This window comes from Paenibacillus sp. FSL P2-0121, assembly GCF_037975345.1.
Lineage (GTDB): Bacteria > Bacillota > Bacilli > Paenibacillales > Paenibacillaceae > Paenibacillus_AQ > Paenibacillus_AQ odorifer.
Window position 1 is genome coordinate 1,845,490 of record NZ_CP150245.1, and the last position, 230,686, is coordinate 2,076,175.

The following is a 230,686-nucleotide window of genomic DNA, read 5'->3' on the forward strand; positions in this document are numbered from 1 at the left end:
AAGTTTATTGAAGCGAATTTAAGGTATCCGAATGGGAGTCCTGTAGAGTGCATCATCGCCGATTCTACGATCGGTGGAGTTAAAGAAGCTGCTGCTGCGGCTCAGAAATTCTCCGGGGCTAACGTAGGGGTGTCGATCACCGTGACGCCTTGCTGGTGTTATGGCTCAGAGACAATGGATATGGATACATCCATTCCGCATGCCGTGTGGGGATTTAACGGAACGGAACGGCCGGGTGCTGTGTATCTAGCTGCTGTTCTCTCGGCGTATGCTCAAAAGGGAATTCCTGCGTTTGGTATCTATGGTGAAGATGTTCAAGAGTCTAGCAGTGAAGAGATTCCAGCGGATGTGCAGTCTAAATTGCTGCAGTTTGCTAGAGCAGGCTTAGCAGTTGCTCAAATGAAGGGGAAATCATATTTATCTATGGGTTCTGTTTCGATGGGGATTGCGGGTTCCATTGTGAATGAACAGTTTTTCCAAGAGTATCTGGGCATGCGCAATGAATATATAGATATGTCTGAATATGTCCGGCGCTTTGAAGAAGAGATTTATGATAAAGAGGAATTTAAGCGTGCGCTAGCGTGGACTAAAGAAAACTGCCAAGTTGGCGCCGATAATAATCCGCCGCATCTGCAAATCAGTGCAGAAGAGAAAGAGAAGCAGTGGGAGACCTGTGTGAAAATGACATTGATCGCCCGCGACCTGATGATCGGCAATCCGGTTCTCGCTGAGCTTGGTTTTGAGGAGGAAGCTAACGGCCACAATGCAATTGTTGGCGGTTTCCAAGGCCAGAGACAATGGACGGACCATTTCCCTAACGGCGATTTCATGGAGACGATGTTGAATTCTTCTTTTGACTGGAACGGCAAACGTGCACCTTATCTCGTAGCGACAGAGAATGACAGCTTGAATGGGGTAACGATGCTGTTCAATTATTTGCTTACGAATACAGCACAAATCTTTGCGGATGTGCGAACCTTCTGGAGTCCCGATGCTGTGAAGCGAGTGACGGGTCATCAATTGGAGGGAGAAGCAGCTCACGGAATACTGCATCTGATCAACTCTGGTTCGGCAGCGCTTGATGGTACAGGTGAGCAAAGGATAGAGGGTAAGCCTGCAATCAAACCTTTTTGGGAGATTACAGACGAAGAGGCTGAGGCTTGTCTAAGCAATACACAATTCCGGCCAGCTTCTCAAGAATATTTCCGGGGAGGCGGCTTCTCTACCGATTATTTAACCCAAGGCGGAATGCCGGTTACTATGGCTCGTTTGAACCTGGTGAAGGGGCTTGGACCTGTTCTTCAGCTTGTTGAAGGTTACACTGTAGAGCTGCCTGAAGAGGTTCATCATACTTTGGATCAAAGAACAGATCCGACATGGCCGACGACCTGGTTCGCTCCTAAGCTAACTAACAGTGGTTCATTCCAATCGGTATATGATGTCATGAATAATTGGGGCGCGAATCATGGGGCGATCAGTTATGGCCATATCGGGGCGGATCTGATTACGCTGGCGTCGATTTTACGCATTCCAGTAAGTATGCATAACGTTGAGGAATCACGTATTTTCAGACCACGGGTGTGGTCGTTATTTGGGACGGAGAATCTGGAAGGAGCAGATTACAGAGCCTGTCAGAATTTCGGACCGCTATATTAAAATCTTCTTGTGGAGCAGGTGTGCTTGAAATGGGTGATACGATTAAGCTTCTGGCTATGGATCTTGGCGCCAGTTCCGGAAGAGTGATGTTGGGATTGTATGACGGTAACACCCTTCGCATAGAAGAAATTCATCGGTTTGCTAATACGCCGGTGTATGTTGGCGGGCATTTGTATTGGGATGTTTTGAAGCTCTTCCACGAAATGAAAAAAGGAATCCAGAGAGCTTATAGGGCGCATGGAAAATTGAGGTCTCTAAGCGTGGATACGTGGGGAGTCGATTACGGTTTTATTGATAAAAGAGGGATGTTGCTCTATTCCCCCCATCATTATAGGGATAGGAGAATGGGAAGTCATCGTCTAGGGTTGGAGGCGCTGCTTCCACCAAGGGAGCAATTTAGCATTACAGGTATTCAACCGAGCTTAATTAATACAGTTTATCAGCTGTTTGCTGATTTTCAGGATAATGATTCTCTGCTAGAGATCGCAGATACTATTTTAATGATGCCAGACCTGTTCCACTATTTATTCTCTGGTATCGCGGCAGCAGAAAGCACGATTTGGAGTACAAGTGGCTTAATGGACGCTGTATCTGGTAAAGTCTCCACTGAAGTATTCAGCAGGCTTAATATCCCGGTTGGTCTAGTGCCACAACGGGTTCAAGCGGGAACGGTTATTGGTTCTATCCTTCCGGTAATTCAAGAGGAGCTTAGCGTAGGTTCAATGGAGGTAATTGCGGGTGCTTCTCATGATACGGCTTCAGCAGTAGCTTCTATTCCTTATTCTCTAAAGGAAGATGCAGCATTTATTAGCTGTGGTACATGGTCGTTAGTGGGCATGGAGACGCCTAAAGCTGTCATTACAGAGAAAAGCTATGAATACGGATTCACAAATGAGCAGTGTTACGGCCAATCTAATCGTTTGCTCAAAAATATAACGGGACTATGGATTTTGCAGGAGCTGCAAAGGAATTGGGCCGAAGCGGGAAAATACGTCAGCCAAGGCCAAATGGTTGAGCTAGCCGAAACCATAAATCATGCTCCAGCAATTATTGATCCGAATGACGAGCTGTTCAGTACACCCGGTGTGATGACCCAACGGATTAGAGAATATTGCGAACGAACAGGCCAGCAAGCCCCTTATACGAAAGCTGAGATTATACGCGTCATACTTGAGAGCTTAGCAGAGTCCTATCGCCATACGATTGACGAAATGGAAGAGATCACCGGCAAAAAAATCAATATCATTCATATGGTCGGTGGTGGGATTCAGAATGAACTGCTCTGTCAGCTTACCGCTAATATTACGGGGAGAAAAGTTGTAGCGGGGCCTGTGGAAGCCAGTGCAATTGGCAATGTAATTATTCAACTGGCTGCCCTAGGGGAACTGGAAATCTCCGGGGGCAAGCAGGTAGTGGAAAGATCTTTTGCCTTTAAGACATATCTGCCTTCTTTGGTGAAGGTTTGTGAAAAATAGGATACGAGGAGAGAAACCCTATGGATACCTTAGAACAAAAATTACGTTTGCAGATTTGTGATATCGGGAGAAACCTGTTTAATAAAGATTTTATTGCGGCTAATGATGGGAATATTTCTGCTCGCTTATCAGAGAATGTAATTCTGACTACCCCCAGAGCGGTGAGTAAGGGATATTTAGAGCCTCATATGCTTGTAAAAGTGAATCTGCAAGGTGAAGTCCTTGAAGCAGCTGAAGGCTACAGACCCTCAACGGAAGCAAAAATGCATCTAAGAATTTATAATGAGCTGCCAGAGATGAAGGGTGTGGTCCATGCACATCCCCCGTATGCTACTGCATTTGCCATAAAAGGTGAGGCGCTCGACAAGATGATGATGCCAGAGTCGGTGATTATGATCGGAGATATTCCGTTGGCGGAATATGGAACACCATCGACGGAAGAAATTCCAGATTCACTGATGCCTTTCCTGGGCAAAAAAACTGCGGTCCTGCTCGAGAATCACGGAGCCCTTACTTGGGGAGAAGATGTTATGGAAGCATATCTGAATATGGAGCGGCTTGAGTATACCGCCAAGCTCACCTTCATTACCCGGATGATTGGCGGGGAGAGAGAATTGCCGCAGCATCGGATTGATGAGCTGGTAGCGTTGCGATCATTTTATGGGAAGTAAAGAGGTGCCTTATGTTAAAAGGAATTCCTAAGCTGCTGTCTCCGGAGCTGGTACGCATTCTGATGGAGATGGGTCATGGGGATGAGCTTGTATTGGCTGATGCGAATTATCCCGGACATTCGTTGAATCCGAGGGTACTGAGATATGATGGCATCGGTATTCCCGAACTGCTGGATGCCATCTTAGAGTTGTTACCTCTGGATCATTACGCAGAGCAACAGGTGGCTTTTATGGCAGTAGTTGCAGGAGATCCAACTGTGCCGGTTATCTGGTCCACATACGAGACAATCATCGCCAAACATGATGCTGAAGCCACGATTAAACATGAGGAACGTTTTGATTTCTATAACCGTTCTAAGCAAAGTTATGCAGTTATAGTTACTGGTGAAGAAGCGTTGTATGGGAACGTTATTCTTAAAAAAGGCGTTATTAAAAGTTAAAATAACGGAAACGAAGCCGCTAACCGCTTGGGTGACCAAGGAGTTAGCGGCTTTTTATGCTGCAAGGATAAGTATTTATAACCGGATTACTCGGTACTCATATGCACCAAGGGAGAGGGGGCCGCAGGCCACGGATTTGCCTGAGAGAACATCATGTCCGTCCCGCGGGAGTGTGAGACTTCCCCCGTGTCCATCCATATTTACAAGGGTCCAGACTTCGGCAGCTTGGTCATCGCTTCTAGGGCAGACAAGGGTTCCCTTAGTGACATCACTGCGTAGGGTAACACCAGCACGTTCTGCATAATGATCAATGAGTTTACATAACATTAGGTTGCCTTTTTCACCGGCAGGCATTGAACCCAGCATAACAATAGTGCCTTGTCCGTAAGGCTGCTCCGTCAGGAAGGACAACCCCGGCGTCACCCCCTCCGTAATCATTCCGATACTGGAAACGGACTCTGAAACGGGTTCAAAAACAGAACTCCACAAGGACAAGGGAGCAGATACCCCAAAAGCGTGTCCAATCGTGCCTGTTGATTCCAGCGGATAGGTAAACTTAGTTTTGACGCCTGCTAACCGCTCCAATTCCCCAAGTCCGGCATTCGTGTGAAGGGTATGCTCCTTCGTTCGTCCTCCGGTAAGAGGACCGACAATCCAAATCCCGCCAGCTGCTGTGAAGGCCAGGGCACTTTGCACATACTCGGGGGACAAATAATGTACGAACGGAGTGAATAACAGCTTGTATCCGGTTAAGTCTCCGCCTTCGGGCAGCAGATCCCTGTGAATGCCCATATGAAGAATTCTTTTGTAGAAATCGCCCAGCAGACTACGATAATTTAGCTTCCGATGAGGTTCAGTTGCGAGATAAGCTTTGGTTCTGTCCGAATAGGTAATCGCAACATCTGCCCGAAGGGGCCGGGTGGAGAGCATAATTTGTTCAATTTCCCGCCGTGCTTGATTGGCCTCCAGCACATTAACGTACCCTAGAGCTGGTTCTCCCCAGGCACTAAGGATCGAGCTATGCGTTTGTTCACTTCCGGAAGTATGCTGGCGCCAGAGCCAATAGCAAAATGCACCTGCACCCAGCGCATAGGCGGCAACTGCTTCTGCTTTCAGATATCCATTCGGATGGGGCACACCAAAACTGACTAGAGATGCGGCAAACGAGGGTCCGGTCTCCATTATCCAGAAATCTTTTCCCGGCTTGAAATTTCGCCACAGATCACAGTTAAGCAGATAAGCATGCATATTTTCCTGTGAGGCATAGGTGTCGTAGGCAGCAAAGTCGAGATTTTGAAATAGCCGCTCATTATCTAGATGAAAAGCGACACTGCTGTTGTGGGTAATTGGCGCAGTGCAGTGGCGGCGGATAATATCAGCCTGCTCATCGGCGAATTCAGCGATCTTTTCCATTGAAAATAAGCGATACATCGTCCGCAGGGATGAATTGTGGAGGAAAGGTGCGGGTCCTGGCTGTGGCACCTGATCAAAACGTTGATAAGTTTGGCTCCAGACGGCTGTTCCCCATGCCTCATTCAACCTTTCAATGGAGCTGTAGCGCTGCTGCAACCAGATATGCCATAAGCCTTTACAGGTCTCACACATACACTCCGCCACATGCGCTTTGAATTCGTTATCGAGCTGCCAGGCGGTTAACCCCGGCAGTGCTCCGGTCTCCTTGGCAATATGCTCCGTAATAATGGCTGCACGCTCACGAAAATAAGGATTGTTCGTACAGATATGCTGCCGTGCTCCATGTCCCATTACCGTTCCGCTTTCATCCACATAACAGCGCTCAGGATGTCCATGAGTAAGCCAGATGGGGGGGGTAGGTGTCGGCGTACACATTACTGTGTCAATTCCGTTTCTATGTAACCTTTCGATATATTTCACGACGGGCCCGATATCAATCTTATCTTCTTCTGGCTCCAAAGCAGACCAAATGAATTCTCCGATTCGTACGATATTAATCCCCGTTTCTTTCATTAGAAGGATGTCCTGCTCAAGCACCTCTTCACTCCATAGCTCGGGATACCAAGCAGCACCGTAGTATAGCTTGTTCTTCAATTCAGTTCCTCCTTTAAGGCAAACATTTGCTGGAACTCATCACTTGGAATCATAGGTGCTTAATGTCTTACGGACAATAGTAAACTTTTGCGCGGTTTGGACTTTTTAGATAAAATGGGATTTTTAGCTTATATAAAGCGTTCAAAAAAGTCCGATTGCTGGAAAAAATCACTAGCAGCATAATAGGAGTCGCAGTAAGGGTGATTGCAGTAATCCATGGCTACAGTAATCGCGAGCTGTACATGACAAATGGAGGTGAACAGGATGAAGCACGTAACAGTTCCGGGAACTTCAGAACAACAGCCAAAGCCGCAGACCTATCGAAATATCCGGGTAAGAAGATGGAAACGTTTTAAACGTGATAAATGGTTATATATTCTGCTGCTCCCTGGAGTCCTTTATTTTCTTGTTTTCAAATATGTTCCGATGTGGGGCGTGCTGCTGGCTTTTAAGAATTACCAGCCGTTTCTTGGTTTTCAGAAAAGTGAATGGGTAGGTTTTGAGCATTTTCGTGTTTTTTTCCAGAATCCTGATTTCTTTATGCTGCTGCGCAATACGTTATTGTTATCGTTTTATAATTTGATTTTCTTTTTTCCGGCGCCGATTATTCTGGCACTGCTTCTAAACGAAATACGGCTTTCCTTCTATAAAAAGACGATACAAACGATGATTTATGTTCCGCACTTTATATCCATGGTCATTGTGGCCAGTATGAGCTATGTATTTCTAACTACGGAAGGCGGGACTGTAAATGAGTTTTTGTATACGTTTACAGGCAGGAAAATAGACTTTCTAGCTAATCCTGACTGGTTCCGTCCATTGATTATTCTCCAGACGATCTGGAAGGAGTGCGGTTGGGGGACGATTATATTCCTGGCAGCACTGGCCGGTGTAGATGTGGAGCAATACGAGGCTGCGGTAGTAGACGGTGCGAACCGGTGGCGGCAGATTTGGCATATTACGTTGCCTGCTATTCGCAGTACAATCGTTATTTTACTTATTCTTCGGATGGGAACGATTTTGGATAACGGTTTTGAACAAATTTATTTAATGATGAATGCTCTTAATCGTGAAGTAGGTGAGGTGTTCGATACCTATGTATACGCACTGGGGATTACCCAGGGAGCTTTTAGTTACAGCACGGCTGTTGGATTATTTAAATCAATAATCGGTGTGACGCTTGTGCTCGGGACGAATTGGATCGCCAAAAAATTTGGTGAATCTGGACTTTATTGAGAAGGGAGAAGCTTGCTGTGGCCAAACAATACAAGAGTACGGGTGGAACTGCATTTGATATATTCAATTATATATTTTTAGGGATTATTGGAATCGTAGCGATTCTCCCTTTCCTCTTTGTGGTTTCGGGCTCCTTCGCTACAGATGCGGAAATTACTAAACGTGCCGTATTCCTGATCCCGACCACGATTTCATTTGACGCCTACCGATTTATCTTTTCAACAGATACGATTATGCGCAGTATAGGGGTTTCTATTTATGTTACGGTAATCGGAACTGTCGTTAATTTATTCTTCACGGTAACTATGGCTTATCCGATGGCAAAACGATATCTGATGGGCCGTAATTTGGTACTCAACCTTGTTATTTTTACGATGCTGTTCGGTGGAGGAATGATTCCAACCTATCTCGTCATTCGGGAGCTGCATTTGCTGGATACGCTCAATTCTCTTATTTTACCGGGAGCAATTAGCGCCTTTAACCTGATTATTGTCAAAAACTTTTTTCAGGAGCTGCCTATAGAAATGGAAGAAGCGGCGCGTATTGATGGTTGTTCTGAGCTGGGCTTGTTGTGGAAGATAGTCCTTCCTTTATCCAAACCGGTTCTCGCTACATTTACGTTGTTCTATGCTGTGGGACATTGGAACAATTTCTTCTCGGCACTGCTCTATATTACGGATCCGACAAAATGGCCTTTGCAGGTGATGCTGCGACAGATCGTAATGTTATCCCAATCTGCGGCTGGCGATATGAGTTCTATGGATCCAAGCTTTGTGCAGCCACCGGAGCAGTCGATTAAAATGGCGGTTATTGTAGTAGGTACTCTACCAATTTTATGTGTGTACCCATTTCTGCAAAAACATTTCGCTAAAGGGGTGATGCTGGGTTCTGTTAAAGGATAACAAACTTAACTTATTCCAATTTGGAGGTATAATAATGGAAGCTAATCGTTCGGTAAAAAAGAAGCGCTGGTTGTTACTTTTACTTGTGGCTATGATGGTTACAACTGTTGTTGCAGGTTGCTCAGGTAATGAATCTGCAGGTTCTAACAGCAAAAGTGAGGGAAGTAGTAATACTGGAGAAGAGAAAAGCGAGTCCCCGCTGGATCTGACCCTCATGCTGCCGATATTCAAAACAAATTATCCGAAGGATGGCAGTCCGGTTGCTGCTGAACTGGAGAAACAGACCAATACAAAAATCCACTTTGAGTGGGTCCCGAATGCATCTTATGCAGATAAATTTAATATTACGCTAGCTTCTGGGAAGCTGCCGACCATTATCTACGTGGGGGATGTTAAGGCTTCTAGTTTTGTGAACGCTGCCAAATCGGGTGCATTCTGGGAAGTAGGGCCTTACCTTAAGGATTATCCGAATTTAAGCCAAGCGAACCCGGTTATTCTGAAAAACTCGGCCATTGATGGGAAGAATTACGGGATCTATCGGGGGCGTGTACTCGGCCGTAACGGTATGGTTTTCCGCAAGGATTGGCTGGAGAAGGTGGGGTTGCAAACACCGCAGACGGTGGATGATTTCTACAATATGCTGAAAGCGTTCAAGGAAAAAGATCCAGACGGCAATGGTAAAGAGGATACGTATGGCATGGTGCTTGTCAAATGGAGCGGCCAGTGGGCCAGCGGTTTTGATACCATTAAGTTATGGTTTGGAACACCGAATAAATGGGGCGTGCAAGATGGCAAGCTGGTGCCTGAGCATGAATATCCAGAATATTTGGAAGCGCTTAAGTTCATGAAGAAGCTGTATGATGAGAAATTGATCAACTCCGACTTTGCTGTAATGGACAGTGCCAAATGGACAGATCCGATCGTGAACAATAAGGCAGGAGTAATCGTCGATGTGGTCGATACAGGCGCCCGGGTGGATGATAAAATTCACGCTGCGCTAGAAAAAGAAGGCAAAGACGAACCGGATAAACATTATGTAGATGTAAGCGGGGGCGTAACAGGTACGGATGGCAAGCTACACACATTGCCGACCTCTGGTTTCTCGGGCATGCTGGCTATTCCAAAATCATCTGTGAAGAGCGAAGAAGAACTGAAACGGGTACTGGCTTTTCTAGATCAAATCAATAATCCGGAATTACAAACGATGTTAGGTTTTGGTTTGGAAGGTACTCACTACACTATGGTGGATGGTTTTATTGAACGCTCCAAAGACACTGTACTTGTGGAGTCAGAAGTGGAAGGTCTAAACCAAATATTGGCCTATATTCCTGAGGATAAGTCCAAGACTGTAGCACAAACGCCGCTGCGTCTTAAACAAACTGAAGTTCAAAAGGCAAATGAAGCTTCGATCGTGGTTAATCCGGCAGAGGCCTTTATTTCCACAGTATATTCGCAAAAGGGTGCTCAACTCGACAATGTAATTAATGATGCACGCATAAAGTATATTGTAGGACAAATTGATGAAGCTGAATTGAAATCCGCATTTGACGTATGGAGAAAAACAGGTGGAGATGATTTAGTAAAGGAAATGAACGAATTATACGCTAAGGCTGACCAATAGATCCTTCCTAGTGCTTTTATCCGGCTGGAAAGGATCTGAGGAGCAAAACGAATGTGGTTCGATTGCACTTCAAATTTATCTGATTCGGCTGGTGAGAGCATAGTGATGAGAAATGTGGCGAAATGGAAGCGTTATACAAAAGGCTGGTCAGGCTGTAAAGGCCGGTATTATCGGAAAAACCTGATCATTATGCTGGTGGTGTCATCCATTCCGGGGTTTATTATTGGTGCGCTTGTCTACTGGATGGCAGGGGGACGTCTGGAGAGCGAGCTGCTGCAGATGCATAACAGGCAGATTGAACAGCGGGTGGCTAATATTGATGATCAGCTGTCCAATCTGGAGCTGATGCTGGCACATTGGGCTTTTGATCCCAAGTTTGATTACAGCTTGAATGGCCTTGATTTTATTCAGGATCATGAGCGGGCTTGGGATATTACGAAGACACTCGTAGTGATGCAGGGCTCGAACACGATGACGAGTAACGTTGAACTCTATCTATCAGGAGATCATCCATTACTATTTAATCCCGAATATGGCACGATTGACTCCAGCATGGTTTCTGGTCAATATGACAAATTGATTGATACTGAACAAAGCACCTATTGGACGCAGTGGGCATTCGATCCCAATAAACCAAATGTCAAAGAATTAACGCTAGTCCATCATATTCCGGGCGGAAGCTTGAAGCCCTTCGGGGCTCTTTTGCTCCGCATGGATACGGAGAAAGTAGCTGCGATGCTACGAACTATGACACCTTATAATAGCGGCGAGACATTTTTGCTGCAGACGACGGGGGATTTGTACGTATCTGCTGGAGACAGTGCCGAGGATTCTCCCTTACTTACCGCATTGCATAATGAGATTGTGGAACGGGGCGCGAACCATGAGTCAAATCTTGAGTCCTCTTTTCTCTTCGACTGGGGTAAGGCTACATATGCAGTGACTTATGGTGAGTTTTCCCGACTCTCCGCAGACTGGCTCTATGTGTCCGCTTCACCGATAACCAGCATAACTTCACCTGTCGTCTTCATTTCAAGACTGATATTTTTAGTTAGCTTTAGTGCTTTGCTGCTGGCGGCGATTCTGTCTTGGTTTGCTTCCCGTAAAATCTATTCACCGATAGGACGTTTGCTGCAGACTTTGTTGCCTGACCAAGCGGCGGCTGCGAGTAGGGAGGATGAGTTCATTCTGATTGAACGGCATTGGCAGAACTTGCACGGGGAGAGCCATGCCCTGAAGTACACTCTTTCCGAGCAGCTTCCACATGTGAAAGAAAGCTTTCTGCATCAGCTGTTTCAGGGGTATTTATATTCTTATTCTGAGCAGGATCTGCAAAGCCGGATGCGGCGCTTTAAGTGGGAAGTAGAGGATTGTCATTATATTATTCTTTATATTCAGCTTACAGGCATCTCCAGCCAGGAGGGGAAGTTCCGCAACGGTGATGAAAGTCTTGTATCATTCGCCGCCGTCAATATTATCGGAGAATTGTCTGCCGAGCACTTTAAGCAGGCTGATATTATCAATTTCCATGATCTCACGGCAGGATTACTTCTTATCGAACCCGTTGCGAATCCATCGCTGGAAGCGGTGCAAGCCTTTAGCGAAGAACTGACAGGAACGATTAATCGCATGTTAAAAATGAGGGTAACAGTGGCGTTTAGTGCACCGGTTGGAAGGATATCCGGTATTCCGCTAGCGTTCGAGGCTGCGAAGCAAGCCGCTAGTTATCGCCAGTTTGGTGGTGAGAACCAGATTATTAATATGGAGCTACTGGATCGTGAGGGGCAAAGTACGCCAGAACCGCAATATTCGTTCACTTTGGAGCGCGGAATGATTCAGGCCCTGCGCACAGGAGAAGCGGAAGAGGCTTACCGGCTGTTGGAGGAATTTCTGGAGGCACTGTGTGCCAATGGGGCAAAAGTGATTGATGTGCAGCAGGGCATGCTTCATTTGTTAGGCAGTATTCAGCACGCCATTATGGTCTCAGGCATTCATCCAAACCAACTGTTCAAAGGGGCTAATCTGTACGCGGCACTGTCCCAAATTCATGAGCCGAAGCTTATCCTTGCCTGGTTTCAGGAAAAGGTAGTCGCACCGTATCTGACGGAGCTGAGTGAACGTTCTGATGCCGGAATCAAACGGACGATTGAGCATGCCATGATGTATATCAATGAGCATTATATGGATAATATTTCGCTGGATGGATGTGCGGATTATACAGGAATCAGCCCATTTTTACTGAGTAAATCATTCAAACGGGTCACCGGGAAAAATTTCATCGATTATCTGACCGAATTACGGCTTGATAAAGCCAAGGAGCTGCTGCGTGATACTTCGCTGCGAATTAACGATGTAGCTGAACAGGTGGGTTATCAGCATAGCTATTTTAACCGGATTTTTAAGAAACAAGAGGGAATAACTCCAAGCCGCTATAGAGAGCTAAGCCATAATAATGAAGCTCTTTAAAAGTAAAGAGGACGTGCGGCGAAGAACGTATGAAGGAGATGGTTGTTGTGCCTACGGCTCTGCCGATTGGCCTGCATTGGCTAAAAAAGCCCGCTATTGATGTGGGTGTTACCTGGGGGGTTCCTTGGAAAAAAGGAGCGCTCGGCAGGGAATCGTTAAAGAATCTCTGCTTAAGTATGCCGAAGAACGAAAAGCATGTGCCGCTGCAAAGCTGGCCAGCAGCTTTTTGGCCAGACGGGAGCATCAAATGGTCCACGCACTCGGTAGTAAACAAAAATTCGGATATTCAGCAGGATTCCTTAGCGACAATGACAATAAATCAAGCGACTCCAGCTACGGAAGTGACTGAGCGACTAACTGTGCAGGAAACAGAGGAAGCTTTCATTATAGATACAGGTGTTATTATTTGCACGGTTAAAAAGCAGGGGAAGGGTCTTATCCGCAGTATTGTGCGCAGAAATCCGGCGGACACGGAAGGAACCGAAGTATGCAGTAATGGCGAGCTTGTATGTATACGTGAACAGAGAGATGAGGGTGCTGGCACCCTGAGCATACGTGAGGAGCGATTCGCAGGACGAACGTTAAGTGCCATCCTTGAACAGGACGGACCTGTTCGCGCAGTGGTGAAGCTAGAAGGACTTCATCAAGCTTCGCACAGTGCTCATGAGTGGCTCCCCTATACGTTACGTTTATATTTTTATGCTGGGCTGGAGTCTATTCGATTAGTTCATACGTTTCATTATGACGGTAATCCACAGCAGGATTTTATTAAAGGATTAGGAATAGAATTCACAGTGCCGCTGCGTGGACCTCTTTACAACCGCCATGTTCGTTTTGCCGGAGATAGCGGCTTGTTTAGCGAGTCTCCTAAGACGTTGCATACACGGCGAACCAAAGGTAAGTACCGTGATTTATTCCTCGATCAGGTAGCAGGATGTGCTGTGACATTTAATCCAGAAGAGGATGCCTATTTCCTTAGTTTATTGGATGACTCCGCCACTTGGGGCAGCTTTCGGCTGGTTCAAGATTCTTCCAAGCATTATGGGATCTGGAAGCGGACAGAGGATGGCTGCGCTTGGATCAAGGCAGCAGAAGGCCGCCGGGCAGGTGGGCTTGGTTATGTTGGGGCAGAGGGCGGAGGGCTAGCCGTCGGGATGAAGAATTTCTGGCGTAAGCATCCGGCAGGAATGGAGATTGGTTCCATTGCCACTGACGCGGCAGCGCTTACTGTCTGGTTCTGGTCTCCTGATGCAGCGGCTATGGACTTGCGGCATTATGATACGAAAACACATGTGGAATCCTCGTATGAAGGTGCAGAAGAATTACGGGCCACTCCATTTGGTATCGCTAATACTAGCGAGCTAACATTCTGGTGTATGGCGCAGACTCCCGGGCCTGAATTGTTGCAGCGGATGCAGGCAGAAGCTGAAGAACCTTCATTGCTGGTTTGCGAACCAACTTATTATCATGAAGCGGGTGCTTTTGGTTTCTGGAGTTTGCCTGATCGGAGCACGCCAGCCAAGGAATATCTGGAAGATCGGCTGGACGGGATCATCTCCTTTTACCAGGAAGAGATCGAGCAGCGCAAATGGTACGGTTTTTGGGACTACGGAGATTTCATGCACAGCTATGATCCGGTCAGACATGTATGGAACTATGATCTCGGTGGCTGCGCCTGGCAGAATTCCGAGCTGGTGCCAAATATGTGGTTGTGGGTAACGTTTCTCCGGTCCGGGAGAGCGGATGTGTTCCGAATGGCCGAAGCTATGACCAGGCATACGAGTGAGGTAGATGTATATCATTTTGGCGAATACGCCGGACTAGGCTCGCGGCATAATGTCATCCACTGGGGCTGCGGCTGCAAAGAGGCTCGTATCGCCATGGCGGGTCTGCATCGCTACTATTATTATCTGACCGGAGACGAGCGGGTCGGCGATATTATGGACAGTGTAAAGGATGCTGATTATTCAACAGTTACTCTGGACCCGATGCGGGCGTATTTTCCGAAGGATGAATTCCCCACTCATGTTAGGGTCGGTCCGGACTGGGCGGCCTTTAGCTCTAATTGGATGACCCGCTGGGAGCGGTTCGAGGATACCGCTTATCGTGACAAGATTATATCAGGCATGGATTGTATCAAAAGGGCAAATTTACGGCTATTATCTGGTCCCACATATGGTTATGATCCGGCAACTGGCCTATTGTCGGGAATAGGCGACGATAACTGGGGGCGTCATCTAGCGATTAGCATGGGAGGTCCGCAGGTGTGGTTCGAGCTGGCGGCAATGCTGGAGGACCCGGACTGGGAAGATATGCTGGCTGAGTTCGGCGTATTTTATAATTTGCCACAAGAAGAGAAGGACGCATTTACAGGAGGGTTGATTTCAGGAAAACTCCGTTTTGAGCATCCTGTACTCAGTGTAGCCATTGCTGCATATGGAGCATATTACCGCAAGGATCCAGCGACGGCAGAGCGGTGCTGGTCGATTTTGCTGGAGAATCCGTTTGGTTGTGTGAATCTACAGGAGGAAGCTGATCAGGTCACTTATATGACTGAGTTAAATGAGATCGATTGGATGAATACAAATGAAGCCTCGCAGTGGTCTTTAAATACGATCATTGCCTTGGAATTAATCGGTAGTGCTTTACCGGAACGCGCGAATTAAAGGCTTCATTGTGGGGAGGAATGATTTATGACTAGGCCGATGCAGGACACGGGTATAGGTGGTTTGATCCCTGAAGCATGGAAACCAATCTACCATAATCCCCTCGCTTCAACTAGTGATATCGCTGGATTCCAGATGGAGGGAGCGGGAGCGGTTTCCTTCCCTTTGCAGCGAATGAGACTGGAGAGTACTATCCATGCCGAGGCCGGACAACAAGCAAATGTCGTTCTCTGGTGTCCAGAAGAGTTCCCGGCAGACCTCGCCGTATCTTGGAATTTCCGCCCATTGCGTGAGCCGGGGTTGGCGATTTTGTTTATCGCGGCCAAAGGAGAGGGTGGGAAGGATTTATTTGATTCCACGCTTGCTCGCCGTACGGGTGAATATGATCAATACCATCACGGGCAGATAGATACGTATCATATCTCGTATTTTCGCAGGCGTTGGGTGGAAGAACGTGAATTTCATACCTGTAATTTGCGTAAAAGCTATGGTTTTCATCTGGTTGCGCAGGCAGCTGATCCGCTTCCGGACGTCAGCGACATGACTGAGCCTTACCGGATGTTAGTGGTAAAGCGTGGTCCTATGCTGTCTTTTGCAATCAATGAACTGCCGATTTTTACATGGATAGATGATGGTGAAACCTATGGGCCGCTACTGACAGGCGGGAAAATTGGGTTCCGACAGATGGCACCCCTGATGGCTGAATACTCAAATCTGACGGTTTTTGGACAGTAATGCGAAGGAGGCTTCAGATGGATGTCTATTATTTATTATTGTTACCCTGAAGGCAGACATAAGGCGCTTACAATGAGCTATGATGACGGCAGACGGGCTGACGAAAGATTGGTAAGACTATTTAACCGCCATGGGATTAGAGGAACATTTCATCTCAATTCTGGCCTGCTGGGTGAAGGTGATCGTATTGCGGCAGATGAAATAACTGAGCTGTACCAGGGACATGAGGTATCTGTTCATACGCAACACCATCCGACGATGGCCCGTTGTCCGCAGGAGCAAATCATCCATGAGATTATGGAGGATCGAAAGTGTTTTGAGACGCTGCTCCAGGTGCCGATACGGGGAATGTCTTATCCTAACGGTTCCTTTAACAAGGAGATAAAGAAGCTTTTGCCTCATTTAGGCATGGAATATGCCCGTGTGGTACAGACCACTGGCGGCGGCTTTGGGCTGCCGGAGGATTGGCTGGAATGGCGGGGGACTTGCCATCATAATGATCATTTGCTGGAGCATGCGGAGCAGTTCGTGAAGCTGCATAAACGGCAGTATTTATATCTGATGTATGTGTGGGGCCATAGTTATGAATTTGATAACGATAATAACTGGGAGCTGATGGAAAGCTTCTGTGAAGCAGTGGGAGGACTAGAGGAAATCTGGTACGCGACAAATATTGAACTCGTTCATTATATGAAGGCTTGTGAAGCCCTTATTTTCTCCGCTGCTCGGGATTTTGTATATAATCCGGGAGCACTATCTGTCTGGCTGGAAATCGACGGTTTGATTATAGAAGTAGCAGGCGGACAAACCATCCGTTTCCCAGAGATCTAATCGAAGAGAGAAGACAGGAGGATTCTAATGAAAACGAAGGACACACAATTAGTCTATCAGCTGGCAAAAGTAGATATTTCCGCTGCCGGTCCACGCTGCAAAATGCTTATTGGCGATCTGAATGGGGATGGACGTGCGGAAATACTGCTGGTTCAGCCGGATAATCGCCAGGATGTACGTTATATTCCCCATCAGGTGCAATGCCTGACTGCTTTTGATATGGATGGCAAGCTGCTGTGGCAGGTGGGCACACCCGATCCTGACGCTGGCAGCCAAGGCTCGGACTATCCAGCGCAAATTTATGATTTAGATGGTGATGGGGCGCTGGAAGTATTATGTGTAATGGATGGACGGTTTCATATTCTTGAAGGTTCAACAGGAACGGTTAAGTCGATATACGACTTACCTGCTGAACATGCACATGATTGTATTATCATCGCCAATCTAACAGGGCAAGAACACGCTTCCGACATCATTCTGAAGGACCGTTATCATCAACTGTGGGCCATGGATCAGGATTTCAATTTATTATGGACGCATAAAGGCAATGTAGGACATTATCCGTGGGTTCACGATCTTCATGGAAATGGACAGGATCAAGTGATGGCAGGTTATGATCTGCTTGATTCTAAAGGTGATTTATTATGGAGCTGCCATGATCTTGACGACCATGCGGACTGTATTTGGGTTGGCGATGTGAATGGAGATGGCTATCCTGAACTGGTTGTCGGCGGAAGCGTAACGGTGATGTATGACCGGGACGGACAAGAGCTTTGGCGTTATGACGGCTCTATCGAGTCACAGCATCTGGCGTTAGGCCGATTCCGGCCTGAACTGCCTGGCCTTCAGGTTGCCGGGCTGGACCGAATGATCCGCGAAGATGACGGCAAAGGGCTGAAGGGCAAGGATGCGTTATTTCTTCTAGACTGTAATGGCAAGGAACTTTGGAAAGAAGAACGTACAAGCGACGGTTGGCTGACTATAGTTGAAGCCGTGAGCAACTGGCAAGCGGGTTCTCCGGATTATATTCTCGCGTACCGCCGGGGAGGCGGAGTATATCCTGCTTTGTACGATGGACATATGCGGGTTGTAGCTGAATTCAAGGAGGAAGGTTATGCCGTTCACGGCGATCTTCTGGGATGTGGCAGGGAACAGGTTGTAATTTATAATGATGAGTCCGCAACGGTATATTCAAGCGAGTGGATAGATATTAGTACCTGTGCCTCTGAGAAATCGTTACCTCAGCCTAAAAGATTGTACAACTCGACGCTGTATCCCGGTGGAGAAATAACGGTATGAAGGAGGATACGCTTAGTGAGTACTTATATTACAGAATACTTTCCTGATCCTGATTGTATTGCCAAATATAATGGGGGCAAAATCGAAAATGTACTGGCCGCTGTGGCCAGCCGTTTTATCGGTGCCTATCCCCCGCAGCCTCCGGTGTACCGGGTACATTCGCAGAGTGGTTTCAACCGGCTCCGCGACTGCCGTTACGATATGAATCTGGAAGAACGACTGCCGGAGCTAGCGGCAGGACAATTCGTATATGTGTGGGGAAAGCTGTGGAGTGACAATGAGGTAGATGCCCCTTTCTCAGTTAGTTGCTACAGTCCAGTTAAGGTTTACATAAATGGACGGCTGGTGTTTAGCTCCAATCTAAATGATGATGTGTTTCCGGACCGGAGGACGTTTTTTCGGGCGAGCATGGATAAAGGCTGGAACCATCTGGTACTGGAGTATGTTGCAACAGGTACAGGTTGCGGAGGGGTTTTTGGAACGGGCAGTGTCAAAGGTGCACCAGTACACTTTCTTACTCCGACGGCGCAGTTAAGCGGTTGTGAAGGTTGGATTTATAGTGGACCCCAGCAGACATCTTGGGCAGCTTGGCTGGAAGCTGAATTCACTGAAGAGCAAATGACAGCTCGCTGCGTTTGGTTTCCGACACAGCAATGGTCGCCACAGGAACAGGCAACTGGCAACTGTTCACGCATATTTGGGGAAATGCTGGGAGCCAAGGCGTATGCTTGGTGTAAGCTGGAAGTTAACAGCCTACAGAAAGACGACATTCATCTGCAAGGTAGCTATCGTGGAATGGCTGAAATCTCTATCTATGTGAATGGGAAACTTGTAGCTGAGTATCAGAACGTGAAAGGTATGCTTGATATCCAACTGGAGCTTGGTTATGGACTACATGATCTGGTCGTGGAGTCCATCTGTGGAGAGGGGAATTGGGGATTTGAACTGGACGTACGGTCTGGTAGTGTTCAGAGTAGTCTCGTGCAACCATATCCCGTTGAAGGATTAACTGATCCATGGTTGTACCTTGGACTATTCACCTCGGGGACAGCGCCGAAAGTCTTAGAACTGACCTCTATGGATACTTTATTTGGGGAAGCGGATGAAGTAACCTTTTGGCGTGTAGACCAACCGAATAGCTGGGTTAGGCCTTATTTGGAGAGTGTTATGTTTGGGCGCTGGAATTACCCTCTAGGCGTAACCCTGTACGGATTGCTGAGAACAGGAGTAGAGCTTAAGGCCCCCCATTATGCCGAATATGCACAACACCATATTGAGCAATGTACAGGGCTGCATGAATATGCCTTATGGGACCTTGAACGTTATGGCGCTCCGGGCATCAATCATCAGCTGGCGCTGATGGATTCGCTGGACGACTGCGGATCCTTCGGGGCAACGATGCTGGAAGCACATAAGCTTCGTCCACTACAGGGCGCACCGGAAGCTGCTGCTGAAATTGCCAATTACATTACTAAAGTGCAGAGCAGGCTGCCTGACGGAGCTTTGTATCGGACCAGTGGCACAGTTGATTTCATGCAGCAGACGATGTGGTGTGATGATCTGTATATGAGCACGCCATTTCTAAGCAAATATTATGAAATGACCGGAAATGCGGCTTATCTTGATGATGCGGCGGTGCAGTTTTTACATTACAAGGAGCGGCTGTTCCAGCCGGAGCTTGGCATTATGCATCATGTGTATGATTATAAGTTTAATAAACCCAATGGCGTGCCTTGGGGCAGAGGTAATGGTTGGGTGATTTTCTCGCTGACTGAGCTGCTTGAAGTTATGCCTGAGCAACATCCGTTGCGAGCTGATTTGCTTGATTATTTCCGCGAGCTTAGTAAAGGCTATCTTAAGCTGCAAGATGAGCGGGGCTTATGGCATCAAGTGTTGACGGATCCTAAGTCCTACGCGGAGGCTTCTTGTACCTCTATGTTTATTTACGCTTTTGCTAGAGGCGTACGCTGCGGTTGGCTGCTGGAACCAGAGTCATACGTAACCTCTGCAATCAACGGCTGGAGTGGCTTAACCCGTTATTGTATTGACAAACAAGGCAATGTTTACGGTGTCTGCCGCGGTTCGGGTTATTCGTTTAACAAACTGTATTATAAAGATGAATTGACCTGGCAATTAAACGATACACATGGGATTGGCATCGTGCTGCTGGCCGGAATTGAGGTTCACAGGCTCGTACGAGATTTGGAAATGAAATCACATGACGAAGCAAAATGAATGGCATGATGAGGAATGAGACGACCGTATTAATCACAAAATTACAGCGGAGCAGCGATACTCCATTAGTGGGGATCGCTGCTCTTTGTTATGCGTTACAGTGCTGCTTAAACCCCCGAAACCCCGAACCCCCCCGAAACCCCCCGGCCCCCCCCGAAACCGCCGATTACTCCTGCTAGACAAAGTTATGCGGACTCAGATGACGTTATTTGCAGATTTATCGCCTTTTGGGGCCATTTTCGGACTCCAGTGACGTTATTGCTTCGAAAACGGCTAATATAGGTAGCTTTTTATGCCAATAGCGACTATGGGGTCCGATAAAATCCCAAAATAGCGATTATGCTGCGAATAAGGTCCACTGGGTCCGATAGCCTCATGAACTTTGTTCGCGCGAAAAGGTAATCTAGTGACGAGATATTGTTGTTGCTCAGATACTCCCGGTGCTCCCGATGCTCCTGATGCTCCTGATGCTCCTGATGCTCCTGATGCTCCTGATGCCCCTGATGCCCCCGATGCTCCCGATGCTCCCGTCCCAGATGCCCCCATGCCCATGGCAGTTCACATAAGGTACTTTTGATCGACGGAGCGGCTACAAAGAGAACTGGTTGTGATTTCTAGCTGTGGATCAGCGGTTTTGCTTGCGATATTGCAAAGGCGAACGTTTAACGATTTGTTTAAACACACGCCCGAAGTGGGCGATGCTGTCAAAGCCGGTATCCTCGGCGATGTTCGTAACTTTAGCGTTGGTGCTCTGCAAGAGACGTTGGGCTTCCTTGATCCGAATGTAGTTTAGATATTCTACGATGGTGAAGCCAGTTGTCTGCTTGAACACACGGCAGAGATAGGTGCTGCTGATGAAAAAAGTCTCAGATAGCCGCTCCAATGTAAGCTTTTCAGCATAATGTGTTTGTAAAAAATCGATAATTTCGTAGACTTTTAGCTGCTTCTCACTGCTCTCAGGGGCAATGGGCTCGCGGCTTATTTCCTGTATTCTGTTCATTTCAATAAATAGTTGGATGAGCAGCGTCTGCAGATAGGGGGATTGCTGTGTCCGTGGTTCTGTTTGTTCTTTTAGCATGCTGAAAAGAAGATATTCAATGACCCCCTGCTCATGTACTCCGGGCCGCAAAAGCAAGCTTTGTGTAGCCATAAATGGAAAATGCAGCTCGAAATGTGCCAATGTCTTTTGCAGAAAGCTTTCCTCAAAGTTAATTAAGATCCGTTCATGGCTTGCAGAGCCTTTAGAGGTGGTACGATGGAGCTCGTTCTTGTTAATAAAAATCAGATCACCTTTACGCAAGGTGTAGATCAGATTGTTAATGTAATAACTGCGTTCCCCGGCGAGTAAATAATAAATTTCATAAGTATCGTGATAATGGTCGGAATCCATGCTGAATGGACCGGCTCTTTTTATTTGCTCAATTATAAAAGGAGGCTGAGGCTCCTGTTCCATACTAAATCTGCTCCTTTCTGATAATGAGGATAATATTTGCAAAGTTTTTGTTATTTCTGCTAAGAATCGCTTAGATTAAGATATATTTTATACTATACACTATAAGAAGAAAACGCTTTTAAATCAATAAGTGATGGAGTGATCCTGATGTCCAACAAGAAATATGCTTTCGTAGGAACCGGCGGCCGAGCGGAGTTTTTTTATGGTGAGATCACCACGAATTATCGTGAAACCTCTGAGATTGTAGGCTTTTGTGATGTGAATGGAGCAAGAATGGATTATGCGAACCGTTTGCTGGAGGAAAAATATAAATATCAAGCGGTTCCTACCTATAAAGCTCATGAGTTTGACCGTATGATTGAGGAAACCAAACCTGACACGGTTATTGTCACGAGTATTGACCGCACGCATCATCGTTACATTATCCGGGCGATGGAGCTTGGCTGCGATGTTATTTCGGAGAAACCGATGACAGTGGATGAAGAGAAATGTCAGGAAATTCTTGAAGCGATTGAGCGGACTGGGAAAAAGCTGCGTGTGACCTTCAATTACCGCTATGCCCCACACAACACCAAAATCCGTGAACTCATTATGGACGGCGCGATTGGAGAAGTGCTTTCCGTCAACTTCGAGTGGCTGCTAAATACGCAGCATGGGGCGGATTACTTCCGCAGATGGCATCGTGATAAACGGAACAGCGGAGGTCTGTTGGTTCATAAATCCACACATCATTTCGATTTGATGAATTTCTGGCTGGGTTCGCGCCCAGATACGATTTATGCGATGGGTGATCTAAGATTTTATGGCAGAGAAAACGCGGAGAAGCGCGGGGTGACTGAGTTTTATCAGCGTGCTCATGGTAGCAGTGCGGCGGAAAATGATCCGTTTGCCCTGCATCTTAAAGATAATGAGCAGTTAAAGCAGATGTATCTGGATACGGAGCATGAGGATGGCTACCTGCGTGACCAAAGTGTGTTCGGTGATAATATCAGCATTGAGGATACGATGGCGGTTATGGTCAAATACAAAAATAAGACGATTATGAATTATTCACTTAATGCTTATCTGCCTTGGGAGGGTTTCATTGTGGTATTTAATGGGACCAAGGGGCGGATGGAAGTAAAGGTCGTCGAACAGTCTTATGTAAATGCCGGAGGAAATAAGGAAGATGAAGGGGCGTTAAAAGACAAGCGGATCACGGTCTTCCCTCATTTCGCAGCACCTTATGAAGTGGAGATTGAAGAAGGAGTTGGGGGGCACGGAGGCGGAGATCCTGTGATGCTGCGTGATATTTTTGAACGTCCGCTGGAGGATCGCTTTAATCGTGCAGCATCCCATGTGGACGGAGCGTTGTCTATTATGACCGGGATTGCGGCAAATCGTTCAATAGCTACTGGACTTCCAGTTAAGGTAGATCAGTTAATAAAATTGTAGTAGCCCGTTTATGAACAAGCGGCTTTGGGTTCGTAGGGAGCGTTTCTCCAGAATCCCGGAGGGCCCTCCGCTCTGTCCACATGTTAAGCCAACTTCTACTCTTAGATTGAGCTAAAAAAAGTGAAAATAAAAGGCTGTCTCCATAATCATCGTAGATGACTAAGAGACAGCCTTGTTTATTTTAGCTAAAACAATTATTGTTTGACGACGTTAAAGCCATCTTTTTGCAATTGGGTCACGATACCATCGTCACCGAGCATATGCAGCGCGCCAACGACGACAAGGTAAGTCGCTTTTTTATCACTATTCAAATATTCTTTTACATGCTTCACCATGTTGACGTTACGATCCGAAACCAGGCCTTTATAATACTCTGGCTCTTGCGCGACCGCTTTTGTCATCGCTACGAGCGACTGCTCATCACCTTGCATCCACATTTGGGATAGTGCATCCAGCGAAGCTGCTGCGGAAGTATTGTCCGTTTGATTGAGGCTGCCGAGTGTGTCGACAAGAAGCTTTTCTTGCAATCCATCTGAGAACTGGTCGAACATATTCAGCTGCAGTTGTGTGTTTTCCAGTTCAATAATAGGTTTGTTCAGCTTGCCTGCTTTTTGTAAAAAATATAAATCAATGCCGGTATCCGCCGTATAACTTGTAACTTGCATCTGTAGACTTGAGACACCTTGGGTAACGACCCACGGTTTGAAGGAATCGAATGCATTTTCCGCCAGACCATTTGCTTTTAGCAGCTGAGTTACTTTGTTATATGTATCTGCGGATACATGATCCTTGAGCTTGGTTCCATCTGTATAAGAGCCTTTTTCCAAAGTAAACTTTTGGATCTCAGCTTGATCAATCTTAGAGATATCTACTTCGACACCTAAATATTGCGAGGCTTCAAAAGCAGCTTCAATCTCCGGACGCAGCGGGTACATTTTGTCGTTAGCCACATGGATAGAACCAAGCAGATAGACGGTGTTGCCGTTGTTCTCCACTTTCCATAAGAATCCGGTGCTTCCGGCAGCTTGAGTATCGGCCACAAAAGTGATGGTGCGCAGCGCTGGACTCCACTCCACCTTATAGCCGATCGTTTCTCCTATAAAGCGGACAGGAACATAGGTGACATTGTTGATGGTTTTAGGAGCCACCTCTAGTTTTTTCTTCTCCCCGTTTACCGTTGCGGTTGTGCTACCGATGGTCAGTGAGAGGGCCAGTCCATTTTTGGTCCCTGTTACGGTTTGGGTTTTTTTATTCCAATTAATATTTACATTAAGCTTCTCTAGCAGGGGACGCATAGGAACTAGGGTCGTTCCTTTTTCTACAACAGGGTTAGAATTGCCTAACTTTATTTCGGTTCCATCAATCCATACACCGACAGGCTTTTCAGCAGCATGCGCAGTGGTAAAGACAGACATAACCATGAAAATGGATAAAAATAATGCACCTAGCTTTTTCATTAATAGGACACTCCGTTTCTAAAAAAGAATGAAAGATGTATGTCACTCTCTGATTTTAACGTATTTTCCCATAAACAGTTATACCTTTTGTTACTATATTGATTTGATGCCTATGATTGGAAAGTAAACTTACAGTACTTCACGTCATTCAAAAGTCAAAATAATGCACATCAAAGCAAAAATCGCCCCTATTAGATCCTGTTCACTCTCCTTATCATGAAACGTAAGAAACGAAGAGCCTGAAGGGAGCAAGGAACTTATGTGGAGTAGTGCGATTGAAGATGCGATAGAGAAGGTACGTAAGAACATAGACCGGTTCGGGGGCAGTTTCCCTCATGTCAGCAGGAATGGAACTTATCAGCTCAATAACAACGACGACTGGACTAACGGATTTTGGAGCGGCATGTTGTGGTTGTGTTATGAATATACGCGGGATGACAGCTTCCGTATTGCGGCATCCCATACCGTAGAAGATTTCCGCCGCCGTTTCGCGGCAAAGACCGTGCTTGATCATCACGACATCGGCTTCCTGTATTCGTTATCCTCTAAAGCCCAGTGGATTATAGATAAAGACGAATCAGCGCGTCAACTGACATTGCAGGCGGCAGACCTGCTGCTGAAGCGCTGGCGTACAGCTGGCGGTTATATTCAGGCTTGGGGACCGGAGGGGGATACTCAGGAAGGCGGGCGGATCATTATTGATTGTCTGTTAAACCTTCCCCTTTTGTATTGGGCAGAAGAACAGACCGGTGATTCCGAATACAGGGAGGTGGCGGTCATGCAGGCGGAGAAAACGAGACGGTATCTGGTACGGGGAGATGACAGCTCTTACCATACGTTTTTCTTCGACCCGAAGACCGGAGAGCCGATTGGCGGCGCCACTCATCAGGGCTTTACTAACGGATCGACCTGGACGCGCGGGCAGGCTTGGGGTGTTTACGGTTTTGCATTATCCTACCGCTATACCAAAAATCCGTTGTATTTGGAAACGTCCAAGCGGATGGCCCGCTATTTTCTGGAGCATTTGCCGCAGGATCATGTCGCTTACTGGGATTTTAATGCTCCGGTATCTCCGGATACTTACCGGGATAGCTCGGCCTCGGCAATAGTAGCAGCCGGACTACAGGAACTGCTGGAGCTAATGGATGGGGAGGATTCGGAGCGGGCTTATTTTCAGCAGGGATTAATGCAGTCGATGACTTCGCTTGTGCAGAACTATTCCACGCTCGGCGAAGAGGCGGAGGGGCTGCTGAAGCATGGTTCTTATCATGTGCGCGGCGATCTGTCTCCAGATGACTTCATGATCTGGGGAGATTATTTCTATCTTGAAGCATTGATGCGGCTGCAAAAAGGCAACAAGGGGTACTGGTATGAACGCTGATGGCCGACAAATCTCCCCCTATGCCGTCTTTGCGCTGCTCGACCTTGAGTTGCCCGCTTTAGCTCTAGTGAAGAATGCGCTCAGCCAAGCGCGGCAGGACGATGCGCTGACTGAATTACATCGGTATTTGACCCGACGGAGCACGCCGGGCTGGCGGAAAGAGGATAACCGGAAGCAGCAGCTTATTGACTATGTACGGCTTTATTGTGCAGACGAGCTGGAAGCTGTAATGAAGACAGCGGATGAAGTTGTGGAGCAGACGTTTCTCTTTCGTTTTCCCTGGGATATGGAGCGCAGCCGCATTCCGGTTACCTTTGAGGAAGAAATTGACTGGCGTCATGTTCCGGACAAGGATGTAGAATGGGCTTATATGCTGAATCGCCACCGCTACTGGGTGGCATTAGGACAAGTATATGCGATAACAGGTAAAGAGGTTTATGCAAGAGCATTTTGCTGCCAGCTTGAAGATTGGATAGACCGTAACCCCGTTCCAGACAAGCCTGCGAATGATTCGCTGACATGGCGCACAATTGAAGCGGGCCTTCGTTGTGCTAACTGGATTAAAGCACTGTCTTATATACAGGATAGTCCGCTGTTCACACCGACGCTGCTGGCCAAAGTGATGATATCTCTCCATGAACACGGCCAATATTTAGCTTTATCGTTTACGGGCTGGAAGAAGATCAGCAACTGGGGGGTGCTGGAGACTTGTGGTTTGTTCCAAACTGCGCTCTACTTCCCTGAGTTCACTAGCGCCAATAACTGGCGACAGCTCAGTGAGGAGAGATTGGGAGAGACGGCGCGAATTCAGATTATGGCGGACGGCATCCACTGGGAGCAATCGCCCACCTATCACCATGAGGTTTTGGTATGTTTTCTCGACTGCATCCACTTAGCCCGATTGAACGGACTGGAGCTTCAGGAAGAATTTCAGCAAAAGGTTCAGCAAATGGCTGTCGCTTCATTGTATTGGGCCAAGCCGAATCACCGGCAGCCGATGCTTGGCGATAGTGATGACAGCGATATCCGTTCGCTTTTGACTTATGCGGGCTGGTTATTTCAGGATGCTGTACTCCGCTTTGGCGGATACGATCAAATGGATTATGACAATGCCTGGTTGTTTGGGATAAATGGAGTTGAGGGCTACGAGCGGCTGAATGCGGAGCTACCGCCAAACTTGTCACGCTCTTATGCACATTCCGGTCATTATGTGATGCGAACGGGCTGGGACGAGCAGGATTTGTACCTATATTTTCACTGCGGACCGCTTGGGGGTGGACATGGGCACGCGGATCTGCTACATTTCGATCTGTATGCCTATGGGCGGGATCTGCTTACCGATCTTGGCAGATACAACTATAGTGATCATACACCACTTAGAAAAGCGCTAAAAGAAAGCGCTGCCCATAATACGACCACTGTCGACGGAATTGGATTTACCGAAGTCACGGATACATGGTCCTTCTCTCAGATTGCGAAGCCAACGGGCTGCCAATGGATCAGCCATCCGGACTTTGATTATGTAGAGGGCAGCCATGACGGCTACCGTCATTGGGATGATCCGGTCTACCCGTTAAGGAGGATCCTATTTATTAAGCCTTTTTACTGGCTTCTGGTGGACAGCTTCAGTTCCCGGCAGGAGCATACATTTTCCCAGCATTTTCATTTTGCACCCGGAACGGTTCAGATGGAAGATGGAACGCTAATATGCCGTACAAAAAATGAGCGGGAAGCCAATCTTTGTATCCTTCCTGTTCATGTTGATGGTCTTCAGGGCAGGATGGATGCTGGGGTAATCTCCCGCGAATATAATCTGCTGGAACCCAATCAGTATGCTGTGTACTCCCGAAAGGGGAAAGGAACGGTCTCGATCATGCAGGTGCTGTACCCGCAGCCTGCGGGTGAGTTGTTCTGTCCGCTGGTCGAACAGGTGCCGATTTACCGCCATACGGGTGAACCGGTGGCTGCTGCACAGGCGGAGGCCTGCCGCATCATCCTCCCCGAAAGGAATGAGGAGCATATTATCGTGATCAGCCACGAGATTCCATCCAGTCATTTAGATTCCTATGTAGTGGAAGGCGTACAAATTTTTGGAGAAGTAGTGCTTATGGTTTCTGCAGACGGTCAAAAGAAAGTCACGGTAATCAGATAATGTATGAATACTGGACAACGGGCTGATAGAATAAAAGAAAAGAGCATGAGAGAGGCGCGGAGAAAACATGTTCAAATTCACTTACTATAGACGTATCCAGGTTTCATTTCTTTTGCTGATTTTTATCCCGCTGATTGCAGTATCGATCATCTCCTTCGTGCTCATCCGGGATACGATGGTAGAGAAGCTGCAGCTCAGCAACGATAACTTCCTGAACGTTATGATTGACGAACTAAACAAAACTATTGATGATGTGACGTTCGCTTCCCATTTTATTGTAAACGATACCAATTTCCGCGCTAATCTGAAGTCATTTGCGGATACTGAGCGGCTAAATAGCTATCAGGATTACGTACATTTTACGCAAATTCAAGATGTGTTTTCGCTCATTAACTCTAAGCCGTTGAATAATAATATTCGCATGTATTTGGTCAACCGGAAACACTTTGTGATCTCCTCTGGGACGGAGAATTTATCTGTAATCAATGCTAACCTGGACAAGCTGATGAGCCGTGTCAATATCCACGAACCGGAGACCTTGCAATGGCTTGGGATGGCTGACAGCGGTTCCGGTAAAAGCAGCAGCTATTATATTGCCAGAGTAATCTATGACAGCCGGGAGAAACGGCAGGTGTCCGTGCTGCTGATCTCAATTCCTGAATCCTATTTCAATAAATTGCTCGGACCCGTCGAATTTGGCAAGGTTGCATTATTTGATTCTGGAGGAGGCTTGATCGCTGGGAACTCAGAATTGGCTCCAGAAGGCAAGGAAGCGAGAGGAAGCGTTCGTACAGCCAGAGCTATCGACAAATCCAATTGGCAGCTGATCTATGAAGCTTCGGAGAAAGAATGGTCGGGCCAGATCTCGCGGACGTTTTATAGTGGCATTGGCTTGGTACTCCTCTTATTTATTGTCTTTTCGGCTACCTCCATGCTGATTGCCAAAAGATTGCATAGTCCGATCATGAAGCTGCAGCGCGTTGTGCGCCAGTTCGGGATGGGGAATCTTGATGTCAGGCTGGAGGTCAAGGGCAAGGATGAAATCGCTGAGCTGGGGCAGACGTTGAATACTATGCTGGACCAGCTGCAAGGACTGATTCACGACATCGAGCTGGAGCAGGAACAGAAGCGGGTGATGGAGCTGGAGGCGCTGTTTATGCAGATTCGCCCCCATTTTTTGATCAACACGTTGAATTCGATTAAATGTAGCCTTATTTTGGCCAAAGATAAGCTGCATAGCGGGATCATCGATTCATTAATGAGTCTGCTCCGGGCTTATTTGAAGGTCAATGAACCGGCTACCTTGCAGGAAGAATGCAAACTGCTTGGCCATTATATCGATATTATGAAGATCCGTAACGAAATCCCTCTTGAACTGGAGGTCGATCTGGAAAAGGATACAGAGAAGCTCATCGTCCCTAAGCTAATTTTGCAGCCCCTTGTAGAAAATGCAATCGTCCACGGATTGGTTGACCACCCGGCACCGCGTATTGTCGTTCGCTCGCGAACGGTCCCTGATGGGATCATGATTGAAGTTGAAGATAATGGCTGCGGTGCAGGGGCTGAAGTTCTGGCGGGCCTGAACCGCAGGTTACTGTATAAGGACGATGAACAGGATGAAGCTTATCAAAGGGTCGGGTTAATGAACGTGGTTCAAAGGCTGAGGCTGACCTATGGTCAGGATACCCGCTTGTCGCTGCATAATCTGCCGCAGGGTGGGGTGTCCGTTTCTCTGTATTTGCCGCAAGGCAATCATCAGGTTAATCTGTCAGAGAGAGAGGGATATTGATGTATAAAGTGATGCTCATAGACGATGATGTTCCTATGCTCAAAGTGCTTCAGCAGATGATTGACTGGGAGGCACATAGCTTGCAGATTGTCGGCAGCACCTATTCCAGTGCCAAGGCGTTATTAATGTTTGAGGAAGTGCAGCCTGACATTGTGATCACGGATATTGGTTTGCCGCAAAAGAACGGGATTGAGCTAGCCGATTGCTTCACCCGCATGAAGCCGGAGGTCAGAATTATTTTCCTGACCTGTCATGAGGATTTCCATTATGCTCAGCAAGCGGTAAAGCTGAAAGTGGATGATTATTTAATCAAGGACCAGCTTACAGAAGAGCAACTGGAGAAAAGCCTTGCCAAGTCCGTACACTTGCTTAAGTCGAAGATCGGGTTGATCAGCCATGGGGAGACAGGCTACAACAGCCAGCTCTTCCGGCAGAACCTGCTGCAAAGGGTGATTGGCGGTGCTCCGCCTGAAACCACACTGGCCTATGCGGCGCAAATCGGCATATCCTGGACGTATCCGTGGTTTATGCTGGGCACGGTCAGTATTCATTTTTCCAGTTTTGACAAGCGATACAAGCAGAGTGAGTATCCACTTATTTTATATGCTATTTACAATATAGCCTTGGAATTGTCCGAAACGTGTGAAGGGGTTACGCCTTTCTTGGAGCAAAAGAATATTGTGATTTTATATAATTACCGTGTGAATCTGGCGCAGAATGCCAGTCTTCATTTTCACGATTATTTACAGCGGCTGTGTTCTGAATGCTCCCATCTTCTTAAGATTCAACCGGGCATTATTGCCGTCACAGAGAAAATGGAGCTACAGGCGATTGGCCAGATCCATCGGCAGATTGTTCAGGACAAATGCGAGTTCTATGCAAGTGCGGATTACACGGTTCTGGATACTTTGCAAATCGCTTCTCCACGTTTCCAGCCTGCACCCCAAGGATTTCTGGACAGCTATATCCCGCAGATGGAACGGGCCGTGATTAAAAAAGACCTTGAAGCCATCCGTGGCACTCTACAGGAAATCGCTAGGACTGCAAAAGTTATGTCTATTCATCCTGGCGATTTCGCCCGGGATTTATCCTTTATGCTCCGCGGCATCGAGTTAATGTTTACGAGCCTGATGTTCGATGAGGATCTGTTCGTCTATCTCGTGCAGACCCGCACACTTGAAGATACGATGGAACTGGTGGAGAGAAAGCTTGTACAGATTACAGGCAGCAAGCAGCAGGTGGCAGGAACTTCTCCGCAGGAGCCCAAGCTGCAGCTTATCCAGCAGTATATCGACCAGCATCTAGGCGATAATATCACTTCAATTGATATGGCACGTTATCTGTTTCTGGATCCAAGCTATTTTTCGCGTTATTTCAAGCGCATGACTGGCCTGACCTTTACGGACTATGTGCATCAGCACAAGATGAAGGTCGCTACCAAAATGCTGAAAATCTCCAGCCAGAACCTGGAATCGCTGGCCGTCGGCCTGGGATATTCGGACAGAACCTATTTTTCAAAAGTGTTCAAAAAATATGTAGGAACAACGCCAAGCGAATATAAATCCAAACATTCGGTACGCTGAGAAGCACAATTGTTAATGATATGAACAGACTCGCCGCCCCTCTAGGGCGGTTTTTTGTTGTCGGCGTACAAAGGTCAAAATCTTGCACATTCCGGGTCATAATCACTCCTTCTTGCGGAAGGCGGATGTATTACTATAATGACAAATCAAATTGTCGAGGTGATACAACGTGGAGGCTGCAAAACAACCTGTGCCAAAAATTCTGCAAGAGAAGCGGAAATTCTGGACTCCGCAACGGAAAGAGGCTTTAACCGGGTGGCTGTTTTTGGCACCGGAAATTGTCGGGATGCTTTTTCTTAATGTATTTGCGCTTGGATTCTCACTTTATTTGAGCTTCTCGAAATGGGATCTATTGTCGGGAGTCAAAGGAATCGAGTTCATCGGATTGGATAACTATATCAAAATGTTCCATGATCCGAGTATCATTCAAGCTTTGAAGAACAATGCTTTTTATATGATTATGACCGTGCCGATCCCGATTGCGATTGCGCTGGTGCTCGCGGCATTGATTCAAAACAGTGTGTTCCTCAAAAATTATTTTAAAGTGGCTTTCTTTATTCCTTATATTTCTTCGATTATTGCGATAGCTGCCGTATGGAGTGCATTGTTCCATCCGTCTCTTGGACCGATCAATCAGTTGCTGATGGAGTTTGGAATTTCCAGCCCTCCGAAATGGCTAGTTGATCCAAAGACCTCACTGTTATCCATTGCTATTATCAGTTCTTGGGCGAGTCTTGGGTACACCATAATTATCTATATGGCTGGCTTGACGAATATTTCCGATGAAATCTACGAAGCCGCCGAAATAGATGGCGCCAGCGCGTTGAAAAAATTCTTTGCCATCACAGTTCCGATGCTGCGTCCGACCACATTTTTCCTGCTTATTACCATGCTGATTGGCTCGTTTAAGGTGTTCGACATCATCGCCTTTTTGACCGAAGGTGGCCCGAATAATTCTTCTACCGTGCTTGTGTTCAGGATCTATGAGGAAGGGTTCAAATACTACAACATGGGCTACGCTTCTGCAATTTCCTGGCTGCTATTCGCTGTCATCGGCTTGATTACCGCAGCCACTTGGAAAATGAGAAATGAAGAATAAAGGGGGGAGATTAACATGCAACTGATTAGAAAAAATATGTCCAGAGTGATCACTACCTGCATCATGGGGGCTTTGTCCATTGTATTTCTTATTCCGCTGATCTGGATGATTTCCGCAGCCTTCAAATATGAAAAAGATGTAATGCGCTTCCCGATCCAATGGATTCCCGAGAAGATCAATGTAGCGTATAATTTCAAGATGGTTTGGATGGGACGGGTACCTTTCTCCCATTTCTATTTAAACTCCTTTAAAGTTGCGATTATTACAACCTGCATCACACTGATCATTTCATCTATGTCGGCGTATGCCTTGACCAAAATCAAGTTTAAAGGACGGAATATGGTCTTTCTGGCGCTGCTGTCATTCATGATTATTCCTGACCAGGCCACGCTGATTCCGCGTTTTCTGCTGATTCGTTGGTTCGGCCTCTATGATACTCATGCTGCTATCGTATTAATGAGTATGTTCTCCATTTACTTCACGTTCTTGCTGCGGCAATTTATGATTGGTATCAGCGACGAATATATTGAAGCGGCGCGAATTGATGGTGCAGGCCATTTGCGGATATTCTGGTCTATCATTGTTCCGCTCTGCAAGCCGGTGCTCGCTACCGTGGCGATCATTAAATTTATCTGGACCTGGAATGACTACCAGAATCCGCTGATCTTCTTGCTAAACAAGAATCTGTACACTATCCCACTCGGTATGACACTGTTCCGGGACGATTATTCGAACAACTATGCGATTATGATGACGGCAGCCGTTTCGGCGATCATCCCATTGGTCATCGTGTTCATTGCCCTGCAAAAGCAAGTCATTAACGGAATCTCCTTGGGAGGCGTAAAGGGCTGACTTGCGAGTCTGCAAAAGAGGGTAAAAGTCAAAAATGTGATCCTACTACAGCAAAATTGTGCACTTGGCCTGTACAGCGGGTGCCTATAATAAGAAATGAACAAGGCACTATACTTAAATTTCAGTGCGGGGGGAAGTAAAATGAAAACAAAGGGCAAAAAAAGATTATCCGTTGTACTAGGCTCCATGCTGGCGGTTTCCTTAACGTTAAGCGCCTGTGGAAATTCCGGAAATTCAGAGAAGAATGGCGGTGCTGAAGCCAGTACGAATACCGGGAACACCAAGGTGGACAAGCAAGTCGCCATCAAATATTACAACTGGGACAATGAAGCCCAATCAGCAGGCACGGATGCCATGCTGCAGGAATTTATGGATCAGAACCCAAATATCAAGGTAGAGCATGTGACACTCGTTCCCGGTGATTCTGTGGAGATGCTGAAGAAACTCGACTTCCTGATTTCATCCGGCGAAGCGATTGACGTTGTTCAGGTACCAAGCCTTGGAGGCGTACTTGAACGGGCGACCCGGGGAGCACTTGCCCCGCTGAATGAATTCTATGAGAAGGATAACCTCGTTCCTGAGGATGAATATTATGTGAATGCTAAGGTAGACAACAACTATTATGGGATGCAATATACCAAGAGCAGCAACTATGTAATGCTGAACAAAGATGCACTGGATGAAGCTGGGCTGCCTGTACCTACTTTTGGCTGGACATGGGATGACTACCGCGACTATGCTAAAAAACTGACCAAAGGTGAAGGTGTAGACAAACGTTACGGCACATACTTCCACACCTGGGAGTTGTATATGAACGCACCGGCCCAAACGATGATGAAAGATCCATTCGTGTATGATGACGGGACGACCATTTTCGCGGATCCAACCTATAAATACTTCTTCCAGCTGCGCAAAGATATGGAGTCTGCTGATAAATCTGCGAAAACTTATGCAGATGCTTTAGCGGCTAAGCTCAATTACCGCACGGAATTCTTTAATGAAGAAGCCGCTATGATTCTGGCTGGTAACTGGACGATTGCTGATCCGGGCAATACTGAGCAGTATCCGCATGATTTCAAGACAGCTTTTGCTCCGGTACCGGTGCCTCCGGCAGGATCGGAACCAAAAGAATACGAGGGCAAATACTTCACCAGCGGCAATATGCTGGCGATGGGCGCTACTTCGAAGAACAAAGAGGCGTCTTTCCAACTGATGAGATTTATGTCAACGGCTGTTAGTGATAACAGACTGGAATTCTCCGGTTATAAAAAAGCGGATAATGAAGCCTTGCTGACCAAGCTGGTAGCTGGCAAAGAGGATATGTATGATATGGATTCACTCAAATATACACTCTTTGACAGTGCAATCCAGTTCCTTGATGGTGCACAGGTGATGACGACGGCAACGTCCGAATTGACCAAAATAATCGATGACGGCTTCAGCAGATTTATGCTTGGAAATGAATCGATTGATAAGGTGCAGCAATGGATGGTTGATGAAGCAACAAAAATTATCAACGAAAAAGGTGTTATCAAATAAATAGGGAATAAGCAAGTATCACAAGTTGTGGACGGGGCTTTGGAAGGTCATCAACTGGCTTTCCAAAGCCTTATTTATATATTGGGCCTACACAAACATATGGGAGAGTGTAGAAATGATGGAAAGCAGATTTTCACAGAACAAGCCGGAAGAGCAACTGGCGCTGCCTTCTAGGGAACAGCTGGAGTGGCAGGACCTGGAGCTGGGGATGTTTTGCCATTTTGGCATCAATACGTTTTGCGATCAGGAGTGGGGAGAAGGCAATGATTCACCTGCGGTCTTCAATCCGCTTCATTTGGATGCCCACCAATGGGTTAGTACAGCCAAAGAAGCTGGATTCCGTTATTTTATACTGACAGCTAAACATCATGATGGCTTCTGCTTGTGGCCGACTGCGACAAGTACTTATTCTGTGGCTTCTAGCCCATGGAAAGAAGGGCGCGGCGATGTCGTCAAGGAATGCGCGGAGGCTTGCCGTGAACTTGGAGTTGGCTTCGGCATTTATTTGTCTCCGTGGGACAGACATGAGCCCTGTTATGCAGATCCGCAAGCGTACGATGATTTCTATGCCCTGCAATTGCAGGAATTGCTTACGGGCTATGGTCCGCTTACGGAAATTTGGTTCGACGGCGCAGGGTCGGAGGGCCGCAATTACGATTGGCAGCGGATTATGGATCTGATCAAGCGCCATCAGCCAGGCGCCATGGTGTTTAATATGGGGGCACCAACGATCCGCTGGGTTGGCAATGAGGATGGCGTTGCTCCTTATCCATGCTGGAACACTGCGAATTCTGCGCGGGGTAGCATGTTCAGTGAAGCTTCATTGAACTGGCTTCCCGGAACGCCGAGCTGGGTGCCTGCGGAATGCGATGTGCCCATCCGTAAAGACCGCTGGTTCTGGCATCCTGAGGAGGAGCATCTGCTGCTGTCTCTGGAGCAGCTAATGGATATTTATTATCGTTCGGTTGGACATGGGGCAACTTTGCTGCTCAATGTAGCCCCTGACAACCGCGGGCTGTTTCCGGAGGCTGATGTGCAGCGGCTGCTGGAATTCGGCAAGGAGATAAGACGCAGATTTGACAAGGCTCTGGCGGTAACAGCAGGTACTGGAGATATTGTTGAACTGGAATTGCCAGCAGCTACTGTAATTGATCATGTCGAGATTATGGAGGATATCGCTTACGGCGAAAGAGTAGAAGGATATATGCTGGAAGCGTACAGCAACGGAGCGTGGCTGGAGTTGAAGCGTGGCAGTTCGATTGGCCATAAGAAAATCGACGCCTTCCCTCCGGTTGTTGCAGAGAAAATCCGCTTACGGGTGTCAGAAGCTGCCGCAAGCCCCAAGATCAGACGGCTTGCCGTCTACCACTGCGGGGAATCGTTAGAATAAATATTAATAAAGGAGGTTGTCGATAATGAGCCTGCTCACCTGGAACGACGGACACTATTTGCTGGACGGACAGCCTTATCGTATCGTATCGGGAGCCATTCATTATTTTCGGGTTGTGCCTGAATATTGGAAAGACCGGCTGCTGAAATTGAAAGCCTGCGGATTCAATACCGTGGAGACCTACATCGCCTGGAATATACATGAACCTAAAGAAGGGGAGTTCGTATTTGATGGCATGGCCGATGTGGTATCTTTTATCGAGCTGGCTGGGGAGCTTGGGCTTCATGTTATTGTCAGACCGAGTCCATTCATCTGTGCGGAGTGGGAGTTCGGAGGCCTGCCGGGCTGGTTGCTAGCTTACGGGGAACTCCAGCTTCGCTGCTGTGACCCTCTTTATTTAAGCAAGGTAGACCGTTATTACGATGAGCTAATTCCTCTGCTGGTTCCGCTGCTCTCCACACATGGCGGACCAATTCTGGCCGTTCAGGTAGAAAATGAATATGGCAGCTATGGTAATGACAGTGGCTACCTGGGCTATATGCGTGATGGACTGGTCAACAGAGGGATCGATGTGCTGCTCTTTACTTCCGACGGGCCAACTGATGAGATGTTGCTCGGCGGAACACTGGAGGATGTGCATGCGACAGTCAATTTCGGCTCCAGTACAGAGGAATCCTTCCGCAAATATCGGGAATACCGCTCTGAAGAGCCGCTTATGGTGATGGAATACTGGAACGGCTGGTTTGATCACTGGATGGAGGATCATCATGTACGCGATGCCGGGGATGTAGCAGGTGTTCTGGATGAGATTCTGACCCAGGGCTCCTCATTTAATATGTACATGTTCCATGGTGGAACCAATTTTGGTTTCTATAATGGTGCGAATCATATCGTCACCTACGAGCCAACGACTACAAGCTATGACTATGATGCCCCGCTCACGGAATGGGGAGATACGACGGCGAAATTTGAAGCTGTCCGGTCGGTACTCAGCAACCATGGATTTGCCCCGACTTGTCCACTCCCTGAGCCGATTCCGAAGATTTCTTACGGGAAAGTCGCTTTGACGGAAAGAGCGGAACTATTCACGGCTTCCAATCTGGAGAAGTTATCAGAGACGGTGAACAGCGTGTGTGTACAGCCGATGGAGAAGCTCGGACAATCCTATGGTTTTATATTGTACAGCACTTTTGTGCAGGGACCGCGGTCCAGACAGAAGCTTTACATCGAGGGCGTGCGCGATCGGGCCCAGGTCTTCCTGGATGGACAGGTGCTTGGGGTGATTGAGCGCTGGAATCCGCTGCCACTGGAACTTTCCATCCCCGCTGGGGGAGCGCAGCTGGATATCCTCGTCGAGAACATGGGACGAATCAATTACGGGCCGCTCATTCGCGATCCGAAAGGGATTCTGGACGGGGTTCGGATTGATAACCAGCTGCAATATAACTGGACGATTCGTACTTTGCCGTTGGAACAGGAACAGCTGGCTTCACTAGCGTACAAGAAGCATCCGGTGGAGAAGCAGCAAGCTGCGCCCCTTTCGGGTCTGCCCGGATTCTACCGGGGGAGCTTCGAGGCGGAGGAGATTGGCGATACCTTTCTACGATTCGATGGATGGAATAAAGGGGTCGCCTGGATTAACGGATTTAATCTGGGCCGTTACTGGAACGTTGGACCGCAGCGGGCGCTATATATCCCTGGTCCACTCTTGCGCAAGGGGTGCAATGAGCTGGTTCTTTTGGAGCTGCATGGCCATGCGGAGACTTGCGAGATTGAGCTTGTGAACCTTCCTGATCTGGGAAGAACTTCGGCCGTCGATGACGCCGTGTTGAATTTTGTGCAGGATGATAACTTGTAGATGCCTTTAGCTTTAACCAATTCTAAGATTGGGGTGAACAAATGCGTAAACCAAGTCTATTTTTAGTATTAGTTCTCATTGTTGATCTTTTTTCTTCCTGTGGGGGAGTTCTTTATCCCTCGCATAGCAGGGCATCTGCGGCTGCATCAAATCTTATGCTTAACGGAAGCTTTGAGAATACAACGACAGCCCTTGACTCAACCTGGACAGGGGTTACAGACGCTGCTCCGGTGGGCTGGAGCTTATGGGTCCCTACAGGTAGCGGGAAAGGCACGAATAAAACAGCGAATATCAAGATAGACGCTGGCACTGCGCATGAAGGAACCCGGTCCATGCTGTTCGATGCCTTTGCCACAAGCAGGATTTCCATCAATCAGGGGGTAACTTCGGTTATCCCCGGTAAATCCTACAGACTTAAAGTCTGGCTAAAGACGGACAACGTCACTGGACAGGGAGCCTACTTTAGAACACAGTATTACAATACTGCCAAAGTGGGAGATGGACCTTCCTCTCCCAAAATAACAGGCACACAGGACTGGAGTATGCAGCAAGTACTTCTAACTATGCCGGCTAACGCGACGAAGCTAGTCATCGAGCCTTTTTTGGAGACTGGAAAAGGAAAGCTATGGATAGATGATATCGCATTGGAGGAATATGCGGGTCTTACAGGAATTGCGCTAGACCGTACGGCCTTTTCTATGGTCAAAGGGGACACGGTTGCACTTCTGCCGACTTTATCCCCTATAACGGCGGTGGATAAAACGGTAGTGTGGACTTCGAGCAATCCAGAAGCTGCGACTGTGGACGCACTTGGTAATGTAATGGGTACGGGGATCGGTTCTTCGACCATCAAGATCGCCACACCGGATGGTAGCCTTGCAGCTGAATGTCTGGTTACTGTCGAAGCTCCCGACACGATACAGGCCTACAATAAACTGAGGCTGAAATGGTACGACCGATTAAGTGGTGGTCAATACGATGGGAGTGATCCTGATATAGCTGCTAGTATTAGCGCTCAGGCTGCATCGGCTGCTGCACTTTGGGAGAGTATGGATAAATCCTCCGGCCGCACTTCCTTGTGGAGTGATACCGCGAGCACTACAGATTCGCAGTTTATTACAAGCGCTTACAATCGCTTGAAGACTATGGCATTGGCCTATTCTGTGGAGGGATCGGAGCTTTACGGCAACAGCGCTTTGGCGAACGATATTGTAAGCGCAATCAATTGGATGTATACAAACCGCTATAATCCGAGCAAAAGCGCTTATGGGAACTGGTGGGACTGGGAGATTGGCACGCCGCAGATTGTGAATGATCTTATGGTGCTCATGTATGACTATCTAACACCGCAGCAAATCAATCAGTATCTTGCGGCTATTGATGCCTTCTGTCCAGACCCCAAAGTAGGGTCGGTTCTTGGCGTTAAGGGCACGAAGATGACGGGAGCAAATCTACTAGATAAAGCGCTTGTGGTCACGGTAAGAGGCGTGATTGGCAACAACAGTGCAAAGATCATTCAGGGCCGTGATTCCATTGGCTCCGAGTATGTGTACACGACTCATGGTGACGGTGTGTATAAGGATGGTTCCCTCGTTCAGCATAATAATATTGCCTATACGGGAGGATATGGTTCGGTCTGGCTCAAAGGGACGGCGGACATGTCTTATCTGCTGACCGATTCTCCATGGCCAATAACGGACCCGAATGTTCTGAACATTTACGAATGGGTGGCTCAGACTTACGAGCCGGTGATCTACAACGGTCATTTTATGGATTCGGTAAATGGCAGAGGTATATCTAGAAAAGGAAGCGGCAGCGCAAGAGGGTTAATTGTCACCTTGCTGCGGATGGCTGAAACTGCTCCGGAGAATATTGCAGTATCTATTAAGCAAGCGGCGAAAGAATGGATTTCAGCGAATATGACATCCGGCAATTATTATGAAGGGTTGTCGCTTGCCGATATAACGATTGTGAAAAAGCTGATGAATGACGGGAAGATCAATCCAAGAGGAGCTCTCATTAAGAATCAGGTATTCGCCGGCATGGACCGGGTGGTTCATCTACGCGAAGGTTACGGCTTCAGCTTGAGTCTGTTCTCGAATCGCATCTCGGCGTTTGAGAAAGGGAACAACGAGAACCTGAAAGGATGGTATACGGGGATTGGGATGACCTATTTATACAATCAGGATCTGACCCAATACCGCAATGACTTCTGGCCTACCGTCAATTCCTACCGCTTGTCTGGCACGACAACGGATGGATCGGGGCAGGGAATGGTGCCTGTGGAATGGAAAAGTTACATGAATCCGAAAACCTGGGTGGGTGGATCGTCGCTGGAAGGCCTATACGGTGCAGCAGGTATGGATTTCTCACTCTCCCAAGTGACCGGTAGCGATTTGCAAGGCAAGAAATCCTGGTTTATGTTCGATGATGAGATTGTGGCGCTTGGTTCGGGAATTTCCAAATCAACTGCCGGCCCGCAGTCTGTTGAGACGATTATCGATAACCGGATGCTTAACGAAGTGGGAAACAACAAACTTCTAATCAACGGAGCTGTAGAACCGTCACAGTCCGGATGGTCAGCGACGTTAAAGAACGTTCAATGGGCCCATCTGGAGGGTAATGTGCCAGGTGCCGACGTGGGCTACTATTTCCCTGAAGCTCCAAGTATACTGGCGCAACGTGAAGCCAGAACCGGCAGTTGGAAAGAGATTAATGCCACTCAATCCGATGTTCCCATTACGCGCAACTATTTAAGCCTGGCAGTTGAGCATGGAGATACGCCTACGAATGGCTCATACTCCTATGTTCTGTTGCCTAATCGTGACATTTCAGGTACTGAGGATTACAGTGGCAACCCGGATATCGAAGTGCTGCGCAATACAGAGGATGTGCATGCGGTCAGAGAGAAGAAGCTGGGCATAACCGCCGCTAATTTCTGGAATCCAGGAACGGTAGATTCCATCAAGGCACTCAATCCAGCTTCCGTGATGATTCGGCAGATCGATCAGGAGCTTGTCGTTTCGGTGTCTGATCCTACTCAGTCGCAAAACCTATTGTCCCTGGAACTGGATATACCGGGGTTGACACTGCTCAGCAAAGATAGCAAGACGGATGTAGTGCAAGCTTCGGGAAATACAGTTATAACGGTGGATGTGAAGAATTCTATAGGGGCAACGCATGTATTGAAATTTAATATTACTGAAGGAGAGACTCCAAAAGACGAATATGACGAGCTTCGTGGAAGATGGGTGGAGTATTTGACCGGAGGGCAATCCTTCGACCCGAATAACCCGGACATTGCCAAGTCTATAAAGACTTTATCCGATAAGATCAGTAATCAGGAGCGAACTGGATTCTGGGATACGATGAACAAGCAAATGAACCGTACTTATTTATGGAGCGATAAGCCGGGCAGCACAGCGGATGCTTTTGATACGGCAGCCTCTTATAACCGGTTGAAGGATATGGCTATTGCTTTTTCAACATCCGGCTCACCATTGTACGAGAATATGCAGTTGAAATCAGATATTCTGGACGGTTTAGATTTCCTATACGCGAATTGGTATAACGAAACCAAACTGGAGAAAGGCAATTGGTTCGAATGGGAGATCGGCATTCCGCTTGCATTGGGAGATACGATGGCCTTAATGTTCGAGTATTTGTCAGCCGATCAGATTACCAAATATACCAAAGCCATTGATAAATTCTGCCCGGACCCAACCAAACGGACCAATCAACCCTCGTTGATGGAAACCGGCGCGAATCGGCTGGATAAAGCACTGGCAGTGGTCTTGAGGGGCATTCATAATCGTGACAGCGCGAAGATCAAACAAGGGCGGGATGCAGTTAGCCAAGTATTACCCTATGTGACCCGCGGAGACGGATTTTATGAGGACGGCTCCTTTATCCAGCATAATAATATTGCTTATACCGGCAGTTATGGGGCTGTATTGCTTGGCGATATGATGAAAATGATGACTTTGCTGACAGGGTCCTCTTGGCCGCTGACTGACACCAATATGAAGAATGTATACAACTGGGTAATGGATTCTTATGAACCTCTTGTCTACAGAAAATTAATGATGGATATGGTGTTCGGTAGATCGATAGCCCGGGGAAACCGGCAGCTCGTGCCTTGGTCGCATATTTTGCGGCTGGCTTCTTCCGCGCCACCGGAGCAAGCGGCCCGATTTAAATCGATGGTGAAGTATTGGTTCGAAGCCGATACGGTAGTAAGTTATTACGACGGTCTAAGAGTAGCCGATATTGTTCTGCTCCAGGAGCTTATGGACGATCCAGAGGTGCAGCCATCAGGAGACCTTACTGTGCATAAGCAGTTTTCGGCTATGGACCGGATTGTCCACCATCGGCCTGGATATGCCTTTGGGATCAGCATGTCTTCGGCCCGAATTGCCAACTATGAAGCGGGCACAGAGAATCTGAAGGGCTGGTATACAGGCGAAGGCATGACCTATCTGTATAATCAGGATCTGGATCAATATGCAGATGCATTCTGGCCGACCGTGAACGCTTATCGTCTGCCTGGGGTTACATCGGATGGGGCAAGTCGCGGTGCAGCCAAGACTACATCTAAAACATGGGTGGGAGGATCATCCATAGACGGCCTTTATGGAGCGGCCGGCATGGATCTGGATCCGGATAACAGCACATTGTCCGGTAAAAAGTCCTGGTTCATGTTCGATGATGAAATCGTAGCACTTGGGGCAGGCATTACAAGCACGGATAACCGCAAGGTGGAGACCATCGTAGATAACCGTAAGCTCAAGGCGAGCGGAGACAATGTACTTACGGTCAACGGAGAGGCCAAGCCATCCGCGCTGGGTTGGTCTGAGTCAATGAATCAGGTGCATTGGGCACATCTGGAAGGCAATGTTCCCGGCTCGGGAATCGGTTATTATTTCCCTGATGCCCCAACGATAGACGGTCTGCGTGAGTCTCGGACTGGCGCATGGAAGGATATTAATCAAGGGGGATCAACGGAGCCGATTACGAGAAATTATGCCAGCCTGTCGATTGCTCAAGGAACGAATCCGGTGAATCAATCGTATTCGTATGTGCTTCTGCCGAATCAGGATGAAACGGCGACAGCGCGCTACAGCAGTAGTCCTGACATCGAAATTATAGCCAACACGGATAGTGTGCAAGCCGTCAAGGAACAGAAGCTGGGACTTACGGCTATGAACTTCTGGGTACCGGGAATGATCGAATCCGTGCGCGCCAATCATCCAGCCTCCATTATTATCAAGGAGTCTGGAGATGAACTGACGATAGCCATTTCGGATCCGACACAGTCTCAATCTGTGGTGAATGTGGATGTCGGCAGAACCGCGCTGGAAGAGCTGATGAAAGATCCAACCGTAACGGTACTGCAGACCTCACCGAGGATTGAACTCGCAATTCATACCAGCGGGTCCAAAGGAAAAAGCCATGTTGTCAAGTTCAGAATTGATCCGAATGCCGAGCCTTCTGAGCCTTCCGATTCGGAACCAGACGAAGCGGCAATAACGAAGCTGTATGTTTCTGAAGATGCGTATGTCAATGGAGGATCGAAAGCTGCAGTCAATTATAGTTCGGTCAATTACTTGCAGATCAGAAATGGCAGCGGGGACACAGACAGAAGGGTTTATCTAAAATTCGATCTGAGTCCATTTCTCGGTGAAGTTGGTTCTGTGAAGCTGAATGTGTTCGGAAAGACAAATGACGGGGCAGGCACTTTGTCCGATATCGGTGTATTTGGAGTCCAAGATGATGATTGGACGGAGGCAACGCTAAATTACAATAATGCTCCAAAAATCGGTACTCAAGCTGCGCTGCAGACTTTTTCCGGACCGGAGCAGTGGCGGCAGTTAGATATTACCTCATGGGTTGGCACGGAGTTCCCTTCCGATCCGGTGATAAGTCTGGCTCTTAGGCAGGTAGGCTATAATCTCGCCACAGACATAAGAAGCCGTAAGAATGAGAATGGCAAATATGCCGCGTATCTGGAAATTTTGCCGAAAGATACAACACCTCCAGTCACGAAGGCTACCATACTTGGAGAAACAGGAGAAGGGGGCGCATATAAGGGCAAAGTCAATATCACTTTTGATGTCACCGACCAATCCAATGGGGGAGCTGTCGGCTGGGGAGTCAAGCGGACAGAATACCGGCTCAATGGTGGTGCATGGAATACGGTTACTCAGAGCGTATATATCGAGAACCCCGGAACCTTCGGGATCGATTATCGTTCGGTGGATAAGGCTGGAAATGTAGAGCCTTTCCGACAGCTTCAGGTGACAGTCATGGAGCCTACAGAAAGAGTCTCAACGGCAATTAGCGGCCCGGAAAGCCTGGCTGTCGGGGAGACCGGAACGGCGGTTACTTCGGTAGTGTACAGCGATGGCAGCCGTTATATAGTAACCGAAGGTATAGTCTATGAGAGCAGCGATCCTAACGTCGCAAGTATAGGCAAAGATGGCCATATTGAAGCTAAAGGACCGGGCGTTTCGGTTATTTCATCCGTATATGACAACATGACCGCTTCCTATTTATTAAAGGTGTATGGACAACTGCCGGAGCTCGTCTCTATTTTGTTAAGCGGTCCGACATCCTTGGAAATAGGGCAGAGCGGTAAGGTGATCACAACGGCGGTATATAGTGATGATAGCCACCTTACGGTAACCGAGGGTGTGATCTACGAGAGCAGTAACAGGAAGGTAGCCACAGTAACGGCAACGGGGCAGCTGCAAGCACTTGATCCGGGCATGACTGTGATTACTGCAAGTTACGGAGGACGGCAGAGCAGTCTGAGGCTTCAGATTCTACAAGCGGAAGACAATACTTCAACTGTTCCGAGTCCGCAACCACAAGTGCCTTCCGTACCGGAGGTAACGGCGGGGCGGCTGCAACTAAACGCAGCTTCGTTGAACGATCTTTCGGCAGCCATTGTCTACGAGGGTAAATTGAGAATGCTAGTATTGCCGGGGATGGCAGCAGACATGCTCAAACAGAAGCCGCTTCGGGTAGAGGCTTCTAACTTTAATGTGACCCTTCCGGCAGCGGTGCTTCAACAATTACGGGGTTTGATTCCTGCGGAGCAATTGGCCGGCAGCCAGATCTTTCTGGAGGCTTCTGAGGTGAATGGGGAAGCGGCGCAGAGAATACTAGCTAGCGCAGAGAAGAAATCTGGTGCAGTGCTAAACCAGGCAGGAGAGTTCCTTCTTTTTAACCTGTATATTGTTGCTAGTGACGGTATAAGAAGCATACTTCACCAATTTGTTGAGCCAGTTACATTAGAGCTTAACGCCTACCCTGAGGCCAAAAGGAATTTGCTCGGCGGCTATTATTTTCCGGATTCCGGAAATATAGAGTATGCGGGCGGTTCCTGGCTGAAGGGCAAGGTGGCTCTGCGCACCGAACACTTAGGCACATATGCCGTGCTGGAATACAACAAATCGTATGACGATGTTCCTTCTGGACATTGGGCGGCGGCGGTTGTACAAGAGCTAACGGCCAAACATCTGATTCAAGGAGTCGGACTTCGGAATTTCGAGCCGAACCGCTCTGTGACCCGTGCAGAATTTACAGCTATGCTGATCCGCTTGCTAGGACTTGAAGGGAAATCATCTACAGCATTTGCGGATGTATCTGCGGATGAGTGGTATGCGGAGGAAGTGGCGCAGGCTGTAGAGGCGGGGATAGTCCATGGGGTGAGTGAGACTCGCTTCGCTCCAGAAGCCCCTATTTCCCGCCAAGAGATGGCGGTCATGGTGATGCGAGCCTACCAATATGTCAGCGGGAAAAAGTTGGAACCAAAGCCTGTAATCCAATTCGGTGACTTGCGTGCGGCTGCCTCATGGGCCCGTGAATCGATCATTGCTGCCCAAGCCCTTGGACTTATCCAGGGTCGAAGTGACCAGCAATTCGCTCCGGGAGGCTCAGCAACTCGAGCTGAGAGTGCAATGGTTCTATACAATCTTTTAGCAATTAAGACTGAAAAGTAGGAATTTGAAGCCAGGGCTTTGGGAAGGTTCAGTAGAACCATTCCAGAGCCCTTTTGGCGTTTAGAGAAATCGGCAGGTTTGGATGGGCAGAGCTTTCGTCGAGGTTTCATTTCTACTCGGTTTGTGAATAATGGAGGATTGAATAGGAAGGGAGCATAGAGATGCAGGTGTATATGGACATTGTGCTTAGGGCGTTTGTTGCTATGATCATGCTTTTGCTGATCGCCAAAATATTGGGAAAACAAACGTTATCTAACTTGACCTTCCACGATTTCGTGACGGGTATTATATTGGGCTCAATAGCCGCGAACTTGGCGTTTAATAAACAGCTGCATTCTTCCTACATGATCCTGGCGCTTATAGTTGTTACCGTTACATCTTTTTTACTATCTATCATCGCTTTAAAAAGTCGTAAAATGAGAAGCTGGATTTCAGGTTCACCCACTGTACTTATTGAGGATGGGAAAATTCTTGAGCAAAATATGAAAAAGGTAAGGTATTCGTTGGACTCTTTGGATCAGGCCTTGAGAGAAAAGGAAATTTTTAATCTAGAGGTAGTAGAATACGCTGTGCTGGAAGATAACGGAATGGTGTCTGTATTAAAGAAACAAGAGTACCAATATGTTACCCGAAAAGATCTAAAGCTGTTGTCCGTTCCTCAGAGCTTTCCCGTTGAATTGATTATGGATGGAATAATGCTCGCAGATAATCTTAAGGATAATGGCCTGACCCAAGAGTGGCTGGAGAACGAGTTAAGACGTAAGGGGAAACAAATTTCTGATGTGTTTTACGGGGTAAGAGGAACGCAGCAGCAGCTGATTTTTGACTATTATGAAGACGGGATAAAGAAACCTATTGATAAAGAATAGCTTTTGTTCATATTGGAGATTGACGGATACCTAAGCAGCGTCTTATAATGTTTATATAATTATTAATTAGTTAATAAAAATATAAACGTTGAGAGGCGGTATTTAACCATGGCAGAACGTGCGATCCTTAATACTGACATTCGCAAAGGGACGATTAACAGAAATATTTACGGACATTTTTCTGAGCATCTTGGCCGTTGCATTTATGAAGGGATTTGGGTTGGAGAAGATTCAACTATTCCTAACACCAACGGTATTCGTAATGATGTCGTGAAAGCGCTTAAGGAAATTAAAATTCCTGTACTACGCTGGCCAGGTGGCTGTTTCGCGGATGAATATCACTGGAAAGATGGTATCGGAGCCCGTGAAGGTCGTAAACGTATGATTAACACTCACTGGGGCGGAACGGTTGAGAACAACCATTTTGGTACGCATGAATTCATGGAATTATGTGAGATGCTGGAATGTGAGCCTTACATTAACGGTAATGTGGGCAGTGGTACCGTTCAAGAGATGTCCGAATGGGTGGAGTATTTAACCTTTGGAGGCGTATCTCCAATGTCCGAGCTTCGCCAGCAGAATGGTCATCAAGAGCCTTGGGCTGTGACTTATTTTGGCGTGGGGAATGAGAACTGGGGCTGCGGCGGGAATATGCGTCCAGAATATTATGCAGATCTTTATCGCCAATATCAGACGTATGTACGAAATTACGGGGACAATCGTATTCACCGGATTGCTTGTGGTCCTAACGTGGATGATTATCACTGGATGGAGGTTCTGATGCGTGAGGCAACACGCTTTATGGACTCGATTACCCTGCATTATTATACAATTCCTGGTCCAGCATGGGAGAATAAAGGTGCAGCTACAGGCTTTGAAACGAGTGAATGGTTTAGTACATTAGAGAAAGCCCTTCGCATGGATGAGCTGATCACCAGACATGGCGTTATTATGGATAAATATGATCCGGATAAAAGAGTAGGTCTTATCGTAGATGAGTGGGGAACTTGGTATGATGTAGAGCCGGGGACGAATCCAGGATTCCTGTATCAACAAAATTCAATTCGGGATGCTCTTGTAGCAGGCGTGACCTTGAATATTTTCCATAAACATAGTGACCGGGTACGGATGGCAAATATTGCGCAGACGATTAACGTACTTCAGGCAGTTATATTGACCGAAGGGGAAAAGATGGTGCTGACCCCAACGTATCATGTATTTAATATGTTTAAAGTCCATCAGGATGCGGAGTTGCTGGATTTAGCACTGGAAAGTGGCACTTACAGCTTTGAAGGCCGTGAGATTCCTGAAGTATCTGCTTCGGCTTCCGTAACTGCTTCTGGAATCATCCATGTCAGTCTTTGCAACTTGAACCATGCTGCTTCTGCTGCTGTTCCACTTGAGCTTCGTGGTCTTTCCGGGAAGAAGGTTGAAGTGACAGGCACAACACTTGCCGGTGATAAAATTGATGCTCACAATACCTTCAGCCAACCGGAGGCGGTAGTGCCGCAAGCCTTCACTGCCTTCACTCTGGAGGGCGATCTTCTTAATGTTGAACTGCCTCCAATGTCAGTAACTGTGCTGGAGATTACGCCGAAGGCTTAAGGTGGTGTTACCATGTCAACAACATCAACATGCAAGGGATGCAGAGAGGATTATAAAGTTACGCCAACGCAGATTAATCGGATCTTGTCTTCTTCCATGTTTAAGCCAGAGTTTTGTGTTCCGGATGAAGTTTACGCTGAACGGGTTGCCCTTTGTGGGACTTGCCCTAAGCTGCACGAAGGGGTAACTTGCGTCGCTTGCGGCTGCATCATCCCCGTAGTAGCCAAGCTTAAGGAACGTAGTTGTCCATTGCCGGGGGGTGGCTTGTGGGGTCCCTTTATCGAAAAGAATTAAGCTAAAATAAGAGCCGCATTCGACTCTCCAATGGGAGGTGAATGCGGCTTTATTCTTGGTTATCCGTATAGAACAACTCAACGATTAGATCTTCATTATAATTTCCAAAACCTTTGCCAAAAAGAGTAATCCCGCCAATATGCTCGGCATCTTCATCTACGGAAAGCTTGAAAGACCACTGTTTGTCACGGATATTCACTTGATCAAGGGTAACTTCTGAGAGCTTCAAACCATCCATAAATGTACCTTTTGCTGTAATGCGCAGCTGCTTGAGCAAGCCGTATTGGTTCGTGAGTGCTGGCCACCAGGCCGGTGTATATTTACCACGGCTATCCCCGTAGTCACCGGGACTTGTCCAGAATCCAAGCTTCACTCCGTTCAGAGTGAATGTGATATCCGAAGGCCAATTATTATTAATGGAAGGTGCTTCGGAAGCAATTTCCATGGTTATAATCAGTTCCTCAGGATGCTGGCTGGAGAGGAGGAAATTAGGGATTTTATATTCGATAAATCCTTTGCCGAACCAAAGAATCCCCGCATTCATACGCTCAAGATCCCAGAAATAGCGGGGATCATCAAAACTGCCGATCACTTTCTCAGTAGTTGCAAGACCACAGGTTGGCTCGATCAGGAAGTCGGAGTAATGTCCAACCGGAATTTCCTTGCGATAACTTTTGCGCTCATTGATCTGTCTGCCTGGGAAGGTGATTTCTGCTCCTTCAGCAGCTAGAGTACAGATCTTTTGCAGACCACTTCGACCAGGTGCCATATGCGTCTGGATCAGTCCGGCAGCTTCCAGCTTACGCACATGCATAGTCATAATGGCGCTGCTCAAATTTACTGCTGCGGCCAATTCCTTAACATTCATAGGATTTTCGGCAAGCAAACGCAACATATGCAGGCGTACTGAGCTGGCTAAAGCTTCATAGACGGGAAGGGATTCTTCCGACAGGTCAAGTTTCATAAATGGCCTCCAATTAAAATTTATGGGCTAATCGCCGATGATTAAGAAATTTATTAATAACAATATAAAAATCGACGTTTATTTCGGATGTATAGTTAATGATTATATTAGTTAAATACTTTTTTTACAATATGGGACTTTAAAAAAAGAACGGAGCCTGTGGCTCCGCTCTCTTTTCAAATCAAATCTTGCTTAATCTACGTTCGAGCTATACTCTGCCTGTACTTCATCTGACTTGAGCGCTCTGCTGTAAATCTTCAGTTCATCAATCATACCCTTAAATGGTGCATCCCAATAGTTGACGCCTAGAGCGAAAACGCCGTTCTTGTTCTTAAAGACATTCGGGAAGCCCTCACCAGAGAACTGCTCTACTCCGTTGAGGTAAACTTTTACGGTACCATTGCTGACCGTAAACGCAACATGTGTCCATGTATTTACTGGAATCTTCATGGCAGAAATAGCATCATACCAAGCTTCTCCGGACCATAACAACGTTTTACCGCCACCGTTCTGAGGAACGAAGCTAATCCAGCTATTTTTAGTGGCAGCGCCGAAGAAAGTAGTTGTTGCATCTGTAAGTTGTTCAGGATTTAGCCACATAGATACGGTGTAGGTATTGCTGTCAATTAATCCATCAGGCAAACGGATACCGGAGGTACCGTTGAATATTGCAGCTTGGCCGAGGACACCGTTACCGTATGTGATATTGCCTACTGTTGGGCTATCTACTTTTGCTCCTGTAACTTCGCCTTTTCCGTTCAATTGGAAGGAGTCATCCAGGTCGCCATCAAAAGCATAATGAGCTACTTTTCCATCAGTTACATTTACTGTGTAGCTGGCTGAAACTTCGCTTCCATCAGTCGCTGTTGCAGTAATTACAGCTTGGCCACCGACAGTTAGTGCTGTTACTATTCCGCTCGCTGCGTCAACAGCCACTACGCTGGAATCGCTAGAGCTCCAAGTTAGCGCCTTATTTCCGGCATTGGTTGGAAGCACACTTACTTGAGGGGTGAAAGTATTTCCTACAGCTACTGATTTAACAGCTTCACTGAATGAAATATTACTTACTTTAATGTTCGTATCAGGCTCACCGTTTACAAGCCAGCCCACAGCTTCCGCAGACAATGCTCTATCATACACGCGGAATTTATCAACCAAACCTTTGTATGGTGCATCCCAGTAGTTCACACCAAGAGCAAATACACCGTTTTCTGTATCAAAAATATCTGTGAATCCTTTTCCGGAGGATTTCAATATACCATTTACGTACATATTGACTGTTCCAGCATTGTAAGTGAAGGCAATATGCGTCCACTGGTTAACTGGAATTTGTAAGCCTGTATCAGCATCTAGCCAAGTATCGCTACCGAACCAGAGTCTGGTGGTTGCTCCACCGTTTCCATATGGCAGGAGACTGAACCAGTTCGTTTCGGTTTTAGCACCGAAGAATACAGGAGTAAAAGCTTTTAATTCGGATGGGTTCAGCCACATCCCTACCGAATATGCGCTACTTTGAATTAATCCGTCAGGTAGACGAACACCGGATTTACCATCAAACTTGGCTGCCTGACCGTTTTTACCAGCCTCAAAAGTGATGTCTCCATCCTCAGTGTTGTTGATCAGATTTCCGGTGACTATGCCGTCAGCTGTGCGATCCCCATTTTCTGCAAGGTCGCCATCAAAGTCAAAGGCAGCTACTAAGCCGTCTTCCAATTGCGTGCTCTTTTTTTCCATAACAACGGCGGTGAAGGTCTTAGTTACTGCGACTTCACCTAGCTTAATTGTAGCAGTCAGTTCAACTGTAGCGTTTCCAAGTCCAAGTTCAGGACGAGTAACCTTACCATTGTTAGCAATTACAGCCTCATTGGAAGAGGACCATGAAATTTCTGCTCCGCGCAAGCCTTCCGTAGGAAGGATGATGTCATCGTATATTTTTCTTGTGTCACCAATACTCAAGCCTGCAGCAATATTGTTCAAAATCTGCTCAACGCTCATCGATTCCATCTGGCTGCCCCAGATAGTGATCCCTTGATCTGACATTGCGGTGAACGTCATAACATGCTGTTTTCGTGAGGAATCCCATTGCTTCACAAATACACCTTTGTAGAGATGTTGTACGGTGCTTCCATTTTCCGTTTCGTTAATGAGCAAATGAGCGAAGTACTCATCCTTCAATTCCCAAGTTCCGGTTAACGATCCAGCGATCGTTCCGTCACTTTTTAGCTCGATATCTACTGTAGGTTTGATAACGCCTGAAACATCCTTGCCGTGGTTAACGAACTGATAAGAGCCGACAACATTATCCCGTGCTACAGCCCCAATAGTTTCACCCGTGTAACGATGTACGGCAGTTACTGGCCAGCCATCTTCGTTAGTGAACATTTGATGCACACGAAGTTCATGTGTTTCACCACGGAGTGGGAAACGAGTGTGGAAGAAGTTAAATATTTTACCCGTTTCATCATCATATTGTACCGAGTTATGTCCTGAGGACACATAACCATACGTTTGGAAATTCGGGTCTGCATTTTGATTTGTAAACATGAAGTTTCCTAATAGCTTATTACCATATGGTGTGTTGTCACCATCGGTAGTTAGAACAGCATTCTGTCCTGCTGCATCCGTATAAGGGCCGTCCGGATTTGTTGAACGGAACTGCCGCATGCTGTAACCGCCTTTGGAGTCCAGTCCACCGTAAGTTACATACAAGAAGTAGTAACCAGTATCCTTATCGTAAACGATATACGGACCTTCACCCGATTTGGTCATTCCGCCAGAAATATGGGTTCCGAAATAGCGGTCGATAAGACGTCCATCAGCGGTCTTTCCATCTTTGCCTGGATATTTAGGTTCTCCGGTAGCTGGATCAATCTCCAGAATGAATATACCACCTGACCATGAACCATAAGTCATCCAAAGCTTGTTGTCTTTGTCGTAGAAAATAGTTGGGTCAATTGCATTTGTATAGGTTTTGTTTTGATACAAACCACCTGCATTAAACCAATCTGGATTGACACCTTCCAACGTTCCATTGTCGATAAGGTCCTTGATATTTGTATTGTCCCATTTCTTATTTACTTTACTGTCACTGTCATAAGCCTCTTCCTTGGTGAAACCGGAATAAATTACGGTATTTCCATAAGTATAAGGCCCTTCGATATTTTGCGAAGTGGCGTAGCCAATCGCCGAACGGATATAAGTAGAAGAAGCGCTGTAATACATCATATAAGCGCCAGTTGTTCCATCAGCGTTCTTATAATCGTTATTCCAGAATACGTCCGGTGCCCAGATGGAGAATCCGCCTTTACTGTCCGAATCGTTCTCTCCAGCCCATTTAAAGGATTCTGCCAGATTCTTGGACAGATCACCAAAAATCACGTTGCCCGGTGTTGTATAACCATTAGTGAACTGTGTCCAGTTCATCAGATCATCTGATTTGGCCGCATCGATATGGGAGCCAAATACATAATAAGTTCCATTATCCACTACCACCGATGGATCATGTACCGAGACATTGGTGAGTGCTGGTGCAGTTGCTCCCGGACTAGGTGTAGCCGTCGGATTTGGTGTAGCTGTCGGATCTGGTGTAGCCGTCGGATTTGGTGTAGCCGTTGGATCTGGTGTAGCCGTTGGGGCCGGAGTAGCTGTAACTTCCGGAGCCGAAGTAGCAACAGAACCGCCGTTAGATCCACCGGTACCAGTGGTTGCCGTAGCCGTTGGAGTTGGTGTTTCAAAATGGATTAACTGACTGTACTTGCTATCAAAGATAACCTTACCCGTGCCTTGGATGGTTAGGATATCGTTGAAACCAAGGATTAGATTCTTGATTTCTGTACCTGCCTCTACACGCAGCTTGGCTTTTTGCTTCAGTGTAACTTCAGCAATACTGCCTGCTGTCAGATGGAGTGTAGGCTCTCCCAACGCTTGAAGCTCAACGGAATCAAAGCTTCCTTTCAGCTTGAGGATGGAATCCTTAGGCAGCGTATTCTCAACAATAACCCGGCTGAAACCTGCCCCCGTTAATGCATCTTCCTCTAGTATTGCACTGGAATGTACGCGTACGTTTGGTACGGCACTTGTGCCTCTAGTAACGACTCGCAGCTTGCCGTTATGCTTATCTACTACCATTTCAGCAGCATTGGAGTCGCTTAGTACGACACTGTTCTCACCGCCACCAGAAACGAATACTTTTCCCTTAACAGTGACATTATTCAGTGTGACATCGCCCTCAGCAATACCTTCGGTAAGGTAGAGATTCCCTGAGATTGTGGAGTTTTTCAACTCTACGCCTGGGCTGCTGATAACCATATTCCGAGTGTTAATCCCCGAATAGCTTCCGCTCTTAGGCGTGATTTCTCCGCCAAGCTTCTCAATCATGCGCAGTGCTTCCGCTCTTGTTACAGCCTGAGTTCCTTTAAAGCTGCCGTCAGTGTAGCCTTGCAGATAACCTTCACCAAGTAAAGACAATACTGCTTCTTGGCTCCATTCTGGCAAATCAGCAGCATCCTTTGGTGCAGAAGTGCCAACAGATGAGTTGAGTTGGAACAGTCTGTATAACATTACTGCAGCTTCTTGACGGCTTACTTGCTGTGCGGGTCGGAAGGTGCCATCGCTGTATCCTGTTACATATCCTGCAGCGGTTGCTTTTTGGATATCGCTGTAGTAAGCACCTGTCGTGGAAACATCCGTGAAGCCTATTTCGGCTTTTTCCTGCAAATTAAAGACCCGATTAACCAGAGTAACCCACTCTGCACGGTTGATTTCTTGATTTGGCTTATATATTCCGTTTCCGTAACCCTGAATCAAGCCCTTATCTACCCAGGTTTGAAAATCTTTTTGTGCCCAGTGACCGGAATAATCGGCGGTTTGTTGCTGAGTGGATAATGCGACTGATTTGGAATCGCTTGCAGAAGCTGCAGAAATTAATGGAGCAGGCACTAATAGAGTGAGTGCAAGCAGGGAAGCGGTTAGTTTACCAGTAGTTTTTCTCAAATGTATGATCCTCCGATTCTAGTGATGTAGAGCTTGTCACGCGTATTTTTCCAATTCCTCCCTTCTTTACTGAAAAAAATGTAAAACGCTTACATAATTAGCTACTAAAAAAACGCTTTCGAATATGAAAATGGTTTTAATTTATGTATTACTAAACCATAATACGGAAAACGTTTTATAATGCTCTCATTTTAAGCATGATATCAGCAAATAGTCAAACAGAAATTTAATGATTTATGAATCTTTTTATATTTTTATAAATTATAAATTCAAAATAGAGGCAAATGATTTAACTACTGGTGATTACTGCTGAAGTGGATAAGAGTGAAATACAGTGAATGGATGACTAGGCGGGATATATCAGCAAGATAAAGAGAGGGGATAGGGCATAACAGGTGGGGGGGAGCTAAAGAAGAATAGCTAATTAGTTGTTCACCCCCGCAAAAAAACCAGTTTTGCTTAGATCATAAATGAAAAATTTACAGATAGTACAATTTGAAAATGATATCTTGATCATGGTTTCCGAATTTTTTTCCGAAAATCGTTGCTCCTCCTACGTGTTTTGCATCTTCCTTCACTTCGATCCGAAAGGTCCAACGATCACAATTAGTATCTAAATCCTCAATCGAAACCTGAGACAGCGGGTCACCGTCAATATAAGTTCCATTGTGGTTTGTAATTCTAATCGTTTTTAGCAATCCGTATTGATTGATATTGTGAGGCCACCATTCCGGTGTGAATTTACCTCTAGCATCAGCGAAATCTCCGGGGCTCGTCCAAGTCCCTAATTCCAAGCCATTCAAAGAAAAGGTGATGTCTGAAGGCCATACGTCATTAGCAAAGGGGAATTCGGAAGAAAGCTCTAAGCTAATCTCAAATTGCTGTAGGGTTTCCTCTTTTTTTAGGAAATTAGCGATATTATATTGCACATAACCTTGCGTGAACCAGAGAATCTCTGCGTCCACTCTTTTAGAATCCATGAAATACTTAGGTTCGTCTACTCTGCCGATAAACTCCTTATCCGTAGCAAGTCCGCAAGTAGGTTTCAGATCATAATCGGTATAATGACCAATCGGCACTGATGTCTCGTAGGAGGCAAAGGAGTGAAAGATTTTTTTCGGGAAGTTAATCTCAATATGATCCACCCTAAGGATTGAGATTTTTTGCATTCCTGATTTACCAGGCACCTTTTCAGTTTTTATGAGCCCTGCATCTTCTAGTTTTTTAATGTGTTTGGTAACGATAGGACTGCTTATTTTAAGTTCTTCTGCCAAATCTTTGATGTTCATCTTATTTTTGGAGAGCAACTGAATAATTTTGATGCGTACTTCACTCGCTAAAGCTTCGTAAACAACAAGAGAGGATTTGTCGATTTCCAACTGCATTTTACCCACTTCTTTCAAAGTTATTTCATATACTGTAAAGTTTATTAATCTATATATAAAGTAACATGAAAGGTAACCGAAGTAAATATAATATCGCTTTCATCTCCGAGAGATGAATCAAAAGGTTAATTAAACGAAAAAAAATTCTGTTAAGTTTATTTAAATGTTATTGACTACGCTTTCACAATGAATGTATACTAATCTCAAGTTAATCGTTTTCAAAGAAAGTGAACATGAATGGTTATCTTAACATTACAGCTGCAGGGGGAGAGAGTAATGAAAAAGAAATTTGGAGTTTTATTAGCAACGGTTCTAACATTATCGACAGTTTTGGCAGGATGCGGTGGTAAAGATGATAGTAAGACGATTACGTTCTGGACACCGCTGACCGGTGATGACGGTGCTTATATGGATCAAATTGTTAAAAACTACAATGCAACGAATCCCGAAATCAAAGTAAAACATGTTATTACGGCTGATATGTACACAAAAATTTCTACAGTTTTGGCATCTAGCAAAGGTGTTCCTGATTTAGCAATTATCCACGCTGACCGTGTTCCTGGGTTTGTTAAACAAGGTGTACTGGAATCCATGCAAGATACCGTATTGCCAGCACAACCTGAACTGAAAGCTGAAAATTACTTACCACAAGCTTGGAACACTGGTAATATCGATGGAACTCAATACACAGTTCCTCTTGATATTCATAGTAACGTAATGTATTACAATAAAGATTTGCTGAAAAAATATAACGCTGAATCCTTCTTGGATGATAACGTTGTTACTATTGATGAAATGCTTTCCTTACAAGGTAAATTGGATGAAGGCGATTACGTAGTTAATGATGCCTTGCTGGGCTGGGTTATCTTGGCTCAAATTCAAGATTTGGGCGGGGATATCCAAGTCGATGGAAAACCGGCTGTTAATACCCCTGTATTTAAACAAGCGTTTGAAAATGTTAAGAAAATCGCCGATGCTGGCCTGATGACTCCATTTGGTGAAGACGGTTACTTGATGTTCCAATCTCAAAATGTACTTTTCTCGACAGACGGAACTTGGAGTTCTACAGCACATGCTGGGGTTGAAGGCTTGAACTTTGGCGTGACCAATGTTTATTCTCCTACTCCTGATAAATTCACCAACAGATCTTCTTCTCACTTGTTCGCTATGTTGAAGAATGATAAGAGAACAGACGAAAAAGAAGTGGGTATTGCTAACTTCTTGGAATATGTTCGTACGAATTCGATGGAATGGGCAAAAGCTGGACAAAACGTAGCAAGTAACGTAGTTAACCAAAGCCCTGAGTACAAAGACTATATGCAATCCTTCTTTACATCTGATGAAAAAGAAATCGAATCCCTATACATTTACACCTATGAATACTACCCATACATTGCGGAAGCTGTAGATACTTACTGTGCGGATATCGTGCGTGGCAACGTTGATATTGATGAGACTTTGGCAACGATGCAAAAATTTGTTGAAGATAAAATTGCGGAAAGCAGCAGTGCAGCAAAATAAAGCAAAATAGAATAGATTGTACGAAGTAATGTGCCATGTTATGGTGCATTACTTTGTGCAAAAGGAGAAATGAATTCCTATGAAAAAGAAAATCAATTGGGCACCTGCTTTCTTTGTAGGTCCGCATGTCATTTTGTTTGCTGTCTTCATTTTATTGCCAACGATTTATGGGATTTATGCTTCATTTACAAAATGGAATTTAATGAGTGATCCGGTATGGGTAGGCTTTGATAACTATAAGGCTATTCTTTTTGACAACAGTTCAACCTTTCATACTCAATTTTTCAGAGGTCTAAAAAATACATTGATTTTCGTTGCTATGTCTGTTCCGTTGCTGATTATTATTCCATTAATGGTCGCGGTGGCGTTGGAACATAAAAAAGTTAAAATGAAGAGCTTAATTCAATCTATTCTTTATATTCCTGGCTTGATTTCAATTTCTGCGGCAGCACTGATTTGGCTGTTGATCTTTAATAAGCAACTTGGGATCACTGGTAATCTATTTGGATCACAAATTGCTTGGCCTGCAAATCAACCCTATGCGTGGATTATTATCATTGTAATTACTTTATGGGGTGGTATTGGGGGCAACATGATTATCTATCGTGCTTCCTTAAGTGGCGTTTCTCAAGAGTTATATGAATCGGCTGAGCTCGATGGTGCGGGTTCTATTAAAAAATTCACTAGTATTACCTTGCCATCTATTCGTTTTCCATTAATTTATACCTTTGTTATGACAACTGCGGGTGCCTTTAATGTATTCGGCCAACCGTTAATGATGACCGATGGCGGACCTCGACAAAGTACACACGTTCTAATGATGTATATTCGTCAATTAGCTTTCGGTAACGGTGAGTCCATCGCCGGGATGGCATCAGCTATGGCAGTTTTACTGGGATTAGTTATTTTGGTGATCTCAGCGCTGCAATATTTTGTAATGAACCGAAATGCTTCATAGGTTCGCAGAAACTAATTGACTAACAAGGAAATGGAAAAGGTAGGTGTACTAAAATGTCAAACCAGGCAGTAAATCCAGTTGTAAATACAACAGGCAAAATAAAAGGCTCCTCCAGTGTAAGTATTTCAAAATATATTTCCTATATATTTCTAGGTATCCTATGTGTGATTTGGATCATTCCTGTTATATTCGGGATTTCCACCTCATTTAGATCACAAACGGAAGTAGTATCCTCGGGCTTTAGACTATTTCCTAAAGAGTGGGTCTTTGAGAACTACGTTACAATCCTAAACAATACCTCTACAGCTCCAATTCTACGTTGGTTAGGTAACTCATTGTTTATTGCCACATCTCACACCATTCTGGTTGTTATTGTTATTTCGATTACAGGTTTTGGATACACCCGTATTAAGTTTAAAGGAAGAGACACATTGTTCTTTACTTTGCTGGGGATCTCCTTCTTCCCGGGTGTTGTTAACTTGATTCCTTCTTATAAAATCATTGACTCCTTTGGTTGGGTGAATACTTCCTGGGCTATGATTATCCCTGGTCTTGCGGGTATGGGTAATATCTTCTTGGTCAGACAGTTTATGAACGGTATCCCAAAAGAATTAGATGAATCGGCTAAAGTTGATGGTGCTAGTGACTTTAGAATTTTCGCGCAAATTATATTGCCGTTAGTTAAACCAATATTGATTGTTTGCGGATTGTTCTCCTTTACTGGATCTTGGAATGACTTCCTCTGGCCGGTTATTGTGTACACAGATGTAGACAAAATGCCAATTACCGCTGGTTTGCTCTTATTGCAAGATATCTACGGAAACTATCGTATGATCGGACAATTAATGGGCTCGGCAATCATGGCGATTATTCCAACATTGCTGCTATTCGTTTTTGCACAAAAATACTTTGTTCAATCCATCAACCTGAATTCGGGTATCAAAGGTTAGATCGAATGAATTTAAACTTAAATACACCTTGACTTCTTATAAGGAAGGGTGTGTTTTGGTGACCTGCAAATATAAAAAAAGAGATAAATATAGGAGTTGTCATTGTGAGAGAATTTAATGTGAAAAATCCACTAGTTGAGCAACGAGCAGATCCTTGGATCTATAAACATACTGACGGGTACTACTATTTCATAGCTTCAGTTCCAGAGTTCGATAGAATTGAGCTTCGCCGTTCTGAATCCATTCAAGGATTAGCTGAGGCTGAAGGGAAGACCATTTGGGTTAAGCATGAAACGGGCTTGATGAGTGCTAATATCTGGGCGCCAGAGATTCATTATATTGATGGGAAATGGTACGTGTATTATGCAGCTGCACATACCTCTGATACGAAAGATGGTTTATTTGATCATCGCATGTTTGCACTAGAAAACTCATCCGCAAATCCTTTAGAGGGTGAATGGGTCGAAAAGGGTCAAATAAAAACAAAATGGGAATCTTTTGCCTTGGATGCAACAACTTTTGAGCATAAAGGAGTTAGATATTACGTTTGGGCACAAAAAGATCCTGCTATCCCTGGCAATTCAAATATTTATATTTCCGAAATGGAGAACCCTTGGACACTAAAAGGCGAGCAGGTGTGCATCACCACTCCTGAATACGATTGGGAAAAAATCGGATTTTTGGTGAATGAAGGCGCAGCAATCCTTAAGCGTAATGGACGCATTTTCATGACTTTCTCAGCTAGTGCAACAGATCACAACTATTGTATGGGATTGTTGACTGCTGATGAGAATAGTGATTTGATGGATCCAAAATCATGGGTCAAGACACCTGAACCTGTGTTTACGACTTCTGAGGAAAACGGCCAATATGGTCCGGGACATAATAGTTTTACTGTCTCTGAGGATGGCACACAGGATATCCTTGTTTTCCATGCTAGAAGCTATAAGGAAATTGTCGGTGATCCGCTTTACGATCCGAATCGTCACGCACGTGTGCAAGTAATCCAGTGGAATGAAGACGGAACGCCAAACTTTGGTGTACCTAGACCGGATACGAAATAAAAAGGGATTTGTCGCATAAAACAACAGAGCAATGATTCTCCCAGAGGTGGAGAAACACTGCTCTGTTGTTTTTTATAAGAGTCATAGTTATAACCCTCCTGAGGCTTAAGGACTCAGCTGACGCTATTTGCAAATTTTTGGACATTTGAGCAAGGTTGCGGACCCCAGTGCAGCTATTCCTTTAGAAAAGGTTCATTTTTGCTGTTCTTCAAGCCAATAACGACTTTAGGGTCCGTTAGGTACGCAAATTTGTGATAAAGTTGCATTTAAGGTCAACGGTGTCCGATAGTTGCTTTGGGAATGCGTAAAAGCGAGTTGATCAAATGAGGTACTCTTATAATGGAAGATCCCGTCTTCTGAACAGCTCTACTCCCAAGGAAAAGGTGAACACTCCGATCAACAGCAGCCAACTGGAGACCTGAATAATCTCCACGTTGCCCTGAACGATTTCCCCGGGTTGATAGAAGGAGAATAAGGTTAGGAAACGCAGTCCTTCCAGTTTGTCGCTTATTTTACCGAGTAGATCCAGAGTGAAAAATCCGAAGGCGATGGCGCCGGAAATTCCGAGTGCTTTTTTCTCGTCATTACATACAGAGGACACGAGAAAGGTAAGGCCGCCTACCGCAAAAAACAATAAAAACGCCACGGTATTCAGCTGAGCGAAGCGACCACTGTTAAAGTCATATTCACTGCCAAGGAACCATGCTTTACCTAATAATCCGGCGAGGGTGGTTACACCCATAATTAAGAGTAATGCTGTAGTGAGAACAAGTGCCTGCGTGGTAGCGACTTTTCTCCGTGTAGTTGGGGCTATGAGCAGATAGGCCATGGAGCCGTGATCCACGAGTCGAGCCATAAGCTGCGTTGACATTTGCACACAAACTATGGATAGAATCAGAACTAGTATAAGTCCATAATATTCTCCGGAGATAAAAGCTTCTGCACTAGTAAAACCGCTATTTAGCCCAAAGGCTTTACCCACACCCTCTGGCATCGCCTTAATAAGGTCATCAATTGCTTGTGTACTCCCCGCAATCCCAGGATAAAGCCAGATCATAAACAGAATATAGAAGGCAGAACCAAAGGCGTAATTCAATATTCCTTTCAGGTTCACTCGCATCATTTCCTTATAGAGCGGAAGATTCATTACACTACCCCCTCGCGGTCATAATAGTCCATGAAGATGTCCTCCAGATTTTGCGTGAATACGTCGATGCTGCGGATATTGTATTTTCCAGTTTCCCGGATGAATCGGTCATAATTGCCCTGCACAGCTATGCGGACCTTATTTCCCTCATGAGCTTCCACTTGTAGGCCGGAGGCGGCAAAATCCACTGCATCTTCACTATTCGCAAAAATGACCTCAAACAGCTTCCGTTGCATCGATTGCAGTTCATGAATATTTTTTACGGTGATAATCCGTCCGTCTTTGATAATTGCGGCGCGGTCACAGGTGCGTTCAATTTCTTGAAAGCTGTGTGAGGACATGAGAAAGGTGGTTCCGGCTGATTTTTCCTCCAGTACCAGATCAATAAATACCTTTTGCATGAGCGGGTCGAGACCCGAGGTAGGTTCATCCAGAATAATAACGTCAGGACTGTGCATAAAAGCAGCGACGATTCCGACCTTTTGCTTCATTCCCTTTGACATTTTTCGGATCGGAGTGGTGGCATCAAATTGCAAACGTTCAATCAGCTGCTCGCGTTTGGTAGTATTTTTGATTCCCTGCATGGCTGAGATAAATTTAAGGAAAGAAAGACCCGTCATCCCATCAAAAAAGTTGATTTCACCGGGTAAGTAGCCGATATGCTTCTGGACTGTCCCTTGTGCCTTCCATACATCAAGCCCATGGATACTCGCATGCCCTTGATCTGGTTTCATAAAACCCATGATATGCCGTATGGTCGTCGATTTACCCGCACCGTTAGGACCCAGAAATCCAAAAACCTCGCCTTTATTTACGGTAAATGTTACATCTTCGATTCCTTTGCCATTCGAAAATCGTTTAGTTAAGCCTTCTACTACCAGCATGCTGCCACCCCCGCCGCAAAATAATGAACTATTATGAATCAGATATTTCATATGTTATATTATTCCTAGTGGTTAATGAAGTCAATATAATTATGAAATAATTGAAATGGAATATTTCATTAAATTTGAATATGCATACTTAATAACGAAGTTAGGGTGGAAACTATGAATGGATTTGAGAAGAGAGCAGCACAGATTAAACTCAAAATTATGAAAACTACCATGGAGATGCTCAAGAACTGGGAACCGAAACGTCTACGGATCGCTGATATTGCGAAAGAAGCAGGGGTCTCTCAGGTGACGATTTATAATTATTTTGGCAGTAAGGAAGCGCTGCTTAGTGAGTCTTTTAAAGACTTTGTTCAGAAGGAAATTCAGGAATTTGAAGATTACATTTATCAAGAGCATTCTCTAAAGGAGATTATTGGTTACATTCTAACCATGGAGAGGGAAACTTACAGCGGTTTATCTCCCGCAACTGTGAAGGAGCTTATGGTTGAGGATCAAGAAATGTTCCATTATATTGAGGAACGATATGCGAATGACATTTTGCCGGTGCTGGTGAAGATGGTCGAGGATGGGAAAGCGCGGGGAGAAATCTCAAATAAAGTATCCACCAAAGGGATACTTTCACTAATGGGGATGTATATGCGTAATGCAGGTGAACTTCTAGACGAAGCTAGCAAACAGGAAGATATGGATGCCTTCATCGAGGAAGCCATCCATATTTTCTTCTATGGCATTTGCGGGAAAGAGTAAGGGGAGCTTGAGCTGCGAGAGCATCACCCTTAATTGATCAGGTGAACAGCGGATTTCCAGTCATGCCGACCCAAAGAGCGGATTGTTCAAGCTGGGCAGCAAGCTGAAGCAATAAATCTTCACGGCCTTTGTTCGCCATGACTTGAACGCCTAGCGGCAGGCCATTTGCTGACTTATGGACGGGCACACTCATTGCAGGCTGGCCTGTCAGATTTGCGAGCTGGGTGAACGGTGTATAGGTTAGGCTTGGCTCAAACATCTCGTAAATTAAGCGGCTCTGTTCTTCTTTTGGCAATTCGTTTACGTGCAGCAGCTTTGCTATCTCTGCAGGTTTATGCGTTAATTCACCAATTTTGGGAGCAGAGTTTGCATTCGTAGGTGTTATATATAAGTCGTAATGATTAAACAGTTCCGCCATTTGGGCGGCTGCAACGTCCCATTCATCCAGACTATGTACGAATTCGGCCGCTGAAACATTTTTTCCGGTCTCACCAAGGACCCACGTAATGATATCGACATCGTAAGCAGTTATGGAACGTCCCATATTTCTCTCCAGGGAGACGAACATCGCTGCTACCTCTCCGGCATTCATCGTATAGTAGTTCTCCATCAGTCTTGTGCCATTCACAGGACTTTCTGTTTCTTCAACCGCATGTCCTTCAGCTTCGAGCCATTTCACGGATTTGAGAACAGCATTTACGGCCTCTTCAGAGACAGGCGTACCTACTGGGGAAGCAGTCGTAAATCCAATTCGTAGTTTACGTTGCGTAGGCTTAAACAGATCATCCAGATATACGCCCGGGTATAACGGAGTCTGGAAGGCGGCTTCTGGCTGCACAACCTGCAGCAGATCTAACATAGCAGCGCTATCGCGAACGGACCGGGTTAAGGCAAAATCAATAGAAGCCCCTTGCCATTGACGGCCGACTCCGGGTCCTACTGGTGTGCGCCCGCGCGTGGGTTTAAGTCCGAATAGGCCTGTGAATGAGGCGGGAATACGGATGGAGCCACCACCATCACTGGCTCCCGCTACTGGAACGATACCAGAAGCTACAGCCGCCGCGGCTCCGCCACTTGAACCTCCAGTAGAATATTCGAGATTCCAAGGATTACGAGCAGGGCCGTGGAGGACATTCTCTGTAATGTTTTTTAAGCCGAACTCGGGTGTATTCGTATGGCCAAGTGGAATAAAGCCGGCTTTCCTAATTCGTGCAACATAATTTGAATCCCACCGTGCGACATTGTTCTTCATCAGCATAGCCCCACAAGTGATGGGCTCGCCAGCGATAGATTGGGAAATATCTTTTAATAGAAACGGAACGCCAGCAAACGGCCGAGTGTTATCCTGAACAGGCATCTCGTCGGCTTCTCTAAGAGCAGCTTCACGACGGGTGCGCACCACCGCATTTATGACCGGATTGACCTCATCTAACCGAGCAAAGGCGGCTTCGACCAGCTCACGAGGTGAAATTTCACGTGCTTTGACAAGTGAAGCAAGTCCTAGAGCGTCATAGGTAGAGTAAGAAAAGGACAAATTAGATACCCACTTTCAATTTAGGATGATTATTATATTATACATCCCATTAGTTATTTTTTGAAAATGGGTAATCTGACATCTATCAATTCTTTTTTACGTCATATTAGGCTATACTTAGTGTTAAATGATTTTATGGGGTGTACTGATGAACGAAGAGAAATATCAGAATGTGGATGGATTAATGGAGGCTTTCCAACAATTCGCTAGAATGAATTGGCGTAAAACCACGATTTGGGGCTTGAAGCCAAGTGAGGTCCGGATGTTGGTTTCTTTAAAGCTTGGTAAAGAACGGGAAGGGAAGAAGGGACAGACGGTTTCGGAAATTAGCAAGTTTCTGAAAGTCACCTCTCCTACGGTTACCCAAATGCTCAATAGTCTGATTGCACAAGGATATGTGGTGCGTACTTCTGATGCACAGGATCGCCGAGTTAGCGAGATCACGCTTACGGAAAAAGGGGAGCATCTGGCTGAGATGGCTGTAACGAAATCCCGGAATACCTTTAAAGGTATGATTGATTACATGGGCAAAGAACAGACGGATACGTTAATGGAGCTGTTAAACGGAGTCTATGTTTACTTCGAAGAATTGAACGATCAACCAAACGAATCCTAGCCCTTCTTATAAAAAAAGAGATGCCGCACAGCCTAAGCTGTTTACGGACATCTCTAATGTAAGGTTATTTGTGATTAATGTGCAGCAGGCACAGATTTTTCGAGTTTTTTACTCCCGTTTTTATCCTCTGCATGTGTCTCCATTTTTTTCTCTCCACTACGTAATGGAATCTCTTTAAGGAACAGAACGAGCAGTGCTGCGATAACTAACAGCGCCGTACCACTTAAGAACACAACTGTCAGGGAATCGCTTAGTGCGTTCCGCAGCATCTCAATCAATTGATTGAAGAGCGGCTGAATTTGCTCTGGCAGTGTTGCATGCAATTCTTTAAGCTTAGGCTGATCTAGCAGCATTTGAGGATTCATAAAGGCAGAAAGCTGTTTAGCGGATTCAGGATCAAGTTTGGATAAATCCGGACCTTTGCCAGAGGACACCGCTGCCTCTAATTTTTTCGTTAATGAGGAGTTCATAATGGTACCCATGATGGCAATACCTATGGTTCCACCTAAATTACGGAATAAAGTATTTGTAGCAGTAGCAACACCTAGCATTGAAGGCGCTACAGCATTTTGTACGGTTAGTGTAAATACAGGCATCGATAGTCCTAACCCAACCCCGAAGATAATCATGCTGACTACAGCCGTAGCAATGTTACTCATAAAGGCCATTAATATCATGGCTACAACCATGAATGGCATCCCCATTAGAGCATAACGTTTATATTTTCCTGTTTTGGAGATCCATCTTCCCACTAAAGTACTTAGTACAATCATAGTAAGTGACATTGGCATATTGATAAAACCAGATTTAGTTGGGGAGACGCCCTCTACCCCTTGCACGAAGAAAGGCAGGTAGATCATTGCGCCCATCATACCAGCATTCATCAGGAAGCCGACAATCATTGAGATGGATACGATGGAATTTTTAAATAAGGATAATGGCAATACTGGGCTTTTAGCTTTACGTTCAATCAGAATCAGGATAATCAGACCCAGAATGGAAGCCCCAAACAAGCCTAGAATCTCCGGAGAACCCCAGTCATATTTTGTTCCCGCCCATGAAAAGCCCAGCAGGAGCGCAACGATGGTCAGGGAAAGGAAAATGGAGCCTAAGTAGTCGATGGACTCAGATGTAGAACGCGTTGTTTTAGGGAACATTTTCAAAATCATAAAGAAGGCCACGATCCCGAAAGGTAAGAAGATCCAGAAGATCCATTTCCAAGCCATGTGATCTACCATGAATCCGCCAAGGGTAGGACCAATTACGCTGGAGAAACCAAATATCGCCATCATAATTCCAGTCCACTTGGCTCTCTCTCTTGGAGCGAACAAATCACCTACAGCGGTTACGGTAGCCGACATTAGAATCCCGCCGCCTAGACCTTGTATCCCGCGATAAGTGATCATTTGAAAAATGTTGGTCGACAATCCGGATAGGAAAGCACCTATAATAAAAATGACAATCCCTGATAACAGGAAGGGCTTTCTTCCGTAAATATCGGATAACTTACCGACAAGTACGGTAGCAATGGTTGAGGTGAGCATATAGATGGTAATTACCCAGGTATAATGTTCAATACCTCCAAGCATCGCAATAATTCGGGGCATTGCTGTGCCCACAATCGTCTGGTTGATTGCTGCGAAAAACATAGCCGCCATTAAAGCAATCATAATTGTAACTTTCTTTTTCTGAGTGAGATGCTCCAGAGCAGTTCCTCTCCTTTAACTTCTATATATTGTAGTTTGGGAATTCATGTCGTAATAATTAGGTAGCCAAACTATCATTTATGTATAATACACAAATTCATCAATTAGCACAACAGGTTAATTATTAAATTTTAATTTAAAGAGAATTTGAATTTGACTTGATTTTTTGGGAATAGGTAAGTAATCTAATTAGATTGAGGTATATTGGAGGTGCCCTATGGATACCCATGACAATCAAGAGCAGAAGCTGATCATAGCCCTTGAAAATATAAAGCGTCTGACTGCTCGCCCCTACTCGATTGATGTAGTATCGTATAGAGAGTTTGTTATGATGTACGTCATTCACACTGTAATGAAGCAAAAGAAAGCCACTGAAGGTGACAAACAGCACCGGGGAGTTATGATTTCTAAATTAAGTGACCTGCTCCAGATAAGTAGACCTACTGCCACGCAAATGGCAAATACTTTGGAGGAAAAAGGTTACGTAGTGCGTACAACATCCGATACAGATCGTCGGGTCGTATATATCTGTCTGAGTGAGCTTGGAGAGCAGATTTATAGCAGGCAGATGGCATCCTATTCCGGCATTTTGAGTGAAATCACGCAAAAGGTCGGTAAGGAAGAGATCGACCAGCTGATCTTTTTGTGCGATCGTTTTCAAGAAGCGGTGCATGAGGTCAGAAGCCGTCATTTTTTTCCACAGTCGGATGAGGAGCCATTAGTTATAGATTCAGTATAGAAAGCCCAACATCAAAAGATATTCCTGCAGACCTGCGGGAACATCTTTTTTTGCATCTTAGAGCAAGGAGTGATTATCATCAGAATATTTGCAATTAGTGACATTCACGGAAGTTATGTAGAATTCAATGCCCTATTATCAAAAGTGAATTATCGCCCGGCGGAGGATAAGCTTATTTTAATGGGAGATTATGTGGATAGAGGTCTGGACAGTAAAGGAATTGTGGAGCAAGTGATGACTCTGCAGCAAGAATGTGGAGCGATAGTTCTCAAAGGAAATCACGATAAAATGGCTTGCGATGCGCTCACCAGCGATGATGATAAATTGGATACCCATTGGCTAACTAACGGCGGATTTCATACACTGATGAGCTATTGCGAGGCGGGCTACGAAGGTTTGCAGAAGGATTTTGGCTGGAAGGATTATATGCAGCTAAAAGAAAAAATTAGGCGGGACTATAGACATCATATAGACTTTCTGAGCACATTGCCGCTTTATCATGAGACGGAAGAACATATTTTTGTTCATGCAGGCATTAATCCATTAATAGAGGATTGGAAACAGCAGGACCCTTATGATTTTATCTGGATTAGAGAACCCTTTTATAAGAATCCGGTAGTTAGCACTAATAAAACGGTTGTTTTCGGTCATACTTCGACGATGGATCTGCATGATTCAGAAGAAATCTGGTTTAGTCCACTGGGAGATAAAATTGGCATAGATGGTGGCTGTGCATATGGCCAACGACTAAATTGCTTGGAGATTTCCGCAGGGAAATACATAACGCATTTTGTTCGGAATGGTGAGACGCTTTGAGCGTTCTCCCATTTTTTTAAGAATAGTAATGAATTAAACGTTAACTATGTATAAAATAAAGATAGGAGGGGTGCAAATAGGTGAATGCGAACAGCAAATATCATATCCTCATGCAAGGGGCCATCAGCAAGAATGTGAGCGAAACCTGTAAGGAGTTTGGCATTTCCCGGACGATCTATTATAAGTGGTCTAAAGCTTATCAACAACATGGAATGGATGGACTTGGGGAGAAGAAAAGAAAGCCGGTAATGCCTAATAAAGTAGATAAGAGAACGGAAAGATTGATCTTGGAGTACGTCGCCAGATTTCCTGAGGATGGGCCTAAACGCATCTTTTATGAACTGCAAGATGAAGGTATGCAAATAGGGGAATCCGGTATTTATAATGTACTACGTCGAAACGGACTAAATAAACGAATAGAACGTGAAGCTTACGCCAATCAAATCAAAGCAAAGAAGAGGAATGGCGCACAATCCACTCACACTAAAGGATTTAAAGAGAAACGGAAAATACTAGATTATAAGATGAAGAATCCGATAAATGCTCATCCCGGGTATATGTGTCAGCAGAGTATTAGCTATTTGGGAGTTTTCCCGAGGGTCGGAAAGGTATATCAATATGTAATTTATGATGCCTACTCCAGACTAGGTCTAGTTAAGCTATACAATCGGAAATCTACCATTCATTTTATAGATTTTATGCATCTGAAAGTTCTCCCATTGATGAAGACATTAGATTTTCATATCGATAATCTGGTTACGAACAAAAGCCGTGAATTCATTACGAACTGGGACAGAGGAAAACATAAATATAGTGAATTTTTACATAAGAACAATATTAATCAAGTAGCTATAACGGTAGACCAAACAGAGATATTTCAGCCCTTGCAGCAATTTGCGGCGGTGTTGACCAAAGAATTCTACCAGCAGGCTTGGGTAGATGATACGATAGATTCTTTTGAGATTTTAGAAAAGCGCTTACATGAATACTTGAGAACCTACAACTTCAGCAGGCAAATTACAGACGGACCTAATCAAGGTAAAATACCATCGGATGTCGCACTTGCCTATACGGGACAACGAGAAACTTTGCCATTATGGTTATTTACAAGGAGATAACGGATGATGACAAACACGAAGAATAAAGACCGAATTGGAATCATCGGTGCAGGGATTTCTGGGGTTACGGCTGCTTATGAATTAGCGAAAAAAGGATATACCAACATTACCCTCATGGAGAAGTCGGATAGAGTAGGAGGAAAGTGTCATTCTATTGAGTACAAAGGAAAAAGTTATGAAATGGGGACGCTAATCGGCCTGCCTACCTATAAACATACGATGGATTTTATGAGAGATTTTGATCTTATGGATAGGGGACCATTGTTAGAACGTGGATTTTTTGATAATAATGGGAGAAAAACTTCACAAATTCCCATGGAGCAGATAGAGGCGTTTACACAAGAATTCAAACGATTGCCGGATATTCTGAAACGCTATGAGTCTCTCCAAGAACCGGGTTTTCTCCACTTACCGCCAGATTTATGTCAGCCATTTTCGCAGTGGTGTGTAGAGAATAAGCTGTCTGTCCTTGAGCAGGTCTACATGCATTATTTTAATACTTTTGGATTCGGTGGTATCCATAATGTTCCCGCTGCATATGTGCTGAAATTTCTAAGCTATGATAATCTGTTGTCGTTTATTGAAATTACTCATATGATAACCTGGCCTAAGGGTGTTACTGAGCTGATCAGACGAATGGCCGACCAAGTAAACGATCTACGCCTGACTTGTGAAGTGCTTTTTATGGAGCAAGAACAAGATGGGCAGGTTCGAGTAGAGACGAGTCAGGACATCTTTTATTTTGACAAGGTCATTTATACAGCAGCTTTAGAGCAAATGGGCGATACAGTTAGCCTGTCAAGTGAGGACAAAACTTTATTAGCGAATATAACCTATGAATGGTTTAGGGTATATGCGTATAGAGTGAAGGGGTTGCCGGAGCTTTCTGGCTATATCCCCCGGAATATGTACCCTGAACGTAAAGGGCATATGATGGCATGGTACTATCGGTGGGCAGATATGGGAACTACGGATCTAGTTACGGTTTATGTAGCAGAGAATGAAGCTATGACTGATCTGGAAATGCGAGAGACGGTAGAAAATAAACTTCGCGAGCTGGGCGGAGAGAGCATTCGACTATATATGATGAAGCGTTGGAGGCATTTCCCACATGTGGATTCTAATGCGCTACATGAGGGATTTTATGAACGGGTTGATCAGATGCAGGGGAAAAACAATATCTATTTAGCTGGAGAAATCATGAACTTCCCTACACTTGAGAATTGTATTATATACGCGAAACACTTGGTTGAACGATTCTTTTGAATAACATTAAAGAGGAACCTTGTCCACAAAGAAATTTGTCGACAAGGTTTTTTTACATTCAAGTTAGGTTTGCAGTATATAGTTCTATAGACATGTATTCTAATAGATTTCTCAGAAGAAAGGTAGAAAGTTTGGCGAATTCTAGTGCTAGGGTTGTGTAAACTCAACTTGAAATGAAACTAAAAAAACACTGATAAATCAACGTTTTAAGCGATTTGATCGTTTAAAGAGGGATGGGCTATATTGGACCTGAGACACAGATTACATACACCAACCTACAAGGAGGAGTAAAACATGTTTTTATTCGAATCGATTCCCTGGTACTCTGCGCTAATGTGGTTAGTAGTACTAGCAGGATTAATGTTTGTAAATGAAATAGCACGGAAGAGCAAGTGGTTCTCAATCATTCTGTTTATAGTTGTCCCTATTGTTCTTACCATAGCGGTTTGGCCAAATACGGCAGGAGAAGGCTCCAGTACTGGAACATGGTTTCACTGGGTAAAAGTATATTCTGCTTTGGCAGGATGTATAGGGTTTATGGCTATCCGTTATGTTAAAGGATGGGACAAAAATAAATATATATTAATGTTCCCGGCTATTATCCTTGCAGTTAACATTCTTGAAGCAGTTATTCGTGATTTCCAAGTGTACAGCTTGCAAGGTATGGTGGATGGCGTAATGATGGTAGGTGGTCCTTGGAACATTATGAACGGGATCGCAGGTATTCTGAACATTATTACGATTTCTGGTTGGATGGGTATTGTGATCAGTAAAGATAAGAGTAAAGATATGTTGTGGCCTGACCAGCTTTGGTTCTGGATCATTGCTTATGACATTTGGAACTTTGCCTATGTATATAATGCAGTTTCTGACCATTCCTTCTATGCAGGTGCAGCATTGTTGATCTCTTGTACCATCCCGGCGTTCTTCTTTAAAAAAGGGGCATGGCTGCAGCATCGTGCACAGACTTTGGCGATTTGGATGATGTTTACGATGTCGTTCCCGGCGTTTGTTGGTGAGTCAAAGTTCTCTGTACAATCCTCTCATAGTGAAACCGCTCTGTGGATAGTAAGTGCATTATCTTTAGCTGCTAATATTGCAGTGTTTGGTTATCATTTCTATAAAATCATCAAGCATAAACGCAATCCGCTTAAAGAGGAAGTTTATACGGATTTAGCTGCTTATAAAGCTATTGCAGAGGGTGCGAATTAATAGAGACATTATAGTAATAGTGATAGAAGTTCCTCCTGCTTAAAGGGGGGAACTTCTTTTTGTGAATAATTAAAGTTCTAATTATCAGAGCCCCATATCCGCCCGTTGCTGCGCACGAAATGTTTTCCTTTTTATACAAAGCAAAAGACAGGTCAGTAATAAGACACATAATAAAGTTGCCGTATATGTGAAATTGCTGTTCCAAAACACTATCTGAATATTCATTAATGAGTGAACGCCGATCACGAAAAATAAATTTCGGGTTAAGATATAGAGTAGAGCGAATATAATTCCTAGAATTAGAAGCATGATAAAATCATAAACAAACTCCATTCCAACTAATCCTGAGTAAATCCGGTTTGGGATATGTATGGTGGCAAAGATCGATTGTGAAATCAGCATTGCAGAGATCATCCGTGTAGTTTTGTTGTTGATTTTTTTTAAGTATAGATAGATTTGAACGAGCAGGAAGCCGCGAAATAAGATTTCTTCCAATAAAGCATTTCCCAAGACTTGACCTAGAATTTCACCGAAAACTAAATTTGAATGGCTGAAGATAGCATTGTTAAGTGTTAGCTCTGAGTGATTCAGGTGTACCATACACAAATCTACTATATTTATAGCGAGCCAAAACAGAAAGGTACCCAGCAGTCCGGCTCTTAATTTTTCTATTTTTAACCCAAAATCCCGGGGCGAAACTTTAGCTATCAGAATCAAAAAAATAATTACTTCTAAGAGAAGCCCAACTAGATTGGCGGCTAACGTTTCATTGATCCAGTGGTTTGTGTTTTTGGCAATAAAACTTAAATATCCATGCTCAAAAAGGATGAGATTAACCGCAAGAGTAAAAATAATATGAATAAAAATGAGGCTCGCTATAAAAAGGTAGTGTGTAGGCTTTGCTTCAAAAATCGATGATAGATTGAACTCCTTGGAGTGAAGCATCGACGGCAGTCCTCCTGATACAAAATATTCCAAATTAACCTTAGATTTCACTATATCCTTTTTGAGTCCAAGTTTACTGTTACAAAAATCATGTGTTATTCTTCACATTCGCCCATCCCCAGATTGACAGAAGCAAGGGCACTGGCTATACTTGAAATGTTAAAATGCAAATCGGACAAATCGTTGATGAAAATGAAGTACACCGGAGGATGGCTTGATCAGAGAAAAGGTTCCTTTACGAAACGTTTCGTAATGGCTGTGAGAACCTTGAAGACAGGCCGGTGGAAAGCTAATTTCGGAGTGTGAGATCAATGCTCACCGGGGGCGCCCGTTATCAGCCGCGACAAGGCGATCGTCTGCAATTGTCCCATTAGTGGGGTCAAGGCGATAACCAGGGTGGTACCGCGATATTAATCGTCCCTGAATTATTCAGGGGCGTTTTTTTGTTTTTATTTTTTAGGTATTTTGTAATTTCCGGTGTAAATGCCGAAGTAAAAAGATGAGACGGGAGCTGTAAATGATGAAAGCAAGTGAAATTCGTTCCAAATGGCTTAAGTTTTTTGAAAGTAAAGGTCACAAGATTGAACCAAGTGCGTCCCTCGTTCCTCACAACGATCCTTCGCTTCTGTGGATCAATGCGGGTATGGCACCTTTGAAAGTGTACTTCGATGGCCGGGAGGTTCCAGAAAATCCGCGCCTGACTAACTCACAAAAATGTATTCGTACCAATGATATCGAGAATGTGGGTAAGACACGCCGTCACCATACATTTTTCGAGATGCTGGGTAACTTCTCCATCGGCGATTATTTCAAAGAAGAAGCTATCACATGGGCTTGGGAGTTCCTAACCGGCAAAGAGTGGATCGGCTTTGACCCGGAACGTATTTCCGTAACGGTGTACGCAGAGGATGAAGAGGCATTTAAGCTGTGGAATGAAAAGGTTGGCCTGCCTGCTGAACGCATCATTAAGCTGGGCGACGATAATTTCTGGGATATTGGCGAAGGCCCATGCGGTCCTTGCTCGGAAATCTTTTATGACCGTGGTGAAGCTTACGGCAGTGATATGAGCGATCCGGAAATGTATCCAGGTGGAGAAAATGAACGCTGGTTAGAAGTATGGAACCTGGTGTTCTCACAATTCAACCATAACAAGGATGGCAGCTATACGCCGCTTCCGAATAAAAACATTGATACAGGGGCTGGCTTGGAGCGTTTTGCATCCATTCTACAGGATGTAGATTCCAACTTCGACACTGATTTGTTCCAACCTATTATTCAAAAGACAGCACAGCTCGCGGGTGTAACTTATAAAGATAACGTTGAGCAGGATATCGCGCTTAAAGTAATCGCTGACCATGTGCGTACCGTTACTTTTGCGGTCGGGGATGGAGTACTTCCTTCTAATGAAGGACGCGGTTATATTATCCGCCGTTTGCTTCGCCGTGCTGTTCGGTACGGAAAGACCTTGGGTCTGGATCGTCCATTCCTGTATGAGCTGACTGAAACCGTTGGCGAAATTATGGGTGTCTACTATCCATCCGTTGTGGACAACCGCGAATATATCGCAAAGATTATTCGTACTGAAGAAGAACGTTTCCACGAAACATTGTCTGACGGATTGGCTATTTTGGGTGAGATCAGTGCTAAAGCAAAAGCAGAGGGTCTCAGCAATATTGCTGGAGCCGATGCATTTAAGTTATATGATACTTATGGGTTCCCATTTGACCTGACCGAAGATTTCGCAGCGGAGCAAGGTTTAACTGTAGACCGAGAAGGTTTTGATGCGGCTATGCAGGAGCAACGTGACCGTGCGAGAGCTGCACGTCATGATGGCGGCAGCATGAAGATCCAGGGAGGCGCACTAGCAGACCTGACGGTTAAAAGTGAATTTGTTGGATATAATGACTCGGTAACAGAGTCGAAAATCCTGGCTATTGTTGTGGGTGATGAATTGGTAGATGTCGCCAGTGAAGGCGCAGAATGCCAAGTTATTCTTGATACAACACCGTTCTATGCTGAGAGCGGCGGACAAGTAAGTGACACGGGTGTGCTTACTGGGGGTTCAGTTACAGCTAAGGTAAAAGGACTCTTTAAAGCTCCACACGGCCAACACGTACATTTGGTAACTGTGGAAGCGGGAGAATTGAAAGTGGGCGAATCCGTTCGCGCGGAAGTGGATCGTGCGGAGCGTGAAGATATCGTGAAGAACCACACAGCTACCCATTTATTGCACAAAGCGCTTAAAGAAGTTCTTGGCGGGCATGTTAATCAAGCGGGATCTTTAGTGGAAGGTGCTCGTTTGCGGTTTGACTTCTCCCATTTTGGAGCGATTACTCCAGAAGAATTGAGCGATATCGAACATCGCGTAAATGCACAAATCTGGCGCGGTCTAGATGTAGTGATTGAGAACAAGCCGATTGATGAAGCTAAAGCAATGGGAGCAATGGCACTCTTTGGTGAAAAATACGGTAATATCGTCCGTGTCGTTCAAGTGGGTGATTACAGCCTTGAGCTTTGCGGTGGTTGTCATGTATCCAACACGTCGCAAATCGGAATTTTCAAGCTGCTTAGCGAAAGTGGCATTGGTTCCGGAGTGCGCCGCATCGAGGCGGTTACCGGACGTTACGCTTACCAGTTCACTGAAAGTCAGCTAGATTTGCTCAAACAATCAGCAGGCCTTCTTAAGTCTTCTCTGAATGACGTTCCGAAACGGATCGAAGCGCTGCATAACCAGGTGCGTGAGCTTTCGCGTGAGAATGAGTCCTTGCAATCCAAGCTGAGTGCTACTTTTGCTGCTGAACTTACAAGCAGCGTGAAGACAGTTGGCGCAGGTACGCAGCTCCTGGCTGTTGCTGTTCAAGCAGGCAATATGGATGCTTTGCGTTCCACAGCGGATGAATTGAAATCCAAGCTTCCGGATGCAGTGCTTGTACTAGGTGCGGCGATGGATGATAAGGTGAACTTTGTAGTATCTGTACCGCAAGACCTGGTGAAGAAAGGTTTCCACGCTGGTAAACTCGTTAAAGAAATTGCAGCGGTTTGCGGCGGTGGTGGCGGTGGGCGTCCAGATATGGCGCAAGCCGGCGGTAAAGATGCTTCTAAGCTAAACGAAGCATTGGCAAAGGCTGAAGAATTGGTAGCTTCCTTAGCCTAAGTTAAAATTACGAAACCATTTCTCTAACTAAACGTATTACGAGAAAACATAGCGGTACTGAGAGTTTGATATCAGTACCGCTACTCTTTATTAGCAGGATGTTAGATATTCATGAATAATTGTGCTTGACAATAGCTTAAAAGCCAAAAATATCATAATTTTTGTAGAGAAAATGCCAAAAAAAGCGTTAATAACGGGCAGGATTTCCTCGTTGGGGCATGAATATGTTATGATAAAGGAAGCAAGCGAGCTGCACAGTAGCAACTTTGCGAAGCCGTCCCAAAAGGCGATTTTGCAGAAGGAAGGTGTCACAAATGGACTCCATGGACAAAACGGTCAAATTCAATGTGAAGGGCGACGAAAAGGAAGCTTCTCCCCAGGAAATATTGCTAGCAGTATACGATGCACTGGTGGAGAAAGAGTATCATCCGATCAATCAGATCGTAGGGTATCTTCTTTCCGGAGATCCGGCTTACATTCCGCGCCATAACAATGCGAGAAGTTTGGTCCGGAGAAAAGAACGTGATGAGCTGATTGAAGAGCTGGTTAGATTCTATCTCGTCAATCACAGGGTGGACAATCCGAAATGAAGAAGAAGTTAGGTTTAGATTACGGCGACCGTAGAATCGGTGTAGCCACAAGTGATGTTTTTGGCTGGACGGCACAAGCTCTTGAAACGATTGAGCGCCGAGGTACGGGTAATGAGTTCGAACGCATTCGTGAACTTGTTGCAGAGCACGAAATTGGAGAGATTGTAGTTGGTCTACCGAAGAATATGAACGGCTCAGTAGGACCCCGGGGCGAAATCTGTATAGAGTTCGCTGATAAGCTACGGGAAGAGTTAGAAATGCCCGTACACCTTTGGGATGAGCGTCTGACGACGGTATCCGCAGAGCGGGTGCTGATTGAAGGGGACGTCAGCCGGAAGAAACGCAAGGGGATTGTGGATAAAATGGCTGCAGCCCTGATTTTGCAAAATTTTTTGGATGCTAACAGTAAAAGGTGAGGGGTGCGAGGATATGACAAACGAACAGATTGGCCAAGAGGAAGAACCGGAAATTATCTATATTCCCGATGAGGAAGGTAATGAAGAGGAATTCGAGGTCATTATGAAGTTTGAGGTTGATGGCTCGGACGCTAAGTATATGATGGTGGTTCCGCTAGACTCCGAGGACGAGGAAACCGATGAGGTATACGCGTTCCGTTATGTGGAAGAAGGCGACGATCTTCAATTGTTCATGATCGATAATGACGAGGAGTGGGCGATTGTCGAAGAGACTTTCAACACACTGGTCGACGAGTTGGACGGAGGATCGGAGAATGACTGAGATATCCGCTGATCAAGCGGTATGGACTTCACGGCTTAAAGAAGCCTACGGAGAAACTGTAGAACTGGAAGATGAGCAAGGCAAATCTTCCATTTACGATATTATCGCCGAATTTGAAGTCGGTGATCGCGGATATGCAGTGCTGAAAGGCTCTGGCAAAGACGTGGAGTATGAAATCCTGCGTATCGTTGTCTCTTCTGACGGACTTCCGGAATTAGAGAGCATTATGGACGATGAAGAGTGGGAAGACATCTCTGAGCTATACGATGAGATGACTTTTCCAGCAGATGGCGCTGAATAAAACTTAAACATGTACGTTACATTTATGATGGGCACGGAAGAGGGCGGAGAATTCCGCGCTCTTTTTGCTTGAAATGCGAGCAATATCCTATATACATCAATCTAAGGAAATATATATTGAATTTTAGGCAATACACTTTTATACTTTATAGTCGGAAAGTGAGGAACCAGACTTGAAATCCGCAATCCGTACTGTGTTAATCATTATTCTTTTGCTGGTAGCAGCAGGAGGTGGGGGCGCATGGTACATTTGGAACGGGATGCAGCCGGTAGAGCCTGCAGGTCCTGCTGTAACATTTACGATAGAGAAGGGCATGGGAAGTGCGGAGATTGCTGATCTGCTTGAGCAAAATGGCATTATCCGTAAGAGTCTTTTTTTTAAGGGATATTTGAAATGGACTAAAGAAGGCTCTAGCTTCAAAGCAGGTACTTATATCGCTAAGCCCGGTGACAGCTATGATGAACTCATTGCAAGATTAAATGCAGGTGATGTAGTTAAGGAAGAAACTGTGGTCTTTACTATCCCCGAAGGATATACTGCTGAGCAGATCGCTAAGAAGCTCGCTGAAGCCTGGAATCAGGATGCGGCTACTTTTCTTGAAATTATGGATACTGGTGCAGGTTTGAAGGGGATTGATATTCTGGGTATCCCGCAGGATAAGAATCTACGCCACCGTCTTGAAGGATATTTATTCCCCGAAACCTATGAACTGGCCAAAGATAGCACGCCCCAGGAAGTTGTAGAAGCGCTTTTGGATCAGTTCCAGAAGAAGCTAGATACGATTCCTAACTGGCAGCAAAAGCTAGAAACGCGTGGATTGTCTCTGCATGAACTGTTGACCGTAGCTTCGCTGGTTGAGCGGGAAGTTGTGGTGGATAGTGAACGTCCGCTTGTGGCTGGTGTTATTTATAACCGCCTAAAGAAAGAGCAGAAGCTGGAGATCGACGCTACCGTTCAATATTTACTCAATAAGCAGAAGGAAAGACTTTTGTATAAAGATTTGGAAGTTGATAGTCCATATAATACGTATAAGAATATTGGACTTCCTCCGGGACCTATTAGTAATCCGGGGCTGGAGTCCATTCAAGCGGCACTCGAACCAGAAGCTTCTGAATATTACTTCTATGTGACCAAAAAAGATGGTACACAGGGCCATTTATTTGCTAAGACCTACAAGGAACATTTAGCCAATATCGAAAAAAGTAAGCAAGAATCGAAATAAACTATTAAAATGAAGAGTGGTGCGGTTGAAATAACTGTACAAGTAGGAGGTACAACATGACTAACAAACCGGAATTGCTGGTAACGGCAGCGTCCTTGGAGGAAGCCGCTGCTCTGCTGGATGCCGGAGCAGATGCGTTGCTCATTGGGGATGACCGTTTTGGGATGCGGCTTGCTGGACATTTCTCTCTGGAGGATACAGCGACTGTCGTAGAAATGGCACATTCGCGAGGCTGCAAAGTGTATGCAAGCTTGGGTGGGCTGATGTCCAACCGTCTGCTGGATGAGCTTCCTGCCTATGTGAAGGCTTTAGGTGAGCTTGGCATTGATGGTGTTGAATTCGGGGATCCAGCAGTGTTAACCACTGTGAAGAAAGAAGCGCCAGCAATGAAGCTGCACTGGAATGCGGAAATGACTTCCACCAACTATGCGACCGCGAATTATTGGGGACGCAAGGGGGCTTCTCGCGTTGTGCTGGCCCGTGAGCTGAATATGGATGAAATGACGGAAATGGTTCCGCTTTTGGAGATTGAGGCACAGGTGCAGGTTCATGGAATGACCAATATATACCATTCCAAGCGGAAGCTTGTTGAAAGCTATATGTCACATCAAGGCCGTCCTAGTGATGGAGGAAGTCTCGGGAAGGAACGCGGACTATTTCTGATTGAGGAAGAACGAGATGACCAGAAATTCCCGATTTATGAAGACGAGAACGGCACTCATATTATGAGCTCGGATGATATTTGTATTTTGGAGGATCTGCATATTCTGATGGCTGCAGGTATACACAGCCTTAAGATTGAGGGACTCTTGAAATCGATAGCGTATAATGTAACGGTTGTGAAGACTTATCGTAAAGCTATAGATCTTTATGCGGCTGATCCAGAAGGTTATGCCTTCAATGAGGAATGGATGGATGTAATCAGAACGGTGCAGGACCCTGAACGGGAGTTAAGCTTCGGATTTTTCTATAAAGAGCAAGTATATTAAGTTTGATAAAAATAAAGAGGTTATAGGTCCCCACGAAGATTAGGTACAGCATTTATAGCATGTGACTTAGCTTTGTGGGCGATGGAGGGGAGAACAGGAATGGGAACCATGACAAAGCCGCAATATAAGGGCAAACGTTACCGTCTGGACAAACCGGAGCTCCTCGCTCCGGCTGGTAATTTGGAAAAATTGAAGTTCGCAGTACACTATGGTGCGGATGCTGTTTATATCGGAGGACAACAATACGGCTTGCGTTCCGGCGCAGATAATTTCAGCTTCGAGGAAATGCGCGAAGGTGTTGAATTCGCCAAGAAATATGGCGCTAAGGTATTTGTTGCAACAAACATTTATGCTCACAATGAAGATGTCGCGGGAATTGAAGAATACCTGCGTAACTTATATGAAGCTGGGATTGCTGCTATTATCGTAGCTGATCCAATCATTGTAGATACAGCACGCCGGTTAGTGCCTGGTCTTGAAGTGCATTTGAGTACACAGCAGTCTACGTTGAACTGGCAAGCGGTGTCCTTCTGGAAGGAAGAGGGGCTTCCGCGTGTTGTTTTGGGCCGTGAGACAAGCCTGGAAGAGATCGCTGAGATTAAAAAACATGTCGACATTGAAATCGAAAGCTTCATCCATGGTGCAATGTGTTCCTCGTATTCGGGCCGTTGTGTATTGTCCAACCATTTCACCGACCGTGATTCCAATCGCGGGGGCTGTTGCCAGTCTTGCCGCTGGAAATATGATTTGTTTGAGGATGCACGTCCGGAAGGGACTTGGGTGTCTGAGGAAGAGCAGGCTGAAGCGAAATCTCCAGCTCCTTTGCTTCCAGGTGTAACTCAGATTCCACTGCATCAGCAAGGAGATAATCCCTTCTCCATGGGCTCTAAGGATTTGTGTATGCTGGAAAGTATACCTGAACTGATTGAAGTGGGTATCGACAGCTTCAAGATCGAAGGACGAATGAAGTCAATCCACTATGTGGCTACTGTCGTTAATGCATATCGTAAAGCCATTGATGCTTATATGGCAGATCCGGAAGGGTATGAATTGAAGCAGGAATGGCTGGATGAGCTTAATAAAGCCGCTAACCGTCCGCTAAACACAGGATTCTTCTATGATACTCCGGATCATGAAGATCATATCTATGAGCCTGAAGAAAAAGCAGCTCCGTATGATTTTGCCGGACTTGTAATTGAATACGATGCTGAAAGTGGTACGGCACTAGTTCAACAGCGCAATCACTTTAAGCCAGGTCAGGAAGTAGAATTCTTTGGACCTAACGATACGTTCTTCAAGCAAACGGTTGGCGAAATATGGGATGAGAAAGGCAATTCGCTTGATGCCGCCCGTCATCCACTGCAACCTATTCGCATGAAGGTAGATCAACCGGTTGCATACTTTGATATGATGCGTAAGAAGAAGTTTTAATAAAAAACAGGGAAGCCTTTGGTCATCCAAGAGCCTCCCTGTTTTTCTTTTTGACAAAGCAAACAATAAGTTATATATATTAGGGATTAACAAATATCTCCAAGAGAGGAGGTGCAGCAAGCTATTTATTATGTTTAAACATACATAGGTTAAAAGTTGTAAAAAAAGTCTCGTAAAGCTAAGGAAAAAGACCTAATACGCCGATATATATATTGGTTAACGCTTTCATGCGTATTCTAATATTAGCGGGTAGGTGATCAAGATGGGGGATCCTGATCAAGATAGTATTAGTGAAAAGCATAATGAGAGAAGGTTTAGCATGAATAAAAAGAATAAGAAATCGGCGATCACAGGAAACAAGGAAACAAGCAAGATTGAAGGGGCAGTTAAGACACCTAAGTTTAATTTGAAGAATGGGATAGATTTGCGGGGACAGATCAAAAGAGTTAATCCTATGGAATCTGTTGGCGTGAAGATATTCCTGATATTTTTGTGTGCAATTGTAATTGTGGTAATGGCACTTGGACTGCTATCTTATTCAAAAGCCAAGAAGACAATTAAGAACAACGTATCGGAAGCCTACCGTCAGACTATTATTCAGACCTCAGAGAAGTTAGATATTACTTTGAAACAGTACGAGAACTTGGCTTTACAGCTTTATTTTGATGCGCAGATGCAAGAAGATTTGAAGTCTTTAGTGACTGCACAATCTTCCTATGAGAAATTTGAAGCTACAAGCGCAGTAAGTAAAAAGTTATCCAGTCAGATTACAACGGATTCTAATATTCTTAGTGTTTCTTTGATCCCGGAGTCGCCTGATCAAGATATTGTTACAAGTGGCAGTGGCGGCATTAAGTTAGATAACATAAGAGAACAAGAATGGTATAAGAAGATTGTCGACAACACTGCATCTTATGAATCCTACTATTCTAAAGGTGATGGTGATGCAGCCAAGAACATATGGTTCTCGACAGCTGTTCAAGGTGATGGAGACAAAAATATTGCTATGGCAAGATCTCTCAAAACCCTGGGCTCAGGTACAGGATACATAGTCATCCTTGTGTTGAAGAATACATTGCTGGAGGAATCATTCGCAAGTGTACAGCTGGGAGATGGCTCTCGAATTCAACTTGTCACTCCTGATGGAACCGTAGTAGCTTCTTCGGATTCAAAAGACGATGGTAAACCTTCAGAGTTCGCTTTTATTCAGGCAAGTAAAAAGGATAACAAAAGTTTGGATGAGAAGGATACAAACGGGAAAGAGATCCTTGCTGTCTTTAATCCAATGATCCGGGCGGATTGGAAGTTGGCAGGGGTAGTCCCAACAGATGAGCTAGTAAAAGAAGCACGTCCGATTCTGTTGACTACTTTTATTGCGGCTGCTGGTGCGGCTCTGCTAGCCATAGTAATCGGGATCTGGATGGTGCGTATGATTGCTCGCCCTCTAGCACGCTTGAAGGATCTTATGGTACAAGGTGCAGGTGGTGATCTAAGTGTACGTACAGAATATGTCTCTAAAGATGAAATTGGCCAGCTATCAGCTTCCTTTAACGTGATGATGGAGCGTATTACTGAGCTTGTATCGCAAACGACAGAAACCGCTCGGGATGTGCTGGAGACCGCTGGCGAGCTTGGTGAAGCCTCACGGAAGACAGCTATTTCTGCGAAGGAAATCGCAGCCGCTACGGAAGAAATTGCCGGTGGGGCAGGCAGTCTGGCGCTTGAAGCTGAACGAGGTAATGAGCTTACAGATGTGATAGCTACGCAAATGCAGACTGTAATATACGCCAACACTGAGATGGATGAAGCAGCACGTGGGGTTGGTGAAGCTAGTGCTCAAGGTGCTAAGCAATTAACTGACCTGCTGGATCAGACTAGCCGCACTGGAGAAAAAACAAGTGCACTTGTCGAACGTGTCAACCACCTGAAGGAGACAGTATTCTCCGTAATTAAGGTGTTGGATGTGATGAAGAGTATCACGCAACAGACGAATATTTTATCATTAAATGCGACAATAGAAGCCGCTCGTGCAGGAGAAGCTGGTAAGGGCTTCATGGTAGTTGCGGGTGAAGTGCGGCAGCTTGCTGACCAATCGAAACAATCTATTGCCCTTGTTGCTGGAATTACGGATAAGATCATGGCGGAAATGAACGAAACGGAAGCTGTATTATCCGAAGTAGCACCACTGTTTAAAGAACAAGTAAGCTCCGTGAAGAGTACAAGTGATATCTTCCTGTCCGTAAAAGGACAGATGGATGAATTCATAACAAGCCTGGAATCGGTGACGACAGCGATTAGCAGTCTGAATCATTCGCAAGGTGTGTTGTCAGAGGCTATGGGGAACGTTAGCGCCGTAGCTGAGCAATCTTCAGCAACTTCCCAAGAAGTAGCTTCACTCAGTAATGAACAGCAAAATGTAAGTGATCAACTCGTTTCATTATCTGGCAAGCTGGAAAGTGCTTCAGGTCAATTGAAGGACAAGCTGTCATTATTCACTATAAAATGAGTGGATTCATCACTAATTTCTAAATTGTTTACCTAACAAAACCGCTTCTTCAACATGAAGAGGCGGTTTGTTGTTGTGTAATGAAGAACTACACCGTATAATAACTTTGTTAGGTATTTGTTATAATTTAATAACAAGTTAGGTAAAAAGTATTAAGGAGAAGGACCAAATGAAAGGTAGACGCATCTCTGGCTGGTGGTCCGTTATCGGGGACATGAGCATGGAACGCAAGCTGCTCCTCGTCTTTTTAATTATCATTACCCTCCCGCTATCCTTCATCAGTGTATTTACCTTCAAGAGCTACTCAGAATCTATTCAGGGGAACACCATTGCTTATTCTGAGAAATTAATCGATCAAATGATGGATGGAGTAGACGATTATATCGAAGATATGAAGCGTATTTCATCTATGCCCGCCTATGTGAATGATATCAAACAGAATTTAATACGTTCGAACAACTACCATGAGCAGAAAAAGATTATGGGAGGCGCAACTGGGAGTGCTGCTTTGTCGCCCGGTGATTTTGATCTTCTGTTGTCCATTCAACGGGGGATAGAGGGCAACATTTCGTTTATTAACAATATTAAGCGAGGTGCGAACTCGGTTTATATTTTTGACGCTTACGGAAATGGTTATTATTCTGCGAAGGATGGTGGCGTACGACTCGATCTCGAGCAAAGCTATAAATACTGGAGCCAGCAGACTAAGGATTCCAGCGGAGAAGCATTATTGTTCGGTACTCAAGCGTATACAAGTAATCTGCAGAGCACCCGATATGCTTTTACCGTTGTTCGCAAAATCGTGGATGGCTTGTTAAATCCAATCGGGCTGATTGCGGTTGAAGCGAATATTAGCAATTTGGAGAATCAAGTTAAGGAACTGGATAAAGTCACCCATGGGAAGTCGTTGATTGTGGATGAGAAGGGAATGGTCATCTACGACAGCGACAAGAAGCTGCTGGCCACAGATATTTCTGATTCAGACTTGTTCAAAAGAGTTGGAGGCATTTCTGGAAGCTTTTATGATACAGTCAACGGAAAAGAGCGGTTGAATATTTACTCTGGCTCTACCAAAACCAATTGGAAGGTAATTATCTCTATTCCTGTTGATGTACTGATGCGTGATGTGAAGCTGACCCGTAATACAACACTTGCTGCTACATTAAGTATCATAGTACTAGCGTTAATTATTTCGATTATTCTTTCCGTTGCCCTTACTAAATCGCTGACTCAAATGATTCAATTGATGAAAAAAGTTCAGGGCGGCGATCTGGATGTGATGTTCAGAGTTAAACGGCGTGACGAAATTGGTCTGCTGGGGCATCAATTTAATCGTATGTTAGCCCGAATCAGGCAGCTAATTCAGGATATTTACCGCATAGAAGAACAGAAAAAGGAAGCAGAGCTTCATGCGCTGCAGAGTCAAATCAATCCTCATTTTATCTATAACACACTGGAGTCCATCCGAATGACCGCCGAGCTGAATGATGATGTCGAAGCTGCGGATATGATCTCTATTCTGGGCAAACTGCTACGGTACAGTACAAGTGATCTGAGTGGCAATACGACATTGAAGCAAGAGCTTGGGTATGTGCGTAATTACGTCGAGCTGCTGAACTATCGTTATCCTAACCGTTTTTTACTGGATATCGATGTGCCGAAGTCGTTAGATAATTACTCTATTATCAAGCTGGTCTTCCAGCCTATCATTGAGAATGCAGCTTACCATGGCTTAGATGATAATAAGCCGCAAATGCATTTAAGCATCCGCTGCGAGATTACAGAGCAAATGCTGTTGTTTCATATTAAAGACGACGGGATCGGAATGGATGAGAAGACTTTGGAGAAATTGAATGATGGGCTGCAGAACGAAAGTCCTCCTAAGAAAAGCATTAACGGGGGGATAGGCATGAAAAATGTACAGCAGCGAGTGCGTCTTCATTATGGAGCGGCATTTGGGATCCAGGTATATAGTGAGCTTGGACGAGGGACCGATGTTATTTTGTCGCTGCCATTACTGGAGCAGGAATTAATTGGCTTACCTGAGTAACGAAATAAGAGGGGGCTGTCCGTTGAAGGGGTTGAAATTAGAATGGACTATGCGGACCATACTGTTACTTCTCTTAGTGTTATTGAGTAGTAGCTGTGCCAATAACAATAAGCAGACGGAATCCACCCCGCCTCCAGTTGGAGACGAGGTGAAGTCTGACTTGTCCGGCACCATAGTCATGATGACCAATCGAATAGATCTGATTGAGAACGGAACTTTTCAAGGATACGCGGACCAATTTAAACAGAGATACCCCGAAGCCAATGTGGAATTTGAAGGTTTGTCCAATTATGCAACGGATATTCTGGTACGGCTGTCCACGAAAGATGCCGGTGATGTACTGTTGCTTCCGGTGAATCTTCCGTCAAAGGAGCTGGATTATTTTTTCGAGCCGCTGGATGAAGAAACCGCCGCTAGTGAGCGTTTCACCTCTTTTGCTACGTATAACGGGAAACGTTATGGGCTGTCCACGGGGACTACTACGGTTGGGATTGTCTATAATAAAAAGGCATTCGAAAAAGCAGGAATAGCTACTGTTCCTAAGACGCTGGATGAATTCTACGAAGCTTGTGCGAAATTAAAACAAGCGGGTATTATCCCCCTATATATGAATTATGGAGCCGTCTGGCCTTTACGTGAATGGGGAAACAGTTTGGTTAACTATATGACAGGTAATCCAGAGTATCTAAATAATATGGTAAATGAGGATAACCCGTGGCAGCTTGATAATGAGTGGGGGAAATCAATTTCCATTGCTCGAACCTTAATTGGTAAAGGCTATGTTGAAGATGAACTATTCTCGAACAATTGGGAGATATCGAAGACTAAGCTAGCTAAAGGTCAAGCAGGGATGTATTTACTTGGAAATTGGACGATTGGACAAGTCCTTGATGTGGGGGCTGCCCCGGATGATATTGGATTCTTCCCGTTTCCGTATGATAATGGCAGCGCTCATTATGCGCCGATCAATCCAGATTGGTTCATGGGGGTTAGTAAATATACCAAGAACAAAGAGCTTGCTATGGCGTGGTTGAGTTTTTTTGTGAAGGAGACTTCCTATCGAGATGATTGGGGATTCCTTCCGGCAGATGGAAGCTTGAATCCCTCTATGTCGCAGTACCGTGAGTTTTTATCTTATAAGCCTAAGCTACTCGATGCTACTGTACAAAGTGATGCGTTCATCGAGCTGGCGAATAGAGCCAAGCTGTCCTTTTGGTCCGGGGATTATATTCAGGAGTTACTGGCTGCGCCTGATTTACAAAAGGCTTTTGACGAATTAAATGCAAAATGGAAGGAAGCGCGGGCAGGAGCGTCACAAACTTCTCAGCCTTAAAGTTAGTACTACATAAATTTGATGACATTCTCTGGAGGGTTATATATGGCTAAAAAGGTCACCATGCAAAAAATCGCTGATCATCTCGGCGTATCCAAATTCGTTGTCTCCAAGTCACTTTCGGGTAAGGGCGGCGTTAATGAGACGACAAGAGAACGAGTGATTCAAGCGGCATCGCAGCTGGGTTATTTTACGCAGAAAAATGCTTTTGTCCAAGGCATAAAACGCACCCCCCCGGTAGGTGGCGGGGATCGGAATAAGCAATCCGTGCTGGTGTTAATGCCGAATATTCGTTCTCAGACGCAGGATTCCTTGTATTGGGGAAAAATTGTGGATGGTATTGCGATTGCGCTGGATCAGGAAGGGCTTGGGATGGTCATTATCTCCGAGAACCGTGCGGATAATTTCGTTAATATTTTGAATCCCAATGGAATCCTTGGTTTGATAGGTGTGGGCCAAATCTCTACTTCCTTGCTGCTTGAGGTACACCGTATTGGTTTGCCGATGGTGTTGATTGACCATGAAGATCCGCTAATTCCAAGTGATACCGTGTTTGCGAATAATGTGGATTCTATGGCTCGACTTACGAATCATTTGATGGGCACAGGCCATACCCAAATGCATTTTATCGGCAATATTGGATTCTCACGCAGTTTCCGCGACCGGTGGATTGGCTTCCGGAGTGCGCTGGAGGAGAGCGGAATAAGACTGCCTTTGGAAGATGATGCGAATCTTTTTCTGGAAGGGGTGGAGGAAGACTTATTTCAGGAGGATTTTAAAAACTGGGTGAATAAGCGTAAAAAAGTCAAAACACTCCCGACAGCCTTGGTTTGCGCTAACGACTCCACAGCCCTTTCGGTCAGTGACATCCTCAAGGAAGAAGGGTTTAATATTCCGGAGGATATCTCGGTTACTGGCTTTGATAATATTGAGGATGCCTTAAGAGGCGTTCCACCGCTTACAACTGTTCATGTTCCTAAAGAAGCGATGGGCCGAGCCGCAGTGGAGAAACTTCTGAGCCGTATTCATAATCCTTCTGCACCGCTTGAGAAAATTCTTATTGCAGCGGATATTGTACATCGTGATTCCGTGGATAAGCCGCGAGACTAGAACTATGTTGATCTAAAAAGTATATAAAAGCCATGGAATCTAGTTTTGCTTGAGTAAGGGGGAGTTTAGTTATGACAGAATCAGTTGCCATGCCAAAGATTGAAGGCGAACAGATTCAACTACGCGGTGTGCAAGCATCCGATCTGGAGGCTTATTATAATTTTTTGCTTGATGTTGAGATGGGGCAATTAACAGGATCGCAAGAAGATTTCTCCCGTGAGCAGACGGCAGCTTGGATTCGTAAGATTAGTGTTCCAGCCGAGGATCGTGTGGATCTTATGATTATAGTAAAGGACACGGGTGAACTCATTGGAGAAGTGGTACTAAATGAAATAGATCCGGACAATCGTAGTGCAAATATCCGGATCGGCATTTGTGGGCATGAACATCGGGGTAAAGGTTACGGTACTGAAGCTATGATTCAAATGCTACGATATGGCTTTGAAACTTTGAAGCTGCACCGCATCCATCTCGGCGTATATACTTTTAACCCCAGAGCCGTTCATGTCTATGAGAAGCTTGGTTTTCAACGCGACGGTGTGGAGCGGGATGCTCTTTATGTAGACGGAGAGTTTCATAACATGATTATGATGTCCATGCTTGAAGAGGAGTTCCGCAGTTTGTACAATTAAAAAAAGTGAATCTAGGGTAAGGAAGATTGTAGGTAACTTCCTCACCAGATTCACTATGAATATTAGTCTGTAATATTTCCAGCCATTTTGAGGCGTTTGGCAATTTCTTTAAAGTCTTCGGGGGAGATTCCGGGAGCGAATTCCTCTTCGACTGCCGGAGCAACGGGGATCGGAAAGCCTTTAGGGGCTCCTTGAATAACTTCAAGCGGAAGATTATCCTCTGGGTGGGTTCCCTTCCAAATCTGATCGATGGCGCCGAAGTCACTTTCACTCCAGGTGTATAGCTTGGTATGCACGCCTTTTTCTTCATATTTTTTTGCTTCACTGAATGATTTATTATTTAACGAAGGAATCGGTACGAGCTTAGTTACATTAACACCTGTTGCCACTTCGATGGCTTTGGCATAAGCGACCACGTGGACACCACCACGGACTAAAAGGAATCCGACTACAGCGCGTGCAGCTGGATGGTCAGTCATTTCGTAGACCTTCATTTTATGTGTTCTGGCTCCGCATTCGAGGAAGAAGTTATGTAGCAGATCTTCCACTAGGTTTCCGCTATTAAAGACGTTTGCACCCGTCCACGGGTTCCCCGTTGAATCAAAAGGCATAGCCCCTTGTGCACCAGCCAGAAAGTGATAGGATAGACGCGCATCTTTTGCGGACCCTAGAGGGGTGGAATCGGGCTCTTTATAACTTGTTGACCCTCGAAGACATTTGTTGATGGCATGCGAAACCAGCTCGACATGGCCAAGCTCTTCCGCTGTTATGCTCATCACCAAATCATAAAAAGGCTTCAGTTTGTCTTTTGAACGGAAATTAAAGGATTGAAAGAGGTAATTGTTAAGGGTCGACATTTCTCCGAACTTTCCGCCAAGTAATTCCTGAACAGCGGCAGCAGCATTGGGATCGGGCTTCTCAACTTCAGGAATCTCAATCATGATTTCATCCATACGTTTGAACATTAATATCTCAGCCTCCTTGGAGTTAGGGGTTACTGACCTATTTTGAGCTTAATCTATAGGAATTACTCATGAATGGGCTGGAAAGTATGGATGTGCGTCATGTAAAAGGCTTTTTGTGTCGAAAAGGCAAACGGCAAATACTATCAAATACGCAATTAAAACCACAATCAAATACGCATAGTAACCTGCTAACGGACACAGCAGACCCTATATGCAGTATTATCCGATATTTACAATGCTAACGGACTCCAGCGCAGCTATCGGCCTAGAAAACGCCCCAAATGGGACTCTTTTCAGGGAATAGCGCCCCTGGAGCCCGAAAACTTACTTTGAAGGCTAAATACATGTGAATAGCGTCATCTGAGTCCTTAAGTTACTCTGGATGATTGATATTCGCTTGAAGCAAACAGTGAATGATCAAAACGCAGAGCAGCGATCCTCCTAATATAGGAGAATCGCTGCTCTGTTGATTTTTAGGGTTTATGAACTTTTTTTACAATGCTAAATTACGATCAATAAGAGCAATACGTTGCTGTACACAAGCATAAGAGCGAAGGGGATCCTCTGGAGTGTTCAGCACATAATCTAACATTTGGTCAACGGTAGTTGTAGCCACATGGATACGAGTGTCGGAGGAGGCGTAGTAAATATAGATTTCACCGTTATCAAGTGCAATCACGCCATTACAGAACACGACATTGGAGACATCGCCGACACGTTCTTCACCGTCTGGTGCGATGAAATGACCACCAGGTGAATGAGTAACTTTGTTTGGCTCATCCAGGTCAGACAAGAAAGCATATAGCACGTATCGGAGTCCAGCAGCTGTGTTGCGTACACCATGAGCAATATGCAGCCAGCCTTTTGCAGTTTTGATTGGAGCTGGACCTTGGCCATTTTTAACTTCCTTGATGGTATGGTAGTAGCGTTCGTCCATGATAGTCTCGCTGGTAATTACGGCATCTTCAATTGTATCCGAGAGTCCCCAGCCAATACCGCCACCGGAACCTGCATCGATAAAGCCATCTTGTGGGCGAGTGTAGAAAGCGTATTTTCCATCTACAAATTCAGGGTGTAGCACGACATTACGCTGCTGAGCAGAGCCTGTTTCGAGATCCGCCAGACGTTCCCAGGTCTTCAGATCTTTGGTGCGAACAATACCACACTGTGCTACTGCGCTAGAAAGGTCACCATGTGGAGCTTCTGGATCTTTGCGTTCTGTACAGAAGAGGCCGTAGATCCAACCATCTTCATGGCTAACGAGGCGCATGTCGTAGACGTTGATATCAGGAACTTCTGTCTCCGGCAGCACAACTGGATGATCCCAGAAGCGGAAGCCGTCCACGCCATTGTCGCTTTCTGCTACAGCGAAAAAAGATTTGCGGTCATTGCCTTCCACGCGAGCAACAAGATAGAATTTGCCATTCAGTGCAATAGCACCCGGGTTGAAGACGCCGTTGACGCCAATTCTTTCGGCAAAATAAGGGTTGGTATCTGGGTTAAAATCATAACGCCAGATTAAGGGCGCATGCTCAGCAGTTAGCAGTGGATGAGCATATCGGTCATAAATGCCGTTTCCATAAGGAAGCTTTTCGTTCTTGCGAGCGATCAGGGCTTCATAACGTTCTGTTAATTGTTGTTTGCGTTCTTGGAATAATGATGACATTAGACAGTCTCCTTTATAGTTGATTTCAGTCGTGCGATCATTTCGAAGCAGGCTCTGCTGTTATGATAAGGACATTTCCAGGCGCTAACCTTTGATCCGTGAGGCAGGGGCTGAAGGTTCTCGTCCACGCCCCAGTACCATTCACCCAGCTTGTGATCCACCATGTATTTATCGATAAAAGTCCAGGAGGCTTGGGCAGCCTCATTAAATTTGCTGTCACCAGTCAGCTGATAAGCATTATAGAATCCAACAACCGCCTCAGCTTGCGGCCACCAATCTTTATCTTTGCTCAGCAGCCCGCTTGGGTCAGCTTCATTCCATATCCCTCCATCGCTATCTATACCTTCCGCAAGAACGGCTTCTGCCATGGAGACAGCGACTGTTCGCACACGCTGCAGCAGCTGCTCTTCTCCAAGGGTTTCAGCAGCTTCCACCAGCAGCCAGCTTCCTTCGATGTCATGTCCGTAGGAGATAATATCTGATTTCACATTCCATGCTTCATCTAAGAAAAGATGAAAATGCTGGCCTTCCTGATCAATGATATGATCCAGCATCGTTTCGATTAGCTCAGTTAGCGTGCTCTTTAGTTCCTCCGACTTCCATACTCGATAGAGACCGGTATACGCTTCCAGAACATGCAGATGGGTATTCATAGATTTTTTTTCATTCATATCTTTGCTGCTGAGACTGAGGTTATCAGTGATTTGCCATTCCCGTGATAAAGCTTCGACATAACCTTTATAAATAGAATCATAGCCGTATTTTTCAACTAGCTGGAATAATTGAATCGCATCCTCTAAGACTTCTGGACGTCCGGTCGCATGGTAGAATTCAGCCAGTGCGTAGATAGCAAAGGATTGGCCATAGATCTGCTTTTTCTCTTGAGAAGGTCTGCCCTCAGCATCCACCATCCAGTATAATCCGCCATACTCTTTATCAATGAAGTGTTCCATCAGGTAGGTATAAGCACGTTCTGCCATCGCCAGATATTCCGGTTTACCGTAGATCCGGTAAGCGCTCGCAAAGGACCAAAGGATCCGGGCATTAAGCACAAGGCTTTTCTCTGCGTTAGGAGTAATGTTCAGCTGATTGTCGATTTCACCTACAAAACCGCCGTTTACTTCATCCTTCGTCTGTTTCATCCAAAAACTAAGAATATTATCCTGCAGTTCATCCTCAAGTTGGGTCAACCATAATTCTGGTGAATTAATCATTGTAATCAGTCACTCCTCACATTATTTGGTGATTTTTGAGGTGAAATATTCGTTGATGATCCCAGCGGCTTGCTTACCGTACATACAGTAATCATCATTCTGTGCTGCTTCTTCAATTGGATAAAGATGAGTAGGCCAATCCCAGAGCATAAAGCCCTGAACCCAATCTCTGTGCTCACAGCCTTGAAACATTGCCTGATAGAATTTACTTTGTTCTTCTTGACTTGGTTCGCCCTTTAAGGTCCAATCATTGGGAATCGCAGCGCTCCCGCTCCGGCTTGGGCAACCTGCTTCCATGAAAAAGAACGGCTTATTCTGTGAGCGCACTACTTGCTCAATCCGGTCCAGCTGAGCCTCCCAATCACTAGCTGGATAATACCCACTTGAAGAAATCACATCGAGCGCATCCCACCAGGTTACGTTATCCTCCTGATACTTATCGCAATTATAAGTAAGAATACCTGAGTAGACCTTCCGCACCTCGGCAATAAGCGAACGCCATTCGGCTTCGCGTCTATCCGTCTGTACAAGCTCACAGCCAATACAGAACATTTCACAGCCTGTTTCCTCAGCGATAGCGGCATAGTGCAGAATAAATTTAGTATAAGAGCTGAACCACTCAGACCATTTAGGCTCGCAAGGGACATCCTTATCAAAAAAGTTAATATGGGCACGCCAAGTTCCGTCAGCACAATTAACAATCGGCTTCAGGCATACTTTTAGCTGCAGTGACTTCGCTTTGCTGATAGCCCATTTCACTTCTTCGTCGCTAACGGTTGGAGCCTCCCAGTAGGGAATTTCCGTAGAATGAGCGGTAGCTTGAAGCGCGCTGAGCGCAATGGCCGTCCAGTTCGCTCCGGTGACAGAGGACATTAATTCCAGCGAACACTCAGCTTCTTCTGTTGTCCATGAACCACGTCTACCCGAGAAACCCCAGGTTACGCCTGCAATGTATTCGTTGTTTAACATCATCGAGAATCCTCACTTTACACACAAAAATAGAAAAATTAGCAATCTTCATTTTGTTAGATAGTTATTATTGTTTTGTTAGTTTATAATAACAACTTAATTTAGTTATATACTTTTTCGCAGATGATTTCAAGGACAATTTGTAGTTGAAGCTGGGAAATTTGAATAACTTTAGTTATAGTAAATATAAGACTATAAAAGGGCGCAATCGTACATTGACGTAATACATGGGGAGATACTATTCGTGATGATAGCGCAATCATAATAACTGGCGGATACAACTGGAGGGAATTACTCAAATGATAAATGTTATGATTGCGGACGACGAGGAAGTCATTCGCAGGGGGCTCGAAAAAATCACATCCAGAATGGAAATAGACGTACATGTAATTGGATCTTACGGCAACGGGTTGGAAGCCTGGGAACATTTAGAAAAGTTATCCCGGGAGGATATAGATCTGCTTATTACAGATATCAAAATGCCTAGAATGGATGGTTTTAAGCTGATTGAACAGGCTAGAGACCATATGGAGGATATCCCTATTGCTGTCCTTAGCGGTTTTAGTGAATTTGAATATGCCCGTCGAGCGATCCGTCATGGGGTGATGGATTATTTGCTTAAACCGATTGATAAGACTCAGCTATATGAACTGCTTAAGAGAGTAGAGGATGTAAAGAAAAAGACCGTGACGGAGCATGAGGAGATTTTCTCACAAGCTGCGGATGGTGGAGAACATTATGTAGTTGAGCAGACAAAAAGTATTCTGGAGAGAGAGTATGATCAGAACTTCGAGCTTGAACGCCTAGCGGAGATGGTGGGCATGAATGCGAGTTATCTCAGCCGTTTGTTCAAATTAAAGACGGGGCAGACGATCACAGACTATCTGATTCGGATTAGAATTTCTAAAGCAAAGGAACTGTTAATGGAGCATCCTGACCTGAAAAATTATGAAATTGCCGAGAAGGTGGGTTATAGCGATCCGGTATATTTTAATAAATTGTTCAAGAAAATGTGTGGTATGACACCTAAGGATTATAAAAGCGGCTGTAAATTCCCGAAAATTGAACGTGAGTTTTAGGCATATATAGGAAGTTATTTATTAGGAGGGCGAAAAGCTCTCTTTTTTTGTGGATATTTTTATAAATTAGATAACAAAATTGTTATAAGTAAAACAAAAATAACAAATACAAGACCAGAAAAAGCAATTGAAACCATCGTTTTGCGTCGAAAATAGATTTATAATGGGTTTGTAAGCGATATCATCACTTGTTTTCAAGAGTAATTCAGATAATCCGGTATTAATGGCTACTCTTTCAAGTTATGAGTGATGATAAAAGTTATTATTTTTGTTATTTACCTAAAACTAGAGTTGAATTGAAGAGAGGGGTCGTAACAGCATGAAAAAAGGCAAAACAATGATGGGCTTGATGGCACTAACACTTGTGGCGGGATTGTTTAGCGGTTGTTCCTCAAACAACAACACTAACAATGAAGCTGCTAAAAACACAGGAAACAATGGTTCTTCAGCAGAGGCAACTGCTCCAGCTGATGGTACAGCAGCCAAGGATATCAAAGGGGATATCACAGTCATAACGCAAAGAACAGATATTGTTGATACCGTATTCAAAGAGTATGCGGCTAAATTTAATGAGAAATATCCTGATGTAAAGGTGAACTTTGAAGCGCTCGCTACTTACGAAGATCAAATTAAAATTCGTATGAGCACTAGTGATTATGGCGACGTTCTTTTGTTACCTACTAGCATAGCTGTAAAAGATATTCCTGATTTCTTCGAACCCCTTGGCAAGCTTGAAGAAATGAGCAAACAATACACAGGGTTGGAAGAACGTGCAGTAGACGGAGTTGCCTATGGTATTCCGATGACTATCAACTTTAACGGGATTATCTATAACAAACAAGTCTTCAAAGATGCCGGAATTACAGAGGTTCCCAAAACCCCTGAACAATTCTTGACTGCTCTGCAGACTATTAAAGACAAAACACAAGCTGTTCCTCTTTACACAAATTACGCAGCAGGCTGGACATTGACACAATGGGAAGCGGATCTGGCTACAGTAGCTGGTGACCGTGATTATGTGAACATTGCTCAAGTGGCTAGCGACGACAACTATGTAGCGGGTCAACCACACTATGAATTGTACAAAATTCTGTACGATGCAGCACAAAAAGGTTTGATTGAAGAAGATCCAACTACAACAGACTGGGAATCTTCCAAAGCTGATCTGGCCAACGGAAAAATTGGGACTATGGTGCTTGGATCTTGGGCAATTGGGCAAATCAAAGGCCTGGCTACAAATCCAGACGATGTTGGATTTATGCCTTTCCCAACCAATGCGGATAAAATCCTTGTGCCGCTTGCTGGGGACTACAATCTGGGTGTCAGCGTGCACAGTAAAAACAAAGAAGCTGCTAGAGCTTGGGTGGATTGGTTCATCAACGAATCTAACTATCCTACAACTGAAGGCGGCGGTATGAGCCCGGCTATCGGTGCAGAGCTTCCAGAAATCCTGAAACAATATGAAGGTACAGATGTAACCTTTGATACTCTTGCTCCTGCTAAAGCTGGTGAAGAAGGCTGGTCTGATGAAATCGACAAACAAGCTGAGATCGGTGCTTGGCAGCCAGACTTCAAGAAACGGATTATTGAAGCAGCGATTGGCAACAGAAAAGAATCCTATGATGACATCATGAAAGACCTGAACGACAAGTGGAAAGCCGCTCGCGCTAAAGTCACAGCACAGTAACAACTATAAGCTTCTTAGATGCTATAGGCGGTAGTGAATGTGGGAGGGGATATGCTAACAAGCATTTCCCCCTTCACATTTAAACGAGTCTTAAATAAATGAGGATGCTTTTTCTGGAGGTGTATCGGGTGTTTAAGTTTTCAAATTTGAGCTATAAAAATCAAAGAATCGCTATCATCATCTTATTCTCATTAGTGCCGATATTGTTGCTGCTCACATTCGCTTATTATCCAGTCATCAGTATGTTTCGGTACAGCTTCACCAGTTGGAATGGATTGAGCAAAAATATGGAATATGTCGGTTTAGAAAACTACAAGACCATTTTTACGAAACCTGAGTATTTTTCTGTGTTTAAGGTCAGTTTGTATTATTTCTTTACCACCTTTATTCAGATGGCACTTGCCTTGTATTTTGCAACCATCTTGAGCTTTAGTGTTCGCATGAAAAACTTGTTTAAAGGGATTTTGTTCTTCCCGACCTTGCTAAACGGTGTAGCAATCGGTTTTATCTTCCTGTTCTTTTTCAAACCAGATGGAACGTTAGATACGATTCTCAATCTGATTGGGCTTGGCAGTCTGCAGCAGAAGTGGCTTCTAAATCCTAATTTGATTAACTTCTCGCTCGCAGGTGCGTCACTGTGGAGATACATGGGAATGAACTTCCTGATTTTCCTCGGAGCTATTTCTTCTATTGGTAAGGATATCTATGAGGCCGCTGAAATTGACGGTGCAAACAGATGGCATCAGTTTATGCATATTATTTTGCCAAGCATTAAACGTATTCTGCAATTGAACTTGATTCTTGCGGTTAGTGGCGCCATTGGGGTATTCGAAATTCCATACGTCATGACAGGCGGATCTAACGGAAGTAGTACATTCGTAATTCAGACGGTCGATGTAGCTTTCAAATACAGCAAGGTTGGTTTGGCATCGGCGATGGCCGTGGTATTGCTGGGTATTGTTATCATCGTTACTATTTTGCAGCGCGTTCTGATCAAGGAGGAGAAATAAACTATGCATTCTGTAAAATATACCACTGCTAGTATATTCAAATATCTCACCTTGATTTTGGGAGCACTTGTAGCTTTGATACCTATCGTGGTCGTGTTTTTCGCTTCATTAAAAACCGGAGCCGAATATGCTTCTACCGGACCGTTAACACTGCCAGAGAATTGGTTGAATTTCTCCAACTACACTAAGGCTTTTGTAGACGGAAAAATGCTGCTCGGTTTTAAAAATACTGTCATTATCGTTGTGATTTCTATTGCGGGTGCTACGTTGACGGGTTCGATGATGGCTTATATTTTATCGCGCTTCAAATTTAAAGGCAGTAAGATCCTAATTAGTATGTTCCTGATTGCCACCCTGATTCCAGGTGTAACTACACAAGTAGCTACTTTCCAAATCATCAATCACTTGGGATTATTTAATACCAGATGGGCACCAATCGTTATGTACTTGGGCACGGATATTATCGCTGTTTATATCTTCATGCAGTTTTTGGACTCGATCTCCGAGTCACTGGATGAATCCGCGATGCTGGACGGAGCTTCGTATTGGACAATTTATTGGAGAATTATTTTGCCACTGTTGAAGCCGGCGATTGTAACTGTAGTGATCGTGAAGGGTGTTAATATTTATAACGATTTTTACACCCCTTTCCTTTATATGCCGAAAACAGATCTGCAAACGATCTCCACAGCACTCTTTAAGTTTAAAGGTCCATATGGATCGCAGTGGGAAGTAATATGTGCGGCGATTATGATCGCAATTATACCGACATTGGTTGTGTTTACCGCCTTGCAAAAATATATCTACAATGGTTTTTCACAAGGTTCTGTAAAGTGAGCTCGACAGTAAATTTAATAACAGTACTAGATAAAATAGCATACTGAAAAGTTGCATACATTTGGAGGGAAAACTAATGAGTGAAGTAAAATTGGTTGGAGCAAGTGCAATTAACATCCCGAACATGCCTTGGCAAGAAAAGCCTGCTGGCTACGAAAATCCGATTTGGAGACATAATGATAACCCGGTTATCAAAAGAAATCCTGCAAAAGGTGTAGCCCGTATTTTCAATAGTGCGGTTGCTGCGTATGAAGGCAGTTTTATTGGTGTATTTCGTGTAGAAGATAACACTACTCGTCCGCATCTGCGTATGGGACATAGTGTGGATGGTTTGGATTGGAAAATCGATGATGAGCCGATCCGATTTATAGATGAAGAAGGTAATGCTTATCAGCCGCGTTATGCTTACGATCCGCGTCTGGTGAAGGTTGAAGATACATTTTATATTATCTGGTGTACAGATTTCTACGGAGCAGCTATTGGGGTAGCAAAAACACAAGATTTCAAAACATTTATCAGCTTGGAAAACCCATTCCTGCCATTCAACCGGAACGGTGTACTGTTCCCTAGAAAAATCAACAACAACTTCGTGATGTTGTCCCGTCCAAGTGACAGTGGCCATACGCCATTTGGTGATGTATTCCTTAGTGAAAGCCCTGACTTCGTATATTGGGGAAAACACCGCCATGTAATGACCAAGGGTGGTCAAGGCTGGTGGCAAAGTGTCAAAATTGGTGGCGGACCAGCGCCGATTGAAACTACTGAAGGCTGGTTGATGTTCTACCATGGCGTAACTGGAACGTGCAATGGTCTTGTGTATAGTATGGGAGCGGTTATTTTGGACATCAATGAGCCCTCGAAAGTAAAATATCGCTCGAAGAACTTTGTATTAACGCCAGAAGAATGGTACGAGGAAAGAGGTTTTGTGAATAACGTCCTGTTCCCATGTGCTACTCTGCATGATGCAGAAACCGGCCGTATCGCCATCTATTATGGCGCGGCTGATACTTATGTAGGCGTTGCTTATACAACGGTTGATGAAATCGTCAACTATGTCATCGAAACCCATGAAGAGGTTGGCGATGATGCAGGTTTAGGCAAAATCTAATTGGACTTAATAACCTATATTTTCAGTGAGTATGCTAGAGTTCCGGAGAATTGCGTAGCGTAGAGTTCGAAAGAAGTGTGTTGGGTTTGGTGTGTTGAATGTTGTTGGGTGTGCTCAGTGCGGAGGTTGCCTTGTGCGACCTCCGTGTTCTGTTGCAGAATGTACAACAGAACGACACATTATCGCCTGTAATAGATAAGTAGCAGGCGAGGGGGAAATTCGGCTCTGTTGGCGATTCTGATCACTTCGTTGTTTAGTCACTCTGTGGCTCTGACGTAAATAGTTGCACTTTGTGCATTTAAACTAACATTTCTTTGGTTACTAGGCGATATAGTTGCACTTCGTGCAACTATATCAGCCAAGTAACCACCAAAAGCTCCTTTTACCGTTTTTTAGTTGTACAAAGTGCAACTAAGATTAGGAACAAATATATTTCAGCTGTAATAGCTGCACAAAGTGCAACTCTATGGCTCTGACGTAAATAGTTGCACTATGTGCACTTAAACTAACATTTCTTTGGTTACTAGGCGATATAGTTGCACTTCGTGCAACTATATCAGCGAAGTAACCACCAAAAGCTCCTTTTACCGTTTTTTAGTTGTACAAAGTGCAACTAAGATTAGAAACAAATATATTTCAGCTGTAATAGCTGCACAAAGTGCAACTATCCAGTCGCAAACTGTTACTGTGCCGATTATAAAGAAGTTAATAGGCAAAATGGAAATGTGGGTGTTGTGAAGGCAATAAGAAGATAGCGGATAAGTGGAATGTGAGTGGTTGTAGAGGTAATAAGAAGGTAGTAGGTACGTGGAATATGATTAGTTGTGGAGGTAATAGGCAAGCAGTGAGTGAGTGGTGAATGTGGCTCTGTTGGCGCTTCTGCTACTCTGTTGCTTAGTTACTCTATGGCTTGGTTACTCTATGGCTCTGACGTAAATAGTTGCACTATGTGCACTTAAACTAACATTTCTTTGGTTACTAGGCGATATAATTGCACTTCGTGCAACTATATCAGCGAAGTAACCACCAAAAGCTCCTTTTACCGTTTTTTAGTTGTACAAAGTGCAACTAAAAGGGAAAAAACACATATTCAGCTATAATAGCTGCACAAAGTACAACTATCCAGCCAGAAGCTGTTACTGTGCCGATTATAAAGAAGTTAATAGGCAAGATGGAAAATGTGGGTGTTGTGAAGGTAATGGGAAGATAGGTGCAAGTGGAATGTGAGTGGTTGTAGAGGTAATAAGAAGGTAGTAGGTACGTGGAATGTGATTAGTTGTGGAGGTAATAAGAAGGTAGTGGTACGTGGAATATGATTAGTTGTGGAGGTAATAGGCAAGCAGCGAGTGAGTGGTGAATGTGGCTCTGTTGGCGTTTCTGCTACTCTGTTGCTTAGTTACTTAGTTACTCTATGGCTCTGACGTAAATAGTTGCACTATGTGCACTTAAACTAACATTTTTTTGGTTACTAGGCGATATAATTGCACTTCGTGCAACTATATCAGCGAAGTAACCCCCAAAAGCTCCTTTTACCGTTTGTTAGTTGTACAAAGTGCAACTAAAAGGGAAAAAACACATATTCAGCTATAATAGCTGCACAAAGTGCAACTATCCAGCCTCGGAGCTGCGACTAAACTATCCAGTCGCAGAAAACGCAACTATCCCATCTCACTATCCCATCTCACTATCCCATCTCACTATCCCATCGCAACTACCCCCTCGTAGATATCCATACATCAACGGAAAACCCATATTGGGTTTTCCGTTTCTATCTAGCATAGTAACTGTAACGAACTTCGCGGTTACGAACAGCAAGCGAACAATTTCGTTACATAACTTAAGGAGGAATAATATTTTGGGAAGCGACATGAATTTGTCACAGTTAAAGGAATATAACGGAAGTAGTCCAAAACCGGATGATTTCGAGCGATTTTGGGAGCGGGCATTGCGTGATCTGGATGCACAGCCGCTGGATTATGAACTGGAACCAGCGGAGTTTGTCAGTGAACTTGCGGAATGTTTTCATTTGTATTTTACCGGAGTTGGCGGTGCAAGAATCCATTGCAAATATGTAAGACCGAAGAACAGCGTACATAAAAAAGGTCCCGGTGTAGTGATGTTCCATGGATACTCCTGTGACAGCGGGGATTGGATGGAGAAGGTGGCTTATGCTGCTCACGGGATTAGCGTCCTGGCGATGGATTGTCGCGGCCAGGGTGGCCTCTCCGAAGATAACCTTACCGTAAAAGGGACTACGATACGCGGACATATCATTCGAGGGATGGATGATCCTAATCCTGATAACCTTTATTATCGCAATGTGTTTTTGGATACGGCACAGACTGCCCGAGTTCTGATGTCTATGGATGAAGTTGATCCTGAACGTGTAGGTGCCTTTGGACTATCTCAAGGTGGAGCGCTGACTGTGGCTTGTGCAGCATTAGAGCCTCGTATAAAAATAGCCCTGCCTGTATATCCCTTCCTTTCAGATTATAAACGTGCTTGGGAGCTGGATATTACCACTTCAGCTTATGAGGAGATCAACTATTATTTCCGGTTTTTTGATCCCCATCATTTGCGTGAGGATGAGATTTTTAATAGGCTCGGTTATATCGATATTCAGAATCTTGCCGAAAGAATACAGGCTAAAGTACTGTGGGTTACCGGGTTATCCGATACGATTTGTCCACCTTCAACTCAATTTGCCGCATACAATAAAATACTAGCGTCCAAAGAGCTTATGGTTTATTATGAGTACGGTCATGAGTATTTACCATATCTTGCCGATCGGGCGTTGGAATTGTTCATGACCTTGTAAGAGATAAGCCAGCAGGCATAACTGAAGACAACGGTGGTGAACAATTGATGAAGTCGCAAGTAAAAAAAGAAAAGGCGCATTTCCAGCTGCACCCTGCCAAATCGATTGGGGTGCGGCTTTTTCTCATCTTCTTCATCTCAACAATGGTGCTCGTTCTCTCACTTGGCTACATTTCCTATTCCGTAGCTGAGCAAACGATCGAGAATAACGCGCTGTCAGCCAATCAACAGACAGTCGTCCAAGCTGCAGAGAAGTTTGATGTTGAATTATTGCGTTATGAGGATGGCCTAGGAAGAATTCTTTACAACAATGAGATTCAGGATGCACTCAAACAAGGGAATAATCCCACTACAAGTAATGAGGAGCGTAATTTGCAGTCCAACCAGATTAGCGCCGAGCTAAATGCCTGGCTGACCGCATCAAAGGGGGTAGAAGCTGTATACCTCATCCCGATGAATCAGGAAGTCCCTACTTCGTCAGCGGGATCAAAAGACAGCGCTTTTATCAAAGAATTCAGAGAGTCCTCATGGTTCAAGCAGCTTGAGGAGCAACCACAAACATTGTGGATTCCCCGAACAGAACAGGGGCAAGCCGGAAATACTTCGGGTATGTTTCATTTGGCACAATCGATAGCTGGGGATACACAAAGCCCGGGATACATAATTATCTGTGATATTAGAATTAGTGAATTAGAAAATCAGCTTCGTAAAGTTGATCTCGGACCCAGCTCTTACATGCAATTGCTGACGGATAAGGATGAATTGATCGCATCGTCCCAGCAAGTGGGAACAGATACTTATCTCAGTCTGGGAGGGACTCTTCTTCATGGTTTGGAGCTTGAGGCTGGGTCATTGCCAACGAAGGATGAGAAAGGAAAATCCATTCTGGCTGTGTACGGGACGATGGAAAGCTCCAGCTGGAGATTGCTTGGTGTTGTTCCGGCTGAGAATCTTACGAAAGACGCACTTCGTATTCTAAAAACTACATATATTATTGTTGCGGTGGCTGCTATTGTCGCCATTCTAATTGGTTACTGGATGTACAGAATGGTATCTAAGCCCTTGACCCGACTTAAGGATCTAATGTCTCAAGGGGCAGATGGAAATCTTGGAGTACGTACGGATATTACCTCACGAGATGAAATTGGTCAGTTATCGGGTTCCTTTAATAGGATGATGGAACGGATCACAGAACTGGTAATCCATACTAATGAAACCGCGAGGAAGGTAATGGAAACTGCCGATGAACTTAGTAGAGTATCGCGTAAGACAGCGATGGCAGCCAAAGAGATTGCCGCAGCAACAGAAGAAATTGCCGGAGGTTCAGGCAGCCTAGCTTTGGAGGCGGACCAGGGTAACGAGCTTACGGGGCAAATTTCGGTGCAAATGAACAAAGTGAACTCAGCTACGCATGAGATGGATCATACCGCACATAGTATCGGCGTGCTTAGTGAAGAAGGTTTTAATGAGTTAAAAGAGCTGCTTGGCAAGACCAATAAGACGGGCGATATGACGAATAAGCTTGTGCTGAAAGTGAATGAGCTGCAAGACACCACATCATCAGTGATGAAGGTGCTTGATGTTATGCAGAATATTACACAGCAGACGAATATTTTGTCTCTAAATGCAACGATAGAAGCGGCAAGGGCAGGGGAGTCCGGCCGGGGATTTATGGTAGTGGCCGATGAAATACGTCAGCTTGCAGATCAGTCCAAAGAATCCATTGCTGTGGTGGCTAATATAACAGACACCATTATGAAGGATATGAACGAGACCGTAGGTGTTCTCTCGGAAGTAGCCCCTCTTTTTAATCAGCAGGTGACTTCAGTGGAGAGCACTAGCGATATCTTCGTATCTGTACAGGATCAGATGCGTCATTTTATTACACGCTTGGAATCTGTTGCTTTATCGATGGATAGCTTGAGCCAATCCCAGAAGGTGCTGTCAAATTCGATGGGCAATATCAGCTCCATTGCAGAAGAATCATCAGCAGCTTCTCAAGAAGTGGCTTCGCTTAGTGGGGAGCAACAAAGTGTGAGTGATCATTTAGTGGAGCTGTCTGAGCAGCTTGAGCATGCGTCCCGGCAGTTGCAAGAAAAACTGTCCAAATTTAATTTGTAACTTTGCATAACCTAAGTAAATATTTTTAACTACAAAGACCAGTCTCCAATTATTTGGGACTGGTCTTTGTGCTATTCAAAAGGCTATAAATTAGCTAACTAAGCATGAGTGTAAATAATCCAGCGGGTGGGACATAATAAAGGCTATGAACGTCAGTCAGGAGGAATGGGATTGCACAATAATGTCCACAGACGTATACTCGGCGGACTGATTATTTTATGTTCAGTAGTAGCCGTGTTGGTCCTTAGGCTGGCGTGGATTCAACTGTTTATGAAGGAACAGACGGTCCCTGGAACGAAATATACACTTGCAAAGATGGCAGAAATTCAAAGCGAACGGGAGACGGTATTGGACTCTGGGCGGGGGCGTCTGTATGACCGAAAGAGTGAACCCCTTGCCGGGGAAACCATTTGGACGGCTGCGTTTTTTCCTCAAGAGGCGAAGGCTAGGAATACCGTGACGCAGGTCGTATACGAAGAAGCTGAGTCCATGCACCGGTTGGCAGCTATCCTTGGAGTGAGTTATGAGCAATTGCTAAACAAGCGCTCTTCCCTTAAAGAACCATTGCTTTGGCCATCCTCAGTGGGAAAAGGACCGCTCGCACTTACATCCGCACAAGCGGAAGAAGTGAGTGCATTGGGGATCGACGGCGTAGGCGTGTTTCCTTTTGCTCGCAGATATGATGGGAAAGCAACTGGTCGGCAGTGGCTTGGATATTTATCGGAAGCGGTACCAATCACTGGTGGGAAGGCTTCCCCATCGGGGCTGAGAATTCCGATGAAAGGAACGGACGGGTTAGAAAAAACCCTGGAGCCGTTGCTTCGAGGTGTAGGGCATACTGAGGCATATGCTCAGGTTGATGCGCGCGGGCAACGTGTCCCGGGCATTCCCATTCAAGTACGAGCCCCGGGTAATCCGTATTATCCGCTGTCTTTATATACAACGATTGATAAAAAGCTTCAGGAACAAATAGAGGAGTTAGCTGTCAAAGCTGGAATGAAGGAAGGAGCCGTGGTGGTGTTAGACACCGGAACGGGAGATATTGAAGCCATGGTATCTTTACCTTTTTACGACCCAGAGAAGATATCCCCTGAAGGGGGAGAGTGGAATAACCGGGCGTTGCAGGCTGCCGTACCTGGATCAATTTTCAAAATCGTCACAGCAGCAGCAGCACTAGAAGCCGGGGTCACCTCAGCGGATGAGCTTTTCTATTGTTCAGGGCAATATGAGAAATATGGATTGTCTTGTCTAAAAGGAAAAGGACACGGTCCCCTCACGCTGGCGCAAGGGTTCGCCGTGTCCTGTAATACTGTATTTGCTGCGCTGGCAGAACGTTTGAGTGGGGCGCAGCTTCAAGCGACAGCACTCGCGCTGGGGCTCGGAAGAGATATTAGCTGGCAAGCGGAGAATACGCTTGGTTTTCCAGTTCTTAAGCCACTGTCCGGTGAGCAGAAGGGGACGATCTTTACTTCTTTGCTGCCGGATGATCCAGGCGCCAGAGTGCAGACGGCCATTGGGCAGCGAGATGTGCAAGTGACTCCACTTCAGGCAGCGAACCTGGTGGTGACGTTACTGCATGGCGGGGAAGTGAGAGCGCCAAGAATTCTCCAGCGTGTAACCTTTGCAAATGGGCAAAAGCTAGAGGATCTGCCGGGTCATCTTTCCCCTTCAACTGCCGGGAGGATCTCAGAATCTACAGCCCGCCAGCTGCTGTCCTGGATGCGTAAAGTAGTTACGGATGGAACCGGCACAAGTCTGCAGAGCACGAAATGGCCGGTTGCCGGGAAATCAGGTACGGCACAAACCCTTGTTAAGGGTATGCCGCGTAACAATCAATGGTTTATCGGCTATGGGCCGCTGGATCATCCCAGATATGCTGTGTCGGTAGCGGTGGAGAACGTCGCTCCGGACAGCTCACATCTAGCCGTTAAGCTGTTCGGTCAGATATTGGATTTATTATCATCGGTTCCCTCTGGAGCTTGAGGTTCAGGTGGTGGCGCAGAGCTGGTCTGATTGGAAGCTGGACCGTTAGCTGCAAAGGGCGAAATGATAAATTCCTCTTGCGGAAGATAGATCCAGCTCTGAAGATACCCTTGTTGAATCAGTTCTTTTATCAGAATAAGCAGAATCGGCGACAGGATCAGACCAGCCATACCGAAAGCAGATGTGGACAGAATGACGAACGACAGCATAAGGAAGGCTGAGGATACGCCAATTGAATTCCCGGTAATCTTCGGCTCAAGCAGCTGCCTAACAATTAGTACAATGGCAAGGAGGATAATTAATCCAATAGCCAGTGATGTATTGCCCACGATGAACAAATAGATGATCCAAGGGACTAAAATTGTCGTCACACCAAGAAGCGGCAAAACATCAAATACCGCGCAGACTAATGCCATTGTGATTTCGTTGCCGGTTCGCAGAATAAATAAGCCGACTAGAACTATGGCAAAAGTAATGCTGATCAGAATAAGTTGTGCTTTTAAATAGGAACCGATAGCTTTAAAAACATTGCCTTGCAAAAAGGCGAAGGCGTTCTTAAAGGTTTTTGGCATTTTGTCATGCGCGATTTTACGCCAATCTTTGATTTCCATGCTAAGGAAAAATGCCAAAATAATGGCTATCCCGAAATTGGCCATGAAGGTGGAGAAGGAGCCTAGAATACCGGCCATGTATTTTAGAAAAGTGATCAGCCATCCTGTTAGGACATCCGTGGCATCTTTAAAGTACCCGTTGACCTTGTTCGTAATATCGGGTGGCAAGTTATCTATTTTTTGCTGCAGGTAGGTCGTGGTCTCCACAAAATGCTGCTGCACCACATATGTATATTTAGGGAGGTTCTCTTGGAAGTGAAGGGCCTGGATCGTAATCAGTAGACCGGCACCAAATAATGTACCTAACAGCACAATCAGAAAGAGCAGCACTGAAATAGCGGAGGCAAAAGGTTTACCAAGACCACGGCGGTTCAAGAAGCGGGCCAAGGGTTCGATAAGCAAAAACACAAAAAAAGACAGGAATACAGGTGCAGCTAACTGATACAGCTTACTAAAGGAGAACATAATTAAATAAACCGTGAGGACAATTAATCCGATGTCAAAAAATGTGCGCCAATATTTTTTGTATAACGGCAGCATAGATATAAACAACTCCCTTTTTTTATAAGTGGATACGCCAGGTTGATTACATTGTACATGATTTTACTTTAAAAGCGTCTATTTCTTTGATACATGTGTTAAAATAGGGGGTAACGTTTTTTTATTCTACTTCACTTGGCCGTTTCACGGGTTCTGCTTGCAGACATTAGGCGAGCCAAAGTCAACTCTGGAAAAGCGGGGAATTAATATGCAGACTTTGCTGCTCTGGTTATTTTACATCTCATCATTTTATGCTTTTATCCCTGGTATGATCAGCCGGATTTTTGGTTACCGTGTCTTTCGTAAAGGAACTGGGCGAAATGAATTCGCACTGACCTTCGATGATGGACCTGATCCTCGATTTACACCATTACTGCTGGAATTACTGAAGAGGTATGATGCAAAAGCAACCTTTTTTGTAGTCGGCTCTAATGCTGAACGTTATCCTGATCTTATTCAGCGTATCCATGATGAGGGACATCTCATCGGAATTCATAATTATGTTCACAAGACGAACTGGCTCATGCGGCCAGCAACCGTCCGCCGGCAGATTCAACGTACGAATGATATTATCTATAATATTATTGGCGAACGCAGTACGTATTACCGTCCACCTTGGGGTATTGTCAATTTATTTGATATTTCCAAACGACGCCAAGTTGAAATTGTGCTTTGGTCGGCAATGTTTGGCGATTGGCGTGAGAAGCTCGGCGCCGAAAAACTCACTGAGAAGATGCTGGCCCGTCTAAATCCCGGGGAAGTGATGTTGTTGCATGATAGCGGCACAACGCTGGGTGCAGATGCGGATGCTCCAGGGAATATGCTTGTGGCTCTTGAGCAGACTCTGGAGGAAGCCCGTAAACGGGGACTACGCAGCATTCGGATTGATGAGATGATTAAGATGGCTGAGACGTCACCTATCCGGCGCTTATCTTTTGGTAAACGGGTGCTTGTAGGACTTTGGTTAGCTTGGGAACAGGTATTTCAAGCTCTTTTTCATCTCCAAACGATTACTCCGTCAGATCCTTTCCTGCATTATCGGATGCGGAAATATCAGGGCGAACTGGTTGAACTCGAGGGTGGAGAGCTGCTGCGTAAAGGCGACAAAGTCATTGAGCTGCACATCGATAATAAACAGTTGTTCGAATTAGGAATTCATTCACGTTCTTCCGCTCAACTAGCGATTCGAATGATCCGCAGAATGGAAAAGGATCTGCCCATTCTTGCTGAGATCATTGCCAAAGATGTGGATCTTGCAGAAGCCAAAGCGCTTTACGGAGTCAGCATGATTAACCGGGGACCGGAGAAATTCGGCTTTACCGTACGTGATTTGCCGGATGGCTTATTCGCACGTTCCTCCAAATTTTACTTAAGAATCCTGTTAAGTGTGATTCATCCAGCAGGTGGGGCAAGGCTTAAAGAACGGAGCGAGGTCCTTGTGCCGAAGCTTATCCTGATGCCTGTTTCAGAGCTGCTCAAAAAGATGAATCAACAGCTGCCTCATCATCCGAAAACTGCAAAAAAACGCAAATCGCAACAGGAAGAATCGTTGTCACTTAATGATTCGGTTGCAGATGTAGAAATGCCAGGTGCGACAGTAACCAATTGATTCATGATCTTATTGATAAGTATTACAGTGGACATGTAAAGAGATGTTCTACAATCCAGCGATGGGTTGTAGAACATTTTTTTATTGGGATAATTAAAAAAAGAGCAGCCCGCCAGTAGAAATACTAAGGTGGGACTGCTCTTGCTTGTTTTAATATTCTTTTTTGCTAAAGGGATTAAATCTTCAGCACTGCGCCGTTACTTGCATTGGTTACCATTTTGGAGTAACGAGCCAGGTAACCAGTTTTAACTTTAGGTTCGAATTCTTTCCAACCCGTACGACGAACTGCTAATACTTCTTCTTCAACCAGCAATTCAATCTTCCGGTTGTTGAGATCCAGCTCAATGATGTCTCCATCCTCAACAAAAGCGATCGGACCGCCTTCAGCTGCTTCTGGAGAGATATGGCCGATACTGATTCCGCGGGAAGCCCCCGAGAAACGACCGTCTGTAATCAGACCGACCTTAGCACCTAGCCCCATACCCACGATTTGTGAAGTAGGCGCCAGCATTTCCGGCATTCCTGGTCCGCCCTTAGGACCTTCATAGCGGATAACGACTACATGGCCTTCTTTAACTTTACCGTTCGCGATACCTTCCAGTGCAGCTTCTTGGGAATCAAAGCAGATCGCAGGACCTTTATGATATCCACCTACTGAAGCATCAACTGCACCAACCTTGATGATAGAACCCTCTGGAGCCAAGTTTCCATAAAGTACGGCAAGACCGCCTCTTTCGGAGTAAGGGTTGTCGATAGTATGAATTACGGAAGTATCTTGGATCTCGTGTCCGATTACGTTCTCAGCTAATGTTTTGCCGGTAACGGTCATACATTCCCCGAACAGAGCACCTGGTTTCTTCAGCAGTTCATTCAATACAGCACTAACGCCGCCCGCACGGTCCACATCTTCGATAAAGATATCAGAAGCTGGAGCCAGCTTAGCCAGATAGGGAACACGGTTTGCAACTTCGTTAATGCGTTCAAGCGGATAATCGATACCTGCTTCTTGAGCTAATGCAAGGGTGTGCAGCACTGTGTTAGTAGAACCACCCATTGCCATATCCAGTGCAAATGCGTTATCAAGGGATTCTTTAGTTACGATATCTCTTGGTTTAAGATCCAGCTTAATCAATTCCATCAGTTGTGTTGCGGATTTGCGAACAAATTCTCTACGCTCATCAGCAACAGCCAAAATTGTACCGTTACCTGGCAATGCCAGTCCAAGTGCTTCTGCAAGGCAGTTCATGGAGTTGGCAGTGAACATTCCGGAACAAGATCCACAGGTTGGACAACCGAATTGTTCTAATTCAAGCAGCTCTGCATCGTTGATTTTGCCGACTTGGTGAGCACCAACGCCTTCAAATACCGAGGTCAGAGAGAGCTTATTACCTTTACTATCTACGCCGGCTTTCATTGGGCCGCCGCTTACGAACATGGTTGGGATGTTAACACGCAGTGCGCCCATCATCATGCCCGGTGTAATTTTATCACAGTTAGGGATGCAGACCATGCCATCGAACCAATGCGCGGAAACTACAGTTTCCAAGGCGTCAGCGATGATCTCGCGGCTTGGCAGTGAATAACGCATGCCGATATGTCCCATAGCAATCCCGTCATCTACGCCGATCGTATTGAATTCAAAAGGAACGCCACCAGCTTCTCGAATCGCTTCCTTAACGATTTTACCGAACTCTTGCAAATGCACATGCCCTGGAACAATATCAATATAGGAATTGCAGACCGCAATAAACGGCTTTCCGAAATCTTCTTCTTTTACTCCGGCTGCTCTCAGGAGACTACGGTGTGGAGCACGGTCAAAGCCTTTTTTAATCATGTCTGAACGCATTTTCTTGGCTGCCATAATGACATTCCCCCCTAAATGAATTTCAATCAAATATAGTGTCGCATTAACGCAATGAACTCCAAAGACCTGCGTATATACGGTTTATAGAAAGAACGGGGACCTGCTTCCTCAATAAGAAAAGCGATGCCGTTTCTATAAAAAAAGCCGCTGTTTTGGTATAAACAGTTACCGCCTAAAATGAACGGAGAAGTCATTGTTATTAGTGAGTCTATCACAAAGAGCACGTTTTTTCTACCGGACAATGTGAAGTTTGTCGATTGACGCAAAGCGTGGGAAGTGGAGGAAAAGCTCATTTTCGAAAGGAAAGTGCTTTATTTGGAAAATGGAACAGGGTTCGGATGTATCTATTTACCACTCTAGACAACTTTAGGAGAGCTGAGTATGATGGGAGTTATTATTTTATGGGAGGTGCTGGAAAATCGGGATTTGTCTATTATTATCGCCGCGGTGGATCGTTTTTACGGGGATGAAAAGCTAAGGAGGGAAAGGGAATGTCACAGCGTACAACTTTTTTAAATCCAATTGTAGCAAGCTCAGGAGACCCATGGGTATTCAAACATACCGATGGCTATTATTACTTTATGGCCACAAAAGCTAAATGTCTGGAGCTGACGAGATCTAGAACCTTGACCGGCCTTGCGGAGGGCGACAAGAAAGTGATCTGGTCTCCCGAACCGGGGGGCAGCTACAGTTACAATCTGTGGGCGCCGGAAATTCATCATTTGGACAACAGATGGTACATTTACTACACTGCGAATGACGGAGGAGGCGACGATTCACGGCGGATTTGTGTGCTGGAGAATGAAGCAGCGAACCCGCTGGAAGGACAGTGGGTATGGAGAGGTGCTTTGCAGACACCTGTCCCAGGGTTAGATGGAACAGTAATGTCTTTGCGGGATCAGCTGTATTTTCTGTATGCGGGATATGGTCATTTTCCTGATTATGGGTCGGCTATTTACATTATGCGAATGAGTAATCCTTGGACCTTGGAAGGGGAGCATCACCTGCTTACCGCTCCAACTCTGTCATGGGAGAAGCAAGGTGGCATGGCGATTAACGAAGGTCCGGTAATTTTGCAGCGAAACAATCGTATTTTCATGGTTTATTCGGCAAGTACGACTTGGTCTGAGGATTATGCACTAGGGATGCTCACCATGAGCGAAGCGGCAGATCCTTTGCAACCGCTGTCATGGGAAAAATCAATGTCGCCTGTATTTTGCAAAAGTGTAGAGAACGGGATTTTTGCCACGGGGCACAATAGCTTCACACATTCTCCTGATGGCAAGGAAGATTGGATAGTCTATCATGCGCTTCCTTCCGCTGGAGCGGATGTGTCTTTGCGCGCGACCCGTATCCAGAAATTTGGGTGGAAGGTGGATGGGACACCAGATTTTGGGGTTCCTTGTAGGGATACGCTTGCTCAGACCGTACCGTCGGGAGAATAAGAATAAAACAGGAAATCAAGACTGAAAAGGCCATTAATTACAGAAAAACTGTAATGAATGGCCTTTTCATGTAATGCAGATATTTTTATTCGCTGTCGATAATAATTGACGAAAAACGCCTGTTTTATAAGGGGTTTTTCGCCAAAATACAGGATGGTTAGTACGGTTTTTTAATAGGTTTGTAGTTGGTATAGCCACATATTTGTTTGAGAAAAGTTCATAAGATTACAAAATTATTGTATGAAAGCGTTGACATATGAATTTTGGATGCTTATAATTCGATCTGAGATACAGAAAAACTGTATTAATCAAGGGGAGTTATCTACAGGTCAAAAAGGAGCGTGGTTCCAAGCTTTGGATTTGCTTAAGGCGTTGTGGCAAATATTTTATAGTGGGAGGTTAAGTATGAAGAACAATGCAAAGCGTTATTTTAGTCTTTTATTTGTGTTAATACTGATCATTTCGACTGTAACAGCATGTAGTGGCAACAGTGCAAACAATGGGGCTGATAAGGGTGTCTCCAACAACAAAGAGAACGAGAGCACAGCCAAAGACCCGGTTGAGTTTACAGATATCAGCGCAGACATACGCGGCAATACAGCCCCAACGCAAGAGCAAATCGACGAAGTTAATCATTCCTTGAATGATACATACCTCGGCGACGTCTTCGATGAAGTCATTCCAAATGATTACTCAGCTTATCCTGTTAAAGGTGATGTGGTTCTGGATGTATGGATGCCTGCGAATTCCAATATTCCGGATATGAACAATCATGCTGTCCAGAAGCAGGTGGAGCAATTAACGGGAATCAAAGTAAACTTCATCACGCCGCCAATCGGCCAGGAAGCGGATGCCTTCACGTTGATGATCTCCTCCGGTGAACTGCCTGACATTATCATTGAGCCGGGACGTTATCCGGGAGGTTTTGAAGCGGGCGTAAATGACGGTGCTTATATCGATCTGACAGATCTGATGGAGAAAAATGCTCCGAACTATACGAAGTGGCGCAATTCGGATGAATCAAGAAGAAAAACCACGGTCACGGATGACGGCAAGCTGCTCGGCTTCTATGGCATCGCCCCATATTCAGAGTGGACTTGGTTTGGAACATTGATTAAGCAGGAAGCGCTGGACAAAACAGGGCTTGAAGTTCCAAATACGATTGATGAATGGCATACCTTCCTGACAAAAGCAAAGGAAGTCGGATACAAAGCACCACTTAATTACGGCTCTACTTACGGCCAGATTTTTACCGGCATCATAAATGGCGCATATGGAGTATGGGATTGGACGTTCCTTGATGAGAATGGCAAAGTGGCCTGGGGGCCAGCACAGCCGAAAGCTAAGGAATATTTGACCACCATGCAGCAATGGAACAAAGAAGGATTATTGAACCCGGACTGGGCAACGGCAGACTTTAACCAGAGAATGGCGAGCGCCATTTCGGGAGATACCGCGATGATGATGGACTCTCCGGATACGATGTGGAGTTATTGGAAAGAGCAAAGCGGTATCGACTTTGTGGGCGCACTGAACCCGGTTCTGAACAAAGGAGATAAGTCCGCAACCACGTACAAAAATTTCAAAAGAGCGGGTATCGAAGCTGCGATCACCACGCAAAGCAAAAATGTAGAAGCGGCAATGGCTTGGCTTGATTTTAATTACAGTAAAAAGGGCTGGGAATTGATTAACTTTGGTGAATATGGCACGGTCCACCTGATTGATGAGACGGGAATGCCTTATTATCCAGAGAACAGTTATATCTTTAAAGACCCTGAAGGTCAGCCCGTATCGACAACCTTATGGAAATACCGGATGCACAACTGGCCGGATATCCGGGATGAGCATCATTCCAACCCGCTGATCGCTGCCAAAGGAAGTTACTCGGGAGACATTCGCAAGAATTGGACAGAAAATATGGACACCAGTATGGCTATGCCACCTATTTCCTTTACCAAAGATGAAGCTTCGCGGGAAGCCGAGCTTGGAAACCAGCTGTCGACACTGCGCGGAGAGTATTTTGCAAAAATCATAATGGGAGACCTGCCGGTAGATGCCTATGATAAATTTTTGAAAGAAGCTCAGAGTATGGGACTGGAAGAGTTTTTGAGTATCCATCAGGCAGCCTTAGATCGATATAACAAACGATAGGTGGTTGTTTTATGGAAATATTACGAAAAAACAGAGCGATAAAGCCCATTCCTCAGGACGCCAAACCTAAAAATACCAAGTTAGTGATTAAGAAGGATTTGAAAAAGAACTGGTTTGTCTATCTGTTGGCTGTCCCTGTTGTAGCGTGGTTCCTGATTTTCTGCTACGGGCCGATGTGGGGGGTTATGATCGCCTTCAAGGATTTTAAACCCCTGCTGGGGTTTGGCCAGAGCGAGTGGGTAGGGTTTAAGCACTTTATTGATTTTTTCCAAGGGCCTTATTTCTGGCGGGTCGTTAAAAACACCCTTCTCCTCAATGTTTGGGGGATTGCCTTTGGATTTACAGCTCCGATTATTCTGTCCTTGATGCTGAACGAAATCCGTGGGGTTAAGTTTAAAAAAGTGGTCCAAACGATCACCTATATGCCGCACTTTATTTCCCTGGTGGTGGTATGCGGGATCATTCATATCTTTGCCGCAGATGAAGGGATTATCACGCAAATCCTGCAATTTATCACCGGAAAAGAGTACTCTTCACTGCTCGGCTACTCTTCGTTCTTCCGGCCGATTTATACCTTCTCCGGCATTTGGCAGAGCATCGGCTGGGATAGCATCATCTACCTTGCGGCGATGAGTTCCATTGATACTTCATTATATGAAGCTGCTGAAATTGACGGAGTGGGACGGATTAAAAAAATGTGGCATATTACGCTGCCGCAGATCAGCCCAGTTATCATCATTCTGTTTATTTTTGCCATCGGCGGGTTGATGTCGTCCGGGTACGAGAAGATTATCCTGCTGTACAATCCTCTGATCTATGATACGGCGGATGTTATTGCCTCTTACGTGTATCGTCGCGGTTTAAGAGAAGCCAGTCTTAGTTATTCCACGGCTGTGGGCTTGGTCAGCTCAATCGTTAACTTCGGACTGCTCTGGATGACCAATACAATAGCCAAACGCAGGTCCGAGGTCAGCTTATGGTAAGAAAGAGGGACAGCTATGAAAGATAATTTGCAGCGTAAAGCGAAAAAAAGACGAAAACATAAATCCATCGGTGACAGAGTATTTGACGGCACACTTTATACTCTGCTGACCGCATTAACCTTGGTGTGTTTTTATCCGATCCTGCACATCCTGTTTGCCTCCGTCAGCGACCCCGGCATGTTGATTGCACATAAAGGCATTTTGCTGAAACCGCTGGGATTCACTTTGGATGGCTATAAGCTGGTATTTAAAGATAACAGTCTGATCAACGGCTATAAAAACACGATTATATATGTAGGATTAGGCACATTAGTCAACATGATCATGACCATTCTGGGAGCTTATGTATTATCCAGACGAGGATTGTATTTCAAAAACTTCATCATGATCCTGATTACAATCACCATGTTTTTTGGCGGCGGGTTGATTCCTTGGTTCTTATTAATGAAGGATATTGGTCTGTACAATAATTTGTGGGCCATGATTTTGCCAAGTGCTTTAAGCACATGGAACATTATTATCCTACGAACTAGCTTTCAATCCATTCCGCAGGAATTGGAAGAAGCGGCTACCATAGACGGGGCAAGTCAGGCCCATATTTTAACGAATGTGATTCTTCCGCTGTCCAAAGCTACGCTGGCCGTAATCTTTTTATACTATTTAGTGGGGAACTGGAACTCATGGTTTAATGCGATGGTGTTGTTGAAGGACAGACAGCTGTTCCCACTGCAGCTATTAATGAAGGAAATATTAGTAGCTAATGATGCAACCGCAACCTCGATCGGCAGTGCAGGCGGGGTAGTCATCGATAGTGCCCAGAGCCAGACGGCTTTCCGCGAGCTGGTTAAGTATTGTGCGATCGTCGTTTCTACGCTTCCTATATTAATGGTATATCCTTTCTTGCAAAAATATTTTGTTAAAGGTGTTTACGTAGGTTCGATTAAAGGATAGCGGGCAAAAAAACAAGTTCATCTTATATAGAAATTATTTAATAGGAGTGAAGTACACCATGTTGACAGAAGCAAGCAGCACATCCGTTCCACGTCCAGAATATCCAAGACCCCAATTTGCCCGTAAGGATTGGCTTAGCCTAAATGGAGAATGGGATTTTACGTTTGATGATGAAGATGTCGGTGAGGAAGAACAATGGTATCGGACGGACACAAAGGGTTTATTTTCACGGGTTATTCAAGTGCCCTTTGCGTTTCAGAGCAAGCTTAGCGGGATTGAAGATCCTTCATTTCATGATGTTGTGTGGTATAGAAGAACTTTTGAAGTTCCTGAGGGTTGGAATGGGAAGCGGATTGTCCTCCATTTCGGCGCCGTTGATTATTTGGCAAAAGTCTGGGTGAATGGTCAACTGGTGGCCGTGCATGAAGGCGGACATACACCATTTCAGGTCGATATCACTCCTTCGCTGCTCAAAGGAAGGAATACCATCATACTGCGCGCAGAGGATTTCAGCCGCGATGTCACCTTGCCGCGGGGCAAGCAATATTGGCTGGAGCAGTCTGCTGCCATCTTTTATACCCGCACAACCGGAATCTGGCAGAGTGTCTGGCTTGAACCGCTGTCTGCAGTGCATCTGAGTAAAACCATGATGACACCAGATATTGACCGCAATGAAATCCGGCTTCGGACCTTTCTGCAAGGATTTAAGTCTGCTGATCCGCTCAAGCTGCGCATAACGGTATCGTATGACGGTGAAGTGATTGCGGAAGATCAATATATGGTCATGAATGCTGAGCAGCTGCGCACTATCGGCTTGGGTGATTTTGCGGATCATGGTCTTGGACGTTTATGGAGCCCTGAGCATCCGAATTTGTATGATATTCAATTTCAATTGCTTCGGAATGAGGAAGTAATTGACGAAGTGGCGAGTTATTTCGGCATGCGCAAGGTGTCGATTGAAAATGGCAAGCTATGCTTGAATAACCGTCCATATTTCCAGAGACTGGTGCTGGATCAGGGATACTTCCCTGACGGGATACTAACCGCACCTACAGACGAAGAGCTGAAACGGGATGCCCAGCTGACGAAAGAAATGGGCTTTAACGGGGTGAGAAAACATCAGAAGACAGAAGATCCCCGGTTCCTGTATTGGTGTGATAAGCTCGGCCTGCTGGTATGGAGTGAGGCAGCCAATGCTTACGAATATTCCGAGGAGTATGTCCGCCGCTTCACGAAGGAATGGCAGGAGATCATCGAGCGCGACTATAACCATCCTTGTATTGTGACCTGGGTTCCGCTTAATGAGAGCTGGGGTGTTCCCAATGTCCAGATTGATACACGTCAGCAGCAGCACGGATTGGCTATGTATCATTTAACGAAATCCTTGGATGAGATGAGACCTGTTGTGTATAACGATGGGTGGGAGCATATGACTACAGATTTGGTGACTATTCATGACTATGAGAGCCATCAGGCAGTGCTGGAGGAGAGATATGCCACGGCAGAATCTTCTGTAAATGCGATGCCGGCCAACCGCAAAATATTTGTCGGTGGAGCTTCGTATCAAGGCCAGCCGATTCTCGTATCCGAGTTTGGTGGAATTGCCTTCAAGAAAAGTGAGTGGGAGGGCTGGGGTTATTCTGGGGCAGAGAATGAAGAGGATTTCCTGATGAAGCTCAAGGCTGTGGTTGACCCGATGTTCACTTCCCCGGTGATCCAAGGGTATTGCTATACCCAGCTGACGGATGTCGAGCAGGAAATCAACGGACTGCTCACCTATGATAGACAGCCCAAAGCTCCGCTTGAAGCGATCCGCAACATCATGATGCATATCCAATAAATAACATTTACTAAAAGGAGTTACACCATGACACAACAAGCAACGCTTCCGCGTCCTGAATATCCCCGCCCTGGCTTTGTTCGACCAGAGTGGATCAATCTGAACGGCCAGTGGCAATTCGAAATTGATCATGGCAAAAGTGGGAAGGAGCGCGGATACCCTGTTAACGATCATAATCTCTCAGGGACAATTACTGTGCCCTTCTGTCCGGAAAGCAAGCTGTCCGGTGTAGAATATAAAGATTTTATGGCTGCTGTATGGTATAAAAGGGAGTTTACCGTACCGGAGAGCTGGACAAATGGCAGAGTTATCCTTCATTTTGGCGCCGTTGATTATATGGCGGAGGTCTGGGTGAACGGCGTATCCGTAGGTACGCACCGCGGAGGATATACTCCGTTTAGCTTTGATATTACTTCTAATCTTTTAGCGGGAAGTAATGTGATTACTGTATATGCTGAAGACGACGTTCGATCGGGACGACAGCCACGGGGCAAGCAGAGTGAACAGTTCCATTCGCACGGCTGTGATTATACACGCACTACAGGAATCTGGCAGACGGTATGGCTTGAGCAAGTCCCTGAAACCTATCTGTCTAATCTGAAAGTTGTCGCTGATCCCGACAATGGCTGTGTGCACCTAGAAATGAAGGTACAAGGGAACGCTGCGGGGGACACGCTTAGGGCCACTGCTCTTTATGGCGGCAAACCCGTTGGGGACAGCAGTGTGATCGTTTCCGGACCCTCTATAAAACTTACGATTCCGCTATCAGAGATTCACTTGTGGGAAGTTGGAAACGCCAGATTGTATGACCTGAAGTTGTCCTTGCATAGTCAGGGACGGGAGAGTGACGTGGTCCATTCTTATTTTGGACTCCGCACGGTACGACTGGATGGGATGGCATTCCGGATCAATGGGAAATCCGTATTTCAGCGGTTAGTTCTGGATCAAGGTTTTTATCCGGAGGGAATCTATACCGCTCCTACTGATGAAGATCTGCGCAGAGACATCGAAATCTCAATAGGGCTTGGCTTCAATGGCGCGAGGCTTCACGAGAAGATCTTTGAACCGCGTTATCTTTATTGGGCTGACCAATTAGGTTATCTTGTCTGGGGAGAGCATGCCAATTGGGGGCTGAATATTACTGGAGCGGATAGCCTGACTCACTTCCTGCCGGAATGGCTCGAAGGTATGCAGCGTGATTTCAATCATCCCGCGCTGATCGGCTGGTGCCCTTTTAATGAGACCTGGGACCGGGACGGTGCGAAACAGCATAACCCCGTGCTCCAGATTGTTTACGACGTAACAAAACGTATGGATCCAACACGTCCAGTAATTGATACAAGCGGCAACTTCCATGTGGCTACAGATATCTTCGATCTTCATGACTATGACCAGAATCCGCAGACGTTCCGGGACAGATATGAACCGATGAAAAGTGGCGGAGAAGTATTCAATACCTTCCCGGATCGCCAAACGTATGAAGGTCAACCTTACTTCATCAGCGAGTATGGCGGAATTTGGTGGAACCCGCAGCAGAAAGATGAAAAATCATGGGGGTATGGGGACAGACCGACCTCAGAGCAAATGTTTATCGAACGCTACGAGGGGTTGACGAATGTTTTATTAGATCATCCGCTGATGTTTGGATTCTGCTATACCCAGCTGTACGATGTGGAGCAGGAAGTCAATGGACTGTACACTTATGACAGACAGCCGAAGTTCGACCCCGAGCGAATCCGCGGCATCAATGCGCGTAAGGCTGCAATTGAAGATTAGAGGCGCTACGTAACTATTCATTCGAAAGGAATGTGATAGATTATGAAAGTGAATTTCCAGCAAAAATGTCTGGTCGCCTTAAGTGTTCTTCTTATTCTTCCAATGGGGAAGGTGACCCTAGCTGTCTCTGATCATAATGACTTTTACAATGTGGTTATGCAGGACGGGGCGGACCCATGGGTGTATAAACATACAGATGGCTTCTATTATTTCACCAAAACAACAGGTGGCAATGTTACCCTCTGGAAGTCAGCCCAGTTGACCACTATTGATGCAGCGCCTACTAAAGTTGTCAACACGGGCGGTAGCGGCATCTGGGCGCCTGAGCTACATTATATAAACGGAGCTTGGTATATCTACTATGCGATGGACGACGGAGATAACGTAAACCACCGCATGCATGTAATGGAGAACACAGCGGCAGACCCGATGCAGGGAACTTGGCAGTACAAAGGCCAGATCACAGATTCAAGCAATAAGTGGGCTATAGACGGTACTGTGCTGCAAGTGAACGGCGAGCTGTATTTTATCTGGTCCGGCTGGGAGGGGAATGTTAATGTGCGGCAGAATCTCTATATCGCGCATATGAGTAATCCCTGGACCATTGATTCCGAACGCGTAGAGATTTCAAGACCAACGTATAGCTGGGAAACGAATCATTCCCCAAATGTGAATGAAGGACCACAGGTGATTATAAATGGAGAAGTCATTAGTTTGGTCTACTCGGCAAGCGGAAGCTGGACTAATGATTATTGTCTGGGACTGATCACCGCAGACATCTCCAGTGATCTGTTGAATCCGGCATCATGGAATAAACGCAATCAGCCTATCTTTTCCTCAGGCAATGGACTTTATGGACCTGGACACCATTCGTTTACAAAGTCTCCTGACGGCCAAGAGGATTGGATCATGTACCATGTCGCCAAATACAATAACGCTGGCTGGAACCGCGAGGTGCGGATGCAGAAATTCAGCTGGAATGCTGATCATACACCTAATCTGGGTATTCCCGTTGACCCTAATCTTCCGATAACTTTGCCTTCAGGTGAAACCATGCATACCCGCTACGAAGCGGAAAAAGGGACATTTGGCGGCGATGCCTATGCCTCTTCGAGTCCCAAGGGCTCGGCTGGACTTAAGGCGGGTCATATTGATACGCCGGACAGTTACGTGGAATTTTCGGTTGATGCGGCAGCCGCAGGCGAGTATATTCTTTTGGCTCGAACGGCGAATGGAACGTCTGGCGGGAATTGGTCGAATTTTCAGCTTAGTGTCAATGCAGGACCTGCCAGCCCATTCTATATCACCAATAAAGGGTGGGAGAATTGGGGGCTGTCCACAGCCCGGGTTCAACTGAAGGCAGGCATGAACAAGCTTCGTTTTACCAAAGGCGAAGGTTACGGAGAAATTGATTTCATTGATATTAAGCCATTGTGAATCGAACAAACCTAAGAGACATATGAAATGGCTTCCGGTTTTCCGGAGGTCATTTCTAGGTGAAAGGGCTTGTAGGTGTAATTGTTTTTCATCTCATTAAGAAGTAAGATTAGGATAATTATTAGGATACAAGGAGAGCTGATTTGTGCTGGAACTTAGCTTAAACGACCCGGAAAAATTAGTCACAGTAACGCATGCTTTATCAACTCGTTCTAGGGTTGATATTCTTCGGCTCTTAAACTCCAAAAACTTAAATATTATTGAAATCGCTGAGAGGCTGAAGCTTCCAGTGTCGACGGTAGCAAGCAATATTAAAGTATTAGAAGCAGCAGAGTTAATTCATACAGAATTGCTTCCGGCTTCACGCGGGGCAATGAAAGTTTGCAGCCGGAATTATGATGATCTTCATATTGCCTTGAATTTGAAAGAACCGATGTCAAAGGGATTAACTCATGTCTATGAAGTAGAGATGCCGATCGGCCATTATAGCGACTGTGAGGTATCTCCTACTTGCGGAATGGCTAATAGCGAGGGTCTTATTATCAAAGAAGATGAACCGTCGAGCTTTTATCACCCTAAACATGTCAACGCTCAGCTGATCTGGCTCCGCAAAGGATTTCTGGAATATTTGCTGCCTATGGATATCCCCTCCGGAGCACAAATTGAATCGCTGGAATTATCCATGGAGATCTGTTCGGAAGCTCCGAATTATGACCAGAACTGGCCTTCGAACATCTCTGTATGGGTGAATGGATCGGAGATCGGCATGTGGACCAGTCCCGGTGATTTCGGTGACAGGCGGGGCAAGCTGAATCCGAACTGGTGGTGGGATGGATCTACACAATACGGGTTTCTCAAGACCTGGCGTGTTGACCATGAAAAGACGACACTTGATATGGAGAAGGTGTCGAATGTTTCCTTAAATGATCTTCTGATTAACCGGAGCCCCAAATTGCGGCTGCGCATTGGAATCAACCCTGATGCAGTTCATCAAGGCGGACTTAACCTGTTTGGGCGCCAGTTTGGCGATTATGAACAACATATTATGATGAAGGTAAAATATACCATGGATCAGGATGAAGTAGAACTTTAGCTTAGGAGATGAACAAAGCAAGGCGGTTCCTCGGAAACGAATCTTCGTATCCAAGGAACCGCCTTGCTTTGTTTGTTCTGGATGTAAAGCTAGAGTGTGCGCCGTAGGGCGGCACGCTGAAGGGTGATCATCCAGTCAACGGACGGCTCAACCAGCGGGTGAAAGAGCCGTTTAACGGACGGCTGAGCCAGCAATACGGTGAATAATACGGCGGTGAGCAGCAGGACTACTGCCCCAGCAGCATTGCCAATATAGGTGTAAATCCCGGAAACGGCAGCCAGACGAACGATAAAACCATGAAGCAGGAAAACATACAACGTGCGGCGCCCCCAGTCGGTCATGCGGCTCGCTCCGTAAGGTACGAGGCCGAGGAAAGCGAGTGAAGCGACAATTTGTAGTCCGTACAGTCCCAGACGGTATACGCCTGCATACCATACATTGGCATCAATCTGCATATAGGTCATGCTGCCATATAACCAGCCAAAGGGAAATCCTGCCCCCCATGCGGCCATGATGGCAAGGAGTAGAATGGAGGCGGCTGCTGCAAAGATTTTGATATATTTCTGATAGAGCTTGACGAAGGTTTCGAAGGAGAAATGATAGCCGATAATGAAAAAAGGCAAATATACAAAGGTACGGCTGATGCTAAACCATACACCGTCCAACTGGAGATATCCGACAGCCACCCCCGCTGTTACAGCGAAGAGGAGCTTAGCGGTTATGGACCATCTGCTCATACCGAGCATCAGGAGGCGCCAGCAGGCATGACTGGCCAGAAACCATAGGAGCAGATAGGGTGCGAAAATGGAATGCTGGATGTTGCTTACATGAAAGAGGGAAACGTCGAGTGCGGAATATAAGCTTTGAAAAATGAGGTATTGCAATCCAATTTGCAGCAGCATTTTGCGGCCGGTAGTTCCGGCAAGGCTTTTTCTGGCGAAATAGCCGGTCACCAGTACGAACAGCGGCATGTGAAAGCTGAAAATCCACATATATAATCCGTGTATTCCGCTCATTTTGTTAATCAGAGGTTCAATTGCATTACCGGCAAAAACAGTGATAATAAGCATAAAACGCAGGTTGAGAAAAAAGGTTTCTCCGCGCGTTTCCAGCGAGTTTTCCCCTACCATGATTTAGCCTCCAAATTATGCTGTATGCAAATTAATTTAATTTTAAAATACTAGATTTTCTTTGATTTAATTGTGAATTAAGTCACAATAGAAAGCGTTATCATGTGTGCGAAATGTGGCGATGTGTTGAAGGTTGTTAGAATAGAGGGATTCCACTATAATTTTTATATGCATTAACATCTGGGAGTGGAACATGTTGAAGAGAAGAATAACTAAGCGTCGCGTCGCTATTTTTGTATTGATTATTTTAGTGGTAGCCGGGTTGCTGATATGGAAGTATTTAACGCCATATGCACCGGCTCAAGAAGCCGAAACCGCACTGATTTCAAGTGGTGGAGTTACCGTCGAACAGAATGATAATTGGATCTCGTTCGAACCTTCCATTACTAAGGGCGCCTCGATTATATTTTATCCTGGGGCTTTGGTTAAACCGGAAGCTTACTCCCCTCTTGCGAAGAGCGTCGCTGCTGCAGGGCATCCCTTCTACATCGCCAAAATGCCGTTTAATTTAGCCGTAACGAAGGGGGATGCCGCAGAAGAGATTATTCGTGTGCATCCGAAGCAATCTTTTGTGCTGGGTGGACATTCACTTGGGGGTGTCATGGCCTCGCGTTACGCAATTGAGCATACGGACCAGCTGGAAGGTGTATTTTTCTTAGCCTCTTATCCAGATGAAAAGGGAAGTCTGCGAGAGACTACTTTGTCAGTGTTATCGGTTGTGGGTACTGAGGATCAAGTGATTGACAGAGACAGCTACAACAAAGGGCGCTCCTATCTGCCAGATAATACAGTTTATAGTTCAATTATAGGTGGGAATCATGCGCAATTTGGCAGCTACGGGCCTCAGAAGGGGGACGGCGAAGCCACAATATCCGAGGAAGAACAGCAGAGTCGCACAGTAAGTGCCCTGTTGGATTGGCTGGGAAATCTGAGGTAGTTACGGGTCATTCAACAGAGGGAGGAAACAATTCATGCCAGTATTACACATTAACGATGAATGCGTTCCCTGCTCCGGAATATTGTTTGATAAAGACGGGACGTTACTCGATCTATTAGCCACCTGGGGGAATTGGGCGGAGCTTGTGCTGCGTGGACTGGAAGATCAACTCGCGATCATGGGAGCGGGATTTATTGTAGAGCGCAGCAAGGTGCTGGGTACGCAACATGATCCGCAAGGGAAGTTAATAGGGTACGACCCGGCGGGGCCGCTTACCATGGCTACAGAAGAAGAAAGTTACGGTGTACTCGCATGGCAGCTATATGCAGCAGGAGTTCCTTGGAATGAAGCGCTGACCCGTGTGAAAAGCATAACTAAAAACGCGATGTATGAATTACGCCGACGCCGTATGGCACAGCCTTTAGCGGGACTTCATTCTTTTTTGGAGCAATGCTCTGCGGCATCGCTTAAGCTTGGCGTGGTTACCTCCGACGGGGCAAAGACCACCGGAGAGCATTTGGAATGGCTTAATGTGGCAGGCTATTTTGATTCGGTAGTTACTAGGGACAGAGTAAAAAACGGAAAACCAGCTCCTGAAATGGCTGAATTGGCCTGCCGGGAGTTAGGGCTTTCGCCTGAAGAGACGATTATTATTGGGGACAGTAATGCCGATATGCAATTAGGTAAAGGTGCAGGGCTTCGCCTCGCAATTGGGATTTCCGCCAGTGGTGATGGGGAGCACCTTATAGATGCAGATGTAATCATTTCCGGTTTCAATGAGCTTCGGATCACTTACTGATCAGCTAATAAAAGGAAAGGATGTGCTACTTAGCATGGATCAATTGCAGACACTTGCTTCTTGGATCAAAGAAAGTGACAATATCGTTTTTTTCGGAGGGGCGGGTACGTCTACAGAGAGTGGAATTCCTGATTTCCGCTCCGCAGCTGGATTATATCAAACTCAGCACAATTCACCTTATCCACCTGAAGTGATGCTGAGCCGCACTTTTTTTATGTCCTCACCGGACATTTTTTTTGATTTTTACCGCAGTAAAATGATTCATCCAGAGGCCCGTCCGAATGGTGCGCATCAGCTACTAGCGGAGTTGGAACAGCAGGGGAAGCTGAAAGCGGTGATTACGCAAAATATTGACGGCCTGCACCAGCAGGCGGGTAGCCGTAGTGTCCTTGAGCTGCATGGTTCGATCCATCGCAACTATTGTATGGACTGCTCACGGTATTACGGGCTGGATCAACTGCTGGAAATGACTGAGATCGTTCCTCACTGCCCGGAATGTGGCGGAATTATCAAGCCGGATGTGGTTTTATATGAAGAAGAATTGGATCACTCCGTGCTTATGGGCTCTGTAGCAGCGATTGCCTCTGCAGATATGCTTATTATTGGTGGAACCTCGCTAACGGTTCAACCTGCGGCCAGTCTGGTGACTTACTTCCGGGGCAAACGTACGGTGCTGCTGAACGGAGATCCCACACCTTATGATGATCAGGCGGATCTGCTGATTACAGATCGAATTGGAAAAGTAATGGGCAGTGTCAAGGATCTATTAAGCTAGAAGGAAAAAGCTGTCCTTTGGTTTCTCTTGCCAGATTATTATTACGCTCAGAAGTTTAAAGATAAGGTAGGCTCACAACAGCGTGTAATGAGAGGCAGGGATAAGCAATGGTATATGTAGCAGACGATAAACGGTATGACAACATGCGTTATAATCGTTGCGGGAACTCAGGTCTCAAGCTCCCAGCAATCTCATTAGGATTATGGCAGAATTTTGGTGGGATCGATAATTACGAGAACGGCAGAGAAATGATCACTCGTGCTTTTGATCTTGGAATTACCCATTTTGATCTGGCCAACAACTATGGTCCACCAGCTGGTTCAGCAGAAGAGCTGTTCGGTAAAGTTCTTGCCAATGATATGTATCCTTATCGTGATGAAATAGTGATTTCTACAAAAGCAGGGTATAACATGTGGCCCGGCCCTTATGGGGAATGGGGTTCACGTAAATATATGCTGGCTAGTCTGGATCAGAGCCTGAAGCGGCTAGGCCTAGATTATGTTGATATTTATTACTCTCATCGTCCAGACCCGGAAACACCGCTTGAAGAAACCATGCAGGCGCTGGATTATGCGGTACGTTCTGGCAAAGCTTTATATATAGGACTATCCAACTATAATGCGGAGCAGACGGCTGAAGCCCTCAGTATTCTAAAAAGCCTGGGCACACCGCTCTTAATCCATCAGCCTAGTTATTCTATGCTCGATCGTTGGATTGAGGGTGGCTTACAGGATGTACTGGAACATAGTGGTGTAGGAAGCATCGCTTTTACACCCTTGGCTGAAGGCTTGTTAACCAACAAATATTTGAATGGTATTCCAGAAGGGTCAAGAGCTGCCAAGCCGTCTGCCGCCTTGAATGAGAGCCGGATTACACCGGAGGTGCAGCGGAGGATTCGCGCACTTAATCAGCTTGCGGTTTCGCGAGGACAGAGTCTGGCTCAGTTTGCACTGGCTTGGACACTCCGGGGTGGCAAGGTTACTTCTGCCCTAATTGGAGCAAGCAGAGTGGATCAGATTGAAGAGAATATAGCTGCTTTAGCTAATCCTGATTTCAGTCCGGAGGAGTTAGAGCGGATTGAAACGATTCTAAAGACAGAACTATAGCATATTGAACACAGTAACAGCCCGGTTCCTTACGTTAAGGAAGGCGGGCTGTTGTTGTATAGTGGATTTATGGATTAAAGGGCAGACTAACGTTCAGGTTTCTCTGCTTGTCTCGTTGTAGTCATCCGGTAAGCCGTCGGTGACTGGGCACAAAACCGTTTGAATTGGCGAGAGAAGTATAAAGCATCGGTGAGCCCCACAGATGCTGCTACCTGTTCCACGGACAGCTCCGGTCGTTCACGCAGCAGTTGTCTGGACTTTTCAATCCGCAGCTTCAGCAAGTAGGTCACCGGAGATAATCCGGTCTCTTGCTTAAATACACGGGACAGGTAGGCTCGATTATAACCCAACGTATCACACATTTGTTCAATAGAGACCGGGTGCGCATATTGAGAAGCCATGTAGTGGATCATTTGCTTCACAGTACGCTTAACCTGTGATTCTGCGCCGGGCAGACGGGAGAAGGAAGAGAGCAAATCAGCTGCTTCGCCGACAATGAGATAGAGATAGCCAAGCGAAGTCAGATGGGCACTCTCTTTGTTGGCGTTGAAGGCTTGCATGATGCTGGACAGGGCACCTGGAATGAGGCTTTCACCTGTTGTAGTCACCACAGGCTGTTGTGGTGTGAACCCTGTCTGCAGCACCAGATCGTCAGCTTCGCTGCCAGTAAAAGCTGCCCAGCGATAGCACCAGGGCTGGTCTTTATCCGAGACGTAACTGACTAATTGTCCCGGATGGATCAAGAAGCAGTCCCCTTTACCCAACTCATATTTATGATGTTCTGTACGGAAAACGCCTGATCCAGATTCTATGAAATGCAGCAGATAATAATCATAGATCTTGGGTCCAGCCTGATGCATGGGCAGGGTCTGACTCTGGCCGGCAAACAGTACATGAAGGTTCTGTTTATCGTAATACACTGGATTGGATCCTACGGAATAAGTATGCTCCATTTGGGACAGCCTTTCTTGTGTTAATGTCATTTAATGGCTTATAGTTTAGAGAGTAACAGTAATATATGTAATTATTATATTATGGGAAGTCACATTTATCCATACATTACACACATGATTGCATTATCAGAGGATGAATGAATCTATTATAATGAGTACATAAAGAACGCTTTACTAATTCCCACTGGCTGAAGCAGCGAAAGGATGGAGTGGCATTAATGAGCATACAGGAACTTAATAACAAATTTATTGAAAAATATGGGGTGAGCGGGGAAGAGGCTAAGGTGTTTTATGCACCAGGTCGTGTCAATCTCATCGGAGAGCACTTGGATTATAACGGCGGGTATGTACTTCCCGCAGCTTTGGAATTCGGTACAACGCTGATTGTGCGTCCACGTAGTGACAGCAAAGTGAATTTTGCATCAACTAATTTTCCTTACGAAGCTTCTATTGATTATAGCGAAATTGGCAAGGCCAAAACGGGTGAATGGATTGACTATCCGATTGGGGTAATGGTTGAGCTGGATAAGAAAAGCACCCCAGTATCCAAAGGGTACGATCTGCTGTTCCATGGCGATATTCCGAATGGAGCAGGCTTGTCCTCCTCGGCCTCTCTTGAAGTCGTTACTGCTTATGCGTTCCTGACTCTCGAAGGTGGCGATACAGACACTGTTGAGATTGCACTTTTGTCCCAGCGTGCTGAGAACCAGTACGTAGGTGTAAACTCCGGAATTATGGATCAGTTCGCAGTTGCTAACGGCAAACGCGATCATGCGATCCTGCTGATGTGCGACACACTTGAGTACAATTTGGTACCGTTCATCACAGGTTCATACAAATTGGTTATCGGCAACACGAACAAACGCAGAGGGCTTGTAGATTCCAAGTACAATGAACGCCGTCAGCAGTGTGATGAGGCATTGGCTATTTTGCAAAAAGAAGTGCCTTCACTAGCTTATCTGGCACAGCTTAATCGTGAACAGTTCGAAGCACATCAAGATAAAATCACAGACGAAATTGTAAGACGCCGCGCTCGCCATGTTGTGGAAGAGAACCAACGCGTGCTAGATTCCGTTGAGGTATTAAAAAACAATGATCTGAAGCAGTTTGGACAGTTCATGAATGATTCGCATGCGTCCTTGCGCGATTTGTATGAAGTTAGCTGTGCAGAGCTTGATATTATGGTTGAAGAAGCTGGGCGCATCCCAGGTACACTCGGTTCCCGTATGACTGGCGCGGGTTTCGGAGGCTGTACAGTATCTTTGGTACATGAAGATGATATAGAACGTTTTATTCGTGAAGTTGGTGAAGCCTATACCACAAGATCTGGTTTGGTTGGCGAGTTCTACGTTTGCGGCATCGGTAATGGTGTCCAAGAATTGAAGGGAGTGTAATCAGATGGCGATTTTAGTAACAGGTGGAGCAGGGTATATTGGGTCTCATACTGTAGCGGAGCTGCTGGATCGTGGCGAAGAAGTGGTGGTCATCGACAATCTGCTAACAGGGCATCGTGAGGCACTGCTGGGTGGCAAGCTGTACGAAGGTGATCTGCGTGATAAAGAACTGCTGGGTAAGCTGTTCGCTGAAAATGAGATTGAAGCGGTTATCCATTTTGCTGCAAGCTCTTTGGTCGGAGAAAGCATGAAGGACCCTGTAAAATATTACGACAACAACGTATATGGTACACAATGTCTTCTAGAAGCTATGCAAAAAGCTGGCGTGAACAAGATCGTATTCTCGTCCACTGCCGCAACCTACGGCGAACCGGAAAAGGTGCCGATTGAAGAAACAGACCGCACTGAACCAGCCAATGTGTATGGAGAAACTAAGCTGACCATGGAACGGATGATGGCTTGGTTTGACAAAGTACTGGGCATCAAATACGTAGCATTGCGTTACTTCAATGCAGCTGGCGCACATGCCAGTGGCAAAATCGGTGAAGACCATCGTCCAGAAAGTCATTTGGTGCCGCTGGTATTGCAAACGGCCTTGAAGCAACGTGACAGTATCGCAGTTTTCGGAGACGACTATCCTACAGAAGACGGTACTTGTGTGCGCGACTACATCCATGTCAGCGATCTGGCTGACGCCCATGTCCGTGCGGTAACTTATCTGCGCAGCGGAAGCAGCAGCAATATTTTCAACCTGGGCAATGGACTTGGATTCTCGGTAAAACAGGTGATTGAAACAGCGAAGAAGGTTACTGGACTTGAAATTCCTGTAGTCATTCAAGAACGCCGTGCCGGCGATCCGGCTGTGCTGGTAGCTTCCTCCGACAAAGCGCGTAGCGTCCTTGGATGGAACCCGCAGCATGCAGATTTGGAAGATATCATTCAAAGTGCATGGAACTGGCACTCTGCCAATCCGCAAGGATACGGAGAATAAGGGACTTTAGGTTAGCTTATCTTGAACTTGAGACCCTACTTAAGGAGAATTAAAATGCACAACGAGAATAAGATTACACCTGCTGGCCAGAAAGCATTACATGCGATTGAGCAGCTTGTTCTGTTCGCACTGCGCCAGCAGCTTATAGCTCCATCCGATGAAGATTATAGCCGTAATGTGCTGCTCGAACAGTTCGGTTTCAGTGAGCCGCATGTAGGTGACATCGATCAAAGTCCATTGGAAGGGCCGCAGGCTCCACTCGATGCACTGATTGATTATGGTTTTGAAATCGGATTGATCCCAGAGAATAGTGACACTTACCGTGACTTGCTGGATGCCAAGATTATGGGACTTCTCATGGCCCGTCCTTCGGATGTAAATGCTGAGTTCTATAGTCTGACCGCTGAAAAAGGCATCTCCGCGGCTACAGACCGTTTTTATAAATTGAGCATTGATTCGAACTATATTCGGATGGATCGGATCTCGAAGAATGTCTACTGGCTGCAGGATTCGCCGTACGGAGACATTGAAATGACGATCAATTTGTCCAAGCCTGAGAAAAATCCGAAGGAAATCGCAATGGCTCGGCTGCTCCCGCCGCCAGTCTATCCGAAATGTCTGCTGTGCCGTGAGAATGTAGGTTATGCCGGACGGATCAATCATCCGCCGCGCCAGAACCTGCGTATCATTCCGCTTAACCTGAATAATGAAAAATGGTTCTTCCAATACTCGCCATATGTTTACTACAATGAGCACTGTATTGTATTCCATCATGATCATGTGCCAATGAAGCTTACCAAGGATACCTTGAAGCGGCTGCTTAGCTTCGTGGAATCATTCCCGCATTATTTTATTGGCTCAAATGCAGACTTACCGATTGTTGGCGGCTCTATTCTGACGCATGACCATTTTCAGGGCGGACGTCATACATTCCCGATTCAAAAAGCGCCTAAGGAAGATATATTTACACATGCATCTTATCCGGGTGTCAGCATTAATATCGTAAAATGGCCGATGTCCGTATTGCGCTTAAATGGAGAAGATCCTGCGGTTCTATTGGAATGCGGAAATGCGCTTTATGAAGCTTGGAAAGCCTACAGCGATCCAGAGGCGGAAGTGCTAGCCTTTAGTGAGGTTGACGGTGATGTACAACCTCATAATACCGTTACTCCTATCGTACGCCGGGCCGAGGACGGCAGCTTCGAGATGGATCTTGTGCTGCGGAATAACCGGACTAATGAGCAATATCCTGAAGGGATTTTTCATCCACACCGGGAAATGCATCATATCAAGAAAGAAAACATCGGCTTGATTGAAGTTATGGGACTGGCGATTCTGCCGGGCCGTTTGAAGGAAGAACTCGATTCCACCGCAGGTATTCTTGCAGGAGATCAAGCGCTGTTAGAAGCGGTGAAGAATGACCCTAGTCATTCTCTTGCGCAGCATGCGGCTTGGATTCAGGAGCTGGTGGAGCGATTCGGAACTGCACTGCAACACGAGGAAGCGCTCAAGATTGTGCAGAACGAAGTTGGCATCAAGTTTACGCATATTCTTGAACACGCTGGCGTTTACAAACGGACTCCAGAAGGTCAAGCGGCTTTCCGCCGTTTCGTAACAAGCTTCGGCGCTTTGTAGTAAGTGAATTTGGATTTAAGGATGACCTCAAGCCTATGGGCTTGGGGCATCTTTTTTTATTCGGAATGACGAAACCCAGCCACCTAATTTGAATGCGGGTAACCAGAGGTTTATAATACGAAGGAGTAAGACATTATGAATTAACTACTGGAGGTTTACACATATGCGTAAATTTGAATTTTATAATCCTACCAAGCTGATTTTTGGACAGGGTACCCTTGAAGCCTTGAAGACGGAGGTTCCTAAGTACGGTAAAAATGTGCTTTTGATGTACGGTGGCGGCAGTATCAAGCGCAGTGGTCTGTACGATAAAGTAGTTGCTGAGCTGAGTTCAATAGGCGCTACAGTGACTGAACTCTCTGGAGTAGAACCCAATCCACGTCTTTCCACAGTACATAAAGGCGTAGAGCTGTGCCGGGAGCATAATATTGACCTGGTTCTTGCAGTAGGGGGCGGAAGCGTATTGGACTGCGCAAAAGCTGTTGCTGTTGGAGCGAAATATGATGGTGATATGTGGGACTTTGTAGAGCGTAAAGCAGCGGCTCAAGACGCGCTTCCACTGGGTACAGTGCTGACAATGGCTGCTACGGGTTCCGAAATGAATAATGGCTCCGTAATCACAAACGAGGTTACTAAGGAAAAAATGGGCTGGGGCAGCGTGCATGCCTACCCGGCATTCTCGATTCTTGATCCAGAGAACACTTTTTCTCTGCCACGTGATCAGACCGTTTATGGCATGGTGGACATCATGTCACATGTACTGGAGCACTATTTCCATACAGACGGCAATACACCGGTACAAGACGGGTTCTGTGAAACTTTGCTGCGCACTGTAATTGAAACCGCGCCGAAGCTTATCGAAGATCTGAACAACTACGAGCTGCGTGAGACCATTATGTACTGCGGTACGATGGCGCTTAACGGAATGGTCAGCATGGGTTTTGCCGGAGATTGGGCGACTCATAATATCGAGCATGCAGTGTCGGCTGTATACGATATTCCGCATGGCGGAGGTTTGGCGATTCTGTTCCCGCAATGGATGAAATATAATCTCAGCACAAACCCTGCGCGTTTCCGTCAGCTTGCAGTAAATGTGTTCGGAGTTGAACCTGCTGGCAAAACTGATGAAGAAATCGGGCTGGAGGGTATTGAGGCTCTGCGTAATTTCTGGGATTCCATCGGTGCGCCGAAGACGCTCGGAGATTATGATATTGATGACAGCGAGATCGGCAGTATGGCTGACAAGGCTGTTCGTTTCGGAGCGTTTGGTAATTTCCGCAAGCTTGAGCGTGAAGATGTAGTTGAGATTTATAAAATGGCTTTGTAAGTAATTCTTCTACGAAAAGAGACCATTTGTCTTTATTCCAGAAGTCACAATAGAATGTCAAAGAAGCGATTCCTCCGTTATGGGAGAATCGCTTCTTTGTATTTATGGTCTAGTGTGACTTGCTCCTCTGGCTATACTTTTCTGTCGTGCTCATCCCAAGAACTCGCTGCCGCTGGCGAACCTACGCTGCCGCTGGCCGAACCTCCGCTGCCGCTGGCGTACCTCCGCTGCCGCTGGCGAACCTCCGCTGCCGCTGGCGTACCTCCGCTGCCGCTGACCGAACCTCCGCTGCGGCTGGCGTACCTCCGCTGCCGCTGGCGAACCTCCGCTGCCGCTGGCGAACCTCCGCTGCCGCTGGCATACCTCCGCTGCGGCTGGCGGAACTCCGCTGCGGCTGGCGGAACTCCGCTGCCGCTGGCGAACCTCCGCTGCCGCTGGTCGTACCTCCGCTGTCTCTGGCTAGATCTCCGCTGCCGCTGACTGATACCCACTGCCGCTGATCGCACCTCATCAATCACTGTTCGCACCCGTAATCTAATCCGTCGACCGTCCTCCAGAGTCTTACGGACCCAGCTGACGTTATTTGCGAATTTTCAGCCTTTTGAGCAAGTTTTCGGACACCAGAGACACTATTGCTTCGAAATGGTCTTATATTTGCTGGTTTTCATGCCAATAGGGGCTATGCGGTCCGATAGCATACCAAATGTCGGATAAATCGGCGAATAGGGTCTGCTGAGTCCGATAGGCCGAGGCGTAAGCAACATAGCCTCTTCATATGCGCGAGAGTGTTACCTAACAAACTAGGGTTTGTAAGATCCCCTCACGACTGATTCCTCTACCAATATACGGCCTACCCTTACGGACCCAGCTGACGTTATTTGCGAATTTTCAGCCTTTTGAGCAAGTTTTCGGACACCAGAGACACTATTGCTTCGAAATGGTCTTATATTTGCTGGTTTTCATGCCAATAGGGACTATGCGGTTCGATAGCATACCAAATGTCGGATAAATCGGCGAATAGGGTCTGCTGAGTCCGATAGGCCGAGGTGCTGAGGCGCCGAGGTGCGTAAGCAGCATAGCCTCTTCATACGCGCGAGAGTGTTACCTAACCAACTAGGGTTTGTATGATCCCCACACGACTGACTCCTCTACCAATATACGCCTACCCTACGGACCCAGCTGACGTTATATGCGAATTATCAGTGTTTTGAGCAAACTTTCGGACACCAGAGACACTATTGCTCCGAAATGGTCTTATATTTGCTGGTTTTTATGCCAATAGGGACTATGCGGTCCGATAGCATACCAAATGTCGGATAAATCGGCGAATAGGGTCTGCTGAGTCCGATAGGCCGAGGTGCCGAGGTGCCGAGGCGCGAAAGCAACATAGCCTCTTCATACGCGCGAGAGTGTTACCTAACCAACTAGGGTTTGTAAGATCTCCTCACGACTGATTCCTCTACCAATACACGCCTACCCTACGGACCCAGCTGACGTTATATGCGAATTTTCAGCCTTTTGAGCAAACTTTCGGACACCAGAGACACTATTGCTCCGAAAGGGTCTTATATTTGCTGGTTTTTATGCCAATAGGGACTATGCGGTCCGATAGCATACCAAATGTCGGATAAATCGGCGAATAGGGTCTGCTGAGTCCGATAGGCCGAGGTGCCGAGGCGCGAAAGCAACATAGCCTCTTCATATGCACGAGAGTGTTACCAACAAAAATCCGCGCTCCACCAACTATGGGACGGCCTTTAGGACAACCCAGCACATGTAATAAAATAGTGCCAATGTGAGCATGCTTATCCTCTGAATGGAACTTATTTGGGTGAATATCCAAAGATTGTGAAACCAAGGACCTACTTTGTACGTTTAATGTAATATGACAGTCCTGATTGAAGACAGGAGGAAACAAAAATGCAAACGCTGTATTTAGGCTGCTTGGCGCTAGGCGTCATATTTGCCATAGTCAGCGTCCTGGTGGGAGATCTGATCGGAGATGCCTTGCATGGGGTCTTTGATTTCGTATCCGTAGATTTTCTGAATCCCACCGTACTGGCAGGAGGAATAACCGTGTTCGGCGGAGCGGGCATTCTTCTAACCCGGTACAGCGCTCTGGAAGCTGGGGCGATCATTGCTTTGTCTTTGTTAGCCGCCGCTTTTTTGGGAGTACTTATGTATCTAGGGGTGGTTAAGCCCATGGAAAAAAGCGAAATGTCCAATGGTTTCTCAATGAGTGATCTGCCTGGCAAGATCGGGGAAATCACAATTCCTGTTCCCGCCACTGGTTATGGTGAGATTATGGTAAAGTTTGGCGCCGGCAATAGCCTGCATACGGCAGCAAGCTTTGATCATGAGCTGCTTCCGGCAGGGATTAAAGTTGTTGTAGTGGAGGTTAGAGAAGGCGTTGCATTGGTGTCAGAATTCGAAAAGAGAAGAGGAGTGGATCTTTAATGTTCGGTATTCCTGAGTATTTGTTAGTCCCTGCTGTTGTCGTTGCTGTTTTGTTTGTGCTAGGTATCGCATTCTGGGCACGTTACAAAACGGTTGGACCCGATGAAGGGATGATCGTAACGGGGTCGTTCTTAGGGAAAAATCATATTTCAGACGATGGTTCTGGTCGTAAAATAAAGATTGTACGCGGGGGCGGGGCCTTTATACTCCCAGTCTTTCAGAAGGCTGAATTTATGTCGCTTCTTTCTCATAAACTCGATGTGACGACCCCGGAAGTATACACCGAACAAGGGGTTCCGGTTATTGCCGACGGCGTAGCGATCATTAAAGTGGGTAGCTCAACGGAAGATGTGGCGACAGCTGCTGAGCAATTTATGGGCAAACCGATTGAAGCACTGAAGAGCGAAGCACAAGAGGTTCTTGAAGGTCATCTGCGGGCCATTCTCGGTTCGATGACCGTTGAGGAAGTATATCGTAACCGTGACCGCTTTGCGCAAGAGGTTCAAGGCGTGGCGGCGCGTGATCTTAAGAAAATGGGTCTGCAAATTGTTTCCTTTACCATCAAGGATGTGCGAGACAAACATGGATATCTAGAGGCACTGGGTAAACCGCGGATAGCTGCTGTGAAGCGGGATGCAGAGATCGCTGAAGCAGAAGCAGTGCGGGATGCGAGAATTCAAAAGGCAAACGCAGAAGAGCAAGGGCAAAAAGCTGAGCTGCTGCGGGATACGAATATTGCCGAAGCCTCCAAGGAAAACCAGCTTAAGGTGGCTGCGTTTAAACGGGATCAGGATACAGCGAAAGCGGAAGCCGATCAGGCTTATCATATTCAAGAGGCACGTGCAAAGCAGACCGTTGTTGAAGAACAGATGAAGGTTGAGCTGGTACGTAAGGAACGTGAAATCGATTTGCAAGCCAAAGAAATTCAAGTCCGCGAGAAGCAGTATGATGCTGAAGTGAAGAAAAAAGCAGAAGCGGATCGTTATGCAGTTGAGCAAGCGGCGGAAGCCGATAAGGCGAAGAGAATGCGTGAGGCAGATGCCTTGCAATATAGTATTGAAACGCAAGCTAAAGCGACATCTGAGCAGAAGCGTCTTGAAGGTCAAGCGATGGCGGATGCAGAGCTGGCTAAAGGTACAGCGGATGCTGAGGTTATCCGGTTGCGTGGTCTAGCGGAAGCAGAAGCCAAAGAGAAACTGGCGGAAGCTTTCCAGAAATTCGGCGAAGCAGCGGTGCTCGATATCATCGTCAAAATGCTGCCTGATTTGGCTGGCCAAATTGCGAAGCCGCTGGCATCTATTGATAAACTTACCGTTGTAGATACAGGTAACGGGGAAGGTGCAGCCCGGGTCAGCAATTATGTGACTCAGCTAATGTCCACCGCTCCAGAGATGTTGAAGAGCGTCTCAGGGATTGATGTAGAGGCACTGATCAAGGGGTTGACCTCTAAAGCTTCCGGAAGCAAAGGAGCATCAGTTACACCAGTCGCACCAGTCGCACCTGTTGTACCAGCTACACCTGCAACTTATATTCAGCCATCAGCAACATCTAGTACGGCCAGCGAGACTTTAACTTCTGTGCCTGAACAAAAGGAAAAATAGTTTAATGCAATTTATATGGTTTTAATTTACTTAAGGTATGACTGGCAAAGCTGCTGGTCATACCTTAATCTTTATGTTTTGATCTGTTTTGATCTAAATTAGACAACATGATAAAAAGCTCATGCGTTTACAGGTGATTTTTGATGAAGCTTTATAGCTTATCGGCATCCCGTGGGAATTATTGTATATATAGACATCGACGCTTTCACTGGTGTTTAAAGATTTTTTCAGGTAAAATAAAAGCCTTTAAGGCTGTTCACTCTGATCTACTAGCTTAGTAAGGACACAGAGTGTTCTTCTAATATGCAATTCTTGGTGTTATGATGGTAGCAAAGCTTGTATTCATCGTACGATTTCTTATTGCGTATGCTGCTGGAAGTTAGGTGTTTAGAAATAAAAGAGGTGTCAAAAATGAGTAGCATAACAGTGGCGAAGGTGTTGAATAACAACGTTATCATTGCCCAGCATCCTCAATATTCCGAGGTTGTAGTTATCGGTAAAGGGATAGGGTTTAACCGCAAGCTGCGGGATCAGATTAATCTATCCTCCGTGGAGAAGATGTTTATTCTTCGCAGCCAGGAGGAACAGGAACAATATAAACAGCTTCTTCCCCAAGTGGATGAGAAGTTGATTGAGGTCGTTCAAGAAATAGTATTACATATTATGCATTGTAGCCGTCAGCCGCTTAATGAGCATATTCACATTGCACTTACCGACCATATTTCCTTTGCTATCCGTCGTTTTGAACAAGATATCCCAATTCATAATCCATTTTTGTATGAAACTAAGGAGATTTATCCTGAGGAATATAAGATGGCAGAATATGCGATTGGACGGATCAATGAGGCTATGGGCGTGGAATTGCCGGTGGATGAGATAGGTTTTGTGGCTCTTCATATTGTCAGCGCACTTAGTAATAGGCAAATTTCCGAGGTTAGACAACATTCTCTCTTGATTGGAGAGCTGGTTGGGTTAGTCGAGAATTATCTGGACTATCGAATCCCACGTGATTCACTTGATTACTCAAGACTGGTAACACATCTGCGATTCGTTCTAGAAAGATTACGCCGCGGAGAGGCGGTACAAGAGACCTCAACCCTGGATGGACTCATGAAACGGGAGTATCCTGAGATGTATTCGTTGGCTTGGAAATTAACAAAAATTATCGAACAGCGTGTGCGAATTCCCGTGTATCAAGCTGAGGTAAGTTATTTGACGATTCACCTGCAGCGTATTGCTCAGAAAAAAGTGGACGAACAAGATATGGACAAGAATGGTGAAGCTCCTTAAAGTGCAAAAGTTGTAACAAATCATGGTTTCAAAAAAAACGCTTGCCACTTAAAAAAAACGATGCTACAATGTTCACTGTCATCAACAAAACAGAATATCGAGCGTGTAACTGATTCGATCAGGCATGAGTGAATTACAGTATTTTGGTTGTTAACCCCCTTCTTGGGGCAATCTAACGATAGCGTTAGATTACAACTCCTATACTGTGTTGCTCATGCCTTTTTTGGCATCTGTTTTAGTGAAATTAATGAAAGGAGTAACCTAAATGTTTAAAAAGTTGTTTGGTGTTTTACAAAGAGTTGGTAAAGCTCTGATGCTTCCAGTAGCTATTCTGCCTGCGGCAGGTTTGCTTCTTGGAATAGGAAACATGCTGGTAAACCCAGACTTCCTGCAATATGTTCCAGCACTGGAGAACCATGTTGTTCAGGCTGTTGCCAACGTATTGATGAACTCAGGACAAATTGTATTTGATAATCTAGCCTTACTCTTCGCGGTGGGGGTTGCGATAGGTTTAGCCGGCGGTGAAGGTGTTGCGGGTCTAGCTGCCATTATCGGTTTCCTCGTAATGAACATTACGATGGGTACAGTTATTGGCGTTAATGATTACGTCCTGAGCCAAGGCGACTTCTCGTATGCCAGCGTATTAGGGATTCCAACACTGCAAACAGGGGTGTTTGGAGGTATACTCGTCGGGATATTGGCTTCGGCCATGTACAAGCGATTCTTCAAAATTGAGCTTCCTTCTTACCTAGGTTTCTTCGCAGGTAAACGTTTCGTACCGATCATGACGGCGGTAACAGCTCTAATCTTGGGCTTGTTACTAACAATAGTATGGCCACCTATTCAACATGGTCTGAACTATGTGTCACAAAGTATGATTGATACGAACAAAACGCTTGCAGCGTTTATCTTCGGAACGATCGAACGTTCGCTCATTCCTTTTGGACTGCATCACATTTTCTACTCTCCATTCTGGTATGAATTTGGTACCTACGTTGATAAAGCTGGAGAATTGGTACGTGGTGACCAACGGATCTTCATGCAGCAGCTTCGCGATGGAGTAGACTTCACAGCAGGGACATTTACTACAGGTAAATATCCATTCATGATGTTTGGTCTTCCAGCAGCGGCTTTGGCTATCTATCATGAAGCTAAACCTCAGAATAAAAAGATCGTCGGAAGTTTGATGATTTCCGCGGCATTGACATCGTTCTTGACAGGGATTACTGAGCCGCTCGAATTCTCGTTCCTATTCGTGGCTCCGTTGCTGTTCGCTGTACATGCTGTGTTTGCAGGTCTGTCCTTTATGACTATGCATATTCTGGATGTTAAAATCGGCATGACATTCTCGGGTGGCTTTATCGATTTTGTGCTCTTCGGTATTATCCCGAACCGTACAGCTTGGTGGCTGGTCATTCCGGTAGGACTGGTCCTTGCCTTAATTTATTACTTCGGCTTCCGGTTTGTAATTCGGAAATTCAATCTTATGACACCGGGTCGTGAAGAAGATACGAATGAAGAAGAAGAAGTGAATACGGAGTCTGTCTCCAGAGCCGGTGATGATCTACCGCGGAACATTTTGTCCGCTCTAGGTGGTAAAGAAAACATCACTCATCTAGATGCTTGTATTACCCGCCTTCGTGTTGAAGTTAAAGATAAGGCAGGTGTAGACAAGAACCGTCTTAAGAAACTTGGTGCATCAGGTGTGCTGGAAGTGGGTAATAACGTTCAAGCGATTTTTGGCACACGTTCAGATACGATTAAATCGCAGATTCAAGATGTGATTAACGGAAAGACACCTGCGGCTTCAGCAGCTCCAGTAGTGGTTACTCCAGAGCCAGAAGAAGAACAACAGGCAGGTGAAGCTGGTGAAGCGATTATCAAGGAAGATATCGTATCTCCAGTAAACGGTGAATTGTTGGATATCACAGAGGTGCCAGATCCAGTATTCTCCCAAAAAATGACGGGCGACGGCTTCGCGTTCCTATCCGAAGATGGGAAGATTGCTTCACCGGTTTACGGTAAGGTATTTAACGTGTTCCCGAGCAAACATGCCATCGGTATTATGTCTGACGGAGGCAAGGAAGTGCTCGTTCATATTGGGGTTAATACGGTTAAGCTTAAAGGTCAAGGCTTCACGGTATTAGTTGAAGAGGGCGATCTTGTAGCGGCTGGACAACCGATTATGGAAGTGGATTTAGAGTATGTAAAAGCACATGCACCTTCTGTAATCTCACCTGTTATTTTCTCTAATTTACCAGAAGGCTCTTCTGTAACATTGAAGAAGCCGGGTAAGGTTTCTATAGGAGACCAAGACATCATTACGATTCAGTAAAAGTGCAAGGGCCGATGCTTCCTTGTTCATACAAGGAAGCGAAGCTTTCACTATAAATTTAAAATACTTTAATAACAGAAAGCGAGTTGGATAATATTATGCAAAAAACATTCAGAATTGTCGATGAAGATGGAATTCACGCACGTCCAGCAACTGCCTTGGTAAATACAGCAACAAAATTCAAAGGTACAGAAGCATATGCAGAAGCTAAAGGTAAAAAAGTAACTTTGAAATCCATTCTTGGCGTATTGTCATTGGGTCTTGAAGCTGGAGATACTTTGTCTTTGATTACTGAAGGAAGCGAAGAAGCAGAAGCTTTGAACGCTCTTCAAGAAGTAATGATTAAAGAAGGGCTAGGGGAAATCCATGAATAAGATTTCAGGAATCGCGGCTTCAGCAGGGATTGCAGTAGCCCGTGCTTTTATCCTGAAACATCCGGATTATACGATTACGAAGACAAGTATCAGTGATACTGAAGCAGAAGTCGCTAAGTTGAATGATGCACTCGCCAAATCAAGAGTGGAGCTGCAAACGATTAAAGAGCGTACTTTGGCAGAGCTGGGGGAGAAAAAGGCTGAGATTTTCGAATCACATCTGCTTATTCTTGATGACCCAGAGCTGATCAATCCTGTAATTGATAAAATCCGTGAGGAATCGGTTAACGCGGACTATGCGCTAAACGAAGTGGCTACGCAATTCATTGAGATGTTTGAAAATATGAAGAGTGCCTATCTGCAGGAACGTGCAGCTGATATGCGTGATGTTACCAAGCGCTTGCTGAACCACCTGCTGGGCATTCATTATGTAAGTCCTGCAGAAATCAGTGAAGAAGTAATCGTGATTGCTCAAGATCTAACACCATCGGATACAGCACAGCTTAATCGTAAGTTCGTTAAAGGCTTCACAACGAACATCGGTGGACGGACTTCTCACTCTGCAATTATGGCACGTTCTTTGGAAATTCCAGCGGTTGTGGGAACTAAAACGGTTCTGTCAGAAGTGAATTCTGGCGATTTGGTGATTGTCGATGGTCTGAACGGAGACGTTCTGATCAATCCTAGCGAAGCTGAAGTGGCAGAGTACACTCGCAAGCAGGAAGCTTACGACTTGCAAATCGCAGAATGGAAGAAACTTCGCGACGAACCTACAGTATCAGCAGACGGTAAACATGTTGAGCTAGCTGCCAATATTGGTACACCAAATGATGTGAATGGTGTCATTGAGAATGGTGGCGAAGGTGTAGGTCTGTACCGCACTGAGTTCCTTTACATGGGTCGCGATAAGCTGCCTTCTGAGGAAATTCAATATAACGCCTACCGTACTGTACTTGAGAACATGAAGGGTAAGCCGGTAGTCGTACGTACCCTGGATATCGGTGGCGATAAAGAGCTGCCTTATCTTGACCTTCCGAAGGAAATGAATCCTTTCCTTGGTTTCCGTGCGATCCGTCTTTGCCTGGATCGTCAGGATATTTTCCGTACTCAATTACGCGCGTTACTAAGAGCGAGTGTTCACGGGGATCTTCGCATTATGTTCCCTATGATAGCTACGCTTGGTGAATTCCGTGCTGCACGTGATCTTTTGCTCGAAGAGAAAGCTAAGCTTCGGGAAGAAGGTAAGGAAGTATCAGACAACATTCAGCTTGGCATAATGGTTGAGATTCCATCAACTGCTGTACTGGCTGACCAGTTTGCTAAGGAAGTTGATTTCTTCAGTATCGGGACGAATGATCTTATTCAATATACAATGGCTGCGGACCGTATGAATGAACAGGTATCTTACCTGTATCAGCCTTACAATCCAGCCATCCTGCGTTTGGTCAAAAATGTAATTGATGCAGCCCATGCAGAAGGTAAATGGACGGGGATGTGTGGTGAAATGGCTGGTGACGCAACAGCTATTCCGCTGCTACTGGGTCTTGGTCTCGACGAATTCAGCATGAGTGCAACTTCCATTTTGCCAGCGCGTAGTCAAATATCTAAATTGTCGGCTGCCGACATGAAGGATTTGGCTGCAAAAGCGTTGCAGCTTGGCACGGCTGAAGAAGTCGCTGCGCTTGTTCAAAGTATCGCTAAGTAACTTTTTACGCATGCATTAATCCGTTTTAGCGTTCTACTGTTTTTCCAACTACTATTGCCGACTTCCGATGGCTGGAGGTCGGCTTTTTTATGTTTTTTAACCTATAATTTTCTGTAATTCGACCTCATTTACTGTTCACTGTTTATTTTCTTTATTGCGCAGATGTCTATACCGATAGTATTAGTAATGAGCATAAAGTCGATAAGGAACCCAAACCTATAAATATGTCGTACATATAATAGTAAGGATCCATAGAAAGTTTATACTCCATTTGCCGACTTGCAGCGCTGTGCAAGTATTAATATGAAATGAATTGGTAATATATGGACTTATAAGCAACCCCACAGGGTTAGGTGGGGAGCCATAGGATGGTGTTAATTCATGAGTAAAAATTATATAAATGCAGACTTGATGATGGAAGTCTACGAGGGCAAGGATTTAGGCTTGACGTATTCAACGGAGTACAGTGTATTTAAAGTCTGGGCACCTACGGCACTTGCTGTGTCCCTTGTACTGTACGAAACAGGTGGGCATCAACTGAATACTGAGTCACCTAAGAGTGTTATGGACAATGGTCGTATTGTATATATGCAGCGTAGTAATGGTGGAGTCTGGCAGACCAAGTTATCAGGTGATCTAAAAGGGAAATATTATATGTACCGTGCTGTTTTTGCAGATGGAAATGTGACGGAAGCAGTAGATCCTTATGCAACAGCGGTATCTGCAAATGGTTTAAGATCAGCAATCGTTAATTTGCAGGATACGAATCCAGAACATTGGGATCAGGATGTAGCGCCTCCGTTACAGCATCCTGCCGACGCAGTGATTTATGAACTGCATGTTCGTGACTTCTCCTCACATGAGAGCTCAGGTATGCATTATAAGGGTAAATTCAAAGCATTTACCGAATTTGGATTAAAGGATTCGGCAGGAAATACAGTGGGGATTGATCATCTGGCTGAATTAGGGATTACCCATGTACATCTGATGCCGGTATTTGATTTTCAGACCGTGGATGAGCTGAAGGTGGTCAATCGGGGTTCCTCCATAACTAATGTGGACTACAATTGGGGGTATGATCCCCAGCATTATAATGTACCTGAAGGATCTTACAGCACCGATCCTGCCAATCCTGGCTTGCGGATTCGTGAATTTAAAGAGATGGTGCAGGCCTTACACAGCCGCGGGATCGCGGTAATTATGGATGTCGTTTACAACCATACGTATGCTGTGGAGAATGGCCCCTTTGAGCCGCTTGTCCCAGATTATTTCTATCGCCGCGATTTTACGGGACGTTTGTCGAATGGCTCCGGGGTTGGCAATGAGCTGGCTACAGAACGTCCGATGGTCCGTAAATTTATTAAGGACTCCTTATCCTATTGGGCTTCGGAATATCATATGGATGGTTTCCGGTTTGATCTAATGGGACTGATGGACAGTGTTACCATGCGGGAGATTACCGAAGAGCTTCGGCTAGAAGTGAATCCGAATCTGTTGCTTTACGGTGAACCTTGGACGGGTGGAGATTCTCCGCTGGCCACTAAAACGCTAAAAGGTGTACAGCGGGGCAAGGGCTATGCTGTCTTCAACGATAACTTCCGTTCAGCGATCAAAGGGGATAGTGATGGCTTCGGAAGAGGGTTCGTGACAGGCGAATACGGCAAAGAAGGTGCTATTGCAGCCGGAATTAAAGGAGCAATTCATGAGTTTACGGACTCGCCTGTGGAATCGGTGAACTATGTAACTGCCCATGATAATTTGAATTTATGGGATAAGATGCTTATCGTTCAAGGAGGGAGTCAGGAAGCTGATTTTCCGGTAATCGCTAACATGGATAACGAAGATCTGGAAGAGGCAGTGGCCCTTGCCAATCCATACGTGAATGTAGATCAGGAGAATATTCTCGGTAATGAAACTATACGTCGATCCTTGCTTGCTAACGGAATGATTCTGACCTCGCAGGGGATTCCTTTCCTGCATGCTGGAGATGAGCTCCTGCGCAGTAAATTTGGAGATCATAACAGCTACCGCAGCGGTGATGCGGTCAACTCGATCCGCTGGAATATGAAAAGTGCATTTAAGCCCGTATTTCAATATTATAAAGGTCTGATCGAGCTGCGGCGTACACATCCGGCATTTCGTCTGCATGGCCGCCAGGAAATTGAACGCTCCTTAGAATTTCTGCGTTGTGATGGCGGAATAGTATCGTATCTGCTTAGAAGCCATGCAGGAGGTGATCTCTGGAACAATATTACCGTTGTCTTCAATGCTAATAATGACCGGATGTCGGTATCACTTCCTGAGGTTGCTGATAGTTGGAACGTAGTAGTAGACCATACCCGTGCCGGGATAGAAGCCATCCGCAGAATCGAAGGCAATGAGGTAGAGGTGGAAGGGTTGTCGATGATGGTCCTTTATGATGAATGTGGTGAGCCAGCCCCACGCTCTAAAATTATCGAAATACACTATGAACGCCCAGATCAGAATTACCAAGGCTGGAATCTTTGGGTTTGGGATACAGGAATCCAGGATGGACAATGCGATTTCCGTTATATGGAGAACGGGCGTGCAGTAGCCCGCATCGAAGTGCTGCCAGATACCCAAACTATCGGATATATTTTGCGGCTTAATGATTGGGAAGAAAAAGATGGGGACGGAGACCGTTTCATTGATTGTTCTACGAATGGAGAGTTAACCAAGGTCTTAGTTCGGGATCGTGATCAGGAGATTGACGAAATTTCAGAAGATCATCTTCGGTTAAGCAGTTAGAGGCCATACAAAAAAAGCTGTTTCAGGGTTGATTTTTCCTGAGACAGCTTTTTATTTGCTCTTATGGTTTTACAATGGTCTGGTTAGCTAACCCTTCGTCCACAAGCTCGTAGTAGAGATTGGCTTTATTGCCACCATGGTCTTTGGAGCGATACATCGCCAAATCGGCGGCACGCAGCAGTTCATTAATACTGCTTCCGTGTTCAGGAAATAAAGCGACTCCGATACTCGCGGAGGTATGGAAGCTGGACCCGTTATCAACAGACCAAGACTTGTTGAACAGTTTAAGTAACCGCTGTAGTGTTTCATCAAGCATCTCTGGAGAAGTGAATCGATGCAGTACAACTGCGAACTCATCTCCGCCGATCCGGAAGGCCTGACCTATTCCTTTAACCGTATGCTGAAGTTCACGGGAGAGCAGCTGAAGAAATTCGTCTCCAGCCAGATGGCCTAAGGTATCATTTAGCTGCTTGAATCTATCACAGTCCAGCAGGGCAAGCGCAATATTTTGCCTCCGTCCTTCGGGTTGGGTGATAAGGTTCTCCATATACATTTTGAAATGAGCCCTGTTGGGAATCGCTGTTAAATGGTCATAGAAGGCTAGCTTATGTAGTCGTTCTTCGTATTGTTTTCGCTGGGTAATTTCCCGAGATAACAGCATAAATTGTGCTGGGAATTTACGGCTGCCGAGAACAGGTGACACCTTAGTTTCAAGCCATACCCATTGGCCTTCTGCTCCGCGCATGCGCAGTTCAGAAATACGCGGAGTTCCCTGAACAACACTTTTTAATTTAGCCCAGGCAATTTCCGGTTCACGTATGTAGTTGGATAACGGATCTCCTTTTTTAGGCACATAACCTAGAATACTGGAGTGTGAGGGAGAAGCATATAGAATCAACCCGTTGGGATCCGTCAAAATAATGAAATCAGACATGGTTTCACCGATAAGCTGATAAAGTGTTTGTTCTTCCAGCATTTCATTCTGGAGCCAGATGATTTTGCGTCCAAGGTAAATAATAACTAGGAGAAACACAAATAAGAGGAGTGAATAAAGAGAGAACAAAGCGCTTTTTTTATCTCCAAATCCATCCGTTACTTGCAAGGCGTAGTTGCCAATCAAGTCCTCTGCTTGATCGAGATGTGCCCTAGCTTCATTGAATTGCGAGTTTAGGGTGAGCGCAGAATATGAATCTGGGTTCCAGCTGCTCTTCGTCCGTTCTGTTATTAGCGTATACCCTGAATTTTTCCATTTGATAATGGTAGTTTCGAAGGAGCTGAGCTCGTTTTTTAATTCGGAAAGGATAATTCCACTTTGTTTCATATCACTGTAAGGGTTTTTTATAGCGTTGATATTTGATCTTGCTACACTTATTCGTTCCTCCGCTTGAAGATTATTATCTATAAACTCCTTAGTGAACTGTTCACCTTCTGCGGCTGTTAGGTTTGGACCCATTGCGATTTGCAAGGCTACAGCGGCTTGATGCAGATCACGATCCGCGCTCAGTATAAGCTTAGAGTTCTGATATATATCATCATAAAGAGAATCTGACAATCTATTAATCGTGTAATTTAAATAGAGTAGCGAGGCGACGCTGATCCCAACCAGAAGGACGGAGATTGCAGCGAAGACATAGAATAGTTTGCGTGTTACCTTGAACTCAAAGAATCCTGCCACAGTCATCTTCTCCCTGTATAAGATGATTAAGAAAATCTATTGCTGCTTAAGTAGAACCTGCAGAACGCAATCTATGGTCAGGCGTAATTTAATACATTCACTGATGTTTGAAGGTGCTTTTGGGATAAAAGAGGTGTTGTATACATAGTGGGAAAACATAGGAAAGTGTACGTGTGAGTAAATGGTAGTTTCTAGTATATCAAGTATATAGGACGTGCTGCTTATAGAGCAATCTTTACTCAGATAATAATCAAAAAGACAAAATTTAAAGTTTAGTGTATGGGCCTATTGAATTATCTATATTCAAACCGATGGTTCCTATTACCCAACTCGATCATAAATGATACCTTTTACAGCTGCTAAAAAAAAACTGCCCTTAGTCATCTTAATGACTATAGGACAGCTAATCATTCATTATTCGTTACGCAGTGCGTGAATGGGGCGAAGTCGTGCGGCTTTGTTCGCAGGCATCATTCCAAAAATCACGCCGATGAGTAAGGAGAAAATAAAAGAAATCAGTACCATATCCCAAGCAATGGAAACTGTAAGTGCAGAGTATTTACCCAGCAGCCAACTGCCCGCGATACCAATGCCGACCCCAAGCACCCCACCCAAACCGCTGAGCACGATGGATTCAATCATGAATTGAGCGAGGATATCGAATTTTTTGGCACCAATTGCTTTACGGATACCAATCTCACGTGTTCTTTCATTGACAGATACGATCATGATGTTCATGATTCCGATGCCGCCGACAAAAAGTGAGATGCCTGCTATGCCTGCAAGCGCCATGGAAAGTGTATCTGTTGTGGAATTGACAGTTTCCAGCATTTCCTGAGAATCAAACACACTAAAAGCATTATCCGCATAATTGAATTTAGCATCAAGCGTACTTTCCAGTTTTTCTTTTGCAGCTGCTACAGTATCTGCTGAAGTTGTCTTAATGGTGATGGAACGGACGCCTTTACTTTTTAATTGGCGTTCTGCAGTGCTTATAGGAATGAGTATGATATCGTCGTTGGAACCACTTAGACTGGAGCCTTTTGTTTCTAAAAGCCCAACGATTTTATAGCTAATTCCGTTTAACTGGACCTTCTGCCCTACAGGATTGTCTGTACCGAATAAATCTTCGGCCGTACCTGAACCGATCAACGCTACCTTTTGCCGGTATTCGTTATCAATATCAAGTAAGAAGCGGCCCGCCTGTACATGAAAATCTTTAACCTCCTCATAAGAGGGGGTGATTCCTTCTACAGTTACACTAACGTTGTCCGTTTTGTTCTTGGCTGTAGCATTGCCGCTGATCACAGGAGCTACATTTGCTATACCCTCTATATCCCCTAGAGCAAGGGCTTCCTCATAGGTGAGAGAGGTAGTCGCCCCACGGCCAGTAATGTTTACAGTGAGTTGGTTTGTGCCTAGTCCGTTTAGCTGCTCTGTGATCTGTGAAGTAGTTCCTTGCCCAACAGAAACAAGAATGATGACCGAAGAGACTCCAATAATAATCCCAAGCATCGTTAAAAAAGCTCTAACCTTACTGCTGTTGATGCTCTTCAGGGCCATTCGCATGCTTTGGTACAATTTCACCCCGCATTCCTCCGATCTTCCACGAGGTTGCCATCCTGAATACGAATAATCCGCTCCGCTTGTTTAGCTATTTCCAGATCATGTGTGATAAGGATGATGGTATGTCCTTGCTTATTTAACTCACGTATCATTTGCATGACTTCCTGTCCCGTCCGTGTATCCAGTGCCCCGGTTGGTTCATCGGCAAGTAGAATAGGGGGGGATCCCGCCATAGCCCGGGCAATCGCTACCCGCTGTTGCTGTCCTCCCGAAAGCTCAGAAGGGCGGTGATGCATCCGATCCTCCAGCCCTACTTTAATGAGTGCTTCCTGTGCTAGTTGTCTTCTTTCCCGATGGGAGAGGCCACGATAAATCAATGGCAGCTCCACATTTTCAATGGCTGACAGCTTGGGGAGCAGGTTGAAATTTTGAAAGATAAAGCCGATCTTCTCATTGCGGATCGTTGCGAGCTTATTGTCGGATAACTTGCGAACCTCTTGTCCATCTAGAAGATAACTTCCTTCATCGGAGATATCGAGGCAACCAAGCATATTCATGAGTGTTGATTTACCAGAACCGGAGGGACCAATAATAGCTACGAACTCCCCCAGATCAATTGTAAAGGAAAGGCTATTTAAGACCGTCATGGTTTCTCCGGCCATTGTGTAGCCGTGGGACATGTCGTGAACTTCGATCAGAGGTGCTGAAGCACTCATCTGCCGCCACCTCCGCCACCACCTGGTGCGCTGCCCATACCACCAGCGCCACCTCCGGTGAAGCCGCCACCCCCACTAAAGCCACTGCCGCCGAAGCCAGCGCCACCCATACCGCCCATACCACCTCTAGTTTCCGTTTCCGTGCTGGTTGTTCCGGTTTTCGTAGAGATTACGGTAGGGATGATCACCTGGTCCCCTTCATGGAGTCCGCTGACAATTTCAATGCTGCTCTCATCATGGAGACCCACTTCGACAGTGACCATCTGTCCTGAGCTATTGCCGCGATTTCTTCCACCGGCAGCGCCGCCGCGGGCATCAGGAGCCCCGCTGGGCATAGCGCCGCCGCGAGCGTCAGGAGCCCCGCTGGGCATAGCGCCGTCGCGGGCGTCAGGAGCCCCGCTGGGCATAGCGCCACCGCGAGCGTCAGGGGCACCGCTAGGCATTGGTACTTGGCCCTCGCCAGCAGTTTTGGAAGTTGCGGCTGAACCCGCTGCTAGAGGAATAGAAACTGTGTATTTTCCGTTTCTTTCTTGTACAGCTTCAATAGGTACTGTTAATACATCCTTTTTCTCAGCAGTGGTTACTGAAACTTCCGCAGACATTCCAACAAGAGCACCTTCGGAGCTTGTTAGACCTATGGTAACATCGAAGAGGGAAACACCGTTTGAGGCGGTGCCCTCATTAGCTATTTTCGTAACCGTTCCCTTGAATTCCGTATCAGGCAGAGCATCCAATGAAATAGTGGCAGGCATCCCTAGCTTTACAGTAGGAATATCAAGCTCATCCACCTGCACAACTACACTTAAATTAGCATAATCGGTAATGTCGATGAGTTCAGAGCCGTCCATGGCTTTTTCGCCGCTTGCAATATTAACTGTCGTTACAGTTCCATCAATAGGAGCCGTTAACGGATCAGGAGGAAGCATATCTTCTTGGACAGAAGCTATTTTTTCCTGTTGCGCCGAAATGTCGGTTTTGGCCTTTTCAATCGAACGTTTGGCATTGCCTAGCTCATCTTCTGATGCACCTGCCACGGCCAGCTTCTTATATTGCTCCTGCTTGTCCTCAAGATCGGTCTCAAGCGAGGCAAGTGAAGTTTGCTCCTGCTTGAGATTGTCACTCAGATCATTGCCTTCAAAGGTAATCAAAGTCTGGCCTTTTTTCACGAGATCGCCCTCTTTGACAAGAACCTCAGCTGCGGTCCCGCTGTCCTTCGTTTTTACTTTACCAGTTTCTGTAGCAATCACGGAGCCGGCTCCGGATACACTAACTACGATATCGCCCTTTGTAACGGTAGCTGTATTAACAGGCACTTCAGCGGCTTGACTGTTCTTATCAGGTAACAATGTATAAACCAGCATTCCTGCTGTTGCTACAACTACTACTACTCCAAGAGTCCAGAACACTATTTTTTTCTTCTTCATTTCTATCCTCCATAGCTCATCATATTAATTGCCGGATGTATTGCTGGTGTCTGGATCTGTGCCAGAAGTAGAGTTGCTGTTCGAAGTCGTTGATGCCGCCTGATAAGTGACGACATAGGTTTGTGTTCCCAGCAGATTTCGATGGCCTTGGAATTCGTCGTATAGATTCAACCGGATTGCGCCGCCACCCAGTGTTTTGTACAGGCTGCTTGTGAAGGTTGTGGTGTACGACTTGAAGTTACCTAATTGTAGATCTGTGCCAAGTGTTAATGTTTTTTCCATGCTTTGTCCTAAGGGGTCAATCAGCTCCAACACCAGTTTGTGCTCGTAGGTGCCTGATTCATAAAGCGTGCTGGCTGACATGTTGTAGGTTAGTGCAGTGCTGAGCGTATCTTTACCAGCGGTGACGGTGGCGACTGCATTTGTAACGGATAGGGTATAAGGAAACATTTCCACGTTCAAAAGATTGCCTTTGGGCTCCACTCCCAGCTGGTTCAGTCCAAGTGATACCGTATTGATATAACCCGTCGATTGACCGCCAGGAGCGGTAAGCTTGCCTTCAGAAACACCCTCCCCGATGTATAGGACAAGGTTCGCTGGATCTATACCGAGAGGGAGCTTACTCCAGAGGGTGACCAGACTTTTTCCGTTAGGACTGGTGGAGGTTTTGGACTGGGTGACTTCGGCTTCATAATATTGATTGTCTTGTGTTTTGTAATAGGCTACGAGTTGAGCCTGTTCGGATTTACGCGATTCCTCACTGTTCATTTCTAGTTCTGTGTACAAGAGATTTGAATCTGTACCTGGGTACACGAGGGTCCGGCGTACAAGTAATTCCGCTTTTTTACCTTCAAGCTCAAGATGGAAAGAATTTTCAGCTGCAACACTCTGTACCCGGCTGTCCAGTTGGGTAGTACTTAGAGAAAGGAAGTTAAGCTTACTTTCACCTGAAGTTTCTTGCAGGGTGATTTTTAATTGATTGAAAGTATAGCTATAAGGAACATTGGCTACGACATACACAGCAGCCGATTCATTTGGACCGAGGATGGTTTGCGTACTTTCTGAGACAACCTGGGAAGTGCTGCTGATGTCACTTTCTCCAGCTTTGACGACACTTGTAAGCGCAGGAAGCTGAACAGAGGTTGATTTAGTGTTGCGGATGTTGATTTTAGCTACGATCTGGTCTTTGTCGGACCAAGGGAGTCTTTGAATGTTTGCAATTTTGACAACAAATGTACCGTGACTGTTCTCAATGGGGTATTCCGTGTCCTGCCAATTGTTAGTTTGCAGCGTGTAAGGGATCTGATAATAGGCGGTAGGAAAAATGATCTTGCCTTCAGCAGCCGGCTCAGTCATTTGCAGCTGCAATGTTCCTTGATTGAGTGTGAGTGGTACATCTGCGCTGAGTTCAATAATCTTTTCTTCAAGCGGTTTCAATGTTAGGCTGGCAAAATCCTTCGTATCCACCGGAAAGCTATACCCTTCAGCGGCTTTAATAGCAAGTTCATAGGCAGGCACATTCACCGCTTTGTTGCCGCTATTTTTGATGCGGAACTGTAGTGTCCACTTTGCGTTGCCATTGTCAGCATAGACGTTAGCCGTTTTCAACTGTGTTTCGACTGTATTATTGCTGATTGTAAGCTTCTTCGTGACATTGCTGGCTACGACAAGATCCGGTGTTGTTGCAGCGGGGAGATTGTAGGCGACAACCGGCAACGCTATTTTTAATGAGGCATCTTCTCCGGCAAATTGCAGCGCCATGTTGTCTGTCTTCATATAAGAAGGGATTTCCGTCAAATAGTAGATCGTCTTCTTTTCCTGAGGCTGTACTTTATAGCTGGTGCTGGTGTCATCAAGTGCGAGTTCAAATACAGATCCTCCAGCGGAAGCGAGGTATCCTTTAAGTCCAGTATCACTGAGTACCTTGGTTCCTTGATTAGTGAAGCTAACGCCAACCTTGGCATAGACCTTACCGTTATATTTATAAATTTGCAGGCTCTCTGCCTTGGTGGTTACAGGGAGATTGTTTAGGGTGATCTTTTTACTCTGCCCTCTGGCGACAGCTTGTGAATATCCTGTTGGTACGGTGAAGTTCCCTAGCTTTTTTTGATAATCGGTGGTGTTGAAGTCCCATCCGTACAATGAAATTTTGACCCCGTTTAAAGAGGTGGATTTGCCGATGTTTACATAGTAGGTGATAGATTGACTGCTTTTCGCGGCAATGGATTTGATGGTTGCACTGCTGGTAATAGGGCTTCCTTGAATAACTGTACCGCCGCTAGTAGTTACTTTGGAGAAAAAGTCCACCAGATTGAGGCTAGCGTTGCTTCCATTAGAGTAGCTGAGTGTGTATGTAAGAATATTTCCGCCATCCTGAGTTAATAAGCTGACATCCGTCAGCTTTGCGCTGATGTTAGTCTTCAAGGCTATGGAGCCTAGTTTATCCAGAGCGGATACGGAAGCTGTTGTTGCTATTTTGGTGGATGTAGTCCCGGCCCAAGCGGTATGAGCACCATACGCTGCAGATTGGCTAAGTACAGCTGTGCTTAGCAGCACCGCGGCTACTTTTATTCTCCGTACATGCATTTGATTTCCTCCCAATAGGATAGTTAATAGTCTGCGAAGGTGCACCCGAGTGGATAAGCAAGCCTTCCTAGTAATGGAAATTATCAAGCTCCGCTGAATGTTAGCTGAAAAAAAGTTGGAAAAATGGCTCTGAAGCTTAAAGCCAGCTTAAAAGAAGATAAAAATTAGCCTAATTTTGTCCAGCTTGTCAAAACGACAGATTTTGCATATAATAAAGAGACATATCTCTTGTAGTAAAGAGATACCTGACAATTAGCATGAATTGTGAAATGCAGTGATGGAGAAGAGTACACAGTGCCTGACTTACAGGGAGGAGACGCCGCGGATTGAGAGCGTTTCTAAGAAGCAGAGCTGTCGAAGTTCACTCCGGAGCAGTTCCCTGAATTCCTTAAGCTATCTAATAGGGAAGGGTAGGGGATACCGGTCACAGACCGTTATTTCTGTATAAAGTGAGATAGGTATCTGTCCAGCCAAAAGAGGGAATGAAGCTCTTAAGGGGAACAGATCAGCTTGTCTAACAAGGGTGGTACCACGGTCTTTTCGTCCCTTACCGGGAGAAAAGGCCTTTTTTTGTTGAACTAGACAATGATTGAAGGGGGCTGTACACGGCCATGAAAGAGAAGTTGGAAGCATTGAAGGTTGAAGCGCTGGCTAAGCTGCAGGAGGTTATGGATCCGCAGGTACTAAATGATCTAAGAGTGAAGTATCTCGGTAAAAAAGGTGAGCTTACAGAGGTTCTGCGCGGTATGGGAGGACTTAGTGCTGAGGAACGTCCGGTAATCGGGCAAGTAGCGAATCAGGTTCGCAGTGCTATTGAGGAGATTATCGGCGCGAAGCAGGAGGCTTTTCAAGAGCAGGAAACCCAGCAACGTCTGCAGGCTGAAAAAGTAGACGTAACCTTACCGGGTCGCCGTATGCAGCAAGGGGGCATTCACCCGCTTAGCAGAGTCGTACAGGAGATTGAGGATATTTTTATCGGCATGGGCTACCGTGTAGCTGAAGGTCCGGAAGTAGAGACCGATTATTATAACTTTGAAGCTCTAAATCTGCCTAAGAATCACCCGGCACGTGATATGCAGGATTCTTTCTATTTAACGGATGACCTGTTAATGCGCACACAAACCTCGCCGGTACAGATTCGTACTATGCAGGCTATGAACGGTGAAGCTCCGGTAAAAATCATCTGCCCGGGTAAAGTATTCCGCCGTGATGATGATGATGCAACGCATTCCTTCCAGTTCCACCAAATCGAAGGTTTGGTCATTGGAAGTAACATTCGAATGAGTGATCTGAAGGGCACCCTGCAACAATTTGTGCAGGAGATGTTTGGACCGAATACAGGCATTCGTCTTCGTCCGAGCTTTTTCCCATTCACTGAGCCAAGTGTTGAAGTAGATGTAAGCTGCTTCAAATGTGGCGGCGATGGCTGCAGACTATGCAAGCAAAGCGGATGGTTAGAAATCCTTGGCGCAGGTATGGTGCATCCAAATGTACTGAAAATGGGTGGCTATGATCCTGCTGAGTACAGCGGCTTCGCTTTCGGAATGGGTGTAGAGCGGATTGCAATGCTTAAATACGGCATCGATGACATCCGACATTTCTATAGTAATGACATGAGTTTTGTGAAGCAATTCAAGGGCGTTTAGTTTTTGTGGGCGCGCTGGCTGATAGTGGCGGAGAATGGCTTTGGAGTGTTCTCCCACAGGAAGCAGCGCGAACGACAGTGAAATAAATACATCTGAAACATAAAGGAAGTGAGCGGATATGAAAGTATCAACCGGATGGTTGGCTGATTATACATCGATTGAAGGAGTAACCGCCGAACAGCTAGCGGAGAAGATTACCGCTGCCGGCATTGAGATTGACGGCGTAGAGCGCCGCAATAAAGGCATTTCCGGCATCGTAACCGGCTATGTGAAATCAAAGGAAAAACATCCTGATGCAGACAAGCTGAACGTATGTATCGTGGATGTGGGCCAAGATGAGGAGCTACAAATCGTTTGCGGCGCAAAAAATGTAGCTGCAGGTCAAACTGTACCTGTAGCAATGGTTGGCGCTAAGCTGCCAGGACTGGATATCAAAAAAGCCAAGCTGCGCGGTGTCCTGTCGCAAGGAATGATCTGCTCGGCCAAAGAATTGGGACTGAATGATAAATTGCTTCCAAAAGAGCAACAAGAAGGTATTCTTGTGCTGCCTGAAGGGACAGAGATTGGTCAGGATATTTCCAAGGTCCTCGGCTTAGATGACGAGATTCTGGAATTCGATCTGACTCCGAACCGTTCAGATTGCCTCAGCATGATTGGTGCTGCTTATGAAGTAAGTGCAATTCTTGGGCGTGAAGTTAAATTACCTGATCCAAAAAGCGAAATGATTGAGATCAGTGGTCCTGCTGCGGATTCCATTTCCGTCAAGATTGAAGATGAAGAATACTGCAGCCATTATGCAGTTCGTTATATTGCAGGTGTTAAACCTGCACCATCACCGCTGTGGATTCAGAATCGTCTGATGGCTGCTGGGGTTCGTCCAATTAATAATATTGTGGACATTACCAATTATGTGATGCTGGAATATGGACAGCCGCTGCATGCTTTTGATGCAGATAAAGTACAAGGTGGAGAACTCGGCGTTCGTCTTGCCCATGAAGGTGAAGTTTTGGTTACACTTGACGGTCAAGAGCGTAAGCTAGAGCCGCAAATGCTCGTTATCGCTGATGGAGTAAAAGCTGTAGGTCTGGCCGGAGTAATGGGTGGACGGGATACAGAGGTTACTGCTGAGACGGTAAACCTTGTTCTGGAATCTGCTAAGTTTGATGGAGGAACGATTCGTAAAACCTCGCGTCAATTGGGACTTCGCTCGGAAGCCTCCCTTCGTTTCGAGAAGGAAGTGGATCCAAGTGCAGTTATTCCTGCATTGAACCGTGCAGCCGTACTGATTGCACGTTATGCTGGCGGATCGGTCCATGAAGGCATCGTGCAAGCAGGAACTGACGCTGTTCAAGAGAAGGTTCTCACCTTGTCCTTAGAGAAACTGAATCGTTATCTGGGAACGGATTTGTCCTTGTTGGAAGTGAAGACATTGTTTGGCCGTCTACATTTCAAATGTGGAGATACCGCACAAGGGCTGATTGAAGTTCAAGTCCCAACCAGACGTGGCGATATCAGCTATGATGTTGATCTTATTGAAGAAATTGCCCGCCTGTACGGGTATGACAATATTCCAACGACTCTAATTGAAGGAATTACAACGCCAGGAGCACTAACTCACAAGCAAGCGCTCCGTCGTGAACTGCGTCGCCTATTGTCACATGGCGGTTACCAAGAGGTGATGGGTTACTCCTTCATCCAGCCGCAACAAAGCACAATGTTCCCTGAGTTATCAGAAGGAGCAGTAGCGGTGAAGCTGGCTATGCCGATGAGTGAAGAACGCAGCGTACTGCGTACCAGCCTTCTACCACAACTCTTGGATATTGCCAGCTACAATACCAATCGTCGTCAAAGCGACTTGGCATTGTTTGAAATCGGCAACGTCTTCTTCACGGATGAAGAACAGTTGACTCGTCAGCCACGCGAACTGCCGGTGCTGGGGCTGCTGCTTAGCGGAAGCTTAACAGTGAAGCAATGGAATGTTTCGGCACAGCCTGTGGACTTCTTTGATTTGAAGGGTGCGCTGGAAACTGTATTTGCTCATTTAGGGCTGACCGATAAAATCGTCTATGTAGGAGATAGTCCAGAAGGATATCATCCTGGGCGTTCCGCGTCGGTATATTTACTCGGAAACGAGGGTCGTGTGAAGATCGGAACGATGGGACAGATTCATCCGGATCTGCAAAGACAGCTGGATCTGGTGGATACTTATGCGGCAGAAATTTTATTGCAGCCGTTATATGAAAGTGCGCAAAGCCGTTTGCAATATAATGAGCTTCCGCGTTTCCCAGGAATGGAGCGGGATATTGCTGTGGTCGTGGATTCCGCTGTACCAGCGGGCGATCTGCTAGCTTCCATCCGCGATAACGGAGGTTCTTTGCTCCAGTCCGTACAGGTATTTGACGTTTATACTGGTGGTAAGCTGGAGAATGGAAAGAAGAGCATCGCGATCTCACTGCTGTATCGTCATAGTGAACATACACTGACTGATGAGGAAGTAGGAGAGGTGCATGAGAAGGTATTAGCATCTCTTCAACAAACTTTTGGTGCAGAATTAAGAAAGTAGCAGGAATTGTGTAAAGCCGCAGCGAATCCATTTAGAAACTGAGATTCGCTGCGGCTTTTTCTAGGTAGAGTGCAAAGCGGAGAATATCAGCCATAATCTATTGAATATTAGGGATTTTGCCAAATGCTTACCAAAAAAGCTACAATAGAAGAAGTGAAACTAGCTTAGAATCCGCACACATACAAAGGAGGGCACAACTGTGGCTATGGACCGGACACGTGTCGCCGTGGAGATATACGGAACTTCCTATAAACTCGTCGGAAGCAGTACTGAATATATGAAACAAGTGGCCCGTTATGTTGATGAACATATGCGCACGATTTCTAAATCTCACACCAGACTGGACACACCGCGTATAGCGGTGCTTGCAGCTGTACATATGGCGGAGCAGGCTATTCAGGTTCAGGACTTCAAAAATGAACTAAACATGATGACAGGTGAACGCAGTGAACTGCGATTGGAAGTATCTCGCCTGCTGGAGGTACAGCGGGAGCGGCAAGAAGAATTCGAGCGACTTGAAGCTGCGGCCAAAGAAGAGGCTGGGCGACTGATTGCTGCTGCGGAGGAAGAACGTAAGCGGCATTTGGAGATTCAGGAGAATGAACGCAAGGTACATGCGGAACAGCTTCAGGAGGCAGTGCAAGCTGTGGAAGCTGCACGCAAGAAGCTGGAAGAAGAATTGCTTGAGCGCGAGATAGAGCTGCAAGCACTGCGGACAAGCTACGAAGAAGAGCAGGCAGCTAGTCGTGAACACCAGCGGCAGGAACTGGCGAAGGCGGAAGCCATCCGCTTGCAGCAGCTGGAGGAGCAGAAGGCTGCTCATCTGCAAGAGCTGGAGAACATCCGGGAGACGCTGACCAAGGAGAAGACAGACACGCTGTCTGCTCTGCAGCTTGAGCTGACCGAGACCAAGTCAACACTGGAGGAAGAGCTTGAGGTTACCAAGTCTACATTAGGTAAAGAACTCGAAGATACCAGATTGACGCTGGGTAAGGAGCTTGAGGATACCAAGTTGACGTTAGGTAAGGAGCTTGAGAGTACCAAAGCGAAGTTGGGCAAAGAGCTGGCGGAAGAACGTGAAGCACTGCAGCGGGAACAAACCAAGAATAAGGAACTGCGGCAGTCACAAGGCACTCAAGAGCATAGACATAAGCAAAATATTCAAGAGCTGGAGAAACAGCTGGCTGAGCTTCGTGGTGGGACAGGGCAACTTCAGTCCAGATTACGTGCGGCTGAAGCCAGTCTTAAGAGTGAGCGAGATGCAAGACAGACGCTTCTTGGACAATATGAAGCGATTGTTAAACGTGAAGAACAGCTCAGTGAAGAGCTTCACACGGCTACTGAGCTGGGCACACTGTTGAATGAGGAGCTGGAAGAGTTACGCCAGCGTTATCAACAGTCACAGAATGAAGCTACAGAGCTAAGAGCGTCACTACAGGAGACGAGTGAAAATCTGCACCGTGTTCAGGAAGAGCTTGCGGGATCAGCAGCAGAGGCGGCTAACTGGCAGGAGCTTTCGGATAAACGCATGGAAGATATTGGTGAACTGGAAATGAATCTGCTGGAGTCTGAGGAGAAATCCGTGTTGCTCCAGAAAGAGATCGACACGCTACGTGGGCAAGCCGATGGATTAGTACAGCAGCTGGATCAGGAGGTTCAGCTTCGTACAGATGCAGAACGCGAAACAGCGGTACTTCGGGAGCAAGGTGTGCAGGCTCAGAAGGAATTGTCTGCGCTTCGTGTTCGTTATGAGGAACTGATTGCTCAATACGACGATGTACTGCAAGAAGGAGAACGCCTGCAGGAAAGATATCAACTGTTGCAGGAAGAAGGCGAAGAGGCAACACGACGCTTAGAAGAGTTATCTGAAGCTAGTCGTGAAGCTGCTGCTACTGTTGCTGAGCAACAGGAAGTGCTGAAGGAAGCAGAGGCGTACGGAGCTTCCTGGAAGCATAAGTATGAGGAACTATCCGATCAGCAGCTGCAGTGGACGGATCTCGAAGCAAAGCTGCGTGAGGAGATCGACATTTGGCAGCAGGAAGCCGGTGAGGCTGAAATGAAGCAGGAAGCTATTGATCGTGAACGTAGCGAAGTGCTTCAGCAGCTAGGTGAAGTTGGTGAAAGCTATGAAATGGTTCAAGGACAGCTTCGTTTGTTGCAGCTCCAGTTTGAAATGCGTCAGGAAGAGCTTGACAAGCTGACAGATGAGCATCGTAACCTTAAAGAGGAATATGCCAAGCTACAAAATGAATATAATGAATGGATTCAACTGATCGAGCAAGACAGTTGAGTGCCGGATGCAAGTAAAAGAGCTGACCTGATGAGTAGAGAGATCTATTTCGGGTCAGCTCTCTTTATTAATGAGCTCAAACTAAAAAAACAGCCGATCTCAGGGGGAATCCCTAATAATCGGCTGTTTATGTGTAATCTATTCCACGATGATTGTAGCTCTCATTCCGCTATGTCCGGAGCCACACATAATGGAGCAGGTCATTTCGAAAGTTCCAGCTTCCTCGGGTACGATCACCTTTGAGGATTTTTTTTCATTAAGCTGCAGCTCGAACTCTGGAATAAGGATACCGTGATTGCCGTCATCATTTTTAAAAATGATTTTGACGGGAACACCCTTTTTTAGATGATATTCTTCCTTATCAAAGCTGTAATTTGTAGCTGTAATTATGAGTTCTGTTTCTGCCTCGATTTCCGGCTCCGCTGTGTTAGCATTGCCAGCAGCACTATCATTGTTGTTCCCACAGGCTGTAAGTGCTATAACGAACACCATTGAAAGTAGAATTGCAAATTTTTTAATAATCTTAATCCCCTCCAAAGAAGTCCAAGCATAGTGAAAATGTGACAATTATGTAGACATCATAACTTAAAATTTAAGTAAGCGCTTTGATGAAATGTGAAAAATATGTGAACAGGCAGACTGTTCAAACTTTGTCGTAAATTGCAAAAAAATGATGAAAATATAACTAAAATTTATTATAATGAAAGCTATTACATTAACGTATAAAAGTAGGGGATACATATTACAAGTATTAATGATGCGCTAAGTACGGAGGTTTGGCACCGTAGAATCTTACAAGGCTATTGGATGGTAGTCATTCTTTTATTAATCTCACAGTTGCTGTTTTTGTCGAATATTGACCGACTCCAAATAAAAACAACCATGGATACGAATCTATGGCATTTATTTATAGCCTGTAATTTACTAATTGTGTTTCTTATGATTACTGCGGAGCTGTGGCTGCGTTATAGTAAACAGTCCCCTAAATATGGGGTGGTTAGCTGCGGGTTTTTAGTGTCCTACCTTATGTATTTTGTATTAGAGCCTTTTGTTGACGGTGCTCAGATGACACTTATGATGCCGATTATGGTTGCTCTTATTTATTTTGATCGTAAGCTCCTGTACATAATGGGGTTATTTAGTATTGTGTTTTATGCCGGGGTATATTTTGGGTTGGAACGGCCATTCCTACATAAACCGCTGCTTGAATTCTTGATGGTAGAGTGTGTATTTTTGGTATTTGTGCTGATGGCTATTGCAGTAATTATTCGTGCTCGTGAAGCGCGTATTAATTTAGAAAGATTAACCAAGGCGGGCCAAGATCTAATGGTGGAGAGGGCTATTTCGGATAAGCTGCTGAAGATAGACGCACTCACTGGACTCTATAATCATAAAACCTTTCATGAATATTTGGATTCATTATTGGAGCAATGTGAAAGCAACAACCTTCAGTTACAGCTGGCTCTTTTCGATATTGATAACTTCAAGCAAGTGAATGATACCTACGGACACAGGGTTGGAGACCTTGTACTTAAGATGATAGCGGACAAGGTAGGCGGCATGATTGAATTAAATGATTTTGCGGCTAGGTATGGTGGGGAAGAGTTCGCTGTGATTTTTACAGATAAAAGTTTCTCGGAGTCCTATGAAGCAGTAGAGAAATTACGGAAAAATATTGCTCAAATTGAACATTTGCAGGCTGGTAACAAGCCTATCACCGTGAGCATTGGAATTTGTGATTATCAGCTTGGGGATGGAAAAGAGCTTCTCTTTCGTAAAACAGACAAAGCGCTCTATACCGCTAAAAAGCAAGGCAAGAACAGAGTGGTCAACTGTGCGGAGAGTCATAAAGAGGAGATTGTGTCTTTTGCATAAAAACAACACAGAACCCCTTATTGCCGGAGAAGAACCGGAATAGGGGGTTCTGTGTTGTGAAGAGCTTTTGTTACTTAGCGGCCTCAAATGGAGTGGATACCGGCAGAAACAGGTCGATAATCCCAATGACAAGAGCTGCTAAGATGGCACCCAGAATGGATACGCTGACTCCGCTGACTACGAATTGAGCGACCCAGATTACTACCGCACTGACAATAAAGCCGACGATACCACGACCGAAAGGCGTTGCTTTTTTGCCGAAGATTCCTTCGACTACCCAGCCGAGTAGCGCAATCACCAGTGCAAGGATTAAAGCGCTCCAGAACCCACCAACCGTGAACTGTGGAACAATCCAGCCAACAACCATCAGAACAAGCGCTGCGACCACAAAACGACCAACATGACTTAAGAAATTCACTGTACTAACCTCCTTTGGCCCATGCTAAGGATATGTGCAGTTCTTATTGTGACCTTATTACGTGATTCTATGCTTAAAAATAAGACCCAAATAGCGAAATTGACCTGAATTCTGTATAATGGAAACATCTATGAAGGGAGCTGTGACTGTAATTGGACGACAAAATTTTGCATACGCTTGAATATCGCAAGATTTTAAATAAATTAATGCAATATACGCAAACCCCCATGGGAAGATTGGCTGCGGAGCAGCTAAGGCCCTCCGGCGATTTCGAAGGTGTGAAGAAGCTGCTTCAAGCCACGGATGAAGCGGCTAATGTGGATCGCCTGAAGGGCATTCCTTCGTTCGGCGGGGTAAGCGATATTCGAGCTGCACTAAAACGTGCTTCTATCGGCGGAATGCTGGGAACAACTGAGCTGCTGGCCGTTGGAAATACCATTGGCGGCGCACGCAGAGTCAAACGTTTCCTGGCAGCTATGCATGAGGAAGAAAAGATTGAGCTCCTGTTCTCACTGAGCGACGTTTTATCGGAGCAAAAACATGTGGAAGATGCCATCCGTTTATGTATAGACGAGAATGCTGATGTACTTGATACAGCTAGTTCTGAGCTGGCTAACATTCGCCGTGAATTGCGCGGAGGAGAGACCAGAATTCGTGAGAAGCTGGATTCGATGATTCGTTCGTCTTCTGTAGCGAAAATGCTGCAGGATCAGCTGGTGACCATTCGTGGTGATCGGTTTGTTATTCCTGTAAAAGCGGAGTACCGTGCCCATTTCGGTGGTATCGTACATGATCAGTCTGGATCAGGAGCGACTTTATTTATCGAGCCAGAGTCTATTGTGGCGATGAATAATAAACTCCGTGAAACACGGCTGCGTGAGGAACGGGAAATCGAGATCATTTTACACAGGCTGACGGCACTTGTAGCCGACATTGCGGAAGAAATGACCTACGATATTGATATTCTGGGAGAACTGGACTTCATCTTCTCCAAGGCGCGTCTTGCTCGTGATATGAAGGCTACTCAGCCGCGTATGAATGACCGCGGTTATCTTAAGCTGCGCAAAGGGCGGCATCCGCTTATTCCAGCGGAGCATGTGGTTCCTTTGGACGTGGAGCTGGGCAATCAATACAGCTCAATTATCGTAACCGGACCGAATACCGGTGGTAAGACCGTTACCCTCAAAACCATCGGCTTGTTGAGCTTAATGTCGATGTCCGGCTTGTTTATTCCAGCAGAGGAAGGCAGCCAGATGTGTGTGTTTGATGCCATTTATGCTGATATTGGCGATGAACAGAGCATTGAACAAAGTCTGAGTACCTTCTCTAGTCATATGACTAATATTATCTCCATTCTGCGTAGAATGACTCCTAAGAGCCTTATTCTGCTTGATGAGGTGGGGGCTGGAACCGACCCGGCAGAAGGCTCTGCGCTGGCAATTGCCATTCTGGAGCATATTCACCGGATCGAATGCCGTATGGTCGCAACAACACATTATAGCGAACTGAAAGCATACGCTTATGAGCGTAAGGGAGTCATCAATGCCAGTATGGAATTTGATGTCCAGACCCTTAGCCCAACCTATCGCTTGTTGATCGGCGTACCCGGACGAAGCAACGCCTTTGCGATTGCCGAGCGTCTAGGTCTGCCTCATGCGATTCTGGAACATGCCCGCGGCGAAGTGAAGGAAGAAGATCTGCGCGTGGAGCATATGATTGCTTCTCTCGAAGAGAATCGGCTGGGAGCGGAACAGGAGCATGAACGTGCAGAGGGCATCCGCCGCGAAGTGGAGGAGCTGCGCAGCAGACAACAGCAAGAGCTTGAGAAGCTGGAAAGCCAGCGTGAGAAACGCCTCGAGAAGGCTGAGAAGGACGCCAGCGCGATCCTGGACAAAGCGCGTAAGGAAGCTGAGGAAATTATCAGTGATTTGCGCCGCTTGGCTATGGAAGAAGGAGCTTCAGTTAAAGAGCATAAGCTGATTGAAGCGCGGCGACGTCTGGATGAAGCTGAGCCATCACCGCGCAAGAAGGCTGTTACCCGCAAGACTACCAAGGCTCCACGTACAATTGGTCCTGGAGATGAAGTGAAAGTCGACAGCTTGAACCAAAAGGGCTTTGTGGTGGAGCTAAGCGGTACTAAAGAGGCGCTGGTGCAGTTTGGCATTATGAAGATGAAGGTAAGGCTGGATGATTTGGAATTGCTCTCCTCGAAGGCAACAGCTACACCAACGGCCCTTCGCCATGCGACAACCGTCAAGCGTTCCCGTGATGAGAACATTCGCAGTGAACTGGATTTGCGCGGGACTAACCTGGAGGAAGCTATCATGGAGACAGATCGTTTTATCGATGAAGCCTTTTTAGGTAATCTGGGTCAGATCGCCATCATTCATGGTAAAGGAACGGGTGTGCTGCGCACAGGAATTCAGGAATATTTGCGTAAGCACAAGCATGTGAAGAGTTATCGGCTCGGGAATTATAACGAAGGCGGCGCGGGCGTAACTGTGGCTGAGCTGCAATAGCGGGATTTCCCGGCAGAAAGAAGGGGAAAGCGTGCAAGAAGATATTGATCTTTTGCTGGGTCATCCGCTAGGTGCCTTGCTTGGCTACTTTGCAGTGGCGATTCTTGGGCTGGTTGTATTTCTGTCTTTTTTTGAAATGGTAACGAAATATAATTGCTGGGAAGAAATTCGTAAGGGAAACCTGGCAGTGGCAATGGCGACAGGCGGCAAAATCTTCGGAATTTGCAACGTACTGCGTTTCAGTATTGAAGCAGGTGTTTCAATTTACGAGACAATGAAGTGGTCCGTCGTCGGTTTTTTGCTGCTGCTGCTTGCCTATTTTTTATTTGAATTTCTGACCCCTGTATTCTCTATTGACGAGGAGATCGCTGCGGATAACCGTGCTGTTGGACTTATTGCCATGCTGATCTCGGTATCGTTGTCTTATGTAATAGGTGCGGCTATTTTTTAAATTCGTCCTTATAAGGACACCCTGCAAAGGATTATGGATCTGGACAAGCTTTGAATTGAGCAGTCCCACTCTTTGTGGGGTATCTTAGGAGGAAATCATGAAGATTCTCACCCGAGTTCTGTTTCTGTCAGCGATTGCTTTTATAGCAGCCGGTATTATTTATTTAATGATGAATTAAATTTAAAGTGAAAGTATGAAGGAGATTATAAAGATGGAAACAACTGTATGCCCTTGGTGTCATACTGAAATTGTATGGGACGAGGAATTTGGACCTGAGGAGAATTGTCCTCACTGTAACAATGAGCTTAGGGGATACCGTACGGTCACTGTTGGGATTGACGGCATCGAAGAAGAAGTAGAGGAAGTCGTAGAGGAAGTCGTAGAGGAACCCAAACAAGAGGTTGTTAATGACGATGATCTTTGGGGAGAGCCTGATAAAGACAGCGTAGTTCCAATCTATAATACGCTTAATCAATTCGGCGATGATTATGACTTGAACAAGTACGAAGAGAGTGTCTCAGCTATTCTGGCCATTCAGGAGGAAGCTCCGGAATGTACTCAATGCCATGAACTTACGATCCTTGCGGGTAAGCAGCCTGTGAGCAGCTTTGAGCCGTCTGCTCCAGCTACACTAGGTAAGTCGGTATTAACCGCTCCATTCTCACTCAATGTTTACGTATGTCCTTCCTGCTTCCATGTTCAGCACAGTCTGGCACAGGAAGATCGGATTCAGCTCGTACGCAATTTGAGCAACGCTCAGGCGTAAGAATAAGTATATAAAAAAAGGGGCGGTCCCATAAGCTAATAGCTGCTGGGGCGTGCCCCTTCTTTTTTTGGACCTTACTTGACCGTTGACCGTTGTCGGAAGCGTGCGAATATGTAATCACTGTCGGATGCGCATAGTAACTCGCTAACGGACACAACCGGCCTTAATCGCACCATTATCCGATATTTGGAATGCTATCGGACTCCAGTGCAGCTATTGGCCTGAAAAACGCCTATATATGGGCCTCTTTCCAAGGATAGCATCACTGGAGTCCGAAACCTTGCTTTAAAGGCTAAAAACATGTAAATAACGTCAACTGAGTCCGTAAGCTCCATGGGCTGATGGATTTATGATTGAAGCAGGGAAAATAAAAAGCGGGGTTGTCCAAAAAGCAGTGAAGCGGCTGCGAGGGACAGCCCCGTTTTTATTTTCTACAAAAATCAGTTCTGTTTCATCACGTCCAAACTCTTAGAAGGAGAGGGTTTGGCTGATCGGGTGAGTGAGAATAAATCTAACTCAGGCCGATGTTTGCCGGCAATCGTATCCGTTAACAACTCCGCAGCGATCATACTGTACACCGTCCCATTGCCTCCGTAGCCCTCGATGAAGTAACAGTGAGGGAACTTTGGATGTGGGCCGATATATGGAAGTCCATCACGAGTAGAACCGAACACAGCACCCCAGGAGTACTCCAGCTCAATGCCTTTAATTTCTGGAAATAAGGCTTCAAGCTCTTCGAGCAATTTTTGACCTTGAGAAATCACCCGGACCTCACGACGTTCGGGGTCTGTCAGCTGCTCATCCTTACCTCCTGCAATAATCCTGCCTTCAGGGGTTGTCCGAAAATATAAATAAGGGCGGGCTGTCTCCCACAGCAGGCTACGCTCATGCCACTTTGGAAAATCCTTTAGAGGTTTGGTCATCACTGCATACGTGTTGATCAGCTCAGCGCCCCGGTCTTTTTTGAATTCCTGTGTTTCATAACCCATTGCAAAAATAACATCCTTGGCAATAATCCGGCCACTTTCTGTATGGCAAATCACGCCATTCTCAGTAAACTCATAATGTTTCGCTTCGCTCTGTTCAAAGACGCGGACGCCATTCGACGCTGCCTTGGCGATTAGGCTGTGCACCGTTCGATAAGGATTCGCTTCGGCATCCCCACGTGAATAAAGTCCTGCTGGTTTTGAAAAAGAGTACAGAGCTGCAATCTTATCCTCTTCCCAAAATTCAGAATCGAAGCCATTAGCCACGAGATTCTCATATTCTTCCCGCAATGCAGGTACATCCGCAGGAGTGCTGGCATACAAAAGACTGCTGCGAGGAATGATCTGCGGATCGATATCGAGCTTGTCCGGCAGGTCCAGAATGTTCCTTACCCCAGCCTGGCATAACTGATAAAAGAGCAAACCGTTCTTTTGCCCAAAGGTGTTCATACATGAGGTTAATGATTTATCGTTGGAAATCTGCAAAAGTCCAGTGTTAGCATGTGAGCTGCCACTCCCGACCCGTCTTTTTTCGATCAGAACAGCATCCGCTCCACTTAAGGACAAGCGATAGGCGGCCATTGCCCCACCCATTCCGGCGCCTACAACCAGGCAATCACAATGAATAGTATCTTCTAGAGAGGGGTAAGTTGGAGGGTTCTGTAAAGTGCTTGACCAAGGTGTATTTCCACTATTTAAATTCATGAATTGTTCGCTCCTTCATTCGTGCCGTGATTTAGTATTGGCGGCATTTTATCGTCTCATTCGCGGTATGTTCTTATTTCTGTCATAACTCTCTAGTACCTTTCGGCAAATAAATCGTGGGCATAGGCGGCATACTAAAGCCTGTATGAATCAACTACAAGGAGGGACTACAACAAATGCAATCAACGCAAATGCAAGCGCTAAGTGGTAAGGAATTGGAATATATCGCTGACTCCATCTCTAATGAGGACTTGCTTCTCAAGCAATGTGCAGCAACGGCTGCGACAACACAGAATCAACAAGTTCGCCAAATTTGTATGCAGCATATGCAAAATCACACCAAACACATGACTGAGCTCACTCAGTTAATCCAACAACATCAACAATACGCGCCAACAAGCCCACAATAATTGCAATATTAATTCTAAGGAGGTTATTTAATGAACGCGCAAAATACTGGGGCATTTATGCCGGATGAGGATTTACTAAACACCATTTTGTGTGATTTGAAGCGGACCGTACGCGAATATGCTACAGCTGCTACAGAATCAGCATGTCCAGCCGTTCGTAGGGTTTTTAACACTATGACCATGGACACTTTGCAACTCCAAGGTGATTTATACACGCATATGTCTCAACTGAATATGTATCCTGCACCTGCAAAAGCATTGCGCCAAGATGTGGACAAGCAGCTTCAAACCGCACAGCAAATGCAACAGCAAACCGGGCAATTTGTTCAACAAAAAACCGGGCAATTTGGCGCATACGCTCAGAATGCTCATATCCCGGCTAACGGACAACATCAGCCTTCTCATTTAATGTAACCATGATGGTTGGCGAATGAAGCAAATCGCTTCATGAGTGTGGAGATAACGCCCGTTTTTACTGGTTAAATCCGGTAGAACGGGCGTTTTTTCTATTTTTTTATGTATGTGCTATGTAAACTCTGCCTTTCATGGAAGCTCCTATGGGGTTATTTTGTTTGCAGAGATGCACATTTCATGTCATATTAGTATTAAACTCTTTTCGCGGGGCGACGCATTAATAGCGTACCGTCATTGGCGAACTATCCGGAGGGAAGGCATGAAGGAAATGAACGAGCTTAAGAGGAAAGTGCTGGAACTGCTTAAGGAAGACGCGAGAAGATCTACTGCACTCTTAGCAACGCTGCTTGGCGCGGAAGAAGAAGATGTGAAGACTGCGATTGAGCAGTTGGAGAAAGATCATGTCATTGTAAAATATGCCGCCGTTGTAAACTGGGATAAAGTGGACGATGAGAAGGTAACCGCACTGATTGAGGTGCAGATTACGCCTGAACGAGGGCGTGGTTTTGAAGGGATTGCCGAGCGAATCTACCTGTATCCACAGGTCAAATCAGTTTATCTGATGTCTGGTGCTTATGATCTTCTGGTGGAAGTGGAAGGCCGGAATTTACGTGAAGTGGCCAATTTTGTATCTGAGAAGCTGTCTCCAATTGATTCAGTACTTTCAACCAAAACGAATTTTACCCTTAAAAAATACAAACAGGACGGGATCATCTTCGAAGAGCATGAGGAAGACAACCGTCTGATGATCTCTCCATAAAGGAAGTAATCATATGATCACGAATAAATCGCAGCTAACTGGAGAAGACAGCAAATCAATGGATTCTTATTTGGCCCCGTTGGTACAGCAAATTCAACCTTCGGGTATCCGCAAGTTTTTTGATCTGGCTGCAGGCAGTAAGGATATCATCTCTTTGGGAGTTGGAGAGCCTGACTTCAAGACCCCCTGGCATGTCAGAGAGGCTTGTGTCTATTCGCTGGAAAGAGGATTTACAGGGTATACATCCAATGCAGGAATGCCTGAACTGCGGGAAGGGATCGCGAATTACTTGCACAGCCGTTTTGCTGTGGAATATGATCCTGCCAATCAAATTATAGCAACCGTTGGCGGAAGCGAGGCCATCGATTTGGCATTACGTGCGCTGATTTCACCGGGGGATGAAATTCTGATTCCTGAGCCTTGTTATATCTCTTATTCGCCGATCACCGCGATTGGTGGAGGAATACCTGTAGGTATTGAAACGGTTGGTGAGAATAACTTTAAACTTACTGCGGAAAGCTTGGAAGCCAAAATCACTCCGCGCTCCAAGGTTCTGATTTTGTGTTACCCTAGTAACCCTACGGGAAGTGTAATGACCCGAGAAGATTGGGAGCCGATTGCTAAGGTAGTAGAGAAACATGATCTTATAGTGATTTCAGATGAGATTTATGCAGAATTGTCTTATGGCATTAATCACGTCAGCTTTGCCTCTTTACCAGGCATGATAGACCGTACGATTCTGGTTAGCGGCTTCTCCAAAGCTTTTGCAATGACCGGATGGCGGATGGGGTATGCTTGTGGTCACCCGGATCTTATCGCTGCAATGCTTAAGATTCATCAGTATACTGTGATGTGTGCTCCTTCTATGGGACAGGTGGCTGCACTTGAAGCGCTGACCAATGGGATGGAAGAGAAGGACCGGATGGTGGATTCCTATAACCAACGGCGGAGGTTGATCGTCAAGGGCCTACGCGATGCAGGGCTGGAGTGCCATGAGCCGCAGGGCGCCTTCTACGCTTTTCCAAGCGTGCGCAAGACAGGGCTGACTTCTGATCAGTTTGCTCAGCGGCTTTTGCTTGAATACAAGGTTGCAGCTGTGCCTGGAAGTGTCTTTGGATTAGGTGGAGAAGGCTACTTGCGCTGTTCTTACGCCACTTCAGTATCCCAACTGAACGAAGCGGTAGAACGCATTGGTGCTTTTGTCACAAAGCTTACACGTGAGAGAACGGATTAGTGAAAATTGAACTATAGCCGATCATACAATCCTATGGTATTATTTTACTTTGAGAGTAATTAGCCCCTATAATAGAACTTACAAGGATCCATTTACTCTGGAACTAAGCGTTGCTTTGAAGTTGCTTTATTTAACTTTTATGCTCTTTTGCAGCACGCGCTCAATAATACTTTTGGGAGGGATGATTGTGCTTAGCGCCGATTATTACTTACCTTCCTATGGTGGGAAATGTTTCTCTGGAAATGGGAAAATACCCCCCAAGGGTGATGCTTCTGCTCGCATACTCTCTCTGGAAGATGAAATTAGAATACTCCGCAGCAAGATGGAGCAGCTTTTCCTGCAGGAAAAATCATTCACTTCGGATAATGTGATTGAAATTAGCAGTTTATTGGACCTCAAAATAAATGAGTACATGAAGGGGCGTCCAGCTGGAAAATAGTGCTGCTGAATGCTCTTGAGAGGACCCTAGGGTCCTCTTTTTGTTGTTCACTCTTACTAATGATGGTGTTTTTGTGTATACTCTTAATTTGCTATCTTTATTGCCTTCCTTATAGCAGAAAGCTTAAACTATCAGTATATGTTTTTTAAGAATGGATAGGAGGCTTAAACCATGGCGATTTATACACGTACGGGTGATGCAGGTCAGACCTCAGTGATTGGCGGCCGGGTCGGCAAGGATGATGTCCGCGTCGAGGCCTACGGAACGATCGATGAGCTGAATTGTTTTGTAGGGCAAGCACGAAGCCTGATGGAAAGTGATAATTTCGACGATGTCCGCGAGCAATTGCTCGAAATACAGCATGAGCTGTTTGATTGCGGCACGGATTTAGCATTTGTTAGACTTGCTGATGGTGGTCAATATATGGTGACAAGTGAGATGGCTCAGCGGCTGGAAGGCTGGATAGATACTCTACAAGAGGAGAATCCGCCACTTGAGAAATTTATCCTGCCAGGAGGTAGTCAGCTGGCTTCGGTTCTACATGTATGCCGCACGGTTTGCCGTCGTGCAGAACGCCGGGCGGTTACCTTAGGGCGAACTGCGGACATTAACCCAGAAGCGGTGATTTATCTCAATCGGTTGTCGGATTATTTTTTCGCTTTGGCTAGAACGGCTAATACACGGTCAGGGATTACTGATGTAGAATACATCCGCAGTAAAAAGGTGTTCCGAGACTAATATGACAAGCTATTATTCACCCATTACTTATATCATACCGCCTGAAGAGGATGACTTCCTGCTGAAGACCATCCTGCACAAACGGATGGATGTCTCACGCAAGCTGCTCTCTCGCCTGAAGCAGACGGAGCAAGGCATTACATTAAACGGTGAACGTGTATACATTAGTGTGCATGTAAAGGCAGGAGATACCGTGCAGATTCGCATGGAAACGGAGACTTCGGATGATATTTTGCCGCAGCCGATTCCATTTGAGATTTTATTTGAAGATGAACATCTGCTAGTGGTTAACAAGGCAGCGGGAATTATAGTTCATCCCACCCATGGACATTACACCGACACGCTTGCCAATGGCGTGGTTTATTATTGGGCACAGAAGAATGAACGCTTCCGTTTCCGGCCTGTTCATCGTCTGGATCAGGAGACCTCCGGTGTGTTAGTGATCGCCAAAAATCCTTACAGCCATCAGCATATTTCCGAGCAGATGATCGCCGGTACTGTGGATAAGCGTTACGCTGCATTTGTTCACGGGGTTCCTGCGGAGTTATCCGGCGATATCGACGGCCCTATCGATCGTGATCCTGAGGAGCCACATCGGCGTATCGTGACACCGGATGGATATCCTTCCCTAACCCGATATGAGGTTAAGCAGGTGTATTCAGCTGGCTCTAGAGTTGAACTAAAGCTGGAGAGTGGGCGTACGCATCAAATTCGGGTCCATATGACCTCAATCGGCTGTCCGCTGATTGGGGACAGCATGTACCGTCATGAGCTGTACAATCTACCAGAATTGACTTCAACTCAAAGCGAGCAATTAGAGACCGTTGCAGCACTCGATGCTTCCATACCGCGTCAGGCACTGCACGCAGTCCGTCTGACGTTCAAGCACCCGGTGCTTCTGCAAGAAATGATTTTCGAGGCCCCGTTGCCACCTGATATGGCAGACTTGGAGAAAATATTGGAGCAAGGTCCGACAGCGGATTTGTGATAAAATTATAATTCAGGCGATGGAGTGGCGAAGGGGAAGCTTGGAACTGTAGGAGCGATAGCGACCGCCCTTGTCTGCGGATTTCAACCTCGTTTAACGGTGAAATTGAAGAAATCTGTAGACAACAGCGGCCAGAAATCCAAACATTCCCCGTAGTTACGATATTATTAGCCGATTATTAAAGGAGCACAGCATGAGCAAATTAAAAGTATATCAATATCCCAAATGCAGCACCTGCCGCAGCGCAGTGAAATGGTTGCAGGGACAAGGTCATGAGCTGGAGCTTCAGCACATCGCAGAGCAGCCACCTACGGTGGACGAGCTGCGTGAGCTGCTCGCGAACAGCGGCCTTGAGCTGAAGAAGTTTTTTAATACAAGCGGTGAAGTATATAAATCATTAGGTCTGAAGGACAAGCTGCCCCAGCTTACGGAACAGGAGAAGTTAGAACTGCTCTCAAGCCACGGGATGTTGATCAAACGTCCGATTGTCACCGATGGAGTTAAAGTTACGGTGGGATTCAAAGAAGACCAATATGCCGATACTTGGGCTAATGTTTAATATCAATACAACGATCAAGGGAGAGGTTTATAAGTGAGAACAGATACAACGGGCCGGGTAATGCTTGTAGATGGAATGGCTCTGCTGTTCCGGGCCTTTTATGCGACCTCTTATGGAGGATATATTCGCAAGACAAAAGAAGGTTTACCGACGAATGCGGTATATGGATTTTTGCAGTATTTTTTTGATGCAGTAAGTACGTTTGAGCCTTCTCATGTCGTATGCTGCTGGGATATGGGTAAAGGAACGTTCCGTACCGAGAAATATGATGGATACAAATCCAACCGGATCGAAGCTCCGCTGGAATTAATTCCGCAATTTGATCTAGTAAAAGAAGTAGTGGCTGAGCTAGGTGTGCCAAACATCGGTCTTGCCGGCTATGAAGCAGATGATTGCATTGGAACGCTAGCATCCTGTTACAGCGATAATTCTGAGGTTTACATTCTGACGGGTGACCATGATATGCTGCAGCTTATTGATGAGAATGTTAAGGTCGTCATTATGAAAAAAGGACGCTCCAACTATAAAGTTTATGACCTTGCAGAATTGCTTGAGGATAAAGGTCTAACCCCTAGACAGGTTATTGACCTGAAGGGCTTTATGGGCGATACAAGTGATAATTACCCTGGTGTAAAAGGGATTGGTGAGAAAACCGCGCTGAAGCTGTTAACGGAATACGGTACAGTTGAAGGTGTAATTGAGAATCTTCACTTGCTCCCTAAAGGTGTACGGTCCAAAATTGAAGCCGACCTTGATATGCTGCATCTATCAAGAGAGCTGGCTGAAATCCGTTGTGATGTGCCTGTGGTCTGTGAACTGGCGGAAGCTTTATGGCAATTACAACGGGAAACAGCCGCGCGTAAATTTCAAGAACTGGAATTTGGCAGCCTGATGCATTTGATCGCTGAGGTGCAGGACGAACGGGGAATTGTACAGATTGAGTTAGGTGATCTGGGTTAAGGAGAGTGGTTCTCTTCTGATGAAAAGGTGAATAAACATAATGGCAGGTCAAGGTTACTTTCCTTGATCTGCTTTTTTTGTTGTCGAATTCATGTGGAAATTTATCAATATATGTCTTTTTTTGACTTAATTACAAATTAAGGTTTCTAATCATGGATATTGGTTTAATGAAATTTCAAAGGAAATACATAGGGATTATTTTCCATAGTAGGTGATGATGAGATGAAGATACTTTTGGTCACGCACAAGTTCCAGAAGATAGTAGGTAATTATTGCAGGCGGACCATAGACGTAGTGAACGAGTCTGAATTAGTCCTTGGAGGTATTTTGGAGTTTTTGCAAAACATCAATCCTTCTATAGACAGCATATTAATAACAGATGATGGATTATCTCTGAGGATGGAACAGAACAGGAGTGATTTAAATAACCTAATCAATTGGCTCTTATATAATCAAAAGTCAAATGTAAAGATTTTAATCCTCACCAGGCACATAAGGAAAGATAAAGAATGGGAGAATCTCAGCTATAGATATCCGAATCTCCAAATTAAGAATTACGAATACATACGCATTACACCAGTATTATTTCAGGAAGCTCTTGAGCATTTATCCGATACCAAACCTCAATTGAAACAACATTCCAGACTTCACGACGATAAGAGCAATCAAAAGAGTATAGACAGAAAAGGGTCGTTTCTGGATCGCTTTAAACCGAAACTGAAAGCCCCAACTGAATTACAGGCTACAGATACCCTTACTAGGGAGCTTGATAAGATTAGCCGAGGGATTAGTCGTATTGTAGCGATAACCGGCCATAGTGGATGCGGAATTACTAGCACAACTATCAATGTTGCAAGTGAAGCGAGTAAACGGGGTCTGAATGTAATAATCGTGGATATGGACATCGAATATCGAAGTACGAATATGTATTTTAGCAGCTTTCATGAACGAACCAAGCGGGATGAAGATATAAATGCATCTCTCATCCGAACGTTAGCAAGACCTCAGGATTGTTTGACTACGGCTTTTCATTTGAAAGAAAATCTATGGCTGGCTGGACTGGGTTACAGCTTTTCCGACCCCAAGTTAATCGAGCAATTTTACACCAGCTCTAAACTTGTCGGTCTGTTGTCCTTACTCCGAAACAAATTTAATTTGATCCTATTGGATCTACCACTGAACTTATTAGACAGATTTCGAGAAGCATTAATCCATATCGACAGCTTTGGCCTCTGTATTCCCAATAATCTATATGCTGTTTTAAGCACTCTGAGGAATGTGGAAGAGACACTGAATAAGGAAAATACGGCCTATTTGAATGCTAAATCAAAAGTAATTGTCACCAAATATAATGACCGTTCCAGATTTCAAGGTGAAATTTTCGTACCAGATAAGGTAAGTGCAATTGCTACATCCGGTCTTTTAGAAAGCTTTACATACGGAATGAAAGTGGCAGGTCATGTCTCTTATGACACGGACTTTGATACTCAGATTGAAACCGATGTGCCGCTTGTATATTCAAACAAAGACCATGAGCGGGCATATGGAAATATACTTCTTAGATTACTGGAGGGGAGTAGTTAATGGATTTAAGCGGGCTTAAAAACGCGACACCCAATAAGCAAATGTTCAAGCGGATTGCAGCATTGCTCTTTAGTCTATTGATCATCGTGGTTTCATATATGTTCATTACGAAAGCCAGCAAAGATGCCAGCGATGTGGTAGAGGTGTTGCGGGTGAAGCAGAGTGATGGTATTCCGGCTTACGTAGTCATTACGGAACCTATGATTGAGAAATACAATATTATCAAAAAAGAATACACGGAGGACATGGTGTTGTCTGAAGATATAGATTCGGTGAAGGATAAACTGTCCGCATATTATCTTCGAGAAAACAGCGTGCTCTACAAAGATCAGTTACTGGATGAAAAACCGCAAAAAAATGAATGGCTGTATCAAGTGAATGAGGAAAATGAGGTCTTGACGCTTCCTTATAATTTTCTGGAGGTTGGTGGAGATATTCTAATGCCAGGAGACCGTGTTCGTATCCGTGTGTCCTATGAGGTAGAGGAGAAGGATACCGCGGGTGGCAATCCAAACGCTATTTATTCCGAGTCCACCAATACGATCAAAAAAACTGAAGTATTGTTTGAAAGCATTGTTGTGAAGGATATGCTCAACGCAAGTAGTCATTCCATCTACGAAGTATATAAAGAAGTGCAGAAACTGGATGAGGATAAGAAACAAAATGTTATGAAGAGTAAGGATTTCTTAAAGAACATTCAACCTAAAGCATTACTTCTCGAGGGGACGAGTGCACAAATTAACAACTATGCCAAATACAAAGGACTTAATGGAAATTCATTTCTGATTACCATACTGAGCAGAAAAAGTAGTGATGTCATCATTGACCAATTGCCCACTTTGGAGAAAGAGGTGGAATCGTGGATCGGAAAAGAGGATTAGGAATCGACAGCATTTTTCAGAAAATATCATCTAAGGATCTCGTCGGTGCCGAACTTCAAGAGAATAATCTGATTTATAGTGTAGTAGGTTTTATACCTGCTTGTGATGGTGTAGATAATGCCATGCTCATAAGCAACTTAGGATATTTGTTATCTCAAAAGGGTCTAAATACTTGTGTGGTTGACCTTAAGGTGTTTTATCCAAACTTATATCAATTTCTAGATGTCCCTGCACATAAGAAGGGGCAAGGATTAATTAAGGTGTTGAAAAGCGACAAGGTAGATTTCCGAGATGAATTACAGCGGACCAAATACGAGAAGCTGTTCCTGTTATCAGCTAGTCCACAGGATCTAATGGAGGAGTATTTTGATTTTGAGTTTGGAAATTTAGAGCGTGTAATTACTACACTTAAGCAGATGTTTGATATCGTGCTGATCGACATTCCCAACAACCCTCCATTGGAATTTTGTCTGGGTGCCATGAAGTATTGTCACATAGGATTCTTTACGGCAACAGAGAGGATGGAAGCTACAATAAATATGGTGAAGCTGCTGGACTATGCTAAATCGGTGGGGATAAGTACGGCTAAGTTCACCAGTGTGGTGATGATGAATATTCAGCATGTTGAATTTGATTATAAGGTTATGAAGGATATGGGTTTTAACATAGTTTCTGTACTGCCACTTGTGAAGGATGCCGTAGTTCGTGCACATGAGGGCAGGCTGTACATAAAAGATAACCCCCTAATCAATAAATATTTCAAAAAAGAGATCCAAAAACTGGCCGATCGGTTGGCGGATCAGTAAAGGGGAGAGCGATTTGCTGACACGTGCGAAAATTAGCGATATGCAGCAAAAAGTACTGCATCAGGTAGGGCCGAAGGAGAACATGGAGGATCTGGCTAGTAAATATACGACCATAAGCTTTGATGAGGCTTTGGAGTTATGCCAAAAATATATTACGAAAATAACGACACATGCCTATAGGCGAGAAAGCGACCCTGCTCGAAAACGTGAAATGACGAAGGCATACATAAATGAATTTGTAGATGCACAGAAACCTTCTGTCGAGGGATTTTATGACCTAGCAGAATTGAAAAACGCACTCACCAATGAAATCACTCACTATGGTCCTATTACCAAGGCTATGGAGGACCCTAGTATAGATGAAATCAGAGCCAACGGACCTGATCAAATCTTTGTGGAAAGCGGCGGAAGAAGCCTGCAGTGGGATCAACATTTTACAGATCGTGATCATATGGAACGGATTATCGCCAAGCTTATAGGTATCTCCAAGGTTCGGCTGATTCCAAAGATACCCATGGTAAATGCCAGAACGATTGAGGGGTATCGTGTGAATGCCACTCATGCTGAGATCTCACCGTATGACCAACCAGCGTTTGTGATCCGAAAGTTCAGCAAGAAGAGTATTGTTCCGAAAATGCTTATTGAGAATAAATCCTTCTCCTCAAACATGTATAAATTATTGTCTTTGATCCCGAAATCAGACTTATCCTGGATTACAGTGGGACCGACAGGAAGCGGAAAGACAACGCTAAATGAAATTCTTGTGAAGGAGATCAATCCTCTATCAAGGATCATTACCATTGAAAATCCTTCGGAGATGAGATTGATTCAAAGAGAAGATAACAGCGAACACGGTAGAGTGCTGAATGATGTGTTGCAATACGAGTCGGTCCCTGATGATGATGACTCAAGCCCAGCGACTATGGAAAATTTGCTTATTAATGCGATGAGACAATCACCTCACTGGATTGGACCAGGGGAGCTTCGAACACCCGGTGAATTCGCCACAGCGCTCCGAGCAGCACAGACGGGACACTATTTCTTTTCCACACTTCATGCAGAGGGGGATAAGGAAGCGATCTTCAGATTTCTAACGGCCTATCTAATGGCCTCTAATGAGCCAGCGGAACTTGCTCTACGAAATATCTGCAGTGCTGTAAAATTTGTAATCTTTCAAGAGAAACTGGCAGATGGTACGCGTAAAGTGACTTCAATTTCAGAGATTTTGGGCTCAGATGGCTTGAATCCACTGATTAATCAAATCTATAGATTTGATTGTGATGATGTTATTGAAGAGATGATTGAAGGCAAGAAGATGATCAAAATTGTTGGCAGACATTTACGTGTAGGAAAGATCTCGGAGAATATACAGCAGCTAATGCTCAAGGCCGGAATTAAGAGAAGCAGGTTTGAGTTCTTTACCAAGGATCCGTTGGAGGGCGAAACAGAGGTGTACGAATTCGATGAATACAACTTTAATCATTAGTCTACTTCTTGGTACGGCTGCATTTGTACTATTTAACGCCATCTTTGAGGTCAAGTTTTTTCAGGGGTCTGTAAGATATGTTCTCGACGTTATGGATACCCTCGCAGAGTACCTTGGCAAGTATAACACAAAGCGTTATGTCGACCGGATCAAGAAGGAACGAATTGTCAGGCAGAAGGAAAATATTTATGCGAAATACAATCGAATGGTAGAGGGTCTAATTTTAGATTTTAATATGCCTTTTACACTGGAGAGCTTCACCTCAATGCTTTGCATTTGTTTTGCTATTATAGCTCTGCTAGTGGTTCTGCTTATGAATAGCATTACGCTTTCGCTTGTGATCACGATTTCAATCTTTGTAGGCTTGTTTACTTTTTTCGTGATGCAGTCTAGAGCCATCCAAGCAGAACGGCTGGAAAATATAATGGATGCCGAAGATGTAATTTGTCCGTTAGCCCGTGAAGGTGTACTAGTAGCCATTAAAAAGGTGATGGAGAGCGATGAATATATCAGTCCTAACCTTAGGCCCTATTTCCAGCAGTTTATAGATAATTGTGATAACAACGGCTATTCCTTTAAGCAAGCTATTACGCTGTTAAATAGACAGCTTGGTCCTAAATTTGATAATTTCACAAAAAAAGCAGTGGTTTTCGAATATAACGAAAGAAAAGGTATGGCAGACATTTTCCTCGATATTGTAGATGAAAATGCCGTGCTGCGCGAGATTAACTCTAAAAAGGAACGGATTTTTAGAAAGATGAATCGAGATTTTATGTTTAAAACCGGAATCATTGTGCTTTTTTTCTTGTACGCATTAACTGTAAAGGATTTTAGAGAATTTATGCTTGTAAGTAATGTTGGGAAATTGATCAACACGATATTGATTAGTGTCATTTGTTTAAGCTTTGCACGCAGCCAGGTACTCCAAGGGAACGTCGGCATGGGTGGTGAGCGCAAATGATATTCCTAGTTAAGCTGATAGCCATGCTCTCCATCCTTTATTTGATCAAGATATTGTTATACCCCTTCTTTAAACCTGTGAGCAGAAAACAAAAAAAACGTGCACGTCAATATATCAAGCAGCGTAAAAATGCGGCGTTAAAAGAGAAGTTCAACCAATATAAACGAAGAATTGCAATGAAATATGTTAAAGGGTTATTGGGAAGTGCTGAAAGGTTAAGATTCAAGAAAATCATTGACCGACTTGATCTACAAAAGACTCCAGAGGAAATACGGACCGAGCAATTCATGTACTCGCTAAGTGCTATTGTGATTATGTTGTTGCTATGGAAGGTGAACATCCTGCTTGGCTGTATCTCTGCCATCTTCATCATGCTGGGCTGGCTCTATCCGGTGGTTGAGTTGGAGAAGATTATCGATAAGAAGAACAAAAATATATCCCTGGATTTCCCAGCCTTTTATAGTATGGTCTATTACCAGTATATAAAGTCGGTCAACATACATTTCTCGGATGTGCTTAAGGATTACATTCCCAGTGCAAATCCTGATATAGCCGAGGAGCTTGGTGTGATGCTGGATAATATTGATTACGGAGAAGAATTCGCTTTTAAGCAGCTGAAGAAACGGATTCCAATGCATTATGTGATCAAGTTCTGCGACATTATGGAGACTAGGCTTAAAGGATACGATAATGTGTCTCAGATGGCATATCTCAAGAATGAATTAGATGGCTTCAGAATCAGGGCTTTGGAAGAAGAACTGGAGAGCAGGCAGCGCAGCAGTGCAAGAATCCAATTTCTACTTATTATAGTGTTGGCCATTTATATCGTTATGTACTATTTATTTACCATTCTGAGTTCGATGAAGATGTTTCAATAAGCCAATTTTATTTATAGGGGGATACACGAATGAAGACAGATCTAAAGGAATTGCTAGTGGAGGAAAAAGGGGAAGTAGGCATCAAGCAAATCGCGATTACGGTCGGCGTTATTATATTAATTGGTGTGGTAGTCACTTATTTAAAGGGCGGAGTACTGGCAGGATGGGTTGATGATATCTGGACATTTTTATTCGATGATTTGATCAAAAAGATGGTTAGCTAATTTGGGGTGAAAATACAATGCAAGGGATAGCAAAGGCAGTATTACTTACAATACTGACTTCGGTTACGATTCTGCTGTTTGTGAATTTGGCTTTCTTTTTCCCATGGTATTTAACGCTAGTCACAGAGACGTATAGTGTTTCGCAGATTGTAGCTGGTGATAACTACTTGAAGGAATCGTATTATGAGGATGCTATGGAGAGATTACAGGAGCGCCCTATTTACCGAGATAAAGCCGGTGATATTGTCATTACGGTCACTAATGCAGATCATGATAATGCGATTGGTAATGATGATGAAACCTCATATTACGATGAAGGGAACGAATGGAATAAACCTTATCGGCAAAGAGGCGAACCACTTACGGTTGAGATTAAAGCTGTGTATCCTTTCTCTATCACTTTATGGGGAAAGAAGCTGGAGCGTGAAATTCCGGTCCACTTCTCCATGTCAACGACAGGCCTGAAACATTATAAGGATCTGGACTACTATATAGATTGATAGGATGACTTTTGGTGAAAAATATTGCAGTAGGAGTATTGTTGATTATTCTAGTGTCAATTGTTGTGGAGCCTTTGGTGGAGATGGGCATTGTTTTTAGAGAGAAGGTAGTGCTGAGCACTGCGATCTCAAATGCTTGCCGCGCAGCTAAGGATCGGAGTTTGGAGTATGAACTGCTACGTGGACTGGATGCGGTGATTAACGAGGAGAGGTTCAAAGAATACTTTTCAGATGCGTTCGAAAGCGCTCTAAATGTATCGGAACAGACCGATGATGGCAACGTGCTTACATTTACATCCAATGATGATAGATACAATGATTTTACGGTAAGTTTAGATTTTTCTAACATGGAGAATGCCCAAACCAGTCAAAGAGTATCAGAAGTTAATGTGAAAGCACAGGCAACATACAAATTTAAAACCAGATACTTAAAGCTCGCTGAAGAAGCAGACAAAGAAGTAGATTATCAGTTAATTAGCGAGAGGAAATATATTCTCTCCGTTAAGAATTGATGAAAGGAATAATCGGAATGGATTATATAATGGTTACTTTTCAAACGGATACAGCTCTAAGAATGGACTTAAAAGTTCCGGTGTTTGTGACTATAGAAGAACTGTTAGACATGTTAATGGAGTCCTTGAGCTTAAAGGAGAGAAGCGGGGCCAAGCTTCAGGCTGAGCCATTAGGCAGAATATTAAGTAATAGTAAAACCTTGGATCAAGAAGGTGTAGCCCAAGGCGCACTGCTCACACTTATCTGAGAAGGGGCAATGAAATGAATAGCAACCTGCAAAGTGGCGGATTAATCCTAAAGGCTGATGAATCTCTTTTTATTACGGATATTAAAAATTATTCAGGAACCTATTCTTTAGATAGAGCGAATGATCAAGCAGTGCCTATTCATTATGAGGGTTTGTTCTGGTTCATGAATGAGGCTGGAAATTTCCTTTATTACAGTGATCAGTTAAAGGGGAATGTGCTCTGTAAGCTTGATATTGTAAAGCAACATACAGAAGTATTGTTAGACAAACCTTGTTATCAGCTTCAGCGACATGAAGATTGGATCTACTATATTCACGAGGAGGACCATCGATTGTATCGCTGTGCTACTAGTGGTAAACGTGATATGAAGCTGATTGATGAGCATGTGGAGAGTTTTCTCTTGTATGAAGGACAAATCTACTATGCTACACCAAATGGGATTAAGAGGAGCATAGTATCCGGTGAGGCTAGTGAAAGGATTAGTGAAATGGTTACAAGTTTACTGATCCGAATAGGAAGTAAACTGTGTTTTCCAGATGCCGGGAATGGACACCGCTTGACGCTGCTTGATGTGGAGCGTGATACGTTAACTGTGGTAGACAATATAGATGCCCTTAGTATGAGCTCGGATGACAAATATATTTATTGTGCTAACCGATTAAATGACAACAGTATATATCGAGTGGATCCATTGCATGGAGGGAGTATTCGAATATCTGGGGAAAGCGCGGACTATTTACATGTTCTGGACAATGATCTTTATTTTTGCAGTGGTCGTGAATGGCATCGAATCTCTCTATTTGGTGGAGAGGCGGAGACAATAACCTTTATAGGAAGGTAGATCTAATGAGCTATGAATTCAGTCGTCAGCCCCGTTTCCTACCGGATATGCCCCGGGGAGAAATTGATGTTCCTAATCCACCTATGATTAACGAGAAACCAGAAATCTCTTGGTTCGGAATATTGCTTCCACCTATCGTAATGTTGATTATTACCGTATTAATCGCAATGACTTCACAGTCTATCTATTTACTGATCTCAGTTGCGACTACAGTAATGACACTGATTGGGTCATTGACAGGAGCAACTTCTCAGATTCGGAAATATAAGCTAAAGAAGAAGGAACGGGAAGAAAAATATCTTCAATTTATAACCGATGTCCGCAGCGAATTGTCGATAGCTCGCGAACAACAGGTAAAAGCCATGAATGAAATGAGCCCGGAACCTGCGGAATGTGTGCAACGAATCCTGCGCAGGGATAACAAGCTATGGGAAAAAACGCCTTCACATAATGATTTTCTGGCTCTGCGGATCGGGGTGGGAAGTGTACCGCTGGAACTGCACATCAAATACACCAAACAGGCGATCATCCTTGAAACGGACCCGCTGTTGATGGAGCCGCAGAGATTGGCCATGGAATTCGAGAAGGTCTCGAATGTTCCCATAACGGTTAATCTGGTGACTTCCGAAATATGCGGGATTGCCGGTGAAAGCGATAAAACAGCTGTACTAATAAAGCTGATGCTGCTACAGCTTGTGACTCATCATGGTTATGACGATGTCAGGGTTATTGTTCTTGCCGCAGAGGATGAATTGGAGAAATGGGATTGGCTGAAATTTGTACCCCACCTATGGGATGACGGGTTTAATATCAGATTTCTTTTATGTGGTAAAGCCATTGCCCATCAGACCTTGTCCGAGATTTATGGCTCTTTGAAGGAACGGGAGATGAGGTCTTTGAGCGGTGGTGTATTGCCCCATTATCTCTTTATTGTAGAGGACGCTTCCTTGCTTGAGAATGAGCTAATCAGTAAATATTTGTACAACGGCAGTGTAAAGCTTGGAGTATCAACCCTTTTTATCGCCAAGAATTCCGCTTATCTGCCCATGAACTGTAAAACCGTTATTCATTTAAACGGAAAAAGTGGTGAAATGGCCAATCGATTAACCGGAGAGAAGATCGTGTTTACTCCAGACCAGGCAGACATAAATGATTTAGATCTAGTCGCGAGAAAGCTCGCACCGCTTCGTATTAAAAATTCAAGTGCTAGTTTCTCGCTTCCATCCTCCATCACGCTGATGGAAATGCTACAGAACGAAAAGGTGTCTGAAGTAAATGTAATTCTGAACTGGACCCGCAACAAAACCTATATGGGCATGAGCGTACCTATAGGGGTGAGAGCTGGCGGAGAAGCTTTATTTTTAGATATGCATGAGACGGGGTTTGGGCCCCATGGTCTTGTAGCCGGAACAACAGGTTCTGGCAAAAGTGAGTTACTGCAAAGTATCATCGTATCCCAAGCCATTCATTACCATCCCCATGATATTGCTTTTGTTCTCATCGATTACAAAGGGGGAGGCATGGCAGATGTATTTAAAGGAATGCCTCATTTGGTCGGTACCATTACGAATTTGGATGGAAATCAAACGACGAGAGCACTATTGTCTATCAAAAGTGAGCTCATGCGGCGGCAACGTGTCTTCTCGGAATATGGCGTGAACAATATTGATAAATACCAGAAATTATTTTATAGCAAAGATGTAAAAGGTGACATGCCAGCTATTCCCCATCTGATTATGATTGCGGATGAGTTCGCGGAGCTTAAGCAGGATCAACCGGATTTCATGAAAGAGCTTGTAAGTACGGCCCGGGTAGGTCGAAGCCTTGGCGTCCATTTGATCCTTGCCACCCAGAAGCCTGCCGGCGTAGTGGATGACCAGATATGGAGTAACTCGAAATTTAAAATATGTCTTAAAGTGCAGGATGAGGCTGACAGTAGGGATGTTATTAAACGTCCTGATGCGGCCATGATTAAGGAACCGGGACGGGCGTATATACAGGTCGGAAATGATGAGATCTTTGAGTTGTTCCAATCTGCGTATTCTGGTGCTGATTATGATCCGAAAGGCGAACTACAGAAACAGGAGAACAAGCCCAAACGAATCTATAAGGTAGCTCTGAATGGTAGAAGCGAGCAGATCTTTCCGCTTGAAGAAGAGAAAATCTCCAAAAATGAGTCCGCTTCCCAGCTCCATGCCATGGTTGAATACATTACAGAAACCGCCAAGCAATATGGGATTTCTCCAATGAAGGGGCCTTGGCTACCGCCACTGCTTGATGTAGTCTACCTCGATTTATTGCTGCCGAATAGCTTAGCAGAAGGTAGATGGCCGCAGCAGCAGAAACTGCTCAGTGTGCCAGTGGGGCTCATGGATGATCCAAGAGGACAGAGACAGGAAGCGCTGGAGATAGATTTTGCATCTGAGGGGAATCTGTTTGTCTATGGAACGCCGGGTACAGGTAAAACTGTGTTCCTCAAAACGTTATGTTTATCGATGGCTCTGATGTATCCGCCGGATGACGTCAATATCTATATTATGGATTTTGGCGGAAGCTCACTTAAAGCTATGGAGAAGCTTCCTCATGTCGGTGGGGTAATGACACTGGAACAAGAAGATAAAATTGACCAATTTATGCGCTTTATGTTCAGGGTTATGGAGGATCGAAGAACGCTGTTTCAAAATAATGGAAGTGAAGGGTTCAATGATTACCGTAGAAGTGGACGAAAACTTCCCGCATTTATAGTCATAGTCGACAACTACTTTGCTTTATCGGAGACCTACGAAGATTTTGACGCTCAAATGGTGCTGCTGGCTCGTGAAGGTTTTAAATACGGTATTTATATGGTCGCTACAGCAACCAATAGTGCTTTGGTCAGATATAAATTTTCGGTTAACTTCAAAATGGCGATCAGCTTCCAGATGACTGAGAAGAGTGAATATGATGGTATTGTAGGACGAACGGAAGGCTTGGAACCCGCAAAGGTTGCAGGCAGAGGATTGGTAAGAGGCAAGCCGCCTTTGGAATTTCAGACTTCGCTTCCTGAATATCAACATTCCGCTACCGAGCTCATCTTGAAGAGAATGGAGGCTTTGAATCTAAGTGGAGCCGCACCAATTCCGGTGATGCCTTCTACGATTGATCTGCGGCAGCTCAATAATAATACAGAGCAACTGGCCATAGGCTTGGGCAATAATGATTTACAGCCTGTGTTTATAGACCTTGTTGCAACACCAGTGCTGATGATAGCTGGAGAGGCTATGTCAGGAAAGAGCACTTTACTTGTATCGTGGATGAAGCTGATGAGCGAAAAGCAGGATATAGAGGTATATGCGCTGGATTCATCTGCTATGGGCATTTATGAACTGATACAACAGTCTTACGTAACGGATTTATCGAACGTGGATGATTTGGACAATTTCATTGATGGGATCAAAGAACAATTGGAAACTAGACGCAGTGAGCTTCTCTCATGCAGAATGTCCGGTGGTGACGTTGGCGCTCTGATGAAACAGTGGAAGCAGATCATCTTCGTTATTGATCGTCTAAGTGAATTTACGAGCGGAGACAAGTACATGCTGCATGAGCTGATTGAACGAATTGTGAAGCAAGAACGCGGTATGAAGGTAGCTGTTCTAGCGGCAGATAACACAAGTGATCTTACCTCTAATTGGGATTCCTTGGGCAAGACTATCCGAGAAGAACAGACCGGGATTTTGCTAGGAAGAATGAAAGAACAAAATCTTTACAATGTTTCTTTACCTTACGGAACCCAGGAGAAAGAAGGGGAGCAAGGTGATGGCTATCTCATTGTAAAGAATAAATATACCGGATTAAGATGTGCCGTATGGAGTAAGGAGAATCGAGTTAATGCGGGAGTAGGAGTTTAGGATGGAGGTGTAGCTAGTGTCAGTTAGTCCATCAGAAATCAGGGGAAACGCTTCACAGATCCATAGTCTAACTAATGAAGTAAACAGTACTTCAAAAAAACTGCAAAGCGATTATACACAATCGGCCAGCTATTGGACCGGTACGGCTTCTAAGGCATTTCAAAGTGAATACAACGAGCTGGATAGCGAAATGAAGACCCTGCTCACAATGCTGGGTAGGCTCGAAAGTGGGGTCCAAAGAGTGGCTTCAGAAGTGATCCGTGCTGAACAGGAAAGAGAAGAAAAGCGAAGACTAGCAGAGAAGGCGGCGCAAGAGGCACTGAAACAAAAGCAATTAGAAAAACAAAAGCAAAGCCAGAAGTAATGACAGGGTTGTTGAGATATAAATGCTTTGAAAGGAGGTGAATAATGTGGCGGGAAACAATCTTACATTTAATCCGGATCAGGCACTAGGTGTAGCTAAGTCTATTAAAACCAAAGCAAATAATGCAGATACTCTTATCAAACAATTGCAATCTGAAATTCATGCCGTTAGCGGTTGGTGGCAAGGAGAATCACAAACAGCTTTTATACAACAATTCGATGGACTTATGCCTAGTTTTAAGGAAATGGTTCTCTGTGTAGAGAATATCAGTAAGAACCTAACGCAAATTGCTAACATCAAGCAACAAGCCGAGCAAGAAATGGCAAGTAAACTGCGTGGAAAATAATGCTGGCATACATAACAAGGCAGATTTTGAGCCATCTGCCTTGTTAGTATGATTTTAATGTGAATTTATTTGGGGGGATCTGTAAGTGAAGCTGACCGAACAACAATACATAACACTGGCATCAGTTGTAGAAGCAGCAGACGGTCTCGAACTGACGGATAGTCTGGCTTTTGCTGGTGCAGCAGCCTATGCCTATAGAGATGAGCATGATGATAGATTAATTATCTTTACATATAAAGGAAAAGATTGGCTTGCGGATCTGCAGTCTCTGTTAAGCGGTCAGAGCAGCATGCCGGAGGAAGCATCAAGATTTTTATTAAAAAACAAAGGGGAGAAGGATTGCCAGGTTACTGGTTATTCCATGGGCGGTGCCTTAGCTCTTTATGCAGCAACGGTTAATGAGGGGATTGGTGGTGTGGTATTCGATGCACCAGGTATAGCAAACATTCTGACTGTGGAGCAAAAGGGAAAGCTTCAGGTTAAAAATATTGTGGCTTATAACAGTCTTGTATCCGCGTTAGGCAAACACAACGAAGAGATTGTATTTGCTAAATCGGGTATAGAAGAAACGGAATTTCTAATTCCTGATTCGCTTTGGCAGCGCTATACCTTTGACGCTGAGGGGAATGTGATTATAGGTGAAAAAGGGAATGCCTATGCTTTGCTATCTAAGATTAATATCCTAACGGAAGAGCATACGCCTGTTTTTGATGCTGTTATGAGTGGATTTGGGGATACCGTCGGACTAACAGAAGCTGCATCGGACCATTTGGGTTACGTGATATTTACCTTAATAGATCAGTTGGATGTAGGAAAAGTGCGAGGTGCACTGATTGAAATTGCCCACAAATATGAACGAATGTTGGATGCGAAGTTCAGCGAGTGGAGAACCGAAATGAATAATATTCCGGAATCCTTCTTATTCGATGACATCTCTGCGAAATTTGAACAACTATCTGAAGCAGCCATGCTAGAGGCAGCGGGAATAGCAGAAGAGCTTAATGAAATCACGCAAGCTGTCTTATCCATCCTACTGATTTGCAGTCCGGTAGGGGATAAGCTGATGGACCATGTAGAGGAATGGTTGAATAAACTGACAAATGCCCTCATGGAACGTATGGAGAAACTAACGAACCAAATGACATTACATCTAGATAAGGTGGTTGAAACAACCATGAATCAAATGCTCAAATTTCCAGAATTGAAGCTGGATTTTGAATTCTGATTACTAACTGGAATCGCCATCAAAAAGGAGTGAAGCCAGCATGAAAAAGATTTATACAAGGAAGGTGTTGACTCTGATGTTGATATTATCAATGTTCAGCTTTATGGGATGTGGCTCTAGAGAGGAGAAAAGTGAAAAGAAAATTTTGAGCTCCTTGCAGGAAAAGTATGGCGAGGAATTCATCCTTGATGGCATAGGCGGCGGTTGGGGAACGATGAACAACAATACATTGAAGGCGACTGTGCATCCTAAGAAGGATGACACGATTAATGTACGGGTGGAAATCACGAAGGATTTGGAAAAGGTGTATGACAACTATTTAAACCAGGTGGTAGCAAAAAAAGACGAACCAATGATTCAAGCAATCGCTGCTAGCATTTGGCCTGACAGTAAAATTATCGTTGCCAACGAAACGGGGTTGGTTTACCCCAAACATAACGATACAAAGCTTTCCTACGAGCAATTTCTGAAGTTATATCCAACGAATACGCTGGTGATTTCAGTCTATTTAAATAGTGATAACTATGTTGATGGTAATGGAGATATGGACCAAGAGGCAGAAATGAGAAAATATATGGATTTTGCAAAAATACTAGCAGAAAATAAATATGTGAGTAGTCTGATAGGGATAGGATACCTCACTCCAGAGGCCTATGGTCGATTAGAAGAGGTCAAAAAGGCAGAGGAAAGTGTTGACATATATTTTAGTGACGAAACTAAAAAAACAGGAATTATTAATATAGTTACAATGGCTGGATTCAAATTAGGAGTTGATGGAAAGATTGTAGAATCTCAAGACAAGATTAGAGAATTCTTTGATATATGGAAAGAGGACAGAATAAAAAGAATGGAACAAAGAGGGGGATTGTAATGGACGATACGCTTACAGAGGTAGAGTTAAAGCAGATCTCGCAACTTGTTTATTTAGATATACTCAACATTAAGGATTTGGAAAAAACTTATGCATTATATAAAAAAATCACTCTCGGCGAAGTTCTCAACTTCTACGCTTCTCCCGCAGGTCAGCAACAATTAAAAGAACGCTTTCCTGACGATCTTAACGGAGTCAAAGAATACAAGCAGTGGAATGATCTCATAGAGCAGATGAATATATCTGATTATCAGAATTGGGAAATCTCCAATATCGTCTCTCATAATAAAAAAGAGGAATCAGGTTTTGTTGCATTTACAGTAGATACCAAGAACGGGGCAAAGGTAGCGGCGTTCCGGGGTAGTGAACCAATGGATAACCCGCTTTACCATAATGACTGGAAAAACAACGGAACAACTGCATATGCCCTTGAATCTTTACAACAGGCGGAAGCTAAAGAATATATGAATAATTTCAAAATAGATGCGGGTTATGAATTGTTTCTGACTGGGCACTCGCTAGGAGGTAATCTAGCCCTATATTCCTCTTTTATATTACCTGAGAATTTACGGAACCAACTAACTTCCGCATCAACGTTTAATGCACCGGGATTTAATGGAACCTTGCTTGATAAACACAGGGCCACTATAGACGAATTGAATGAGAATGACAAAATTAAAGAGTTCAGAAATAAAAATGACATCGTTCCGGCCCTATTTCAAAACCCATCGGCAGGTATTTACATTGATACTGAATCTGAAAGGAATACCGTCCTGCCACATCATTCCTTATTCTCACTGAAGATCGACGGGAACAATGAGTCCTTTCAACGTTCAGAGTCACAGACTCGGGCTTTGGTTCCTAACCTAGTGCATAATATTACAGTTGGTCTGGAAATTGTGCCGGGCCCCTTAAAGGAAGCATTGGTCGAAGGGGTTTTCAAAGTATTGGATGGGGAAGTAGATCTGCGGCCATTAGCGTTTGCGGGAGTAGCCGTAGTTGGACTTTTAATGGTGACAGTTGGGCCCGTTGCAGTTGTTACTGCGGCGCTTACTGCAGCGTTAGCTGCGCTCGTTGTCACTATAAAAGCTCTGGTTGCGCTTTATGTGATTGGTTTTGTAATTGACAGTGTGATTCCCTGGATTGAGCAAAGGGTGGAGGATATCAAGGAGAGAGTAGTTTCCTTTTATAATCAAAGTGTTGAATTTGTAACGAATATGGTGACAGAAGCTGTCCGAGTGACTAATTTGATCGGTGATAAAATTGCGGAATTTTCACAAAAGGTAAAGCACGCAGTTTCTGATTTTATGACGAAAATGAAAGAGGGCTTCAATCGTTTTGTAGAGAATGCCATTCAATATGTTGAAGCTCAGAAGGAATATTGGATTAGTGTAAAAGACAAAGCGATGAAGAAAATGGGGGATATATTCCAAAGTGTAAAATCTAAAATTAAGAAAACAAAGGAAGAATTTATCGCTGGCGCACGCACGATTAAAGATTCAGCGATCAGCAATGTTAAATCGACCGTAACGAAAACCATTACGAAGATTGCAGTTGCATCTGCTAGTGTCATTCAAGGAGCTAAGATCTTGGCGAATATGGATAAACTGGAGAGTCTGCAGAAAAGTCTGGTGCGTAAGGAAGAGAGCATTGCTGAAGTCGTCGAGAGGATATTATCTATAGCTTCTGGAGTAAGTTCTAACGTGGGCAGGGCTTACAGTGAATCTTATGTTCAAGCTCAATTAAGAGAAGTTCAACGTTTAAGCAATGAAGTCCGGACGCAGAAAAATCGTGTAACAACAGCGATAAACGGAAAAACTGCAGGTTTAAGATACACTGTTACAAAATACCGAGAGATTGAATCTAAAATTGTTGCTGCTGCCCGTGCAAGTACTACCACAATACACCTGAACTAATTATATCAGTAAATAGAAAGATAAATTTGAGAGGAGCAATTATATGAAAAAAATAATTAGTTCGCTGCTTTTATTACTAATGGTATCCCTGATGACTTCTGCATTTTCAGGTTTTGCAGCAAGTCTTCCATTGAGAGTGGTAGTAAATGGAGAAAAAGTTATTTTTCCAGACGCCCAGCCTTTTATCGATGCGCAGCAAAGGGTACAGCTACCCGTGCGTTTTATAAGTGAAGCGCTTGGAGCTAAGGTGTTATGGGACAGTAAGGCTAAAAAGGCAACAATCTCGCTTGAAGGCAAAACAATGGGTGTCTATATCGGGAAAAAGAGTTATGAGCTCAATGGAAAAACAAAACAAATGGACACGGCTGCATTGTTCAAACAGTCAAGAACTTTTGTCCCACTTCGATTTGTATATGAAGGACTCGGTGTAAACGTGAAATGGGATGATGCTGTGAAGACGGTCTACATCACTACTCCCTCAGGTGAAATAGCTACCTCTGATAAGCCTGCTACGGGAGAATCAACGAATGGAGCCAAGACGGTAACGATTCATGGGTTTGAAATCCCGTATACCCATCTGGGGGCCAATCTAGAGTCGACTTATATTACCGATTCACAGCTGACAGTATACAACAATGATGATCGGAAAGCAGGTCAGTATCTTTTTCAAATTACAATTACATTTACTAATATAGGCTCTGACCCTGCACTGGAGGCGAAGGAAGCGGAGAATATTCTTAGACAAAACATTGAGGGCGATGTCGTAGATTCGATTATGAAGTATGTTAGAACAAAAACAAAAAGAATGGATGAGCTAGATTATAAAGTCTTCCAAAGCAAAGATTATAAAATTGATGTAGACTCTCCTGGTATGGGGGATATAGGAATCGCAGTATGGCCGAAGTAGGAGAGGTGAAGGTATGAAAAAATCGATATGGCTTAGTATAGTGACAATATTCTTATTCCAATCTATAGCTTCTTCAGTTTTCTCTGAAGAGTCAGTGAATGATACTTCTAACAATCTTCCAAAAACAGCGACAGCTGTTATCGAGAAGATCAATAAAGATATGGCGGAGCTCTATAAAAAATCTAATTATTACACAATGGAGACTAATAAAGGAAAGTTAAGAGAGGATTTGTTACAAAACCAGATAAAATCTAACAATAGTAATTTTGAGATTGTCTATGGTGGAAATCATGAATGGCTTGAGCATAGCAATATGTTTGCTTTTTCCGGGTATTCGATTGATGGGGACTCGGTCTCAACTGAGGGAGCTCCATGGTATGCTGGATGGAGCGGGATTCAAATTCAGAATTTTAATATGATTAAGGAACCTTGGAAGGACTCTGGCGTAAAATCAAGCTACAAAATTAGAAAAAATGATTTTGATGCATTTGTAGGTAGGGATATTGAGTATCTAGTGAATTCCGGCGGGACTTTTGAGCAGGCTATTCTTACTGGACTAAACCTGAGCTATGCCGGTAAGAAATATGAACGGTTCATCTATAACAATCAAGACAAGGAGTATAAAGACAGGGTTGTATACACTCAGAATACTACACCGTCTAAGGGAGGGCGATGGATAGATTATGTTCACGTCCTGCAACCGCCTACCTATCTGTCTTGGGGATCAGGGAGGATTTACATCCAAGGTTCCAACGGAAATATTACTTACTTAGGCATTCCTATCGCACCGTTTATTTTGCAGGTAAATGATTTATCCCCTCATTTCGAAACTTTGCCAACCGGCGCGGTAGCTGGACAAGAGGTAACCGTTGGAATCAGAATCAGATCCAGCTTCGCCACCCAGAAAACAACAGATTACGCTTGGAAGATCACGAGTAACGGAAAGGAAATCCCTGTAAGATACCATGGTCATGCGTCAACGTTAGCAGGTGAAATTATGCTTGCGGCTAATACGGCTAACAATATTCTTTTCGCGACATTTACAATGCCTGATGAGGACGTATACATCCAGTTTAATCTGAACAGGCTGAAGTCACCTAATGAAGTCTTTTACGGAAATAATGAGATTTACGGATGGATTAAGAAGGTCAACTCGATGCCAACAACTAAAGGCTCCTTCGATCTGGATTATAATGTGTTATCGAAAAAAGTGAAATTCGGGTTAGCCGATGGCGCTGCTATAAAGGCTGTTCTACAACCGCAATATTCTGATTTTACTTGGAGTGGGAATGCTACAGGCGCTTTGGAAGTAATCAATAATTCGGATACTATCTATCGTTATTTCCGTGTGGAGAATAATCCGCTGGTTAACGATGCCGCCAGTACTATAGTTAGACAACCTGACATCATAGCTAGTCTACAGCGCCCTGATTTTGGTGATGATCCTGTAAACGGTAAGTGGTACATTAATCCGGCTCCGTATACACCTAATCAAAAGTCAGGTAATATCAGTTTCCAGGGTACTGTGAGCAGAAATTTCACTCGTAATTATCAGGTGTGCAGCACAACAAAGAACGGGGAAGGTAAAGATGTTGAATCTTGTCAAACATATACGGAGAGCGGCAGCACTTCAGCTCCGTTTACACCAGGTGAGGATGTCAAAACCATTCGGACTTATATTTATAATGGGGCCAAACAAATAGCACCTAAGCTGTACAAGAATTCAATAGACAAGAATAAAGCGGATTCTTTGATTCGAAAGCTCTTCTGGACAAGTGAGCCTTACAATTATAATGTAATCCGCTGGATGGCTCATGAAGATGAGAATAAGAACTTACAGGATTGGACGAAAGTAAAGGGGCAATTCGAGCGAATCTTCACACAACAGGCAAGCGGAGATATCGGCTGGAAGGTAGAGAATAGCATGGCTCAAGCTTATAAGAAAGCCAGAGCTACCGCTAAAAAGATGCTTAACGACAAATCTAATTATGATACCGCCGTGTTTGCTACGGATAAGCAACTTCAAGGGTATGATTATCCGATTAAATCCGGATATTATTTTAATCCTGTTGGAACGTATACCTTTACACTGGAGACAGTTACGTTTAAAGATACGGATAAAGACACGAAGGACCATAAGGATCTTGTTGAGGAACTTACGAATTCTTTCCGATATGAAACTGATCTTATGTATATCAATAATGATAAAGTTGCGGTCAATCTGCGGAATGAACCACTGAGCAAAAACGGGAATAACTTTGCAAGAAAGCCAGCAGCTTTATCCGTAGAGGATAACACCGGAGTGAATGATGCGAAGTTGCTGACGGTGGAGAACAGCTTTACTAAAGATGTGGAAGAGATCCCATATTCACAAGAAAGAGAAAGTGATAAAGGCACCCATGAATTCTGGAAGAATATATTAGAGGGTTACTCACAGTCTAGTACACTGGGAAGCTTCAACAATTTCAAATACCGTGAATATGTGGGCTTGAATCAGAATATATACAAGATCACGGAAAAGTCTACGGTGACGATTACGATTAATAAGGACCATATTCCTGTCTATACTACAGCTGAAATGCCAGATGGGAAGTACTATGTTAAGGCTTGGCTGGCAGATGTGGAGCTCTCCAAGAGTACCAACGCGTACAAATCACTGGGCAAGCTTGTCGGCATTAAGCCGCTGGATCAAATTGAGGTTACGGTAAAAGGCTCTATGTTTGATGACTTAAATAATTAAACATCAATAGTCTCCCTTCATGCAAAAAAGCATGAAGGGAGTTTTATTATTGTGATAGCGCTTCATCCAACGTATAATAAGGGCTGTTGATTGTTTTATTTTATATTAATTTTTATTTTCAAACTGGATGGCGGATTATTGCTTAATGGAGAAGGGAGATAGTTGCTATGAAGTTATTGGGAGCGATTGAAGCAGGCGGAACGAAGTTTGTATGCGGAATTGGTTATGAGGACGGTACCATTCTGGACCGAGTTAGCTTTCCGACAACAACACCGGAAGAAACGATGGGACTCGTAATTGACTATTTTAATGGGAAGAATGTAGAAGCTTTTGGTATTGGATCGTTTGGACCGATTGATCCCGTGCTGGACAGCCCTACTTATGGTTACATAACAACGACACCAAAACCTCACTGGGGACAATATAATTTGGTAGGTACAATGGCTGAGCAATTTAACGTGCCGATAGGTTTTGATACGGATGTGAATGGTGCAGCGCTTGCGGAAAGTAAATGGGGGGCGGCTAAAGGTCTGGACAGCTGCCTTTATATTACGGTTGGGACAGGCATTGGAGCGGGAGCAGTAGTTGGAGGTCAGATGGTGCATGGATTGTCTCATCCTGAGATGGGACATATTCTAGTTCGCAGACATCCAGAGGACACGTTTGAGGGCTACTGCCCTTATCATGGCGATTGCCTTGAAGGGTTAGCCGCAGGTCCGGGGATTGGCAAACGCTGGGGACAACCAGCAGGCGAGCTACCTGTTGACCATCCAGCTTGGGATATGGAAGCTCATTATCTTGCACATGCACTTATGAATTACGTGTTGATTCTGTCTCCCGAAAAAATCGTAATGGGCGGTGGTGTCATGAAGCAAAGCCACTTGTTCCCGCTAATTCGTACCAAGCTGCAGGAGCTGCTGAAGGGTTATGTTCAGCATCCAGCGCTAAATACCGACATCGATAATTATGTTGTGCCACCGCAGCTTGGAGATAATGCAGGACTTGCAGGTGCGATTGGACTGGCAACTTTAGCTTTGGCAAGAAACTAGTATAAAAAGATATTGACTGTTAGGAAATATATGGTATTGTAGGATCTAACAGTATAGCATTTAATGAGGGAGCACCTCTTTCACGTTTATCGTGAGAGTGGTGCTTTTTTGCGTTTTCCGAGTCTGACAGTGTGGCATTCACATCAGCGAATAAGTAGCTCAGACCGGTAGGTATAGTGCTTGCTGAAGACTAGAAAGGCAGGGATGAATATGCAAATTGTATTTATGAATCGCTTATCCAGAATATCTGGGGTGGATCAAGAGGTGTTCGCTCAGCTATGGATTGGAGAGGAAGAAGGAGTGTGGAGTCTGGGCTGGCGTGATTTTTCAGGCGGTGAGGAAACACAGGAGCATTTGTGGTACGCGGGTGGTTCATGGAATGAAATGCTTTGTGTTTACAGGCATGAGCTGGCGGTGAAGATGGGGGATGGCTATCGGCCGTTGATTGATGGCGTATTTCATGAAGAAGACGGCCTTACCGGGCGTAATCAGGAGCAGCTAAGGCTGCAATATTACAGTGAATATAATGGGAACGAAGCTATTTATGAGGAGTTATGTGCTTGGCGCCGCAGCCGAGCTTCTAGTGAACGGAAAGCCCCTTACATTCTTGCCAGCAATCGTTTGTTACGTTTGATAAGCACTTTCTTGCCGCATACACCAGAGGAGCTGCTGCAGATCCCTGGTGTAGGGGAAGGAAAGGCAGCCCAATATGGCACGGATTGGTTGGCTATAACCTCTACGGCTGCAAGGGAACATTCCTTTCCTTTGAATTGGGTACACCAAGAAATTGAGGAGGATTCTTTTGTATCCTGGCTCTATAAACAGAAAGAGGTCAAATATAAGAAACAGCTAGAAAGACTGCGATTACGGCGAATTCTGCTGCAAGGGATCGAGAATGGGTTAGGGTTAGAACAGCTTAAGGTGAACAGTGGAGTGAACCGTCGCGAACTGATTGAAGCGGTAGAGGAGCTGGAAAGAGAAGGTTATTGCGTGGAGAAACTGATCGAGGTAGAACTGAAAAATGTGCCGCAGAATGAGCAGGAGGCGATATGGAATGCCTATGCAGAGGTAGGAGATCTTTTTCTAAAGCCAGTGCTGCATAAGGTGTATGGGGAGGATTTTTCAGCAGCAGAAGGGCTGGATAGCTATTATGAACGTCTGCGGCTGATCCGCATTCGTTTCCGGCGGGAGCAAGCCACTAAAGTGGGCATGGCGACCAGTTTCTAGTAGCTTTTTATCATATCAAAAAGACGAAGGCTTCCTTACACCATAGGGTTAAAGGGCCTTCGTCTTGCCTATTCGTCCGTTTATTTTCATAGCCATTCTTTCTTGCGGAATACATACAGCATCCCACAGCCTAACGTCAACATTAGACCTATAACGGCAAAATAACCGTATTTCGTATGCAATTCCGGCATATGATCAAAGTTCATCCCATAGATTCCGGTAATTACGGTCAAAGGCATGAATATCGTTGTAATCGCGGTAAATACTCTCATAATTTCATTGGCGCGGTTGGCGATACTGGATTGGTAGGCCTCACGTAAGTTGCCCATGAGATCGCGGTACGTCTCAAAGGTTTCGGATATTTTAACTGCATTTTCATAAATGTCGCTAAAGTATTTCTGCAGCTGATCATCAATCAGACGGAGATCTTTTTTATTCAGGGTATTGATAACCTCTTTCTGTGGTCCCAGCATCTTCTTTAACCATAAGATCTCACTTCGCAGACCGATAATCTCACTCAGATGAGATTTCTTGGTATGCATTAGAATATCCTCTTCAAGCTTCTCAATCCGGGCTTCAATTCGGTCACCTACGGAGAAATAATTATCTACGACAAGGTCGATAAGCAGGTAAAGGAATTGGTCGGGTTCGCTAACCTCTTGTTCCCATAACATGGGCTTCAGGACGCGTAGCTCGTGAATCTTTTGTTTCGTTACAGTAATAATATAATGTCTGCCCAAGAATATATTGAGCGCCCGCAGGAAGATTTCCTCATCATCAAAGCGGATGCTGTTTACAACAATAAAGTAATGACTTTCGTATATTTCGATCTTTGGACGTTGATCCTCTTCACTAAGGCAATCCTCAACAGCGAGATCATGCAGGTTGAACAGGGGCTGAAGCAGCTCCAAATCCTCCACATCTGCATCAATCCAATAGAACCCTTCTGTTGGGGGTGTCAATGTTTCATCAATTTCATCAATAGGTGTAAAAACCCCTGCATTCACCAGCCGGATTTTCATCTGATTCCACTCCTTCTATCCCCGGGTCTTCACCAGGGACTGCTAATTAAGCACAGAGAAAAAATCAGCTTGGCCGGCGTTACAATCAATAAAAGAGGCCGAATGACGATTCGAGGGCATGAAGAAGAACTGCTCCCGCCGCCGGCAAGCTGATGATTATCCTGTGTGGTTGCTCATTCTGTACACTTAATTGCGAGCTCGGGTCGCCTTCCATTCTTCTTCTCACCTCTTCTTTTCGTTCAGGTATGAAATACTTGTCTAGTATAACAACGGAGTATGCCTCTTTCAAGCAAATTTATTGTTACTTTGAGGCTACTTCAGCATTGTATGGACTTGACGAAAAGGAGGTTCATGATTTAAAGTAAATTTTAAAGAAGTTTAAACTGAATACAGCTAAATCTTATCAAGAGCAGGTGGAGGGACTAGCCCTATGAAACCCGGCAACCGGCGTGTGAACGCACGGTGCTAATTCTTGCGGAACTTTGCTGACGACTAACCCTCGTCCAAAAGTTTCTGGCAGATGAGAGAGGCGCATATGACTGTAGATATGACCTTTCTCGTTTTCCGAGAAAGGTCTTTTTATTGTCCAGAAAGCCGCGATGTGACAACATAACCTAAATACAGTTAAGGAGTGGAAAGACAATGCCAATTAAAATTCCCGACAGTTTACCAGCAAAAGAAATACTATCCGGTGAAAATATTTTTGTGATGGATGATAGTTTGGCTTTCCATCAGGATATCCGTCCACTAAGGATTGCTATTCTGAATCTCATGCCGACTAAAGAAACGACGGAGACTCAATTGCTGCGTTTAATAGGAAATTCACCGCTACAGGTTGACGTTACCTTGCTGCATCCACGCTCACATACTTCTAAGAATACTTCTGCTGAGCATTTGAGAAGCTTTTACAAAACTTTTGACGAGATCAGCCACCGCCGTTTGGATGGTCTTATTGTTACAGGAGCACCCGTAGAGCAAATGGAGTTTGAGGAAGTATCCTATTGGGAAGAGCTAAAAGAGATTTTTGAATGGAGCAAGGATAATGTGACCTCGACCATGCATATCTGTTGGGCGGCGCAGGCAGGGTTGTATCATCATTTTGGTGTTCGTAAAGTAGCTTTGCCTGAAAAATGTTTTGGAGTATTCTCCCATACGATTAATCAAAATAACATTAAATTGCTGCGCGGCTTTGACGAGGTATTCCATGTACCGCATTCCCGTCATACCGATGTCTCCCGCGAAGATATTGAGAGCAATCCAGATCTGCAGATTCTGGCGGAATCCGAAGAAGCTGGTATGTATCTAGTAGCTACGACCGACGGCAAACAAATATTTGTGACCGGACATTCCGAATACGATCCATTATCCTTGAAATGGGAATATGATCGTGATTTGGAGAGGGGCATGGAGATGGCCTTGCCGAAACACTATTTCCCTAAAGATGATCCAGAACGAACACCTCCTGCAGTGTGGCGTGCACATGCCAACTTATTATTCTCTAATTGGCTCAATTACTATGTATATCAAGAGACACCTTACGATATCGACCCGATTGTTTATTAAGATCAGCGCTACATTACAATTTAGGAGGCATTTATCATGGACGACAAACTTAGGATTGAAAGTAGACTGGCACAAATAGGTTCACAAGAAGATCCGGCTACCGGAGCCATTAATTTTCCTATCTATAATGCTACGGCATTCCGTCACCCGAAGCTTGGGCAGAGCACAGGTTTCGATTATAGCCGTACCAAAAGTCCAACCCGTTCCGTACTAGAGAATGCGGCTGCGGAATTGGAGTCTGGTGATGCAGGTTTTGCCTGTAGTTCTGGGATGGCAGCTATTCAAACCATATTTACCCTGTTTGGGCAAGGCGATCACTTGATCGTTTCGCTGGATCTTTACGGCGGGACCTATCGTTTGTTGGAACGAATTATGTCCAAGTTTGGAATCACTGCTTCCTATGTAGATACGAATGATTTGGATGCGCTTGAGGCTTCACGCCTTCCAAATACGAAGGCGATATTTATTGAAACGCCAACGAATCCTTTGATGATGGTTACGGATATTGCAGCAGTAGCTACTTGGGCCCGTCATCATGGGCTGCTCACAATTGTAGACAATACACTGCTGACTCCATTTTTCCAGCGTCCTCTGGAATTAGGTGCAGACATTGTAGTCCATAGTGCTACCAAATATTTGGGCGGACACAATGATGTACTTGCTGGTCTTATTGTATCTAAAGGGGCTGAATTATCCGCTGAAATAGCGATTCTACATAACTCTATTGGCGCTGTGCTTGGGCCAACAGACAGTTATCAGCTGATGAGAGGCATGAAGACACTGGCCCTGCGTATGGAACGGCACGAGAGCAATGCGCTAGCAATTGCCCGCTATCTACAAGGGCATCCGGCGATTGCGGAAGTGTTCCATCCAGGTCTGCCGGATCATCCGGGATATGAAATCCAGAATCGCCAGTCCTCGGGCAATACCGGAATTTTTTCTTTCAAATTAAAAGATGCCAGATACGTAGAACCTCTGCTTCGTCATATCCGGCTTATTGCCTTCGCGGAGAGCCTCGGCGGGGTTGAATCGCTAATGACCTATCCTGCAGTACAGACGCATGCGGATATTCCTGTGGAAATTCGGAATGCGGTGGGTGTAGATGATCGATTGCTGCGCTTCTCGGTCGGCATTGAACATGCGGAGGATCTAATTGCTGATCTTGGTCAAGCTTTAGAGGCTGCGCGTGCGGAAATCGAAACGAAGTAAAAGTAACGGCAACCCAGATCGGCACCGAATGCTGGGAAATATCGAGGAGCTATCTCACCGTTGATTTAGAGCTGGTGTTGGACGCAGGATGAAATAGAGCTGTCTCATAAGCCGGGAATTGGCTGCTGGGATAGCTCTTCTTTTTGGACTTTTTGCTATTGGACACAGCTGACCTTAGACACAGCATTATTACACATTTGGAATGTTAACGGACTCCACAGCAGCTATTGCGCTAAAAACCAGCCTTCATGAGTCTCTTGTCAAGGAATAGCGTCGCTGGAGTCCAGAACTATGCTCCAAAGGCTAAATACTAACTAATAACGTCATCTGTGTCCGGCAGCCTCCAGGAATTTTGATTCACCGGGTGCAGGCAGCAATGTAAGGACTCTTTCTGCTGGATGGTATCTTGCTAAGAAAGTAAAAAGTTTTTCAAGCTGTTCAGATTGTGATACGATGAGGAAATGAACTGTTCATTTATTAAAATATAAGGTATAAGTTACATACTGTACTTTATCCTTATGTTACTACGAGAAACGGTTGTTATCTCTAAAGGACGACAACGTTATTTTTCTTGTGATTTTGTGAATCTACCATATCCCTAAGGGTTTAAAAGGAGGATGCGAACGATGAGTGCGATAGATCTTATTTTGGATAAAGCCCTGCGGGGTGACCGTCTCCAATTGGAAGATACCATCCGACTATTCGAGAGCAACGAAATTGAGAAAATGGGTGCTGCTGCAAACACTATTATGGAACGCTGGCATCCGGACCCGTTAGCCACATTTGTAATTGGCCGTAATATTAACTATACGAATGTATGTGATGTGTACTGCCGCTTTTGCGCTTTTTACCGCAGACCAGGCTCGGATGAAGGCTATGTGCTGCCAGATGAAACGATTTATCAAAAAATTGCTGAAACGATTGCTGTTAATGGTACAGAAATTCTTATGCAAGGTGGAACTAATCCTAACCTTCCATTTAGCTACTATACAGATATACTGCGCGGAATTAAGCAACGTTTCCCTGAGATTACAATGCACTCCTTCTCTCCTGCGGAGATTATGAAGATGAAAGAAGTATCAGGATTACCACTGGAACAAGTGGTTCGTGAAATTCATGCTGCGGGTCTGGATTCCTTGCCAGGCGGAGGCGCAGAAATTCTTGATGACCGTACACGCCGCAAAATCAGCCGGCTAAAAGGCTCGTGGCGCGAGTGGATGGATGTAATGCAGACAGCACATAAAGTGGGTATGAATACAACAGCTACAATGGTGATTGGGCTTGGAGAAAGTATGGAAGAACGAGCTTTGCACTTACTACGTGTACGTGAGGCTCAGGATGAGTGTATTGCCAACAAATATGATTCTGAAGGTTTCTTGGCCTTTATCTCATGGACATTCCAGCCGGACAATACCAACCTGAAGCTGGACAGACAAACGCCTGAGGAATATCTGAAGACGGTAGCGATCAGCCGCCTTGTGTTGGATAATATTAAGAACTTCCAATCTTCTTGGGTCACTATGGGGCCAGAGGTCGGCAAGCTCTCCTTGCAATATGGCTGCAACGATTTCGGCAGCACAATGATTGAAGAGAACGTAGTATCTTCTGCGGGTGCGACTTACAAGGTAAACATCGAGTCGATTACTCAGCTGATTCGCGAAGCAGGCAAAGTTCCAGCACAGCGGAATACACGTTATGATATTCTGCGGGTGTTCGATGATCCTAATGCGAAGATTGATAATGATTTTGTAATGCAGAACTAATATATATTAATTATTAATCAACGCTTGATGCTTGTTAATCCTTAAGTGGATTACTGAGCATCAAGCGTTTTTTTGTAAGGTTAGGATTACGATCATTAGCAAGCCTTATTGCAGAACACATCTGAATCTTCGCTTGTTATATCATCCGCTAGGCGTACGGACCCAGTGGACCTTAATTGCAAATTCAGCGCTTCTTGAGTCGGGGACCCCAGCGACGCTATTCCTTGAAAAGAGCCTCATATAGGCTGGTTTTTAGTGCAATAGCGTCTGTGGGGTCCGATAGCATAGGGAAAATCGGAAAATGTGGCATATAAGAGCATCAGTGTCCGATAGAGCAGATGTATACGAACACTATGAACTAATGTTAACTACACAAACTAAGGTTGGTGTGGAGTACGCCTTTTAACGAAGTTTTATATAAATGTGAGCATAAAATTATTTTTTTATTTCTTTTTACCCATTCACATTATTATCCAAAAGTGATATCATAATCATATCAAAAGAATATCTAGTGGGGGTGCTTCTATGAAAGAGAAAACGCTTCGTCCTGTCAGTGGATTTTGGGTTCTCGCCTTAATTGCAGTTTGTTTAGCTGGGGGAATTTATGGTGCGGTTCAAGAGTATGTCGCAGTGCCAGTCATTCTGTTCGTTGTAGCTGGGGTATTATGTACAAGTGTTACGGTTGTGCAGCCCAATAAGTCGGTTGTAGTTACCTTTTTCGGGCAATATGTAGGGACTATCGTGACAAGTGGCTTGTTTGCAGTCATTCCGTTCAGTTTGCGCAAGACGGTTTCCCTCCGCGTACGTAACTTTAACAGTGTCAAGCTGAAGGTTAATGATGTGGAAGGTAATCCGATTGAAATTGCTGCAGTTATCGTATTTAAGGTAATTAACTCTGCAAAAGCGCTTTTTGATGTAGATAAATATATGGCGTTTGTGGAAATTCAAAGTGAAACAGCGCTGCGTCATGTGGCCAGTAAATACCCGTATGATAACTTCAATGAATCGGGCATGTCCCTGCGGGCCAATGCAGATGAGATTGCTAAAGAATTGGCAACCGAGCTGCAAGAACGTTTGTCGATATCTGGTGTAGAGGTCATTGAAGCGCGGCTCACACACTTGGCTTATTCCACAGAGATTGCCAGTACAATGTTGCAACGTCAGCAAGCATCTGCAATTCTGTCCGCTCGTCAAATCATTGTTGAAGGCGCCGTGGGCATGGTCGATATGGCGATTAAACAGCTTAAAGAGAGTGGCGTGGTTGAGCTTGATGAGGAACGCAAAGCGGCGATGATTAATAATCTGATGGTTGCGATCGTGTCGGAGCGCGGAGCGAGTCCGGTCATTAACGCCGGCTCGTTGTACTAAGGCGGTGCATCATGGCGGCCAAGAAAAGCTTTCCACTGCGGATTGATCCGGATTTACATGAGGCGCTGGAACGATGGGCGGGAGAGGAATTTCGCAGCGTAAACGGACATATCGAATACTTGTTGCGTGAGTCTTTGAAACGTGCAGGCCGCTTACCTGAAAAAAAACGGCGAGAGGAATAACCATAGAAGGGCTGTTTCAGCATCCATGTATTGGCTGCAAGAACAGTCCTTATGTGTGTCTTCTGACTGTGTTTCTATCATTTTGGACCCTTTTCTGACTTGACTGTCAGAGAGGACAGATTTATAATTACTCCATAATTCACGTTAACAGCATTGACGAAGATATGAGTTGATTGTTCTGGACCGTTCAGAGAGAGGAAACTTAGGCTGAAATTTCCTCCGGCATCCTGCTTTCGATTTACCCCTTTGTAGCTGCGGTTTTGAACTCCCTGCAATGGGATAGTAAGAGCTGCCGGTTCATGGTCGTTACTCCATGCTTACGAAGGATTCTATCTTCACTCCGCTTGAGGATTCAAGGGAGGCTAGAGAGAATCGAATTTGGGTGGAACCACGGGTGTAATCGCTCGTCCCTTTGCGGGACGGGCGTTTTTTTGTGTGCGTGGATATTATTGTTCCGCAAAGGTTAAAGGGCCCTTAGGCTTAATTATATGAAGGAGGAATTAGCAATGTCAGTAAGTATTAAGCTTCCGGACGGTTCTGTCCGTGAATACGCAGAGGGTAGCAGTATTGATGATGTAGCAGCTTCTATTAGCAGTGGCCTGCGCAAAAATGCAGCAGCGGGGAAATTGAACGGTATCGTTGTAGATTTATCTACTCCCCTTGAAGAGGGCGCACTGGTAGAGATCGTAACTTTGGATTCACCTGAAGGTCTGGAGGTTATGCGCCACAGTACAGCTCACTTGATGGCTCAAGCGGTTAGACGTTTGTTCGGAACAAAAGAAGTTAAGCTTGGTGTAGGTCCGGTCATTGAAGATGGCTTCTACTACGATATGGATCTGGAACATCCTCTAAATCCTGAAGATTTGCTCAAAATCGAAAAGGAAATGGACCGCATAATTTCGGAGAACCTGCCGATCGTGCGCAAAGAAGTTAGCCGCAAGGAAGCACTTGAAATTTTCGGTGAGCTAGGTGATCCTTACAAGCTGGAATTGATCGAGGCATTGCCTGAAGATAGCGTAATTTCTATCTATGAACAAGGAGAATTCTTCGACCTATGCCGTGGACCCCATGTGCCGTCGACTGCTAAGATCAAAGTCTTTAAATTGATGAATGTAGCCGGTGCTTACTGGCGCGGCGACAGCAAGAATAAGATGCTTCAACGCGTATACGGCACAGCTTGGATTAAAAAAGCTCAGCTTGATGAGCATCTTCGTCTGCTTGAAGAAGCGAAGAAACGCGATCACCGGAAGCTCGGTAAAGAGCTTGAAATCTTTACATTTAATCAATTGGTAGGACAAGGCTTGCCAATCTGGTTGCCTAAGGGTGCCAAATTGCGCAGTATTCTGGAGCGTTATATCGTAGATCTGGAAGCAAGTCTTGGCTATCAGCATGTATACACACCAGTTCTGGGTAATGTTGAGCTGTACAAAACTTCAGGACACTGGGAGCACTATCAAGAGGACATGTTCCCTAAGATGACTATCGACAATGAAGAATTTGTTCTTCGTCCAATGAACTGCCCGCATCACATGATGATTTATAAGAGCTCAATGCACAGCTACCGTGATCTGCCGATCCGTATTGCTGAGCTTGGTATCCAGCACCGTTATGAAATGTCAGGCGCATTGACTGGCTTACACCGTGTACGCTCGATGACTCTTAATGACTCCCATATTTTCTGCCGTCTGGACCAAATTAAAGGCGAGTTCATTCGTGTAATCGAATTGATTAAACAGGTATACAGTGACTTTGGTATTAATGACTACCGTTTCCGGTTGTCCTATCGTGATCCTAAGGATACTGAGAAATATTATGCAAATGACGAAATGTGGGAAACTGCACAGCGGATGTTGCGTGAGGTTGTAGAGGAAGCTGGACTGCCGTTCTACGAAGCAGAAGGCGAAGCTGCATTCTATGGTCCTAAACTTGATGTGCAAATTAAGACTGTATTAGGTAAAGAAGAGACTCTGTCTACTGTACAAATCGACTTCTTGCTGCCTGAACGTTTTGAACTGGAATATATCGGCGATGATGGTCAAAAACACCGTCCAGTCGTTTTGCACCGCGGAATCTTGGGTACAATGGAACGTTTCGTTGCCTTCCTGTTAGAGAACTTTGCGGGCTCGCTGCCGCTTTGGTTATCTCCACAGCAGGTTAAAGTAATTCCTGTATCGACAGCGTTCGACGATTATGCCAAGGAAGTTACAGACAAGCTGCGTCGCCGTGGTATCTCTGCTGAAGCAGATCTCCGCAATGAGAAGCTGGGTTATAAGATTCGCGAAGCTCAGCTTGAGAAACTGCCATACATGTTCGTAGTTGGCGAGAATGAGATGAACGCTCAGACGGTTTCCATCCGTAAACGCGGGGAAGGCGACATTGGAGCTAAGCCGCTTCAAGAAGTGATTGAGCTCTTGTCTCAGGAAATTGCTGATCGTGTGATCTCCTAGTTTCTTGTAATTAACAACACCAAAATTACGTCTAAATAAGACCTCTGTTATATGCCAATGAGGATCAACTTCTGATCTTCATGTATAAAATTTTGTGAATCGGGAAACCTTCGCTAATAAGGGGGAGGTTTATCACATGAACAAAATGGGCATATTTCAGAGGTTTTGGTGTCTTTTTGTCACCATCGTTTTGCTATTGACCGCTGCTGGAATCATTCCAGAATCTAAGCAACAGGCAGTAGGGGCCATTGGGACAGGAGACACTTTACAGCACACGGGTATTAACAAAACGCTATCGAACGAGTTGCAATATACCAAGGCTAATTCTGTGTTTATGAGAACCACAGATGATAAGGTCGTTCTTGCGACTGGCCGCGCCACACTAATGTCAAACGAGGCGCATTCCGTCGCACCTGTATTACCTGCAACAACAAAAAATAAACCAGCAGCGACGAAGGCACCGCAGAGCACCAAAGCTCCAACCACTAAAACAAACGGTGGCAGCGGATCTTCCAAACAGTTACCAAATTCTATTCCTGTAGCCGCACCTGCGGAAGACCAGATTATTACTTCAATGAAAGTGATGGCGACTGGATATACTGCGGGTTATGAATCTACAGGTAAAACATCTAAGCATCCCGAATATGGAATTACCTATTCAGGGGTAAAAGTGCGCAGAGACAAAAATACAGTCTCAACCATTGCTGCGGACCCTAAGGTTTTGCCGCTGGGGAGTATTCTTTATATACCAGGCTATGGATATGCCATAGTTGCTGATACAGGCTCGGCTATTAAAGGGCGGAAGATTGATCTATATTTTGCTACTACGAAACAGGTGTATAAGGAATGGGGCAAAAAATCAGTTGTAGTTCAACTCATTAAGCGTGGTAACGGGACTTGTACGGAAGTCATGCTGAAGAAGCTGAGCCAAGCGATTGAGACTTACAAAGCAGTACCGCAATCCATGCTCGAAGAATCCATTTAAAGGGATTGAACTTATTTTCACTTGGTCATGCATAATAGTGACATCACCTTGCCATAATACGGACTGGGGCAAAGCAATTGCCTCTTCCGAGATGTTCTCTTAGTAAGCATATTCTATGCTGCATAAGAGAAAAGGAGGTGAATTCCGTGGCCAATAACAAGAAATCTAAAGTACAAGAAAATTACAAAACACCAAATGAAAAATACAATGCTGAGTTTGCTGTTGAGAATGACGGCGCTACTAAGCAAAGTGGAAATACTTCTAAACCAGCTCAGAAACCGCAACAATAATGCGCTGACTGAAGCAGAAGACTGCTGAAAAAAAGAGACTGTCCAATTCAGTTAATTACTGAGGGACAGTCTTTTTTCATATATAATGAAGTAAATAGAATTTTATCCCATTCATCTCAGTCTAGAGACTGAGGGGAAGTTCCTTCTCTCGCCGCTGTTTCTCAGTACTTCATTCCTGTAGACTAAGGCTATAAGATTGAAGAAGAGAGCGTTCCACTACTTTAAAGGGGAAATGAATGATGAAAAGAAGGTTCACCAGCCAGGTTTTAGGCGGCCTGATCCTGATAGGGATTGGAGCTATGTTTCTACTGAGACAATTAGGTTACACTGATTTCAGCTTAGGTTACCTGATTTCGAATTATTGGCCGGTAATTTTGATCCTAATGGGAATGAACCGGCTTTTAGGTACAGGGGATGGACAATCCAAAGGTTCTTCACCTATCGGCGGCTTTTTCTTTCTGGCGATCGGAGTGTTTTTCCTTGGACGGAATTTAGATTGGTTCGATATTTCGGCCGGGGATTTTTTCAAAATGTTCATTCCAGTTATGTTGATTGGCGGCGGACTTTATGTGATTTTTAAACCACGCGGTTCAGTACCACCTGTGCCACCAGCTCCACCGTCACCACCAGATCACTTTCCTTCAGGAAAAAGCTCACTAGATGTGGAGCCGCCCAAACCACTGGATTCCACACTTGATGAACAATTTGAGCAAAAATTCGGCAAGGCTTCTGGTCAACGCGACTGGAAGGACTATCTTCAAAAAGATGAAGAAGACGATGAGGACGAAACAGGATCTTATAAGTCCAGCGCTGAAGCACGTTGGCAAGAGAAGCAGGAACGACACGAGCGCAGACGTCAGGAACGTCATGAGCGTCATGCTCATAGACATGGTAAATGGCATGAGGAATTCCATGAATCAAATAATCAAAAGGAATCGACCAATCGTTCTGCTTTTATCGGAGATGTCCACATGGGGCGCGAGCATTTCCAACTGAAGAACACGAATATCTCGCAGTTTATCGGCGATACCGTACTGGATCTGACGAATGCACAGATTGCTTATGGCGAAACGAGGATTAATATTTCCGCTTTTATAGGCGACATTAAAGTGTACATTCCGAATGATATGGATCTTGGCATCTCGGTGAACAGCAGTTCTTTTATCGGGGATATGGAAGTTCTGGATCAGTCTCGCAGTGGGTTTATGAGCAGTGTACAGTGCAAGACTCCTTATTATAAAGAAGCAGGCAAAAAAGTCCGTATAAATGTAAGTGCATTTATAGGTGACATTAAAGTTAAAACGGTGGGTTAGATGGGGACAATCTTCAGTAATACCAAATGGTTGCTGTTGTTTTACTTTTTGCTCACTGGAGCGGTAAGTGCAGGATTGATGTATGCAGGCACTTGCCTTGGTTATATCGAAGTGAAGGATTATCGGATGTGGCTGTACTTATGTCTCGGGATTGTGTTGTTCACCGTAGTTATCGGCTATATGGCAGGCCAGCGGATTCAGCGCCGGATTGATCATCTGGATCTGAATATGCTGCAGGTAGCCAAAGGAAATCTGTCCGTGCGGATGCCAGAAAGTGACGATCAGTCTTTTGCCCGAGTGTATCACGAGTTTAATGTCATGATGGATACGGTCGAGAATAAGATGCAACTGCTACAGCGATTGGGTGAACAAGAGGTTATTGAGAAGGAACAGGCAGCGGAGAGTGCGGTGTTGGAGGAAAGAAGGCGTATGGCCCGGGATCTGCATGATACGGTGAGCCAACAGCTTTTTGCCATCCATATGTCGGCTTCTTCGCTGCCTAAAGTGCTGAAGGTCAATGAAGCTCAAGGTCAAATGGTCATGGACCAGTTGATTACAATGTCTCAGATGGCACAAAAACAAATGAGAGCATTAATTGCACAACTGCGTCCGGTGGAGCTGGAAGGTCGAAATCTGTTCGAGGCGCTGGAAAAATGGTTTCCCGATTATTGCCGCCAGAATGGCTTAAAAGGAATGAAGGAGCTCGAACTTCAGGGCGAGTTATCGGAAGCAATCGAACATCAGCTGTTCCTAATTATTCAAGAGGCGATGGCGAACATCGTGAAGCATGCCGGGGCTAGACTGGTGAGTCTATCGCTGCGTGAAGGATCAAGACAAGTTGTGCTGAGTATTAGTGATGACGGTCAAGGTTTTGAACATGTGCAGCAAAAACAAGGCTCCTACGGTCTCACCACCATGCGCGAACGGGCGGAGAAACTGGGTGGGCAAGTGGAGATTATTAGCCGCAAGGGTGCGGGAACGACGATCCGTGTACATATTCCTAAGTTTGTTCAAGGGAACCCAGAATTAGAGCAGAATAGATCGTTAGGAACAGATACACAGGACGAGGAGGAGTAGAGCATGAGTGTCATAAAAGTGTTGCTCGTAGATGATCATGATATGGTACGGATGGGCCTCAAAACTTATCTAATGCTGGAGCCTACATTCGAGGTCATCGGTGAGGCGGCGAATGGACAAGAGGCGCTGGAGATGCTGCGTGCTGGTGGACATGAAGGTCTGCCTGACCTCGTGCTGATGGATTTGATGATGCCAGTGATGAATGGTGCCGAGACCACAAGAGCAGTGCTGGCTGAATTTCCTGGCCTCAAAATCGTGATCCTCACCAGCTTCCTGGAGGATGATCTTGTTGTAGATGCTATAGAGGCTGGTGCAGTCAGCTACGTGCTCAAAACAGTGTCGGCAGAAGAGTTAATCTACGCATTGCAAGGGGCTTACCGCGGCATGCCAGTCATGACGGGTGATGTGTCACAGGCGCTGACCCGTGGTATTCGCCAGCGCACCGTGCAAGGTGATTCCTCCGGTTTAACAGAGCGTGAGAAGGAAGTCCTGCTGCTTATAGCTGAGGGCAAGACCAATAAGGATATTGGTGAGGAGCTGCATATCAGCATCAAGACAGTGAAGACGCATGTCAGCAATCTTTTGATGAAATGCGAGCTTGATGACCGTACCCAGTTGGCTATTTACGCTCATCGGAAGGGCTGGGCTCAAGGGTAGGACTTGTAGACTAAGGTGCATTATTATTTGAAATGGTTTTAGAAGCTCGGGCCGCGATGTTTTTCGCGCCCGAGCTTCTTTTTTTACTTTCCTGCCTAATCTCCTCCCATTTGCCTATATCTTTTATCTGCGCTTAAATTGTTTTTAATGTGACCTTAAGGTTTAAAGTACAAAATAAGAACATGAAAACAAATTAATCCTTGTCACGGCGACAGGAAGCAGGAGGAAAGATAAACATGGACGATAACAAAAACAACTTCAATCGCGACAATGGACCAGCACCAGATCGGGAATGGGACAATAATAACAATAGCAGCAATAATAATAATTCATCTGAAGCAGGATCATCATCATACTACTATTCTTACGGACCTTTTAAATCTTTGAACAAAGATGAGAATAACACTGACGGTGGCGCACAACACTACAATCGGATGGAGCCAGAACGTGTCGAGGTTACACCTCCACAGCCTGTAAAGCCATTACCTTATAACACATCGCTTCGCACCACTGGCTATGATGGCAATGGTGGTGGCCGCGGAGGAAATGGCGGTGGCGGTTCTGAAGGTGGCGGCGGCTGGCAATATAATAAAAAACCAAAAAGCTCGTTAAAAACAGTGCTGGTATCATTCCTAGCCGGTATGGTCGTTCTCTCGGGCTCAATGTATATGGCAGACAGAGGTAACTGGTTTACGGGAGATACAGCTACAACGGTTGCTAGCTCCGGAACGAATGGAACGGCGAAGACAACGGGCGAGAGTGCAGGTGTTGCGCCTTCTACTTCTACTACATCCTTGGTGACTGGATCTCGTGATGTGACAGGTGTTGTTGATGCGGTGGGACCAGCAGTTGTTAAGATTGAGACACTAGTTAAATCTAATTCGCGTAATGGAAGCTCATCCAGTCCGAATCTGAGTGATCCCTTCTCACAATTTTTCTTCGGGGATCAATACAGTGGAAATGGTTCTTCCCAAAATGAACAGGATTCCAAATCAGGCTCGGATTCTTCATCACAGCTTATCCCTTATGGAATTGGAACAGGCTTCATTTATGAGAAATCCGGCTATATTTTGACCAACCAGCACGTAATTGACAATGCCGATGTAATCCAAGTCACCGTGGATGGCGTAACCAAGCCTTATGAAGCGAAGCTGCTAGGTTCTAGCAAAGATCTGGATTTGGCTGTGCTTAAAATTGAAGGAGATAGTGATTTCCCTACAGTAGCACTGGGAGATTCGGATAGCATAAAGGTAGGTTCAGAAGTGGTTGCTATCGGTAACCCGCAAGGCTTCGACCATACTGTAACTTCCGGTGTTCTTAGTGCAAAAGGACGCAGTATTGATATTAACGAAGAAGATGGCAGTGGAACACGTAATTACAAAAACCTGCTGCAAACCGACGCTTCTATCAACCCGGGTAACTCAGGTGGGCCGTTGCTCAACATGAATGGGCAGGTAATTGGGATGAACGTAGCCGTCAGCACGGATTCTCAAGGTATTGGTTTCGCAATCGCTGTGAATACGATTAAAGAAGTCGTAGATAAGCTGGAAGCCAACCAAGCCATTCCGAAAGAGCCAGTACCTTTCATTGGTGCAACTCTTATGACGATTACAGATGAGGTTGCTAAGCAAATGGGTACGGATATTAAAGAAGGTTCTGTGGTTGCAGATATCATCTATAAATCCCCAGCGTATACCGCTGACCTGCGCCCTTACGATATCATTACCGGTGCGAATGGAACGAAGTATGCAACCAACCAAGATCTGATTACTTTCATTCAAACGTTAAAAGTTGGTGACAAAGTAACATTAAATGTTGTGCGCGACGGTAAAACCATGGATCTCTCAGTTACCATCGGTAACAAAAATGATTTTGATACAACGACTACACAACAAAGTCAGCAGCAATAATACCGGACGGTAAGTCACACGGAAGGGGCGACCCTTCCGTTTTTGTCTAATTGTGATGTAAACTGCTACAATATATAAAAAGAACTGAACAATGGGGGCTGCTTGATGCGACCGAATATTCTAATTATTGATGATGACGAAAAGATTATTTCTATGCTGCGTAGAGGTTTAGCTTTTGAAGGTTACGATGTGAAAACAGCGGTGAATGGAGCGGATGGATTACGGGCAATCTTGAGCAGTGACCCGGATGTGGTAATTTTGGATGTAATGATGCCTCAGGTGGATGGTTTTGAAGTATGTCGCCGCTTGCGGGAAGGGGGCAGTAATGTTCCTGTTCTCATGCTTACCGCGAAGGATGAAATTGAGCACCGTGTAAAAGGGCTTGATCTGGGTGCGGACGATTATCTGGTTAAACCTTTCGCGCTGGAAGAACTGCTTGCACGTGTACGTGCGCTGCTTCGGCGTAAGAGTGAGCAAAACGAAGGTGGAGAGCAAGCGGTTTCTTATGAAGATATTACGCTGGATGTGGATTCACGTGAGGTTACCCGCGCCGGTAAAAGACTGGAGCTAACAGCGAAGGAATTTGAGCTGCTTCATCTTTTTATGCAAAATCCGAAACGTGTGCTTTCACGGGATCTGATCATGGATAAAATATGGGGTTATGATTATAGCGGTGAATCTAATGTGCTTGAGGTATACATAGCTATGCTACGTCAAAAGACGGAGGAGCATGGCGGTAAACGCCTCATTCAAACGATCCGGGGTGCCGGTTACATTCTAAGAGGTGACAACTAACATGTCTATAAGATTGCGGCTGACTGCTTGGTATTCAGGGATTTTGGCCGTTATGCTGCTGGCCTTATCAGCCGCAATTTACGGTTTTGTTTATTTTAATACTTATGGGGACTTGAAGGATCGTATACAAAAACAGGGTGAGCAGCTTGTAACCAATCTCAATCCTAACTGGGCGTATGACGGTTCATTGCAAAGTGTGAGCATAAACCCCTTCTTCGGCAACAAACTGGAAGAAGCTAATATTTTGGTGCAAACCTATATCTATAATAATGAGAACCTGCAAAAGTCAGAGAACTTACATTATCTAGATATCCAATTCGATGTTCCGAAACTGGAGGATATTGATAAAGCTCACGGGTTCAAACAGACTACGCTTGGCGGATATCATTTGATGGTTTATCAGATACCGATATATGACTTGAATAAGAGTCCTGTGGCCCTTCTGCAGGTGGCAACACCGTCAAATTCGGAAGACAAGCTCTTGGAGCGTTTAAAAAATATACTACTCGTAGGTTCTTTTGCTACCCTGATCGCGGCATTTACCTTCGGTTTGTTCCTTGCGCGCAAATCCATGAGTCCAATCGGCAAAGTAATTGAAGCTGCGAATGGGATTCAGACGGGGAATGATTTAAGCTCGCGGATTGAATACGATGGGCCGCCAGACGAGATAGGAAGACTTATTGAGACCGTTAACAGTATGCTTGGGCGTATGGAAGGGTTCTACACAGAGCTGGAGGATTCGTATGCGGCTCAGCGCCGTTTCGTTTCAGATGCTTCACACGAGCTTCGGACACCGCTCACTACGATCCGCGGAAATATTGATCTGCTGCAAAAGGTTTGGGAGATGGAACCCGGAGAAGGGAAGATGAGTGAAGCTGAGATTCGCCAGCTATCGCTTGAATCGGTGCAGGATATCGCAGACGAGTCTAAGCGTATGAGCCGCTTGGTAGCGGATATGCTCTCGCTCGCGCGTGCGGATACTGGACGTACTTTTGATATAGAGCCCGTGGCACTGGAACCGATGATGAATGAGATTGCGCGCCGCGCCTCTTTCCTGCCCCGTCAAGCCGAGTGGGTTACAGGTGATATGTCAGTCTTAAATGGCAAATATATAGTTGGGAATAAAGATTATCTACAGCAAATGCTCTTTATTTTTATTGATAATGCTTTTAAGTACACGCCTTCAGGCATCGTGAGTTTGGATACCCTCTTCTATCAGAATCAGATTGGCATTCGGATCACAGATACAGGGATTGGTATGGATAAAGATGAGGTTCCATATATCTTTGACCGTTTCTATCGTGCAGATGAATCGCGTGGAATTACGGAAGGGATTGGGCTTGGCTTATCCATTGCTAAGTGGATTATTGACGAGCATGGTGGGTCTGTGGAGGTTGTTACACGCCAAGGTGAGGGTACCACTTTTGTCATCTGGTTACCGCTTCTCTTTGCTCCGCCGCTGGAATAGGGTATAATTTAGAAGTGTCCTATTACAGAGGTCAATGAAAGCAGAAAGCTGGTGAACTCATGGAAGTCATTAAAATCTCTCCCCGGGGATATTGTTACGGAGTTGTCGATGCAATGGTTATGGCACGGCAGGCTGCGCAAAATCTCGATCTTCCCCGGCCGATTTATATACTGGGTATGATTGTTCATAACAGTCATGTCACGAATTCGTTCGAAGATGATGGCATTATTACTTTGGACGGACATAATCGTCTGGATATTCTGGATAAAGTGGATAGTGGGACCGTCATATTCACTGCACACGGGGTTTCTCCTGAGGTGCGCAAGATGGCTAGGGACAAGGGTCTGACTACGGTCGACGCCACCTGTCCTGATGTCACGAAGACCCATGATCTTATTCAGGAAAAAGTAGATGATGGTTATGAGGTCATTTATATCGGCAAAAAAGGCCATCCGGAACCGGAGGGTGCTGTGGGTATTGCCCCTGAGCATGTGCATCTGATTGAAAAAGAAGATGAGATTGCTACGTTATCCATCTCTTCTTCACGTATTGTCATTACGAATCAGACTACTATGAGCCAGTGGGATATTAAACACATCATGAAAAAGCTTCTAGAGACCTTCCCAGGTGCTGAAGTGCATAATGAGATATGTATGGCTACCCAAGTACGTCAAGAGGCTGTGGCGGAACAAGCGGGGCAATGTGATCTGGTGATTGTTGTCGGTGATCCGCGAAGCAACAACTCCAATCGTCTGGCACAGGTGTCGGAAGAAATCGCTGGGGTTCCTGCCCATCGTATTTCTGATGTGTCTGAACTCCAAACAGAATGGCTAGAGGGTGTAAATATCGTCGGGGTCACTTCTGGCGCGTCCACACCTACACCTATCACCAAAGAAGTGATTAACTACTTAGATCAGTATGATTCGGCTAATCCGGAGACGTGGGAGATCAAACGTACAGTGAATATGGCGAAGCTGCTGCCACCGGTTAAGAATAAGAGTGCAAGTACTACTTAATGTAATGGGCTAGGCTCGAACTTATATATTATGAACGCTGCAACAAGAGCGCTTAACTTCGTCAGTCGAGGTTAAGTGCTCTTTTTTATCGAAAGAACGCTTCCGGCATAGGAATCTAGAATATAGATTGACTATAATCGTTTTTTGAGGTAAAATTGCTTTAGTGATTAAAAGCATAAAAGCTTAAAAGCGAACACGCGTCGTAGCGCGATAGTATTTAGCGGAATTATTATAAATTTTAAATGTAGAGAGGGAGTTATAAATATGATCGTCATTACATCAAATCAAACACCGGAAGAGCAGGTTAAAGATATAATTGCCGTAATCGAAAAAGAAGGCTTGCAGGTGCATCTCTCCAGAGGAGCAGATCACACGGTGATAGGTTTAGTGGGAGTCGTCACTCCTAAGCTCGCCGAGCATTTGCGGCAAATGAAGGGTGTAGAGAACGTCGTGAAGATCTCCAAATCCTACAAGCTGGCCAGCCGGGATTTCCATCCTGAGGATACGATTATTGATATCAAGGGTGTGAAGATTGGTGGAGAAAACCTGGTAATAATGGGCGGACCTTGCGCCGTTGAGTCTCCAGAGCAGATTGATGAGATCGCCCGGCTTGTTAAAGCGTCTGGTGCTCAGGTACTTCGTGGAGGCGCGTTTAAGCCCCGTACAGGACCATACAGCTTCCAAGGCGTAGGTGTGGAAGGTTTGACTATGATGGCTGAAGCAGGAAAGCGTCATGGGCTGTTGACCATTACAGAGGTTATGACACCAGAGTATGTTGATATCTGTGCGGAGCATGCGGATATTCTGCAGGTGGGTACACGGAATATGCAGAACTTTGATTTGCTGCGCAAGCTGGGGACCTGTGGCAGACCTGTTCTTCTAAAACGTGGCTTCAGTGCGACCTACGATGAATTGCTCAATGCAGCGGAGTACATTTTGGCAGGCGGTAATAAGGATGTGATGCTCTGTGAGCGCGGGATTCGCACATTTGAGACCTACACTCGTAATACGCTGGATCTATCGGCTATTCCTGTGCTACAAAGCTTAAGCCATCTTCCAGTAATCTCTGATCCAAGTCACGGAACCGGTCGTCGTGAGTTAGTTGAGCCTATGGCCAAAGCTTCTGTTGCTGCTGGCGCAAATGGTCTAATTATTGAAATGCACACAGATCCGGACAATTCCATGACAGGTGATGGTGTTCAATCGTTATTCCCTGATCAGTTTGATAACCTGCTAAAGGATCTGGAAAAGCTGGCTCCAATTGTTGGACGTAAGTTTTCAACTTCGCCAGAAACGGTTTCGGCCCTATAAAATTTAATCTAATAGCTTCCTCGGAAGCCCTCTTAACCCGCGACCTAGTGGGAAAAGAGGGTTTTTTTGGAGTTGGATAAAATAAATGTGACATGGAAATATGCGAAAATAACAGATTTCACGAAAGCGTTAGAATATCTTACATTGCTGAAAGAAATACCTGACATAAGCATTGACGATGTTAGGTATGAGATTTATAATTACGACAGCAAAAAAAATTAAAACAAGAACATTTGCATACTGTGAGCGGCCTAATGTTCGGAACTTGGGGGAGGAAAAATTCATGTCGGTTGAAAAAGTGTTGCAAACAATTAAAGAGAACAATATCGAGTGGGTAGATTTTCGATTCGTAGATTTAGGTGGTCGTGCCCACCACATCTCTCTGCCAGCTTCTGAAGTGGAAGATGAAACTTTTGTAAATGGGGTAGCATTCGACGGTTCTTCCATCAAAGGTTTCCGTGGTATTGAAGAATCAGACATGGTTATGATGCCTGATCCGAATAGTGTATTCATAGATCCGTTTACAGCTCATCCAACGCTGAACGTGATGTGCGACATTTTCACTCCTGATGGCGAACGTTATGAGCGCGATCCTCGCGGTATTGCTGTGAAAGCAGAAGAATTCCTGCAAAAAAGCGGAGTAGGTACATCTGCATTCTTCGCGCCGGAATCAGAATTCTTTATCTTTGACGATGTTCGTTACGAAAGTGGCATGAACAGATCCTCATTCTTCGTAGATTCTGAAGAAGCGGCTTGGAATACGGGTCGTAAAGAAGAGGGCGGCAACTTGGCATTTAAAGTTGGCGTTAAAGGTGGATATGTTCCTGTAGCACCAGTTGACTCCCAACAGGATATCCGCAGTGAAATGTGCCGTCTGCTCGCTGAAGTTGGACTACGCATTGAACGTCATCACCATGAAGTAGCCACTGCAGGTCAAGCGGAAATTAACTTCCGTTTTGATACCTTGAAGAAAACTGCTGATAATCTCATGACTTATAAATATATTGTACAAAACACTGCACGTCAGTATGGCAAGGTAGCAACCTTCATGCCAAAACCGCTGTTCGGTGATAACGGTAGCGGAATGCACGTGCATCAATCCATCTTTGACGGAGACACTCCTTTGTTCTACGAAAAAGGCGCTTATGCTAACCTGAGCGAAATGGCTCTTCATTATATCGGTGGTATTTTGTACCATGCACCAGCATTGATCGCTTTGACTAACCCAAGCACCAACTCCTTTAAACGTCTGGTTCCTGGCTACGAAGCACCGGTTAACTTGGTTTACTCCAAAGGAAATCGTTCTGCAGCAGTTCGTATCCCGGTAGCAGCTGTGACACCAAAAGGCTGTCGTATCGAATTCCGCACACCGGATTCCACAGCTAACCCTTACTTGGCATTCTCCGCAATGCTGATGGCAGGCCTGGACGGAATCAAGAACAAGATTAACCCGCAAGAACTGGGTTATGGTCCTCTGGATAAGAACATCTATGAATTGTCTGATGCAGATAAAGAAAAAATCCGCAGCGTTCCAGGCAGCCTGAGCGAAGCGCTTGATTCTTTGGAAGCTGATTACGAGTTCCTAACAGAAGGCGACGTATTTACTAAGGACTTCATCGATAACTATATTGCTCTGAAACGTTCTGAAGCACAAGAGGTTGCCATTCGTGTTCATCCACATGAATACGCCTTGTACTTCGATCTATAAGATTCCTGCTATTATAATCTTTATAATAAAAGAAGCTGTCTCAAAAGTAGTGAATTCTACTTGGGGCAGCTTCTTTTTTATGAATCAGGAAAAGTAATGGATTTTACTGTGCCCTATGACTATATGCTAAGAAAGACTACACTAGCCCCCGTTCAGGAGCGCCGCAGGACTCTCTAATGATAAGCTCTGGCTCCACGCTGAAAGAACTCGTGCCGGATTGGTTGTTTATTAGATCATATAGCATTAGCGCTGCTAGGCGGCCGATCTTATCTTTATTTTGGCGGATGGTAGTCAATAGGGGTGTTGTATAATTGCAGGCCTCGATATCATCACAGCCAATAATTGCGACAGTTTCAGGAACGGCGATAGAAGCCTCTTTAAGAGCACGCATCGCCCCTATAGCAAGCTGATCGGACGCCGCGAAGATCGCTCTAGGTAAATTTCCATTCTCAATCATTCTACGCATCGTCTCATACCCGCTGGCCTCAAAGAAGTTACTTCCGTTTAAGAACCAATTCTCGTTAATAGGCAGTCCTAAATCTTCAAGAGCTTTGCGATAACCACTTTCGCGCATATTGGAGATGTCTGAATCTGAGGAACTGCCGATGTAGCCAAGCTCTCGATAGCCCAGTAAGTAAAAGTGTTCCACCACTTTGGAGGACATTTTGAAATTATCCGACATGATAAAACCAGAGTTGTCACCGGTCAGCTTTAAATCTACGCCGATACACGGAATTGCACTGTTGTCTAATTCGCTGATGGAGGTTTCTAGCTCCTGTCCGGATAGAAGCACACACCCATCTACATTAAAATGCTGGCAACGGGCAAGATAATCGTTAGTATCGCCACTTTGGAATTTTTCATTGGAAAAAAAGATAAGGTCGTAACCTAGTAGTCCCATTTGTTTTTTGAATGAATTTAGCACCTCGATGAAAAAAGGGTGGGTAAAGTCGACATTCAGCATTCCGGCAAAAATCACTCCGATTAGATTGGATGATTTCGTAGCCAATGTTTTAGCTGAATTGGAGGGGGTATATCCAGTTTCTTTTATAATTTGTTGAACCCTTGTCTTGGTATCTTCCGAAATATCACTGTAGTTATTAATGATTTTGGATACTGTCGAAACAGAAACTCCAGCAATTTTCGCTATATCTTTGATGCTGTAGGCCAAATTAAGTCCCCCTTATAGTGAAAAATGTTCCGTAATATATGTTTAAAATCTACTCAAGGCTATTTTTTTATGACTTGAATTTATGATTTACGAAATAGTTTCGTTACTTATTTTATAGTTCAATAAGATTATAGTCAATGGAATGTTTACTCTTAAACTAGGATTATGCTTGGTTTTAAAGGTTTTTTTGAATATTCGGTTCAAAAAACGTTCAAAAACGAACAAAGAAAAAAGACTTTACAAAGACAAATAACGATGCAATAATAAAAACACCGAAACCGCTTTCTGTGATATCGTCCTTACTGTTTCGTGATTTTCAGAAATTAACATGTGGTTTCGTTAAAAGGGTCATAACAAATTATCTGGGGGGTAACAAAATGGTAAAGAAGCTTTCTGCGGTATTGTTGAGCTCAGCGCTAGTGCTCTCATTAGCAGCATGTGGAAACAGCAATAACAACGCGAATGGTGAGGCTACTCCGGGCAGCGGAACAAACAAGCCTGCATCTGGTGATAAGAAAGTGATTAAGATCTTACACTGGAAACAAGAGAATATTAACAAGGTCATTACAGAAATTAATAAAAAGTTTGAAGAAAAATATCCGGAATACAAAGTGGAGTACACAACCACGGGTCCGGATGATGAATTCAAACAAGCACAAAGAGCAAGAATTACAGCTGGTGACGTAGATGTTCTTGCCGATCTATCCGGTATGAGATTGTCCCCGAAAGATTGGACACCAGGTGCGAAAGTGCCAGACTGGCAACAATGGATTGATTCCGGACTGATTGCTGATCTGAGCAACGAAGCTTTCGTTAAAAACTACAATGCGAATGATATTGCTAAAGCCGGCACTTATAAAGATAAAGTGTATGCAATCCCAACCGGTAAAGTAGCAATGTCAGGATTCTTCTATAATAAAGAAATTTTTGAACAAAACGGCCTGACTGTACCTACAACTTGGACAGAGTTCATTAGTGTTCTAGATACATTGAAAGCTAAGAGTATTGTTCCAATCGTAGTGGCTGGTAAAGACGTATGGCCATTGAAACTGCCAGTGTTCGGTTTGCAAGCTAAGATTCTGGGTGGCGGCAACCAACAACAATGGATTGAGGGCGTTTGGAAGGGAACTTCGGCATTTAACGATGCTGAGGCTGTAGAAGTATTGGAGAAAATGAAGACGCTTCAAGATAACTACATCATCGACGGTTTCTTGGGTATCGACTATGCAACAGCACCTTCGTTTTTCGCAACAGGAAAAGCAGCTATGATTGCTGACGGAACTTGGGATGCTCCTACGATCGCGGCAGCAAATCCAGATGTGAAATTTGGTTACTTCCCAATCCCAGCTACAGAAGATGCTGCTAAGAATAATTCTCTTGTCGGTAAATACGATGTAACTTGGTATGCAGCAGAAAAAGGCCCGAACAAAGAAGGTGCTTTGAAATGGCTGGAATTCTTCTCTGAACCAGAAAACTACACAGAATATGTTAAAGCAGCAGGATTCTTGCCTACACAAGACAATATTGCCACTGAAAGTGATTTTATTGACAAAGAACTTGCTCCATACATGACTGGAGATTTCGAACTTGCTTATGAAATTATGATGATTAACCGTGACAACGTTGGTGAGCACATTGCAGCTGAAGGCGTTCACACTGAGTATTTGGCACCAGGCGGCGAGTTTAAAACCGCTAAAGAGCTTGCAGACGTACAACAAAAAGAATGGGAAGCAGCAGCACCTAAATAAGTAGCTATCCCAATAAATAAAAAAGAATCTACAACATACTGTACACCAAACATGTTTTACAGCTTCGGGGTCTGTTTTGTGCAGACCCCGATCATTTTATTGAATTAGGATTGGGTAGGTGAGAGAAATGTATCCGTTCGGGAAAGGTTTTAAACGATATATACCGCTTCTGCTGCTAATGATTCCATTATCATTGTATGTAATTTTCTATTTTGGCCCATCTATGATGACGGTCATCTATTCATTTACAGATATCACTAACGTTCCTGGAAGCAAGATGAGTTTCGTAGGCCTTGACAATTATTATGATGTATTTTACTCAGGAAATTCAGGCGAGCGTTGGGATTCCATTATACGTACTATTTATTTCATGGTCATTGTAACCATTGTACAGAACGGTGTCGGTCTGCTTATGGCCGTAGTTATCAATCAGAAGCTGAAAGGCGATTATTTCTATCGCGCGGTATTCTTTTTACCGGTTGTGCTTGGTGTGGCGGTAGTTGCACTGGTATGGGGCATGATGTTCGATCCGCTGAGTGGTCCGGTTAACCAACTGTATGATTCTTTGTTCGGTTATAAAGATATGTTCTTTGGAAGCTTCACTCATGCGTTCGGTTATATTATATTTACGCAAATTTGGATGTATATGGGATATTCGATGTTGATTTTCCTTGCGGGACTACAATCCGTACCGAAAGATTTGTATGAGGCTGGATATATAGACGGAACTACGAAGTGGCAATCTTTTAAAAATATCACATTCCCACTTATCGCTCCATCCTTTACGATTAACATTATTTTGTCTATTATCGGTGCGATGTCCACCTTTGATATTATTCTCGCAACTACGGACGGTCGCTTTAACACAAGAACGATGGCATATGACGTTTATAAAGAGACGTTCCGTGGTTCTCTACAGATGGGACTTCCTTCCGCGCTTTCCGTGGTTCAGTTCCTTATGATTCTGGTGTTTGTAGTATTTGCAGTGAAACAAATGCGTAAGAGAGAGGTGGAATATTAATGAAGGATTCCAAAACCGCCAAAACTCTCTCTTATATTCTGATTGCAGTGTTGCTTGTTTTGTATATCATGCCGTTGTTATTTGTAATCAATATTTCATTCAAGTCCTTTACAGAATATCTGTTAGATCCTATCGGTCTCGTAAAAAGTATTCAATGGGATAATTATAAAGAAGCTTGGCTACAGGGTAATTTCTCTAATTATTTCTTAAACAGTCTGCTGTATACAGCCGTAGCAACAGTGCTGACCCTAATTGTTTCGTTATTCGGGGCCTTCCCGGTGGCGAGAAATTATGTGAAGTGGAGCGGGTTTATTTATTTGTTCTTCTTGATGTCTCAGTTCCTGCCGAATCCAATGGTCGCACAGTTCAAGCTGATGCTTACCATGAAACAGGAGCTAGGATTTGTAGGTTATGACACGAAGCTGGGTTACATTCTCCTTAAAACAGGCGGAACGGGTATCGTGTTCATGATGTTTGTAGGTTACATCAAAGGAATTAGCCGGGAGATGGATGAAGCAGCAGGTATGGATGGCGCTGGATATATGCGTTATTTGTTCCAGATCATCATGCCACTTATGAAACCAGTAATTGCTACAGGTGTTATTCTAACAGCAATTAGTATCTGGAATGACTTCGTGGGGCCGGTCATGTATTTACCGAGTCCAGAAAACTATCCAATCACCTTCGGGCTTAAAGAATTCCGCGGTCAATACGGAAACAACTGGCCTATGTTGGCGTGCGGGATCATGATCGTATCTGCACCGCTTATCATCCTATACACCTTCATTCAAAAGTATATCGTTGACGGTGCATTGGCAGGTGCGGTTAAAGCTTAAGTAGTTGTGTAAATGAGAGGATGGAGAGAATGGATCGTAATAAAATTCATGGCTTCGAATTCACCGGAAATGATGGGGAATTCAGGCTTCAGCAACCGGATCGCAGCAGTTTTCTATATTTCCCTCTAGTGAATGAAGGGGGAATGATGTCGACAGTAACTCCAAAACTTCATGGTCAGGTTACCACAGGTCATAATTCATTTTTAACACCGCCATTATCTGTTGAAGATTTGCATAATTCGCGGGCTTCCCGCAACTTCTGGGTATACGTAGACGGCAAGGGAGCTTGGTCGGCAGTGGGGAACTCCGCTAAGCAAAATGCCGATTTTTATACATCGTCTACTGATGAAGCAGTACTAGAGGCTGGTTTCTTGTGGCAACGCGTAACGCGTTGTAACGCAGAGATGGGTGTTAAAGCAGAAATCACCAGCTTTGTGCCAAGTGGTAATGATAAAGTCGAATTAATGAAGGTTACGTTGACCAATACAGCAGCAGAGGCTATTACGCTGACACCGACAGCGGTAGTTCCGATTTACGCGCGTTCGGCGGATGATCTGCGCGATCATAGACATGTAACCTCTTTGCTTAACCGGATTTATACTTCACCCTATGGTGTTGAGGTTCAGCCTGCGCTCTCCTTTGATGAGCGGGGACACCGCATCAATCACACTTCTTATGGAGTATTTGGTGCAGAGGGTGACGGCAGTCAACCTGCGGGGTTCTTTCCGGTGCAGGAGGAGTTCATTGGAGAAGGTGGAAGCCTGGATTGGCCGGAAGCTGTTATCCTGAACAACACGCCGGAGATTGGCAAGGGCGGAGGCGTACAAAGAGAGGGATATGAGGCTATCGGGGGTCTTCGTTACGAGGCGCTTACTCTGTCTCCTGGTGACAGCCATTCTTATATAGTAGTTATGGCGATCCATAATGAGAGAATTGACGTGGATGCTTTGATGAACAAATATGGTACATCTGAAGCTTTTGATCATTTGCTTGAGGAGACTAAAGCCTTCTGGGCAGATAAAGTGAATATGGTAGAATTTCATACCGGTGATTCAGATGCTGACCAATGGATGAAATGGGTTACGATTCAACCCGTGCTGAGAAGACTTTATGGTAACTCCTTCTTGCCTTATCATGATTATGGAAGAGGCGGACGTGGCTGGCGGGATCTTTGGCAGGATTGTCTAGCACTCCTTATTATGGAACCGGCTGAAGTACGCAGCTTACTGCTGAACAACTACGCTGGGGTAAGAATAGATGGAAGTAATGCCACTATTATCGGTCAGCAGCCTGGTGAATTTATTGCCGACCGTAACAACATCCCGCGGGTGTGGATGGATCATGGAGCTTGGCCGTTCTTAACTACTATGTTATATCTGGATCAGAGTGGTGATCTTGATTTCTTATTGCAGGAACAGACGTATTTCCGCGATACCTTTATGAGTCGCTGTAAGGAACGTGATACTTCATGGGATACCTCGCTAGGAAGTGATCTCAGAACAACTTCTGGTGAGGTTTATAAAGGTACGATTCTGGAGCATATCCTGCTGCAAAATCTGGTTCCGTTCTTTAATGTTGGAGAGCACAATAATATCCTGCTGGAGGGCGCAGACTGGAATGATGGTCTTGATATGGGCGCAGACCGGGGTGAGAGTGTAGCTTTCACAGCATTCTACGCAAGTAACTTATTGGATATTTCTCGTGTGCTGCGTACGCTAAAGACTTCTAAAGGGCAAGAGACAGTTGAATTGGCAGAAGAAATGAAACTATTGCTAGATTCGCTTGGTGAGCAAGTGGATTATGAATCTGTATCAGGCAAGCATGAAAGACTTAATCAATATTATGCTGCCGCTCCGAACAAAGTTAGCGGTATTCGTGCAGCACTCGACATAGAGACAGTAGCGGACGATCTGGAACAAAAAGCAGAGTGGATCTTTAATCACTTGCGCCGCAATGAGTGGGTGGAAAGTGAACAAGGTGGAGGCTGGTTTAACGGTTATTATAATAATGATGGAGAACAAGTGGAAGGGGAATTCTCAGAAGGCGTTCGAATGACGCTTACAGGTCAAGTATTCCCGCTGATGGGTCATGCAGCTGCGCCAGAGCAAATTCCGCATATCATTGCCGCCGTGGATCGTAATCTACTGGATGACAAAATTGGGTACAGACTTAATTCCCGTTTCGGAGGCATCCAGCAGAATCTGGGTCGCGCCTTTGGCTTTGCCTTTGGACATAAAGAGAACGGTGCTATGTTCAGTCACATGACCATCATGTATGGCAATGCGTTGTATAAACGCGGATATGTGAAAGAAGGACATAAAGTATTAGAATCTCTGTATAGCTTAAGTACTGACTTTGCAAAAGCCCGCATATACCCAGGAATTCCTGAGTATATTAACGAGCAAGGCAGAGGGATGTATACGTATTTAACAGGATCAGCAAGCTGGCTGCTGTTAACTATGGTTACTGAAGTATTTGGTGTAAAAGGTAAGCTAGGCGATCTTTTGTTGGAACCGAAGCTTGTTAAAGAGCAGTTTGATTCTGAGGGAAAAGCCTCTATTAAGACAATCTTCGCGGATCGCGAGTTTGAAGTGGTCTATAAAGCCACAGGAAGCTTAAACTACGGGGAGTACCAAATACACGCTGTTACCCTGAATGGCAGCGAGGTGACGCTGCAGCGCGGCTCAGGAAGTGCGATTATTCCGCGTGAAGAGTTGCTCTCTCTGCAGACAGAGAAATGCCACTTGATTGAAGTGACATTGGCGTAGCTTTATACGATATTTTAAGACGTCTGCACCGTTATTCATAGCGGCTGCAGACGTTTTTTTCAATAATGAATATTTATTCATTGTAACAATGAACGAAAGGGCGCGTTAGGTATGGGTTACAGACTGTCAAATGGCATATTAACTGTCGATATCGCTGATATCGGAGAGTATAAGGGCACACGTTTTGACTGGACAGGATTTATTACACAGGTGACATTAGAAGAGGGGAAACATACGTTTTGTGTGCCGGAAAGCTTGAAGCCAGGCGAAGGAACTGGGGGCAAGGGGCTTTGTAATGAGTTTGGCATTTCCCGGGCAATTGGATATGATGAAGCACCAATCGGAGGCTGGTTTCCAAAAATCGGAGTCGGATTGTTACAAAAAGGAAATTCCCCATTATACAGTTTCAATGAGGAGTTCCCCTTAACCTCTTTTAGTAAGGATATCGAAGCAGGGAATGATGCGGTCACCTATACGATCCACCCGATGGAAAGCAACGGATATGCTGTGCAGCTAACCAAAACGATTTCTTTACAGGGGGATCAATTAATAATTGCATATGAACTGCATAACAAAGGGCAAAAGCCTTTCCATACGGAGGAATATATTCACAACTTCATCGGAATCGACGGGTTGAATATTGGGCAGGATTTCGAACTGCGTCTTCCGAGGGAACTCAAGGTAGTAGAACCAGAATCCTCCTATACGAAAGAATTGCTAGAGGTATCCGGGAATACCCTTACTTGGTCAAAGGAACCGGATAAACCCTTTTATTGCAAGTTGAGCGGTTGGGAAGGTCAGGAAAATGAGTTCACCTGGGAGTTGGTTCATAAGCCTAGTGGAGCAGGCGTGCGAGAGAGTGGGGACTTTCCAATAGAACGTATGGCCCTGTGGGGAGAAGGTCATGTAGTCTCTCCTGAAGTATTTGTGAACATTAGTCTTTTACCGCGTCAAAGCAAGAGCTGGCGCCGATCTTACCGGTTTTTCACTGCGGAATGAGTACCGTCTTAACCTTTTATGTGAATAATTATACTTGCTGGTGCGGGAGAATATTGCTATCATAACCATATCCATATTGATAGGAGAGAAAGGGTGGGGAGCAGTTTTGAATAAGAGAGCATACAATTTTAATGCCGGACCGGCAGCATTGCCGCTTACGGTACTGGAACGCGCACAAGCGGAGTTTGTTGATTTCCGGGAAAGTGGAATGTCTATCATGGAGATGTCGCACCGTGGTGCCATTTACGAATCCGTGCATAATGAAGCGCAGGAACGTCTGCTTTCGCTCCTCGGCAATCCGAAGGGCTATAAGGTATTGTTCGTACAAGGCGGAGCAAGCACACAGTTTGCAATGATCCCTATGAACTTGATTTCCGAAGGCCAAGTAGGTAGCTATGTAATGACAGGTAGCTGGGCAGATAAAGCTTATAAAGAAGCCAAATTGGTAGGAGGCGCTCATGTTGCTGCTTCTTCCGAAGATAAGAAATTCTTGGCTATACCTGAATTAAGTTCGATCAAAGCTGCGGAGAATGCTGCTTACCTTCATGTTACTTCCAACGAGACCATTGAAGGAACGCAATATGCAGAATTTCCGGATGCAGGCTCGATTCCGTTAATCGCGGATATGTCCAGTGATATACTTTGCCGTCCAATCGATGTGAACCAATTCGGAATGATCTATGCCGGAGCACAAAAGAACCTTGGACCTTCAGGCGTGACTGTAGTTATCGCGAAAGAAGAATTGCTTGCAGAATCACCTTCTAACATTCCTACTATCATGCGTTACAGCACTCATTATAAGAATAACTCTCTTTACAATACACCTCCATCTTTCTCTGTATATATGGTGAACGAAGTATTAAAATGGATTGAGGAGCAAGGCGGCT

General features: G+C 45.0%; 175 protein-coding genes, 1 riboswitch and 1 other annotated feature (2 of these 177 running past the window's edge). Of the genes, 144 read left to right on the top strand and 31 right to left on the bottom strand.

Annotated elements, in window-relative coordinates; translation table 11 throughout:
- The 4 genes in view from MKY54_RS08180 to fucU are tightly spaced (at most 29 nt apart) and all read left to right on the top strand, a layout consistent with a single transcriptional unit that may run on beyond the window.
- Positions 1-1,656: the 3' portion of an L-fucose isomerase gene (locus MKY54_RS08180; protein ID WP_076277111.1), read on the top strand. Its footprint begins 111 nt before the window's first position; only the last 1,656 of its 1,767 coding nucleotides appear in the window; its start codon lies beyond the left edge, outside the window; it ends in the stop codon at positions 1,654-1,656.
- A gap of 29 nt (positions 1,657-1,685) precedes the next feature.
- The gene (locus MKY54_RS08185; protein ID WP_339190156.1) at positions 1,686-3,131 is read left to right on the top strand and encodes a rhamnulokinase family protein; all 1,446 of its coding nucleotides are present in this window, start codon (positions 1,686-1,688) and stop codon (positions 3,129-3,131) included.
- Positions 3,132-3,151: 20 nt separating this feature from the next.
- Entirely contained in the window at positions 3,152-3,802 is a 651-nt protein-coding gene (locus MKY54_RS08190) for a class II aldolase/adducin family protein (protein ID WP_038569477.1), read from the top strand.
- Positions 3,803-3,813: 11 nt separating this feature from the next.
- Complete coding sequence (fucU, locus tag MKY54_RS08195) at positions 3,814-4,242, top strand: L-fucose mutarotase (protein WP_076138304.1); 429 nt, start codon at positions 3,814-3,816, stop codon at positions 4,240-4,242.
- A gap of 75 nt (positions 4,243-4,317) precedes the next feature.
- Here the strand turns inward: fucU and MKY54_RS08200 are convergent, their stop codons facing one another.
- Positions 4,318-6,309: a beta-galactosidase gene (locus MKY54_RS08200; protein ID WP_339190158.1), complete on the bottom strand. Its 1,992-nt coding sequence runs from the start codon at positions 6,307-6,309 to the stop codon at positions 4,318-4,320.
- Positions 6,310-6,573: 264 nt separating this feature from the next.
- On the opposite strand from MKY54_RS08200, the gene MKY54_RS08205 reads away from it, so the two are divergent.
- Genes MKY54_RS08205 through MKY54_RS08245 form a run of 9 tightly spaced genes read left to right on the top strand, consistent with a single transcriptional unit; the run spans position 6,574 to position 20,300 of the window.
- Complete coding sequence (locus tag MKY54_RS08205; RefSeq protein WP_076142502.1) at positions 6,574-7,545, top strand: sugar ABC transporter permease; 972 nt, start codon at positions 6,574-6,576, stop codon at positions 7,543-7,545.
- A gap of 17 nt (positions 7,546-7,562) precedes the next feature.
- On the top strand, positions 7,563-8,447 hold the full coding sequence (locus MKY54_RS08210; RefSeq protein ID WP_076130713.1) for a carbohydrate ABC transporter permease: 885 nt from the start codon (positions 7,563-7,565) through the stop codon (positions 8,445-8,447).
- A 34-nt stretch (positions 8,448-8,481) separates the two neighbouring features.
- Positions 8,482-10,068 (top strand): extracellular solute-binding protein, encoded by a 1,587-nt coding sequence (locus MKY54_RS08215; protein WP_076220261.1) that lies wholly within the window; start codon positions 8,482-8,484, stop codon positions 10,066-10,068.
- A gap of 51 nt (positions 10,069-10,119) precedes the next feature.
- Entirely contained in the window at positions 10,120-12,534 is a 2,415-nt protein-coding gene (locus MKY54_RS08220; RefSeq protein WP_081387338.1) for a helix-turn-helix domain-containing protein, read from the top strand.
- 38 nt (positions 12,535-12,572) lie between these two features.
- Entirely contained in the window at positions 12,573-15,200 is a 2,628-nt protein-coding gene (locus tag MKY54_RS08225) for a hypothetical protein (protein ID WP_339191138.1), read from the top strand.
- Between the two features lie 27 nt (positions 15,201-15,227).
- Entirely contained in the window at positions 15,228-15,935 is a 708-nt protein-coding gene (locus MKY54_RS08230) for a DUF1961 family protein (protein ID WP_339190161.1), read from the top strand.
- A 21-nt stretch (positions 15,936-15,956) separates the two neighbouring features.
- Positions 15,957-16,766 (top strand): polysaccharide deacetylase family protein, encoded by an 810-nt coding sequence (locus MKY54_RS08235; RefSeq protein WP_339190163.1) that lies wholly within the window; start codon positions 15,957-15,959, stop codon positions 16,764-16,766.
- 27 nt (positions 16,767-16,793) lie between these two features.
- Entirely contained in the window at positions 16,794-18,065 is a 1,272-nt protein-coding gene (locus tag MKY54_RS08240; RefSeq protein WP_339190164.1) for a hypothetical protein, read from the top strand.
- A gap of 15 nt (positions 18,066-18,080) precedes the next feature.
- The gene (locus MKY54_RS08245) at positions 18,081-20,300 is read left to right on the top strand and encodes a glycoside hydrolase family 88 protein (RefSeq protein WP_339190166.1); all 2,220 of its coding nucleotides are present in this window, start codon (positions 18,081-18,083) and stop codon (positions 20,298-20,300) included.
- A gap of 273 nt (positions 20,301-20,573) precedes the next feature.
- On the opposite strand, the gene MKY54_RS08250 is transcribed toward MKY54_RS08245, so the two are convergent.
- Together MKY54_RS08250 and MKY54_RS08255 are read right to left on the bottom strand one after the other, a co-directional pair.
- A complete protein-coding gene (locus MKY54_RS08250) occupies positions 20,574-20,852 on the bottom strand; it encodes a hypothetical protein (RefSeq protein WP_339190168.1) in 279 nt (92 codons plus the stop codon).
- A 73-nt stretch (positions 20,853-20,925) separates the two neighbouring features.
- Positions 20,926-21,753 (bottom strand): helix-turn-helix domain-containing protein, encoded by an 828-nt coding sequence (locus MKY54_RS08255; RefSeq protein WP_076141354.1) that lies wholly within the window; start codon positions 21,751-21,753, stop codon positions 20,926-20,928.
- A 147-nt stretch (positions 21,754-21,900) separates the two neighbouring features.
- On the opposite strand from MKY54_RS08255, the gene MKY54_RS08260 reads away from it, so the two are divergent.
- Positions 21,901-23,187, top strand: a complete 1,287-nt coding sequence (locus MKY54_RS08260; protein WP_076141355.1) for a Gfo/Idh/MocA family oxidoreductase — start codon at positions 21,901-21,903, stop codon at positions 23,185-23,187.
- A 194-nt stretch (positions 23,188-23,381) separates the two neighbouring features.
- Here the strand turns inward: MKY54_RS08260 and MKY54_RS08265 are convergent, their stop codons facing one another.
- Positions 23,382-24,644: a TraB/GumN family protein gene (locus MKY54_RS08265; RefSeq protein ID WP_339190170.1), complete on the bottom strand. Its 1,263-nt coding sequence runs from the start codon at positions 24,642-24,644 to the stop codon at positions 23,382-23,384.
- 259 nt (positions 24,645-24,903) lie between these two features.
- Here MKY54_RS08265 and MKY54_RS08270 point away from each other — a divergent pair, with 259 nt between their 5' ends.
- From MKY54_RS08270 to MKY54_RS08330, 13 genes are all read left to right on the top strand, one after another.
- Positions 24,904-26,025: a glycoside hydrolase family 88 protein gene (locus tag MKY54_RS08270; RefSeq protein ID WP_076184732.1), complete on the top strand. Its 1,122-nt coding sequence runs from the start codon at positions 24,904-24,906 to the stop codon at positions 26,023-26,025.
- Complete coding sequence (locus tag MKY54_RS08275; RefSeq protein WP_339190172.1) at positions 26,015-28,177, top strand: alginate lyase family protein; 2,163 nt, start codon at positions 26,015-26,017, stop codon at positions 28,175-28,177. Before MKY54_RS08270 ends, MKY54_RS08275 begins: the two co-directional genes overlap by 11 nt.
- Before the next feature lie 67 nt (positions 28,178-28,244).
- A complete protein-coding gene (locus MKY54_RS08280) occupies positions 28,245-29,966 on the top strand; it encodes a histidine kinase (protein WP_076281121.1) in 1,722 nt (573 codons plus the stop codon).
- Positions 29,966-31,549, top strand: a complete 1,584-nt coding sequence (locus MKY54_RS08285; protein WP_076279771.1) for a response regulator — start codon at positions 29,966-29,968, stop codon at positions 31,547-31,549. Before MKY54_RS08280 ends, MKY54_RS08285 begins: the two co-directional genes overlap by 1 nt.
- 169 nt (positions 31,550-31,718) lie before the next feature.
- Entirely contained in the window at positions 31,719-32,648 is a 930-nt protein-coding gene (locus MKY54_RS08290; RefSeq protein WP_051490863.1) for a sugar ABC transporter permease, read from the top strand.
- A 15-nt stretch (positions 32,649-32,663) separates the two neighbouring features.
- On the top strand, positions 32,664-33,500 hold the full coding sequence (locus MKY54_RS08295; protein WP_036675652.1) for a carbohydrate ABC transporter permease: 837 nt from the start codon (positions 32,664-32,666) through the stop codon (positions 33,498-33,500).
- Positions 33,501-33,641: 141 nt separating this feature from the next.
- Entirely contained in the window at positions 33,642-35,039 is a 1,398-nt protein-coding gene (locus tag MKY54_RS08300) for an extracellular solute-binding protein (protein ID WP_076192894.1), read from the top strand.
- Between the two features lie 115 nt (positions 35,040-35,154).
- Positions 35,155-36,429, top strand: a complete 1,275-nt coding sequence (locus tag MKY54_RS08305; RefSeq protein WP_339190174.1) for an alpha-L-fucosidase — start codon at positions 35,155-35,157, stop codon at positions 36,427-36,429.
- Between the two features lie 25 nt (positions 36,430-36,454).
- Entirely contained in the window at positions 36,455-38,287 is a 1,833-nt protein-coding gene (locus MKY54_RS08310) for a beta-galactosidase family protein (RefSeq protein WP_339190176.1), read from the top strand.
- A gap of 155 nt (positions 38,288-38,442) precedes the next feature.
- Positions 38,443-46,293, top strand: coding sequence for a polysaccharide lyase family 8 super-sandwich domain-containing protein (locus MKY54_RS08315; RefSeq protein WP_339190177.1), 7,851 nt, complete (start codon positions 38,443-38,445; stop codon positions 46,291-46,293).
- 161 nt (positions 46,294-46,454) lie between these two features.
- Positions 46,455-47,162, top strand: coding sequence for a DUF421 domain-containing protein (locus tag MKY54_RS08320; protein ID WP_076126261.1), 708 nt, complete (start codon positions 46,455-46,457; stop codon positions 47,160-47,162).
- A gap of 108 nt (positions 47,163-47,270) precedes the next feature.
- Positions 47,271-48,767 carry an alpha-N-arabinofuranosidase gene (locus MKY54_RS08325; protein WP_076104908.1) on the top strand — a complete coding sequence of 499 codons (1,497 nt, stop codon included), beginning with the start codon at positions 47,271-47,273 and terminating at the stop codon, positions 48,765-48,767.
- A gap of 12 nt (positions 48,768-48,779) precedes the next feature.
- Positions 48,780-49,061 carry a DUF6171 family protein gene (locus MKY54_RS08330; RefSeq protein WP_076100542.1) on the top strand — a complete coding sequence of 94 codons (282 nt, stop codon included), beginning with the start codon at positions 48,780-48,782 and terminating at the stop codon, positions 49,059-49,061.
- 49 nt (positions 49,062-49,110) lie between these two features.
- On the opposite strand, the gene MKY54_RS08335 is transcribed toward MKY54_RS08330, so the two are convergent.
- The 3 genes from MKY54_RS08335 to MKY54_RS08345 form a co-directional block, all read right to left on the bottom strand.
- On the bottom strand, positions 49,111-50,025 hold the full coding sequence (locus MKY54_RS08335; protein WP_076100540.1) for an ArsR family transcriptional regulator: 915 nt from the start codon (positions 50,023-50,025) through the stop codon (positions 49,111-49,113).
- A gap of 192 nt (positions 50,026-50,217) precedes the next feature.
- Entirely contained in the window at positions 50,218-55,017 is a 4,800-nt protein-coding gene (locus MKY54_RS08340; RefSeq protein ID WP_339190180.1) for a LamG-like jellyroll fold domain-containing protein, read from the bottom strand.
- Between the two features lie 479 nt (positions 55,018-55,496).
- Complete coding sequence (locus tag MKY54_RS08345; protein ID WP_076126270.1) at positions 55,497-56,402, bottom strand: ArsR family transcriptional regulator; 906 nt, start codon at positions 56,400-56,402, stop codon at positions 55,497-55,499.
- 276 nt (positions 56,403-56,678) lie between these two features.
- Between MKY54_RS08345 and MKY54_RS08350 the strand changes: the two genes are divergently transcribed.
- The 4 genes from MKY54_RS08350 (at position 56,679) to MKY54_RS08365 (ending at position 60,895) form a co-directional block, all read left to right on the top strand.
- Positions 56,679-57,923 carry an extracellular solute-binding protein gene (locus tag MKY54_RS08350; protein ID WP_036675642.1) on the top strand — a complete coding sequence of 415 codons (1,245 nt, stop codon included), beginning with the start codon at positions 56,679-56,681 and terminating at the stop codon, positions 57,921-57,923.
- A gap of 79 nt (positions 57,924-58,002) precedes the next feature.
- Positions 58,003-58,881, top strand: coding sequence for a sugar ABC transporter permease (locus tag MKY54_RS08355; RefSeq protein ID WP_076138280.1), 879 nt, complete (start codon positions 58,003-58,005; stop codon positions 58,879-58,881).
- Between the two features lie 53 nt (positions 58,882-58,934).
- Entirely contained in the window at positions 58,935-59,831 is an 897-nt protein-coding gene (locus tag MKY54_RS08360) for a carbohydrate ABC transporter permease (RefSeq protein ID WP_036675639.1), read from the top strand.
- Between the two features lie 104 nt (positions 59,832-59,935).
- Entirely contained in the window at positions 59,936-60,895 is a 960-nt protein-coding gene (locus tag MKY54_RS08365) for a family 43 glycosylhydrolase (RefSeq protein WP_076184723.1), read from the top strand.
- A 334-nt stretch (positions 60,896-61,229) separates the two neighbouring features.
- Here the strand turns inward: MKY54_RS08365 and MKY54_RS08370 are convergent, their stop codons facing one another.
- Both MKY54_RS08370 and MKY54_RS08375 read right to left on the bottom strand, forming a co-directional pair.
- On the bottom strand, positions 61,230-62,042 hold the full coding sequence (locus tag MKY54_RS08370) for an ABC transporter permease subunit (protein WP_076281115.1): 813 nt from the start codon (positions 62,040-62,042) through the stop codon (positions 61,230-61,232).
- Positions 62,042-62,926 carry an ABC transporter ATP-binding protein gene (locus tag MKY54_RS08375; protein WP_339191141.1) on the bottom strand — a complete coding sequence of 295 codons (885 nt, stop codon included), beginning with the start codon at positions 62,924-62,926 and terminating at the stop codon, positions 62,042-62,044. The genes MKY54_RS08370 and MKY54_RS08375 overlap by 1 nt, the downstream gene beginning before the upstream one ends.
- Before the next feature lie 165 nt (positions 62,927-63,091).
- Between MKY54_RS08375 and MKY54_RS08380 the strand changes: the two genes are divergently transcribed.
- Positions 63,092-63,685, top strand: coding sequence for a TetR/AcrR family transcriptional regulator (locus MKY54_RS08380; RefSeq protein WP_076126280.1), 594 nt, complete (start codon positions 63,092-63,094; stop codon positions 63,683-63,685).
- Between the two features lie 37 nt (positions 63,686-63,722).
- Here MKY54_RS08380 and MKY54_RS08385 read toward each other — a convergent pair whose 3' ends face one another.
- Positions 63,723-65,219 (bottom strand): amidase, encoded by a 1,497-nt coding sequence (locus tag MKY54_RS08385; protein ID WP_076303816.1) that lies wholly within the window; start codon positions 65,217-65,219, stop codon positions 63,723-63,725.
- Between the two features lie 148 nt (positions 65,220-65,367).
- On the opposite strand from MKY54_RS08385, the gene MKY54_RS08390 reads away from it, so the two are divergent.
- Positions 65,368-65,835, top strand: coding sequence for a MarR family transcriptional regulator (locus MKY54_RS08390; protein WP_076126284.1), 468 nt, complete (start codon positions 65,368-65,370; stop codon positions 65,833-65,835).
- 74 nt (positions 65,836-65,909) lie between these two features.
- On the opposite strand, the gene MKY54_RS08395 is transcribed toward MKY54_RS08390, so the two are convergent.
- Entirely contained in the window at positions 65,910-67,541 is a 1,632-nt protein-coding gene (locus tag MKY54_RS08395; protein ID WP_076192880.1) for an MDR family MFS transporter, read from the bottom strand.
- Between the two features lie 217 nt (positions 67,542-67,758).
- Here MKY54_RS08395 and MKY54_RS08400 point away from each other — a divergent pair, with 217 nt between their 5' ends.
- From MKY54_RS08400 to MKY54_RS08420, 5 genes are all read left to right on the top strand, one after another.
- Positions 67,759-68,280 carry a MarR family transcriptional regulator gene (locus MKY54_RS08400; protein ID WP_076126288.1) on the top strand — a complete coding sequence of 174 codons (522 nt, stop codon included), beginning with the start codon at positions 67,759-67,761 and terminating at the stop codon, positions 68,278-68,280.
- A 69-nt stretch (positions 68,281-68,349) separates the two neighbouring features.
- Entirely contained in the window at positions 68,350-69,096 is a 747-nt protein-coding gene (locus MKY54_RS08405) for a metallophosphoesterase family protein (protein ID WP_339190183.1), read from the top strand.
- 80 nt (positions 69,097-69,176) lie between these two features.
- A complete protein-coding gene (locus MKY54_RS08410; protein ID WP_339190184.1) occupies positions 69,177-70,214 on the top strand; it encodes a helix-turn-helix domain-containing protein in 1,038 nt (345 codons plus the stop codon).
- Positions 70,215-70,217: 3 nt separating this feature from the next.
- Positions 70,218-71,480 carry an FAD-dependent oxidoreductase gene (locus MKY54_RS08415; RefSeq protein ID WP_076184718.1) on the top strand — a complete coding sequence of 421 codons (1,263 nt, stop codon included), beginning with the start codon at positions 70,218-70,220 and terminating at the stop codon, positions 71,478-71,480.
- 294 nt (positions 71,481-71,774) lie between these two features.
- Positions 71,775-72,692, top strand: coding sequence for a DUF5692 family protein (locus MKY54_RS08420; protein ID WP_076134042.1), 918 nt, complete (start codon positions 71,775-71,777; stop codon positions 72,690-72,692).
- A gap of 84 nt (positions 72,693-72,776) precedes the next feature.
- On the opposite strand, the gene MKY54_RS08425 is transcribed toward MKY54_RS08420, so the two are convergent.
- Positions 72,777-73,637: a type II CAAX endopeptidase family protein gene (locus tag MKY54_RS08425; RefSeq protein ID WP_339190186.1), complete on the bottom strand. Its 861-nt coding sequence runs from the start codon at positions 73,635-73,637 to the stop codon at positions 72,777-72,779.
- A gap of 123 nt (positions 73,638-73,760) precedes the next feature.
- Between MKY54_RS08425 and MKY54_RS08430 the strand changes: the two genes are divergently transcribed.
- The 14 genes from MKY54_RS08430 (at position 73,761) to MKY54_RS08495 (ending at position 89,693) form a co-directional block, all read left to right on the top strand.
- Entirely contained in the window at positions 73,761-73,943 is a 183-nt protein-coding gene (locus MKY54_RS08430; protein ID WP_139331120.1) for a hypothetical protein, read from the top strand.
- Between the two features lie 214 nt (positions 73,944-74,157).
- The gene (alaS, locus tag MKY54_RS08435; protein ID WP_339190188.1) at positions 74,158-76,791 is read left to right on the top strand and encodes an alanine--tRNA ligase; all 2,634 of its coding nucleotides are present in this window, start codon (positions 74,158-74,160) and stop codon (positions 76,789-76,791) included.
- Positions 76,792-77,105: 314 nt separating this feature from the next.
- Positions 77,106-77,381 carry an IreB family regulatory phosphoprotein gene (locus MKY54_RS08440; protein ID WP_036675601.1) on the top strand — a complete coding sequence of 92 codons (276 nt, stop codon included), beginning with the start codon at positions 77,106-77,108 and terminating at the stop codon, positions 77,379-77,381.
- Positions 77,378-77,797 carry a Holliday junction resolvase RuvX gene (ruvX, locus tag MKY54_RS08445; protein ID WP_036675598.1) on the top strand — a complete coding sequence of 140 codons (420 nt, stop codon included), beginning with the start codon at positions 77,378-77,380 and terminating at the stop codon, positions 77,795-77,797. The genes MKY54_RS08440 and ruvX overlap by 4 nt, the downstream gene beginning before the upstream one ends.
- A gap of 13 nt (positions 77,798-77,810) precedes the next feature.
- Entirely contained in the window at positions 77,811-78,119 is a 309-nt protein-coding gene (locus MKY54_RS08450; protein ID WP_038569507.1) for a DUF1292 domain-containing protein, read from the top strand.
- Positions 78,112-78,420, top strand: coding sequence for a DUF1292 domain-containing protein (locus tag MKY54_RS08455; protein ID WP_076104918.1), 309 nt, complete (start codon positions 78,112-78,114; stop codon positions 78,418-78,420). The genes MKY54_RS08450 and MKY54_RS08455 overlap by 8 nt, the downstream gene beginning before the upstream one ends.
- Positions 78,421-78,592: 172 nt before the next feature.
- Positions 78,593-79,642 carry an endolytic transglycosylase MltG gene (gene mltG, locus MKY54_RS08460; RefSeq protein ID WP_248547697.1) on the top strand — a complete coding sequence of 350 codons (1,050 nt, stop codon included), beginning with the start codon at positions 78,593-78,595 and terminating at the stop codon, positions 79,640-79,642.
- Between the two features lie 56 nt (positions 79,643-79,698).
- Positions 79,699-80,631 (top strand): peptidase U32 family protein, encoded by a 933-nt coding sequence (locus tag MKY54_RS08465; RefSeq protein ID WP_076126299.1) that lies wholly within the window; start codon positions 79,699-79,701, stop codon positions 80,629-80,631.
- Between the two features lie 99 nt (positions 80,632-80,730).
- Positions 80,731-82,062 (top strand): U32 family peptidase, encoded by a 1,332-nt coding sequence (locus tag MKY54_RS08470; protein ID WP_036675585.1) that lies wholly within the window; start codon positions 80,731-80,733, stop codon positions 82,060-82,062.
- Positions 82,063-82,381: 319 nt separating this feature from the next.
- Positions 82,382-84,568, top strand: a complete 2,187-nt coding sequence (locus tag MKY54_RS08475) for a methyl-accepting chemotaxis protein (RefSeq protein WP_248547696.1) — start codon at positions 82,382-82,384, stop codon at positions 84,566-84,568.
- Positions 84,569-84,737: 169 nt separating this feature from the next.
- The gene (locus MKY54_RS08480; protein ID WP_076279762.1) at positions 84,738-86,618 is read left to right on the top strand and encodes a sensor histidine kinase; all 1,881 of its coding nucleotides are present in this window, start codon (positions 84,738-84,740) and stop codon (positions 86,616-86,618) included.
- 22 nt (positions 86,619-86,640) lie between these two features.
- Complete coding sequence (locus MKY54_RS08485; RefSeq protein WP_339190190.1) at positions 86,641-87,951, top strand: extracellular solute-binding protein; 1,311 nt, start codon at positions 86,641-86,643, stop codon at positions 87,949-87,951.
- 45 nt (positions 87,952-87,996) lie between these two features.
- Positions 87,997-89,061, top strand: coding sequence for a LacI family DNA-binding transcriptional regulator (locus MKY54_RS08490; RefSeq protein WP_339190192.1), 1,065 nt, complete (start codon positions 87,997-87,999; stop codon positions 89,059-89,061).
- A 71-nt stretch (positions 89,062-89,132) separates the two neighbouring features.
- The gene (locus MKY54_RS08495) at positions 89,133-89,693 is read left to right on the top strand and encodes a GNAT family protein (protein ID WP_339190194.1); all 561 of its coding nucleotides are present in this window, start codon (positions 89,133-89,135) and stop codon (positions 89,691-89,693) included.
- Between the two features lie 62 nt (positions 89,694-89,755).
- On the opposite strand, the gene MKY54_RS08500 is transcribed toward MKY54_RS08495, so the two are convergent.
- The 4 genes from MKY54_RS08500 to MKY54_RS08515 form a co-directional block, all read right to left on the bottom strand.
- Positions 89,756-90,658 (bottom strand): manganese catalase family protein, encoded by a 903-nt coding sequence (locus MKY54_RS08500; protein ID WP_036675571.1) that lies wholly within the window; start codon positions 90,656-90,658, stop codon positions 89,756-89,758.
- Positions 90,659-91,151: 493 nt separating this feature from the next.
- Positions 91,152-92,324 carry a glycosidase gene (locus tag MKY54_RS08505; RefSeq protein WP_339190196.1) on the bottom strand — a complete coding sequence of 391 codons (1,173 nt, stop codon included), beginning with the start codon at positions 92,322-92,324 and terminating at the stop codon, positions 91,152-91,154.
- On the bottom strand, positions 92,324-93,538 hold the full coding sequence (locus tag MKY54_RS08510) for an AGE family epimerase/isomerase (RefSeq protein ID WP_339190198.1): 1,215 nt from the start codon (positions 93,536-93,538) through the stop codon (positions 92,324-92,326). The genes MKY54_RS08505 and MKY54_RS08510 overlap by 1 nt, the downstream gene beginning before the upstream one ends.
- 21 nt (positions 93,539-93,559) lie before the next feature.
- Positions 93,560-94,510 carry a 1,4-beta-xylanase gene (locus MKY54_RS08515; RefSeq protein WP_076308695.1) on the bottom strand — a complete coding sequence of 317 codons (951 nt, stop codon included), beginning with the start codon at positions 94,508-94,510 and terminating at the stop codon, positions 93,560-93,562.
- 296 nt (positions 94,511-94,806) lie between these two features.
- Here MKY54_RS08515 and MKY54_RS08520 point away from each other — a divergent pair, with 296 nt between their 5' ends.
- From MKY54_RS08520 to MKY54_RS08555, 8 genes are all read left to right on the top strand, one after another.
- On the top strand, positions 94,807-95,586 hold the full coding sequence (locus tag MKY54_RS08520) for a response regulator (RefSeq protein WP_076126317.1): 780 nt from the start codon (positions 94,807-94,809) through the stop codon (positions 95,584-95,586).
- 319 nt (positions 95,587-95,905) lie between these two features.
- Positions 95,906-97,273 carry an extracellular solute-binding protein gene (locus tag MKY54_RS08525; protein WP_076134055.1) on the top strand — a complete coding sequence of 456 codons (1,368 nt, stop codon included), beginning with the start codon at positions 95,906-95,908 and terminating at the stop codon, positions 97,271-97,273.
- A gap of 128 nt (positions 97,274-97,401) precedes the next feature.
- On the top strand, positions 97,402-98,283 hold the full coding sequence (locus MKY54_RS08530; protein WP_036675555.1) for a sugar ABC transporter permease: 882 nt from the start codon (positions 97,402-97,404) through the stop codon (positions 98,281-98,283).
- A 3-nt stretch (positions 98,284-98,286) separates the two neighbouring features.
- A complete protein-coding gene (locus MKY54_RS08535) occupies positions 98,287-99,120 on the top strand; it encodes a carbohydrate ABC transporter permease (protein ID WP_076126321.1) in 834 nt (277 codons plus the stop codon).
- A 76-nt stretch (positions 99,121-99,196) separates the two neighbouring features.
- Entirely contained in the window at positions 99,197-100,228 is a 1,032-nt protein-coding gene (locus tag MKY54_RS08540) for a glycoside hydrolase family 130 protein (protein ID WP_339190200.1), read from the top strand.
- 1,855 nt (positions 100,229-102,083) lie between these two features.
- On the top strand, positions 102,084-103,046 hold the full coding sequence (locus tag MKY54_RS08545) for an alpha/beta fold hydrolase (protein ID WP_339190202.1): 963 nt from the start codon (positions 102,084-102,086) through the stop codon (positions 103,044-103,046).
- A gap of 47 nt (positions 103,047-103,093) precedes the next feature.
- Complete coding sequence (locus MKY54_RS08550; RefSeq protein ID WP_339190204.1) at positions 103,094-105,166, top strand: methyl-accepting chemotaxis protein; 2,073 nt, start codon at positions 103,094-103,096, stop codon at positions 105,164-105,166.
- 165 nt (positions 105,167-105,331) lie between these two features.
- Positions 105,332-107,149, top strand: a complete 1,818-nt coding sequence (locus tag MKY54_RS08555) for a penicillin-binding protein 2 (protein ID WP_339190206.1) — start codon at positions 105,332-105,334, stop codon at positions 107,147-107,149.
- On the opposite strand, the gene MKY54_RS08560 is transcribed toward MKY54_RS08555, so the two are convergent.
- On the bottom strand, positions 107,107-108,300 hold the full coding sequence (locus tag MKY54_RS08560) for an AI-2E family transporter (protein WP_339190207.1): 1,194 nt from the start codon (positions 108,298-108,300) through the stop codon (positions 107,107-107,109). The two genes, MKY54_RS08555 and MKY54_RS08560, sit on opposite strands and share 43 nt — an antisense overlap.
- 208 nt (positions 108,301-108,508) lie before the next feature.
- Here MKY54_RS08560 and MKY54_RS08565 point away from each other — a divergent pair, with 208 nt between their 5' ends.
- Positions 108,509-109,909, top strand: coding sequence for a polysaccharide deacetylase family protein (locus MKY54_RS08565; RefSeq protein ID WP_076303411.1), 1,401 nt, complete (start codon positions 108,509-108,511; stop codon positions 109,907-109,909).
- Between the two features lie 175 nt (positions 109,910-110,084).
- Here MKY54_RS08565 and ilvD read toward each other — a convergent pair whose 3' ends face one another.
- Positions 110,085-111,770 carry a dihydroxy-acid dehydratase gene (ilvD, locus tag MKY54_RS08570; protein WP_339172495.1) on the bottom strand — a complete coding sequence of 562 codons (1,686 nt, stop codon included), beginning with the start codon at positions 111,768-111,770 and terminating at the stop codon, positions 110,085-110,087.
- 494 nt (positions 111,771-112,264) lie between these two features.
- Here ilvD and MKY54_RS08575 point away from each other — a divergent pair, with 494 nt between their 5' ends.
- The 8 genes from MKY54_RS08575 (at position 112,265) to MKY54_RS08610 (ending at position 123,449) form a co-directional block, all read left to right on the top strand.
- Positions 112,265-113,218, top strand: coding sequence for a glycoside hydrolase family 43 protein (locus MKY54_RS08575; RefSeq protein WP_076184706.1), 954 nt, complete (start codon positions 112,265-112,267; stop codon positions 113,216-113,218).
- A 405-nt stretch (positions 113,219-113,623) separates the two neighbouring features.
- Positions 113,624-115,369 (top strand): extracellular solute-binding protein, encoded by a 1,746-nt coding sequence (locus tag MKY54_RS08580; RefSeq protein ID WP_076126335.1) that lies wholly within the window; start codon positions 113,624-113,626, stop codon positions 115,367-115,369.
- A gap of 11 nt (positions 115,370-115,380) precedes the next feature.
- Positions 115,381-116,352, top strand: a complete 972-nt coding sequence (locus MKY54_RS08585) for an ABC transporter permease subunit (RefSeq protein ID WP_036680973.1) — start codon at positions 115,381-115,383, stop codon at positions 116,350-116,352.
- Between the two features lie 15 nt (positions 116,353-116,367).
- Positions 116,368-117,303 (top strand): carbohydrate ABC transporter permease, encoded by a 936-nt coding sequence (locus tag MKY54_RS08590; RefSeq protein WP_339190209.1) that lies wholly within the window; start codon positions 116,368-116,370, stop codon positions 117,301-117,303.
- 58 nt (positions 117,304-117,361) lie between these two features.
- The gene (locus tag MKY54_RS08595; protein ID WP_339190210.1) at positions 117,362-119,143 is read left to right on the top strand and encodes a sugar-binding domain-containing protein; all 1,782 of its coding nucleotides are present in this window, start codon (positions 117,362-117,364) and stop codon (positions 119,141-119,143) included.
- Positions 119,144-119,170: 27 nt separating this feature from the next.
- Positions 119,171-120,919, top strand: a complete 1,749-nt coding sequence (locus MKY54_RS08600) for a sugar-binding domain-containing protein (RefSeq protein WP_076141371.1) — start codon at positions 119,171-119,173, stop codon at positions 120,917-120,919.
- A 42-nt stretch (positions 120,920-120,961) separates the two neighbouring features.
- Complete coding sequence (locus tag MKY54_RS08605; RefSeq protein WP_339190212.1) at positions 120,962-122,356, top strand: family 43 glycosylhydrolase; 1,395 nt, start codon at positions 120,962-120,964, stop codon at positions 122,354-122,356.
- A 145-nt stretch (positions 122,357-122,501) separates the two neighbouring features.
- Positions 122,502-123,449: an ArsR family transcriptional regulator gene (locus MKY54_RS08610; protein WP_076126345.1), complete on the top strand. Its 948-nt coding sequence runs from the start codon at positions 122,502-122,504 to the stop codon at positions 123,447-123,449.
- An 89-nt stretch (positions 123,450-123,538) separates the two neighbouring features.
- Here MKY54_RS08610 and MKY54_RS08615 read toward each other — a convergent pair whose 3' ends face one another.
- Positions 123,539-124,579 carry a fucose 4-O-acetylase gene (locus tag MKY54_RS08615; protein ID WP_339190213.1) on the bottom strand — a complete coding sequence of 347 codons (1,041 nt, stop codon included), beginning with the start codon at positions 124,577-124,579 and terminating at the stop codon, positions 123,539-123,541.
- A 193-nt stretch (positions 124,580-124,772) separates the two neighbouring features.
- On the opposite strand from MKY54_RS08615, the gene MKY54_RS08620 reads away from it, so the two are divergent.
- The 4 genes from MKY54_RS08620 to mgrA all read left to right on the top strand — a co-directional run bounded on the left by MKY54_RS08620 (position 124,773) and on the right by mgrA (position 128,196).
- The gene (locus MKY54_RS08620; protein ID WP_076126350.1) at positions 124,773-125,516 is read left to right on the top strand and encodes an alpha/beta hydrolase; all 744 of its coding nucleotides are present in this window, start codon (positions 124,773-124,775) and stop codon (positions 125,514-125,516) included.
- Between the two features lie 34 nt (positions 125,517-125,550).
- Positions 125,551-126,315 (top strand): HAD-IA family hydrolase, encoded by a 765-nt coding sequence (locus MKY54_RS08625; protein ID WP_036680986.1) that lies wholly within the window; start codon positions 125,551-125,553, stop codon positions 126,313-126,315.
- 34 nt (positions 126,316-126,349) lie between these two features.
- The gene (locus MKY54_RS08630) at positions 126,350-127,090 is read left to right on the top strand and encodes an NAD-dependent protein deacylase (protein ID WP_076192851.1); all 741 of its coding nucleotides are present in this window, start codon (positions 126,350-126,352) and stop codon (positions 127,088-127,090) included.
- Positions 127,091-127,197: 107 nt separating this feature from the next.
- Positions 127,198-128,196, top strand: a complete 999-nt coding sequence (gene mgrA / locus MKY54_RS08635) for an L-glyceraldehyde 3-phosphate reductase (RefSeq protein ID WP_076126356.1) — start codon at positions 127,198-127,200, stop codon at positions 128,194-128,196.
- Positions 128,197-128,282: 86 nt separating this feature from the next.
- On the opposite strand, the gene MKY54_RS08640 is transcribed toward mgrA, so the two are convergent.
- Positions 128,283-129,179: an AraC family transcriptional regulator gene (locus MKY54_RS08640; protein WP_248547687.1), complete on the bottom strand. Its 897-nt coding sequence runs from the start codon at positions 129,177-129,179 to the stop codon at positions 128,283-128,285.
- Between the two features lie 188 nt (positions 129,180-129,367).
- Here MKY54_RS08640 and MKY54_RS08645 point away from each other — a divergent pair, with 188 nt between their 5' ends.
- The 4 genes from MKY54_RS08645 to MKY54_RS08660 all read left to right on the top strand — a co-directional run bounded on the left by MKY54_RS08645 (position 129,368) and on the right by MKY54_RS08660 (position 134,496).
- Complete coding sequence (locus MKY54_RS08645; protein ID WP_076126360.1) at positions 129,368-130,543, top strand: galactokinase; 1,176 nt, start codon at positions 129,368-129,370, stop codon at positions 130,541-130,543.
- Positions 130,544-130,547: 4 nt separating this feature from the next.
- The gene (galE, locus tag MKY54_RS08650) at positions 130,548-131,534 is read left to right on the top strand and encodes a UDP-glucose 4-epimerase GalE (protein ID WP_036680993.1); all 987 of its coding nucleotides are present in this window, start codon (positions 130,548-130,550) and stop codon (positions 131,532-131,534) included.
- Positions 131,535-131,588: 54 nt separating this feature from the next.
- Positions 131,589-133,169 carry a UDP-glucose--hexose-1-phosphate uridylyltransferase gene (locus MKY54_RS08655; protein WP_076184698.1) on the top strand — a complete coding sequence of 527 codons (1,581 nt, stop codon included), beginning with the start codon at positions 131,589-131,591 and terminating at the stop codon, positions 133,167-133,169.
- 163 nt (positions 133,170-133,332) lie between these two features.
- The gene (locus tag MKY54_RS08660; protein ID WP_076184697.1) at positions 133,333-134,496 is read left to right on the top strand and encodes an iron-containing alcohol dehydrogenase; all 1,164 of its coding nucleotides are present in this window, start codon (positions 133,333-133,335) and stop codon (positions 134,494-134,496) included.
- 181 nt (positions 134,497-134,677) lie between these two features.
- On the opposite strand, the gene MKY54_RS08665 is transcribed toward MKY54_RS08660, so the two are convergent.
- Positions 134,678-135,010, bottom strand: coding sequence for a hypothetical protein (locus tag MKY54_RS08665; protein WP_339190218.1), 333 nt, complete (start codon positions 135,008-135,010; stop codon positions 134,678-134,680).
- A 1,406-nt stretch (positions 135,011-136,416) separates the two neighbouring features.
- Here MKY54_RS08665 and MKY54_RS08670 point away from each other — a divergent pair.
- From MKY54_RS08670 to pulA, 7 genes are all read left to right on the top strand, one after another.
- Positions 136,417-136,953: a protease gene (locus MKY54_RS08670; RefSeq protein ID WP_076184696.1), complete on the top strand. Its 537-nt coding sequence runs from the start codon at positions 136,417-136,419 to the stop codon at positions 136,951-136,953.
- Positions 136,953-138,554, top strand: coding sequence for a flotillin family protein (locus MKY54_RS08675; protein ID WP_339190219.1), 1,602 nt, complete (start codon positions 136,953-136,955; stop codon positions 138,552-138,554). The genes MKY54_RS08670 and MKY54_RS08675 overlap by 1 nt, the downstream gene beginning before the upstream one ends.
- 411 nt (positions 138,555-138,965) lie before the next feature.
- The gene (locus MKY54_RS08680; protein WP_076126370.1) at positions 138,966-139,844 is read left to right on the top strand and encodes a PRD domain-containing protein; all 879 of its coding nucleotides are present in this window, start codon (positions 138,966-138,968) and stop codon (positions 139,842-139,844) included.
- A gap of 265 nt (positions 139,845-140,109) precedes the next feature.
- Positions 140,110-142,179 carry a glucose-specific PTS transporter subunit IIBC gene (ptsG, locus tag MKY54_RS08685; RefSeq protein ID WP_076135917.1) on the top strand — a complete coding sequence of 690 codons (2,070 nt, stop codon included), beginning with the start codon at positions 140,110-140,112 and terminating at the stop codon, positions 142,177-142,179.
- Between the two features lie 98 nt (positions 142,180-142,277).
- On the top strand, positions 142,278-142,553 hold the full coding sequence (locus MKY54_RS08690; RefSeq protein WP_076126374.1) for an HPr family phosphocarrier protein: 276 nt from the start codon (positions 142,278-142,280) through the stop codon (positions 142,551-142,553).
- Complete coding sequence (gene ptsP / locus MKY54_RS08695; RefSeq protein ID WP_076126376.1) at positions 142,546-144,258, top strand: phosphoenolpyruvate--protein phosphotransferase; 1,713 nt, start codon at positions 142,546-142,548, stop codon at positions 144,256-144,258. Before MKY54_RS08690 ends, ptsP begins: the two co-directional genes overlap by 8 nt.
- 381 nt (positions 144,259-144,639) lie before the next feature.
- Entirely contained in the window at positions 144,640-147,027 is a 2,388-nt protein-coding gene (gene pulA, locus MKY54_RS08700) for a type I pullulanase (RefSeq protein ID WP_339190221.1), read from the top strand.
- Positions 147,028-147,088: 61 nt separating this feature from the next.
- Here pulA and MKY54_RS08705 read toward each other — a convergent pair whose 3' ends face one another.
- The 5 genes from MKY54_RS08705 to MKY54_RS08725 all read right to left on the bottom strand — a co-directional run bounded on the left by MKY54_RS08705 (position 147,089) and on the right by MKY54_RS08725 (position 154,994).
- Positions 147,089-148,702: a sensor domain-containing diguanylate cyclase gene (locus MKY54_RS08705; protein ID WP_076126379.1), complete on the bottom strand. Its 1,614-nt coding sequence runs from the start codon at positions 148,700-148,702 to the stop codon at positions 147,089-147,091.
- A 414-nt stretch (positions 148,703-149,116) separates the two neighbouring features.
- Positions 149,117-150,289 carry an ABC transporter permease gene (locus MKY54_RS08710; protein WP_139330124.1) on the bottom strand — a complete coding sequence of 391 codons (1,173 nt, stop codon included), beginning with the start codon at positions 150,287-150,289 and terminating at the stop codon, positions 149,117-149,119.
- Positions 150,286-150,984, bottom strand: coding sequence for an ABC transporter ATP-binding protein (locus MKY54_RS08715; RefSeq protein WP_076126381.1), 699 nt, complete (start codon positions 150,982-150,984; stop codon positions 150,286-150,288). Before MKY54_RS08715 ends, MKY54_RS08710 begins: the two co-directional genes overlap by 4 nt.
- Positions 150,981-152,408 carry an efflux RND transporter periplasmic adaptor subunit gene (locus tag MKY54_RS08720; RefSeq protein ID WP_339190226.1) on the bottom strand — a complete coding sequence of 476 codons (1,428 nt, stop codon included), beginning with the start codon at positions 152,406-152,408 and terminating at the stop codon, positions 150,981-150,983. Before MKY54_RS08720 ends, MKY54_RS08715 begins: the two co-directional genes overlap by 4 nt.
- Before the next feature lie 24 nt (positions 152,409-152,432).
- Complete coding sequence (locus tag MKY54_RS08725; protein WP_076281088.1) at positions 152,433-154,994, bottom strand: hypothetical protein; 2,562 nt, start codon at positions 154,992-154,994, stop codon at positions 152,433-152,435.
- Between the two features lie 265 nt (positions 154,995-155,259).
- Positions 155,260-155,545, top strand: a binding site (T-box leader).
- A 60-nt stretch (positions 155,546-155,605) separates the two neighbouring features.
- Here MKY54_RS08725 and pheS point away from each other — a divergent pair.
- From pheS to MKY54_RS08740, 3 genes are all read left to right on the top strand, one after another.
- Positions 155,606-156,640, top strand: coding sequence for a phenylalanine--tRNA ligase subunit alpha (gene pheS, locus MKY54_RS08730; protein WP_076126387.1), 1,035 nt, complete (start codon positions 155,606-155,608; stop codon positions 156,638-156,640).
- Positions 156,641-156,758: 118 nt separating this feature from the next.
- Complete coding sequence (gene pheT / locus MKY54_RS08735) at positions 156,759-159,203, top strand: phenylalanine--tRNA ligase subunit beta (protein WP_076126389.1); 2,445 nt, start codon at positions 156,759-156,761, stop codon at positions 159,201-159,203.
- Between the two features lie 199 nt (positions 159,204-159,402).
- A complete protein-coding gene (locus tag MKY54_RS08740) occupies positions 159,403-161,493 on the top strand; it encodes a hypothetical protein (RefSeq protein WP_076305989.1) in 2,091 nt (696 codons plus the stop codon).
- Between the two features lie 138 nt (positions 161,494-161,631).
- On the opposite strand, the gene MKY54_RS08745 is transcribed toward MKY54_RS08740, so the two are convergent.
- The gene (locus tag MKY54_RS08745; RefSeq protein WP_248547677.1) at positions 161,632-161,985 is read right to left on the bottom strand and encodes a cupredoxin domain-containing protein; all 354 of its coding nucleotides are present in this window, start codon (positions 161,983-161,985) and stop codon (positions 161,632-161,634) included.
- Between the two features lie 315 nt (positions 161,986-162,300).
- Between MKY54_RS08745 and MKY54_RS08750 the strand changes: the two genes are divergently transcribed.
- The gene (locus MKY54_RS08750) at positions 162,301-163,368 is read left to right on the top strand and encodes a GGDEF domain-containing protein (protein WP_339190228.1); all 1,068 of its coding nucleotides are present in this window, start codon (positions 162,301-162,303) and stop codon (positions 163,366-163,368) included.
- A 70-nt stretch (positions 163,369-163,438) separates the two neighbouring features.
- On the opposite strand, the gene MKY54_RS08755 is transcribed toward MKY54_RS08750, so the two are convergent.
- Positions 163,439-163,786 carry a phage holin family protein gene (locus MKY54_RS08755; protein ID WP_036683548.1) on the bottom strand — a complete coding sequence of 116 codons (348 nt, stop codon included), beginning with the start codon at positions 163,784-163,786 and terminating at the stop codon, positions 163,439-163,441.
- A 152-nt stretch (positions 163,787-163,938) separates the two neighbouring features.
- On the opposite strand from MKY54_RS08755, the gene MKY54_RS08760 reads away from it, so the two are divergent.
- The 3 genes from MKY54_RS08760 (at position 163,939) to MKY54_RS08770 (ending at position 167,522) form a co-directional block, all read left to right on the top strand.
- On the top strand, positions 163,939-166,305 hold the full coding sequence (locus tag MKY54_RS08760; protein ID WP_339190230.1) for an endonuclease MutS2: 2,367 nt from the start codon (positions 163,939-163,941) through the stop codon (positions 166,303-166,305).
- A 31-nt stretch (positions 166,306-166,336) separates the two neighbouring features.
- The gene (locus MKY54_RS08765; RefSeq protein ID WP_036683543.1) at positions 166,337-166,756 is read left to right on the top strand and encodes a DUF350 domain-containing protein; all 420 of its coding nucleotides are present in this window, start codon (positions 166,337-166,339) and stop codon (positions 166,754-166,756) included.
- Positions 166,757-166,967: 211 nt separating this feature from the next.
- Positions 166,968-167,522, top strand: a complete 555-nt coding sequence (locus tag MKY54_RS08770; RefSeq protein WP_339190232.1) for a hypothetical protein — start codon at positions 166,968-166,970, stop codon at positions 167,520-167,522.
- Positions 167,523-167,962: 440 nt separating this feature from the next.
- On the opposite strand, the gene MKY54_RS08775 is transcribed toward MKY54_RS08770, so the two are convergent.
- Positions 167,963-169,213 carry an FAD-dependent oxidoreductase gene (locus MKY54_RS08775; RefSeq protein WP_339190234.1) on the bottom strand — a complete coding sequence of 417 codons (1,251 nt, stop codon included), beginning with the start codon at positions 169,211-169,213 and terminating at the stop codon, positions 167,963-167,965.
- A gap of 176 nt (positions 169,214-169,389) precedes the next feature.
- Between MKY54_RS08775 and MKY54_RS08780 the strand changes: the two genes are divergently transcribed.
- The 30 genes from MKY54_RS08780 to MKY54_RS08925 all read left to right on the top strand — a co-directional run bounded on the left by MKY54_RS08780 (position 169,390) and on the right by MKY54_RS08925 (position 199,172).
- Complete coding sequence (locus MKY54_RS08780; RefSeq protein ID WP_036683535.1) at positions 169,390-169,623, top strand: spore coat protein; 234 nt, start codon at positions 169,390-169,392, stop codon at positions 169,621-169,623.
- A 30-nt stretch (positions 169,624-169,653) separates the two neighbouring features.
- Positions 169,654-170,037 (top strand): spore coat protein, encoded by a 384-nt coding sequence (locus MKY54_RS08785; RefSeq protein ID WP_076126401.1) that lies wholly within the window; start codon positions 169,654-169,656, stop codon positions 170,035-170,037.
- A gap of 259 nt (positions 170,038-170,296) precedes the next feature.
- The gene (locus tag MKY54_RS08790) at positions 170,297-170,797 is read left to right on the top strand and encodes an Lrp/AsnC family transcriptional regulator (protein WP_036683529.1); all 501 of its coding nucleotides are present in this window, start codon (positions 170,297-170,299) and stop codon (positions 170,795-170,797) included.
- A gap of 13 nt (positions 170,798-170,810) precedes the next feature.
- Positions 170,811-172,031, top strand: a complete 1,221-nt coding sequence (locus tag MKY54_RS08795) for an aminotransferase class I/II-fold pyridoxal phosphate-dependent enzyme (RefSeq protein ID WP_036683526.1) — start codon at positions 170,811-170,813, stop codon at positions 172,029-172,031.
- Between the two features lie 250 nt (positions 172,032-172,281).
- A complete protein-coding gene (locus MKY54_RS08800; RefSeq protein ID WP_232061510.1) occupies positions 172,282-172,470 on the top strand; it encodes an aspartyl-phosphate phosphatase Spo0E family protein in 189 nt (62 codons plus the stop codon).
- A 171-nt stretch (positions 172,471-172,641) separates the two neighbouring features.
- Positions 172,642-173,208 (top strand): cob(I)yrinic acid a,c-diamide adenosyltransferase, encoded by a 567-nt coding sequence (locus tag MKY54_RS08805; RefSeq protein WP_076126402.1) that lies wholly within the window; start codon positions 172,642-172,644, stop codon positions 173,206-173,208.
- A 1-nt stretch (position 173,209) separates the two neighbouring features.
- Positions 173,210-174,196 carry an RluA family pseudouridine synthase gene (locus MKY54_RS08810; protein WP_076206337.1) on the top strand — a complete coding sequence of 329 codons (987 nt, stop codon included), beginning with the start codon at positions 173,210-173,212 and terminating at the stop codon, positions 174,194-174,196.
- 193 nt (positions 174,197-174,389) lie between these two features.
- Positions 174,390-174,755 (top strand): arsenate reductase family protein, encoded by a 366-nt coding sequence (locus MKY54_RS08815; protein ID WP_076126405.1) that lies wholly within the window; start codon positions 174,390-174,392, stop codon positions 174,753-174,755.
- A gap of 60 nt (positions 174,756-174,815) precedes the next feature.
- Positions 174,816-175,715 carry a 5'-3' exonuclease H3TH domain-containing protein gene (locus tag MKY54_RS08820; RefSeq protein WP_076126491.1) on the top strand — a complete coding sequence of 300 codons (900 nt, stop codon included), beginning with the start codon at positions 174,816-174,818 and terminating at the stop codon, positions 175,713-175,715.
- A gap of 294 nt (positions 175,716-176,009) precedes the next feature.
- A complete protein-coding gene (locus tag MKY54_RS08825; RefSeq protein WP_339172558.1) occupies positions 176,010-177,299 on the top strand; it encodes an AAA family ATPase in 1,290 nt (429 codons plus the stop codon).
- Entirely contained in the window at positions 177,299-178,180 is an 882-nt protein-coding gene (locus MKY54_RS08830; RefSeq protein ID WP_076281084.1) for a hypothetical protein, read from the top strand. Before MKY54_RS08825 ends, MKY54_RS08830 begins: the two co-directional genes overlap by 1 nt.
- On the top strand, positions 178,159-178,986 hold the full coding sequence (locus MKY54_RS08835; protein WP_076301354.1) for a hypothetical protein: 828 nt from the start codon (positions 178,159-178,161) through the stop codon (positions 178,984-178,986). The genes MKY54_RS08830 and MKY54_RS08835 overlap by 22 nt, the downstream gene beginning before the upstream one ends.
- A gap of 13 nt (positions 178,987-178,999) precedes the next feature.
- Positions 179,000-180,472, top strand: coding sequence for an ATPase, T2SS/T4P/T4SS family (locus MKY54_RS08840; protein WP_076281082.1), 1,473 nt, complete (start codon positions 179,000-179,002; stop codon positions 180,470-180,472).
- A complete protein-coding gene (locus MKY54_RS08845; RefSeq protein ID WP_076281081.1) occupies positions 180,450-181,433 on the top strand; it encodes a hypothetical protein in 984 nt (327 codons plus the stop codon). The genes MKY54_RS08840 and MKY54_RS08845 overlap by 23 nt, the downstream gene beginning before the upstream one ends.
- Before the next feature lie 77 nt (positions 181,434-181,510).
- Positions 181,511-182,311, top strand: coding sequence for a hypothetical protein (locus MKY54_RS08850; RefSeq protein ID WP_339190236.1), 801 nt, complete (start codon positions 181,511-181,513; stop codon positions 182,309-182,311).
- Positions 182,312-182,340: 29 nt separating this feature from the next.
- The gene (locus MKY54_RS08855) at positions 182,341-182,535 is read left to right on the top strand and encodes a hypothetical protein (protein ID WP_076281079.1); all 195 of its coding nucleotides are present in this window, start codon (positions 182,341-182,343) and stop codon (positions 182,533-182,535) included.
- A gap of 17 nt (positions 182,536-182,552) precedes the next feature.
- Entirely contained in the window at positions 182,553-183,035 is a 483-nt protein-coding gene (locus MKY54_RS08860) for a hypothetical protein (protein ID WP_339190238.1), read from the top strand.
- Between the two features lie 14 nt (positions 183,036-183,049).
- On the top strand, positions 183,050-183,547 hold the full coding sequence (locus MKY54_RS08865; protein WP_076281078.1) for a hypothetical protein: 498 nt from the start codon (positions 183,050-183,052) through the stop codon (positions 183,545-183,547).
- Positions 183,548-183,564: 17 nt separating this feature from the next.
- The gene (locus MKY54_RS08870; RefSeq protein ID WP_175623546.1) at positions 183,565-183,795 is read left to right on the top strand and encodes an EsaB/YukD family protein; all 231 of its coding nucleotides are present in this window, start codon (positions 183,565-183,567) and stop codon (positions 183,793-183,795) included.
- 14 nt (positions 183,796-183,809) lie between these two features.
- A complete protein-coding gene (locus MKY54_RS08875; protein ID WP_339190240.1) occupies positions 183,810-184,637 on the top strand; it encodes a DUF5050 domain-containing protein in 828 nt (275 codons plus the stop codon).
- A 5-nt stretch (positions 184,638-184,642) separates the two neighbouring features.
- A complete protein-coding gene (essC, locus tag MKY54_RS08880) occupies positions 184,643-188,527 on the top strand; it encodes a type VII secretion protein EssC (protein ID WP_339190242.1) in 3,885 nt (1,294 codons plus the stop codon).
- Positions 188,528-188,543: 16 nt separating this feature from the next.
- Positions 188,544-188,891 carry a WXG100 family type VII secretion target gene (locus MKY54_RS08885; protein ID WP_076281074.1) on the top strand — a complete coding sequence of 116 codons (348 nt, stop codon included), beginning with the start codon at positions 188,544-188,546 and terminating at the stop codon, positions 188,889-188,891.
- Positions 188,892-188,937: 46 nt separating this feature from the next.
- Positions 188,938-189,237, top strand: a complete 300-nt coding sequence (locus MKY54_RS08890; RefSeq protein ID WP_036684485.1) for a WXG100 family type VII secretion target — start codon at positions 188,938-188,940, stop codon at positions 189,235-189,237.
- Between the two features lie 85 nt (positions 189,238-189,322).
- Positions 189,323-190,462, top strand: a complete 1,140-nt coding sequence (locus MKY54_RS08895) for an Mbeg1-like protein (RefSeq protein ID WP_339190243.1) — start codon at positions 189,323-189,325, stop codon at positions 190,460-190,462.
- Positions 190,463-190,502: 40 nt separating this feature from the next.
- The gene (locus MKY54_RS08900; RefSeq protein WP_076281072.1) at positions 190,503-191,333 is read left to right on the top strand and encodes a hypothetical protein; all 831 of its coding nucleotides are present in this window, start codon (positions 190,503-190,505) and stop codon (positions 191,331-191,333) included.
- Positions 191,333-193,249 (top strand): Mbeg1-like protein, encoded by a 1,917-nt coding sequence (locus MKY54_RS08905; RefSeq protein WP_339190245.1) that lies wholly within the window; start codon positions 191,333-191,335, stop codon positions 193,247-193,249. Before MKY54_RS08900 ends, MKY54_RS08905 begins: the two co-directional genes overlap by 1 nt.
- A 43-nt stretch (positions 193,250-193,292) precedes the next feature.
- Positions 193,293-194,156, top strand: coding sequence for a copper amine oxidase N-terminal domain-containing protein (locus tag MKY54_RS08910; RefSeq protein ID WP_339172584.1), 864 nt, complete (start codon positions 193,293-193,295; stop codon positions 194,154-194,156).
- 13 nt (positions 194,157-194,169) lie between these two features.
- Positions 194,170-196,896: a hypothetical protein gene (locus MKY54_RS08915; protein WP_339190246.1), complete on the top strand. Its 2,727-nt coding sequence runs from the start codon at positions 194,170-194,172 to the stop codon at positions 196,894-196,896.
- A gap of 167 nt (positions 196,897-197,063) precedes the next feature.
- Positions 197,064-197,945 (top strand): ROK family protein, encoded by an 882-nt coding sequence (locus tag MKY54_RS08920; protein WP_051491338.1) that lies wholly within the window; start codon positions 197,064-197,066, stop codon positions 197,943-197,945.
- 210 nt (positions 197,946-198,155) lie between these two features.
- Positions 198,156-199,172 (top strand): HRDC domain-containing protein, encoded by a 1,017-nt coding sequence (locus tag MKY54_RS08925; protein WP_076184684.1) that lies wholly within the window; start codon positions 198,156-198,158, stop codon positions 199,170-199,172.
- 86 nt (positions 199,173-199,258) lie between these two features.
- On the opposite strand, the gene corA is transcribed toward MKY54_RS08925, so the two are convergent.
- Complete coding sequence (gene corA / locus MKY54_RS08930) at positions 199,259-200,194, bottom strand: magnesium/cobalt transporter CorA (protein WP_036684479.1); 936 nt, start codon at positions 200,192-200,194, stop codon at positions 199,259-199,261.
- Between the two features lie 397 nt (positions 200,195-200,591).
- A riboswitch (SAM riboswitch) is annotated at positions 200,592-200,721 on the top strand.
- Positions 200,722-200,836: 115 nt separating this feature from the next.
- On the opposite strand from corA, the gene metA reads away from it, so the two are divergent.
- The 17 genes from metA (at position 200,837) to glnA (ending at position 221,256) form a co-directional block, all read left to right on the top strand.
- Complete coding sequence (gene metA / locus MKY54_RS08935; protein ID WP_076126410.1) at positions 200,837-201,757, top strand: homoserine O-succinyltransferase; 921 nt, start codon at positions 200,837-200,839, stop codon at positions 201,755-201,757.
- 36 nt (positions 201,758-201,793) lie between these two features.
- Entirely contained in the window at positions 201,794-202,966 is a 1,173-nt protein-coding gene (locus tag MKY54_RS08940; protein WP_076126412.1) for a PLP-dependent transferase, read from the top strand.
- A 626-nt stretch (positions 202,967-203,592) separates the two neighbouring features.
- Entirely contained in the window at positions 203,593-204,729 is a 1,137-nt protein-coding gene (mqnC, locus tag MKY54_RS08945) for a cyclic dehypoxanthinyl futalosine synthase (protein ID WP_076126414.1), read from the top strand.
- A gap of 525 nt (positions 204,730-205,254) precedes the next feature.
- On the top strand, positions 205,255-206,097 hold the full coding sequence (locus MKY54_RS08950; RefSeq protein ID WP_036684473.1) for an SPFH domain-containing protein: 843 nt from the start codon (positions 205,255-205,257) through the stop codon (positions 206,095-206,097).
- A gap of 11 nt (positions 206,098-206,108) precedes the next feature.
- Complete coding sequence (locus MKY54_RS08955; RefSeq protein ID WP_036684471.1) at positions 206,109-206,279, top strand: toxin-antitoxin system HicB family antitoxin; 171 nt, start codon at positions 206,109-206,111, stop codon at positions 206,277-206,279.
- A gap of 506 nt (positions 206,280-206,785) precedes the next feature.
- Positions 206,786-208,726: a threonine--tRNA ligase gene (gene thrS, locus MKY54_RS08960; RefSeq protein WP_076135889.1), complete on the top strand. Its 1,941-nt coding sequence runs from the start codon at positions 206,786-206,788 to the stop codon at positions 208,724-208,726.
- A 136-nt stretch (positions 208,727-208,862) separates the two neighbouring features.
- A complete protein-coding gene (locus MKY54_RS08965; protein ID WP_256716113.1) occupies positions 208,863-209,711 on the top strand; it encodes a 3D domain-containing protein in 849 nt (282 codons plus the stop codon).
- 146 nt (positions 209,712-209,857) lie between these two features.
- Positions 209,858-210,001: a hypothetical protein gene (locus MKY54_RS08970; RefSeq protein WP_156113077.1), complete on the top strand. Its 144-nt coding sequence runs from the start codon at positions 209,858-209,860 to the stop codon at positions 209,999-210,001.
- Between the two features lie 239 nt (positions 210,002-210,240).
- Positions 210,241-211,314: a cell wall-active antibiotics response protein LiaF gene (gene liaF / locus MKY54_RS08975; protein ID WP_076126418.1), complete on the top strand. Its 1,074-nt coding sequence runs from the start codon at positions 210,241-210,243 to the stop codon at positions 211,312-211,314.
- Positions 211,315-212,391 carry a sensor histidine kinase gene (locus MKY54_RS08980; RefSeq protein WP_076126420.1) on the top strand — a complete coding sequence of 359 codons (1,077 nt, stop codon included), beginning with the start codon at positions 211,315-211,317 and terminating at the stop codon, positions 212,389-212,391.
- Positions 212,392-212,394: 3 nt separating this feature from the next.
- On the top strand, positions 212,395-213,048 hold the full coding sequence (locus MKY54_RS08985) for a response regulator transcription factor (RefSeq protein ID WP_036684464.1): 654 nt from the start codon (positions 212,395-212,397) through the stop codon (positions 213,046-213,048).
- A 236-nt stretch (positions 213,049-213,284) separates the two neighbouring features.
- Entirely contained in the window at positions 213,285-214,958 is a 1,674-nt protein-coding gene (locus MKY54_RS08990; RefSeq protein WP_076184679.1) for a trypsin-like peptidase domain-containing protein, read from the top strand.
- Positions 214,959-215,063: 105 nt separating this feature from the next.
- Entirely contained in the window at positions 215,064-215,753 is a 690-nt protein-coding gene (locus MKY54_RS08995) for a response regulator transcription factor (RefSeq protein WP_076126423.1), read from the top strand.
- Between the two features lies 1 nt (position 215,754).
- Positions 215,755-217,221, top strand: a complete 1,467-nt coding sequence (locus MKY54_RS09000) for a HAMP domain-containing sensor histidine kinase (protein ID WP_076126425.1) — start codon at positions 215,755-215,757, stop codon at positions 217,219-217,221.
- Positions 217,222-217,280: 59 nt separating this feature from the next.
- Positions 217,281-218,237: a 4-hydroxy-3-methylbut-2-enyl diphosphate reductase gene (locus MKY54_RS09005; RefSeq protein ID WP_076126427.1), complete on the top strand. Its 957-nt coding sequence runs from the start codon at positions 217,281-217,283 to the stop codon at positions 218,235-218,237.
- A 264-nt stretch (positions 218,238-218,501) separates the two neighbouring features.
- Positions 218,502-219,548 carry a 3-deoxy-7-phosphoheptulonate synthase gene (gene aroF / locus MKY54_RS09010; RefSeq protein WP_076184677.1) on the top strand — a complete coding sequence of 349 codons (1,047 nt, stop codon included), beginning with the start codon at positions 218,502-218,504 and terminating at the stop codon, positions 219,546-219,548.
- 283 nt (positions 219,549-219,831) lie between these two features.
- Positions 219,832-221,256, top strand: coding sequence for a type I glutamate--ammonia ligase (gene glnA, locus MKY54_RS09015; protein WP_036684454.1), 1,425 nt, complete (start codon positions 219,832-219,834; stop codon positions 221,254-221,256).
- A 136-nt stretch (positions 221,257-221,392) separates the two neighbouring features.
- Here the strand turns inward: glnA and MKY54_RS09020 are convergent, their stop codons facing one another.
- Entirely contained in the window at positions 221,393-222,427 is a 1,035-nt protein-coding gene (locus MKY54_RS09020; RefSeq protein WP_076101584.1) for a LacI family DNA-binding transcriptional regulator, read from the bottom strand.
- Between the two features lie 377 nt (positions 222,428-222,804).
- On the opposite strand from MKY54_RS09020, the gene MKY54_RS09025 reads away from it, so the two are divergent.
- From MKY54_RS09025 to serC, 6 genes are all read left to right on the top strand, one after another.
- Positions 222,805-224,175 carry an extracellular solute-binding protein gene (locus MKY54_RS09025; protein WP_076126433.1) on the top strand — a complete coding sequence of 457 codons (1,371 nt, stop codon included), beginning with the start codon at positions 222,805-222,807 and terminating at the stop codon, positions 224,173-224,175.
- Between the two features lie 127 nt (positions 224,176-224,302).
- Entirely contained in the window at positions 224,303-225,196 is an 894-nt protein-coding gene (locus MKY54_RS09030) for a sugar ABC transporter permease (RefSeq protein WP_076126435.1), read from the top strand.
- On the top strand, positions 225,196-226,032 hold the full coding sequence (locus MKY54_RS09035; RefSeq protein ID WP_036684447.1) for a carbohydrate ABC transporter permease: 837 nt from the start codon (positions 225,196-225,198) through the stop codon (positions 226,030-226,032). The genes MKY54_RS09030 and MKY54_RS09035 overlap by 1 nt, the downstream gene beginning before the upstream one ends.
- 29 nt (positions 226,033-226,061) lie before the next feature.
- Complete coding sequence (locus tag MKY54_RS09040) at positions 226,062-228,800, top strand: cellobiose phosphorylase (protein WP_339190250.1); 2,739 nt, start codon at positions 226,062-226,064, stop codon at positions 228,798-228,800.
- 111 nt (positions 228,801-228,911) lie between these two features.
- Positions 228,912-229,799: a hypothetical protein gene (locus MKY54_RS09045; RefSeq protein WP_076305986.1), complete on the top strand. Its 888-nt coding sequence runs from the start codon at positions 228,912-228,914 to the stop codon at positions 229,797-229,799.
- A gap of 106 nt (positions 229,800-229,905) precedes the next feature.
- Positions 229,906-230,686, top strand: the 5' portion of a protein-coding gene (serC, locus tag MKY54_RS09050) for a 3-phosphoserine/phosphohydroxythreonine transaminase (RefSeq protein WP_036684441.1). The gene runs 308 nt beyond the window's last position; 781 of the gene's 1,089 nt are visible here — the first part of the coding sequence; its start codon is at positions 229,906-229,908; its stop codon lies off the right edge, out of view.

Coding starts and splice junctions, on each gene's coding strand:
- MKY54_RS09040 (WP_339190250.1), top strand. CDS start 226,062: ATGGATCGTAATAAAATTCATGGCTTCGAATTCACCGGAAATGATGGG.
- MKY54_RS08500 (WP_036675571.1), bottom strand. CDS start 90,658: ATGTTCAAACGTATGGATGAAATCATGATTGAGATTCCTGAAGTTGAG.
- MKY54_RS08955 (WP_036684471.1), top strand. CDS start 206,109: ATGGCGGCCAAGAAAAGCTTTCCACTGCGGATTGATCCGGATTTACAT.
- MKY54_RS08645 (WP_076126360.1), top strand. CDS start 129,368: ATGAGCATACAGGAACTTAATAACAAATTTATTGAAAAATATGGGGTG.
- MKY54_RS08310 (WP_339190176.1), top strand. CDS start 36,455: ATGAGCCTGCTCACCTGGAACGACGGACACTATTTGCTGGACGGACAG.
- ptsP (WP_076126376.1), top strand. CDS start 142,546: ATGAATAAGATTTCAGGAATCGCGGCTTCAGCAGGGATTGCAGTAGCC.
- thrS (WP_076135889.1), top strand. CDS start 206,786: ATGTCAGTAAGTATTAAGCTTCCGGACGGTTCTGTCCGTGAATACGCA.
- MKY54_RS08275 (WP_339190172.1), top strand. CDS start 26,015: ATGAACGCTGATGGCCGACAAATCTCCCCCTATGCCGTCTTTGCGCTG.
- MKY54_RS08325 (WP_076104908.1), top strand. CDS start 47,271: ATGGCAGAACGTGCGATCCTTAATACTGACATTCGCAAAGGGACGATT.
- liaF (WP_076126418.1), top strand. CDS start 210,241: ATGAAAAGAAGGTTCACCAGCCAGGTTTTAGGCGGCCTGATCCTGATA.
- MKY54_RS08630 (WP_076192851.1), top strand. CDS start 126,350: ATGGATCAATTGCAGACACTTGCTTCTTGGATCAAAGAAAGTGACAAT.
- MKY54_RS08875 (WP_339190240.1), top strand. CDS start 183,810: ATGAATAGCAACCTGCAAAGTGGCGGATTAATCCTAAAGGCTGATGAA.
- MKY54_RS08470 (WP_036675585.1), top strand. CDS start 80,731: ATGGGAACCATGACAAAGCCGCAATATAAGGGCAAACGTTACCGTCTG.
- MKY54_RS08315 (WP_339190177.1), top strand. CDS start 38,443: ATGCTTAACGGAAGCTTTGAGAATACAACGACAGCCCTTGACTCAACC.
- MKY54_RS08770 (WP_339190232.1), top strand. CDS start 166,968: ATGGAAACAACTGTATGCCCTTGGTGTCATACTGAAATTGTATGGGAC.
- MKY54_RS08215 (WP_076220261.1), top strand. CDS start 8,482: ATGGAAGCTAATCGTTCGGTAAAAAAGAAGCGCTGGTTGTTACTTTTA.
- MKY54_RS08785 (WP_076126401.1), top strand. CDS start 169,654: ATGAACGCGCAAAATACTGGGGCATTTATGCCGGATGAGGATTTACTA.
- pulA (WP_339190221.1), top strand. CDS start 144,640: ATGAGTAAAAATTATATAAATGCAGACTTGATGATGGAAGTCTACGAG.
- MKY54_RS08750 (WP_339190228.1), top strand. CDS start 162,301: ATGGTAGTCATTCTTTTATTAATCTCACAGTTGCTGTTTTTGTCGAAT.
- MKY54_RS08790 (WP_036683529.1), top strand. CDS start 170,297: ATGAAGGAAATGAACGAGCTTAAGAGGAAAGTGCTGGAACTGCTTAAG.
- MKY54_RS08205 (WP_076142502.1), top strand. CDS start 6,574: ATGAAGCACGTAACAGTTCCGGGAACTTCAGAACAACAGCCAAAGCCG.
- MKY54_RS08995 (WP_076126423.1), top strand. CDS start 215,064: ATGCGACCGAATATTCTAATTATTGATGATGACGAAAAGATTATTTCT.
- aroF (WP_076184677.1), top strand. CDS start 218,502: ATGATCGTCATTACATCAAATCAAACACCGGAAGAGCAGGTTAAAGAT.
- MKY54_RS08525 (WP_076134055.1), top strand. CDS start 95,906: ATGAAAAAAGGCAAAACAATGATGGGCTTGATGGCACTAACACTTGTG.
- MKY54_RS08450 (WP_038569507.1), top strand. CDS start 77,811: ATGACAAACGAACAGATTGGCCAAGAGGAAGAACCGGAAATTATCTAT.
- MKY54_RS08870 (WP_175623546.1), top strand. CDS start 183,565: ATGGATTATATAATGGTTACTTTTCAAACGGATACAGCTCTAAGAATG.
- MKY54_RS08520 (WP_076126317.1), top strand. CDS start 94,807: ATGATAAATGTTATGATTGCGGACGACGAGGAAGTCATTCGCAGGGGG.
- MKY54_RS08965 (WP_256716113.1), top strand. CDS start 208,863: ATGAACAAAATGGGCATATTTCAGAGGTTTTGGTGTCTTTTTGTCACC.
- MKY54_RS08810 (WP_076206337.1), top strand. CDS start 173,210: ATGACAAGCTATTATTCACCCATTACTTATATCATACCGCCTGAAGAG.
- MKY54_RS08990 (WP_076184679.1), top strand. CDS start 213,285: ATGGACGATAACAAAAACAACTTCAATCGCGACAATGGACCAGCACCA.
- MKY54_RS08540 (WP_339190200.1), top strand. CDS start 99,197: ATGAGTGAAGTAAAATTGGTTGGAGCAAGTGCAATTAACATCCCGAAC.
- MKY54_RS08950 (WP_036684473.1), top strand. CDS start 205,255: ATGAAAGAGAAAACGCTTCGTCCTGTCAGTGGATTTTGGGTTCTCGCC.
- MKY54_RS08640 (WP_248547687.1), bottom strand. CDS start 129,179: ATGACATTAACACAAGAAAGGCTGTCCCAAATGGAGCATACTTATTCC.
- galE (WP_036680993.1), top strand. CDS start 130,548: ATGGCGATTTTAGTAACAGGTGGAGCAGGGTATATTGGGTCTCATACT.
- MKY54_RS08355 (WP_076138280.1), top strand. CDS start 58,003: ATGAAAAAGAAAATCAATTGGGCACCTGCTTTCTTTGTAGGTCCGCAT.
- MKY54_RS08715 (WP_076126381.1), bottom strand. CDS start 150,984: ATGAGTGCTTCAGCACCTCTGATCGAAGTTCACGACATGTCCCACGGC.
- MKY54_RS08620 (WP_076126350.1), top strand. CDS start 124,773: ATGTTGAAGAGAAGAATAACTAAGCGTCGCGTCGCTATTTTTGTATTG.
- MKY54_RS08420 (WP_076134042.1), top strand. CDS start 71,775: ATGTTTTTATTCGAATCGATTCCCTGGTACTCTGCGCTAATGTGGTTA.
- MKY54_RS08625 (WP_036680986.1), top strand. CDS start 125,551: ATGCCAGTATTACACATTAACGATGAATGCGTTCCCTGCTCCGGAATA.
- MKY54_RS08820 (WP_076126491.1), top strand. CDS start 174,816: ATGCTTGTAGATGGAATGGCTCTGCTGTTCCGGGCCTTTTATGCGACC.
- MKY54_RS08905 (WP_339190245.1), top strand. CDS start 191,333: ATGGACGATACGCTTACAGAGGTAGAGTTAAAGCAGATCTCGCAACTT.
- MKY54_RS08390 (WP_076126284.1), top strand. CDS start 65,368: ATGAACGAAGAGAAATATCAGAATGTGGATGGATTAATGGAGGCTTTC.
- MKY54_RS08910 (WP_339172584.1), top strand. CDS start 193,293: ATGAAAAAAATAATTAGTTCGCTGCTTTTATTACTAATGGTATCCCTG.
- MKY54_RS08280 (WP_076281121.1), top strand. CDS start 28,245: ATGTTCAAATTCACTTACTATAGACGTATCCAGGTTTCATTTCTTTTG.
- ruvX (WP_036675598.1), top strand. CDS start 77,378: ATGAAGAAGAAGTTAGGTTTAGATTACGGCGACCGTAGAATCGGTGTA.
- MKY54_RS08360 (WP_036675639.1), top strand. CDS start 58,935: ATGTCAAACCAGGCAGTAAATCCAGTTGTAAATACAACAGGCAAAATA.
- MKY54_RS08320 (WP_076126261.1), top strand. CDS start 46,455: ATGCAGGTGTATATGGACATTGTGCTTAGGGCGTTTGTTGCTATGATC.
- glnA (WP_036684454.1), top strand. CDS start 219,832: ATGTCGGTTGAAAAAGTGTTGCAAACAATTAAAGAGAACAATATCGAG.
- MKY54_RS08655 (WP_076184698.1), top strand. CDS start 131,589: ATGCACAACGAGAATAAGATTACACCTGCTGGCCAGAAAGCATTACAT.
- MKY54_RS08535 (WP_076126321.1), top strand. CDS start 98,287: ATGCATTCTGTAAAATATACCACTGCTAGTATATTCAAATATCTCACC.
- MKY54_RS09000 (WP_076126425.1), top strand. CDS start 215,755: ATGTCTATAAGATTGCGGCTGACTGCTTGGTATTCAGGGATTTTGGCC.
- MKY54_RS09025 (WP_076126433.1), top strand. CDS start 222,805: ATGGTAAAGAAGCTTTCTGCGGTATTGTTGAGCTCAGCGCTAGTGCTC.
- pheS (WP_076126387.1), top strand. CDS start 155,606: ATGAAAGAGAAGTTGGAAGCATTGAAGGTTGAAGCGCTGGCTAAGCTG.
- MKY54_RS08515 (WP_076308695.1), bottom strand. CDS start 94,510: ATGATGTTAAACAACGAATACATTGCAGGCGTAACCTGGGGTTTCTCG.
- MKY54_RS08285 (WP_076279771.1), top strand. CDS start 29,966: ATGTATAAAGTGATGCTCATAGACGATGATGTTCCTATGCTCAAAGTG.
- MKY54_RS08230 (WP_339190161.1), top strand. CDS start 15,228: ATGACTAGGCCGATGCAGGACACGGGTATAGGTGGTTTGATCCCTGAA.
- MKY54_RS08260 (WP_076141355.1), top strand. CDS start 21,901: ATGTCCAACAAGAAATATGCTTTCGTAGGAACCGGCGGCCGAGCGGAG.
- MKY54_RS08465 (WP_076126299.1), top strand. CDS start 79,699: ATGACTAACAAACCGGAATTGCTGGTAACGGCAGCGTCCTTGGAGGAA.
- MKY54_RS08830 (WP_076281084.1), top strand. CDS start 177,299: ATGGATTTAAGCGGGCTTAAAAACGCGACACCCAATAAGCAAATGTTC.
- MKY54_RS08600 (WP_076141371.1), top strand. CDS start 119,171: ATGACACAACAAGCAACGCTTCCGCGTCCTGAATATCCCCGCCCTGGC.
- MKY54_RS08370 (WP_076281115.1), bottom strand. CDS start 62,042: ATGAATCTTCCGCTCTATAAGGAAATGATGCGAGTGAACCTGAAAGGA.
- MKY54_RS08265 (WP_339190170.1), bottom strand. CDS start 24,644: ATGAAAAAGCTAGGTGCATTATTTTTATCCATTTTCATGGTTATGTCT.
- MKY54_RS08305 (WP_339190174.1), top strand. CDS start 35,155: ATGATGGAAAGCAGATTTTCACAGAACAAGCCGGAAGAGCAACTGGCG.
- MKY54_RS08300 (WP_076192894.1), top strand. CDS start 33,642: ATGAAAACAAAGGGCAAAAAAAGATTATCCGTTGTACTAGGCTCCATG.
- MKY54_RS08255 (WP_076141354.1), bottom strand. CDS start 21,753: ATGGAACAGGAGCCTCAGCCTCCTTTTATAATTGAGCAAATAAAAAGA.
- MKY54_RS08670 (WP_076184696.1), top strand. CDS start 136,417: ATGCAAACGCTGTATTTAGGCTGCTTGGCGCTAGGCGTCATATTTGCC.
- MKY54_RS08550 (WP_339190204.1), top strand. CDS start 103,094: ATGAAGTCGCAAGTAAAAAAAGAAAAGGCGCATTTCCAGCTGCACCCT.
- MKY54_RS08565 (WP_076303411.1), top strand. CDS start 108,509: ATGCAGACTTTGCTGCTCTGGTTATTTTACATCTCATCATTTTATGCT.
- MKY54_RS08575 (WP_076184706.1), top strand. CDS start 112,265: ATGTCACAGCGTACAACTTTTTTAAATCCAATTGTAGCAAGCTCAGGA.
- corA (WP_036684479.1), bottom strand. CDS start 200,194: ATGAAAATCCGGCTGGTGAATGCAGGGGTTTTTACACCTATTGATGAA.
- MKY54_RS08675 (WP_339190219.1), top strand. CDS start 136,953: ATGTTCGGTATTCCTGAGTATTTGTTAGTCCCTGCTGTTGTCGTTGCT.
- MKY54_RS08815 (WP_076126405.1), top strand. CDS start 174,390: ATGAGCAAATTAAAAGTATATCAATATCCCAAATGCAGCACCTGCCGC.
- MKY54_RS08585 (WP_036680973.1), top strand. CDS start 115,381: ATGGAAATATTACGAAAAAACAGAGCGATAAAGCCCATTCCTCAGGAC.
- MKY54_RS08510 (WP_339190198.1), bottom strand. CDS start 93,538: ATGATTAATTCACCAGAATTATGGTTGACCCAACTTGAGGATGAACTG.
- MKY54_RS08190 (WP_038569477.1), top strand. CDS start 3,152: ATGGATACCTTAGAACAAAAATTACGTTTGCAGATTTGTGATATCGGG.
- MKY54_RS08495 (WP_339190194.1), top strand. CDS start 89,133: ATGACAGAATCAGTTGCCATGCCAAAGATTGAAGGCGAACAGATTCAA.
- metA (WP_076126410.1), top strand. CDS start 200,837: ATGCCAATTAAAATTCCCGACAGTTTACCAGCAAAAGAAATACTATCC.
- MKY54_RS08400 (WP_076126288.1), top strand. CDS start 67,759: ATGGATACCCATGACAATCAAGAGCAGAAGCTGATCATAGCCCTTGAA.
- MKY54_RS08845 (WP_076281081.1), top strand. CDS start 180,450: ATGAATACAACTTTAATCATTAGTCTACTTCTTGGTACGGCTGCATTT.
- MKY54_RS08250 (WP_339190168.1), bottom strand. CDS start 20,852: ATGGGCATGGGGGCATCTGGGACGGGAGCATCGGGAGCATCGGGGGCA.
- MKY54_RS08185 (WP_339190156.1), top strand. CDS start 1,686: ATGGGTGATACGATTAAGCTTCTGGCTATGGATCTTGGCGCCAGTTCC.
- MKY54_RS08235 (WP_339190163.1), top strand. CDS start 15,957: ATGTCTATTATTTATTATTGTTACCCTGAAGGCAGACATAAGGCGCTT.
- ptsG (WP_076135917.1), top strand. CDS start 140,110: ATGTTTAAAAAGTTGTTTGGTGTTTTACAAAGAGTTGGTAAAGCTCTG.
- MKY54_RS08490 (WP_339190192.1), top strand. CDS start 87,997: ATGGCTAAAAAGGTCACCATGCAAAAAATCGCTGATCATCTCGGCGTA.
- MKY54_RS08455 (WP_076104918.1), top strand. CDS start 78,112: ATGACTGAGATATCCGCTGATCAAGCGGTATGGACTTCACGGCTTAAA.
- mqnC (WP_076126414.1), top strand. CDS start 203,593: ATGAGTGCGATAGATCTTATTTTGGATAAAGCCCTGCGGGGTGACCGT.
- MKY54_RS08580 (WP_076126335.1), top strand. CDS start 113,624: ATGAAGAACAATGCAAAGCGTTATTTTAGTCTTTTATTTGTGTTAATA.
- MKY54_RS08805 (WP_076126402.1), top strand. CDS start 172,642: ATGGCGATTTATACACGTACGGGTGATGCAGGTCAGACCTCAGTGATT.
- MKY54_RS08855 (WP_076281079.1), top strand. CDS start 182,341: ATGAAGACAGATCTAAAGGAATTGCTAGTGGAGGAAAAAGGGGAAGTA.
- MKY54_RS08900 (WP_076281072.1), top strand. CDS start 190,503: ATGAAAAAGATTTATACAAGGAAGGTGTTGACTCTGATGTTGATATTA.
- MKY54_RS08560 (WP_339190207.1), bottom strand. CDS start 108,300: ATGCTGCCGTTATACAAAAAATATTGGCGCACATTTTTTGACATCGGA.
- MKY54_RS08940 (WP_076126412.1), top strand. CDS start 201,794: ATGGACGACAAACTTAGGATTGAAAGTAGACTGGCACAAATAGGTTCA.
- MKY54_RS08345 (WP_076126270.1), bottom strand. CDS start 56,402: ATGCAGTTGGAAATCGACAAATCCTCTCTTGTTGTTTACGAAGCTTTA.
- pheT (WP_076126389.1), top strand. CDS start 156,759: ATGAAAGTATCAACCGGATGGTTGGCTGATTATACATCGATTGAAGGA.
- MKY54_RS08745 (WP_248547677.1), bottom strand. CDS start 161,985: ATGGTGTTCGTTATAGCACTTACAGCCTGTGGGAACAACAATGATAGT.
- essC (WP_339190242.1), top strand. CDS start 184,643: ATGAGCTATGAATTCAGTCGTCAGCCCCGTTTCCTACCGGATATGCCC.
- MKY54_RS08380 (WP_076126280.1), top strand. CDS start 63,092: ATGAATGGATTTGAGAAGAGAGCAGCACAGATTAAACTCAAAATTATG.
- MKY54_RS08775 (WP_339190234.1), bottom strand. CDS start 169,213: ATGAATTTAAATAGTGGAAATACACCTTGGTCAAGCACTTTACAGAAC.
- MKY54_RS08415 (WP_076184718.1), top strand. CDS start 70,218: ATGATGACAAACACGAAGAATAAAGACCGAATTGGAATCATCGGTGCA.
- ilvD (WP_339172495.1), bottom strand. CDS start 111,770: ATGGCAGCCAAGAAAATGCGTTCAGACATGATTAAAAAAGGCTTTGAC.
- MKY54_RS08780 (WP_036683535.1), top strand. CDS start 169,390: ATGCAATCAACGCAAATGCAAGCGCTAAGTGGTAAGGAATTGGAATAT.
- mgrA (WP_076126356.1), top strand. CDS start 127,198: ATGGTATATGTAGCAGACGATAAACGGTATGACAACATGCGTTATAAT.
- MKY54_RS08220 (WP_081387338.1), top strand. CDS start 10,120: ATGTGGTTCGATTGCACTTCAAATTTATCTGATTCGGCTGGTGAGAGC.
- MKY54_RS08330 (WP_076100542.1), top strand. CDS start 48,780: ATGTCAACAACATCAACATGCAAGGGATGCAGAGAGGATTATAAAGTT.
- MKY54_RS08720 (WP_339190226.1), bottom strand. CDS start 152,408: ATGAAGAAGAAAAAAATAGTGTTCTGGACTCTTGGAGTAGTAGTAGTT.
- MKY54_RS08375 (WP_339191141.1), bottom strand. CDS start 62,926: ATGCTGGTAGTAGAAGGCTTAACTAAACGATTTTCGAATGGCAAAGGA.
- MKY54_RS09005 (WP_076126427.1), top strand. CDS start 217,281: ATGGAAGTCATTAAAATCTCTCCCCGGGGATATTGTTACGGAGTTGTC.
- MKY54_RS08295 (WP_036675652.1), top strand. CDS start 32,664: ATGCAACTGATTAGAAAAAATATGTCCAGAGTGATCACTACCTGCATC.
- MKY54_RS08915 (WP_339190246.1), top strand. CDS start 194,170: ATGAAAAAATCGATATGGCTTAGTATAGTGACAATATTCTTATTCCAA.
- MKY54_RS08595 (WP_339190210.1), top strand. CDS start 117,362: ATGTTGACAGAAGCAAGCAGCACATCCGTTCCACGTCCAGAATATCCA.
- MKY54_RS08225 (WP_339191138.1), top strand. CDS start 12,573: ATGGTTGTTGTGCCTACGGCTCTGCCGATTGGCCTGCATTGGCTAAAA.
- MKY54_RS08335 (WP_076100540.1), bottom strand. CDS start 50,025: ATGAAACTTGACCTGTCGGAAGAATCCCTTCCCGTCTATGAAGCTTTA.
- MKY54_RS08440 (WP_036675601.1), top strand. CDS start 77,106: ATGGACTCCATGGACAAAACGGTCAAATTCAATGTGAAGGGCGACGAA.
- MKY54_RS09030 (WP_076126435.1), top strand. CDS start 224,303: ATGTATCCGTTCGGGAAAGGTTTTAAACGATATATACCGCTTCTGCTG.
- MKY54_RS08605 (WP_339190212.1), top strand. CDS start 120,962: ATGAAAGTGAATTTCCAGCAAAAATGTCTGGTCGCCTTAAGTGTTCTT.
- MKY54_RS08985 (WP_036684464.1), top strand. CDS start 212,395: ATGAGTGTCATAAAAGTGTTGCTCGTAGATGATCATGATATGGTACGG.
- MKY54_RS08860 (WP_339190238.1), top strand. CDS start 182,553: ATGCAAGGGATAGCAAAGGCAGTATTACTTACAATACTGACTTCGGTT.
- MKY54_RS09035 (WP_036684447.1), top strand. CDS start 225,196: ATGAAGGATTCCAAAACCGCCAAAACTCTCTCTTATATTCTGATTGCA.
- MKY54_RS08270 (WP_076184732.1), top strand. CDS start 24,904: ATGTGGAGTAGTGCGATTGAAGATGCGATAGAGAAGGTACGTAAGAAC.
- MKY54_RS08725 (WP_076281088.1), bottom strand. CDS start 154,994: ATGCATGTACGGAGAATAAAAGTAGCCGCGGTGCTGCTAAGCACAGCT.
- MKY54_RS08920 (WP_051491338.1), top strand. CDS start 197,064: ATGAAGTTATTGGGAGCGATTGAAGCAGGCGGAACGAAGTTTGTATGC.
- MKY54_RS08555 (WP_339190206.1), top strand. CDS start 105,332: ATGGGATTGCACAATAATGTCCACAGACGTATACTCGGCGGACTGATT.
- MKY54_RS08680 (WP_076126370.1), top strand. CDS start 138,966: ATGAGTAGCATAACAGTGGCGAAGGTGTTGAATAACAACGTTATCATT.
- MKY54_RS08980 (WP_076126420.1), top strand. CDS start 211,315: ATGGGGACAATCTTCAGTAATACCAAATGGTTGCTGTTGTTTTACTTT.
- MKY54_RS08690 (WP_076126374.1), top strand. CDS start 142,278: ATGCAAAAAACATTCAGAATTGTCGATGAAGATGGAATTCACGCACGT.
- MKY54_RS08475 (WP_248547696.1), top strand. CDS start 82,382: ATGAATAAAAAGAATAAGAAATCGGCGATCACAGGAAACAAGGAAACA.
- MKY54_RS08795 (WP_036683526.1), top strand. CDS start 170,811: ATGATCACGAATAAATCGCAGCTAACTGGAGAAGACAGCAAATCAATG.
- MKY54_RS08505 (WP_339190196.1), bottom strand. CDS start 92,324: ATGTCATCATTATTCCAAGAACGCAAACAACAATTAACAGAACGTTAT.
- MKY54_RS08240 (WP_339190164.1), top strand. CDS start 16,794: ATGAAAACGAAGGACACACAATTAGTCTATCAGCTGGCAAAAGTAGAT.
- MKY54_RS09045 (WP_076305986.1), top strand. CDS start 228,912: ATGGGTTACAGACTGTCAAATGGCATATTAACTGTCGATATCGCTGAT.
- MKY54_RS08660 (WP_076184697.1), top strand. CDS start 133,333: ATGCGTAAATTTGAATTTTATAATCCTACCAAGCTGATTTTTGGACAG.
- MKY54_RS08590 (WP_339190209.1), top strand. CDS start 116,368: ATGAAAGATAATTTGCAGCGTAAAGCGAAAAAAAGACGAAAACATAAA.
- MKY54_RS08925 (WP_076184684.1), top strand. CDS start 198,156: ATGCAAATTGTATTTATGAATCGCTTATCCAGAATATCTGGGGTGGAT.
- fucU (WP_076138304.1), top strand. CDS start 3,814: ATGTTAAAAGGAATTCCTAAGCTGCTGTCTCCGGAGCTGGTACGCATT.
- alaS (WP_339190188.1), top strand. CDS start 74,158: ATGAAAGCAAGTGAAATTCGTTCCAAATGGCTTAAGTTTTTTGAAAGT.
- MKY54_RS08615 (WP_339190213.1), bottom strand. CDS start 124,579: ATGGTAGGGGAAAACTCGCTGGAAACGCGCGGAGAAACCTTTTTTCTC.
- MKY54_RS08350 (WP_036675642.1), top strand. CDS start 56,679: ATGAAAAAGAAATTTGGAGTTTTATTAGCAACGGTTCTAACATTATCG.
- MKY54_RS08425 (WP_339190186.1), bottom strand. CDS start 73,637: ATGCTTCACTCCAAGGAGTTCAATCTATCATCGATTTTTGAAGCAAAG.
- MKY54_RS08480 (WP_076279762.1), top strand. CDS start 84,738: ATGAAAGGTAGACGCATCTCTGGCTGGTGGTCCGTTATCGGGGACATG.